This is a genomic window from Nocardia sp. NPDC051990, assembly GCF_040680755.1.
Taxonomy (GTDB): domain Bacteria; phylum Actinomycetota; class Actinomycetes; order Mycobacteriales; family Mycobacteriaceae; genus Nocardia.
This window is the reverse complement of the sequence record NZ_JBFAXH010000002.1, coordinates 433,675-661,919: the sequence shown is the minus strand read 5'-3', so window position 1 is coordinate 661,919 and position 228,245 is coordinate 433,675. Positions and strand designations below refer to the sequence as shown.

The 228,245-nt window shown below is 65.6% G+C and carries 210 protein-coding genes, 1 tRNA gene, 8 pseudogenes and 3 riboswitches; of the genes and pseudogenes, 102 read left to right on the top strand and 117 right to left on the bottom strand.

What is annotated here, in order from left to right; genetic code table 11:
• Window positions 1-534: 534 nt before the first annotated feature.
• A tRNA-Leu gene (locus tag AB0L63_RS06755) sits at window positions 535-619 on the bottom strand.
• A gap of 156 nt (window positions 620-775) precedes the next feature.
• On the opposite strand from AB0L63_RS06755, the gene AB0L63_RS06750 reads away from it, so the two are divergent.
• Window positions 776-1,132 (top strand): helix-turn-helix domain-containing protein, encoded by a 357-nt coding sequence (locus tag AB0L63_RS06750; RefSeq protein ID WP_364495589.1) that lies wholly within the window; start codon window positions 776-778, stop codon window positions 1,130-1,132.
• Here AB0L63_RS06750 and AB0L63_RS06745 read toward each other — a convergent pair.
• A complete protein-coding gene (locus AB0L63_RS06745; protein ID WP_364495586.1) occupies window positions 1,121-1,396 on the bottom strand; it encodes a hypothetical protein in 276 nt (91 codons plus the stop codon). The genes AB0L63_RS06750 and AB0L63_RS06745 overlap by 12 nt on opposite strands.
• Between AB0L63_RS06745 and AB0L63_RS06740 the strand changes: the two genes are divergently transcribed.
• Both AB0L63_RS06740 and AB0L63_RS06735 read left to right on the top strand, forming a co-directional pair.
• Complete coding sequence (locus tag AB0L63_RS06740; protein WP_364495584.1) at window positions 1,387-2,748, top strand: M20/M25/M40 family metallo-hydrolase; 1,362 nt, start codon at window positions 1,387-1,389, stop codon at window positions 2,746-2,748. The two genes, AB0L63_RS06745 and AB0L63_RS06740, sit on opposite strands and share 10 nt — an antisense overlap.
• 18 nt (window positions 2,749-2,766) lie before the next feature.
• The gene (locus tag AB0L63_RS06735) at window positions 2,767-3,303 is read left to right on the top strand and encodes a YbhB/YbcL family Raf kinase inhibitor-like protein (protein ID WP_364495581.1); all 537 of its coding nucleotides are present in this window, start codon (window positions 2,767-2,769) and stop codon (window positions 3,301-3,303) included.
• A 47-nt stretch (window positions 3,304-3,350) separates the two neighbouring features.
• Here AB0L63_RS06735 and AB0L63_RS06730 read toward each other — a convergent pair whose 3' ends face one another.
• The 3 genes from AB0L63_RS06730 to AB0L63_RS06720 all read right to left on the bottom strand — a co-directional run bounded on the left by AB0L63_RS06730 (window position 3,351) and on the right by AB0L63_RS06720 (window position 7,706).
• The gene (locus tag AB0L63_RS06730) at window positions 3,351-5,183 is read right to left on the bottom strand and encodes a long-chain fatty acid--CoA ligase (RefSeq protein ID WP_364495579.1); all 1,833 of its coding nucleotides are present in this window, start codon (window positions 5,181-5,183) and stop codon (window positions 3,351-3,353) included.
• A gap of 182 nt (window positions 5,184-5,365) precedes the next feature.
• The gene (locus AB0L63_RS06725) at window positions 5,366-6,082 is read right to left on the bottom strand and encodes a GTP cyclohydrolase II (protein ID WP_364495576.1); all 717 of its coding nucleotides are present in this window, start codon (window positions 6,080-6,082) and stop codon (window positions 5,366-5,368) included.
• 130 nt (window positions 6,083-6,212) lie between these two features.
• Window positions 6,213-7,706 carry a PfkB family carbohydrate kinase gene (locus tag AB0L63_RS06720; protein WP_364495573.1) on the bottom strand — a complete coding sequence of 498 codons (1,494 nt, stop codon included), beginning with the start codon at window positions 7,704-7,706 and terminating at the stop codon, window positions 6,213-6,215.
• Between the two features lie 492 nt (window positions 7,707-8,198).
• Between AB0L63_RS06720 and AB0L63_RS06715 the strand changes: the two genes are divergently transcribed.
• Entirely contained in the window at window positions 8,199-8,606 is a 408-nt protein-coding gene (locus AB0L63_RS06715) for a hypothetical protein (RefSeq protein WP_364495570.1), read from the top strand.
• A gap of 244 nt (window positions 8,607-8,850) precedes the next feature.
• Here AB0L63_RS06715 and AB0L63_RS06710 read toward each other — a convergent pair whose 3' ends face one another.
• From AB0L63_RS06710 to AB0L63_RS06700, 3 genes are read right to left on the bottom strand one after another with little or no spacing between them, the layout of a single operon-like run.
• Window positions 8,851-9,927, bottom strand: a complete 1,077-nt coding sequence (locus AB0L63_RS06710) for a quinone-dependent dihydroorotate dehydrogenase (protein WP_364495567.1) — start codon at window positions 9,925-9,927, stop codon at window positions 8,851-8,853.
• Between the two features lie 4 nt (window positions 9,928-9,931).
• Entirely contained in the window at window positions 9,932-10,177 is a 246-nt protein-coding gene (locus AB0L63_RS06705) for a DUF5703 family protein (RefSeq protein WP_364495564.1), read from the bottom strand.
• The gene (locus tag AB0L63_RS06700; RefSeq protein WP_364495561.1) at window positions 10,177-11,235 is read right to left on the bottom strand and encodes a hypothetical protein; all 1,059 of its coding nucleotides are present in this window, start codon (window positions 11,233-11,235) and stop codon (window positions 10,177-10,179) included. Before AB0L63_RS06700 ends, AB0L63_RS06705 begins: the two co-directional genes overlap by 1 nt.
• Before the next feature lie 155 nt (window positions 11,236-11,390).
• Between AB0L63_RS06700 and AB0L63_RS06695 the strand changes: the two genes are divergently transcribed.
• Genes AB0L63_RS06695 through AB0L63_RS06685 form a run of 3 tightly spaced genes read left to right on the top strand, consistent with a single transcriptional unit; the run spans window position 11,391 to window position 14,375 of the window.
• A complete protein-coding gene (locus AB0L63_RS06695; RefSeq protein WP_364495560.1) occupies window positions 11,391-11,747 on the top strand; it encodes a hypothetical protein in 357 nt (118 codons plus the stop codon).
• Window positions 11,748-12,281 carry a hypothetical protein gene (locus AB0L63_RS06690; RefSeq protein WP_364495558.1) on the top strand — a complete coding sequence of 178 codons (534 nt, stop codon included), beginning with the start codon at window positions 11,748-11,750 and terminating at the stop codon, window positions 12,279-12,281.
• On the top strand, window positions 12,282-14,375 hold the full coding sequence (locus AB0L63_RS06685; RefSeq protein ID WP_364495556.1) for an MMPL family transporter: 2,094 nt from the start codon (window positions 12,282-12,284) through the stop codon (window positions 14,373-14,375). It begins immediately after the preceding gene.
• A gap of 322 nt (window positions 14,376-14,697) precedes the next feature.
• Here the strand turns inward: AB0L63_RS06685 and AB0L63_RS06680 are convergent, their stop codons facing one another.
• The 5 genes from AB0L63_RS06680 to AB0L63_RS06660 all read right to left on the bottom strand — a co-directional run bounded on the left by AB0L63_RS06680 (window position 14,698) and on the right by AB0L63_RS06660 (window position 19,128).
• Window positions 14,698-15,522 carry a heme ABC transporter ATP-binding protein gene (locus tag AB0L63_RS06680; protein WP_364495708.1) on the bottom strand — a complete coding sequence of 275 codons (825 nt, stop codon included), beginning with the start codon at window positions 15,520-15,522 and terminating at the stop codon, window positions 14,698-14,700.
• Between the two features lie 280 nt (window positions 15,523-15,802).
• A complete protein-coding gene (locus tag AB0L63_RS06675; RefSeq protein WP_364495554.1) occupies window positions 15,803-16,876 on the bottom strand; it encodes an iron ABC transporter permease in 1,074 nt (357 codons plus the stop codon).
• Between the two features lie 38 nt (window positions 16,877-16,914).
• On the bottom strand, window positions 16,915-17,088 hold the full coding sequence (locus tag AB0L63_RS06670) for a hypothetical protein (protein ID WP_364495551.1): 174 nt from the start codon (window positions 17,086-17,088) through the stop codon (window positions 16,915-16,917).
• Window positions 17,085-18,122: an ABC transporter substrate-binding protein gene (locus AB0L63_RS06665; protein WP_364495548.1), complete on the bottom strand. Its 1,038-nt coding sequence runs from the start codon at window positions 18,120-18,122 to the stop codon at window positions 17,085-17,087. Before AB0L63_RS06665 ends, AB0L63_RS06670 begins: the two co-directional genes overlap by 4 nt.
• Window positions 18,123-18,150: 28 nt before the next feature.
• The gene (locus AB0L63_RS06660; protein ID WP_364495545.1) at window positions 18,151-19,128 is read right to left on the bottom strand and encodes an aldo/keto reductase; all 978 of its coding nucleotides are present in this window, start codon (window positions 19,126-19,128) and stop codon (window positions 18,151-18,153) included.
• Between the two features lie 234 nt (window positions 19,129-19,362).
• On the opposite strand from AB0L63_RS06660, the gene AB0L63_RS06655 reads away from it, so the two are divergent.
• The 4 genes from AB0L63_RS06655 to AB0L63_RS06640 all read left to right on the top strand — a co-directional run bounded on the left by AB0L63_RS06655 (window position 19,363) and on the right by AB0L63_RS06640 (window position 22,512).
• Window positions 19,363-20,292, top strand: coding sequence for an undecaprenyl-diphosphate phosphatase (locus AB0L63_RS06655; RefSeq protein WP_364495705.1), 930 nt, complete (start codon window positions 19,363-19,365; stop codon window positions 20,290-20,292).
• A gap of 16 nt (window positions 20,293-20,308) precedes the next feature.
• On the top strand, window positions 20,309-21,061 hold the full coding sequence (locus tag AB0L63_RS06650) for a histidine phosphatase family protein (protein WP_364495543.1): 753 nt from the start codon (window positions 20,309-20,311) through the stop codon (window positions 21,059-21,061).
• A 71-nt stretch (window positions 21,062-21,132) separates the two neighbouring features.
• Complete coding sequence (locus AB0L63_RS06645) at window positions 21,133-21,717, top strand: DUF3090 domain-containing protein (protein WP_062993133.1); 585 nt, start codon at window positions 21,133-21,135, stop codon at window positions 21,715-21,717.
• A 3-nt stretch (window positions 21,718-21,720) separates the two neighbouring features.
• A complete protein-coding gene (locus tag AB0L63_RS06640; protein WP_364495541.1) occupies window positions 21,721-22,512 on the top strand; it encodes an SCO1664 family protein in 792 nt (263 codons plus the stop codon).
• Between the two features lie 125 nt (window positions 22,513-22,637).
• On the opposite strand, the gene AB0L63_RS06635 is transcribed toward AB0L63_RS06640, so the two are convergent.
• Window positions 22,638-23,486, bottom strand: a complete 849-nt coding sequence (locus AB0L63_RS06635) for an LLM class flavin-dependent oxidoreductase (protein ID WP_364495702.1) — start codon at window positions 23,484-23,486, stop codon at window positions 22,638-22,640.
• Window positions 23,487-23,748: 262 nt separating this feature from the next.
• Between AB0L63_RS06635 and mshC the strand changes: the two genes are divergently transcribed.
• Window positions 23,749-24,987 (top strand): cysteine--1-D-myo-inosityl 2-amino-2-deoxy-alpha-D-glucopyranoside ligase, encoded by a 1,239-nt coding sequence (gene mshC, locus AB0L63_RS06630; protein ID WP_364495538.1) that lies wholly within the window; start codon window positions 23,749-23,751, stop codon window positions 24,985-24,987.
• A 287-nt stretch (window positions 24,988-25,274) separates the two neighbouring features.
• Here mshC and AB0L63_RS06625 read toward each other — a convergent pair whose 3' ends face one another.
• From AB0L63_RS06625 to AB0L63_RS06615, 3 genes are all read right to left on the bottom strand, one after another.
• Complete coding sequence (locus AB0L63_RS06625; RefSeq protein ID WP_364495536.1) at window positions 25,275-26,405, bottom strand: class I SAM-dependent methyltransferase; 1,131 nt, start codon at window positions 26,403-26,405, stop codon at window positions 25,275-25,277.
• Window positions 26,406-26,894: 489 nt separating this feature from the next.
• Complete coding sequence (locus AB0L63_RS06620) at window positions 26,895-27,557, bottom strand: enoyl-CoA hydratase-related protein (protein ID WP_364495700.1); 663 nt, start codon at window positions 27,555-27,557, stop codon at window positions 26,895-26,897.
• On the bottom strand, window positions 27,502-28,197 hold the full coding sequence (locus AB0L63_RS06615) for a helix-turn-helix domain-containing protein (RefSeq protein ID WP_364495533.1): 696 nt from the start codon (window positions 28,195-28,197) through the stop codon (window positions 27,502-27,504). Before AB0L63_RS06615 ends, AB0L63_RS06620 begins: the two co-directional genes overlap by 56 nt.
• Window positions 28,198-28,414: 217 nt before the next feature.
• On the opposite strand from AB0L63_RS06615, the gene AB0L63_RS06610 reads away from it, so the two are divergent.
• Window positions 28,415-28,972 (top strand): TetR/AcrR family transcriptional regulator, encoded by a 558-nt coding sequence (locus tag AB0L63_RS06610; protein WP_364495531.1) that lies wholly within the window; start codon window positions 28,415-28,417, stop codon window positions 28,970-28,972.
• On the opposite strand, the gene AB0L63_RS06605 is transcribed toward AB0L63_RS06610, so the two are convergent.
• Window positions 28,961-30,820 carry a Na+/H+ antiporter gene (locus AB0L63_RS06605; RefSeq protein ID WP_364495529.1) on the bottom strand — a complete coding sequence of 620 codons (1,860 nt, stop codon included), beginning with the start codon at window positions 30,818-30,820 and terminating at the stop codon, window positions 28,961-28,963. The two genes, AB0L63_RS06610 and AB0L63_RS06605, sit on opposite strands and share 12 nt — an antisense overlap.
• 137 nt (window positions 30,821-30,957) lie before the next feature.
• Between AB0L63_RS06605 and AB0L63_RS06600 the strand changes: the two genes are divergently transcribed.
• The 5 genes from AB0L63_RS06600 to AB0L63_RS06580 all read left to right on the top strand — a co-directional run bounded on the left by AB0L63_RS06600 (window position 30,958) and on the right by AB0L63_RS06580 (window position 35,683).
• Window positions 30,958-31,848: an alpha/beta hydrolase gene (locus tag AB0L63_RS06600; RefSeq protein ID WP_364495526.1), complete on the top strand. Its 891-nt coding sequence runs from the start codon at window positions 30,958-30,960 to the stop codon at window positions 31,846-31,848.
• A 235-nt stretch (window positions 31,849-32,083) separates the two neighbouring features.
• Window positions 32,084-32,464 carry a hypothetical protein gene (locus AB0L63_RS06595; RefSeq protein ID WP_364495524.1) on the top strand — a complete coding sequence of 127 codons (381 nt, stop codon included), beginning with the start codon at window positions 32,084-32,086 and terminating at the stop codon, window positions 32,462-32,464.
• A 279-nt stretch (window positions 32,465-32,743) separates the two neighbouring features.
• Window positions 32,744-32,914: riboswitch (M-box (ykoK) riboswitch) on the top strand.
• A gap of 317 nt (window positions 32,915-33,231) precedes the next feature.
• Window positions 33,232-33,414 carry a hypothetical protein gene (locus AB0L63_RS06590; RefSeq protein ID WP_364495521.1) on the top strand — a complete coding sequence of 61 codons (183 nt, stop codon included), beginning with the start codon at window positions 33,232-33,234 and terminating at the stop codon, window positions 33,412-33,414.
• A gap of 101 nt (window positions 33,415-33,515) precedes the next feature.
• On the top strand, window positions 33,516-35,264 hold the full coding sequence (locus AB0L63_RS06585) for an NRAMP family divalent metal transporter (RefSeq protein WP_364495518.1): 1,749 nt from the start codon (window positions 33,516-33,518) through the stop codon (window positions 35,262-35,264).
• A gap of 71 nt (window positions 35,265-35,335) precedes the next feature.
• Window positions 35,336-35,683 (top strand): hypothetical protein, encoded by a 348-nt coding sequence (locus tag AB0L63_RS06580; RefSeq protein WP_364495515.1) that lies wholly within the window; start codon window positions 35,336-35,338, stop codon window positions 35,681-35,683.
• A gap of 125 nt (window positions 35,684-35,808) precedes the next feature.
• Here AB0L63_RS06580 and AB0L63_RS06575 read toward each other — a convergent pair whose 3' ends face one another.
• From AB0L63_RS06575 to AB0L63_RS06560, 4 genes are all read right to left on the bottom strand, one after another.
• The gene (locus AB0L63_RS06575) at window positions 35,809-36,213 is read right to left on the bottom strand and encodes a cupin domain-containing protein (protein ID WP_364495513.1); all 405 of its coding nucleotides are present in this window, start codon (window positions 36,211-36,213) and stop codon (window positions 35,809-35,811) included.
• Between the two features lie 285 nt (window positions 36,214-36,498).
• The gene (locus AB0L63_RS06570; RefSeq protein WP_364495510.1) at window positions 36,499-37,770 is read right to left on the bottom strand and encodes a cytochrome P450; all 1,272 of its coding nucleotides are present in this window, start codon (window positions 37,768-37,770) and stop codon (window positions 36,499-36,501) included.
• Window positions 37,771-37,784: 14 nt separating this feature from the next.
• Window positions 37,785-39,176: an FAD-dependent oxidoreductase gene (locus AB0L63_RS06565; protein ID WP_364495507.1), complete on the bottom strand. Its 1,392-nt coding sequence runs from the start codon at window positions 39,174-39,176 to the stop codon at window positions 37,785-37,787.
• Window positions 39,173-39,391, bottom strand: a complete 219-nt coding sequence (locus AB0L63_RS06560; protein WP_364495504.1) for a ferredoxin — start codon at window positions 39,389-39,391, stop codon at window positions 39,173-39,175. Before AB0L63_RS06560 ends, AB0L63_RS06565 begins: the two co-directional genes overlap by 4 nt.
• 860 nt (window positions 39,392-40,251) lie before the next feature.
• Between AB0L63_RS06560 and AB0L63_RS06555 the strand changes: the two genes are divergently transcribed.
• Both AB0L63_RS06555 and AB0L63_RS06550 read left to right on the top strand, forming a co-directional pair.
• Window positions 40,252-40,854 (top strand): TetR/AcrR family transcriptional regulator, encoded by a 603-nt coding sequence (locus AB0L63_RS06555; RefSeq protein ID WP_364495501.1) that lies wholly within the window; start codon window positions 40,252-40,254, stop codon window positions 40,852-40,854.
• A gap of 177 nt (window positions 40,855-41,031) precedes the next feature.
• Entirely contained in the window at window positions 41,032-41,532 is a 501-nt protein-coding gene (locus AB0L63_RS06550; RefSeq protein WP_364495499.1) for a nuclear transport factor 2 family protein, read from the top strand.
• Window positions 41,533-41,692: 160 nt separating this feature from the next.
• Here AB0L63_RS06550 and AB0L63_RS06545 read toward each other — a convergent pair whose 3' ends face one another.
• Window positions 41,693-42,418: a hypothetical protein gene (locus tag AB0L63_RS06545; protein ID WP_364495497.1), complete on the bottom strand. Its 726-nt coding sequence runs from the start codon at window positions 42,416-42,418 to the stop codon at window positions 41,693-41,695.
• A gap of 78 nt (window positions 42,419-42,496) precedes the next feature.
• Between AB0L63_RS06545 and AB0L63_RS06540 the strand changes: the two genes are divergently transcribed.
• Window positions 42,497-43,156: a hypothetical protein gene (locus tag AB0L63_RS06540; RefSeq protein WP_364495494.1), complete on the top strand. Its 660-nt coding sequence runs from the start codon at window positions 42,497-42,499 to the stop codon at window positions 43,154-43,156.
• Here the strand turns inward: AB0L63_RS06540 and AB0L63_RS06535 are convergent.
• From AB0L63_RS06535 to AB0L63_RS06525, 3 genes and pseudogenes are all read right to left on the bottom strand, one after another.
• Window positions 43,055-43,657 carry a Tn3 family transposase gene (locus AB0L63_RS06535; protein WP_364495697.1) on the bottom strand — a complete coding sequence of 201 codons (603 nt, stop codon included), beginning with the start codon at window positions 43,655-43,657 and terminating at the stop codon, window positions 43,055-43,057. The genes AB0L63_RS06540 and AB0L63_RS06535 overlap by 102 nt on opposite strands.
• 580 nt (window positions 43,658-44,237) lie before the next feature.
• A pseudogene (locus tag AB0L63_RS06530) lies at window positions 44,238-44,456 on the bottom strand (DUF4158 domain-containing protein); the annotation flags it as partial.
• Window positions 44,457-44,600: 144 nt separating this feature from the next.
• Complete coding sequence (locus AB0L63_RS06525) at window positions 44,601-46,547, bottom strand: glycoside hydrolase family 15 protein (protein WP_364495491.1); 1,947 nt, start codon at window positions 46,545-46,547, stop codon at window positions 44,601-44,603.
• Window positions 46,548-47,576: 1,029 nt separating this feature from the next.
• Between AB0L63_RS06525 and AB0L63_RS06520 the strand changes: the two genes are divergently transcribed.
• Window positions 47,577-48,362, top strand: a complete 786-nt coding sequence (locus tag AB0L63_RS06520) for a GntR family transcriptional regulator (RefSeq protein ID WP_364495489.1) — start codon at window positions 47,577-47,579, stop codon at window positions 48,360-48,362.
• Window positions 48,363-48,429: 67 nt separating this feature from the next.
• Entirely contained in the window at window positions 48,430-49,077 is a 648-nt protein-coding gene (locus AB0L63_RS06515) for a cache domain-containing protein (protein ID WP_364495486.1), read from the top strand.
• Window positions 49,078-49,121: 44 nt separating this feature from the next.
• On the opposite strand, the gene AB0L63_RS06510 is transcribed toward AB0L63_RS06515, so the two are convergent.
• Together AB0L63_RS06510 and AB0L63_RS06505 are read right to left on the bottom strand one after the other, a co-directional pair.
• A complete protein-coding gene (locus AB0L63_RS06510; protein ID WP_364495484.1) occupies window positions 49,122-49,775 on the bottom strand; it encodes a nitroreductase in 654 nt (217 codons plus the stop codon).
• Between the two features lie 5 nt (window positions 49,776-49,780).
• Window positions 49,781-50,737, bottom strand: coding sequence for a LysR family transcriptional regulator (locus AB0L63_RS06505; protein ID WP_364495482.1), 957 nt, complete (start codon window positions 50,735-50,737; stop codon window positions 49,781-49,783).
• Window positions 50,738-50,801: 64 nt separating this feature from the next.
• Between AB0L63_RS06505 and AB0L63_RS06500 the strand changes: the two genes are divergently transcribed.
• The 9 genes from AB0L63_RS06500 to AB0L63_RS06460 are packed head-to-tail and all read left to right on the top strand — an operon-like array spanning window position 50,802 to window position 60,065.
• The gene (locus AB0L63_RS06500) at window positions 50,802-51,962 is read left to right on the top strand and encodes an XdhC/CoxI family protein (RefSeq protein ID WP_364495479.1); all 1,161 of its coding nucleotides are present in this window, start codon (window positions 50,802-50,804) and stop codon (window positions 51,960-51,962) included.
• Window positions 51,963-52,020: 58 nt separating this feature from the next.
• A complete protein-coding gene (locus tag AB0L63_RS06495) occupies window positions 52,021-52,911 on the top strand; it encodes a xanthine dehydrogenase family protein subunit M (protein ID WP_364495477.1) in 891 nt (296 codons plus the stop codon).
• Between the two features lie 2 nt (window positions 52,912-52,913).
• The gene (locus AB0L63_RS06490; RefSeq protein ID WP_364495475.1) at window positions 52,914-53,432 is read left to right on the top strand and encodes a (2Fe-2S)-binding protein; all 519 of its coding nucleotides are present in this window, start codon (window positions 52,914-52,916) and stop codon (window positions 53,430-53,432) included.
• Entirely contained in the window at window positions 53,429-55,819 is a 2,391-nt protein-coding gene (locus AB0L63_RS06485) for an aerobic carbon-monoxide dehydrogenase large subunit (protein WP_364495472.1), read from the top strand. The genes AB0L63_RS06490 and AB0L63_RS06485 overlap by 4 nt, the downstream gene beginning before the upstream one ends.
• Before the next feature lie 25 nt (window positions 55,820-55,844).
• Window positions 55,845-56,732: an XdhC family protein gene (locus AB0L63_RS06480; RefSeq protein ID WP_364495469.1), complete on the top strand. Its 888-nt coding sequence runs from the start codon at window positions 55,845-55,847 to the stop codon at window positions 56,730-56,732.
• Window positions 56,729-57,322, top strand: a complete 594-nt coding sequence (locus AB0L63_RS06475; RefSeq protein WP_364495466.1) for a nucleotidyltransferase family protein — start codon at window positions 56,729-56,731, stop codon at window positions 57,320-57,322. The genes AB0L63_RS06480 and AB0L63_RS06475 overlap by 4 nt, the downstream gene beginning before the upstream one ends.
• The gene (locus AB0L63_RS06470; RefSeq protein ID WP_364495463.1) at window positions 57,319-58,206 is read left to right on the top strand and encodes a MoxR family ATPase; all 888 of its coding nucleotides are present in this window, start codon (window positions 57,319-57,321) and stop codon (window positions 58,204-58,206) included. The genes AB0L63_RS06475 and AB0L63_RS06470 overlap by 4 nt, the downstream gene beginning before the upstream one ends.
• 12 nt (window positions 58,207-58,218) lie before the next feature.
• Window positions 58,219-58,869: an SRPBCC family protein gene (locus tag AB0L63_RS06465; protein ID WP_364495460.1), complete on the top strand. Its 651-nt coding sequence runs from the start codon at window positions 58,219-58,221 to the stop codon at window positions 58,867-58,869.
• Entirely contained in the window at window positions 58,866-60,065 is a 1,200-nt protein-coding gene (locus AB0L63_RS06460) for a VWA domain-containing protein (RefSeq protein WP_364495457.1), read from the top strand. The genes AB0L63_RS06465 and AB0L63_RS06460 overlap by 4 nt, the downstream gene beginning before the upstream one ends.
• A 67-nt stretch (window positions 60,066-60,132) precedes the next feature.
• Here AB0L63_RS06460 and AB0L63_RS06455 read toward each other — a convergent pair whose 3' ends face one another.
• Complete coding sequence (locus AB0L63_RS06455; RefSeq protein ID WP_364495454.1) at window positions 60,133-61,710, bottom strand: NAD(P)/FAD-dependent oxidoreductase; 1,578 nt, start codon at window positions 61,708-61,710, stop codon at window positions 60,133-60,135.
• Window positions 61,711-61,935: 225 nt separating this feature from the next.
• Entirely contained in the window at window positions 61,936-62,568 is a 633-nt protein-coding gene (locus AB0L63_RS06450) for a hypothetical protein (RefSeq protein ID WP_364495451.1), read from the bottom strand.
• A 780-nt stretch (window positions 62,569-63,348) separates the two neighbouring features.
• Here AB0L63_RS06450 and AB0L63_RS06445 point away from each other — a divergent pair.
• The 5 genes from AB0L63_RS06445 to AB0L63_RS06425 all read left to right on the top strand — a co-directional run bounded on the left by AB0L63_RS06445 (window position 63,349) and on the right by AB0L63_RS06425 (window position 68,074).
• Window positions 63,349-63,765: a Fur family transcriptional regulator gene (locus tag AB0L63_RS06445; RefSeq protein WP_364495694.1), complete on the top strand. Its 417-nt coding sequence runs from the start codon at window positions 63,349-63,351 to the stop codon at window positions 63,763-63,765.
• Window positions 63,766-63,804: 39 nt separating this feature from the next.
• Window positions 63,805-66,036: a catalase/peroxidase HPI gene (gene katG, locus AB0L63_RS06440; RefSeq protein WP_364495448.1), complete on the top strand. Its 2,232-nt coding sequence runs from the start codon at window positions 63,805-63,807 to the stop codon at window positions 66,034-66,036.
• A gap of 253 nt (window positions 66,037-66,289) precedes the next feature.
• Window positions 66,290-67,006, top strand: a complete 717-nt coding sequence (locus AB0L63_RS06435) for a metal-dependent hydrolase (RefSeq protein ID WP_364495446.1) — start codon at window positions 66,290-66,292, stop codon at window positions 67,004-67,006.
• Between the two features lie 270 nt (window positions 67,007-67,276).
• Entirely contained in the window at window positions 67,277-67,645 is a 369-nt protein-coding gene (locus AB0L63_RS06430) for a hypothetical protein (RefSeq protein ID WP_364495443.1), read from the top strand.
• Window positions 67,646-67,753: 108 nt separating this feature from the next.
• Window positions 67,754-68,074 (top strand): hypothetical protein, encoded by a 321-nt coding sequence (locus tag AB0L63_RS06425; RefSeq protein WP_364495440.1) that lies wholly within the window; start codon window positions 67,754-67,756, stop codon window positions 68,072-68,074.
• Window positions 68,075-68,184: 110 nt separating this feature from the next.
• Here AB0L63_RS06425 and AB0L63_RS06420 read toward each other — a convergent pair whose 3' ends face one another.
• Window positions 68,185-69,279 carry a hypothetical protein gene (locus tag AB0L63_RS06420; RefSeq protein ID WP_364495437.1) on the bottom strand — a complete coding sequence of 365 codons (1,095 nt, stop codon included), beginning with the start codon at window positions 69,277-69,279 and terminating at the stop codon, window positions 68,185-68,187.
• Between the two features lie 181 nt (window positions 69,280-69,460).
• On the opposite strand from AB0L63_RS06420, the gene AB0L63_RS06415 reads away from it, so the two are divergent.
• Window positions 69,461-70,258 (top strand): DUF2470 domain-containing protein, encoded by a 798-nt coding sequence (locus AB0L63_RS06415; protein WP_364495434.1) that lies wholly within the window; start codon window positions 69,461-69,463, stop codon window positions 70,256-70,258.
• A 277-nt stretch (window positions 70,259-70,535) separates the two neighbouring features.
• Here AB0L63_RS06415 and AB0L63_RS06410 read toward each other — a convergent pair whose 3' ends face one another.
• A complete protein-coding gene (locus AB0L63_RS06410) occupies window positions 70,536-71,675 on the bottom strand; it encodes an acyl-CoA dehydrogenase family protein (protein WP_364495431.1) in 1,140 nt (379 codons plus the stop codon).
• 97 nt (window positions 71,676-71,772) lie between these two features.
• On the opposite strand from AB0L63_RS06410, the gene AB0L63_RS06405 reads away from it, so the two are divergent.
• Window positions 71,773-72,357, top strand: coding sequence for a TetR/AcrR family transcriptional regulator (locus tag AB0L63_RS06405; protein ID WP_364495428.1), 585 nt, complete (start codon window positions 71,773-71,775; stop codon window positions 72,355-72,357).
• Between the two features lie 177 nt (window positions 72,358-72,534).
• Here AB0L63_RS06405 and AB0L63_RS06400 read toward each other — a convergent pair.
• The 6 genes and pseudogenes from AB0L63_RS06400 to AB0L63_RS06375 all read right to left on the bottom strand — a co-directional run.
• Window positions 72,535-72,738: pseudogene (locus AB0L63_RS06400) on the bottom strand (IclR family transcriptional regulator C-terminal domain-containing protein); the annotation flags it as partial.
• A gap of 170 nt (window positions 72,739-72,908) precedes the next feature.
• Window positions 72,909-73,012, bottom strand: a pseudogene (locus tag AB0L63_RS06395) (IclR family transcriptional regulator); the annotation flags it as partial.
• A gap of 130 nt (window positions 73,013-73,142) precedes the next feature.
• Entirely contained in the window at window positions 73,143-73,595 is a 453-nt protein-coding gene (gene paaI / locus AB0L63_RS06390; RefSeq protein ID WP_364495426.1) for a hydroxyphenylacetyl-CoA thioesterase PaaI, read from the bottom strand.
• 8 nt (window positions 73,596-73,603) lie between these two features.
• The gene (locus AB0L63_RS06385; protein WP_364495424.1) at window positions 73,604-73,921 is read right to left on the bottom strand and encodes an EthD family reductase; all 318 of its coding nucleotides are present in this window, start codon (window positions 73,919-73,921) and stop codon (window positions 73,604-73,606) included.
• On the bottom strand, window positions 73,918-75,945 hold the full coding sequence (paaZ, locus tag AB0L63_RS06380) for a phenylacetic acid degradation bifunctional protein PaaZ (RefSeq protein ID WP_364495421.1): 2,028 nt from the start codon (window positions 75,943-75,945) through the stop codon (window positions 73,918-73,920). The genes AB0L63_RS06385 and paaZ overlap by 4 nt, the downstream gene beginning before the upstream one ends.
• A gap of 80 nt (window positions 75,946-76,025) precedes the next feature.
• Entirely contained in the window at window positions 76,026-76,634 is a 609-nt protein-coding gene (locus AB0L63_RS06375) for a TetR/AcrR family transcriptional regulator (protein WP_364495418.1), read from the bottom strand.
• 112 nt (window positions 76,635-76,746) lie between these two features.
• On the opposite strand from AB0L63_RS06375, the gene AB0L63_RS06370 reads away from it, so the two are divergent.
• The 11 genes from AB0L63_RS06370 to AB0L63_RS06320 all read left to right on the top strand — a co-directional run bounded on the left by AB0L63_RS06370 (window position 76,747) and on the right by AB0L63_RS06320 (window position 85,261).
• Window positions 76,747-76,920, top strand: a complete 174-nt coding sequence (locus tag AB0L63_RS06370) for a hypothetical protein (protein ID WP_364495415.1) — start codon at window positions 76,747-76,749, stop codon at window positions 76,918-76,920.
• 44 nt (window positions 76,921-76,964) lie between these two features.
• Window positions 76,965-77,663, top strand: coding sequence for an enoyl-CoA hydratase/isomerase family protein (locus tag AB0L63_RS06365; RefSeq protein WP_364495691.1), 699 nt, complete (start codon window positions 76,965-76,967; stop codon window positions 77,661-77,663).
• Entirely contained in the window at window positions 77,660-78,580 is a 921-nt protein-coding gene (locus tag AB0L63_RS06360; RefSeq protein ID WP_364495412.1) for a 3-hydroxyacyl-CoA dehydrogenase family protein, read from the top strand. The genes AB0L63_RS06365 and AB0L63_RS06360 overlap by 4 nt, the downstream gene beginning before the upstream one ends.
• Window positions 78,577-79,371, top strand: a complete 795-nt coding sequence (locus AB0L63_RS06355) for an enoyl-CoA hydratase-related protein (protein WP_364495410.1) — start codon at window positions 78,577-78,579, stop codon at window positions 79,369-79,371. The genes AB0L63_RS06360 and AB0L63_RS06355 overlap by 4 nt, the downstream gene beginning before the upstream one ends.
• A 10-nt stretch (window positions 79,372-79,381) precedes the next feature.
• A complete protein-coding gene (gene paaA / locus AB0L63_RS06350; protein ID WP_364495407.1) occupies window positions 79,382-80,326 on the top strand; it encodes a 1,2-phenylacetyl-CoA epoxidase subunit PaaA in 945 nt (314 codons plus the stop codon).
• Window positions 80,323-80,628: a 1,2-phenylacetyl-CoA epoxidase subunit PaaB gene (gene paaB / locus AB0L63_RS06345; RefSeq protein ID WP_364495404.1), complete on the top strand. Its 306-nt coding sequence runs from the start codon at window positions 80,323-80,325 to the stop codon at window positions 80,626-80,628. The genes paaA and paaB overlap by 4 nt, the downstream gene beginning before the upstream one ends.
• An 8-nt stretch (window positions 80,629-80,636) precedes the next feature.
• Window positions 80,637-81,545 (top strand): 1,2-phenylacetyl-CoA epoxidase subunit PaaC, encoded by a 909-nt coding sequence (gene paaC, locus AB0L63_RS06340; protein WP_364495401.1) that lies wholly within the window; start codon window positions 80,637-80,639, stop codon window positions 81,543-81,545.
• A 2-nt stretch (window positions 81,546-81,547) separates the two neighbouring features.
• Complete coding sequence (gene paaD, locus AB0L63_RS06335; protein WP_364495398.1) at window positions 81,548-82,051, top strand: 1,2-phenylacetyl-CoA epoxidase subunit PaaD; 504 nt, start codon at window positions 81,548-81,550, stop codon at window positions 82,049-82,051.
• Between the two features lies 1 nt (window position 82,052).
• Window positions 82,053-83,147 (top strand): 1,2-phenylacetyl-CoA epoxidase subunit PaaE, encoded by a 1,095-nt coding sequence (gene paaE / locus AB0L63_RS06330; protein ID WP_364495395.1) that lies wholly within the window; start codon window positions 82,053-82,055, stop codon window positions 83,145-83,147.
• Window positions 83,148-83,166: 19 nt separating this feature from the next.
• Window positions 83,167-84,477 carry a phenylacetate--CoA ligase PaaK gene (gene paaK, locus AB0L63_RS06325; protein ID WP_364495392.1) on the top strand — a complete coding sequence of 437 codons (1,311 nt, stop codon included), beginning with the start codon at window positions 83,167-83,169 and terminating at the stop codon, window positions 84,475-84,477.
• 124 nt (window positions 84,478-84,601) lie between these two features.
• Window positions 84,602-85,261 carry a recombinase family protein gene (locus tag AB0L63_RS06320; protein ID WP_364495389.1) on the top strand — a complete coding sequence of 220 codons (660 nt, stop codon included), beginning with the start codon at window positions 84,602-84,604 and terminating at the stop codon, window positions 85,259-85,261.
• A gap of 128 nt (window positions 85,262-85,389) precedes the next feature.
• On the opposite strand, the gene AB0L63_RS06315 is transcribed toward AB0L63_RS06320, so the two are convergent.
• The 4 genes from AB0L63_RS06315 to AB0L63_RS06300 all read right to left on the bottom strand — a co-directional run bounded on the left by AB0L63_RS06315 (window position 85,390) and on the right by AB0L63_RS06300 (window position 89,131).
• Window positions 85,390-86,286 carry a LysR substrate-binding domain-containing protein gene (locus tag AB0L63_RS06315; RefSeq protein ID WP_364495386.1) on the bottom strand — a complete coding sequence of 299 codons (897 nt, stop codon included), beginning with the start codon at window positions 86,284-86,286 and terminating at the stop codon, window positions 85,390-85,392.
• A 46-nt stretch (window positions 86,287-86,332) separates the two neighbouring features.
• Entirely contained in the window at window positions 86,333-86,878 is a 546-nt protein-coding gene (locus AB0L63_RS06310) for a 2,4'-dihydroxyacetophenone dioxygenase family protein (protein WP_364495383.1), read from the bottom strand.
• A gap of 36 nt (window positions 86,879-86,914) precedes the next feature.
• A complete protein-coding gene (locus tag AB0L63_RS06305) occupies window positions 86,915-87,973 on the bottom strand; it encodes a 2,3-butanediol dehydrogenase (RefSeq protein ID WP_364495381.1) in 1,059 nt (352 codons plus the stop codon).
• Window positions 87,974-88,495: 522 nt separating this feature from the next.
• Window positions 88,496-89,131: a TetR family transcriptional regulator gene (locus AB0L63_RS06300; protein ID WP_364495378.1), complete on the bottom strand. Its 636-nt coding sequence runs from the start codon at window positions 89,129-89,131 to the stop codon at window positions 88,496-88,498.
• Between the two features lie 225 nt (window positions 89,132-89,356).
• Between AB0L63_RS06300 and AB0L63_RS06295 the strand changes: the two are divergent.
• Window positions 89,357-89,531: pseudogene (locus AB0L63_RS06295) on the top strand (FAD-binding protein); the annotation flags it as partial.
• Between the two features lie 43 nt (window positions 89,532-89,574).
• Window positions 89,575-90,447 (top strand): TIGR03619 family F420-dependent LLM class oxidoreductase, encoded by an 873-nt coding sequence (locus tag AB0L63_RS06290; protein ID WP_364495376.1) that lies wholly within the window; start codon window positions 89,575-89,577, stop codon window positions 90,445-90,447.
• Window positions 90,448-90,514: 67 nt separating this feature from the next.
• On the opposite strand, the gene AB0L63_RS06285 is transcribed toward AB0L63_RS06290, so the two are convergent.
• Entirely contained in the window at window positions 90,515-90,877 is a 363-nt protein-coding gene (locus tag AB0L63_RS06285) for a DoxX family protein (RefSeq protein ID WP_364495373.1), read from the bottom strand.
• Window positions 90,878-91,101: 224 nt separating this feature from the next.
• Between AB0L63_RS06285 and AB0L63_RS06280 the strand changes: the two genes are divergently transcribed.
• The gene (locus AB0L63_RS06280) at window positions 91,102-91,983 is read left to right on the top strand and encodes an RNA polymerase sigma-70 factor (protein WP_364495688.1); all 882 of its coding nucleotides are present in this window, start codon (window positions 91,102-91,104) and stop codon (window positions 91,981-91,983) included.
• 212 nt (window positions 91,984-92,195) lie between these two features.
• Here the strand turns inward: AB0L63_RS06280 and AB0L63_RS06275 are convergent, their stop codons facing one another.
• Together AB0L63_RS06275 and AB0L63_RS06270 are read right to left on the bottom strand one after the other, a co-directional pair.
• Window positions 92,196-92,972 carry a helix-turn-helix transcriptional regulator gene (locus tag AB0L63_RS06275; protein ID WP_364495370.1) on the bottom strand — a complete coding sequence of 259 codons (777 nt, stop codon included), beginning with the start codon at window positions 92,970-92,972 and terminating at the stop codon, window positions 92,196-92,198.
• Window positions 92,973-93,204: 232 nt separating this feature from the next.
• Complete coding sequence (locus tag AB0L63_RS06270) at window positions 93,205-93,801, bottom strand: type 1 glutamine amidotransferase domain-containing protein (protein ID WP_364495367.1); 597 nt, start codon at window positions 93,799-93,801, stop codon at window positions 93,205-93,207.
• A gap of 112 nt (window positions 93,802-93,913) precedes the next feature.
• Here AB0L63_RS06270 and AB0L63_RS06265 point away from each other — a divergent pair, with 112 nt between their 5' ends.
• Together AB0L63_RS06265 and AB0L63_RS06260 are read left to right on the top strand one after the other, a co-directional pair.
• Entirely contained in the window at window positions 93,914-95,017 is a 1,104-nt protein-coding gene (locus AB0L63_RS06265; protein WP_364495364.1) for a glutamate--cysteine ligase, read from the top strand.
• 300 nt (window positions 95,018-95,317) lie between these two features.
• The gene (locus AB0L63_RS06260) at window positions 95,318-96,091 is read left to right on the top strand and encodes a DUF72 domain-containing protein (RefSeq protein WP_364495361.1); all 774 of its coding nucleotides are present in this window, start codon (window positions 95,318-95,320) and stop codon (window positions 96,089-96,091) included.
• On the opposite strand, the gene AB0L63_RS06255 is transcribed toward AB0L63_RS06260, so the two are convergent.
• Complete coding sequence (locus AB0L63_RS06255; RefSeq protein WP_364495358.1) at window positions 96,078-96,356, bottom strand: hypothetical protein; 279 nt, start codon at window positions 96,354-96,356, stop codon at window positions 96,078-96,080. The two genes, AB0L63_RS06260 and AB0L63_RS06255, sit on opposite strands and share 14 nt — an antisense overlap.
• A gap of 180 nt (window positions 96,357-96,536) precedes the next feature.
• Window positions 96,537-96,651, top strand: a riboswitch (TPP riboswitch).
• On the opposite strand from AB0L63_RS06255, the gene AB0L63_RS06250 reads away from it, so the two are divergent.
• Window positions 96,648-98,018: a cytosine permease gene (locus AB0L63_RS06250; protein WP_364495355.1), complete on the top strand. Its 1,371-nt coding sequence runs from the start codon at window positions 96,648-96,650 to the stop codon at window positions 98,016-98,018. Its footprint overlaps the riboswitch before it by 4 nt.
• 82 nt (window positions 98,019-98,100) lie before the next feature.
• Entirely contained in the window at window positions 98,101-98,580 is a 480-nt protein-coding gene (locus AB0L63_RS06245; RefSeq protein WP_364495352.1) for an LOG family protein, read from the top strand.
• A gap of 141 nt (window positions 98,581-98,721) precedes the next feature.
• On the opposite strand, the gene AB0L63_RS06240 is transcribed toward AB0L63_RS06245, so the two are convergent.
• On the bottom strand, window positions 98,722-100,131 hold the full coding sequence (locus tag AB0L63_RS06240; protein ID WP_364495349.1) for a DUF4173 domain-containing protein: 1,410 nt from the start codon (window positions 100,129-100,131) through the stop codon (window positions 98,722-98,724).
• Between the two features lie 196 nt (window positions 100,132-100,327).
• Here AB0L63_RS06240 and AB0L63_RS06235 point away from each other — a divergent pair, with 196 nt between their 5' ends.
• Entirely contained in the window at window positions 100,328-100,519 is a 192-nt protein-coding gene (locus tag AB0L63_RS06235; protein WP_364495346.1) for a hypothetical protein, read from the top strand.
• A gap of 511 nt (window positions 100,520-101,030) precedes the next feature.
• Here the strand turns inward: AB0L63_RS06235 and AB0L63_RS06230 are convergent.
• Both AB0L63_RS06230 and AB0L63_RS06225 read right to left on the bottom strand, forming a co-directional pair.
• The gene (locus AB0L63_RS06230) at window positions 101,031-102,068 is read right to left on the bottom strand and encodes an ATP-binding protein (RefSeq protein ID WP_364495344.1); all 1,038 of its coding nucleotides are present in this window, start codon (window positions 102,066-102,068) and stop codon (window positions 101,031-101,033) included.
• A gap of 62 nt (window positions 102,069-102,130) precedes the next feature.
• Window positions 102,131-102,832: a response regulator transcription factor gene (locus AB0L63_RS06225; protein WP_364495341.1), complete on the bottom strand. Its 702-nt coding sequence runs from the start codon at window positions 102,830-102,832 to the stop codon at window positions 102,131-102,133.
• Window positions 102,833-103,008: 176 nt separating this feature from the next.
• Here AB0L63_RS06225 and AB0L63_RS06220 point away from each other — a divergent pair, with 176 nt between their 5' ends.
• A complete protein-coding gene (locus tag AB0L63_RS06220) occupies window positions 103,009-103,176 on the top strand; it encodes a TetR/AcrR family transcriptional regulator C-terminal domain-containing protein (RefSeq protein WP_364495685.1) in 168 nt (55 codons plus the stop codon).
• A gap of 121 nt (window positions 103,177-103,297) precedes the next feature.
• Here AB0L63_RS06220 and AB0L63_RS06215 read toward each other — a convergent pair whose 3' ends face one another.
• From AB0L63_RS06215 to AB0L63_RS06205, 3 genes are all read right to left on the bottom strand, one after another.
• Window positions 103,298-103,657 (bottom strand): Rv2640c family ArsR-like transcriptional regulator, encoded by a 360-nt coding sequence (locus AB0L63_RS06215; RefSeq protein ID WP_364495338.1) that lies wholly within the window; start codon window positions 103,655-103,657, stop codon window positions 103,298-103,300.
• A gap of 123 nt (window positions 103,658-103,780) precedes the next feature.
• The gene (locus AB0L63_RS06210) at window positions 103,781-104,359 is read right to left on the bottom strand and encodes an HdeD family acid-resistance protein (RefSeq protein WP_364495336.1); all 579 of its coding nucleotides are present in this window, start codon (window positions 104,357-104,359) and stop codon (window positions 103,781-103,783) included.
• 74 nt (window positions 104,360-104,433) lie between these two features.
• A complete protein-coding gene (locus AB0L63_RS06205; protein WP_364495333.1) occupies window positions 104,434-104,844 on the bottom strand; it encodes a VOC family protein in 411 nt (136 codons plus the stop codon).
• A 200-nt stretch (window positions 104,845-105,044) separates the two neighbouring features.
• Between AB0L63_RS06205 and AB0L63_RS06200 the strand changes: the two genes are divergently transcribed.
• On the top strand, window positions 105,045-106,031 hold the full coding sequence (locus tag AB0L63_RS06200; protein WP_364495331.1) for a glycosyltransferase family 9 protein: 987 nt from the start codon (window positions 105,045-105,047) through the stop codon (window positions 106,029-106,031).
• 14 nt (window positions 106,032-106,045) lie between these two features.
• Here AB0L63_RS06200 and AB0L63_RS06195 read toward each other — a convergent pair whose 3' ends face one another.
• Window positions 106,046-106,369 carry a metalloregulator ArsR/SmtB family transcription factor gene (locus AB0L63_RS06195; RefSeq protein WP_364495328.1) on the bottom strand — a complete coding sequence of 108 codons (324 nt, stop codon included), beginning with the start codon at window positions 106,367-106,369 and terminating at the stop codon, window positions 106,046-106,048.
• A gap of 183 nt (window positions 106,370-106,552) precedes the next feature.
• Between AB0L63_RS06195 and AB0L63_RS06190 the strand changes: the two genes are divergently transcribed.
• The 3 genes from AB0L63_RS06190 to AB0L63_RS06180 all read left to right on the top strand — a co-directional run bounded on the left by AB0L63_RS06190 (window position 106,553) and on the right by AB0L63_RS06180 (window position 109,045).
• Window positions 106,553-107,248, top strand: a complete 696-nt coding sequence (locus tag AB0L63_RS06190; RefSeq protein ID WP_364495325.1) for a M23 family metallopeptidase — start codon at window positions 106,553-106,555, stop codon at window positions 107,246-107,248.
• Window positions 107,249-107,398: 150 nt separating this feature from the next.
• Complete coding sequence (locus tag AB0L63_RS06185; RefSeq protein ID WP_364495322.1) at window positions 107,399-108,490, top strand: hypothetical protein; 1,092 nt, start codon at window positions 107,399-107,401, stop codon at window positions 108,488-108,490.
• A 12-nt stretch (window positions 108,491-108,502) separates the two neighbouring features.
• Window positions 108,503-109,045 (top strand): YaeQ family protein, encoded by a 543-nt coding sequence (locus AB0L63_RS06180; protein ID WP_364495319.1) that lies wholly within the window; start codon window positions 108,503-108,505, stop codon window positions 109,043-109,045.
• A 10-nt stretch (window positions 109,046-109,055) separates the two neighbouring features.
• On the opposite strand, the gene AB0L63_RS06175 is transcribed toward AB0L63_RS06180, so the two are convergent.
• Complete coding sequence (locus tag AB0L63_RS06175; protein WP_364495316.1) at window positions 109,056-109,382, bottom strand: hypothetical protein; 327 nt, start codon at window positions 109,380-109,382, stop codon at window positions 109,056-109,058.
• A gap of 292 nt (window positions 109,383-109,674) precedes the next feature.
• Between AB0L63_RS06175 and AB0L63_RS06170 the strand changes: the two genes are divergently transcribed.
• Window positions 109,675-110,010, top strand: a complete 336-nt coding sequence (locus tag AB0L63_RS06170; RefSeq protein WP_364495313.1) for an RNA polymerase-binding protein RbpA — start codon at window positions 109,675-109,677, stop codon at window positions 110,008-110,010.
• Between the two features lie 326 nt (window positions 110,011-110,336).
• Here the strand turns inward: AB0L63_RS06170 and AB0L63_RS06165 are convergent, their stop codons facing one another.
• The 9 genes from AB0L63_RS06165 to AB0L63_RS06125 all read right to left on the bottom strand — a co-directional run bounded on the left by AB0L63_RS06165 (window position 110,337) and on the right by AB0L63_RS06125 (window position 132,310).
• Window positions 110,337-111,203 carry an ABC transporter permease gene (locus tag AB0L63_RS06165; RefSeq protein ID WP_364495310.1) on the bottom strand — a complete coding sequence of 289 codons (867 nt, stop codon included), beginning with the start codon at window positions 111,201-111,203 and terminating at the stop codon, window positions 110,337-110,339.
• Window positions 111,203-112,189, bottom strand: coding sequence for an ATP-binding cassette domain-containing protein (locus AB0L63_RS06160; protein ID WP_364495307.1), 987 nt, complete (start codon window positions 112,187-112,189; stop codon window positions 111,203-111,205). The genes AB0L63_RS06165 and AB0L63_RS06160 overlap by 1 nt, the downstream gene beginning before the upstream one ends.
• 318 nt (window positions 112,190-112,507) lie before the next feature.
• Window positions 112,508-126,154, bottom strand: a complete 13,647-nt coding sequence (locus AB0L63_RS06155; RefSeq protein ID WP_364495304.1) for an amino acid adenylation domain-containing protein — start codon at window positions 126,152-126,154, stop codon at window positions 112,508-112,510.
• A gap of 383 nt (window positions 126,155-126,537) precedes the next feature.
• Window positions 126,538-128,196 (bottom strand): apolipoprotein N-acyltransferase, encoded by a 1,659-nt coding sequence (gene lnt / locus AB0L63_RS06150; protein ID WP_364495301.1) that lies wholly within the window; start codon window positions 128,194-128,196, stop codon window positions 126,538-126,540.
• Window positions 128,186-129,778, bottom strand: coding sequence for an amidohydrolase family protein (locus AB0L63_RS06145; protein WP_364495298.1), 1,593 nt, complete (start codon window positions 129,776-129,778; stop codon window positions 128,186-128,188). The genes lnt and AB0L63_RS06145 overlap by 11 nt, the downstream gene beginning before the upstream one ends.
• 27 nt (window positions 129,779-129,805) lie before the next feature.
• Window positions 129,806-130,057, bottom strand: coding sequence for a hypothetical protein (locus tag AB0L63_RS06140; protein ID WP_364495295.1), 252 nt, complete (start codon window positions 130,055-130,057; stop codon window positions 129,806-129,808).
• Window positions 130,058-130,178: 121 nt separating this feature from the next.
• Complete coding sequence (locus AB0L63_RS06135) at window positions 130,179-130,655, bottom strand: FxsA family protein (protein WP_364495292.1); 477 nt, start codon at window positions 130,653-130,655, stop codon at window positions 130,179-130,181.
• 84 nt (window positions 130,656-130,739) lie between these two features.
• Window positions 130,740-131,402, bottom strand: a complete 663-nt coding sequence (locus AB0L63_RS06130; RefSeq protein WP_364495289.1) for a response regulator transcription factor — start codon at window positions 131,400-131,402, stop codon at window positions 130,740-130,742.
• 140 nt (window positions 131,403-131,542) lie between these two features.
• The gene (locus AB0L63_RS06125) at window positions 131,543-132,310 is read right to left on the bottom strand and encodes a glucose 1-dehydrogenase (protein WP_364495287.1); all 768 of its coding nucleotides are present in this window, start codon (window positions 132,308-132,310) and stop codon (window positions 131,543-131,545) included.
• Between the two features lie 87 nt (window positions 132,311-132,397).
• Between AB0L63_RS06125 and AB0L63_RS06120 the strand changes: the two genes are divergently transcribed.
• Both AB0L63_RS06120 and AB0L63_RS06115 read left to right on the top strand, forming a co-directional pair.
• Window positions 132,398-132,721: a helix-turn-helix domain-containing protein gene (locus tag AB0L63_RS06120; protein ID WP_364495284.1), complete on the top strand. Its 324-nt coding sequence runs from the start codon at window positions 132,398-132,400 to the stop codon at window positions 132,719-132,721.
• A gap of 76 nt (window positions 132,722-132,797) precedes the next feature.
• On the top strand, window positions 132,798-133,451 hold the full coding sequence (locus AB0L63_RS06115) for a helix-turn-helix domain-containing protein (protein ID WP_364495281.1): 654 nt from the start codon (window positions 132,798-132,800) through the stop codon (window positions 133,449-133,451).
• A 4-nt stretch (window positions 133,452-133,455) separates the two neighbouring features.
• Here AB0L63_RS06115 and AB0L63_RS06110 read toward each other — a convergent pair whose 3' ends face one another.
• Complete coding sequence (locus AB0L63_RS06110) at window positions 133,456-134,223, bottom strand: TSUP family transporter (RefSeq protein ID WP_364495279.1); 768 nt, start codon at window positions 134,221-134,223, stop codon at window positions 133,456-133,458.
• 55 nt (window positions 134,224-134,278) lie between these two features.
• Here AB0L63_RS06110 and AB0L63_RS06105 point away from each other — a divergent pair, with 55 nt between their 5' ends.
• From AB0L63_RS06105 to AB0L63_RS06090, 4 genes are read left to right on the top strand one after another with little or no spacing between them, the layout of a single operon-like run.
• Window positions 134,279-135,457, top strand: a complete 1,179-nt coding sequence (locus tag AB0L63_RS06105; protein WP_364495276.1) for a histidine kinase — start codon at window positions 134,279-134,281, stop codon at window positions 135,455-135,457.
• Window positions 135,406-135,690 carry a zinc ribbon domain-containing protein gene (locus tag AB0L63_RS06100; protein WP_364495269.1) on the top strand — a complete coding sequence of 95 codons (285 nt, stop codon included), beginning with the start codon at window positions 135,406-135,408 and terminating at the stop codon, window positions 135,688-135,690. Before AB0L63_RS06105 ends, AB0L63_RS06100 begins: the two co-directional genes overlap by 52 nt.
• Complete coding sequence (locus AB0L63_RS06095) at window positions 135,687-137,216, top strand: TldD/PmbA family protein (protein ID WP_364495266.1); 1,530 nt, start codon at window positions 135,687-135,689, stop codon at window positions 137,214-137,216. Before AB0L63_RS06100 ends, AB0L63_RS06095 begins: the two co-directional genes overlap by 4 nt.
• A gap of 8 nt (window positions 137,217-137,224) precedes the next feature.
• Window positions 137,225-138,616: a metallopeptidase TldD-related protein gene (locus AB0L63_RS06090; protein WP_364495683.1), complete on the top strand. Its 1,392-nt coding sequence runs from the start codon at window positions 137,225-137,227 to the stop codon at window positions 138,614-138,616.
• Between the two features lie 33 nt (window positions 138,617-138,649).
• Here AB0L63_RS06090 and AB0L63_RS06085 read toward each other — a convergent pair whose 3' ends face one another.
• Window positions 138,650-139,033: a PPOX class F420-dependent oxidoreductase gene (locus AB0L63_RS06085; protein ID WP_364495263.1), complete on the bottom strand. Its 384-nt coding sequence runs from the start codon at window positions 139,031-139,033 to the stop codon at window positions 138,650-138,652.
• Window positions 139,034-139,074: 41 nt separating this feature from the next.
• Window positions 139,075-139,623 (bottom strand): helix-turn-helix transcriptional regulator, encoded by a 549-nt coding sequence (locus tag AB0L63_RS06080; protein ID WP_364495261.1) that lies wholly within the window; start codon window positions 139,621-139,623, stop codon window positions 139,075-139,077.
• 108 nt (window positions 139,624-139,731) lie between these two features.
• On the opposite strand from AB0L63_RS06080, the gene AB0L63_RS06075 reads away from it, so the two are divergent.
• Window positions 139,732-140,454 (top strand): glyoxalase, encoded by a 723-nt coding sequence (locus tag AB0L63_RS06075; protein ID WP_364495258.1) that lies wholly within the window; start codon window positions 139,732-139,734, stop codon window positions 140,452-140,454.
• A 6-nt stretch (window positions 140,455-140,460) separates the two neighbouring features.
• On the opposite strand, the gene map is transcribed toward AB0L63_RS06075, so the two are convergent.
• Window positions 140,461-141,225: a type I methionyl aminopeptidase gene (gene map, locus AB0L63_RS06070; protein ID WP_364495255.1), complete on the bottom strand. Its 765-nt coding sequence runs from the start codon at window positions 141,223-141,225 to the stop codon at window positions 140,461-140,463.
• Window positions 141,226-141,419: 194 nt separating this feature from the next.
• Between map and AB0L63_RS06065 the strand changes: the two genes are divergently transcribed.
• A complete protein-coding gene (locus AB0L63_RS06065; protein ID WP_364495252.1) occupies window positions 141,420-143,048 on the top strand; it encodes a hypothetical protein in 1,629 nt (542 codons plus the stop codon).
• Window positions 143,049-143,274: 226 nt separating this feature from the next.
• On the opposite strand, the gene AB0L63_RS06060 is transcribed toward AB0L63_RS06065, so the two are convergent.
• Window positions 143,275-143,787 (bottom strand): hypothetical protein, encoded by a 513-nt coding sequence (locus AB0L63_RS06060; RefSeq protein WP_364495249.1) that lies wholly within the window; start codon window positions 143,785-143,787, stop codon window positions 143,275-143,277.
• A gap of 668 nt (window positions 143,788-144,455) precedes the next feature.
• Window positions 144,456-145,598: an FAD-dependent monooxygenase gene (locus tag AB0L63_RS06055; protein WP_364495246.1), complete on the bottom strand. Its 1,143-nt coding sequence runs from the start codon at window positions 145,596-145,598 to the stop codon at window positions 144,456-144,458.
• A gap of 75 nt (window positions 145,599-145,673) precedes the next feature.
• On the opposite strand from AB0L63_RS06055, the gene AB0L63_RS06050 reads away from it, so the two are divergent.
• Window positions 145,674-146,243: a TetR/AcrR family transcriptional regulator gene (locus AB0L63_RS06050; protein ID WP_364495243.1), complete on the top strand. Its 570-nt coding sequence runs from the start codon at window positions 145,674-145,676 to the stop codon at window positions 146,241-146,243.
• Window positions 146,244-146,658: 415 nt separating this feature from the next.
• Here the strand turns inward: AB0L63_RS06050 and AB0L63_RS06045 are convergent, their stop codons facing one another.
• The 6 genes from AB0L63_RS06045 to AB0L63_RS06020 form a co-directional block, all read right to left on the bottom strand.
• Entirely contained in the window at window positions 146,659-147,330 is a 672-nt protein-coding gene (locus AB0L63_RS06045; protein ID WP_364495240.1) for a CoA transferase subunit B, read from the bottom strand.
• 70 nt (window positions 147,331-147,400) lie between these two features.
• Window positions 147,401-148,147 (bottom strand): CoA transferase subunit A, encoded by a 747-nt coding sequence (locus AB0L63_RS06040; protein ID WP_364495237.1) that lies wholly within the window; start codon window positions 148,145-148,147, stop codon window positions 147,401-147,403.
• Window positions 148,144-149,328 (bottom strand): fumarylacetoacetase, encoded by a 1,185-nt coding sequence (fahA, locus tag AB0L63_RS06035; RefSeq protein ID WP_364495234.1) that lies wholly within the window; start codon window positions 149,326-149,328, stop codon window positions 148,144-148,146. Before fahA ends, AB0L63_RS06040 begins: the two co-directional genes overlap by 4 nt.
• Window positions 149,325-150,236 (bottom strand): hypothetical protein, encoded by a 912-nt coding sequence (locus AB0L63_RS06030; RefSeq protein WP_364495231.1) that lies wholly within the window; start codon window positions 150,234-150,236, stop codon window positions 149,325-149,327. Before AB0L63_RS06030 ends, fahA begins: the two co-directional genes overlap by 4 nt.
• Window positions 150,233-151,432, bottom strand: a complete 1,200-nt coding sequence (locus tag AB0L63_RS06025; protein WP_364495229.1) for a homogentisate 1,2-dioxygenase domain-containing protein — start codon at window positions 151,430-151,432, stop codon at window positions 150,233-150,235. The genes AB0L63_RS06030 and AB0L63_RS06025 overlap by 4 nt, the downstream gene beginning before the upstream one ends.
• A gap of 229 nt (window positions 151,433-151,661) precedes the next feature.
• Window positions 151,662-152,225, bottom strand: a complete 564-nt coding sequence (locus tag AB0L63_RS06020; protein ID WP_364495226.1) for a MarR family transcriptional regulator — start codon at window positions 152,223-152,225, stop codon at window positions 151,662-151,664.
• A 230-nt stretch (window positions 152,226-152,455) separates the two neighbouring features.
• Here AB0L63_RS06020 and AB0L63_RS06015 point away from each other — a divergent pair, with 230 nt between their 5' ends.
• From AB0L63_RS06015 to AB0L63_RS06005, 3 genes are all read left to right on the top strand, one after another.
• A complete protein-coding gene (locus AB0L63_RS06015) occupies window positions 152,456-153,139 on the top strand; it encodes a helix-turn-helix domain-containing protein (RefSeq protein ID WP_364495224.1) in 684 nt (227 codons plus the stop codon).
• A gap of 252 nt (window positions 153,140-153,391) precedes the next feature.
• Window positions 153,392-155,725: a cytochrome P450/oxidoreductase gene (locus AB0L63_RS06010; RefSeq protein WP_364495222.1), complete on the top strand. Its 2,334-nt coding sequence runs from the start codon at window positions 153,392-153,394 to the stop codon at window positions 155,723-155,725.
• A 43-nt stretch (window positions 155,726-155,768) separates the two neighbouring features.
• Window positions 155,769-157,112, top strand: a complete 1,344-nt coding sequence (locus tag AB0L63_RS06005) for an MFS transporter (RefSeq protein WP_364495220.1) — start codon at window positions 155,769-155,771, stop codon at window positions 157,110-157,112.
• Window positions 157,113-157,339: 227 nt separating this feature from the next.
• Here the strand turns inward: AB0L63_RS06005 and AB0L63_RS06000 are convergent, their stop codons facing one another.
• From AB0L63_RS06000 to AB0L63_RS05975, 6 genes are all read right to left on the bottom strand, one after another.
• Entirely contained in the window at window positions 157,340-157,828 is a 489-nt protein-coding gene (locus AB0L63_RS06000; RefSeq protein WP_364495217.1) for a nuclear transport factor 2 family protein, read from the bottom strand.
• A 67-nt stretch (window positions 157,829-157,895) separates the two neighbouring features.
• Window positions 157,896-159,245 carry an MFS transporter gene (locus tag AB0L63_RS05995; protein WP_364495215.1) on the bottom strand — a complete coding sequence of 450 codons (1,350 nt, stop codon included), beginning with the start codon at window positions 159,243-159,245 and terminating at the stop codon, window positions 157,896-157,898.
• Between the two features lie 13 nt (window positions 159,246-159,258).
• A complete protein-coding gene (locus AB0L63_RS05990; RefSeq protein ID WP_364495212.1) occupies window positions 159,259-160,740 on the bottom strand; it encodes an FAD-dependent oxidoreductase in 1,482 nt (493 codons plus the stop codon).
• A complete protein-coding gene (locus tag AB0L63_RS05985) occupies window positions 160,737-161,522 on the bottom strand; it encodes an SDR family NAD(P)-dependent oxidoreductase (RefSeq protein WP_364495209.1) in 786 nt (261 codons plus the stop codon). Before AB0L63_RS05985 ends, AB0L63_RS05990 begins: the two co-directional genes overlap by 4 nt.
• Window positions 161,515-162,351 (bottom strand): SDR family NAD(P)-dependent oxidoreductase, encoded by an 837-nt coding sequence (locus AB0L63_RS05980; protein ID WP_364495206.1) that lies wholly within the window; start codon window positions 162,349-162,351, stop codon window positions 161,515-161,517. The genes AB0L63_RS05985 and AB0L63_RS05980 overlap by 8 nt, the downstream gene beginning before the upstream one ends.
• 81 nt (window positions 162,352-162,432) lie before the next feature.
• Entirely contained in the window at window positions 162,433-162,888 is a 456-nt protein-coding gene (locus AB0L63_RS05975; RefSeq protein ID WP_364495203.1) for a nuclear transport factor 2 family protein, read from the bottom strand.
• Window positions 162,889-163,026: 138 nt separating this feature from the next.
• Here AB0L63_RS05975 and AB0L63_RS05970 point away from each other — a divergent pair, with 138 nt between their 5' ends.
• The gene (locus AB0L63_RS05970) at window positions 163,027-163,767 is read left to right on the top strand and encodes a helix-turn-helix domain-containing protein (RefSeq protein ID WP_364495200.1); all 741 of its coding nucleotides are present in this window, start codon (window positions 163,027-163,029) and stop codon (window positions 163,765-163,767) included.
• 457 nt (window positions 163,768-164,224) lie between these two features.
• Window positions 164,225-164,983, top strand: coding sequence for a dienelactone hydrolase family protein (locus AB0L63_RS05965; RefSeq protein ID WP_364495197.1), 759 nt, complete (start codon window positions 164,225-164,227; stop codon window positions 164,981-164,983).
• Window positions 164,984-165,207: 224 nt separating this feature from the next.
• Here AB0L63_RS05965 and AB0L63_RS05960 read toward each other — a convergent pair.
• The 4 genes and pseudogenes from AB0L63_RS05960 to AB0L63_RS05945 all read right to left on the bottom strand — a co-directional run.
• Window positions 165,208-166,113: pseudogene (locus AB0L63_RS05960) on the bottom strand (aminoacyl--tRNA ligase-related protein); the annotation flags it as partial.
• Between the two features lie 72 nt (window positions 166,114-166,185).
• Window positions 166,186-166,749, bottom strand: coding sequence for a hypothetical protein (locus AB0L63_RS05955; protein ID WP_364495195.1), 564 nt, complete (start codon window positions 166,747-166,749; stop codon window positions 166,186-166,188).
• 122 nt (window positions 166,750-166,871) lie between these two features.
• Window positions 166,872-167,216 (bottom strand): PEP-utilizing enzyme, encoded by a 345-nt coding sequence (locus tag AB0L63_RS05950; protein ID WP_364495193.1) that lies wholly within the window; start codon window positions 167,214-167,216, stop codon window positions 166,872-166,874.
• Complete coding sequence (locus AB0L63_RS05945; RefSeq protein WP_364495190.1) at window positions 167,216-167,524, bottom strand: hypothetical protein; 309 nt, start codon at window positions 167,522-167,524, stop codon at window positions 167,216-167,218. Before AB0L63_RS05945 ends, AB0L63_RS05950 begins: the two co-directional genes overlap by 1 nt.
• A gap of 107 nt (window positions 167,525-167,631) precedes the next feature.
• Here AB0L63_RS05945 and AB0L63_RS05940 point away from each other — a divergent pair, with 107 nt between their 5' ends.
• On the top strand, window positions 167,632-168,840 hold the full coding sequence (locus AB0L63_RS05940; RefSeq protein ID WP_364495187.1) for an FAD-dependent oxidoreductase: 1,209 nt from the start codon (window positions 167,632-167,634) through the stop codon (window positions 168,838-168,840).
• A 197-nt stretch (window positions 168,841-169,037) separates the two neighbouring features.
• Here AB0L63_RS05940 and AB0L63_RS05935 read toward each other — a convergent pair whose 3' ends face one another.
• Together AB0L63_RS05935 and AB0L63_RS05930 are read right to left on the bottom strand one after the other, a co-directional pair.
• The gene (locus tag AB0L63_RS05935) at window positions 169,038-169,451 is read right to left on the bottom strand and encodes an aldo/keto reductase (RefSeq protein ID WP_364495184.1); all 414 of its coding nucleotides are present in this window, start codon (window positions 169,449-169,451) and stop codon (window positions 169,038-169,040) included.
• Window positions 169,452-169,581: 130 nt separating this feature from the next.
• Window positions 169,582-170,046 (bottom strand): VOC family protein, encoded by a 465-nt coding sequence (locus AB0L63_RS05930; RefSeq protein WP_364495181.1) that lies wholly within the window; start codon window positions 170,044-170,046, stop codon window positions 169,582-169,584.
• 84 nt (window positions 170,047-170,130) lie between these two features.
• Here AB0L63_RS05930 and AB0L63_RS05925 point away from each other — a divergent pair, with 84 nt between their 5' ends.
• Window positions 170,131-171,153: a WYL domain-containing protein gene (locus AB0L63_RS05925; protein WP_364495680.1), complete on the top strand. Its 1,023-nt coding sequence runs from the start codon at window positions 170,131-170,133 to the stop codon at window positions 171,151-171,153.
• Window positions 171,154-171,891: 738 nt separating this feature from the next.
• Here AB0L63_RS05925 and AB0L63_RS05920 read toward each other — a convergent pair.
• Window positions 171,892-172,410, bottom strand: coding sequence for a hypothetical protein (locus AB0L63_RS05920; RefSeq protein ID WP_364495178.1), 519 nt, complete (start codon window positions 172,408-172,410; stop codon window positions 171,892-171,894).
• A 416-nt stretch (window positions 172,411-172,826) separates the two neighbouring features.
• Between AB0L63_RS05920 and AB0L63_RS05915 the strand changes: the two genes are divergently transcribed.
• Together AB0L63_RS05915 and AB0L63_RS05910 are read left to right on the top strand one after the other, a co-directional pair.
• Window positions 172,827-173,711 carry an endo alpha-1,4 polygalactosaminidase gene (locus AB0L63_RS05915; protein WP_364495175.1) on the top strand — a complete coding sequence of 295 codons (885 nt, stop codon included), beginning with the start codon at window positions 172,827-172,829 and terminating at the stop codon, window positions 173,709-173,711.
• A gap of 119 nt (window positions 173,712-173,830) precedes the next feature.
• On the top strand, window positions 173,831-174,094 hold the full coding sequence (locus AB0L63_RS05910) for a helix-turn-helix transcriptional regulator (RefSeq protein ID WP_364495172.1): 264 nt from the start codon (window positions 173,831-173,833) through the stop codon (window positions 174,092-174,094).
• Between the two features lies 1 nt (window position 174,095).
• Here AB0L63_RS05910 and AB0L63_RS05905 read toward each other — a convergent pair whose 3' ends face one another.
• Complete coding sequence (locus AB0L63_RS05905) at window positions 174,096-174,473, bottom strand: PPOX class F420-dependent oxidoreductase (protein WP_364495169.1); 378 nt, start codon at window positions 174,471-174,473, stop codon at window positions 174,096-174,098.
• Between the two features lie 222 nt (window positions 174,474-174,695).
• Between AB0L63_RS05905 and AB0L63_RS05900 the strand changes: the two genes are divergently transcribed.
• Entirely contained in the window at window positions 174,696-176,180 is a 1,485-nt protein-coding gene (locus AB0L63_RS05900) for a biotin carboxylase (protein ID WP_364495167.1), read from the top strand.
• A 52-nt stretch (window positions 176,181-176,232) separates the two neighbouring features.
• Complete coding sequence (locus AB0L63_RS05895) at window positions 176,233-177,426, top strand: serine hydrolase (RefSeq protein WP_364495165.1); 1,194 nt, start codon at window positions 176,233-176,235, stop codon at window positions 177,424-177,426.
• Window positions 177,427-177,892: 466 nt separating this feature from the next.
• On the opposite strand, the gene AB0L63_RS05890 is transcribed toward AB0L63_RS05895, so the two are convergent.
• A complete protein-coding gene (locus AB0L63_RS05890) occupies window positions 177,893-178,264 on the bottom strand; it encodes an MBL fold metallo-hydrolase (RefSeq protein ID WP_364495162.1) in 372 nt (123 codons plus the stop codon).
• A 445-nt stretch (window positions 178,265-178,709) separates the two neighbouring features.
• On the opposite strand from AB0L63_RS05890, the gene AB0L63_RS05885 reads away from it, so the two are divergent.
• The gene (locus AB0L63_RS05885) at window positions 178,710-179,303 is read left to right on the top strand and encodes a hypothetical protein (RefSeq protein WP_364495160.1); all 594 of its coding nucleotides are present in this window, start codon (window positions 178,710-178,712) and stop codon (window positions 179,301-179,303) included.
• Window positions 179,304-179,885: 582 nt separating this feature from the next.
• Here AB0L63_RS05885 and AB0L63_RS05880 read toward each other — a convergent pair.
• Window positions 179,886-180,353: a nuclear transport factor 2 family protein gene (locus AB0L63_RS05880; protein WP_364495157.1), complete on the bottom strand. Its 468-nt coding sequence runs from the start codon at window positions 180,351-180,353 to the stop codon at window positions 179,886-179,888.
• A gap of 451 nt (window positions 180,354-180,804) precedes the next feature.
• Entirely contained in the window at window positions 180,805-181,200 is a 396-nt protein-coding gene (locus AB0L63_RS05875; protein WP_364495155.1) for a hypothetical protein, read from the bottom strand.
• Between the two features lie 731 nt (window positions 181,201-181,931).
• Window positions 181,932-182,103, bottom strand: a riboswitch (M-box (ykoK) riboswitch).
• A 332-nt stretch (window positions 182,104-182,435) separates the two neighbouring features.
• Here AB0L63_RS05875 and AB0L63_RS05870 point away from each other — a divergent pair.
• Window positions 182,436-183,155 carry a VIT family protein gene (locus AB0L63_RS05870; protein ID WP_364495678.1) on the top strand — a complete coding sequence of 240 codons (720 nt, stop codon included), beginning with the start codon at window positions 182,436-182,438 and terminating at the stop codon, window positions 183,153-183,155.
• Window positions 183,156-183,713: 558 nt separating this feature from the next.
• On the opposite strand, the gene AB0L63_RS05865 is transcribed toward AB0L63_RS05870, so the two are convergent.
• Window positions 183,714-184,604, bottom strand: coding sequence for a class I SAM-dependent methyltransferase (locus AB0L63_RS05865; protein WP_364495152.1), 891 nt, complete (start codon window positions 184,602-184,604; stop codon window positions 183,714-183,716).
• A gap of 286 nt (window positions 184,605-184,890) precedes the next feature.
• Here AB0L63_RS05865 and AB0L63_RS05860 point away from each other — a divergent pair.
• Window positions 184,891-185,009, top strand: a pseudogene (locus AB0L63_RS05860) (helix-turn-helix domain-containing protein); the annotation flags it as partial.
• A gap of 121 nt (window positions 185,010-185,130) precedes the next feature.
• Here the strand turns inward: AB0L63_RS05860 and AB0L63_RS05855 are convergent.
• The gene (locus AB0L63_RS05855) at window positions 185,131-185,661 is read right to left on the bottom strand and encodes a hypothetical protein (RefSeq protein WP_364495149.1); all 531 of its coding nucleotides are present in this window, start codon (window positions 185,659-185,661) and stop codon (window positions 185,131-185,133) included.
• Between the two features lie 170 nt (window positions 185,662-185,831).
• Window positions 185,832-189,446 (bottom strand): cobaltochelatase subunit CobN, encoded by a 3,615-nt coding sequence (cobN, locus tag AB0L63_RS05850; RefSeq protein WP_364495146.1) that lies wholly within the window; start codon window positions 189,444-189,446, stop codon window positions 185,832-185,834.
• Window positions 189,447-189,901: 455 nt separating this feature from the next.
• On the opposite strand from cobN, the gene cobG reads away from it, so the two are divergent.
• Window positions 189,902-191,362 carry a precorrin-3B synthase gene (gene cobG / locus AB0L63_RS05845; protein ID WP_364495143.1) on the top strand — a complete coding sequence of 487 codons (1,461 nt, stop codon included), beginning with the start codon at window positions 189,902-189,904 and terminating at the stop codon, window positions 191,360-191,362.
• 52 nt (window positions 191,363-191,414) lie between these two features.
• On the opposite strand, the gene ddaH is transcribed toward cobG, so the two are convergent.
• Window positions 191,415-192,278, bottom strand: a complete 864-nt coding sequence (ddaH, locus tag AB0L63_RS05840) for a dimethylargininase (RefSeq protein ID WP_364495140.1) — start codon at window positions 192,276-192,278, stop codon at window positions 191,415-191,417.
• A 147-nt stretch (window positions 192,279-192,425) separates the two neighbouring features.
• On the opposite strand from ddaH, the gene AB0L63_RS05835 reads away from it, so the two are divergent.
• The 5 genes from AB0L63_RS05835 (at window position 192,426) to AB0L63_RS05815 (ending at window position 196,566) form a co-directional block, all read left to right on the top strand.
• Window positions 192,426-192,863, top strand: coding sequence for an Lrp/AsnC family transcriptional regulator (locus tag AB0L63_RS05835; RefSeq protein ID WP_040691444.1), 438 nt, complete (start codon window positions 192,426-192,428; stop codon window positions 192,861-192,863).
• 76 nt (window positions 192,864-192,939) lie between these two features.
• Entirely contained in the window at window positions 192,940-193,575 is a 636-nt protein-coding gene (locus tag AB0L63_RS05830) for a precorrin-8X methylmutase (protein WP_364495137.1), read from the top strand.
• Window positions 193,572-195,263 carry a precorrin-3B C(17)-methyltransferase gene (cobJ, locus tag AB0L63_RS05825; protein ID WP_364495133.1) on the top strand — a complete coding sequence of 564 codons (1,692 nt, stop codon included), beginning with the start codon at window positions 193,572-193,574 and terminating at the stop codon, window positions 195,261-195,263. Before AB0L63_RS05830 ends, cobJ begins: the two co-directional genes overlap by 4 nt.
• 108 nt (window positions 195,264-195,371) lie before the next feature.
• Window positions 195,372-195,926: a dihydrofolate reductase family protein gene (locus AB0L63_RS05820; RefSeq protein ID WP_364495130.1), complete on the top strand. Its 555-nt coding sequence runs from the start codon at window positions 195,372-195,374 to the stop codon at window positions 195,924-195,926.
• A gap of 109 nt (window positions 195,927-196,035) precedes the next feature.
• The gene (locus AB0L63_RS05815; protein WP_364495128.1) at window positions 196,036-196,566 is read left to right on the top strand and encodes a PadR family transcriptional regulator; all 531 of its coding nucleotides are present in this window, start codon (window positions 196,036-196,038) and stop codon (window positions 196,564-196,566) included.
• 53 nt (window positions 196,567-196,619) lie between these two features.
• On the opposite strand, the gene AB0L63_RS05810 is transcribed toward AB0L63_RS05815, so the two are convergent.
• The 3 genes from AB0L63_RS05810 to AB0L63_RS05800 form a co-directional block, all read right to left on the bottom strand.
• On the bottom strand, window positions 196,620-197,369 hold the full coding sequence (locus tag AB0L63_RS05810; protein WP_364495676.1) for a cobalt-precorrin-6A reductase: 750 nt from the start codon (window positions 197,367-197,369) through the stop codon (window positions 196,620-196,622).
• Window positions 197,366-197,947, bottom strand: a complete 582-nt coding sequence (locus tag AB0L63_RS05805; protein ID WP_364495125.1) for a hypothetical protein — start codon at window positions 197,945-197,947, stop codon at window positions 197,366-197,368. Before AB0L63_RS05805 ends, AB0L63_RS05810 begins: the two co-directional genes overlap by 4 nt.
• Window positions 197,948-198,139: 192 nt before the next feature.
• On the bottom strand, window positions 198,140-198,733 hold the full coding sequence (locus AB0L63_RS05800) for a helix-turn-helix domain-containing protein (protein WP_364495122.1): 594 nt from the start codon (window positions 198,731-198,733) through the stop codon (window positions 198,140-198,142).
• Window positions 198,734-198,828: 95 nt separating this feature from the next.
• Here AB0L63_RS05800 and AB0L63_RS05795 point away from each other — a divergent pair, with 95 nt between their 5' ends.
• Together AB0L63_RS05795 and AB0L63_RS05790 are read left to right on the top strand one after the other, a co-directional pair.
• Complete coding sequence (locus tag AB0L63_RS05795; RefSeq protein WP_364495120.1) at window positions 198,829-199,656, top strand: SDR family oxidoreductase; 828 nt, start codon at window positions 198,829-198,831, stop codon at window positions 199,654-199,656.
• 14 nt (window positions 199,657-199,670) lie between these two features.
• Window positions 199,671-200,741 (top strand): dihydrodipicolinate reductase, encoded by a 1,071-nt coding sequence (locus AB0L63_RS05790; RefSeq protein ID WP_364495118.1) that lies wholly within the window; start codon window positions 199,671-199,673, stop codon window positions 200,739-200,741.
• A 204-nt stretch (window positions 200,742-200,945) separates the two neighbouring features.
• Here the strand turns inward: AB0L63_RS05790 and AB0L63_RS05785 are convergent.
• The 4 genes and pseudogenes from AB0L63_RS05785 to AB0L63_RS05770 all read right to left on the bottom strand — a co-directional run.
• Window positions 200,946-202,350, bottom strand: a pseudogene (locus AB0L63_RS05785) (NAD(P)/FAD-dependent oxidoreductase); the annotation flags it as partial.
• Window positions 202,347-202,550 (bottom strand): annotated as a pseudogene (locus tag AB0L63_RS05780) (DUF3556 domain-containing protein); the annotation flags it as partial. The pseudogenes AB0L63_RS05785 and AB0L63_RS05780, both read right to left, overlap by 4 nt.
• Window positions 202,551-202,685: 135 nt before the next feature.
• A complete protein-coding gene (gene cbiE / locus AB0L63_RS05775) occupies window positions 202,686-203,942 on the bottom strand; it encodes a precorrin-6y C5,15-methyltransferase (decarboxylating) subunit CbiE (protein ID WP_364495115.1) in 1,257 nt (418 codons plus the stop codon).
• The gene (locus AB0L63_RS05770; protein WP_364495113.1) at window positions 203,939-204,694 is read right to left on the bottom strand and encodes an SDR family NAD(P)-dependent oxidoreductase; all 756 of its coding nucleotides are present in this window, start codon (window positions 204,692-204,694) and stop codon (window positions 203,939-203,941) included. The genes cbiE and AB0L63_RS05770 overlap by 4 nt, the downstream gene beginning before the upstream one ends.
• 498 nt (window positions 204,695-205,192) lie before the next feature.
• Here AB0L63_RS05770 and AB0L63_RS05765 point away from each other — a divergent pair, with 498 nt between their 5' ends.
• On the top strand, window positions 205,193-205,603 hold the full coding sequence (locus AB0L63_RS05765; RefSeq protein WP_364495110.1) for a PPOX class F420-dependent oxidoreductase: 411 nt from the start codon (window positions 205,193-205,195) through the stop codon (window positions 205,601-205,603).
• 211 nt (window positions 205,604-205,814) lie between these two features.
• Here the strand turns inward: AB0L63_RS05765 and AB0L63_RS05760 are convergent, their stop codons facing one another.
• Window positions 205,815-206,942, bottom strand: a complete 1,128-nt coding sequence (locus AB0L63_RS05760; protein WP_364495107.1) for a Xaa-Pro peptidase family protein — start codon at window positions 206,940-206,942, stop codon at window positions 205,815-205,817.
• 82 nt (window positions 206,943-207,024) lie between these two features.
• Between AB0L63_RS05760 and AB0L63_RS05755 the strand changes: the two genes are divergently transcribed.
• The gene (locus AB0L63_RS05755) at window positions 207,025-207,993 is read left to right on the top strand and encodes a 5'-3' exonuclease (RefSeq protein WP_364495105.1); all 969 of its coding nucleotides are present in this window, start codon (window positions 207,025-207,027) and stop codon (window positions 207,991-207,993) included.
• Window positions 207,994-208,336: 343 nt separating this feature from the next.
• Here the strand turns inward: AB0L63_RS05755 and AB0L63_RS05750 are convergent, their stop codons facing one another.
• The 7 genes from AB0L63_RS05750 to AB0L63_RS05720 all read right to left on the bottom strand — a co-directional run bounded on the left by AB0L63_RS05750 (window position 208,337) and on the right by AB0L63_RS05720 (window position 216,491).
• Complete coding sequence (locus AB0L63_RS05750; protein WP_364495102.1) at window positions 208,337-209,095, bottom strand: DUF4333 domain-containing protein; 759 nt, start codon at window positions 209,093-209,095, stop codon at window positions 208,337-208,339.
• A 150-nt stretch (window positions 209,096-209,245) separates the two neighbouring features.
• Window positions 209,246-211,978: an RNA helicase gene (locus AB0L63_RS05745; protein ID WP_364495100.1), complete on the bottom strand. Its 2,733-nt coding sequence runs from the start codon at window positions 211,976-211,978 to the stop codon at window positions 209,246-209,248.
• Window positions 211,979-211,980: 2 nt separating this feature from the next.
• Window positions 211,981-212,934 (bottom strand): twin-arginine translocase subunit TatC, encoded by a 954-nt coding sequence (gene tatC, locus AB0L63_RS05740; protein ID WP_364495098.1) that lies wholly within the window; start codon window positions 212,932-212,934, stop codon window positions 211,981-211,983.
• 104 nt (window positions 212,935-213,038) lie between these two features.
• Window positions 213,039-213,311, bottom strand: a complete 273-nt coding sequence (tatA, locus tag AB0L63_RS05735; RefSeq protein ID WP_364495095.1) for a Sec-independent protein translocase subunit TatA — start codon at window positions 213,309-213,311, stop codon at window positions 213,039-213,041.
• Window positions 213,312-213,432: 121 nt separating this feature from the next.
• Entirely contained in the window at window positions 213,433-214,458 is a 1,026-nt protein-coding gene (locus AB0L63_RS05730; protein WP_364495674.1) for a 2-dehydropantoate 2-reductase, read from the bottom strand.
• Between the two features lie 33 nt (window positions 214,459-214,491).
• Window positions 214,492-215,499 (bottom strand): YafY family protein, encoded by a 1,008-nt coding sequence (locus tag AB0L63_RS05725; RefSeq protein ID WP_364495093.1) that lies wholly within the window; start codon window positions 215,497-215,499, stop codon window positions 214,492-214,494.
• Entirely contained in the window at window positions 215,496-216,491 is a 996-nt protein-coding gene (locus AB0L63_RS05720) for a YafY family protein (protein ID WP_364495091.1), read from the bottom strand. Before AB0L63_RS05720 ends, AB0L63_RS05725 begins: the two co-directional genes overlap by 4 nt.
• A gap of 88 nt (window positions 216,492-216,579) precedes the next feature.
• Between AB0L63_RS05720 and AB0L63_RS05715 the strand changes: the two genes are divergently transcribed.
• Window positions 216,580-216,876: an MTH1187 family thiamine-binding protein gene (locus tag AB0L63_RS05715; protein ID WP_364495089.1), complete on the top strand. Its 297-nt coding sequence runs from the start codon at window positions 216,580-216,582 to the stop codon at window positions 216,874-216,876.
• A 5-nt stretch (window positions 216,877-216,881) separates the two neighbouring features.
• Here AB0L63_RS05715 and pafA read toward each other — a convergent pair whose 3' ends face one another.
• From pafA to dop, 5 genes are all read right to left on the bottom strand, one after another.
• Window positions 216,882-218,240, bottom strand: coding sequence for a Pup--protein ligase (gene pafA, locus AB0L63_RS05710; RefSeq protein ID WP_364495087.1), 1,359 nt, complete (start codon window positions 218,238-218,240; stop codon window positions 216,882-216,884).
• Window positions 218,241-218,415: 175 nt separating this feature from the next.
• On the bottom strand, window positions 218,416-219,198 hold the full coding sequence (gene prcA, locus AB0L63_RS05705) for a proteasome subunit alpha (protein ID WP_364495085.1): 783 nt from the start codon (window positions 219,196-219,198) through the stop codon (window positions 218,416-218,418).
• The gene (gene prcB / locus AB0L63_RS05700; protein ID WP_364495083.1) at window positions 219,195-220,061 is read right to left on the bottom strand and encodes a proteasome subunit beta; all 867 of its coding nucleotides are present in this window, start codon (window positions 220,059-220,061) and stop codon (window positions 219,195-219,197) included. Before prcB ends, prcA begins: the two co-directional genes overlap by 4 nt.
• The gene (locus AB0L63_RS05695; RefSeq protein ID WP_364495081.1) at window positions 220,058-220,252 is read right to left on the bottom strand and encodes a ubiquitin-like protein Pup; all 195 of its coding nucleotides are present in this window, start codon (window positions 220,250-220,252) and stop codon (window positions 220,058-220,060) included. The genes prcB and AB0L63_RS05695 overlap by 4 nt, the downstream gene beginning before the upstream one ends.
• A gap of 235 nt (window positions 220,253-220,487) precedes the next feature.
• On the bottom strand, window positions 220,488-221,987 hold the full coding sequence (dop, locus tag AB0L63_RS05690; protein ID WP_364495078.1) for a depupylase/deamidase Dop: 1,500 nt from the start codon (window positions 221,985-221,987) through the stop codon (window positions 220,488-220,490).
• Between the two features lie 138 nt (window positions 221,988-222,125).
• On the opposite strand from dop, the gene AB0L63_RS05685 reads away from it, so the two are divergent.
• Together AB0L63_RS05685 and AB0L63_RS05680 are read left to right on the top strand one after the other, a co-directional pair.
• Window positions 222,126-223,364 carry a DUF418 domain-containing protein gene (locus AB0L63_RS05685; RefSeq protein WP_364495075.1) on the top strand — a complete coding sequence of 413 codons (1,239 nt, stop codon included), beginning with the start codon at window positions 222,126-222,128 and terminating at the stop codon, window positions 223,362-223,364.
• 342 nt (window positions 223,365-223,706) lie between these two features.
• Window positions 223,707-224,483: a helix-turn-helix domain-containing protein gene (locus tag AB0L63_RS05680; RefSeq protein ID WP_364495072.1), complete on the top strand. Its 777-nt coding sequence runs from the start codon at window positions 223,707-223,709 to the stop codon at window positions 224,481-224,483.
• A gap of 1 nt (window position 224,484) precedes the next feature.
• Here the strand turns inward: AB0L63_RS05680 and glnA are convergent, their stop codons facing one another.
• Window positions 224,485-225,918: a type I glutamate--ammonia ligase gene (gene glnA, locus AB0L63_RS05675; protein ID WP_364495672.1), complete on the bottom strand. Its 1,434-nt coding sequence runs from the start codon at window positions 225,916-225,918 to the stop codon at window positions 224,485-224,487.
• A gap of 583 nt (window positions 225,919-226,501) precedes the next feature.
• On the opposite strand from glnA, the gene AB0L63_RS05670 reads away from it, so the two are divergent.
• Complete coding sequence (locus tag AB0L63_RS05670) at window positions 226,502-226,786, top strand: helix-turn-helix domain-containing protein (RefSeq protein WP_364495069.1); 285 nt, start codon at window positions 226,502-226,504, stop codon at window positions 226,784-226,786.
• 126 nt (window positions 226,787-226,912) lie between these two features.
• On the top strand, window positions 226,913-227,731 hold the full coding sequence (locus AB0L63_RS05665; RefSeq protein ID WP_364495066.1) for a helix-turn-helix domain-containing protein: 819 nt from the start codon (window positions 226,913-226,915) through the stop codon (window positions 227,729-227,731).
• Window positions 227,732-228,245: the final 514 nt, after the last annotated feature.

The window sequence follows — 228,245 nt, the reverse complement described above, 5'->3', positions numbered from 1 at the left end:
TGCGGTAGCCGCGGAGCATGACCCACTCGTCCGGTAGCAGGCCAGCAAGGCTCCAGGTGAGCAAATCCTCGCCGTATACCCCGGCGCCTTGCTGCCGGACTCGGTTATATGCCCGATGCACCTCGTACTCGGCCGATCCCACCTGTCGGGACACGTCACCGCCCGCGCTTGGGCAGCCTGTTCGTCGGCGGTGGGCACAGACAGCAAACGCTTCCACAGCGGCTTCGTCCGACGAGTATCCTCCAACTCACCGGATGCCTGAGCGTAATAGCCTTAAGCCACCTTCTAATTGGCGTGGCGAGCGGGGCAGCATCCAAAGATAGGGCCTTGACGATATCGGTAGGCTGGCACGACATTCGTGATCTGATGGTCTACGACCCATCGGGTCGACTGCCGGTTCTCAGGATTCTCTCAGCTGAACCCGTATTGAACCCCTACAGGCCACCACCTGCGGTTTTGCGATGATTCTTCTCGAAACCACACCCATCTTCCTGCATAACCGCAGGTAGAGCGGGTGACGTGTCGTACTGGTTGTGTCCGGAGGGGGACTTGAACCCCCACGCCCGATAAAGGGCACTAGCACCTCAAGCTAGCGCGTCTGCCATTCCGCCACCCGGACCGGTGTGCTCAGCAAGGCTATCGGATGTGGCGGCGTTGACCAAATCGCCGGTTTAGCTGCTGATTCTCGGTGTCGTGCGCTCGCCTTGCCTGGAATGTGGGCGAGTACCTACTATTCGAGACAGTACTTACCAATCCTTCTGCGGAACAGGTAGCGATGGGCGGCAAGAGATCCGGACCGTACTTCTGCGGCATCGACGCGGCAATGGATGTGGTGGGCGGCAAATGGAAGGCCCTCATCCTGTGGGAGTTGGCGAATCACGGCGTGCGCCGCTTCGGCGAACTGCGTCGCGGCCTGCCGGGCGTATCGGAGAAGATGCTGATCCAGCAGCTGCGGGAGCTGGAGGAGGACGGCATCGTGGATCGCGAGATCTACCGAGAGGTGCCGCCTAAGGTCGAGTACCGGCTGACCGAATTGGGCAGCGCCCTCAATGCGGCGCTGGAACCGCTGGGCGCATGGGGCCGCAATCGCATGGACCGGATCGGTGCCGGGCGAGTCCATTCACCCACATGAGGGCGCATCCGAGGGCAGCGTCCGATCGGGCCGCAGCGGCCGGGCAAGCCAATTGTGAGCATGTGGGCGTTGTGCCTGGGTGCCATAGGCCACGAACAGCACGTGTTCATCCCAGGCCCGGTCATCATCCGCGATTGCGATCAGCGTGAACCGACCCGACCTGCGCGCGATTACGCACCTCGCGACGGCCTCGGGTGCCGCGCGGGACAGCTGTGGCGCCGTCCGGGCGGGTGTCAGGTGGTAGGAAAGGGTACGTGTCTGCATCTGGCGAAGTATCCGGTCCGAACACCACATCTCGAGCCGTGTCCGAGGTGGTCGAATTGGTCAGTACGCTGATCCGGTTCGACACCTCCAACACCGGGGATCTGGCCACCACCAAGGGCGAGCGCGAATGTGCGCAGTGGGTGGCCGACCAGCTGCATCGGGCGGGATACACGACCGAGTACGTGGAGTCGGGTGCCCCGGGGCGTGGGAATGTGTTCGCACGGCTGAAGGGGGCCGACTCCAGCCGCGGCGCGTTGCTGATCCACGGACATCTGGATGTGGTGCCGGCCGAGGCCGCAGACTGGAGTGTGCATCCGTTCTCCGGGGCGGTGCGTGAGGGCTATGTGTGGGGGCGTGGCGCGATCGATATGAAGGATATGGTCGGCATGATGCTGGCCGTCGCGCGCCAGTTCAAGATCGAGGGGACGGTGCCGCCGCGGGATATCGTCTTCGCCTTCCTCGCCGATGAGGAGAACGGCGGCAAGTGGGGTTCGCAGTGGCTGGTGCAGAATCGGCCCGATCTGTTCGAGGGGGTCACCGAGGCGGTGGGGGAGGTCGGCGGCTTCTCGCTGACCGTGCCGCGCCCGGATGGCACCGACCGCCGGTTGTATCTGGTGGAGACGGCTGAGAAGGGGCTCGGCTGGATGCGGTTGCGCGCCAAGGCCCGTGCCGGTCACGGCTCGTTCCTGCACGAGGACAATGCCGTCACAATTCTGGCCGCGGCGGTGGCGCGCCTCGGTAAACACACCTTCCCCCTGGTGCTTTCGGATTCGGTCGCGGAATTCCTGGCCGCGGTCGCCGAGGAGACCGGCCTGGAGTTCGATCCGTCGAGTCCCGATATCGAGGGTCAGCTCGCGAAGTTGGGCACCATCTCCCGCATTATCGGCGCGACCCTGCGCGATACCGCGAATCCGACCATGCTGCAGGCGGGCTACAAGGCGAATGTGATCCCGCAAACCGCCGAAGCGGTCGTCGACTGCCGCGTGGTGCCTGGGCGACAGGCCGCGTTCGAGCGTGAGGTGGACGAGCTGATCGGCCCGGATGTCGAACGCGAGTGGATCACCAAACTCGATTCCTACGAAACGACATTCGACGGACATCTCGTCGACGCGATGAACGACGCGATTCTCGCGCACGACCCGCAGGGCCGCACGGTGCCCTATATGCTTTCCGGCGGTACCGACGCGAAGGCCTTCGCCCGCTTGGGTATTCGCTGCTTCGGTTTCGCACCGCTGCAGCTGCCACCGGAATTGGACTTCACGGCACTGTTCCACGGTGTCGACGAGCGGGTTCCAGTACAGGCACTCGAATTCGGCACCCGGGTGCTGGAACACTTCCTGTTGCACAGCTGACGATCGAAAGGACCCACCGTGCCCGACTACTCCTACAATCCGTACGACGCGCTGCCTCAGGTGCCTAGCTTCACGGTGACGTCGGAGGATGTCGCCGATGGTCAGAGCTTCGGCAACGACCAGGTCAGCGGCGTCTTCGGCGCGGGCGGCAAGGATATCTCGCCGCAGCTTTCCTGGTCCGGATTCCCTGCGGGGACAAAGAGTTTCGCGGTTACCGTCTACGATCCGGACGCGCCGACCGCGGCCGGTTTCTGGCATTGGGCGGTGGCCGATATTCCGGTGAGCACCACCTCGCTGCCGCGCGGAGCGGGTAGTGCGGGCGGCGTACTGCCCGAGGGGACGGTCACGTTGCGCAACGACGGCGCGTTCCCGGGATATGTCGGTGCGGCGCCGCCGGCCGGACACGGATACCACCGCTACTTCATCGTCGTGCACGCGGTGGATGTGGAGCGGTTGGAGATCGACGAGAACGGCACGCCCGCCTTTCTCGGCTTCAACCTGTTCTCGCACAGTCTCGCCCGCGCCACCATTGTCGCCAGGTATGAGGTCGCATAGCCACAAAACGACAGTGGCCCTGAGCTTTTGCTCAGGGCCACCGTTCGTTACGAGAGGTTCACCACCGATTCTGGCAGCGGCGTGGTGTACAGCGACACGATCTCCTCGGCGTACTTCACCGCGATCGGGTTGCGCTTGAGCTTCATGGTCGGGGTCAGCTCGTCACCGCCCGGCTCCCACGGGTTGCCGAGCACGGTGAACCGCTTGATCTGCTCGACCCGCGACAGTTTGCGGTTGCCCGCGACGACCGCGGCCAGCACCTCGTCGAGAATCTCCTTGCGGGTGGCCAGCGCGGCCAGATCGTCTGCGGGCGTATCGATTTCCTTGGCCCGGATGGCGGCGGTGTCCGGATCGAGCACGATCAGCGCGGAGATGTACGGTTTGGCCTCACCGATCGCCACCACCTGGCCGATCAGCGAGGAGGCCGCCTTGACCGCGTTCTCGATATTGGTCGGGGAGATGTTCTTACCCGACTCGTTGATGATCAGTTCCTTCTTGCGGTCCACGATGCGCACATAGCCGTCGGCATCGATGGTGGCGACGTCGCCGGTGGCCAGCCAGCCTTCGGCATCGAGCGCTTCCTTGCTCTTATCGGGCTGTTTGCGGTAGCCCGGCGTGACGATCGCGCCGCGCACCAGCAGTTCGCCGTCCTCGCCGAGCCGCAGCTCGAGGCCCTCGACCGCCCGGCCGACCGAACCCGGGCGGGGCTTGGCCAGTTCGGTGTAGGTGGCCACACCGGTGGTCTCCGACATGCCCCACACCTCGGAGACGGTGAGTCCGAGACCGAGGAAGTATTCGAGGGTTTCGGCCGGAATCGCAGCGGCGCCGGAAGCCGCGACCTTCAGGTTGTCCAGCCCAAGCGCGGCCCGCAGCTTCGACAGCACCAGCGCGTCGGCGACCTTGTACTGCGCGGCGAGCACTGGGCTGCGGCCGTTGCCTGCCAGATCAGCGCGCGCGGCTGCGACGCCGGTGTTGATGGCCCAGTTCGCCAGCGCCTTCTTCACCGGGCTGGCTTCGGTGGCGAGCTTGCCGTCGATACCGGCCTTGATCTTCTGCCACACCCGCGGCACGCCGAAGAAGGTGGTGGGGCGCGCGTCGGGCAGCGCGGCGGCGATCTCACGCGGATCCGGCACGCAGGTGATCAGGATGCCGGTGAGCAGGCTGATGGCATGTCCGGAGATGCGGTCGGCGACGTGCGCTGCGGGCAGGTAGGAGATGGCGCGGTCGTCGAAGCCGACCTGCAGCGGGCCGTTGACCAGCGCGATGATCTGGGCCAGCACATTGCGGTGGGTGATCTCCACGCCCTTGGACGGACCGGTGGTGCCCGAGGTGTAGATCAGCGTGGCGAGATCATCGGGGGTGATGGCCTGCCAGGCGGCGTCGAAATCGAAGTCGGCGGCCGGATTCGCCTCGAGGTCGGCCAGGCTTACCGTATCGGCGGCTGGGCCGTCGACCACCACAATGTGCTCGAGTTCGACGCCCGCTGCCTTGATCACGTCGAGGAAGGCGCGTTCGGTGATCACCACCTTGTTCTCTGCATTGGTGAACAGATGCGTGATCTGCTCGGGGGAGCTGGTGTTGTAGATCGAGAACGGGGTGGCGCCCAGATGCAGTGCGGCCGTATCGATCAGATTGAACTCGGGCCGATTGGTGAGCATGATGCCGACGGTGTCGCCGTGGCCGACTCCGAGTCCGGCGAGTCCGGCCGCGAGCATGCGGACCCGCTCGCGGTATTCGCGCCAGCTGATCTCCGTGGTGCCGCCGACCGTCCGCAATGCGATCTGATCCGGCCGTAACTTCACGGTTTCCTGGAATGCTTCCGGCACGGTGTACACCGTCTTGCCGGACTCGTGCGCGAAACCGATTTCTGTTGTCGTCATCTTCCCGTTTCCCGATATCTCTGGCGTGCACCGCGCCCGGCGCGACCGCATGGATTGCACGCGGTTCGAGACCCGCTGCCTTTGATATAAAGCAGGCGACTCTATCTCATCGTGTCACACGATGGGGTAGCACCATGTGGCGCGGCTCACTCACTGTAGCCAGATCCGGGTAATTATGTCCGTTACTTGGACGCGAGGAGTGCACGGCGACGGCGGGCCTGACCGCGCATCGTCCAGAACCGCCAGATGCGGCTCTTACGTTTGAATACCGGCTGCAGCTCGGGCGCCCATGGCACATCGCTCACCGGAATCATGTGACCGCGGCGTCGCCGTTTGGACTCGAGATACGCGGTGGCCCGGGTGCTGAGCATCGGGATGAGCAGCGGCACCGCGGTGACTGTCAGACCGACCGATCCCAGTTCGGCGACCTTCTCCGGATTGTTGGTGAGCAACTGGATCCTGGTCAGTCCGAGTTCCTGCAGACTCTTCGCCGCATGCAGGTAATGGCGGCTATCCGCCGGAAATCCCAGCCGCTCATAGCTGGTGAACGTGTCGGCGCCCGAGCGTTGACTCTCCCGGTAGCCGAGCGCCTTAGCGACGAGCCCGACGCCGCGACCCTCCTGCTCCAGATAGACGAGGACGCCACCGCCCGCCTCCCAGAACAGATCGAGGGCCTTGTCGAGTTCGGGCCCGCAGTCGCAGTCATCGGAGCCGAGCGCCTCACCGTATAGACACCGCGAGTGCACTCGCACCAGACAGTTGTCGGCAATATCGCCGAAGACGAGCACATGCCCGCACTCGGCGCCGCCGACCACCTCGATCACACGAACCTGCAGATCCTGCCCCTTGCGGGTGAGCCGATGGGCGGTCTCACCGCGCGTCGGCACAGCTGTGGCCAATGCTCCTCCGAAGACGACGGGATAGTGGTATTGCCGACGTTCGCGGCATGAGAATACCCGGGCTGCCCCGCGAATAACGCACACTCGAAGCGATCGCTGATGTCGGCGGGAGACCGCGCCGCCGAGGCTGTCAACCACCCGCCGGCCGCTCCCCGGCGAGCTGGATGATGCGATCGACATCCCGAACCGATGGCATCGCGTTTGGGATGTCGCCGAACGACTGGGTCGCGACCATGGCCGCGGTCGCCCACCGGAATGCCGGTTCATCGGCCGGTCGACGCGCGGTGACGAGCCGATACACCAGCGCCGCCGAAAACGCCGCGGCAGCGCCCGGCGAATCCTCCAGCGCGACCGGGAAATCCGAAATATCGGCATTGACATCCGCGGATCGAACGGTGCACCGGAACCCGTCGGTCAGACAGACCGCTCGCACCCCGAGACCGAGCAGCCGCTGGGCATCGTCGGGTCCCGAGGCGGAGTCGACAGGCAGCATCTTGTGCAATTCCCACGGCGTACCGACGAGATAGTCGACGGCATCGAGATATTCATACAGGTATTGCGGTGATTCGACCGGTGGCGACGGATGCACCACCAGGGCAGGCGGGTGTGCCATGCCGCGGACCGCGGCCAGTACGCGCCGGATCGCGTCGGTGGGCTGTTCGAAGGTCAGCAGGACCGCGTCGGAGGATTCGAGCACGTCGCGGAGTCTCGGGTCCCGCATGTCATGTGCGCCTTGCCGGAGCTGGTCGTCCTCGCAACCGATTTTGCTGGAGGCACCGGTACTGGTGATCATGACCGCCGTCACGTTGGTTTGCGCCCCGGGTACCACCGTGACCAGATCCGTATCAATATTTTCGGCGGCCAGGTAGTTGAGGATGTGTCGGCCCGCGTCATCGTCACCGACGGCCGAGACCAAGCGCACGCGCAGTCCGAGGCGAGCGGCGGCGACCGCGCGGTTCAGCCCTTTACCGCCGGCGTGCACCTCGAAATTGCCGGGCGTGGATTTACCCGCCGACGGGATGTTGTGGATGCGGTAGATGTGGTCGATCACCGCGGATCCGATGACCGTGACCTGGTGCGATGGCGAGTTGGGCAGTGCGATAAGGACTTTCGGCTCGGGCCTGAATCGGTAGTTCGACAGCGAGTACGTCGATGCGGCGGCGAGTCGACTGGCCAGCGCGGTGAAAGCACGGCGCTCAGGTGTTGCCCGCAGCGACCGCACCGACGGCGCGTCGGGGATGGATTCGGCTCCGATCGCCTCATGCAACGACCGCCACTGCGCGGTCAGGTATTCGCGTCGCTCACCGAGGTCCGCAGCATACAGACGGGCGAGATCAATTCCGGCCGGGTGCTTTTCACGGAGCAGCCCGAGTGACAGTTCCGCGTCGGCTATCAACCGGTTGGTGGGATCCAACTGCCGCGCCAGCTCGGTGACAACCGGCAGCACCGCTTCCTGCGGCGATTTACCATCCTGCTGCGCGCGCTCCTGTATGACCGGTAGATCCAACAGCGGGGCGACGTCGATCTCTGTGGTGCGCAACCGATCCGCACTCAAGCCCGAGCGTTTGCAGAGCCTGGTGAGGATGTTGCGGATGGCAACCGTGCGTGAGTCCTGCTGGACCATAGGTGAGTCTTTCCTCCCTGTCGCTGCCATCGTTCCCGGTGCCGCTCTCACGATATGCCCAATCGTCCGGGGTTTAGCCGCCGAGTGAACCGGCAATCACCAACTTACAATGGCAATTGACCGTAGCAAACGGCAAATGCCACATTGAGTTACGGCGACCAAGCGTCGTCCGCCAGATGACTCGGGAGGGCCTGGTGATGAAAGCGATTCTGCTGATACGGCACACACGGCGGCGCGGGGAGCCAAGGGCCGGCGGCACCGAAACCGAACTCGATCCGAACCACCGCCTACGTGAACGAATCGAGTTCGCCGGGACGACATTACGGCTGCTCACGCGGGAACAGGCTTTGGCGGGGATGGATCTCGCCGAGATCTGCAACACCCAGGATTTCCGGCACGACTCGACGGCTCGAGCACGGGCCTTCTATTGCGCCGGTCAGATCGGAATACCCTCGAGCTCATCGGGCTCGAATTGCTCCACCGGAGGCACCCATGACCGTCGACACCACCGACTGGACCATGATCAGCGACATCACCCCCGAGTCGGCATACCGCGAGACCGGGTCGGGGGCCGCGGTCTGGCGACTGAGCTGGCTGCCGGATCAGCTGCTGACCCGCGAACAGGCGCTCGCTGGCATGGAACTCGACGAGATCCTCAGTGATCCGAACATCGTGCACGATCAGCATGCCCACGCAGACGCGGCCATTCTCGCCGGGCGGGTCGGCATCATCTGGGAGCAGGCGGTGATCCTGCTGTCCAAGCGGATCCTGGCCCGACTGCGCCAGCGTCCCCATGGGATTCCGGACGATCCGGTGCAGGACGGTACGGCCGCGGGACGCTCGTTCTCCGATCACCGGATGTCGTTGCATGCCGGCCGAACACCGTGGGTGTTCCGATAACGTGCGGCACCGCGACGCATCCGCTGCCGGGAGGGACTCGGCCGATGACGTCCGTGCGGTCGATGTGATCAATGACCGCGTCGCCGGTGCCGGTGACCATGCCGCGCGATTGCCACGGTTCGGCATCGGTGACTATGCGCCCCCTCTGATGCTTTCGACTTGCCGCACACCAGCTCAGGCCGCACACATGCGAAATGGCATGTCCCGCAACACTGCATCAGCCGCACGAAACGACCGGTCGGGATCAGCTATGCGCCACGTGTTCCGCGCCGATCGCTTCGGCGATCGAGTGGTAGCCGCCGTCGCGCAGGCGCTGGGCGATGCCGCGGTGGATGTGGCGCATCCAGAACGGTCCGCCGTAGATGAAACCGGTGTAACCCTGCAGCAGGCTGGCGCCGGCGAGGATGCGCTCCCATGCCTGGTCGGCGGTTTCGATGCCACCGACCGAGATCAGCACCAGATGGTCGCCGACGCGGCGGTAGAGGCGGCGCAGCACTTCCAGAGACCGTTCGGCGACCGGGGGCCCGGACAGCCCGCCCGCGCCCATGGCCTCGACCTCGGCGGCGGCGGTGCGCAGGCCGTCACGGCGGATGGTGGTGTTGGTGGCGACGATCCCGGCCAGGCCGAGTTCGACCGCGAGGTCGGCAACGGCGTCGACATCGTCGTCGGACAGGTCGGGCGCGATTTTCACCAGCACCGGGACCTCGACACTGTCGAGGACGGCCTCCAGGACCGGGCGCAGCGATTCGACGGCCTGCAGATCCCGCAGGCCGGGGGTATTGGGGGAGCTGACATTGACGACGACGAAATCGGCCAACGACCCGAGCAGGGATGCGCTCACCGCGTAGTCGGCTGCTGCGTCGGCGGGTTCGATGATTTTCGTCTTGCCGATGTTCGCGCCGATCGGGATTCCAGCACGCCGGTTGCGCAGATGCAGGGCCGCGGCGGCGGCGCCGTGATTGTTGAAGCCCATCCGGTTGATCAGGCCGTGGTCGGCGGGCAGCCGGAACAGCCGGGGCGCGGGATTGCCCGGCTGCGCCTGTGCGGTGACGGTGCCGATTTCGGCGAATCCGAATCCCATTGGCGCCCAGGCGTTCACACCGTCGGCATTCTTGTCGAATCCGGCGGCCAGCCCGAGCGGGGCGGGGAAGTCGACGCCGAAGACCTCGTTGCGCAGGATCGGATCGTCAGTGGTGAGCACCCTGGTCATTGCCCAACGCGACGGCGCGAACCGAGCGGCCAGCCGCATGGCCGTGAACGCCAGATGATGGATGCGTTCCGTCGGCAGCAGGAACATCAGGCGCAGCAGCAGTGAATACATGGCCTCACATTCCCGGTTCGGGCTGGGGTAGTAGTGCGGATTTTCGACGCCGCAACAGCACTCGCCTGCTGCCGTCGGTGTAGGCCCGCACCCGCGACAGTTCCCAGCCGCCGAATTCGGCTTGGATGGCCAGCCGCATCGACGCCGTAACCCGGGTCACCTCCGGTGGGAGCCGCAGTGGCACGTATTCGTAGTCGTCACTGGTGGTTTCCCAGCTCGCCGGTAGCGTTGTGCGTGATTGTGGCGCCATCACTGCCCTTTCTTCCGCTGGTCCGCGCGGATCCGTTGCAGACCGTCTCCGGTTGCGGAACCGACGAACAGGTCACCGGTGCGCTCGTCGATGGTCACCGAGTTCGGCTGGCGAACCGTCGGATAACGACCCACCTCTTTCGGTATACCCGACGAAAGGTCGAATCCGACGACTTCATTGCTTTGGGTACACGTCACCCACACGGTGTCGGACCGCTGATCGTAGGCAAGCGCATAAGGCGACGATCCTACCGGGAATCGCTGTCGCAGGACGAGCGGTCCGGCGGTGTAGACCAGCAGTTCGTTACCCGCGGTGTCGGTGACGGTGATACGGCCGAACGGATCAGTGATCAGGTTGGTTGCGCCGTCGCCTGCGCGAAGTGACAGGCCGAGACGGTCTTTGCCGAGGTCGAGCTGGGTGAGCGAGGTCTGGCGGCGGTCCAGCACCGAGACGTGGTCGCCGGTGAGGGCAAGGGCGTCGGCGGAGGCGAGCCCGGAAATCGTGTCGGTAACCTTGCCCTCGGGGGACAGCTCGCGCACCTTGCCGTCCGCGGTGCCGACGAACATCGTGCCGTCGTCACGGTAGCGCACTGCTCGGGCAGCGCCGTCGACGGGCACCTCGGTGGTAACACCTGAGGTGATGTCGACACGCATGATTCGGCCGTCGGCGGGGATCAGCAGTTCACCCGGCTTGCCCTGAGCCAAGCCGAAACCGTGGGCGGGCAGCATGAGGGTACGCATCTCCGGATCCGGCACGCCGGTGGGATCGACGCGGGTGAACGTCGCGGGGTTGATAACGAACAATATTCTGCTCGTGTCGTGGCTCGCCTCCAGCGCAACCAGTTGTCCGGTGCCCGCCTCGACGAACAGTGCGCCGACCGGGTTGTCGAGCCCCCATACATCCCCGGCGGGTTGCGTACTCCGCTCGGGCGAGACCGCCGCGGTGGCCGCGGGTCGCGTCTGCAGCTTGTTGCCATTGGAGTCGGACGAGCATCCGGCGAGCAGCGCCAACACCGCCACACCTGCGAGCGCTGCGGACAGCGAACCATGTGGGCCCATCCACCGAACTCCTTACTGGGACGAATCATCCGCTACCGCACCATCTGACCATGATGGTGCACCTGTCCGGCCTACCGGGGGTGGTCGCTGACCGAGAATGCCGGTGATCGGGGTTACGGTTGGTTTGAAATAGTGTCCAATTCAGGGAGATCCGGTTGAAAGCCGACCATCCATCGGGATTTGCCATCGATGACATAACCGTTGGTCCGTTTGCTCACGGATTCGGCACCACGGCCGACGGCAGGCCCTACGCCTTCCGCACCGTGCGCTCCACCGTGAAGCTGGAGATCTACCGCGCCGACCTCGACAGTGCTGTGCCCGGACCGGAGGATGTGGTCGCCGTCGCGCAGGCTCGGGTCACCGATATCGACCTCGACGACGAACGCAGCGTCGTGGCGCTGGTGCGCGACATGATTCCGGATGCGCAGCCGATTGAGACGGCCCCCGATCGTGACATGACAACCGTGCGAGCCCTGCTGGGCCGGATCAGTTCAGTTATTGATGGTATGTAGATGGGGATGGCAACCACACGATTCGTCTGTTCCGCGCTCACCGCGGCCGCCCTGGTCGCGGCGGCCGCGGCATGCAGCACTGGACCGGACGAGGCCTCGGTCGATGCCGCCCGTTCCTCGGCGAATGCTTCGCTGTCGTCCTCGATCGCGGCCTCCTCGAGCGCCGCGCACCGGCCGCTGCCGACGGCCGCCGAATTGGACGCGCAGATCAAACGCGCCCTGGATCCGGCGCTGCCCGACTCCGAACGCACCGACCTCATCGAGGACGGTGCGGCATTCCGCGACGCCATCCCTGATATGTACAAGGCGCTACGGGACAATCCGCACGCCATCTACGGGGTCACCGATCCGGTCTTCGACAACCGCGACGGCACACTGACCGCGACCATGCGCCTGGACAAGGACGGCACTGGCACCGCGGTCCGAACCACCGTCGTGCACTTCGTACTGCTCGACGGCAAGTGGAAGATCTCACGCACCGATCTGTGCGGCATCCTGCGCTCGGCCGACTACCGCACCCCGGCCTGCGGCTAGATGATCGAATCCGGTTCGCTGCGGTGGGGACGTCTCATCCACCGCCACCGCTATCTGGTGTTGGGAATCGCCATTATCGCGGTGTTGTTCTCAGGCTGGTACGGCCGAGACTTGGCGGGCCGGCTGACCCAAGAGGGCTGGTTCGACGAGAACAGCGAATCGGTGGCCGCCGCCGAGATCGCCGATGCCACCTTCGGCCGCGATACCGACAGCGACATCATCCTGCTCTACACCACGCCCGAGGGCATGACCGTCGACGACCCGACCGTGCGTGCGGCAGTGACCACTTCACTGAAGCAACTATTGCTCGGTCACCCCGACCGGATCCAGAAGATCGATAGCTATTGGGACAGCCCCTTCGCCGCGCAGGCCACCGATCCCTCGCACACCCACGCCTTCGCCAGCGTCGGATTGCGCGGTGAAGGCACGGCGACGGTCGAGAACTACACGGCGATCAAGGGTGAGTTGGGTGCGGGGCGCGCGGGCGGTGGACCCGGTGGCACCACGGTGCAGTTGGCCGGGCTGCAGCCGATTGTCGAGGGCATCAATCAGGGCATGCAGGACGATATTCGCCGGGCCGAGATCATCGCGCTGCCGATCGTGGCGATCCTGCTGTATTTCGTTTTCGGCGGCCTGGTCGGGGCGTTGCTGCCGGTGCTGATCGGCGGGATGACGGTGCTCGGCACCCAGGGCACCATCCGGATGCTCACCGATCACATCGAGGTCAACGTCTTCGCCAGTGCGGTCGTCACTTTGGTGAGTTTGGGGCTGGCGATCGACTACGGACTGTTCACCGTGACCCGGTTCCGAGAGGAGTTGGCTACCGGGCACAGCGTCGAGGATGCGGCGGCTCGCACGGTCGCCACGGCCGGGCGCACCGTGCTGTTCTCGGCCGCGATCATCGCGATCAGCCTGGCGGCATTATTCATCTTCCCGAACGGGGTGCTGCGGTCGGTGCCCTATGGCGGCATCAGTTCGGTGCTGCTCGCCGCACTGCTGTCGGTGACGGCGCTGCCCGCGGTACTGAGCATCGTCGGGCGGCGGATCGACCTGTGGGGTTGGCAGCGCTTCTCGCGCACCAAGACCGAAGCGCAGATCGACGCCGGATTCTTCGCACGGTTGGCGACGCGGGCGATGCGGCGGCCGTGGGCGGTGGTGGTGCCGATCGTGCTCGGGCTGCTCGCGTTGATCATTCCGATTCGCAATATCGAGTTCGGCGGGATCAGCGAGCGGTACTTGTCCGAGGACAATCCGGCGCGGGTCGCGCAGGAACGGTTCGACACGTTGTTCCCGAGTTTTCGCACCGAGCCGATCAAACTGGTGGTGGTTGGCGCGAATCCGCAGCAGCTCGGCGATATTCGCTACGAGGCGAGCCGGATTCCCGGTCTGACGGGTCGTTTCGAACCCGGTGCGCCGACCAAGGACGGGATCAATGTGCTCAACGCCGGTCTCGCCGACAAACGCAATGCGGATGCGGTGATCGATGCGCTGCGGGCGATTCCGGAACCCGACGGGGTGGACATCATGGTGACCGGGGTGCCCGCGCTCGAGCGCGACAGCATCAATGGATTGCTCGTGCGACTGCCGTTGCTGGTCGGTCTGCTGGCGGGCGTGGCGTTGGCGATGCTGTATCTGGCATTTCGATCGTTGGTGTTGGCGCTCAAGGCTGTTTTGATGAGCGCATTGACCCTGGCCTCCACCCTGGGCGTGCTCACCTGGGTGTTCGTCGAGGGGCACGGGGCCGGGATCTTCGACTTCACGCCCGGACCGCTGATGTTCGCGGTACTGGCGCTCATCGTGACGGTGGTGTTCGGGCTGTCCACCGACTACGAGGTATTCCTGCTGTCGCGGATGGTCGAGGCGCGCGCGGACGGCGCGTCGCCACCGGAGGCCATCCGATACGGCATCGCCCACACCGGCGGTGTAATCACTTCTGCCGCCGCGATTCTCATCGTGGTGACCGGCGCGTTCGGCTTCTCCGATCTGGTGTTGATGAAATACATCGCCTACGGCATGATCGCGGCGCTGGTCCTGGACGCGTCCGTGGTCCGCATGCTGTTGACGCCCGCGGTGTTGAAGCTGATCTGGCGTTGAGTGGACCGCTCTGTTGGCGAGAGGATCGAGAATGACCGTGCTCAGGGGCGCGAATTCGGCCCTGATGTTTCTGCTGGAGCTCCGGGTGCTCGGCGGCGCGGCTATCTGGGGCCTTACCCTCGATCTGAGCATACATTTTTCGCTCCAGCGTAGGAGAAACGCCAGATTCGCATGAAAGCGCATGCTCGGTGCTACTCCGCGGGCGGGTGATCGGCAAGCCATCGCGGAACCTGCCGCTGTAGCCGTGTCTGCGCCCGAACAACTCCTAAAAGCCCGAGGACGCTCGGAGTCATCAGCACCGGAGCAGAAGTTCGGCGACAGCTCAGCGGCGATCGGGCAGGACCAGTTGGGCGCCGGTTACCGGGTGGTCGAGGACTTCGACGGGGTGTTGGTAGACGCGGCTGAGGAGTTCGGTGGTGAGGACTTTGCGGGGTGGGCCAGCGGCGGCGATGCGGCCGGATTCCAGGACGGCGACGCGGTCGGCGTAGGCGGCGGCTATGCCGAGGTCGTGCAGGACAACGACAACGGCGGTGCCCGCGGCGGCCCGGGCGGTTGCCAAGCGCAGCACCGCTTCCTGGTGGCCGAGGTCGAGGGCGGCGGTGGGTTCGTCCAATAGCAGGGTTCCGGTGTCCTGGGCGAGGACGCGGGCCAAGGCCACGCGCGCGCGTTCACCACCGGACAGCGTCGGAAATGCCCGAGCGGCAAGGTGTTCCACGTCGGCGGCGGACATGGCTGCGGCGATCTGTTCGTCATCAGAGTTCCGCCGCTCGGTGCGCACCCACGGGGCACGACCCATCGCGACCACCTCGCGAGCGGTGAACGGAAATCCGACGGTATGGCTCTGCGGCAATACCGCCCGGCGTCGCGCCATATCAATATGCGACCAGTGGCCCAGTGCCCGCCCATCGAGTTCGATCGTGCCCTCGCTCAGCTCAAGCTCACCCGCGAGCGCCGCAAGCAACGTCGACTTGCCCGCCCCGTTCGGCCCCACCAATGCCACGATCTCGCCCGCGACAACATCGAAGTCGACCGCTTCGAGCACCCGGCGGGTACGTGCCCCCGCCGCACGCCGGTCGACGCTCACACCACTGGCCCGAAGCGTCACCGCACCCCGCTTCGGCGGCACCGGCAACTCGTGCGTCCGCATGAACACCGAACTCAAACCCTCCAGCACCCCACTCACACCTTCGCCCTACCCGCGGGCTCTGTGGTCCCCGCCCAGCGGTGGGTGGCATTCGAAACAAGGGGCGGCGAGCTGAACTCTATGATCAACCGCGCGGCAACCAGCCCGCTGGCGGCCCCCGCGGCTCGGCGGCACCGGTTGGCCGTCACGTCGCCGGCGCGATTGCCCCGGCGGGTACGACAGGCAGCGCGACGCCACCTTCGGAGCACGTGCGGATCGGTGGTGTACCAGGTGTCTTCACGGCTCATGCCCAACCTCCGGCGCGAGCGCGGGTGCGGCGCAGAAGCCAGAAGAAGAAGGGGCCGCCGATGAGGGAGGTGAGCATGCCGAGGGGGAGGTCGGCATTGTGAACCAGGGAGCGGGCGGCGACGTCGGCGGCGAGGAGCACGACCGCGCCAACGATGGCGCTCAACGGGACCAGAATGCGGTGGGCGGGTCCGACGAGCATGCGGACGACATGCGGCACGATCAGGCCGACGAACAGCACGATGCCGGTGAAGGCGACGCCCGCGGTAGCGAGGATGGCGACCACCACGATGACGTTGCGCCGCAAGCGCTCCACATCGACACCCAGGTGCCGCGCGGCGGATTCGCCGAGGGCGAGCAGGTCCAGGCGCGGCGCGATGAGCACAGCGGCGAGAATGCCGAGAGCCGCCAGCGGAGCGACAACGCGCACCGCATCCCAGGTGGCTCCGTTGAGACTGCCCAGCTGCCAGAACACGATCTGATCGCGGGCCGCTGGGGTCGCGATAAACAGCAGGAAAGCGATCAACCCACCCGCGAAGGCATTGATCGCGACACCGGTCAGTACCAGCGTGACCACCTCGGTGCGCCCGTTCGAGCGCGACAGTAGATACACCAGCAGTGTGGTCAACAGCCCGGCCGCGAATGCGGCCGCCGCCACCGACCACGCCGCTACGAACGCGCCACCCACCACGATCACCGTGCCCGCACCGACCGCCGCCCCCGCCGACACTCCGATAACGCCCGGCTCGGCGAGCGGATTCGCGAACACCCCCTGCAACAATGCACCGGCTGTCGCCAACGCCGCACCGACCAGAATCGCGAGCACAACGCGCGGGAACCGCACCTCCCACAGCGTCACCTCACCCGCCGGATGCGCGGGCATCGGCCCCCAGTCCAACCCGATCCGATGCAACACACTGCCCGCCACCTCGGCGGGCGTGGTCGGCACCTGCCCGATCGCCGCCGACGCCAACGCCAACACCACCAGCGCGGCCACCGCGACTCCGAACACGATCGCGGTTCGCGACCACCCGCGCGACCTGGGCACAACCGGATGCGGACTGTGCGGCATCGCAGAGTCCGTCGCGGTCGTCCCGGTAGGCCCTTCGCTCACGTCAGCACCTGCCCGATCACCGCCTGCACACAATCGCGGTGCCCCTCCGTGACCTCGGCTCGACCGGATAGCGACCGCACGGCATCGCCGAGTCCGTCGGCGTCGTCCTCATTGCCGGCGGTGGCGACCCGATCGCCGCGATCTGCCGCGCACCATGACGTATCGCTCATGCGGGCTCGGTGCCGTAGACGGCCTCGCTGAGGGCGGCGATCACCCGCCCGGTGTTCGGGCCGAAGCTCAACACCACCGAGTCGGCCATATCGACCACGCGTTTGTTGCGCCCGGCGGGTGTCTGCGCGATGCCGGGCACCTTTTCCAGCCCGTCGACACCACCGACCGACTTCAGCCCGTCCGACATCACCAGCAGTACGTCCGGCGCGGCCGCGATCATGGCCTCACTGGTGGTCGCGACGAACGGCTCGGTCAACCCGGCCGCGGTGCCGGCATCGCGTGCGCCGAGTGCGGCGATGAGCGCGTCGGCGCCGGAGCCGGGTCCGGCGAGCATGGTGATGGCGGTGCTGCGCAGGTAGAGGAAGGCGATGGTGAGGGGTTTGTCCGGCTTGGGCACCGCGGCGCTGGCAGCGGCGATTTCGTCGCGGGTGCGCTGGGCAAGGGCCTGGCCGCGATCGGGCACGCCGAGTGCGGCAGCGACCGCTTCGATCTGCGGCACCACCCCGTCCATGGTGCGCTGCGGATCGAAGTAGACGACCGTCACCCCAGCCGCGCGTAGCTGCTCGCGTACCTGCGGGGCGGCGCTGGTGCTGTCGGTGAGAAAGACCGAAGGACGCAATGCCAGTACGGATTCCACGTTCAGGGAACCGCTGCCACCGGTCACGATGGGCAGATTCGCCACCGCGGGAAACCCGGCCGCGGTGCTGCGACCGACCAGTTTGGCACCCATGCCCAATGCCCAGACCGTCTGCGCGAGTGTGCCGAAACGGTCCGCCGCGATGATGCGGCTGGCATCGGTGACCGTCACCTCGGCCCCGTCGAAGGATCGGACGGTCGCGGGTAGCGTGGGCGTGGGTTCGGGCCCGATCGGCACCGGATCGAGGTTCTCCAGTTTCGCGGTGACCGGCCCGCGGCCACTAGTACTCGTGGAATCGCTGCCGGTGCCGCAGGCCGAACCCGCCAACAGGGTCAGTGCCAGCACGGCCAGGAGGGAACGCACCCCGCCGGATCGGACACGGTCGAGAAACCTCATGCAGGTAAGGCTAGCCTCCCTCATCGACTCACCCCGCGGTGCGTGCGCTGACATCGTCGAGCGCGGCCGCGATGGCACGCGGAAGTTCCAGTGTCTCGGCGGCCAGCACTCCGGTGAGCTGCCCGATATCGCGCGCACCCACGATCATGCTCGCGATGCCCGGACGGTCCCGGATCCAGGCCAGGGCGACAGCCAACGGTGAGGTGGCCAATCCGTCCGCGGCGGTCACCAGCGCCTCGACCACCCGGGTCGCGTGGTCGTCGAGCCGGTGTCGGATCTCGGCGGCGGTCGCCTCATCCGCGCCACGCGAATCGGCGGGCACCCCGTCGCGGTATTTGCCGGTGAGAATGCCCCCGGCCAGCGGCGCGGTGGCGATCAGTCCAACGCCATGATGCTGCGCGGCCGGAATGAAATCGGTTTCGGTGTCGCGGGTCAGCAGTGAGTACGGGGTCTGCGCGACGGTGACGGGCGCGACCGCGGCGAGGCTGGCGACCTGCCAGGCATTGAACCCGCGCGCACCCGCGTAGCGGACGCGTCCGGAGCGCACCGCGAATTCGAGGGTGGCGGCTACCTCATCGAGCGGGGTCGCCGGATCCCAGGCGGCGACATGCCAGATATCTAGATAGTCGGTGCCCAGTTCGAGCAGCGTCCGATCGAGCTGGCGCAGCAGCGCGCGCCGCGAGGTGTCCACCGACGCCCGCACCGGCTCCGGCTCGGGCACGGTCGGTCCGACCGGTGCGGGCGTGCTGCGCGGCTCGACACCCGCGCAGCCGCTGAGTACCAGATCGTCGCGGGAGACCAGATCGCCGAGCAGTTCGGCCAGAATCCGTTGTGCCGCACCGCCGGCGTAGGCGGGGGAGGTATCGACCAGCGTGCCGCCCGCCTCGGCGAACGCCACCAGCTGCACCGCCGCATCGTCGGTATCGGTATGCGCACCCCAGGTGTGGGTCGCAAGTCCTATCCGGGACACCCGTAGGCCGCTGCGGCCCACCGTCCGCTGTTCCATCACCGTGTCCGCACAATCGTCACGGCGCCAAGCCTAGAGTGTGGATACGCAACTCGACGCCCACCAGCAGCGTGGGTCGCACGGTTGAGCCGGGCATGCTGCCGCCATCTCGACACTGTACTGTCGCTGCGTGATTGCGGCGGTGGTCACAGTGATGCGATCGATCGCCGGACCAATTGCCTAGTAGGAACACATATTTCGGGCGGAAGTGGAGGGTTCGTGGTCGGCGAGTCGATGACCTGGGTGCAGGCCTTGGTTCTTGGTCTGGTGCAGGGTCTCACGGAGTTTCTGCCGATCTCTTCCTCGGCGCATCTGCGCATCGTGTCGTCGGTGTTCTTCGGCGATGACGCGGGCGCCTCGTTCACCGCGGTCACCCAGTTGGGCACCGAGGCGGCGGTGCTGGTGTTCTTCGCCAAGGACATCTGGCGGATCATCGTCGCGTGGTTCGCCGGGCTGCGCGATCGGTTGACCACGCGTGGCCAGCCGGAGCTGCCGCTGCACGATCAGCCCACTATGCGCCTTCCGGTCATCACCGCCGATCGCAAGCGCGTGCTGGACGAGCAGGCGCAACGTGAACTCGACTACCGCATCGGCTGGTATGTGATCATCGCGACGGTCCCGATCGGTGTGCTGGGGTTCCTGTTCAAGGATCTGATCCGCACCGGTGCCCGTAATCTGTGGCTGGTCTCGTTCATGCTGGTCGCGTTTGCGCTGGTCATCGCGGCAGGTGAATACTACGGACGCAAGATCCGCCCGATCGAGCAATTGACCACCCGCGACGGTCTGATCATGGGCTTCGCGCAATGTCTGGCGTTGATCCCAGGTGTGTCGCGGTCCGGTGCGACTGCGACGGCGGGTCTATTCCTCGGGCTGGAGCGCGAAGCGGCAGTGCGGTTCTCGTTCCTGCTGGCCATTCCTGCGGTGACCGCGTCGGGTCTGTTCAGCCTGCCCGACGCATTCGAACCGGCGGGTGAGGGTCTCAATGCCAGCGGTCCGCAGCTGCTGGTCGCGACGATTCTGGCGTTCGCCGTCGGGTACGCCTCGGTGGCGTGGCTGTTGAAGTTCGTCGGCAATCATTCCCTGGACTGGTTCGTCGGCTATCGCATCGTGCTCGGGCTGACCGTTATGGGCCTGCTCGCCGGCGGAGTGGTGTCGGCGACATGATCGTTAGGCTGGTGCCATGACGGTGATCCTGCTGCGGCACGGTGTTTCGACTTCGAACACCGCCCGCACCCTCGCCGGGCGCAGTGCGGGCGTCGATCTCACCGAGCACGGCAATGCCCAGGCCCGCACCGTCGCCGAACGGCTCGCCGCACTGCCGATCGAGCACATCGTGCATTCGCCGCTGCTGCGCTGTCAGCGCACGATCGCCCCGCTCGCGGAAAAACTCGGTCTGGAACCGGAATCCGACGATCGCTTGATCGAGGTCGACTATGGCGACTGGACCGGTAAGGCGATCGCAGATCTGCTCAGCGAACCGCTGTGGAAGGTGGTGCAGCAGCACGCCTCCGGCGCGGTCTTCCCCAGCGGCGAAGGTTTGGCGCAGGTGCAGATCCGTGCGGTGGCCGCGGTGCGCGAGCACGATCGACGGTTCGCCGAAAAGGCCGGTCACGATGTGTTGTGGGTGGCGTGCACGCACGGTGACGTGATCAAGTCCGTGCTCGCCGACGCGCTCGGCCTGCATCTCGACGGTTTTCAGCGCATCGTGGTGGAACCGGCGTCGATCAGCATCGTGCGCTACACCCCGACCTCGCCGTTCGTGGTTCGGATCAACGACACGGGGGCGGATCTGTCCGGTTCGGCAAAACCGCAACGGCCCGCCTCGGCTACCGGGACTTCCACCGATCCCGAATCCGGTCCGGTTCCCGGTGGCGAACTGGGTGGTACCCCGAGTGCGGATAATGGGAATGCGGAGCTTCGAGATTCCTTGTAAACGAGTAGGTGGCGTGTTGGGGAGTCCAGCGCCGCGGGTAGTCGATCAGGGCCACGTATCAGGAGGTGCAGATGTCTCGCGCAATCCACGTATTTCGCACCCCCGATCGTTTTGTCGCCGGGACCGTCGGTGAGCCGGGCGATCGCGCGTTCTACCTGCAGGCCGTGCAGGAACCACGGGTGGTCAGCGTGTTGCTGGAGAAGCAACAGGTAAAGGTGCTCGCCGATCGGATGGGGCTGCTGCTGGACGAGGTCGCGCGCCGCTTCGGCGCCGAGGTGCCGCCACAGGCCGAGGACATCTCCGACAGCGACCCGTTGGTGACCCCGATCGACGCCGAGTTCCGGGTCGGCACCATGGGCCTGGGTTGGGACGCCGACGCGGGTGCGGTGGTGGTGGAGCTGCTGGCGATCACCGAAACCGAGGTCGACGAATCGGTGGTGCTCGATGACACCGAGGAGGGTCCCGATGCGGTGCGAGTGTTCCTGACCCCGATCCAGGCGCGAGAGTTCGCGTTGCGCTCCACCCGGGTGATCGCAGCGGGTCGGCCGCCCTGCCCGCTGTGTGGGGAGCCGCTCTCGGCGCGCGGGCATATGTGTGTGCGAACCAATGGATACAAGCGCGGGGATATTTTCGGCGCGGCCGAGCTAGAGGAGTAGTTCGTGGCCGAGCCTCGGTGGCACACCGCGGAATTGACGGTGATCGGGCGGGTGACAACCGCCAGCAATGTCACCCTCGTCTGCGATTCGAAGGGTTCCGACGGTGTGCGCGTGGTCTACAAGCCGGTGCGCGGGGAGCGGCCGCTGTGGGATTTCCCGGACGGCACCCTGGCCGGGCGCGAGGTGGCCTCGTATCGGGTGTCGGATGCGCTCGGCTGGGGTGTGATTCCGGAGACGATCCTGCGCGATGGCCCGTACGGGCCGGGCATGGTGCAGCGCTGGGTGGAGTCGGTGGACAACCACACCGATCAGGGCAACCGCCTCGATCTCGTCGATCTGGTGCCGTTGGGCGCGGTGCCGGACGGGTTCTGCGAGGTGCTGCGCGCCCAGGATCCGGCGGGCAACGAGGTGTCGCTGATCCACGCCGACGATCCGCGGCTACAGCGGATGGCGGTGCTCGATGTGCTGCTCAACAATGCCGACCGCAAGGGCGGGCACGCGTTGGAAGGTGTCGATGGGCAGGTCTACGGCGTCGACCACGGTATCTGCCTGCACACTGAGCACAAATTGCGCACGGTGCTGTGGGGGTGGGCGGGTAAACCCATCTGCGACGGGCTGATGGCCGATATCGCCGCCTTCGCCAAGGCGCTGCCGGGCGCGGTCGCCGATGATCTCGCACCGCATATCACCGATGCCGAGATCGATGCGCTCGCCGACCGTGCGCAGGAGTTGTTGGACAATCCGGTGATGCCGACGCCGAGGACCTCGCGGCCGATTCCCTGGCCCGCGTTCTGAGTTGAGTCGACCAGCGCACGGTGCCACGTTGCACCGTACGCCGAACTGCACGAGATGCTTGGTTGTCGAGTGGCCACACTTGCCGCACTCTGGCGACCGGAAGCATCCTGCGGCTCGAACCGAGCTCAGCTCACCAGCGGGCGAACCTCGGTTCCGGCGAAGCGGACGAATTCGATCAGATCCGGATCGTCGTCGGTCGGTTCGAGGACTACGGTGTCAGCGCCCGCCTCGGCGTAGCGCCGAACGGTGGCGGCGATGGTGTGTGCGTCGCCCGCGACGCCTGCTTCGGGCGGGTGCTCGCCGGAGTTGCGTTGCTGGGCGGCTGTGAGGCGTTGGGCCGCATCCGGGCCGGTGGCCGTGAGCAGGTTGACGATGAGCCGATGTGGTTCGGTGCGTGCGGCTTTCGTTCGGCCTTCCTCGATGCGCGTACGGGCGGTGCGGACGCCGTCGAGGGTGGTTTGTGAGGTGAGGATGGTGGCGTCGGTGAGTTCGCCGGAGAGTCGCAGCGTCTGCGGGCCGGTCGCGGCGGCGGCGATCGGTGGGGGTGTGGTGGGCGGCCAATCCAGGGCGACATTGTCGAGGCGCACGTATCGGCCTGCGGCTGTGACCTTTTCACCGTTCAGCAGGCCGCGCAGCGCACCCAGCTGTTCCCGCAGCAGCGTCATCGGCGATTCGACCCGCGCGCCGATCTGTCCCATCCAGTCCTGCACACCGTGCCCGAAACCCGGAATCACCCGCCCCGGATGCAGCCGCAGCAGGGCCGCCACCTCCATGGCGGTGAGCGCGACATTCCGCAGCGGCACCGGCATCACCCCGATCCCGACGCGCACCCGCTCGGTTCGCGCCAACACCGTTGCGGCCGTTGCGATCCCACCGGCCCAGAAACAGTCCTCCCACAACCACAGTTCTTCCAGACCGCTGTCCTCGGCCGCGGCCGCCACCGCGAGCAAGCGTTCGGGGGAAACGTGGGGCATCGACACGGTACCGAGAACAGTCACCCGACCAATCTAGCGTGATCCCCCTCGACCCCTGCCGAATTCGCGCGCTCGGCGCTCACGACCGACTCGGCGATAGTGACCTGCGCCACTCGCGGCGATTCGATCCGCCAGACGGCAATCATTGACATCCGGCTTCGGCGACATCGGGGCAGGTCAGATCGGCAGTGGTTGCCGGACAACCTACCGCTGAGAGCAGGGTGGGGCGCACTGGCCGCCATCGCACCTTTACCCTCGAATCATGCAGTCCTGGTCCGATACCGCCCTACCGACCATTCCCGGAGCAGGGCCACCGTTGCGGTTGTACGACACCGCCGACCGGCAGGTTCGCCCGGTGACCCCGGGCCCTACGGCCACCATGTACGTCTGTGGGATCACCCCGTATGACGCCACCCATCTCGGGCATGCCGCCACTTACCTGACCTTCGACCTGGTCAACCGGCTGTGGCGCGATGCGGGCCATGAGGTGCACTACGTGCAGAACGTCACCGATGTCGACGACCCACTGTTCGAGCGCGCCGACCGCGACGGCGTGGACTGGCGCGAGCTGGGCACCCGCGAGATCAATCTGTTTCGCGAGGACATGTCCGCTCTGCGCATCGTGCCGCCGCGCGACTACGTCGGCGCCGTTGAGTCCGTCGACGAGGTCGTCGAATTCGTTGAGAAGCTGCTGGCCTCCGGCGCGGCGTACACGGTCGACGATGCCGAGTATCCGGACATCTACTTCCGCGCCGATGCCACCGAACAGTTCGGCTACGAGTCCGGCTACGACCGCGCAACCATGGAGCGCCTGTTCGCCGAGCGCGGCGGCGATCCGGACCGCCCCGGTAAGCGCGACACCATCGACGCGCTGCTGTGGCGCGCCGCGCGGCCCGATGAGCCGTTCTGGCCGGCGCCATTCGGTGCGGGCCGACCCGGCTGGCATATCGAGTGTGCGGCGATCGCGCTCAACCGCATCGGCCCCGAATTCGATATCCAGGGTGGCGGCAGCGACCTGATCTATCCACATCACGAGTACTCCGCCGCACACGCGGAGGCTTTGATCGCGGGCCGCCGCTTCGCCCGCCACTATGTGCACGCCGGTCTCATCGGCCTGGACGGCGAGAAGATGTCCAAATCGCGCGGCAATTTGGTGCTCGTCTCCAAGCTGCGTGCCGCGGGCGTCGACCCCGCCGCCATCCGCCTCGGTCTGCTCGCCGGGCACTACCGTCAAGACCGCATGTGGACCGACACCGTCCTCGCCGACGCCACTGCCCGCCTGGACCTGTGGCGCCGAGCCGCAGCCTGCGCCCGCGGCCCCGCCGCCGAAGACACTGTCGCCCGCCTCCGCCAACACCTCGCCGATGACCTCGACACCCCGAAAGCCCTCGCCGCCGTGGATAACTGGGCCAACCAGACCCTGAACTACGGCGGCCAGGACCCCGCGGCCCCGGCATTGATCGCGACTGCCGTAGACGGTCTGCTGGGCGTAGCGCTGTAATCCCGCGGCTGCTCTGCGCGATAGCGGTGTTCTGCGCAGATGAGATCGTGAGCCGGTGCTGTTTCAGATTCTCGCCGCGTCTGGCGTACTCGCCATGGTGTCTGGTCGGACATGGCCGTTGTGACGAAGCGCGGTGGCGTCCAGTTGGCACGACGGACTGTGAACCATCTGTGAACCATCGGCCCACAGCGCCCGGGTCGGCGGCCAGTGCGGCGGCAGAGGCATCGGGGTGGATGCTTCGACCGGACCCGCCGACGACGAGATCAGCTTGTCACCTCGAGTAGTTCTCAGTGCTGGGACGGTGTTCGGGTGGTCAATCGCCACAGCGAGGTCACTTCCGCAGCTCGGGCTGCGTGCAGCGGGTCTGTGGTGTCGCGGGGTCTGGAGTGATGGGGCCTGGTATCGATCCGGTCGACGATGTGCAGACCTGCCGAATCGATGGCGGTGAGAAGTTCTGTCCGGGTGCGCAAGCCGAAACGTTCGGCCAGATCGGACAGCACCAGCCAGGCCTCACCGCCGGGTTCGAGGTGAGCGGGGAGGCCGTCCAGGAAGGCGCTGAGCATGGCGTTGTCCGGGTCGTAGACACCTTGGTCGATGGCGGAGTTCGGACGGGCCGGCAGCCAGGGCGGGTTGCAGACGATCAGGTGTGCGCGGCCGTCGGGGTACAGGTCGGGGCCCTGGATAACGATGCGGTTCGTAAGACCGAGCCGGTCGATATTGTCGCGGGCGCACACGAGTGCGCGCGGATTGATATCGGTGACGACGATGTGGTCGACGCCGCGGCGCGCCAGCACCGCCGCGAGCACGCCGGTTCCGGTTCCGAGGTCGAATGCCGTGTGGTGCTCGGCCGGTAACGGCGCCTGGGCGACCAGATCGACGTATTCGCCGCGCACGGGGGAGAACACCCCGTAATGCGGGTGGATCCGTGCGCCGAGAGCCGGTACCACGACACCGTTTTCGCGCCACTGGTGTGCCCCGATCGCGCCGAGCAATTCGGGCAACGCGATCACCATCGGCTCGCGCGCGGACCCGTACGCCTGGGTGCAGGCCTGTCGCACATCGGGCGCGCGTCGCAATGCCAGCGAACGGTCCGGCTCCAATTGCACGATCAGTCGGCCCAACACCCGGGCCCGCTGCCCGCGCGCCCGTCGGTAGAGGTGAAAGGATTCGGCCGGTCCCGCGCCCTTCGGTACCGGTTTGCGGTCGATGCGGCGGCTCAATGCCCGCAACAGTTGACGCGCGTTGTGGAAATCGCCGCGCCACAACAGCGCTGTCCCCTGGCAGGCCAGGCGGTAGGCGATATCGGCGCGCATGCGGTCATCGGCGACGGTGACGTGCTCGGGCACCGCTACCGCGCTTTCGGAATGCCACTGCGCGCTGTGGTCGGTATCTGCTTCGGTCCAGTGAATGGTCGACATGGGGTGCTCCTCGTGATCGGACGTGCGTTGGCACAGAGAGCACTTCGACGAGGAGCGGGCGAACGGCCTGAGTCAGCCGGGGCTGCAAGGACGGACTAGCGGTCCCGCGTCGAAGCGCGAGCACCGAAGTCGCCGAGGACCATACCGAGCGTCATGAGCAGCCCTTTCCCTGAGTCGACACCCCAAGGTTCGCATACGGGCCGCTGCCACCGCGCGCGCGGGTCCGAACAACAGTTAACTCTCGCCGCGACCTCGATCAGTATCAGTGGCGTGAACCCGAGGCAGCCCCGAATTCGCGTGCGGCGATGGCTGTACATGTCTGGGACAATGGCCTCCATTGCTGGCATGAACACCATCGATCTGGATCCCGGTAGCGCTGTGCTGGCCTGATTCAACCAGATGACGATTCGACGTGATGAAATGCCGGACCGCCCAGCGAATCCGTAGTTCGGATGTGTGTGGACGTGAATTGGGTTGCCGGGAGCCGGTTTACGAGCCGGATTCGGTCAGCTTGGCGACGACCGGGCCGAACATGGTGTTCTTGATCGCGCCCAGTGTCCCGGGGTCCTTGCCGCCGAGCGGGGCGAGCATCGCCAAGGCGGCGGTGGCGACCGCGGCTTCGCCCGCGGTGGCATCGACGATATCGAGCGCCGAGGCATCGATGCCGCTGAAGCGGCGACCGCTGGTCATCGCGGCCACGGCGGCTTTGGGTGTCAGCTTGGACTGGATCAGTGCGGCCATGCCCGGGGTGAACGGGATCCGGATATCGACCTCGGGCAGACAGAAGAAGCCGCGGTCGGCGCGCATTACCCGATAGTCGTGGGCGAGTGCGAGCATGGCGCCGGCGCCGAAGGCGTGACCGGGCAGTGCGGCGGCGGTGGAGATGGGCAGGGTGAGCACGCGCGCGAACAGGGCCTGTACCCGGCCGATGTACCACTGGGTGCGCTCACCGTTGGCGAGCAGCCAGTCCAGATCGAGGCCGTTGGAGTAGAACTTGCCGCTCGCGGTCGTCACCAGCGCGTGTGCGCCTTCGGCGAGCGCGGTGTCGAGGTGGGCGTTGACCGCGTCGAGGAAGTCTGGGGTGAAACGGTTTTCGTTATCGCCGAGGTCCAGGACTGCGATCTTTTCGTGGTAGGTCAGGGTGCTCATGATGTTCCTTACTTCGGTGTCGATCAGGTGGTCCGACCGCGAGCACCGCACGCACGGCAGCACGAAGATGTTCGCGGGCAATGGGTTTCGCGATCCGGTCGCGGCGCAGCAGGATGCCGGTCGGCAGATCGACGATGCAGGTGGTGATCACATCGACCGCGGCGGCATCACCGCGGCCCCACAGGGCACGGGATAGGCGGATGATCAGTCCCACCAGCGCGTCATCGGTTCCGGCGAGTTCGGCGGCTACCTGTTCGGGCAGTTCGTCGCCGAGTAGTTCGCCCCGCGAGACGGTCAGCAGCAGCTTCGAGGAGTCCGGGTATCGCCGTGCGAACTCCACCGGCGTCTCGGCCGCGGCCACCACCGCCGCGATGACCTCCGAGGAGCACGGGGCGCCGTCGTTCACGGCCAGATGCGCCTCGACCAACTCGGTCTGCATCCGCAGAAACCGCCCCGCCGCCCGCAACCAGCTGCGCCCGAGCAGTTCCGCCCGCGAGCCGAAGGTGTGGTAGATCGCGCCGTTGGACACACCAGTCGCTGCCGCGACGGCCCGGATGGTGACTGCCGCGGGACCCGAGCGCACCGCCAGCGACTCCGCGGCGTCGAGCACGATGTCGGGGTCATGGGTCCGGGGGCGGGGCATACCCGGACTATAACAGAGCAGTTGCTCTGTTATAGCTCGGCACCACCCCGGCAAACTCTCTCCCGCTGTGCCACTGCATGTTTCTCCTGGTCACGGATACTTTCGCGATGCGGCGACACCAATGCGTGGACCTCGTTACGCTTCAGCGCGGCGGCAATACGATGAGGTACCGTCTGGTTCTCCGCCTTGCCCGCCCGAACAGAAACGGCGCCTGCGAATGTCACGACTGGTCACCAAGGAGCAGTACTTCGACACCGCTCTGGAGGTGCTGGCCGAACTCGGCTTCAAGGGCCTCAATATCGGCGTGCTGTGCCGTCGGCTCGGCGTCACCAGCGGTTCGTTCTACCATCATTTCGGCAGCTGGCAGGGCTTCGTGGATGCGCTGCTCGAGCATTGGGAGAACCGCCAGATCATCATCCTGCGCACGCTGAACTTCAACCAGGGCAATCCCGATAATGACATCCGCGCGATGTCCGACCTCGCCTCCGGCCTGCACCACGCCGCCGAGGCAGCGATCCGTGCCTGGGCCGCCAATGACGAATCGGTGAATCTGGCGCTCGAGCGGGTCGACGAATCGCGCCGCCGCACCGTGCACAAGGCCATCAAAGGCGTTGTCGGCGACGAGGAGACCACCGCGGTGGTCACCGCGCTCGGCATGTCGATGCTGATCGGCTACCAGCAGATCGCCGACGGCGGGGAGAACATTTCCCTGGACCAGCTGCTGGCCCAGTACGCGCGGTTGATCTACTCCCACGCCCGCCGATCAGCCGAGTAGCTCATCGACATAGCACCACCGCCACGTCTCGCCCGGTTCCACGCTGCGCATCACCGGATGTCCGGTGCTGCCATAGTGTTTGGTCGCGTGATTGCCCACCGAGGAGTCGCAGCAGGCGATATGCCCGCAGGTCAGGCACATGCGCAGATGTACCCAGGTGTAGCCCTCGGCGATGCATTCCTTGCACTCGTCGGGTTCGGTGGGCTCGCGCATCAGCGGTGCGTTCTGCAGATGCGTGCAGGTGTCGGCCGCCGCCGGCGCGGCCAGCGGTTCGATGCGCTCCTCTCCGGCTTCGTCGTAGCGGTCGATCATCGATTCCTCGAGATCGAGCCGGGACAGCACGTACTGCAGGATTTCGTAGTCCGCGCCTCCCGAATCCCGTACGCGCAGTACCGTTTCCCGTTCCGCGCGCAACATTTCCAGCCGCAGTCGACGGTATTCGGCGGTCGGTGTCACCAGTTCCGATTCCGAGCGGCCCAGGCGTTCCCAGGCCGCGTTGGTCTTCCAGGTGACCCGATCGCGCAGTGACTCGATGACACTTTGCGGCGTATCGGGGGTGATGTGCCTATCCAGTTCGGCCAGTCCGGCCGCAGTCGCCTGGTGCAGCAGATTCGCCTTCTGCAGTGCGTTTTCCGCGCGGCTCGGGCCGCGCACATGCAGCCGCCGCACCACCCACGGCAGCGAAGTCCCTTGCAGCAGTAATGTTCCCGCGACCACGACGAGCGCGAGCAGTTTGAGCACCGGCAGCTGCGGGGTGTCGGCGGGCAGCAGCAGCACCGCCGCCAGGGTGACCACCCCGCGCATGCCCGCCCACGACACCACCACCGGATGACTCACCGGCACATCGGCATTCGACAATCCGAGCATGCGCGAAAGCGCCGCCACCGGGAACACCCACAACGGCCGCGACAGCATCGCCGCCAGCATGACCGCCACCGCCGCCACGATCAGGGTGCCATGGTCGAGGCCGCTGTCCCACGCGCCCTCGACGATCGCGCGCATCTGCAGCCCGATTATCAGGAAGACGACGCTTTCGAGAATGAATTGGATGGTGCGCCAATTGGTGCGTTCGGCGATCCGGGAGGCGGCGCTCTGCCACACCGGCGCACCGTGGCCCAGCACCATGCCGCAGGTCACCACCGCGATCACGCCGGAGGCTTCGATTCCCTCGGCCGGCAGATAGGCCACGAACGGCGCCAGGAACGACAGCGTGGTGTCCAGCACCGGATCGGTGATGCGTCGGCGCAGCATCGCCAGCAGATAGGCGACCACGATGCCCACCGCCGCACCGCCGCCCGCCGCGAGCAGGAAGTCGCCACCGGCTTTCCATACCGACACCGTGCCCGCGGCCGCTGCGATGGCGGTACGCATCGTCACCAGTGCGGTGGCGTCGTTGAACATCGACTCGTCTTCGAGGATGGTGACTATCCGGCGCGGCATGCCGATGCGCCGCGCGATCCCAGTGGCGGCCACCGCATCCGTCGGCGCGACCACCGCGCCCAGCGCCACCGCCACCGCGAAGGGTACCGGCAGCAGCCACCACACCACCGCCGCGACCGCGAACGTGCTGAACAGCACCAAGCCCACCGACAGCAGCGCGATGGTGCGCACATTGGCCCGGAAGTCGACCAGGGAGGTGCGGATCGCCGAGGTATAGAGCAGCGGCGGCAGGAAACCCAGCAGAATGACCTCAGGATCCGGGTGGACCTCCGGAACATGCGGCAAATATGACGCGACCACCCCCGCCAGCGTCAAAACCAGCGGTTCGGATATCCCGAACCGTCGCGCGAGCGCCGCGAGCGACGCCGCCGACGCGACTAGAACAACCAGGCCGATCGCGACATGCACTGTGGCATTCTCGCAGAGCAAACACTCGGCTCGAAAAAGACCATGCGGTACGTGACACGGACAGTGCGGTCGGTTCCTCGGAACGCCTGTGGCGGTAGCGTGCGCGCGCAATAGTTGTCGGCACGAAGGAGGTAGACATGGAAGAGTTTGCGTCCTGGCGGGCGAACGGTCGGCGGCACACCCACCGCGGCCATCAGATCTTCTGGCAGGACAGTACCGGTGACGGTGCCGGAAATCTGCTCTGTATCCACGGTTTTCCCACCGCGTCGTGGGACTGGCACGCGATATGGCCGGGGCTGCGCGAGCGGTTCGCGCGGGTCATCGCCCCGGATATGATCGGCTTCGGATGGTCGGCCAAACCCCGCAAGTACGATTACCGGATCGCCGATCAGGCCGATATCCACGAGAACCTGCTGCGTGAGCAGGGGATCTCCCGCGCGCATATCCTGGCCCACGATTACGGCGATACCGTCACCCAGGAGTTGCTGGCCCGCGACGCGCAGCGCCGAGCCGACGGCGACAGTTCGCTGACGATCGAATCGGTGTGCCTGCTCAACGGCGGACTGTTTCCGGAGACCCACCGTGCGCGCCCGGCGCAGAAGTTGCTGGCGAGTCCACTGGGACCGCTGGTCGGGGTGTTGGGCACCGAGCGAGTCTTCCGCCGCAGTCTCGCCGGGGTCTTCGGTCCCGATACCCGCCCGAGTACCCAAGAGCTCGATCAGTTCTGGATCCTGTGGTGCAGTAAGCACGGGAAGAGCAACGGGCACAAGCTGATTCGCTATATGAGTGAGCGCAGGGCGAACCGGCGGCGCTGGGTGGGCGCGCTGGTCGACACGACGGTTCCGGTCCGGCTGATCGTCGGGCTACTCGACCCGGTATCGGGTGCGCACATGGCGCGCCGCTATCGCGAGCTGATTCCGGATCCAGATGTGGTCGAGTTGCCGAAGGTCGGCCATTACCCCCAACTCGAAGCGCCCGGGGACACCTTGGCCGCGGTACTGGATTTCCACACCAGCCGCGTGCAATAGACGCACACCTCAACGCTATGGGGTGTCCCATGCTATGGCTGCATGGCAGCGACACGCCGACCGAAACCGCTCGTGCGGAGTAGCTGTTCGCCCGTTGGTGCGATCCCGGCAGATTCGCCCAGATCGGACAATTCACGTAACCATCCAGACCGATGTGGCGTGCGGTCTGTGAGCAACCGAACTTCTTGACGCTCCAGTGCTTTTCGCGCGCATGGCAGCACCGTAGAGTCGGCGCATGGTTTTCCGGCTCGAGCTGCAATCTGCCCCACCGCTGCACCTGACACCCAACTGCGTGGTGCACACCGGAACCGTACGACTATTCGTTCCCGGCACGCTCATCCAAACCGTCACGGCCCCCGCCGAACAGTTCGGCTTCTTCCTCCCGAACACTCGCCCCCTGCCCGAGGACGCTCGCGAACCATATCTGTGGTCGGAGATGCATCTGATGACCGCCGACGCCGCATCCGCAAACATGCCCTTCGGCATCACGCACACCCAGGCGGCCTACGTCCCCGACCCGCGCGCCGGTCTGCACCGCTGGCTCCATCTCACCGCCGCCGCCCACCCTGCCAGAGAACTCCGCCTCGGCTACCGCGTCACTGTTCAAACACCATGATTGCGTGCAGACACGCACGCCAAGGCGTTGCCCAGCGGACCGGTCCGCCCACGGGCAGCCGTCCCGCGGATTGGGTGGCAGACAACGATCGATCTCCCGGCGGCATGGGCAGACCGCGATACCGGATATCCATGCGTATGTGCGCACATAAAACCAGGTCACGCCCGATTTCGCCCGCCGAACACGTGCCGTGATGCCATCCGTGCAGGTCAGACGGCAATTAACAACCAACTGGTCTGGATTTGACTTTGCGTACTCGCGGGTTCAACATTGCTTCGGTCAGCACCTCGCTAGGCGAGGCTCCTGTACGAACACAGGCCACTGATCCGACGACGTCGAGAGACGCCCAGGGTTAGGACAGATCTCCCCGGATTAAGGGGTGATCCGAAGTGGCTTCCCGATGGTGGGACACGTCGTGCAGTGCCGAAGCTCTGACGAGAGGGGTGCGTACCTGCCTATTTTCAGTGCAGGCTCCTCACCCCAATGATCTGACGCGATGAGCAACGACGTGCGCGTGCGTCCTGGCAGCAAGGAGGTGAGGGACGACATGAGTTCCGGCGACAGTCCGTATCCGAGTCCGGTTCGAAAGTCTGGTTCGTTCCCGACTTGCTGCGACACCGTAACTGCGTGACACCGCGGAGATCGCGCATCGGCTGAACCGGCGATTTCATGATCGTCGGATGAGGAGGTCGATGGGTATCGTCCGTGTGTTTTGGCGTGCCCGGGATTCGTTGCAGCGGTCAGCTTTTCATCACGAGGAGCACTTCATGGCCACCATCGGCTCTGTGCACGCCGACATCGTGTCGCTGTCCACGGCGCTGGTTGATTCCGTCCGTCGGATCCGCGCCCGGATGTTTCTGACCGAGCAGGAGCGCGCGAATATGCGGGCTTCCCGTGGACGGTCCGCGGTCTACACCGCGTCCCTGGGCGGCCACTCCTACCGCTGGTAGCGGCTGTGGGCCGCAGTATCCGGCATCACATCGACCTTCGTTGATCGATCGCACATTTCGAAAACAGCAGTATCGCAAGTAAATAGAAAGAGAGAACGGCCATGGCCTTCTTCTCCGGCGGCGGGAGCCGCCGCACCGGCACGGTGCCCGAGCCCGTGAACGTCACGAATGGGGCGGTGCTCGACAGCGCGCACGTCGGCGATATCGTCGGCGCCCTGGGCAGCATCGGCCAGCACGACACCACCGAGGGTCGCAGCCGCTGGCAGCGTTTCCGGATGCTGCTGGCGATCATGGGCCCCGGCTTGATCGTCATGGTCGGCGATAACGACGCAGGCGGTGTGGCCACCTACGCCCAGGCCGGGCAGAACTACGGAATGGCCCTGGTATGGGTGCTGGCACTGTTGATTCCGGTGCTGTATGTGAACCAGGAGATGGTAGTGCGGCTCGGTGCGGTCACCGGTGTCGGTCACGCGCGGTTGATCTTCGATCGGTTCGGCAAGTTCTGGGGCGCGTTCAGTGTCGGTGATCTGTTCATCGTGAACGCGCTGACCATTGTCACCGAATTCATCGGCGTATCCCTGGCTTTGACCTATCTCGGGCTTCCGAAGAGCATCGGGGTGCCGCTGGCTGCGGTGCTGCTGTTCGCGGTCGTCGCGGGCGGATCGTTCCGCCGTTGGGAGCGGTTCCTTTTCGCGCTGATCGCTCTCAACGTGGTCATGTTCCCGCTGGTGTTCCTCGTGGGTCCGGATGTGTCGAAGTCGGCCGAGGGCGTGATCCCGTCGCTGCCCGGTGGCCTGAATGTCGACCTGTTACTGCTCATGGTGGCCATGGTCGGCACCACGGTCGCGCCGTGGCAGTTGTTCTTCCAGCAGTCCAACATTGTGGACAAGCGCATCACCCCGCGTTGGATCCGCTACGAGCGCATGGATCTTCGCATCGGCATCGTCGTGGTCATGGTCGGCGCGATCTGCATCATGGCAGCCGCGGCGTTCGGTCTGGCCCCTGAGCTGGCCGGGGGGTTCACCGATGCGGGCGCGATCGCCGACGGCCTGCATGATCACGTGGGCAAGACCGCGGGCGCGTTGTTCGCGATCCTGCTGCTGGACACCTCCCTGGTCGGGGCGAATGCGGTCGGCCTTGCCACCACCTACGCGCTCGGCGACACCTTCCGCAGGCGGCACTCGCTGCACTGGAAGCTCTCCGAGGCTCCAGCGTTCTACCTCGGCTACGCCGCGCTGCTGGGCGTCGCGGCCGCGGTCGCTTTCAGCCCCGACCATGTCCTGGGCCTGATCACTCAGGGTGTGCAAGCGCTGGCCGGTGTGCTGCTGCCCTCGGCGACGGTGTTCCTGGTGCTGCTGTGCAACGACAAGGCGGTGCTCGGGCCGTGGGTGAACACCATGCGGCAGAACATCATCGCCGGTGTCATCGTCTGGACGCTGGTGCTGCTGTCGCTGTCGCTGACGGCCGCCACCTTCTTCCCCAACCTGACGACCGGTCAGCTGGAGATCTTCTTCGGATTCGGCGCCTTCGTGGGCCTGCTCGGTGGACTGGCGATCGCGTTCGCCCGCCGCCGCACCGAACGCAAGGAGACCGAGCAGATCGCGGCCGACCTCGGCGGCTTGGACCCGGATCAGGTCGAAGAGCTCGATTCGACCGCGCTGACCCGGGCCGAGCGCAAGGCGATCCTGGATCAGGACCGGGACAGCTGGCGAACCCCGGCGCTGGATACCCTGGAGCGCCCGGCCTTCTCGCCGCTGCGCATGGCCGGCATGATCGCCCTGCGCAGCTACCTGGCCTTGGCGGTCATCCTGGTCGTGGTGAAGGTCGTGCAGTCCATCAGCAGTGCGTAGATCCGCGAAACAGATTGTGGCGGCGAGGTGATCACCCCTCGCCGCCACAGTCGTATCGAAAGGATGGTGTCATGGATCGCGACAACTATTTACTGCACCAGGTCCACGCGGGAAAGCTCGCCACCGACATCACCGCGGGGATAGTGTCCACCGTCCTGATGTGGCAACGCCGCGTCGGGCTCGCGCTGCTGGCGGCCCACATACCCGCCGGCGTGGCCTCCGCCGTGCTGATCCGGCGCGACCTGTCGGACCTGCGTGAAACCCGCCGCGGGCGATATGTGCTCGCGCATATGCCACCTGCGGCCCAGGGAGTGCGCATGGCCGGTCAAATCCTCATGTGGCGGGCCGCGTATCGGCACAAGGTCATCGGCATCGCGGCCGGAGCCGCAGTGATCGTTGGCGGATGGTGTTTCGGATGACCGCCGAAGACGTCCCCGACGAGGCGAAGGCGTTGAAGGCAGAGCTGACCGAGATGCTGCCGTTCGCGCCGATCGCGGCGCTGCTGATCGAGCGGGTTGTCGATCAGTTGTGTCATCTGGGGAGGTCACCTCTCACTGCCAAGCTTTGCAGTCTCCTCGTAATGTATGGCGCGCTCGGCGGCGATGGGGTTGATCTTGACCGGGTCCAGAGCGCCGTCGGTGAACATGGATGAACCGGCTTCGAACAGGTCCTCCAAGTAGCATTCCCAACCGCCGGGCGAGGAGATCGGCACCACGCGCGGCGGTGGATTCGACGCGCACCGCAGGGCGTGCGGAATGCCGTATGGCAACAGGACGAACGTGCCCTTCGCTGCTGTGAGTGAGCGGTCGTCGAAATCGACACCGAGTTCGCCGTCCAGGACGTATATGCACTCGTCTGCGACATGGTGGGTGTGCCGGGGAATGTCCCGCGCCACCGTGACTTCGAGCAACGAGAATCTGCCCTCGGTGTCGTCGGTGCGGGCCTTCACCGCGAATGCGGGCGGCAGCGGGATGCGACCCGGCCGTGTTTCACCTCGAGATGCCGGGGGAAGTAGGGGCAGGTGTCGTCGCAGCGCATGGTGACCACATACTGTCGACGTCTCGACGGTATCGGCGGTCAGGATTTTCGGGGTGTGGGCGGTGATGTCGATGCCGACCTCGGTGTCGCCTTGAACTGCGGCCCGGCTGGTGGGTCAAAGGTACGGCGATCGTCGGTAGGGTTGATCTTGATAGGCTCGTTCGACGAGTGGCGTTGCTTGGATGTTGTGTTCTGGTCAGTCGGTGATGTGGTCGAAGTCGATGAGCAGGTGTCGTGGGCCGCGGAAGATTTGGCTTCGCCGATAGGGTGGCGGGTCGATGACCAGGCGAGGTTCGGTGACGCGGCGTAGGAAGGTTTCCAGCGCCAGGTTGACTTCCAGTCGTGCGAGTGGGCCGCCGAGGCAGGTGTGGATGCCGCTGCCCCAGCCGAAGTGCTCGTTGTCGGGGCGTTGGATGTCAAAGCGGTTGGGGTTGGCGAAGCGGTTCGGGTCGCGGTTGGCGGCGGCGTAGACCAGATATATCGCGGCCCCTTTGGGGATGATGGTGCCGGCGATGTCGATATCGGTAGTGGCGCTGCGACTGGGGAAGAACTGCACCGCCGCCTGCAGCCGTTGGACCTCTTCGATCGCGCGTGGAATCAGCTCCGGTCTGCTGCGCAGTTGCTCGTAGGATCCAGGGTTGCGCAGCAGCGTCATCACACAGTTGGAGATGGTGTTGACCGTCGAGTCGTGACCGGCGACCAGCAGCAGCCTCGCGTTGGACAACACCTGCTCGGCCGGCATCGGACCATCGGGGCCGTCGTCGTGGATCAATTTCGACAGCAATCCCGGTCCGGGCTCACGTTGGAGCTGTTCGATCAAGTCGGCCAGATATCGCATGAGCGCGTCGCTGCTTGTGCGGGCCTTCTCGGCGCGGGCTTTGCCCTGCTCGGTGGCCGCGTCCGGGCCCAGATCCGTCCCGGTCAACATGTCGTAGATCCGGGCATGGAACGTGGGCTCGTCTGCGAGCGGGACCCCGAGGATCGTGCAAATCACCGTCACCGGCACCGGGTAGGCGTAATCGTCGACCACATCCAGGCGTGTCTTGCCGCTGGACTTGATGTGGTCGAGCAGCTGGTTGCACAACCGAACGATGCCCGGCTCCATGCTGGGGATGAGATCGGGTGAATGCGGTGGCCCGAAGTGGCGCATCACCTGCCGGCGCGCCCGATCGTGATCGGGGGGATCGGAGGTGATGATGCTCGGCGCGCGACCGTAGGCCTGCATGTCCGCAGCGCCGGGCTCCGAGTCGGCGCCTGCTGTCAGGGCAGTGCTCAGCGGGCTACGGCTGATGTCGGAGCTGATCCGGGGGTCGTGGGCCAGCGTCAGCAGTTCCTGGTAGCCGGTCACGACGTACAGGTCCTCGGCCGCCCGCACGACCGGGGTCTGGCGCAGTTGGTCGAAGAACGGGTACGGGTCGGCGCGGTGTTCGTATTTCATCGCCTCCGCCCAGGCGGTCGCTGCGGTCATGCTCCCTCCCTTCTTCAGTGGAACTCCGCGCCCCGGGAGGTGGGATCGTGACCGGTCAGCACCACATCGGGAATCGCGGTCGGCACTCGCGGATCGGGGAAGCGGGCCGGCATCGGTGCCGGGTCGGCGGCCTGGTCATAGCCCGGCGGTGGCGGCGGGAACGGCGCCGAACGCTCGATCATCGCCGCGTAGTACGGCAGCCACTTGCCGTGATTGAACGTCACCGCACCGACGATGCGGCCGCGGCGCCCGTAGGCCGCGGCGAAGCGATAGTCCTCGGGGGACCCCTGGGTGAACACGATCTCATCGCCGAACGAGCACACCCCGACACCCTTGATGTTCACCCCGAATTGGGCCGACCAGAACGACGGTAGGGGCAGATGTGGTCGCCGGTCGGTCTCGAGGCTGATCATGTTGTTCGCGGCGACCTGTGCCCCGCACACGGCGTTGTCCCAATGCTCCATCGAGATGAACTGATACTCATACAGCACGTGTGGCTGGCGTGCGATGTCCCCGGCCACGAAGATGTTGTCGGTGACCACCGCGTTGATGTCGAACGCGCGACAGCCCGCATCGCAGCCGATTCCCCAGAAACCGGCGGCCAGCCCGGCACCTGCCAGCCACTCGACGTTGCGGATCGACCCCAACGACGCCACCACCACATCGACATCGAGCGTGGTCCCGTCCGAGAGCCGGGCCCGGCGCACCCGCCCGTTGGTGTCGCCGTCGAGGGCTTCCACCGACACACCGGTGCGCAGGTCGACCCCGGCGCTGAGCTGCATTCGCGCGGCGATATCGCCGATCACCCCGCCCAGCGGCCCGACCAGCGGCCCGCCTCCGCGCTCGGCGACGGTCACCGGCAACCCCAGCTCGCAGCACACCGAAGTCATCTCCGAGCCGACGAACCCCGCGCCGACGACGAGAACCCGTTTCGGGCCCGCCTGCAGCGCTGCCTGCAGCCGGGCCGCGTCATCGCAGGTGCGCAGCGTGAACACCCCCTGCAGGGCGCCCTCGGCCGGGTTGAACCATGGGCGGGCCCGAACGCCAGTGGCGATGAGCAGCCGGTCGTAGGGCACCGTGTCCCCGGTGGCCAGCAAGACCCGCCGGTTCGCCCGGTCCAAGCCGGTAGCGGCCACACCCAGCCGCCAGGCCGCGTCGATGCCCCGCATGCGGGGAAGCTTGGTGTGATCGGCGCGAACCCATCCCATGAGGACCTGCTTGGACAACGGCGGCCGGTCGTACGGTTCGTGCGGCTCGTCACCGATAAGAGTCAACCGCCCGCGGAAGCCCTTCTCCCGCAAAGCCTCCGCGGCGCGAAGCCCGGCCAGCGACGCCCCCACGATCACGATCCGCCCCTCGGCCCGAAACATTCTGACCAGGTCCGCAGTCAGCGACGCGGTGCTCATGCCACAGGCTCCGGCCCATCAGGGGTGAAGGTCTCCACCAGGATCGCCTGGACCGGGCACGCCGCCGCCGCCCGCAACACCCGCTGGCGCTGCGCGTCATCAGGGTTGGGATCATAGGCCAGCGCCTCCTCACCCCGCAGTTCGAGCACATCCGGCGCCAGCGGAACGCACTGCGCATACCCCTGACACCGATTCAGATCAACCACGATGCGCATACCCTCAGCTCCTCATCCGAAGCGAGTCCCGATGTGGTCACCCCCGCGAAACCGCTGCGGGCCAGAAACGCATACACCCGCAAAGGTTGACGTGAACTCCCAGAAGACGATCACGCCCCGAAGTGCGGGTGCCGGGCGGGCACCTCACGACGGATTCGTAGCACCCGATGTCGACGATCTAGTTCCTTCACCAGCCGACAACCGCTACCACCTTCAGTCTCCCCCCAGGCAGGGCACTGCCACCACCGCCACCCGGATCCCGACACCCGGTTCACTCCGGAATAGGCGAGCAGGATTCAACGACGGCGCGCGGCCGAAGGACGACGAGACCTACTGACATCGAGTGACGAATCCGCAGTTCGGCCACTGACATTCACGTGACGACTCGCAGTTTCCCGGTGCCTGCCCACTCTTGCGGAAACTGGCGCTAAGCCTCTACGACCGGTGCCATCCCATATTCGAGGTGCTCGTATTCTTCCGTGAAGCCATCGGTAGGTGGGTCCGTTGGGAGGGCGCGTCTCCGGCACCATGGAGGGCGACACCGACGCCGAACTCACCGCCCTCGGATCCACCGACTATCGGCCGTCCGCGATGCTGACCTCGCTTGAGTCCGGCTGCCACCACTCGTGCGCATCCTGTAATGCCGATGACAGGATCGGGATCGGGACCCGGGGCGCTGCTTGGGTCGGTGTGGCTGGCGCTGCCATGACGGCTCCATGGTTGCCCATAACAGGTCGTGCCGACGCCGGGACGGACTAGACATCACCAAGGTCGTCGGGCGTCAAGGTTCGCTGTGCTGCGATTGTGCGCGCAGCACTGTTCTGTACCCTAGAATACATAATGATGGTAGGGTCATGCCTGTGGGCAGACCGCGGGAATTCGACGAGTCCGCAGTCCTTGATGCGGCAGCGGGCCAGTTTCGAATGTTCGGGTTCAGTGATAGCTCGACCGAACGGCTGTGTGAGGTCGCCGGAGTGCGACGGAGCAGCTTGTACAACACGTTCACATCGAAAGAGGAGCTGTTTGTCCAGGCCCTGCAGCGATACCTGTCCGTCGTAGACCAGGCGCAAGAAGCAATCCTCTCCGACGAGAGCCTCGACGGGCGGGAACGGCTGGAGGTGCTGGCTGAGCTGGTGTTGACCGAGGAGCGTGAGGCTGCCCGGCAGGGACATGCAGCCGGTTGCATGGTCGTCGGTACCTATATGGCCCCAGGGCTTCGCGAACGCGACGAGCGGATAGCACGAGCTCTGGAAGCCTCGCTAGAGCGGCGACTGTCACTGCTGGCATACGCGATCCGATCCGGCCAGGCTGATGGCAGCTTACGTCGCGATGTCAACGCCGACGACGGCGCTCTTCTTGTGGTCACTGTGATCTCCGGGCTTCGAATCAGTGCCCAGGCAGGCGCCGGCCCTGACCAACTGCAGCGAGTCTTTGCCCTAGGGCTGCAACCCCTCGTCACGTAACCCGCGGTCTCTAGACCGTGGTCCCTCGGACCTCGCACGCCATCGTTCTGGACTCCTGAATACAGAAAGATGTTTGTTGAACTGATCTCTTCTGCAACGCATCACGCTCAGAACACGCAATCCACGAACCAAACGACCGGACGATGCCCGGTTTCGCACTCGCATAGGAGTTCTTCCATGACCTCGACCACCCCCACCGGCCTCACCGACCAGCGAATCGCGATCGTCCGTCGCGCCTTCGAGCTCATCGATGCGAGTGATCCTGCGCTCCTCGATCTCTACACCGATGATGTGGAACTGTATTTTCCGAAATTCGGTGTCGGACACGGTAAGCAGGACATGGCCGAGTTCGCGCAGCGACTCTGGGCAGACCTATCGACCCTCGAACACGACATTGACGGTCTGGACATCATGGTGGCCGGAGAGAGGATCATCGTAGAAGGCCGTGAATGGGGTACCACCGCTGATGGGCGCCGTTGGCCAGACCAGCGAGTCTCGACCGGCCGTTTCTGCAACGTTTTCACATTCCGCGGCACGCTCATCAGCGCGGTCCACATCTATGTAGACCCGGACTTCACAAGCAGCCATGAACAGAAAGTCCTTCAACTCCACCGCGGTGACGACACGAATGATCAGGCTCGGCTCCGCTACCCAGCCAAGACTGCCGAGAGGCCCTGACGCAGACGCGACCCTTCCGCTCAGAGAAAGCGGCATTGGTGCCCCTGCGCCACAATGCTCCGCTGCAATGCACTGTATTGCCGCATACCGCGCGTCCTGCAGCGCCACCGGGGCACCGGTGCCACCCCCTGTATTCGGCGCGCTCGTATGCCCCCGGATCTCACATATGCGCGGGTGACGGGCGTGCCCGAATGGCGGCGTAGTTGGCCCAGTCGGTCGCGAGAGCGGAAGCACGTTCCGCGGCGAATCGCGGGTGACAGCCGACTAGGTCAGCGAGGACTGGCGCAGGGATTTCGCGCAAGAGCTCATTGAAGGCTGCGACCCGGCTGGTGCCGGTGATCCCCAAGCTGCGAAGCCGAACTCGGAGTCGGCTCGTCGTGATCGGCCGCTTCGGCCGCTGCCCAGGGAACAGCCAGGGCGAGGTGAGGTTGGCGGCGGTTCCCATGTTGCGACGCTGGATAATCAGGTCGGTTATCGGGCGGTCCAACGGCTCTGGCATCAGCAAATCTTCCTCAGCGATCCGCAGGAGCACTTGATCATTGCGCGTGGTCACGTCATCGACCTTGATCTGGGTGATGCGAGTGGCCGGCTGAGCGTAGAGCAGAACCAACAAGCCCGCGACACGATCGATGGGCGCCAGCGAGTCGTCGGTGAACAGACGGCGGACCAGCGCAATTCGTTCGCCCTGGGGCTGTGCCTCAGGCGCAACTCTGGGCGGGTTGGGGATGCGCAGCTTCGGGCAGAGCCGCCGCCGGATGGCGAAGGTCATGAAGATTCGGGCCGTCAGGCGAGTTTTCGGGCCGTCGGCGAACCAGTCGTCGATGTCGTGCTGTGTGCATTCGCCCAGGGTCGTTCCCCGTGATCTCAACCAATTGAGGAAATCCATTGCGACCCTCGCTTATTGGCGGGCGGTGTTCCAGGACCCTGCGCGCAGGGTGCCGTTGTCGAGTTTTCGGAGAATCCGGTGGCGGTGGTGCCATTTATTCGTGCGGTGCGCGGGCTGTCGACCGTGCGGTCCTACCAACTTGCGATTCGCGCGTTCCTCGCCTACGTCTGCGAACCGCTCTACGGCTGGGATATCGAGTGCGAGAGGCGATTTGGGACTCATCCGGTTCAGATCAGCCACGACTGGAACAGCGCCAAGCACGTCCTGGACGTTGAGGGGCGCCCGCAACGGCGGGCGTTGACGCGGCCCGAGTTGCAGCAGCTGTTCGACGCGTCCGACGCGATGGTGGAAGAGATCCGCCGTCATGGCCGCAAGGGTGCGGTCGCGGCGTTCCGCGACGCCGCAATGCTGAAGACCGCCTACGCTTTTGGGCTCCGCCGGCGTGAGCTGGTGCGGCTGGAGGCGCACGATTTCGGCCGCAACCCCAAAGCAGCAGAGTTCGGAGACTTCGGCGTCTGCTATGTCCGTTTCGGCAAGGGCAGCCACGGCAGCGGCCCGAAGCGGCGCAGCGTGCTGACTGTGATGCCCTGGTCGGTCGACGTGCTGCATTTGCTGCCCTCCCACGCTCGGGTGGCGTCATGCCCAGATCGTGGCGGCCTTCCTGGAGATTGGCCTGCGCCTTGGCTTCCCGCCGGTAGGGTTCGTCGTCGGCCAGGCGCAGGATGTGCAGGGTCTTAAAATCCGGCCGTAGTGGGCGATGGCCTGGCCGAGGTGGGTGGGGTTTCCGTCGCGGGAGACCATGCGCGTGACCTCGTGCGCGGAGACCTCACCACGGTTCATCGACACCGCCACCCGGCACATATCCTCCCAGTGGGAGCACACTTTCTCGATATCGATCCGCCCTCGGGCGGCCTTGTCCAAGGGCCCGTAGTCAGCGGCCGGGTCGACGCGCCACAACCGCTGATCAGGCAGGTGCTTCAGCTGCGGCCGGTACTTGCGGCCCAGCAAATGCAGCAGACCGAACACGATGTCCGAATACGATCCGGCGTCAGAAATGATGTCGTCGGGCACTTTGCTGCCCTCGGGTTGGCGCAGGATCACGTCGATGGCGTTGAGCGAGTCGCGCGGAATGCCCGACACGACCATCGCGTTCAGCCCGGCGGCCTGGTCGTTGAGCATGTTCAGCCAGGTAGAACCCCGTTTCGGTCCGAAATATTTTCGGTTCGGGCGGGCGTGGATCGACCGGACGGCACCCGCCGCGAGCAGTGCGTTGCGGAGCGATCAGATCCGCCAGCGCGGCAACGGCTTTCAGCACCGGCGCGGCGTCGGCGGTGGCGCCGAAGTGGATGTTGCGCATCATCGCGGGCAGGAACGCCCGCACCGTGGCGTACCGGTTGGCCGGCTCCTCGAACCGCTGCGAGTCGCACTCCGGATCCGCCTGCGGCACCAGCTCATCGGTCGATGCGAGCGCGGCCCGCAGTTCCGCCTTGGACACGGTGTTCTCGATCAGATCCCACACCAGCTCCAGCGACAACCCCGGCTCGGTCTCGCTCATCTCCAGCAGCACCCGCACCGCCTGGGCCAGCTTGCCGGCGTTGCGGCTCACCCGCGGGTAGCGCTTGAGCTTCTCGTCCCTGGACTGACGTTCGGCCTTGGCCATCAGATCGGTGACCATCAGCAGATCGAACAACTCCAGCACGTCATCGATGGCCTTGGCGCGCAAGGTGAACACCGTCGCGCACAGCAACGCCAATAGCCGCTCCCGCTGGGAGCGCATCCGCCGCAGATGCACGGTCTTGCCGGTCAATCCGTGTAGCAGAGCGTTGCGTTTGCGCAACCAGTCCACCGCGCCCACGAGCAGGGACTTCGGGCCGTCGCCGGTCATCCACGCCTGATCAGCGATCCACGCCAGCAGCTCGGCCTCGACCTGCGCGTAGGAGACCAGCCCCTGGCTGCGCTGGATCTCCCACGCGTGCTCGAACCTGGTCTTCTCCCGGTCGGTGTAGAACTTCACGCACGACGGATCCGCGATCGCCAACCCCGGACCCAGTTATCCGAGATTCGACCGACTTCCGGAAGTTGTCATACGCGAACGGATTTCGTGTACCGCTGCGACGTATGCGACTCGAGCGGGCCACACCGGGCGACCCGCAATTGCGCACGCCTGGCCGCAGCATCGGGGTCAGCGGTGCATGTATCCCAGCGTGAACGATGCATCGTCCAGTCGTGGGGCGATTGATTCCCCGCCGAGCACCTGCCGCAATACGGCTTGTTCGTCCTGGATGACGTGCATTACGGCGTTGATCAGGGCCAGGTGGGTGAACGCCTGGGGGAAGTTGCCCCAGTGCCGACCGGTTCGGGGGTCGACCTCCTCGGCGTAGAGGCCAAGAGGGCTGGCGTAAGACAGCAGCTTCTCACACAACTGTTTGGCTCGTGTCTTTTCGCCGATCTCCGACAGCGCCGAGACCAGCCAGAACGAGCAGATCGTGAAGGCACCTTCGTCCCCTGCGCAGCCATCGTCGGTTTCACTGACGCGATACCGCAATACGAGACCGTCTTCGGTCAGTTCGTCGGCGATGGCCAACACCGTGTTGCGTACCCGGTCGTCATCGGGGGGCAGGAAACGAACCAGCGGGATGAGCAGGGTCGAAGCATCCAGCGCCGTGCTGCCATAGTACTGGGTGAATACCTGCCGGGAATCGACCGCGTGAGTGCATATATCGGCGCGGATTTCGTCTGCGGCCTGTTGCCAGCGATGCGCGCGCTCGAAGTCCTGGTGGATGCGGGCCAGCCGGGCGCCGCGATCGGCGGCAACCCAACACATCACCTTGCTGGAGGTGAAGTGTTGGGGCTGCCCGCGTACTTCCCAGATGCCATGGTCGGGGTCGCGCCAGTAGGTGAGGGCACTTTTGACCGCCCGTCCCAACAGCAGCCAGGATCGCGCGTCGATTCGGTCTTGGTTGCGCGCATAGAGATAGACCGCGTCCAGCGCAGCGCCCCACACATCGTGCTGGCGTTGCCGGTACGCGTCGTTGCCGATACGCACGGGGCAGGCGTTTTCGTAGCCGCGCAGGTGGGCGAGAGTCTGCTCGGTGAGGTCGCTTTCGCCACCGATGCCGTAGACGATCTGCATGTCCCGGACGTCTTCGGTCAAGCTGATGATGTAGGAGAAGAAGTCGTTCGCCTCCCAGCTGAAGCCCAGTGTGTACAGGCCCCACAGCGCGAAGGCGGAGTCGCGTATCCACGAGTAGCGATAGTCCCAATTGCGTTGTCCACCTGGGGTTTCGGGTAATGACGTGGTGGCGGCGGCACTGATGGCGCCGGTGGGTGCGAAGGTCAGCCCCTTGAGAGTCAGCGCGCTGCGGGTGAGCTGGGCAGCCCACGGATGGTCCGGAAACCGCCCGCCGGCCAGCCAGTGCCGCCAATGGTGGATTGTCTGCAACAGCCGTTCATCGGCCTCGTCAAGGGCGCGGGGCGCGTCACGACTACCCCAGGAGAGCGCGCAAAAGCGTGCGTCGCCCGCCTTCAGTAGGGTGCGAGCAAGCGCGTGCGTACCTTCCAGCCCCAGGCGCATGTCGGTAGTCAGCGTCAGCTGCATGTCGATCCCGTCGGCGCGGGCCTGCGCGATGTAGTAGCTGTCGAGATACTCCCAATGAGCGCGATACCTGCCGTAGTCGAAGGATGGATGGCAGTCGAGCGCGAACTGGATTTGCCCGGTCTCACAGTGCACTGTCCGCAGCAGAATATGCTCCGCGTCGTAGTCGGTGGGGGTTCGACGATGGGCGCTACGGCCGGGTACCTGGTGCCGCCATGGCCCGACCAGCAGCACATCGCGAACCGTCGCCCACCCTTCGCCACTGCGCCAATTCGTCTCCATGACCATCGTGCCAGGGACGTAGCGGCGATCGGTCGGCACCATGAAGTCGGCGGGGGCGAACCGAAACGAACCGGCGGAACGATCGAGTATGGCCGCGAAGACACTCGGGGAGTCGATGCGGGGTAGACACATCCATTCCACGGCTCCGCTGGGGGCGATAAGTGCAGTGACCTCGCAGTCGGAGATGAAACCGTAGTCGTCGATGCGCGGGAACGCCGTGAGCTGCGGCGGGCGTTCGATGTCGTCATCCATGTGTCGCTCCATCGTCATCTCGGCGCTGAACTCCGGCCTCGCTATTCCACGTAACCTGGTGAACAACCTTCTTGCTCGACCAGACAGCGAGCGAATCGGGACATGAGTGATGTGGCGTTTCCCAACAGCCCACCACCTTGTGGGCCGTATCGGCAAGCCCGGGTGTGTGCCGAGACATGATGAGCCGGGTCGCTGTCGCTCGACCACGACCACATCGCCGCCGTCGGACGGACTACAAATTTCGGCAACCCCGGTCTTTCGATGCAGACAGGGCATTTCACGCACGTTGTGTGAATGAGCAGCAAGCGATTCGGGCTGAGTACGCACCAGAACGGTGCGCGCTCGGCGACGTTATGCCATTGCTTGCTGTCTGGCCATCGGAGGGATCATTCCCGTCCAGAATTCGTGGCGGACCGCATCCCACAGCCTCGCCAGTTCTGGAAGGAGTTCTCGCGCTCGCACGAGGTCCGGATAGTTGCTGGGACTGAAGGAGGCTATTGGCGTAGCGTCGCATGCATTGTGCACGGCGACAATCGCGATCAGATGGTGCTGAACCAAGCGCCACGTCACACACAGTCCGTCGACTTCAGTTCGGCGCGTCTCAACCATTTTCGATACCCCGGCACCGCATGCTTACCTCCTGCATTCGCCGACCATCTCGACCGGCCGCATTCCGCCATGACTGCCTTCTCTGGCCGGCACCTCGCGGCACGGCCGCGGATGCACCACCAGAGGTGCTCGCCATGACAGGTCGCGTTCTCGGACTGGAAAGTCCTGCTTCGATCGTGACGTCGGTGCGAGGGCAGTCACATAGCCATGAACATAAGACATTAGATTTCATAGTTCAAGACTTTCTCTTGTAAAGATCGCATCTACTCCGACCACCCATCGGGCACGCACCCGTTCTACGGGCAGCTCCGGCGAGGTCGGCATAGTGACGCGCAGATACGAGAGACACCCGGACGGGACCGATCTATGGTCGATGTAAAACTTTATAGTTCATATTTCAAGTGTTAGTTGGCTAGAATCGTGTCAAGTCCCGCCACCCCAGGAGTCGCGTTGTCCCAACAGGAGAGGGCCGGATTGACCGCGCTCAACGCCGTGCTGTCACCGCTCGAGGGTGGTCCGAAAACCGAGGCCGTAGTGCAGCGGCTGTCTGCCGCGGTCAGCCTCGGTGTCATGGTCGACGGCCAGCAGTTGCCGAGTGAAACCGATCTCGCCAACCAGTTGGGTGTATCGACGATGACCCTGCGGGAGGCGCTGGTCGTACTCCGGCAGCAGGGAATCGTGCACACCAAGCGTGGGCGCGGGGGCGGCAGCTTCATCAGCGCTTCGGCGGAGGTTTTCGAGAACACCTCGCTGGCGCGGTTGCGGCAGATGAGCATCCAGGAGTTGCGTGATCTGGGGGATGCGCACCTCGCCATCACCGGGGCAGTTGCCGCGTTCGCTGCGCGGCGCAGCTTGCGGGCCGATATAGTCGGACTCCGCGCGCTGGTCGACCGGCTGAAGGACAGCTCCGACCTCGTCTCGGCACGCCAGGCCGACAGCCGCTTCCACATCGAGATGGCGGTGTGCGCACAGTCCACCCGACTGACCCGCGCCGAGGTCGGTTTGCAGGCCGAGCTCTCCGCCTTGGTCTGGCTGCCGCGGCTGAAACTGGACCCGGCTGCCGAGGCGAGCGCCCATCGTGACGTGGTGGACGCGATCGAACAAGAAGACGATAGCCGTGCACGAGAACTAGCAGAATCACATGCAGAATCACGCATCCGCCGCCTCGTTGCCCTACGCTTGGAACTCAGTGAGGGACACCGATGACTTTTCGGCTCCGGCGACAGTCGAGTCGCTGGTTGACTCTGTCACAAAACTGGCCGACGAGGTCTACGTGTCGCTCGCAACCATCGGGACCGCGCTGACAACCCTGTGGGATGGTCTCACCGAGAATCTGCGGTCGGCTCCCCAGTCGACTGATCTGGCACCGCTGCGCGAACTCATTCTCGGCGAGCTGGAGCGGCGCGGAAAATTGTTCAATGGCGCGGGCGTAGTGATGGCCGACAGCGTGCTCGCGGATCGCTCCCGATACCTGGAATGGTGGCTTCCCGACGCGCAGCGCCTGGTGCTCGAATTGAATCCACATAATGAATATTTCTACGACTATACGAAAATGGACTGGTTCACGGTTCCGTGCGAGCAGGGTCGGCGATGGGTACAGGGGCCGCACCTCGATTACGCGTGCACCGATGAATACGTGTGCACATTCTCGATACCGGTCACGAGCACATCGGGAACATTCCTCGGAGTCGCCGGTGCCGATGTACCGGTTGCCGCGATCGAGCAGGCCTTGCTTCCACGATTCCAGGCATTCGGTCAGCGGGTAGTGCTGGTCAGCAGCGAAGGCCGCGTCATTATCGGGACCGATCCCGAATTCACCACCGGATCAAAGACGAGCGGGATGGACAGATCTGCTGCGACAGTCCCGATCGAGGCGATGCCTTGGTCATTGCATCCGCTCGGGTCCACGGCATCGCACTGAGCCTTTCCGGACAGCGAAGGCGACCAACGAATTCACACTGTTGATCAGACATCGTGGAATACCACGTTCTCACTGATGGCGCGGCGGCCGATTCGGAGATTGTTCGCGGGGAATGCAGGGTCGGGGTAGCCGACGGCCAGTCCGCACAGGACCGAAAGCTCCGTTGGGATACCGAGCTGCGCGTGGACGATCTCGGGATACCCCGCGATCGAGACCTGAACGCAGGTTCCCAGGCCGCATGCTGTCAGGGCCAGCAGCAATGTTTGCAGAAACATCCCAACACCGAGCACATCGACACTGCCGAGGTCGCGGTGCATGCAGACGATACCGGCCAACGGCGCACGGAAGAACTCCCAGTTGCGCAGCACCGCAACCCGCCTGCCCTCGGTGTCTTCGCGAGCGATTCCCATCGACCCGTACACCTGGGCGCCCAGTTCCCGGCGCAGGTGCGCGAAAGCAGGAGGCAGTGGCGGGATCTCGGGCGGCCGCATGCGAGCCTCGTGCAGCAAAGCGGCCACGAGACGGTCCCGGGCAGCTCCGGACGCGAACACCAGCTGCCACGGCTGGATGTTGGAGCTCGACGGCGCACGGACAGCCAAGGCAAGCGCGTCGTCCATCAATCTTCTCGGCACTGGTCGATCAGGCAAGAACATCCGCGTCGAATGGCGCTCCCTGATCACCTCCTCGAGGTCGGACATGGGCCTCAACTCCACAGAGTCACATGCACTTTCGGGCGGAACCGACTGACGCCTACGCCGGACCCGCGGATCATCGCCTGGATGCATCGCGGGGTGGTGATGAACCGCAGCAGTTCCGACACCGCGGGCTGGCGGGTGTCAGGTGGCAGGGTGGTCGCGCACCACTCATCGGATACCTGAAGGCCGGGCCCCTTGATGTGGCTCAATCGGCCGGTCGCGAGGTCGGAGGAGACGGCGAAACCGATCGTCACGGTGATGCCCCCGGCACAGCGGACCTCTTCGAGGGCGGCAGCATCACTCTGGAAGATCCGCTGCTGTGATTCGGGAATGGCCAACTCGCGCAGCATCGTCGCGATGTGCCCGTCGACACTGCCAGCGCTGGGGCCCAGCATCCACTGCTGTTCCCGCAGCAGCGCCGGATGCGGTGCAATGTCCGCCAGTGGGCTATCGGGGCGCGCGACCGAAATGATCTGATACTTCAAAAACGGCCGGGCGGTAATGGTCGAGTCGGTGCTGTCCTGCCCGGGCCCCAGCGCGATATCCACCGCACGGGTCTCGATCAGGCTGCGGAACTGGCTGGTGGGATGCACACTCAGCTCCACCGACAGATCCTTCGCCCGCGTAGCGAACAGGTCGATGAGGCCGGGCGCGGCATGCTCGGCGAACGCGCTCGATGCCGCGATGCGCAGCAGCCGTCGGCCGTGCGCCGCCTCGCTCACCTCGATGGCGGTCTGGCGCTGCAATCCGAGAATCTCGATCGCCCGGCTGGCCAAGCGCAGCCCGCCAGGCGTGAAGGCCAGACCCGACGCCGCGCGGGTGAACAGCGGGTCGTCGAGCTCCTTACGCAGTTGGGCGATGTGCGTCGAGACACCGGCGTCGGACATCCCCAGCTCTCTGGCCGCCGCATGGACGGAGCCGAGCCGCACCACGGTCGAGTAGGCCCGAAGCTGGGCGGGCGTCACAATCCGAGTCTACTTTGGAGGTGTACGCAGCGCCGACGGCTGCATCGCGTCTGGAGGACGCACTATGCAGGACGTGCTCACGGATCTGATGACAACATGGAACGCCGGGGGCACGGCTGGGGTCGCGACGGTCGTGCGGACCTTCCGTTCGTCGCCGCGACCGCCCGGTGCGGCCATGGTCGTCGCCCCCGACGGCACGGTCGGCGGTTCGGTCTCCGGCGGCTGCGTCGAGGGCGCGGTCTACGAACTCGCCACCGACGTCATCCGGACCGGTTCTCCGGTGCTACAGCGGTATGGCCTCTCCGATGAGGACGCGTTCGCCGTTGGTCTCACCTGCGGCGGCATCATCGATATCTTCGTCGAAGCCATCTCGCCGGAGACGTTTCCGGAACTCGGCGAGGTCGCCGCAGATATCGCCGAGCACCGGCCGGTCGCGATCGCGACCGTCATCGAGCACCCCGACACCGCCCGGGTCGGGCGTCGGCTGCTGATCCGGCCCAGCGATGCCCACTGCACGCTGGGGTCGGCGCGCATCGACGACGCGGTCATCGATGACGCACGCGGACTGCTCGCAGCGGGCCGCACCGAAGTGCTGTCCTACGGTCCGGATGGGCAGCGTCGCGGCGAGGGCATGGGCGTTTTCGTCGCCAGTTATGCCCGACAGCCGCGGATGCTGGTGTTCGGGGCGATCGATTTCGCCGCCGCCGTCGCCCAGCAGGGATCGTTCCTCGGCTACCGGGTGACAGTGTGCGACGCGCGGCCGGTCTTCGCCACCTCCGCCCGGTTCCCGACCGCCGACGAGGTCGTCGTCGCCTGGCCGCACCGCTACCTGGCCGCGCAGATCGCGGCCGGCACGGTCGACTCGCAAACCGTCGTCTGCGTACTGACCCACGATCCCAAGTTCGACGTTCCGCTGCTCGAGGTGGCACTGCGCGCACCGGAGATCGGCTATGTCGGCGCCATGGGGTCGCGCCGCACGCACGACGAGCGGCTGGGCCGGTTGCGACAGACGGGCCTCACCGACGAACAACTCGCCCGACTCGCCAGCCCGATCGGGCTGGATCTGGGCGGCCGGACACCGGAAGAGACGGCGGTGTCCATCGCGGCCGAGATCATCGCGCGACGCTGGGGCGGACGCGGTGCCTCCCTGACCAGAACCGGCGGCCGGATTCACCACACGACCAGCGCGAACACCGAATTAAGTGATTCCTTAAATCGGTCTTGACGGCCCACTCCGGCAGGGCAGACGCTTGGCCCATTCCCGCCGACATGAGGTCGATCACATGCAAGTTCCTGGGCCATTCGAATACGAGCGCGCAACGGGCGTGGATCACGCCATCGGACTACTGGACCGGCTGGGGGAGGAGGCGCGCATCGTCGCGGGCGGGCACAGTCTGCTGCCGATGATGAAGCTACGACTGGCCAATCCGGAATATCTCATCGACATCAACGACCTGGCCGCCGAACTGGGTTACATCGTCACCGACCCGACCCTGGTGCGCATCGGTGCGATGGTCCGGCATCGGCACGCGCTCGAGTCGGACGACCTCGCCGCGGCGTGCCCGATCTTCCGTGACGCCGAGCGTGTAATCGCCGACCCGGTCGTGCGCAACCGCGGCACCATCGGCGGGTCGCTGTGCCAGGCCGATCCCGCCGAAGATCTCTGCACGGTCTGCACGGTCCTCGGCGCCGTCTGCCTGGTGCGCGGACCGTCCGGCGACCGGGAGATCGCGATGGACGACTTCCTGGTCGGCCCGTACGAAACCGCCATGTCGCACAACGAAATTCTGATCGAGATCCGAATTCCCGTGCGGCATCGGACATCGAGCGCCTACGCGAAGGTGGAGCGCCGGGTCGGCGACTGGGCGATCACGGCGGCCGGCGCAACGGTGACCCTGCGCGGCGAGACGATAGCGGCCGCACGGATCGGTCTGACCGCGGTCAACCCCGATCCGGCGGCGCTGGCCACCGCGGCGGACATGCTCATCGGTGAGCCGCCCACCGAAGAAATATTCGCGGAGGCTGGCCGCCTAGCGAGCACGGCGTGCTCACCTGTCTCCGATGCCCGCGGCAGCGCGGACTACAAGCGTCATCTCGCATCCGAACTGACGATTCGCGTGCTGCGCACCGCAGTCGAACGAGTACTGAACGACCCCGCGCTGGAAGGGAATTAGCCATGCAGGTAACCATGACCGTCAACGGCGAGCCGGTGACCGCGCAGGTCGAGCCACGCACCCTGCTCGTGCATTTCCTGCGAGATCAGTTGCGGCTCACCGGAACCCACTGGGGCTGCGACACCAGCAACTGCGGCACCTGCGTGGTGGAGGTCGACGGCGAACCGGTGAAGTCGTGCACGATGCTGGCCGTCATGGCCAGCGGTCGCGCAGTGCGCACCGTCGAGGGGCTCGAGGTGCACGGTCAACTCGACCCCGTGCAGGAGGGCTTCATGCAGTGCCATGGGTTGCAGTGCGGATTCTGCACACCCGGAATGATGATCACCGCCCGCGCCCTGCTCGACCGCACCCCGAACCCCGACGAGCAGACCATCCGGGAAGCGATCTCGGGCCAGATCTGCCGCTGCACCGGATACACCACCATCGTGCGGTCGATCCAGTGGGCCGCGGCGAAGCAACGCGGCGAAGCGGTAGAGCCCGAACCCGCCGCCACGCCGACACCGGTAGGGAGCACGTCATGACCGCCGTCGAGTCCCGGCCCGAAGACCGTGTCGACAACGACCACAAGCCATGTGGTCACGGCAGGATGCTGCGCAAGGAGGATCCGAGGTTCATTCGCGGACGCGGCAATTACGTTGACGACGTGTCGCTGCCCGGCATGCTGCATTTGGCGATCCTGCGTTCCCCGTTCGCGCACGCACGGATCGTGAGCGTCGATGCCTCAGCGGCACAGGCACATCCGAAGGTCAGGGCCGTTGTCACGGGCGCGGATCTCGCAGCGAAGGGACTGGCCTGGATGCCGACGCTGTCCAACGATGTACAGGCCGTGCTGGCGACGGACAAGGTCCGATTCCAGGGGCAGGAGGTGGCTTTCGTCGTCGCCGAGGACCGCTACTCCGCGCGTGACGCACTGGAGCTCATCAACGTCGAATACGAGATGCTCGATCCGGTCATCGACGCCCGGACCGCACTGGCGCCCGGAATGCCGGTGATCCGAGACGATCTCGAGGGCAAGCGGGACAACCACTGCTTCGACTGGGAAACCGGCGACGCCGCCGCGACCGAGGCGGTGTTCGCGCGCGCCGACGTCGTCGTCAAGCAGGAGATCGTCTATCCGCGAGTGCATCCCGCCCCCATGGAGACCTGCGGTGCAGTCGCGGATCTCGATCCGGTGACGGGCAAGCTCACACTGTGGTCGACAAGTCAGGCGCCGCATGCCCACCGCACGCTCTACGCGTTGGTCGCCGGACTGCCCGAGCACAAGATCCGGGTGATCTCACCCGATATAGGCGGCGGATTCGGCAACAAGGTGCCCATCTATCCGGGATACGTCTGCGCCATCGTCGGGTCGCTGTTGCTGGGCAAACCGGTGAAGTGGGTGGAGGATCGCAGCGAGAACCTCACCAGCACCGGGTTCGCCCGCGACTACATCATGGTCGGCGAGATCGCCGCCACCGCCGACGGCAAGATCCTCGCCATCCGATCGACTGTGCTCGCCGATCATGGCGCCTTCAACGGCCAAGCCGCGCCATTGAAGTATCCGGCGGGCTTCTTCGGCGTCTTCACCGGTAGCTACGACATCGAGGCCGCCTACTGCAAGATGACCGCGGTCTACACGAACAAGGCCCCCGGCGGCGTCGCCTACGCGTGCTCGTTCCGGATCACCGAGGCCGTCTACTTCGTCGAGCGATTGGTGGATTGCCTCGCCTACGAACTGAAGATGGACCCGGCCGAGCTGCGGCTGCGGAATCTGCTTCGCCCCGACCAGTTCCCATACACCAGCAAGACCGGTTGGGTCTACGACTCCGGCGACTACGAGAAGACCATGCGCCTGGCGATGGACATGATCGGCTACGACGCCCTGCGAAAGGAGCAGCAGGACAAGCGCGCCCGCGGCGAGTTGATGGGCATCGGGATGTCCTTCTTCACCGAGGCCGTCGGCGCGGGTCCACGCAAGGATATGGACATCCTCGGACTCGGGATGGCCGACGGGTGCGAGCTGCGCGTCCATCCGACCGGCAAGGCCGTGGTGCGGCTATCGGTGCAGACCCAAGGGCAAGGGCACGAGACGACGTTCGCTCAGATCGTCGCCGAGGAACTCGGCATACCACCGGACGACATCGACGTGGTGCACGGCGACACCGATCAGACTCCGTTCGGCCTCGGCACCTACGGCACCCGGTCGACACCGGTCTCGGGCGCCGCCGCCGCGCTGGTCGCGCGGAAGGTGCGCGACAAGGCGCGGATCATCGCGTCCGGCATGCTCGAGGTCTCCGTCGCCGACCTCGAGTGGGAAAAAGGGTCGTTCCACGTCAAGGGCGATCCGTCCGCGGCGGTGACGATCCAGCAGATCGCGATGCGAGCACACGGCGCCGGCGATCTGCCCGAGGGCATCGAGGGCGGACTCGACGCGCAAATCTGTTACAACCCGGAGAATCTCACCTTCCCGTATGGTGCGTACTTCTGCGTCGTCGACATCGACCCGGGAACAGCCGTGGTCAAGGTCCGGCGTTTCCTCGCCGTCGACGACTGCGGCACCCGGATCAATCCGATGATCATCGAGGGCCAGGTGCACGGCGGCCTCACCGACGGCATCGGCATGGCGCTGATGGAGATCATGGCCTTCGACGAGGACGGCAACTGCCTCGGCGGATCCCTGATGGACTACCTCATCCCGACCGCGCTCGAAGTTCCGCATTTCGAGACCGGCTACACGGTCACCCCTTCGCCACACCACCCGATCGGCGCGAAAGGCGTAGGCGAATCGGCCACGGTCGGATCACCGCCCGCGGTGGTCAATGCCGTGGTGGATGCGTTGGCGCCGTTCGGAGTTCGGCACGCCGACATGCCGCTGACGCCGTCACGGGTGTGGGAGGCGATGCAGGGGCGGGCCACACCGCCCATCTGAGTGGGTGCAGGCGATGGGATCACCGATGAAGATGAGCGAGCGCGCACAGCAGCTGGTCCGCGCCCGCACGCCGTTCGTGCACGCAACCGTCGTGCGCGCACAGCAGCCCACCTCGGCGCACGCCGGAGACGAGGCGATCCTGTTGCAGGACGGCACGATCGAAGGATTCGTCGGCGGCCAGTGCGCCCAGAACTCGGTCCGCAAGGCGGCGCTAGGTGCCCTGCAGTCGCACGAAAGTGTACTGCTACGCGTACTACCGGACGGTGATCTGCAGTTTCCCGAAGCACCCGGCGCGGCGGTCGTGGTGAATCCCTGTCTGTCCGGTGGAGCGTTGGAGATATTCCTCGAACCACAGATCCCGGCGCCATTGGTGCGCATCTGCGGCGCAACACCTATCGCGGACGCCCTGGCCGAAATGTGCGAACTGGTCGGATTCGGGGTGCAGCGCCGTGTTGCCGAAGCCGACTCGTCGGATTCGCTGGCCGATACGACGGCGATGGTGATCGCCAGCCACGGTGGCCCGGAAGCCGGGATGATCCGCGCCGCGCTCGACGCGGGTCTGGGATATATCGGGCTGGTGGCCAGCAGGATTCGAGGGGCTTCGATTCTCGACGAGCTCGGACTGACCGACGCCGAGCGGGCCCGTGTGCGCACCCCGGTGGGGTTGCCGATCGGCGCCAAGACCTCCGCGGAGATCGCCGTCTCGATTGTCGCGCAAGTGATCCAGGCGATCCGCAAAGATGGTCTGGCCGTGACGCCACGCACGGTCAATGTCGCAGTCGAAGCGCTCGATCCGGTGTGCGGCATGAGCGTGACGGTCGGACCGGACACACCGCATCTCACTATCGACGATGTCGACCACTGGTTCTGCAGCTCCGGCTGCCGCGCCTCCTTCGCGAAGACGGGCTCATGACAATCGGGGTCGTCACCGGAGTCGTTCTCGCCGCGGGAGTCTCACGGCGTCTCGGCACTGCGAAACAGCTACTGCCGTACCGGAATACGACGGTTCTCGGTGCCACCCTCGACGTGGTGCGTTCCTGCGCTTTCGACCAGATCATCGTCACCCTCGGCGGCGCCGCCGCGGCGGTCCGCCAGCAGGTCGATCTCGCCGGGCTGGAGGTGGTCATGGCCGACGACTTCGGTTCGGGCTGCTCGTCGTCGCTGCGTTCGGCCCTGAGCGCGGTACATCCCCGGGCCACCGGAATCGTGCTGATGCTCGGTGATCAACCAGGTCTGTCGGCGGCGACCGTTGACCGACTTATCGCGGCGCGAACGTCCACGGCGATCACCGTCTGCCATTACCGCGACGGTGTCGGGCATCCATTCTGGCTGAGCCGCGGCGTATTCAGTGAGTTGGCCGAACTACACGGCGACAAAGCCGTGTGGAAGGTCATCGAGTCGGGCCGCGTCCCGGTGTCTCGACTCGACGTCGACGCGCCGATGCCCTTGGATGTGGACACCTGGGACGACTACGAGCGCCTGCGCGCCGCGGCATCGCCATGATGTCGCCATTCGATGACATCGAGGAGGTGGTGCGACGATTCGACGCCGACGACTACCTGCTCGACACCGGGACCGCTGCCGCCTTCTATCTGGCCACCACGTTGGCTCGCCCACTGTTACTGGAAGGCGAACCCGGAGTGGGCAAGACGACAGCGGCGAAGACCCTGGCCACCGTGCTCGGTGCACCGCTGATCCGCCTGCAGTGCTATGAGGGACTCACTGTGAGCGAAGCGCTCTACGACTGGAACTACCAGCGTCAGCTGCTGAGCATCCGGCTCGCCGAGGCACGCGGCGCCGACCTCACCGAAGCCGACCTGTTCACCGAGGCATTCCTCGTGGACCGCCCGATCCTGCGCTGTGCACGATATCGCGGTCCGACGCCCCCGGTGCTGTTGATCGACGAAATCGACCGTGCCGACGACGAATTCGAAGCACTGCTGCTCGAATTCCTCGGTGAGGCCACAGTGACCGTTCCCGAGCTCGGAACCTTCGTCGCCGAACACCCGCCGCTGGCGGTGCTGACCTCGAACCGCAGTCGCGACCTGCACGACGCGCTGCGCCGACGCTGCCTCTACCACTGGATCGACTACCCGGAACCGACCCGCGCGGTGGCGATCGTGCGACGCACCGTGCCCGGTGCAACTGACGCGCTGATCGAACACGCCACCCGATTCGTCAGCCGCGCCCGCGATCTCGACCTCGACAAGCCGCCCGGCGTCGCCGAGACCATCGACTGGATCGCCGCGCTGGCGACACTCGACGTCGCCGATCTCACGGCGCCCGAGGCGGTCGCCGCGCTCAGCGCACTGGCGAAGACACCTGACGACCACGCCACCGTCCACGCGGCATTCGCCGAATACACCCAAAGCCTGGCCACCGGATGAATGGACACTCCGATGAAGATCGCCAACGAATTCACCGTCAACGTACCTGTCGAACAGGCATGGGAGGTGCTGACCGACCTTGAAACGGTGGTCCCGCTCATGCCCGGCGCACAGATGATCGGTTGGGAAGGAGACGATTTCCTCGGCAAACTGAAGGTCAAAGTCGGCCCGGTGACCAGCGAGTTCACCGGAAAGGCGAATTTCGTCGAGCGCGACGAACATGACCATCGCGCCGTCATCAACGGCAGCGGCCGGGATTCACGCGGATCCGGAAACGCGGCGGCGACCATCACCACGCAACTGCGCGAAGACGGCGACAAGACCCGCGTCACCGTGGACACCGACCTCAAGATCGTCGGCAAGCTCGCCCAATTCGGCAGCGGAATGCTACAGCAGGTGTCCGAGAAACTGGTCGGTCAATTCGTCACATCCCTCGAAGCGAAACTCGCGACGGGTGATTCGGCCGCCGCGCAGGTCGTGGTCGGGCCGGACAGCCGAGAAATGCGGCCGAAACCGGTCACACAACCCGAGCCCGCACCGCTCGACCTCGTCGATCTGGTTGGACCCGCGATGATCAAGAAGTATGCGCCGGCGATCGCGCTCACGCTGGCGGCCGCGCTCGCAATTGCCCTACTACGCCGGCGGATACGCGGGAAGCGATGACACGAGCGGTCATGCTGCGCGGCGTCGATTTGGCCGCATTCGCCGTCGCGGTGGTCGCGCGGTTGCGGCGTGGTGGCGTCGCGGTCGCGCCGAGCGGGCCCGCGCTGTTCGTGCAGGCATTGCGCCGCATGGCGCCGCGGTCGCGCACCGAGCTCTACTGGGCTGCGCGCCTCACGCTCGTCGATCGCATGCAGGATCTCGCTGCCTTCGACGCGTCCTTCGCGACGGTGTTCGCCGACGCGACGCTGAGTGTTGACCCGCCGAGCCGAACGCACGGATTGCCGACCGAACGCATCTCGGCACCGGGTACGGGCGGCCGAGAGCAGTTTCGGCAAGGCGGTGAAGTCCCATGGGCGACACTGCAATCCGCGACCGGCGCCGACCGATCGACCGACACGGGTGTGGCACTGCCGGACGTACTGCCGAGCCGGTTCACGGCACGAGCACAGGAACCGTTCGATCACTTCGATCCAGACGATCTGCGGACGGTCGGCGTATGGCTGGAGCAGGCGGCGGCGCACTGGCCCAAGCGCCGCAGCAGGCGCTATGAAAACCATCCGCACGGCAAGCGGATCGACTTCCGGGCAACGATGAACAACTCCCGCCGCACCGGTTGGGAGTCGCCGGTGCTGGTCCGCACTCGTCCCCGACGCCGCCCGCGCCGAATCGTCATGATCTGCGACGTCAGCCGCTCCATGCGGCCGTATTCGACGATCTACCTACACCTGATGCGAGCCGCGATGCAGCGCCGATCGCCCGATCGCCCAGAGGTGTTCGCCTTCTCCACCTCGCTGACCAGGCTGACCTCGGTGCTGGCGCACCGTTCCCCGGATGTCGCGGTGGCCAGAGCCAACGACAAGGTGGTCGACCGCTACGGCGGCACGCACATCGGCCGATGTCTCGGCATGCTGCTTGCGACTCCATCCGGCACCGCGATGCGAGGCGCCGTCGTCGTCATCGCATCGGACGGCTGGGACAGCGACACCCCCGATGTCCTCGCTCGTGCAATGGCCCGGATCCGACGCCGGGCTTGGCGCGTCATCTGGCTCAATCCCCGTGCGGGCGACTCCCGATTCCAGCCGACCACCGGGGCAATGGCAGTGGCCCTACCGTACTGCGACATCATGATGCCCGCGCACACGCTGGCGGGCATACACGCGTTCCTGCAAGCCATGGCATCAGCGAATGTCACCTGATGGCAACTCGACCCTGTCGACGCACACGCACTGGTGACACGGCGATAGTCTTCGGAACCCGGCTTCGTCATCGGCGAAGCCTCGCCCGGTCTCCAGCACACCGACCCGGCACCCCCGCTCGGTCAACCGCAGCGCACGCTGACGAACCGATCACCAGCGCGTCATGCCCTGCCCTACCGGTGCGAACCAGCTCGTAGTCGCGGACATCGAAATGCGACCGCTTGTCGTATTCGCTCATCCGACCGGGCCAGTTCGTCGTCACCCGACCGCTGGCCTCCCGGTACCAGCTGGCGCACTTGGTCCACACCGTATGTTCGAGCCGCCCCTGGATCTCCTCGTCGAACCGCGCCTCCACCTCCGGCCTCACCGAGAGATAATCGCCCGCCCCACGCAGATGCTCGACCGCTTGGCGCAGATAGCGCGCCTGCCGCTCGTGCATGTAGATGATGGAACCAGCGCCAAGATTGGTATTCGGCCCGTACATGATGAACATATTCGGAAAATGCGGCACGGTGAGACCCATGTACGCGCGCGCACCGCCGGACCACACCTCACGCAGCTCCTTGCCACCGATCCCGCGAATCGTCATGGGCGCCAAGAACTCGGTGGTTTTGAATCCGGTGCAATAAACGATCACATCGACCTCGGACCGCGAGCCGTCTTCGGTGCGCACACCGGTCGGCATGATCTCGGCAATAGGCGAGGTCTCCACATGCACATTCGGCTGCGACACCGCCGGGTAGTAATTGCTCGCCATCAGCCCGCGCTTACAGCCCGCCGCATAATCCGGTGTCATCTTGGCCAGCAGTTCGGGATCGCAGATCTGCGCGGCCCGATGCCGGTCCGCCCATCCGGAGATCAGATCGGCCATGCGGCCGTTGCCTTCCAGACCCGAGGTCACCAACTCGTAGAACAAGTACCAGCCGAACCGCTCCGCACGCTGGATCAGCGGAAACATCGCGACAATCGACAAATTGTCCAGCGCATCGAGTTTCGGGGACGCGTAACAGCTTTCGATCTTCGGAATGATCCACGGCGCCGACCGCTGGAAGACCGTCAACTGCCCGACCTTCGGCTGAATCGCCGGAATGATCTGAATCGCGCTCGCACCGGTGCCGATGATCGCGACCCGCTTACCGGACAACTCGACATCGTGATCCCACCGCGCCGAATGGAACGCATCCTCGGTGAAGGAATCCATGCCCGGAATATTCGGCCACACCGGACGCGACAGCTGACCCACCGCGGGCACGAACACATCCGCTTCGAGCAGCTCACCCGAGATCGTGCGCACCCGCCATCGGCCACGGTCGGCATCGAAGTCCGCCGAATCGACCTCGACACCGAAACGCATATGCTTCTCGAGGTCATAGCGGCGCGCGACGTCATGCATATAGGCGAGGATGTCGCGCTGTTCAGCGAATCGCTTCGGCCAGTAGGCATTCGGCGCGAAGGAAAACGAGTACAGATCCGACGGCGCGTCACAGGCCGCGCCCGGATAGGTATTGTCCCGCCAGACCCCGCCGAGCCCGTCGGCCTTATCGATAATGGTGAATGCGTCGTGGCCGCGGCGCTTCAGCTCCAGCGCGGCCGCGAGGCCGCCGAATCCGGCGCCGACGATGAGCACGGACGGAGTGCTAGTCATGTCGATAACTGTATGAACGGCACCGTGGTTGGCGAGAGAGCACCGCGGCCAGTAAATCAACATTTTCGGCCATCACGTGCTGCCAGGCATTCGTCACAGTGACGATTTGCGGTAGGTGATGGGGAAGGGGAGGGGAGGGGTTCAGCAGTATCTTCGTGCGACCCAAGGTGATTCGGATGCCCGACATCCGACCAGGGCGCACCTCGCCGGTTCGACCGGCCACGGTCAAGGCGCCACCGGGATGACATCGGGCTCAGCCTTCCGGTCCGCATGAAATCCCGGCAGATACCGATTCGCGAACGGAATCAATACCTGAATCAACGGACCGATGCCGAACGCATACACCACTGTGCCGACGCCGACGCTGCCGCCCAGTAGCCAGCCGGCAGTCAACACCGATACCTCGATCCCCGTCCGCACCAACCGCACCGACCATCCGGTCCGACGAACCAGTCCAGTCATCAGTCCATCCCGCGGCCCAGGCCCCATTCCCGCGCCGATATACAGCACCGTGGCCACCGCATTCAAAACCACCGCGGCGCCCATCGCGCCGACCCGCACCGGTAGCACATCCCAGTCCGGCAGCATCCACAACCCGACGTCGACCGACACACCGATCACCACGACATTGCTCACCGTGCCAAGACCTGGCCGCTGCCGCAACGGAATCCACGCCAACAACACCGCGACTCCGGTAAGCGCCGTCACCGCACCGAAACTGATCGACACATGCTCGGCCACCCCTTGATGAAACACATCCCACGGATCCAATCCGAGCCCGGCCCGAATCATGACCGCCATCGAAAACCCGTACAACCACAACCCGACATAAAGCGCGACCAGCCGCCGAACCAACATCACCCCAGCCTGCCGTCAACTGGACCCCCAAAACAGAGCCAATCACCAAGCACTGGCCCCATAGCCAGAAACCAATCTGACCCGCTCTACCTTCGCATGCATCCCTCAAATCGTCACTGTGATGATTTGAGGGATGCGAGGTAGCGCGAAGGGGAGTCGGGCCCGATTGACCCGCACCCGAGACCCTGAGTCCAATCGGGTGTTTCTACGCCAAAATTCAGAATTTGCCGGAAAATTTACATCAAGCGAACCGCACGTCGAGGGGTCGCCATGCAACCGCAATACATATTTCCCGCGCCCCGAACGTCGGCAGCCAGGCCGGCCACTCGGAAATCCAATCCTTCTCGGAAATCCCAATCCCGAAAACGCATATCTGCCAACGTCATGCAACCAGCGCCGCCCACTTCCAGCACCTCCGTTGTAACGCCGATAATCAACATTATGTCAGGTAGGACTCCGTGAGCCTTCCTGATATGTACATCGCAACGCCCCCTCGATCGCGCGCTTCCCCGAGGAGAGCCGCCGAGATCGTTACCAACCCCTCAACCTGAGCCACACTCAGATACAACAGGTCGACCCCCGGAGTCCTCCCCGTAGAGAACTGCTTGCCCCGAATAACCCAAGGCTCGAACCAGCAGCGAATTGTGGGTTCATCAGACGCGACAGGTCTGAAGAGCGCTGTCGGTTGTGGAATCGTCTCGAGATTTCGCGAAACACTCCCCCTGCAGACTTGAATGAGTCACACTCTTGAATGTGTCCACAAATTCGGAATTCGAGCGCATGTTGCGCGGGGTGTCGCTGCGCGTGACGGCGCCGCGGGTTGCCGTGCTGACTGCCGTGCATGAGCATCCGCATTCCGATACGGACTCGATCCTCGGTCATGTGCGCCGCACGCTCGGTGCGGTATCCCACCAGGCGGTATACGACGTGTTGCGCGCACTGACAGCCGCCGGTCTGCTGCGGCGCATCCAGCCGATGGGATCGGTCGCGCGCTACGAAACACGGGTCGGCGATAACCACCACCACGTCGTGTGCCGATCGTGCGGCGTCATCGCCGACGTCGACTGCGCCGTCGGCGAGGCGCCCTGCCTGACCGCATCGCATGACAACGGATTCGTACTCGATGAGGCCGAGGTCATCTATTGGGGCCTGTGCCCCGATTGCTCGGCAGCACAAATGTCCGGATCACACCCGTGATCACAGCCCGATTCACTCACTTCCCCGAAAGGAATTGCCGTGCCTGAGGAACATCCGCCCATCGGAGAGGCCAATACGGAACCCGCCGCCGGTGGTTGCCCCGTTACATCCGGTCGCCTCAAGTCCCCAGCCGAGGGCGGAGGCAACCGTGACTGGTGGCCGAACCAGCTCAATCTCAAGATCCTGCAGAAGAACCCGGCCGTAGCCAGCCCCATGGGCGCGGACTTCGACTACGCCGCGGAATTCAAAACCCTCGATCTGGCTGCCGTGAAGCAGGACATCATCGAGGTCATGACCACCTCGCAGGACTGGTGGCCCGCCGACTACGGCCACTACGGACCGTTGTTCATCCGGATGGCCTGGCACGCCGCAGGCACCTACCGGATCAATGACGGCCGCGGCGGAGCCGGTGCCGGTATGCAGCGCTTCGCCCCGCTCAACAGCTGGCCCGACAACGCCAGCCTCGACAAGGCGCGTCGTCTGCTGTGGCCGATCAAGCAGAAGTACGGCCGCAAACTGTCGTGGGCCGACCTGATCGTCTACGCCGGCAATGTCGCGCTCGAAGACATGGGCTTCCCGACCTTCGGTTTCGGTGGCGGCCGCGTCGACCAGTGGGAGCCCGATGAGGACGTGTACTGGGGTCCGGAGCAGACCTGGCTCGGCGACGAGCGCTACACCGGCACTCGCGACCTCGAAAACCCCTTGGCCGCAGTCCAAATGGGTCTGATCTACGTCAATCCGGAAGGCCCCAACGGCAATCCGGATCCGCTCGCAGCGGCCGTCGACATCCGTGAGACCTTCCGCCGCATGGCCATGAACGATATCGAGACAGCGGCGCTGATCGTCGGCGGCCACACCTTCGGCAAGACCCACGGTGCCGGCGATGCCGATCTCGTCGGTCCCGAGCCCGAGGCCGCACCGCTCGAAGAGCAGGGCCTCGGCTGGAAGAGTGGCTTCGGCACCGGTGTCGGCAAGGACGCGATCACCAGCGGTCTCGAGGGCACCTGGACGCCCACCCCGACCAAGTGGGACAACAGCTTCCTCGAGACCCTGTACGGCTACGAGTGGGAGAAGACCAAGAGCCCCGCCGGAGCCTGGCAGTACATCCCGAAGGACGGCGCTGGCGCGGGTACCGTGGCCGACGCTCACGACCCGTCGAAGACCCACACCCCGGTGATGCTGACCACCGACATCTCGCTGCGGGTCGACCCCGTTTACGAGCAGATCACCCGTCGCTGGCTCGAACACCCCGAAGAGCTGGCCGTGGAGTTCGCCAAGGCCTGGTACAAGCTCATCCACCGCGATATGGGCCCGATCGTCCGTTATCTCGGACCGCTGGTCCCGAAGGAGACCCTGCTCTGGCAGGATCCGGTGCCCGCGGTATCGCACGACCTCATCGGGGCCGACGATATCGCCGCACTCAAGAGCCAGATCCTGACCTCGGGTCTGACTGTCGCACAGCTGGTTTCGACCACCTGGGCGGCTGCGGCGTCCTTCCGTGGCAGTGACAAGCGCGGCGGCGCCAACGGTGGACGAGTCCGCCTGCAACCGCAGGCCGGCTGGGAGGTCAACGAGCCCGATGAGCTCGCCCAGGTGGTACGCGTCCTGGAAGGCATCCAGGAGTCCTTCAACACCGCCCAGACCGGAAACACCCGGGTGTCCTTCGCCGACATCGTCGTGCTCGGCGGCGCCGCGGCCGTCGAGCAGGCCGCCAAGAACGCCGGCTACGACGTCGAGGTGCCGTTCACCCCGGGGCGCACGGACGCCGCCCAGGAGCAGACCGATGTGGAGTCCTTCTCCGTGCTCGAGCCCAATGCGGACGGCTTCCGCAACTATGTCGGAAAGGGTAACCGGCTCCCCGCCGAGTACCTGCTGATCGACCGGGCGAATCTGCTGACCCTCAGCGCTCCCGAGCTGACCGTCCTCATCGGTGGTCTGCGCGTCCTCGGCACGAACCACAAGCAGTCACAGCTCGGCGTATTCACCCAGAACCCGGGATCGTTGACCAACGACTTCTTCGTGAACCTGCTCGATATGGGCACGAAGTGGGAGCCGTCGGCCGCCGATGACGGAACCTTCGAGGGCAAGGATCGCGCCACCGGTGCGCTCAAGTGGACCGGCAGCCGCGTCGACCTGATCTTCGGGTCGAACTCGCAGCTGCGCGCGCTCGCGGAGGTCTACGCGAGCGACGACGCGAAGGAGAAGTTCGTGAACGACTTCATCGCCGCGTGGGTCAAGGTGTCCAATCTGGACCGGTTCGACCTGGTGTGACGTAGGAGGACCGACCGACCCGGCCGGTCCGCCTCATGCGGCGCCCCCGCGAACTCCCATGGTTCGCGGGGGCGCCGTCATGCGCATGTCAGTTTGTTCGACCTCAACGGACTGTTCGTCGGCTGCTCGATGCGCAACGGGCACAGCGACCGCATCTTGCCGCTCGCAGTGAAATCCCCTCCCCCCGATACGTTTTCACCGGCTGGTTAGTCGCGTTGATTGAAACTGGTTGTGGTCAACTAACCTTCATGCGGTGCTAGGACATTCACATGCGACCAGTGGCGCTTTCGCCTGGTCGGTGGCAGCGGCCACGCTGCCCATCTCGGTGTTGGTTTATCCGGTATTACCAACTGGCGACACGCATCTCGGTGCGGTCGAGATATTGCTCGGTACCCTGCTGACCGCGGGGGCCGCGCTGCTGCCCGATGCGGACCATCCGAACGGCACCATCGCGCATGTCCTCGGTCCGATCTCCTACCACCTGTGCCGGTTGATCTCCCGGATCTCCGGTGGACATCGGCACGCCACGCACTCATTCGCCTTCGTCATCGCCATCGCCTATGGGACCTGGGCGGGTGAGCATTGGCTCGGCAGGTATTTCACGCTGGGATTGGTGTTCTTCCTGCTCGCGCTGGCAGTGCGGGCACTGCATCTGTGCCCCGCCGGCGAGGGCATCGAGGCATGGGGCACGGTCATAATCCTCGCGGCGGCAGGGACGTTCGCAATGGATCACTGGATCACCGATAAACCGGCATGGTTGCCGTTCTCCGTCGGGCTCGGGGCACTCGCCCACCTCGTCGGTGATTGCCTCACCGATAAGGGGTGCCGACTGTTCTGGCCGTTCCGGCTGCGTACCCGCATACCAGTGATCGAACGGACCGGGAACAAGGTCGAAACCTGGATTCTGTCACCGTTTTTCACGGTGGCCACACTTGCCGTGCTCTGGTACGTCTTCTCCGTCAATCCCTAAGTCTCACCGCTGCGGCCGTCGACGGCCGCAGCGGCTGGGGCTCCCCCGGAGGTCTTTGCGGTCTTTTGGGTTTGTTGGAGATTTAATGATTGATAAATTAATATGCATATCTAAATATCGAGATGCAGTTTAGGTGAGGCTCGCCATTCCAGAGGCTCGCCATTTCAGCAGATACGTGCCCCGTGAACCGATTTCGAGCCTCGCCACAACATCGTCCAGCCCGTCGTCGCGGATCGAAGCACTCCCCTATCCGTCTAACAGCGCTTCGCTGTGACGCACACCACCACTACCCCGCTATTACAAAACGAAGGGATTGGACGTCTGATGAGTGACACCGCCGAGAGTGAACAGGAGCCGCCCATGCCCGGCAAGTCGCAGACACCCGCCGCCCGCGGCGAGAGCAGCAACCGCGAGAACCGTCCGAACTCGGCGATGGAAGCGTTTGTCGCGCACCGCAACTTGCGAGTTGAACACCGGCCCTCCCTCTCCCCACCCTTTCCATGCCTGTTCGGCGAAGCCGGACGTGTTGCTCGCGGTTCAATGGCGAGTTCACATGTTCAGATGCGCATATCTACGTATGAGCATTTTCTATTGAGGTTGATTCGCGAGCGGATGGTTGTCGGCGTCGGGATAAGGTGAGCCATGGTCGCCGGATCGGCAATGCGACCGCAGCGCTGGCCCCACCCTTTGCTGGCGAAACGCTCAGTATCACAACACTTCCCCAGGTCACGCGATTGAAACTGCGCGGTGCGACACCCGAGGACGTGGGTCGACGGCGAACCACTCCCCTTCGCCAGCAATGTAGATCGCGCCGAGGATGGCACGATCTACTTCTCCTCGTCATCGCGCCGTTATCCGCTGGACCAGTGGATGGGTGATCTGCTGGAGCATTCCGGCACCGGCCGCCTGTTTCGCCTCGATCCGACCGGCAAGCCCGAAACTCTTATCGACGGAGTGCAATTCGCCAATGGCGTGGTCCCCTCCCCCGACAGCGACTGCGTGCTCGTCGCGGAAGCCGGCGCTTACCGCGTTCCACCGGGCCCGAAGCGGGTGCCTACGACCGCCTGATCGAGATCCAACAACTTCGCCCTGCTCGACCACGACGCCGTGTACCAGGCGCCGCTCCGCTGGCTCGCCGCCGATGTGCGCCAGGAGTGGGTGCGCTGCGGTTGATCGGTTCAGAACAATTGGTCGGGGTGGGTGTCGGCTATCCCCCTGACGTCGGCGGCGAACCGAGCTTCGACTTCTGCGTCGGCACCCGCGGTGTGGGCCGAGTAGAGCAGTAAGCAGCCACGGATTCCGTCGAGAAGATCTTCCAGCAGGTCAAGAGCCGGGCGGGTGGGGTCGAGGCGGCTGATCCGAAACTCGTCGAGCAGGGCAGCACGGGAGGCGCTGTCGAGATCGAATTTGTGGGCCTGCTCTTCGATTTCGGCGACTCGGGCTACCACTCCCCATGGCGCGGGCACGTGTCCCTCGGAAACGGACATGGCTTCGGCGATGAGGTCGACGACGATGTCGGTCGGGGTTTCGCCGCTGGTCAGCCGCTCCAGCACCAGGGTCGGGGTTTCGACCTGCAGTACCTCGATATCGTCGGCTTCGACAACCACATCGGCGGTCGGCACGCCGGCGAGTTCGCCCGCGACCTCGGCGGCGGCGTAGAGCCAGTGCGCGGCCGCGACGGACGCGGAGGCGGGATCGAGTTCGGTGAACAGCTCTAGGGTGCCGAGCGGGTCGGCGCGCAGCAGTGCGTCGGCGGCCTGTACCTGGGCCGGTGAGACATCCGGGCGGGAGAGTTCGACCGCCTGGCGTGCGCGGGCGGACAGATCGCCGAGTTCGGCGGATTCGATGGCGGCTTGTTCAGCGCGGACCTCGGCGACGATGGTGTCTCGCAGGGCGGAGTCGTCGATGGCGTGCAGGGTGCGTCCGATGCGGTGCGCGGATTCGACCACGCCGCTGTAGGAAACGACGAGACCGTGATCGGTCGGCAGGTTCGGGGTGCGGATTGCGGCCTCGACCTCCTTGAAGTTGCTGCGCTCCCCCGCGCGCCGCCAGGCCTCGCTATTGGGGATGTCGGGATCGCCTGCGGCACTTGCCGGATGGGTATAGGTGCGCCACTGGAACCGGGACAGGATTGTCAGATTCGACGCCAAACTCGTTGCCTGGTCATGGTTTATCAGCGGCAGCTCGGCCACCGTTGTCGCGAGATCGCCGCGTCCGGTCGCCCAGATGGCGACAAGGGCGTTGCGATCGGCGTCGAATGCATATCGGGTCACGCACGCCAGTCTCGCCGATCCGCGGCCGTTGTGCGCGCGATCGATCGCTTCGATATCCGGTCGTCGGCGTTTCGATTGTCCGATGTCAGCTGTTCGGCATCGCTGCGTGGTCTCGCTGCGCGACCACGTCCTGGGCGATATCACACTGAATGCCAGTGGGATACCTGCGAGGATGGACGATATGACTCTCGATCACGGTGATCCGGGCGACGCGCCTTCGATTCCACAGCCGACCGCGCCGGTGGTGAATCCCGCGCGCCCGTCGGCGGCCGAGGAGGCCAGAACCGTTGCGGCGGCTACGAATATCGCGACCTTGGCGAGTTTGAGTGAGGACGGCGGCCCGTGGGCGTCGTTCGTCACTTACGGGCTGCTGGATGGTCAGCCGGTGCTGTGCGTATCGCGGCTGGCCGAGCACGGGCGCAACCTCGCAACGGATCCGCGAGCCAGCCTGTCGGTGGTATCGCCCGATGTGCCCGCGGATCCGCTGGCTGGAACCCGGATCACGCTGGCCGGTGTGGTGGAGCGTCCGGTCGGCGATGAGGCTGCGGCTGCGCGCGAGGCGCATCTGACGGCGGTGCCAGCGGCGAAGTACTACGTGGACTACAGCGATTTTTCGCTGTGGGTGTTGCGGGTGCGGCGCGTTCGGTGGGTCGGTGGGTATGGGCGGATGGATTCCGCGACCGCCGAACAGTATCTGGCAGCCGCGCCGGATCCGGTCGTTCCGGTGGCGGGGCGGGCGATCGCGCATCTGAACGACGATCACGCGGAAGCGCTGTTGTCGATGGCGCAGGTTTTGGGCGGGTATCCGGACGCGACGGAGGCGAGTTGCGAACGCGCCGACCGGTACGGGCTGGACTTGCGGGTCGTGATGCCGCGCGGCGTGGCGCGAACACGGGTGGGCTATGCGACGGCGATCGATTCCGCAGCCGAGTTGCGTGCCGCGACAGTCGAGTTGACGCGGCGCTCCCGCAAGGTGTGACGACGCGCGGATGGTGAGTGGGGGCTCTGGTCGCCATTGCGGACGTCACGTTCTGCCCCCGTAAGCGCCGCGGTAGCGGTGAATCGGCCGCAGCCGCCGCTCCGTTCGGCTGGAGCCAGTTCATTCTGCGGCAGCGCGCACCGATCCTGGTTGCGGGATACGCACCGCCTGGACAAGATCCTGCCCAACCCCGACGTCGGGCCGACCTCGCACACGTACCCGAGCTGACCTCTCGAGAGGTCGCGAGTCACGACCTGACCTCGCACACTGCCAGGGTTCAGTGTGCGAGTGCGCGGCTGATGACCAGGCGCTGGATCTGGTTGGTGCCCTCGAAGATTTGGGTGATCTTGGCTTCGCGCATATAGCGTTCGACGCGGAAATCGCGAGTGTAGCCGTAACCGCCATAGACCTGAACGGCGTCGGTGGTGACCTTCATGGCGGCATCGGTGGCGATCAGCTTCGCCACGCTGGCCTGCCGGGAATAGGTCAAACCGGCATCTCGGCGCCGCGCCGCGTCGAGGTAGGTGGCGCGGGCGGAATCGACGGCGGCGGCCATATCCGCGAGCAGGAAACCCAGACCTTGATGGTCGATGATCGGCCTGCCGAAGGCGGTGCGTTCCTTCGCGTAGGCGACGGCCTCATCGAGCGCGGCCTGGGCCAGGCCGGTCGCGACCGCGGCGATACCGAGCCGTCCGGAATCCAGTGCGCTCAAGGCGATTTGGAGTCCCTGGCCCTCCGTGCCGATGCGGCGCTCCTCTGGGAGGAATGCGTCGTCATAGTGGGCGGTCGTGGTGGGCACGGCGTGCAGGCCCATCTTCGCTTCGGGTTTGCCGAACGTGAGCCCGGAGGTCTCGCGCGGAACCAGGAAGCAGGAGATGCCACGCGATCCCTCGCCGGTGCGCGCGAAGAGGTTGTAGAAGTCGGCAATGCCGCCGTGGGTGATCCATGCCTTTGTACCGTTGATCCGGTAGCCGCCGTCGCCCGGAGTGGCCCGGCATGCGACGGCGGCGGCGTCGGAACCGGCCTGTGGTTCGGACAGACTGTAGGCGCCGATCAGGTTGCCACCCAACATATCCGGCAACCAGCGCTGCTTCTGCTCCTCGGTGCCGAACGCAAGCAGCGGATGGCAGGACAGGCTATGCACGCTCACCGCGACCGCCACCGCGGCCCATCGGGCCGCGATCTCCTCGAGCACCTGCAGATACACCTCATACGGCTGTCCGCCGCCGCCCCACTCGACCGGGTGCGGCAGGCTCAGCAATCCCGCCGCACCCAATGTGGCGAAGACGCCCTCCGGATAGGTCTCGGCTCGCTCGTGTTCGTCGACGATCGGGGTGAGGACCTTATCGGCGATCTCCCGGGTGAGCTCGATCAGATCACGGGCCTCTTCGGTAGGCAGCAGGCGTTCGACGGCCACGGGGCTCCTCGGCTACGGATAGTAGTACTGAATTACTGCTCACAGTACTGTCAGGTGGAGCAGTACTGCAAGCCGAGCCTCAGTACTATCGGATCACATGGACCAGCTCACCCGCGGTGGTTTCGCCACCCGTCGACGCACCGAACTCTTCGACGCGCTGGTCGAACTGTTCCTGTCCGAGGGGTTCGCGCATCTGACCCTCGATGAGATCGCCGCCCGCCTGCGCTGCTCCAAGTCGACGCTGTACACCCTCGCCGGAAGTAAGGAGCAGCTGGTCCGGGCGGCGACGGTGCACTTCTTCCGGCGCGCCACCGTCGATGTGGAGTCCCGCATCGCCGCTGTGACCGAGGCCCGCCAACGCATCGCCGACTACCTGTCCGCCGTCGGAGCCGCCCTGTCGGCCGCGTCGCCGCAGTTCATGGCCGACCTGCACGCCTTCGCACCCGCACGCGAAATCTATGAACGCAACACTCGCATCGCCGCCCGTCGCGTTCGGGAACTGATCGACGCCGGCGTCACGAGCGGTGAATTCCGGGGTGTGCACGCAGCTTTCGCCGGTGACCTCGCGGCCACCATGATGGTCCGTATCCAGCAGGGCGGAGTGCGCGAATACGCCGGTCTCGAGGACGCGGCCGCGTACCGCGAATTGGCCGCCATCCTCACCGCCGGTATCAGCGCGTAGCCGTCCGCCGAAAACGCCTGCACCGAACGCCGATCCGCGAATTCGCCGGACAGCATCCCGCACCATCACATACGCCAGCCGCACCTGCCGTCTTATATCGCCCTTCGAACCCACCATGGATTCCACGCCGGCCGCGGCGGCGCGGATCGGATCGACGTGGTCGCCGGGACGGAATCGTGACGTAGGGCCGGTCACCGAGATCGCGGCAAGCGGTTGCCCGCCGGCACCGAGAATTGGGGCGGCCACGCAGGCGATCCCGATCGAGGACTCCTCGTATTCGTAGGCGACCCCGTCTTCGCGCACACGGTCGAGTTGTGCACGCAACAGGACCGGCCCGACGATCGTGCGCGGCGTACGCCGGATCAAATCGATTGTCGATATCGTCGACCCTAGGACCTCGAGATGATGCTATGGACGAACTCCAACCAGAACCCGCACATGCGCACCCCGACACCGCCATCCGCACCCTGACACGGCACGGCATCGACCTGGCTCGGCTCGCGCGAGCTTCTTCCCACTCCGCTGGGCCGGTTGCCCGCCGCTGTCAGCCACCCGTCGAGAACTGCCAGATGCACCACGATCCGGTAGCACGATGCAATTCGTGCAGGAAGAACAGAGCGGCGCGATGCAGCCGGTCCTCAGGCACCGCCAGCGACCTGGCCGAGGTTCACGCGGGCGTTTGTACCTGTGTACGCCGTCTTCCGCGAGCGCGACCGTGACGCGCACGGACGATACGGAGGCCCGCCTGGTCAGTGTTGGTCGGGCAGGCCCCCGTAGAGGATCGCTCAGGAAGCGTCCGATGCCGGTGTAGCACCGACGACGCGGCTGTCGCCGCGGAATTCGGCCACCAGGTTTCCCGCGCTATCGGTGACGCTGACATCGTAGATGCCGTTGCGGCCGAACCTCGTTCGTTCCACGGCCGTGGCGGCGAGAACATCGCCGACCCTGGTGGGCTGTACGTACCGGATGTCCGCACGGGCCGCCACCGCCGGTCGGCCATGGCTGTTGCAGGCCAAGGCGAAGGTCGTGTCCGCGAGCAGGAATACGTAACCGCCGTGGGTGATCCCGTGCCCGTTGACCATCGTGCCGGTTACCGTCATGGTGGTGGCGGCATGTCCGTGACCGATGTCGACCACTTCTATGCCGAGCGCCATGGAGGCCGCGTCTGCTTGAAACATGCTGTGGGCGAGTCGAAGTGACGCATCATCGACGGCCGCCGGAGCGGCTTGTGCTTTCATGACGGCAGTCAGAGCTTTCGCCTGGATTGGATCTGTTCGGTGTACATGGTGACGCCGCCGGTGGCGAAGTTGCGCACATCGCGACCTGCCGCCTTCATTTCGGGTGACGAAAGCGCTTCGCGCAGAGCCGCTTCGGTCTCGAACTGGAGATGGGCGACGGCATAGTACGGTGGTTCGCCGCCGTCCAGGGCGGTGCATTTGGACCAGGAGAAGCCGGCCAGTCCCGGCACCGCGATCGCCAGCGGGATGTGGGTGGCGACGTAGTAGTCGTCGAAAGCGGCAGGATCGTTGGGCCTTCCGTAGCAGACCGCTATCTCGTAGCTCATTGGTTGTCTCCATTCGTTTTCGCGACAAGGGTGAGAACGTCGTAGGCGGCGACCACTGCGCCGTCCTGATTGGCGACGGTGGCGTCCCAGCGGACTTCGCCGTAGTCGGCGGTGGTGCGTGGGGTGATCTGCTTGGCGGTCAGCGTCACAGTGAGCTCGTCCTCGGCCTTGACGGGCGTCAGGAATCGCAGGTTGTCGACGCCGAAGTTGGCCAGCACCGGACCGGGCGCAGGGTCGACGAACAGACCCGCCGCCAGCGACACCACCAGATAGCCGTGCGCCACGATTCCGCCGAAGAGCGGATTCGCCTCGGCCGCGACGGGATCGGTATGCGCGTAGAAGGTGTCACCGGTGAACTCGGCGAAATGCGCGATATCGGCGCGGGTCACGCGGCGCGGCCCGTTGACGATGGTGTCGCCCAGCCGCAGCTCCGCGAGGGTCTTGCGGAACGGGTGAACCGGGTCTTCGACCCTATCGGCTCCGGCGACCCAGCGGCGGCCGACGGCGGTGAGGATGTTGGGCGTGGCCTGGACCGCGGTCCGTTGCATATGGTGCAGCACGCCGCGGATGCCGCCGAGTTCCTCGCCGCCGCCGGCGCGACCCGGGCCGCCGTGCACCAGGACGGGCAGCGGTGATCCGTGACCGGTCGATTCCGCGGCATCTTCGGCATTGAGAACCAGCACGCGACCGTGGTAGGGCGCGAGCCCGAGCACGATCTCCCGAGCGAGGGCGGTATCGGTGGTGACCAGCGACGCCACCAGGCTGCCCTGTCCGCGTGCGGCGAGTTCGATCGCCTCGGCGGTGCTCCGGTAGCCGATGATCGTGGCGACCGGGCCGAACGGTTCCACCTCATGCGGCTCAGGTGCGCCGTTGTCGGTGCAGCGCAACAGGATCGGAGGCAGGAACGCGCCCGGACCGGCGGGGGCCTCGGCATCGCCGAAAACGATCTCGCAGCTCTTGGTCAGGGTACGGACGGCGTCCAGTACCTCCTCGCGCTGCGTCGTGCTCACCAGCGCGCCCATGGTGACCTCCGGGTCGGCGGGATCACCGACGACGGCCCTGGCCAGCCGCGCGGTGGTTGCCCGCGCCACGTCGTCCACCCGGTCGGCGGGAACCAGGGCGCGGCGGATGGCGGTACATTTCTGACCGGCCTTCACCGTCATCTCGGTGGCGAGTTGTTTTATATACAAATCGAATTCAACCGAGTCGGCCGCGACGTCGGGGCCCAGGATCGAGGCGTTGAGGGAATCCGCCTCCGCGGTGAACCGGACACCGTTCGCCACCACCGCCGGATGGGTGCGCAGCAAGCTCGCCGTCGCCGCCGAGCCGGTGAACAGGATCGAATCCTGCCCGCTGAGATGTTCCAGGAAGGGTTGCGCGCTGCCGCAGACCAGCTGCACCGATCCCTCCGGCAGCAGCCCGGATTCGACGATCCGCCGGAACACCAGCTCCGTCAGGTAGGCGGTCTGGCTCGCCGGCTTCACGATCGATGGCACACCGGCGATGAAGGCGGGCGCCAGCTTCTCCAAGAAGCCCCACACCGGAAAGTTGTACGCGTTGATCTGCACGACCACACCGCGGCGGGACGTGTAGAGGTGCTGGCCGGCGAAGGTCCCGGCCTTGCCCAGCTGTTCGACCGGGCCGTCGAGGAGGACGGTGTCGTTGGGCAACTCTCTCCGGGTCCGGCTGCCGTAGCTGAGCAGGGTCCCGATCCCACCGTCGATGTCGACGGCCGCATCGCGATCGGTGGCGCCGGTGGATCGGGACAGCTCGTAGAACTCGGTCTTGCGCTCCTTCAGAGCGAGCGCGAGAGCCTTCAGCACGGCCGCGCGCTCATGGAAGGTCAGTCGCGCCAGCGCGGGGCCGCCCGTGCCACGGGCGTAGTCCACCGCTCCGGCGAAATCCACCCCGGTGGATGAGACCCGAGCGATCTCTGCGCCGTCCACGGCGCTGTGTACGGGCGTGCCCGTATTGGACGCGGTATGCCAGCGCCCCTTCACGTAACTCGTCAGCAGTCTGCTCACCACAACTCCGTTCAACCGTCCAATCGGTCGGTAATTACCATCGCGCCGGAGTCGCGGTATGTCAAGGAGCAGACCTGGGGTCAGGCGGCGCGCAGGCCCTCGAAGGTCATGCGCACCACTGCGACGGCGATCTCGTCGGGGTTCGCGTCGCCGCGCGGGCGGTACCACTCGATGAGCGAGTTGACCATGCCGAACAGCAGGCGGCTGATCACTCCCGGCTCGATGTCCGAGCGCAGATCACCCTCGGCGGCGGCCTGTTTGACCAGGTCAGCAACGAAATCATCGAATTCGCGGCGCCTGGCGAGGGCGCGTCGCTCGACCGCACTATTGCCCCGCACGCGCAGCAGCAGCGTCACGTACGGCAGTTCCGTGCACAGCACATGCACACTGCGGCAGACCAGGTGCTCGAGGCGGTCGACGTAGCGACCGGAGGTCACCTCGGGCTCCGTGGTGACCGCGAACAGTCCGTTGAGAGCCCGGTTCAGCGCCAGTTCCAGCAGTTCCGACTTACCCGAGACATGGTGATAAATCGAGGATTTGGTGATTCCGAGCCGCTCGGCAAGGGCTTCCATGCTTGTGCCTTCGTAACCCTTGTCGTTGAACACTTTGACGGCGACCGAAAGCAGGGAGTCCAGGTCGTAGCCCGGTCGGCCAGGACCTGACCTGCGGGCGGGTCGTGCTGAAGTCATGGCCTCATCTTCCCAGTTGCCGGGCCGACTCTCACAGAACCGCTACCCAACTCTCTTGATTACCGACCGAATATTCGGTAATTATTATCAGGCAGGAAGATGGGAGCGAGCAGTGCGTGAAGTGTTTCCGGTAGACGAGGCCCGCACGCCTCAGGAGCGACAGGGCAGCACTCTGGCCGGTGAGGACAACCGCAATGTGGCCAGCACGGCCGTGCTGAGCCGCGGACTCGCCAGCCTGTGCGCCGGTGTCGGACAAGGTGTTTCGATGCTCGTGGAGGCGGCGTGAGTAGCGAGTTCACCATCCTGCGGGTGGAAGAGCGCACCGACCGCATGGTGGTCGCGTTACACCGGCCGCGGCAGCGCAATGCCATCGACGCGCAAATGATTGCCGAACTGCACGCCGTCTGCGCGCGACTGGAGAAGTCGCCCAAACCGCTGCTGCTCACCGGAACCGGTGACCACTTCGCGGGCGGAGCCGATATCCGGCAGCTGCGCGACCGGGGCCCCGACGACGCACTGGCCGGTATCAACCGCACCCTGTTCGACCGGGTCGCGCGCCTGCCGCAGCCGACCGTGGCGGCGGTGAGTGGATATGCCCTTGGCGGTGGTGCGGAACTCGCTTACGCCTGCGATATCCGCATCGCCACCGAGACCGCGGTATTCGCCAATCCCGAACCCGCACTGGGCATTATCGCCGCCGCCGGGGCCACGTACCGACTGGCGGAACTCGTCGGCGCTTCCATCGCCAAACAGGTGCTGCTGGCGGGCGCGCGCATCGACGCCGCGACGGCGCTGCGGTGCGGCCTGGTCATGGATGTCGTGCCCGCGGGTGAACACGTGGCGGCGGCGCACGCACTGCTGGACCGCATCACCCGCAGCTCGCCGCTGGCGCTGCGGCTGACCAAGCTGATCGCCGACGCGCCAGGGACGCAGCCGTTCACCGCCGACATTGCCCAGGCCGTGCTGTTCGACACCGCCGACAAACACGACCGGATGACCGCGTTCCTGGAGAAGAAGGAATCCCGATGACATACCCCACGATTCCCCGACTGGTCGGCGTGGCCGGCGGCGGGCGGATGGGCGCGGGCATCGCGCAGGCATTCGCCACCAGCGGTGCGCGCGTGGTGATCGCCGAACCCGGTGACCGGTCCGCCGTGCATCGCCGGATCAATGCCGGACTCGCCGCAGCTGCCCAGCGAAACATCCTGGACGACAGGCAGATCGATGAGATCTCCAAACGGGTGCGCACCGTGGATCGGGTCGATGAGCTGCCCGAGGACGCCGACCTGGTGATCGAGGCCGTACCCGAGGACGCGGCGCTGAAGGTCGCAGTGCTGACCGTTCTCGCGGATCGCGTCGGGGAGGACACCGTGATCGCGTCCAACACCAGTTCGCTGTCCATCGCCGAACTCGGTGCGGCGCTGCGGGATTCGAGCCGATTTTTGGGCATGCACTTCTTCAACCCGGTGCCCGCTTCGGCATTGGTCGAGATCGTGCGCGCGCCGGCCACCCGCGCCGACGTGGTCGAATCCACCCGCGCCTGGACCGCCGCGCTCGGCAAGGCCGCGATTGTCGTCAACGACTTCCCCGGCTTCGCCACCAGCCGCCTCGGCGTCTGCCTGGGCCTGGAGGCCATCAGGATGCTGGAGGCCGGCGTCGCCGACGCCGAATCCATCGACCGCGCCATGGAACTCGGCTACCGGCATGCCATGGGTCCACTGCGCTCGACCGACCTGGTTGGACTCGACGTCCGGCTGGCCATCGCCGAGCACCTTGCCGCCACCCTCGGTCCCCGCTTCGAACCGCCCCAGTTGCTGCGCGACAAGGTCGCTCGCGGCGAACTCGGCCGCAAGAGCGGCAGCGGCTTCTACCCCTGGCCGGACAACACAGCAGGACCCAGCACCACCGCCGAGTCCGTGACCGCGCGAAAGGAAACCAGCGCATGACCACTCCCACCGAGGTCGTCACCCTCGCGGTCACCGATGGCCTGGCGACCATCACCCTGAATCGCCCTCGCGCATCCAATGCGTTGGATACCGGGATGAAAGAGGCGCTGCTGCGCGCCGTGTCCGCGGTGGCTGCCGATCCGGATGTGCGGGCCGTATTGCTGCGTGCCGAAGGACGCAACTTCTGCGTCGGTCAGGACCTCGCCGAACACAGCGCAGCCCTCGACGCCGACCCGGCCACCGCGATGAGCACCGTCGGCAAGCACTACAACCCGCTGCTGACCGCATTCGCCGCGTTGACCGTGCCAGTCGTGGCGGTGATCAACGGTGCGTGCGTGGGCGCGGGAATGGGTCTGGCTCTCGCCAGCGATATCCGGATCGCTGGTGAGACAGCCACATTCGCCACCGCCTTCACCGCCATCGGTTTGGCCGCGGACTCCGGGCTCAGCCTCAGTCTCGCCGGAGCGGTCGGTCCCAGCCGCGCCAGCGCGCTGCTGCTGCTCGGCGATCGCGTCACCGCCGCGCAAGCCCACGACTGGGGGCTCGTGCACCGCGTCGTCCCGGACGACCAGCTCGGCGCGGCCGGGACCGAATTGGCCGCGAGCCTCGCCACCGGACCCACCCATGCGTATCGCGAGGTGAAATCGATTCTAGCGCAAGGCCATTCGTCCCTTCCCGCGGCGCTGGAACGTGAACGTCGTGCACAGGAACTGCTCGGCGCGACCGCCGACCACCGTGCGGCCGTCACCGCCTTCCTGACCAAGACCACCCCGGTATTCACCGGCCGCTGAAAGACGTCACATGACCACACCACCCGCCACCGGCGAACTCTCCGCCGCCTTCGACGCCACCATCGCGGCCGACCAACGCATCGAACCGCGCGACTGGATGCCCGACGGCTACCGGCGCACCCTCGTCCGCCAGATCGCCCAGCACGCGCATTCGGAGATCATCGGCATGCAGCCGGAGGGCAATTGGCTCACTCGGGCACCGTCCCTGCGCCGCAAGGCCATTCTGCTGGCCAAGGTGCAGGACGAGGCCGGGCACGGGCTGTATCTGTACTCCGCGGCGGAGACTCTGGGCGCGGACCGCGCGGACCTGACCGCGAAACTCATCGATGGAGCGCAGAAGTACTCGTCCATCTTCAACTATCCGAGCCTGACTTTCGCCGATGTCGGCGTAATCGGCTGGCTGGTGGACGGCGCGGCCATCTGCAATCAGGTTCCCTTGTGTCGCAGCTCTTTCGGCCCATACGCGCGCGCCATGATTCGCGTCTGCAAGGAGGAATCGTTTCACCAACGGCAGGGCTACGAACTGCTCATGACCATGATGGGCGGGACCGTCGAACAGCGGGACATGGTGCAGGACGCCGTCGATCGCTGGTGGTGGCCGGCGCTGATGATGTTCGGCCCACCCGACGACGCCTCACCCAATACCGAGCAGTCCATGCGCTGGCGAATCAAACGACACACCAATGACGAACTGCGCCAACGCTTCGTCGATATGAGTATCCCGCAGGCGCAGGCCCTCGGCGTCACGGTCCCCGATCCAGAGCTGGCCTGGAACGACGAACGCGGCCACTACGACTTCGGCACCCCGGACTGGCACGAATTCGCCACCGTGATCGCCGGCAACGGGCCGTGCAACACCGAGCGGATCGCGGTGCGTCGCGCCGCGCATGAGGACGGCGCCTGGGTACGCGAGGCCGCAGCCGCCTTCGCCCGACGAGAAGGAGCATCACGATGACCACCGAGCAACACACCATCCGGTCGGAATGGCCGCTGTACGAGGTTTTCGTGCGCGGCAAGCGCGGCCTCAACCACGTGCACGTCGGTTCGCTGCATGCCGCCGACGACGAGATGGCCCTGCGGCACGCGCGCGACCTGTACACCCGTCGCAACGAGGGAGTCAGCATCTGGGTGACGCGCTCGGACGCCATCGCCGCGACCAGCCCCACCGAGAAGGATTCGTTCTTCGCGCCGAATGCCGACAAGGTCTACCGCCACCCGACGTTCTACGACATCCCCGAGCACGTCCCGCACATGTGAGGCATCCAATGACCGATCACGACAACCCCTTCGACGGCCTGCTCGGCAGCGACGACCACGGCCGATGGGCCTTCGGCGGAAATTTCGACGATCCGCTCGCCGGGCTCGACACCACCGTTCCCGACGGCATCGACGGTCACGCGCTCGCCCGCTACTGCCTCATGCTCGCCGACGACGCGCTGGTCAGCGCGCAGCGCCTGGCCGAATGGAGCACGCACGCACCGGAATTGGAGGAGGAGATCGCGCTCATCAACATCGGGCTCGATCTCCTCGGGCAGACCCGCCTGCTGTTCACCCGCGCCGCCGCCGCGGATCCCGCCGTGGTACCTCATATTTCGGACACCTCGCCGATTCCGGCGGAGGATGCCCTGGCCTTCTTCCGCGAACCCCGCGAGTACCGCAACGCTCGGCTGTGCGAACTCGACAACGGCGACTTCGCGCAGACGATCATGCGGCTGCTGGTCTTCGCGGCCTGGCGGCTGGCCTGCTTCGAGCGCCTGCGCGAATCCCGTGATCCGGTGCTGTCCGCAATCGCCGACAAGGGCGTCAAGGAGCTGACCTACCACCGCGACTACGCCGCCCGCTGGGTCGTGGTGCTGGGCAACGGCACCGAGGAATCCCATCGCCGCATGCGGCGTGGCCTCGAACGGATCTGGCCGTTCGTCGGCGAACTGTTCGAGCCGACCGCGGAGGAAACCGAACTCGCCGCCGCGGGTGTCGGCGTCGACCCCGTAACCGTGCGCGCGGAGTTCGAACTCGTGATGGATACGATCCTCGGCGCGGCCGAACTGACCGCACCCACGGGGCACGCGGCCGCGGCAGCCGGTGGCCGCCACGGCGGGCACACCGAGGCACTGGACCGGCTGCTCGGCGAAATGCAGAGCCTGGCCCGGGCCCATCCCGAGGCAACGTGGTGAGTATGACCGCCGAAGCCGTGGCAAGGGCTCGGGCACTGGCGGAAACGGTGTCCGACCCGGAGATGCCGATGGTGAGCCTGGCCGACCTCGGCGTACTGCGCGACGTGCGCGTCGATTCCGACGACACGGTCGTCGTGACGATCACACCGACCTACTCCGGATGTCCGGCCATGGCGATGATCCGCGCCGACATCGAGCACACCCTGCGTAGCCACGGCTACCCCAGCGTTCGTGTGGACACCGTGCTGGCACCGGCCTGGAGCAGCGACTGGATCACCGCCGCGGGGCGACGCAAACTCCTCGAACACGGCTACTCCCCGCCGGGACCCGCGCCGCGCCGCGGCCCGACACCACTGTCCCTCGCGCCCGTGCCACGCCGTGTGACCTGTCCTCATTGCGGATCGGCTGCCACCGAACGGGTCTCGGAGTTCTCTGCCACCGCATGCAAGGCCCTCTACCGGTGCCGCGAGTGTCTCGAGCCGTTCGACCACGTGAAGGAAATCTGATATGACCATCGAAGCGGAAGCGGCCATCGCCGCGAGAGGTAACCCTCGATTCCACTCGCTCACCGTGTCGGCGGTGGAACGCCTGTGTGACGACGCAGTCGCCGTCACCTTCGCCGTGCCGCCCCGGCTGACCGACGAATTCCGGTTCCGGCCAGGCCAATTCCTCACGCTGCGTCGCGAAGTCGACGGCATCGAGCACCGGCGCTCCTATTCGATCTGCGCCCCGGCCGGGCGCGCCCCGCGCGTCGGTGTGCGAGAAGTGGCGCGCGGCATGTTCTCCCACTGGCTGGTCCGCGAGGTCTCCCCCGGCGACCGGATCGACGTCGCACCACCGAGCGGAACCTTCGTCGCCGACCCGCAGGCGGGCGGACGTCATCTGCTCATCGGTGCCGGTTCCGGCATCACGCCGCTGCTGTCCATCGCCGCATCCGTGCTGGAGAACCCAGCCGCCGAAGTGACCCTGCTCTACGGCAACCGCCGCGCGGGATCGGTGATGTTCGCCGACGAGATCGCCGACCTCAAAGACGGTCATGGCAGCCGGTTCTCGGTCGCCCACGTGCTGTCACGCGAACCTCGCGACGTCGAATTGTTCACCGGCCGTCTCGACGCCGACCGCCTGCGCGCAATCCTGACCTCCGTCGTCCCTACCGCGGGCATCGACCACGTCTGGCTGTGCGGTCCCCACGAAATGGTCTCCGCCGCGCGAACCGTGCTCGGCGAACTCGGTCTGGAACCGGCGCGCATCCACCGCGAACTGTTCTACGTCGGCGATACCCCGCCACCCCCGGACACCCACCGCGAACCGGATGTCACCGGCCCGGCCAGCACCGTCACCATCACCCACGACGGACGCTCCACGACCGCCGAGCTACCGCGCGACCGCACCATCCTCGATGCGGCCGAACAGATCCGCTCCGACCTGCCCTTCGCCTGCAAGGGCGGGGTATGCGGCACCTGCCGGGCCAAGGTCACCTCCGGCGCTGCCGACATGCGCCGCAACTACGCCCTCGAGCCGGGTGAAGTGGACGCGGGGTTCGTTCTCACCTGCCAGAGCTACCCGGCCGCCGACGCCCTTACCATCGACTTCGACGCCTGACAATCAAGGAACACCACTCATGAGCACCGTCGCTCCCCCTTCGGGCGAGATTCCCACTGCCGATATCGAATTCGCCAGCCGCGACCATATCTCCGCCCTGCAGCTGGAGCGCCTGCGCTGGTCGGTGCGGCACGCTTACGAGAATGTCGCCCACTACCGCCAGGCATTCGACGCCGCCGGCGTGCACCCGTCGGATCTGAAGGATCTGGCCGATCTGGCGAAATTCCCCTTCACCGGCAAAACGGACCTGCGCGCCAACTACCCGTTCGGCATGTTCGCCGTGCCCCGCGACCAGGTTTCACGCATCCACGCCTCCTCTGGCACCACCGGCCAGCCGACCGTCGTCGGCTACACCGCCGGCGACCTGAATAACTGGGCCGACCTCATCGCCCGCAGCCTGCGCGCGGCCGGAGTGCGATCCGGAGACATCGTGCACATCGCCTACGGATACGGACTCTTTACCGGCGGACTTGGTGCGCACTACGGCGCGGAACGCCTCGGCTGCACCGTGATACCCATGTCCGGCGGCATGACCGACCGGCAGGTACAGCTGATCGACGACTTCCGGCCCGACGCCATCATGGTCACGCCCTCCTACATGCTGACCATCCTGGATGCCATGGTGCGCAAGGGCGTCGACCCGGCCGCCACCTCGCTGCGGGTCGGCGTCTTCGGCGCCGAGCCGTGGACCGAATCCATGCGCTCGGAGCTGGAACAGACCTTCGCCCTGGACGCGGTCGATATCTACGGACTGTCCGAAGTGATCGGACCCGGTGTAGCTATGGAGTGCGCGGAAACCAAAGACGGCCTGCACATCTGGGAAGACCATTTCTATCCCGAGATCATCGACCCGGAGACCGGACAGGTGCTGCCCGACGGTGCCGAAGGCGAACTGGTGTTCACCTCACTCACCAAAGAGGCGCTGCCGGTCATCCGCTATCGCACGCGTGACCTGACGCGGCTGCTGCCAGGGACCGCCCGGTCCATGCGACGTATGCAGAAGATCACCGGCCGCACCGACGACATGATCATCCTGCGGGGCGTTAACCTCTTCCCGACCCAGATCGAGGAAATCATCCTCACCGTCCCCGCCCTGGCTCCCCAGTTCGAATGCGTCCTCGACCAGCCCGAACGTATGGACAGACTGACCGTTCGGGTGGAAAGCAGAGCCGATACGACGGCAGACGAGCGACTCTCGGCAGCAGCCGCGCTGACCCAGCGGATCAAACAACGGATCGGCGTCAGTGTCGCCGTCGAGGTCCTTCTTCCGGATTCGCTCGAGCGTTCGCTCGGCAAGGCCCGACGTCTGGTGGATCGCCGCCCGAAGTAACGTACACGGTGGCGACATGCCGCCGCGATGACAACGGCACCGTCTCCCGCCAGCCGACCGCTTCGCGGTCTGGCGGGAGACGGTGCCGAAGGCATAACGTTCGCGAGACACTCTCGGCTGCAGCATGTTCCCCGCAGGCCGGAGGCGTAAAATATGCCGTGTATGCGCCGCCGATGTCAACCTGTCGGGGTACCGATACGCAACATCTGATCGAGTTGTCCAAGGATCTCGCCGAGCGCGAGGTGGATCTGATGGTGCTCGATCAGGGATCTACACCTCGACTGCGGTCGGGCGCATGTTCTTCCAGATCCTCAGTGCCATAGCAGAATTCGAGCACGCTCTGATGTCGGAGCGCACCCGTGACGGGCTGGCCGCCGCCCGCGCCCGCGTGCGCACCGGAGGGCAGAAACCGAAACTCGATCCACGGCAGGCCTTTCCGGCGCGGCAGATGTACGACGAACTCGACGAGACCGGTAAGCACCTGGTCGGGAATACACCCACAGCGGCTCTTCAAGCGACTCGACCAGACCAACCCGCACCCTGGACGCGAAAACCAGTGTCTACCAGCGGGTTGCGTCATATCCGTTGTTTTCGCGCCGCTTCTACCGACCCCCCGACCCGCACCAGCCGCACAATCCTATGCACCGATCTGCTACCTCGAACTCGGCCTGCCGCTACGCGGCCGCGGCTCGGTGATCCAGAACAGCCACGACGCGCTGTTGCGGTCGGGCGATTTCGCCCGCTACGACACCCATCGCTCGTACACTCTGCGCTTAGACGCTGATTTCGGCCATCCGCCGAGGCGCGAGCAGTCAGACAATGACGCCGGAACTGCCCTCGGCAGCGCGTCTCAACCGAGTCCGAGTGCCGATCACGAAGCGGCGCACCGATGCCCCGTCTCCGACCGCCGGATCATTCGCGCGGAGCTTTGTGCTTGACATAGTCGAGGGCCTCGAACAGCAAGTCCAGCTCTGGTCGCGGATTCACGTCCAAGGTGCAGAGAGTGACGACACTCGGGCTGAGGTCTGCGATAGGGACGAAGCTGACCCGAGGATGGCGGTAATAAGAAGGAAGCGACTGTGGCGTGGTTGTTACGCCAGCACCACATGCCACCGCCTCGAGTAATTCCTCGACAGTCGAGACGACTATGCACGGTTCGACCCTCGTCCCGTCGGGGCGCGGATTGACCATCCAGAAGTCAGTCCACTCCAGCGGCCCGCCACTGCTGCCGAGGAAAGGCTCCGACGCAATTTCCTCGAACCGGATCGATTCTCTGCCTGCCAATGGGTGATCGTGCGCAAGCACCGCGACCCGCTGCTCGGAGAGAACATGACGGCGCCGAACTCCGTCGGCGGGAAAAGGCTCTCGCACGAAGACGGCGTCGAGCTCCCCCGCCAGCAGCGGGGTCAGCTGTTCGCTCCATTCGAGGTGACGCAGTCTGATATGCAGGCCAGGATGGGCACATCGGAGCCGGTCCAACACGTCCGACGTCAATTGACCGGCCCCGGCGGCCATGAACCCGATATCGATTCCCCGCTGGCCGAGCCGAGCTGTGTCACGCCACCGAAGAAGGGTCTGACTCGCCGCTACAACGGCACGCGCGTGCGGGATCAACTCGACTCCGGCCTCGGTGAGCTCGACGCGCCGAGAACTTCGTTCGAACAGCGCGAACCGGAGGTCCTTCTCCAATCGCGAAATCTGTTGACTCAGTGCGGGTCCTGTCATGTGCAACACCGCCGCGGCACGACCGAAATGCAGTTCGTCGGCCACAGCCAGAAAACACCGGAGGGTCTGCGGCGGGATATACACAGGTCACCTCAATACCAACAGAATCGAACGGTCGCGAACCGCCAGACTAGACGATTGCTCCCGACCGCCCGACGCCATGCATGTGCTGCGACGGGTCGGTGGCATAGTCGACCAGTTGCAGACTGCCGACGGCATCGTTATCGCGTGCCATGTAATAGTGCAGCCGAGCGTCCGCGACAACCGCGAGTTCGCCACTCGGGAGATACCCCGCAATAGGGCCGTCGATCATGGCGAACATGACACACCCGTTCGGCGAAATCGGCGTGTGTACAGCCCCAGCGACCTCGCAGGTGTACATGCCCGCGGTTCCGGGATCATCCTCGGTGTAGTGGAACCCGCCCTCGAGCAGGTACGCCTGGACGTTACCCATGTGCCAATGGGGTGTAGCGACGGTACCTGGGTCGACCTGGAGGATGAGCGTGAACGCACCGGACACGAGATTGCAGTACAGCAGTTTGAAACGCGTTCCGGGCATCAGCCAGTCGGTCCAGGGGATGGTGTCGGGATCGACGAACTCCTTCCTGATCCCCTTGGGCGTGACGCCCGGGTCGGTCATCCAGAACTGGGGTCCGAAATTTTCCTTGGTTTCCATAATTCCTCCTTCTTTCGATGAATGGTGTTTGCGCAGTCAGGAAAGGTTCTTCATATCGACCAGGATCTTTATGGCCGTCTGGTTGCGAAGCGATTCCATACCAACGGTGACCACATCCTCGAACGGCACCGTTTGCACCCAGCTGTCGTATGGAAAAGCCCCACGGGCCATCAAATCGATCACTTCGGGATAATCGTGGCAGTACGCGATCGAACCGACGATTTCACATTCACCGAACAATATTTCGGTGGGATTGAATTCAACCGGTCGCTGATGGACCGCAACGACGACAACGCGCCCGTGGGCGGCTGTCGAGCGGACCGCATTGAGGAATGTGGCCGGGGCGCCCCCGGTATCGAATGATCGCGCGACGCCGGCTCCATCGGTGCGCTCCCGCAGTTCAGCGACGACGTCAGAGGCAGTCGGATCGATGATGTCGGTCGCGCCCACCGCCTCGATGGCAGCGCGTCGCGCCGCAGATGGCTCGATCACCATGATGTTTTCGACGCCGTAAGCCCGCAAAGTCAGGAAGACGCCGATTCCGATGGGGCCGGCCCCATGGACCGCGACGGTATGGTCGGCCTGCACCTCACCCCGCCGCACCGCGTGCAGAGCAACGGCGAGCGGTTCGATCAATGCACCTTCGCGGGTACTCATCCCGGCAGGGAGCTGGTAACAATGATCGGCGTCGACGACCGCGTACTCGCCGAGCCCGCCGCCGCCCGGCCAGCTGTATCCCACTGCGGCGATTTCCCTGCACAGGTTGTAGGAGCCGGCAAGGCACGCGGCACAACGGCGGCAATTAACGGTGGGTTCCACCGCCACCTTGTCGCCGACCGAAAGCCCCGCAACCGCTGGACCAACCTCCACGACCTCGCCCGAAAACTCGTGGCCCAATACAACGGGGACGGTAACTCCCGTCAGTGGATGCGGCGTCATGGGCGACATCATCGGTGCATGGAAATATTCATGGAGATCGCTTCCGCAAATCCCGTTGAAATGCACCCTAATCTTCACCTGGCCGGACCCGGTTACCGGCTCCGAAATTTCCTCCAGTCGAATATCTCGAACCCCATGATAGCGGGCGGCTTTCATCTTCCAACTCCGATCTCACCCGAATGTTCAAACATGTGATGCGCACAACAATCCACTGCGCTTATCGGGAAGTCCAGGTTGTTTTACTCAGGCATCGATAAGGTGTGCTTACTGATCTCCGATTTGGTCCGACGCCGCCTGTGTCCGCCACGCGCCGATCCTCCTCGATCAATTCGGTGCCAATCCATCAACCATGCGCGCGAGCAGTCGTCCCGAAGCGGCGGGGAGCGGAGTTGGAGCGCTACTGCGCATGCCGACCGATGTGGCCGCGATATTCCCGCGCGGCTTCGCCGCTCGTACGGCGACTTGCGATCAGCAGGCGGGCGATGTGGATGGTGGCCTCCGACCGGCCCTTGCGGCATACCCTGTCAGCCCATCGCTACGTGCTAACAAATCCACCCGATCGCGGATAGTCGAAGGCGATGATCGCGACATGATGAATCCTCAGGCATTCGACGCTGCGACGTCAGGCACGTCTCGGCCGACAGATCCGTGCGACACCGGACGACGGGTCGAAAATCCCTACGCACCACCCGAAGTCACCTCCCGTACCGGCACGGTGAGCATTGCGACGATCATGTCGATGATCTCGGCGGTGTCGCTATCGGGGTCCGCGGTGCGCACCCCCGCTTCCAGCGCGCGCTCGTAGTCGGCGATCAGGGCGAACATGACCGTCGCCATGGTTTCCAGGCGCTGGCGGCGTCGGCGGGGTGGCAGTTGCGGGAGGGCCGCGTCCAGGCGGGTGGCGATGATGCGGACGGCGGCACGGTCGGCGCCGGCGAGGCGGCGGGCGTCGGCAATGACAGGGTGGGCGCGCACCACCTCGAGGAAGCGACCGTAGTGGGTGACCTGTGCCGCGTAGATGAGTTCGAGGATGGGAGCGGCGAGCATCGCCACCAGTGTGTGGATCTCGTGTGCGGTGCCCTCGGCCTCGTATCGAGCGAGCAGCCCCATACGGCGATCTTCGAGCCAGTTCGTGCGGCGGTCGACGATAGCTTCGAGCAGACCGCCACGGGAGTCGAAGTAGTAGTGCACCGCGGAGTTGTTGCGCTGGCCCGCGGCCGCGGCGATATCGCGGAGCGGGACGTCCACGCCGCGTTCTGCGATGAGTCGTTCGCCCGCGTCCAGCAGAGCGACACGTGGATCCTCGGCGGCCATATCAGCACTGTACTAAACCTGAGCATTGACGATATTAAGCAGAAGTGTTTAATTGGGCCGTACGAAAACGAAGGCGTGGCCGTTGCCGCAGACTCGAGGTGATCCGATGACTATCGCGCGGAGCCCGATCTTCCAGCTGTGCTGGGTGGTGCGTGATATCGAGGCGGCGCAGCGCGAGTTCACCGAGCGCTACGGCGTCGCGAAGTGGTTCACGATCTACGAACCTCGGTCGATCATGCGGTACTTCCCGCCGACGGATGGGTGGTCTCCGGGCGGTATGCGGCGGGCGCCTGCGCCTCGAATCCGCAGTTCCGGTTGTGCCAGCGGGACCTGCCCGGGCGAGGCGTCCTTTTTCGGACGCCGCGCGGGTGCACATGCGGCGCGCATATCCGGTGCCGCATCGAACAGGGCGCACAGCGCCGAAAGTATGGAAGGCGATCGAGATGCGATTCACCTATGCCGAAACGATGACGGACCCGAGCTTCTATGTGCCGCTGGCGCAAGCCGCGGAGGCGGCCGGGTATGCGTCGATGACGATCGCGGACAGTGTGGCCTATCCGAAGGAATCCGACGCCACCTATCCGTACACCCCAGACGGCGGTCGAGAGTTCCTGGAGGACAAGCCGTTCATCGAGGCCTTCGTGCTGTCGGCGGCCATCGCGGCGGCCACGACCACGCTCCGGCTCACGCCTTTCGTGGTGAAGCTGCCCATCCGCCCACCGGTGTTGGTGGCCAAGCAGGCCGCCTCGATCGCGGCCTTGAGCGGGAACCGGTTCGGCTTCGGTGTTGGCATCAGTCCGTGGCCGGATGATTTCGACATCATGGGCGTGCCGTTCGAACGTCGCGGTGCCCGGATGGACGAGTGCATCGATATCGTGCGCGGACTCACCGCGGGCGGCTATTTCGAATTCCACGGGGAGTTCTACGATCTGCCACCCATCAAGATCAGCCCGGTGCCGACCGAGCCGATTCCGATCCTCATCGGCGGACACAGCGGCCCGGCATTGCGGCGCGCGGCCCAGCGCGGCGACGGCTGGATGCACGCCGGCGGCGATCCAGCCGAATTGGACCGGCTGCTCGCGAAACTCGATGTCCTGCGCGCCGAATACGGCACCCGCGAGGATTTCGAGATCCACGTCATCTCGCTGGACGGGTTCACCGTCGACGGCGTGAAGCGGTTGGAGGACAAGGGCGTCACCGATGTGATCGTCGGCTTCCGCTACCCGTACACCACCGAACCCGATACCGAATCGCTGGATACCAAGATCGCGCACCTGTCCCGGTTCGCGGAGAAGGTCATCGCGAAGACGAGCTGAACGCTGCCACTCGCCCGCGAACCCGGCCCGGGGTATCGGGCCCGGGTCAGCCGGTGCGGGACGCGGGTCAGAACCGGCCGGAGGCCACGAAGGCGGCCACGGCGAGGTAGATCACGTTCAGCGCCATGACCTTCGCTTCGCTATTGCGGAAATGGGTGATCATCGCACCGACCATCAGCAAGACCCAGCAGACCGCGGTCACCGGCACCATGACCGGTGCGATATCGAGCGCGGCAGGCAGGATCAGACCCGCCGCGGCCAGGAGTTCGAGGATCCCCAGGGTCTTGATGAAGCCTGCGCTGTAGTGTTCGGTCCATCCGGCGTAAGGGATCTCGGCCAGCTTCTCCTTGGGCACGAACGTCTTGCTGATGCCACCGGCCAGAGCGACCACGGCCAGCAATCCGGCGGCGATCCACAGAGCGAGGTTCATGATATTTCTCCTTGCAGTCGGCGACTCGAAACCCGGGGTCGCTATCGGGGCGTGTATCAGACGACGCCGCTCCGATACCTGTGACGACTCGGTCGGGTGATGCCCGTCACAAGCGCCTGGTGTCACAGAATGCGGTGGTCCGGCGTCTGGTGCGCGACGCAGTCGATATCGAAGAGACAGGAGCCACCCGTGGCAACACACTTCCGGATACCGGGAGCGCAGTCGTGAGTGCGGACCCCGCCACCGAAGTCTTCGTCACCCACCGCAACCTGCTCTTCACCGTTGCCTACGAGATGCTGGGCTCGGCCGCCGACGCCGAAGACGTCCTGCAGGAGACCTGGCTACGGTGGGCGGGCGTCGACCTCGATACCGTCCACGACCAGCGCGCCTACCTCGTCCGAATTACCACCCGCCAGTCCCTCGACCGACTGCGCACCCTCGGGCGCCGCAAAGAGTCCTACATCGGTCCCTGGCTCCCCGAACCGCTGCTGACCACGCCCGACATCGCCGACGATGTCGAACTCGCCGAGAACGTCTCGATGGCCATGCTGCTGGTACTGGAGACACTTGCGCCGACCGAGCGCGCGGTGTTCGTACTGCGCGAGGTATTCGACCTGCCCTACGACGAAATCGCCGAAGCCGTCGACAAAACCTCTGCCGCGGTCCGCCAGATCGCCCATCGGGCCCGAGCACATGTGGCCGCGCGCCGACCGCGCGGGTCGGTTTCGGCGGCCGAAACCCGAGACGTGCTCGCGGCCTTCCAGCGGGCGGTCGAAACGGGCGATATGCAGGGGCTACTCGATATGCTCGCACCGGATGTCGTGTTGCTGGGTGACGGCGGCGGAATCAAACAAGCGCTACCGCGGCCCGTCACGGGAGCCGATAAGGTAGCCCGCCTGCTGGTCGCATTGTCGGGCAGAACCACTGCCTTGTCGCTGCAACCGGCCCAGGTCAATGGCTACCCGGCGCTGGTTGTCCGGCTCGACGGCGAGCTGGACACGGTCATGGCGGTGCGCACCGACGACGGGCTCATCACCGGGCTGTACGCCGTCCGCAATCCCGAGAAGTTGTCGCATATGCAGGCCGAAACGGCCCTGCGCCGCTGAGTCCATGGCCCTTCATCGGCCCGCCGCTGCGGAGCACGGGCGTACGGCGGGTCCGGGTGGACGACCAGCCGTTGCTGCCATGGCGCCCCGCTAGAGATCGTCGCCCAGTGTGCGATGAGTGTGGCCACGCATGCCCGGCCCCCACTTCGGCGAAGTCAGTTCGTCGGCCGCCGACGGTCCACACCGCGTCACCGATGTCGCCGCGCCGGGCGTCACGACGCGGCGTTGAGGCGCTTCTTCGTCTCCGCATCGGCCGGGAAGAACGACTCGATGGCGAGTTCGGCGACGGTCACGTTCATCGGTGTGCCGAAAACGGTGGTGACGCTGATGAACGACAGTTCGTGGTCTTCGTGGCGCAGGCGCAGCGGGACGACGGCCTGGTCCGGTTCGGGGAGGGTGAGATCGACTGTGCCGCCGGGATATTCGCGCAGTTCATCGCGGAGCTCGAGCAATTCTGGCGAACCGGTGACTTCGATCTGGCGCGACAGGCGCTCGAAGATATGGCCACGCCATTCGGCCAGATTCACGATGCGGCTCGCCATACCGTCGGGGTGCAGGCTCAGTCGCAGGGCGTTCACCGGTGCGGTGAGCAGTTTCGGATCGATACCCGTCAACAGCAGTGCCACACCGGAATTGGCGTCGATCATATTCCAGCTCTGGTCGATCGCCAGCGCGGGATAGGGGTCGTGACCCGCGAGGATCTGGCGCAGCGCACCGCGCACCGCGTCCATCGCCGGTGTATCGAGCGACGGTTCGGCGTAGGCGGGTGCGAATCCGGCGGCGAGCAGCAGTCGATTGCGTTCCCGCAACGGAATCTCCAACTGCTCGGACAGGTGCACCAGCATGGTGCGGCTCGGATTCGCGCGCCCCGTCTCGATGAAACTCAGATGCCGCGCGGAAGTTTCGGCGCGCCCGGCCAATTCCAGCTGGCTGAGCCTGCGCTCGAGCCGCCAGTGGCGCAGCAGGTCACCGGCTGTTTGCGTACTCACCCTACCGATCCTACGAAGCCGGCGACCCCGACACGATTACCCGACAGGTAATCGCCGTGCGGCGGTTCAGAACCGCCCGCGCCGCCCGGTTGCACGGTCGCGGTGCGCGCGGTCAGGCGATAAACGGGCCACGGCGGCGGGCCAGCGGAGAGGCCCTGTACAACTCGTAACGGTCGGCGAGGTGATTGTGTCCATATCGGTAGGACGATCGGATCCGAAGAACTCACCGGTGTCAGAGGATTTCATCGCCCACGAAGGCCTGGGCCGACTGGGCCGCGGTGAGCTCGGCGCCGATCGCGTCGGTGAATTCGGCGAGGTCACCGGGACTACGGGAGGTGATCAGCGGCCAGCCGTTCTCATCGGAACGCACCACCGCACGATCGATCCAGCGTCCCTTGGCATTGACTACATCGGTGCGCAGCGAATAGTAGGACGTCAAGGTCTTGCCCGCGACGACGCCCGCCTCCACCAGCAGCCACGGGCCGTGGCAGATCGCCGCGACGGGCTTGCCCGCACGCACGAATTGTTGGGCGACTTCCACGGCGCGATCGTTGACGCGCAATTTGTCCGCGTTCACCGTTCCGCCTGGCACGACGAGCAGATCGAAATCGTCGACCTCGAGATCGTTGAGCGCCGCATCCGGCTGCACGACCTCATCCTTGTCGACATCGTGTCGAAAAGTCTGGACCTCGGCGCGGTCGGGGGTCGCGTGCACGGCGACGGCACCGTGTTCGCGCAACCAGTCCAGCGGCACCGTGAGCTCGTCATGTTCGACGCCGGTATTCGCGGTCATGACCAATGCGCGTACACCGCGCAATTCCTCGGACATGCCGGACCCCTTTCTCGCCGATCCTTTACTATGGTCGGCCTACCCCGGCGCGGGGCGCTCAAACGATTCCGGCACCCGTCCGGTTCGGCGATATGCGCAGTAAAATCCAGTAATGGCCGCGGCCCCGCCCACTGTCGGCGTGGAAGAAGAGTTTCTCCTGGCGGATCCGATCACGGGTGCGCCGAGTCCGCGGAATGTCGAGGTCGCGGCAGCGGCCGCCGATGTCGGCATCGATCTGCAGCTCGAGTTGACGCGCTGTCAGGTCGAGATCAATACCGACGTGCACACTCGGACCCCTGAATTACTCGACGACCTGCGTCGACTGCGCCGCACTGTGGCGAATTGCGCGGAGAAGCACGGCGCGCGACTGCTCGCGGTGGCGGTTCCGCCCGCGGTACCGGAGACGTTTCCGGTTACCGACACTCCGCGCTATCAACGAATTGCGGACAATTTCGGGATGCTCGCCCATGAGCAGGGTTTGTGTGGCTGCCATGTCCATGTCGGGGTGCCGACACGGGAAGTCGCGGTGTTGGTCGGGAATTATTTGCGGCCCTGGTTGCCGGTGTTGTTGTCGTTGACGGCCAATTCCCCGGTCTACCGCGCCACCGATACCGGATACGCCAGCTGGCGCAGCATTCAGTGGCAGCGGTGGCCGAGTTCCGGTCCTCCGCCCTTCTTCGATTCCGCCGCGGATTACGACGATATGGTGCGGATGATGCTCGCCAGCGGCAGCATTCTCGATACGGCGATGGTGTATTGGGATGTGCGGCCCTCGGCCTCGTACCCGACCGTCGAGGTACGCGTGAGTGATGTACCGGCAACCGTCGAGGAAACGGCGTTGTTGGCCACGCTGATTCGCGCCGCGGTTGCCATGGCGCAGGTAGCAATACACGATGGGCTGCCACCGCCCGCGGTGCCCGCGGAGGTGCTGCGGGCCGCATATTGGAAGGCCGCCAGATCCGGGCTGGACGGATACGGGCTGGACACGATCAGCGGCAACGCCTTTCCGGCCCGCACCCTGCTCACCGGGCTGGTCGACCACCTCACCCCCACGCTCGAACAGTCGGGTGACCAGCAGTTCGTCATCGATACCGTCGATGCAGTGCTGGCGCGTGGCAACGGCGCCCGACGCCAGCGCACCGCTTTGTACGCACACAACGATGTCACCGATGTCATCGATGTGGTCGCCGCCGCGACCCTCGAGGGCTGCTATTGATCGGACGAGCCGAATACCGAGCGCTGACCCGCATCACGGACGACCTGTGCGGCGACGATCGCCAACAGCGTCGCACCTGCTCGATCGTGTCCGAGATATGGCTCGGGACGTTGGAGAACAGCACGTGGTGCGAGAACAGCGCCCATACCCCGACCTGAAAACAAGCCCATTGCAGAAACTCCACTGGCCCATCCGATTCGCCGCTAGACCATCGATTGATGGCTGATAGCCCCCTCCCCGACTTATCTACTACACAACGTAGTTGAGATAGGAGTGACGGGAAAGTGCTTCGATGGTGGTATGCCCCTGCTCGTCGGCACGTCGGGTTGGCAGTACCGGGACTGGCGCGATGTGCTGTATCCGAGAAACGTTCCGCAGCGCGCGTGGCTCGAAACCTATGCCGCGAGCTTCGCGACGGTCGAGAGCAACAACGTCTTCTATCGACTGCCCAGCGGCGAGACCTTCGCGACATGGCGGGATCGCACACCGCCGGACTTCTGTTTCGCGGTCAAGGCAAGCCGTTTCCTCACCCACATCAAGCGGCTGCGCGAACCCGACGAGCCGGTCGGGCGCTTGCTCGAGCATGCCGGTGTGCTGGGCGACAAGCTGGGGCCGGTGCTCCTGCAACTTCCGCCGACGCTGCGGGTCGATCCGGCACTGCTCGACGCCTGCCTGCGCTGTTTTCCGCCCGAGGTCCGGATCGCGGTCGAACCCCGGCACGATTCCTGGTGGATTCCCGAAGTTCGTGCCGTGCTGACGGAATGCGGTGCGGCACTGTGCTGGGCCGATGTCCGGTCCCGCCCGGTCGCCCCGCTGTGGCGCACGGCGGACTGGGGTTATCTGCGACTGCATTCCGGACGTGCGAGACCCGCACCACGCTACGGACGCACGGCACTCGCCAGTTGGGCGCGACGGCTGGCCGACACTTGGTCGGATCGCGCGGAGGTGTTCGTCTACTTCAACAATGATCCCGGCGGTGCGGCGGTCCGCGACGCGATCGTCTTCGCACGTACCGCCGCCGCGGCAGGAGCCACCGTGAGTCGAACACCCACAACGATTTTCAGCCGACGATAGCGTTCATAATCGTGCCCGCGCTGGTCGTGATGAGACCACCGACCATCGCGCCGGCGAGCATCTTCGGCGAGTCCAGGGTGCCGCCGCTCCACTTCTCCCAGGCGAAGCGGCCGCCCGCGTAGGTAATGCCGCAGACACCCGACAGCAGGACAAACCAAGTCAGGTAGCGGACCATCTGCAGGATCTTCTCCGAGTTGGGCGGCGCTTCGGGCGTCGGATCCCCGAATTGAGCAAGAACGGTCTCGTGCAAGGTAATCAGCATCATGGGCGCGTACTCATTCCAGGTTGAGGCGGTCGATGAGTGGCAGATAACCGAGCAAAAACCAAATCGCTACTGGGACAGTATGGTCGATGACCACGATTTTCGGGCGGTCTCGGCGGAACCTGTCTGGAATGTCCGAAGGCGCGCGGCGCGCCGGTACCCGGGTGTAGCATTTCGCCCGAATAACCCCAACGCGGGAGCTCGGGCACGGCCGGGCTGAGAGGGCGAACCCCACGTTTCGCCGACCGCATGAACCTGTCCGGGTAATGCCGGCGTAGGGAGAGCGGTACCGGGATGTCTACACCTACCCTCGAGCTGTCCGAGCGGCGCGAAGCACCGCTGACCCTGGATCAGCCCGCCCCGAAGGTCCTGTCGTTCTGGGACCAGAGCGCATTCTGGGCGAACCTCGGGGTCAGCCTGTTCGCCTTCTCCGGCGCGTACACGGTACTGGCACCGAGCACCGATGGCGCCGCGCAGATCTCCATCGCCGCAGGCATTCTCGCGATGATCATCGGAACGGTGGTCGGCGGACTCATGCTCGGCCTGGCCGCGGTGCCGGGCGCCAAGACCGGTAAGCCCGCGATGATGTTGCTGCGCGGACTGTTCGGCGCGAAGCTCAGCTACCTGCCGACGGTGCTCAATATCGCGCAACTGATCGGTTGGGGCACCTTCGAACTGATTGTCATCGGCGATGCGGCCGAGGAGTTGTTCGACGGTGGGCCGCACTGGCTCTATGTGGTCACCGCGGGTGTGCTGACGACGGTATTGACCATCTGGCCGCTCGGTTCGGTACGGATGCTGCGGCGGTTCGTAACCGTCGGTGTGGTGATCGCGTTGATCTGGTTCTACCTCCAGTTCGTCCGCGCGGGTCTGCCGGATCTCACCGCCAACCCCGGCCCTGCGGGCGGCGGGCCGTTCGGCGTGGATTGGAATCTGTTCTGGATCGCTAGCGATGCGGCACTTGCCGTTTCGATCTCGTGGGTGCCGGTGGCGGCCGACTACACTCGGCACTCCCGCAGCACCGGCGCGGCATTCGGCGCGGCCAGCGGGGCGTATGCGTTCACCCAGATCATCGCGTATGTGCTCGGACTGTTCGCATTGGCGCTCGCGTCCGGCGCTGGTGGGGTGTACTCGCCGTTCCTGAAGGTCACGCTCGGCGCGGTCTTCTTCTTCGTCTTCGTCTTCCGTGAGGCCGACCAGTCGTTCGCGAATGTGTACTCGACGGCCCTATCAATCCAGAATCTCGCGCCTCGGGTCGACCGCCGGGTGCTCTCGATCGGTCTCGGCGCGCTCATCACCCTGCTCGCACTGCGGCTGAATATGGCGAACTACTTCGGCTTCCTCGGCCTGATCGGTTCGGTCTTCGTGCCGCTGCTCGGCGTACTCGTCGCGGACTTCTTCCTGCGGGCACGGGACCAGTGGGACACCTCGGCGACCGCGCCATCGCGATGGGGCATGGTTTTCGCCTGGCTGGCAGGACTTTCGGTCTACCAACTGATCAACCCCGGCGACACCGGAGTGTGGACCGACTTTTGGGTAGACGTGCAGGAAAAGCTGCACTTCACCAAGCAGGCCTGGATGAGCGCGTCCCTCCTGTCGTTCCTGGCCGCGCTCGTCATCGCATGGGGCGTAGGGCGCATATCAATGCTGCGCAAGTCTGCGTAGCCTCCGAACCGACGCGCGACTTGGGGCCGACCCGCATGGAGTACACAGCTGAACGAGATTCGCGGCAACTATCGTCAACGCCATGGCTCCCGACGTACCCCTCCAGGTGGCGGTGTGTGGACCGCGTGATTGCACGAATACCGAGGCCGAATGGGCCGCGGAGGTGGGGCGACTGCTGGCGGGTGCCGGGGCCACGGTTCTGTGTGGCGGCGGGACCGGCGTCATGGCCGCGGTCGCCGAGGGGGCTTCCAGCGCGGGTGGTCTCGTCATCGGGGTCCGACCTGATACCGACCGGTCCGCTGCCTGTCGCGGGCTGTCCGCTGTCCTGTACACCAATATGGGCGAAGGCCGAAACGCGATCCTCATCCACTCCGCCGATGCCGTCATTGTGATCGGCGGCTCCTGGGGCACCCTGTCCGAACTCGCCTTCGCCCGCCACCGCGGCACCATCCCCGTCGTCTCGCTCGGCGGCTGGCAACTTCACGACGCCACCGGAAACCCCATCCCCGCAGCCCAACTCGCCGCCGACCCCGCCGACGCCGTCCACCGCGCCCTCACCTGAGCGCCGAACCCTATTCGGCGCCCACATACCACTCAGCAGCCGCTGGGTCTCGGCGACATGGGAACCGTTCGCATTCCCGTGCCGAACCCCCGGATTCCACAGGATCAGGACAGAAATGGGTGCTGAGTCCATACCCCCGACCTAGCGGGCGCTCGCGCGCGACAGGTTCCAGCCCTGCCACGTGTCTTCATCGAGATCGAGGCGGATCGCGGACAGCACTTTGCTGCGCTGCGGTTCGGGAAGCCGGCCGATGGCAGGGACGATATCGGGAGAAAGCCCGCTGAGGTAGCGGGTGTCGAGGTTCTCGCCGTGCTCCCAGCGATCGATATTCCGTTCCGCAACAAGACCTTCTGGGTTGAGCACTGCCAGCGCGACCAGTGTCGACATCGCCGTGCCGATGGCGGCGCGCGGCAACCAGGTGCCGTCCAGGCGGAGCACCGCCACGATCATCAGCAGGTACACCAGCCCCAGCCAGAGTTCGCATACCTCGACCAGCACACGCATGACTGTGAACCCATAAGCCTGCTGGTATGTCCACATCCGACCGAGGGCGGAGGCGACAATGATCAACGTCAGCACGCCGATCACGCACAGCAGGATGCGCAACCAGGCCCGGTCGGCGGCGGAATCCTGTGCGGCCCAACGCAGTACGACGGCGATTACGGCGAGGGTGAGGATGGTGACGATCGAAAGCTGCCAGAAGCCACTGCGCGCGTATTCGGCGTAGGTCAGATTCGCGGTGCGCTGGACGTAGTCGTCACCGCCGAACAGCGCGACGAACTGGGCGACGACGAAGATCGCGAACAGGATGGTCAGCGCGCCCACCGGCAGTGCCCACTCCAACCGTCGCAGGCATCGGCCGGACGGCGCGCCGGTCGCCGTCGCCCGCGGCCCCGCGAGCAGATACATGGCCCCGACGCTGCCGAGCCCGAGTAGCACGAACAGCACGATCCACCGCACCACCGATCCCGTGTCGAGCTCCGGCGTCACGGCGGCAAGTAGTTTCGCGAATGTCGCGTCGGCGCCACCGAGCAACGGCACGAAAACCGCCAATAATCCGAGCGTCACCGCAACGGCTATCCCGGCCCGCCACGACCGCCGCGCCGTACCGTCACCGATCCGACCGAACGCCGAATACACCCACGAAATGCCCGCAAGCGACTCGAACGGCACCGCGATCACGTCGTACCACGCGCCATGCACCGACCGCCGCCCGACGACAGCCAACGACCCGGCCACCCCGGCGCCCACTAGACACAGCACGAACAGCCACCCTGCAGCCCGCACCGCGCCAACCGCCAGCAGCGCGAACGCCAGGGTCGTCCACCAGACTCGACCCCAATTCGCCGCGCGGACAACGAAGCTCGATCCAGCGGGATCAGCCTCAACACCGCCATCTGGCAGTCTCGTCCGGCCGCTGGTCCCCAAGTGTCCGGGATCATGCTTCGTCGCCCTCGATGCGGGCAATTCCAACGAATCCGGTGTCGACGACGCAACCTCGCCCGTGCTGGTCGAATCAGCCCGATCCGCCCCCACGCCTTTGAGCAACATCCGACCACCGGGTGCCTCAGCAGTCGAACGTCCTGTGTCTTGGTCCGTCGCCTGGGAAGGGGCCGAATGCGTTATCGGCAGCACTCCTTGACTCGCTTTCGCCGCCGTACTACGTGCGCGTCGGTCCACCGTGAATACCGCGGCCGCTGCTACCGAACCGGCGAACACCCAACCGATTCCAGGGCGGTCCAATGGAATGAACACCGCGCCCGCCAGACCTGCGATGCTCGCTGCGGGTAATACGCCCGGCGGACAGGCGATGCGCCGCCACCTCGGCACATGCACAGGCCAGGGTCTCAGCACGGGCAATCCGGAGCCAAGCGGCGGAACCGGCGGCGCGGCGGGCGGCAGTGCATTCGACGGCGGGTTCATCGGCACACGCACCTGACCCGACGGACTCGACCACACATTCGGCGGGCTCGGCGGCGCGTCCGGCGGCATTCCCGATGACGCATCCGCCGTACCACTCGACGACACTCCCCGATCCGCAGTCGACGTGCCCGTGGATGCGCTCGACTCCGTCTGTGCCACGTCCTCGCGAATCGAATCCGATGCGTCCGACACCCGTTCAGCCGACGATGCGGCCGCCCCCTCGACAGCTGTGTACACGTCCGGAATCGCATCACTCGCGGACTCGGCCGAGGTCGGCTCATCACCAATGGACTCGGACGCGGACTGGTCGTCGGACGCCAAGTGTGTGCCCAACCGCCCTGTTTCGGCCGAAGACTCGGCGGCGCTCGGCGCCGAGTCCGCTCCTACCTTCGGCCGCGCTATCGGTGGCGTGGATGATTCGGGTTGCCATGGGTCGGCTGTGGTTTCGTCGGACATGGTGTCCCCTCCTATGGTGTGCGGGATCGTCCCGGACCTCGTTGGTCCGGGCTGCGGAATATCGGAGTCAGTTACGGGGCTGGGAGAACCACACGAATGCGGGAGCCCGGATCGGCGACGGCTATGGTGCCGCCGTGTAGGTCGACTATCCAGCGCGAAATGGCAAGGCCGAGTCCGGTACCACCGCCATCGGTGCGCCCGCCGCGGGTGAAGCGGTCGAAGACGGTGGCGCGCTCGGCGATCGGGATGCCAGGGCCTTGGTCTTGGACGTCGATGACGAGACCGCCGCGGTCGACGCGGGCCTCGATGCGGACTTCCCCACCGGCGGGTCCGTGGCGAGCTGCGTTGTCGAGCAGGTTGAGCAACACCTGATGCAAACGTGCACGGTCTGCGAAAACGCTTGCGCTGCTTGGTTGCACGTCGGTGCGGAACCGCACTCCACGCCCGAGCGCCGCGGCGGCCACCTCGGCCTCGGCGACGACCTCGATCAAAAGCGGTGCGACGCTGAGTTCTTCACGGACGAGCGCGCGAGCGCCGGATTCGATGGTGGACAGGTCGAGCAGTTCGGAGACCAGGCGGCCGAGCCGTTCGGTTTGGGCGAGTGCCGTGCGCAGGGTTTTGTCGTCGGGTTCGGATACGCCGTCGACCATGTTCTCCAGCACCGCATTCAGCGCGGTGATCGGGGTGCGCAGTTCGTGGGAGACATTGGCAATCAGGTCGCGGCGCTGTTGATCGGCGGCAGCCAGGTCGGCCGCCATCTGATTGAAGGCCACGGCCAGTTGCCCGATCTCGTCGCGGGAGCTGGCCCGCACCCGGCGGGTGTAGTCGCCCTGCGCCATCCGCTTGGCCGCCGCCGTCATCTCGCGCAGCGGCCGCGTGGCACCGTGCGCGAGGATCTGCGAGGTGATCAGCGCGATCATCGTCGCCGTGATCGTCGTCTTCGGCGGCAGCCAGCCGATCCGCAGCCGGAAGAACCCGAACGCCACCCCGGCCGACCCGAGCATCAGAATCGCGAACTTCAGCTTGATCGATTTCACCGGATCCAGCGGTCGCGGCAGCACCTCCGCGACCGCGTCCGATATCGCACGCAGCTTCGGCGAAGCAGCCACGCGCCACGCCCCAGCGGCGCGCACGACCTCCCCGGTAGCACGATCCGAACCGGAATCTCCGCTCATCGCGCGTCCAACGCGTAACCGACACCGTGCACCGTACGGATGACGTCGGCGCCGAGCTTGCGGCGCAATGCCTTGATATGACTGTCGACCGCCCGGGTGCCCGCGGCGTCGGCCCAGTCCCACACCTCTTCGAGCAATCGTTCCCGGGCCAGTACGACACGGGGACGCCGGGCGAGGCGAGCCAGCAGGTCGAATTCGAGCGGAGTGAGTTGGGCTTCGATATCGGCTCGCCACACGCGGCGCTGCTCCACATCGATGCGCAGGTCGCCGACGACGATGGTGGCGACGTCGCGTTCGGCGGCGCGGTCCATGCGGCGTAGTAGAGCGTGGACTCGGGCGGTCAGGACACGAAGCGAGAACGGCTTGGTCAAGTAGTCGTCCGCGCCGACACCGAGACCGATGAGCTGATCGGTTTCGTCGGTGCGCGCGGTGAGCATCAAGACCGGAATCGGGCGCGCGGCCTGCAGGCGGCGGCACACCTCGAGTCCGTCGAAGCCGGGCAGCATCACATCCAGCACGACCAGATCGGGCACCACGGCCTCGGCCGCCGCGACCGCGCCGGGCCCGTCATGCGCCAGATCGACGGTGAACCCCTCGGCCCGCAGCCGCGCCGCCACCGATTCCGCGATGGTCACCTCATCGTCGACCACCAGAATCCGTCGCGCCACCTGCCCGTTGCCCGCCCCGTGCTGTTCCATGAACCGAAACCCTAGCCGCCCGCTGTGGAGGGAACCCGCACCAATTGTGGAGATTCCGTGTGCACCGCGGCGCATGTGCTCGCGTACTGCGTCGCTTGCTGTCCGGGTTCAGGTGGCGGGTGAAGTGGTCGGCACCGAGATCGGTGCGGTAGGCGGCTTCGTACTCTGGAGCCGGGCTGCTCGACATCCCCGACCCCCGGCTCGCAGCCGACCAATTCCTCGCGCTGACCTTCGGCGTCGCCCTCAACAGATTCGGTTCCGCGAACGCCGCGCAAGACCCCCGCGTCCAGCCAGTCATCGTCGAGGGAGTGCGGACCTTTCTCCGGGCCTACCGAACCGCGTAGGGCGTGTATCGAAGTTCGGTCGGGCATCGATGCCAGTGAATTCGTATGGATCCGGCACTCCGAACATCGACATAGAGGTTGCGCCGCGATCCGCGGCAGGCCGACCACCGCGGCTGATTTGCTAGCGACAGCACTCCGGGTCGAGTACGAAACATAAGGCGGACAACGCATCCCAGCGTGCCGCATGCTGCACGGTCATGCCCTGACGCACCGATTCCACCAACCCGGCGGCGCGCAACTGCCCCAGATGATGGCTCACCGTCGACTCCGCCAGCGCTACCGCGGCGGCAAGCTCACGGGTGTTGACTGTGCGGTCCCGCCCGGAAAGCAGTAGCGACATCAACGTGACCCGCACGGGATCTGCCAGCGCCTTCAACCGCAATGCCACTTCCAGCGCGACCCGCTCGTCGACCGGAGCCGCCGCCACCGGCGCGCAACAGATCGGCGCGGACACATCGAGCGCGGGCAGCGTCTTCGGCATACCCACATCGTGGCATATCTCGAAATGCCCTGAGCGGCGCCACTACGGCGAAAAGGTCAGTCCCGCACCAGAGATATGCCCGCGGCGGCCACGGGGAGCGACGGCCGCAGCATATCCGAGATCTCAGACCTGGGCGAGCTTCTTCGCATCCCTGCGGACCCCGAACGAGGTGACGATCTCCACGATGCCCAGGATGATCAGCCACCACCCGGCGACCAACGCCAGCGTCGCCACCGACTGGACCGGCCACACGATCAGCACGACACCACCGATCGCGGTGATGATCCCGAAGAAAGCTTGCCAGCCTCGACCCGGCAGCGCGGGCTCCGAGATCGCCGCCATCAGCAGCGCGACACCGCGGAACAGCCAGCCGATGCCGATCCACAGGCCGAGCAACAGTATCGACTCCAACTCGTTACGGAAGCAGAAGATACCGATGATGATCGACAAGACACCACTGATGAACGCCAGCACTCGGATTCCGGTGCTGGTGTGCGTGCCGAATGCGGCCAGCAGCTGCAGGAAGCCACTCACCACCAGATAGATGCCGAAAATGATCCCGGCGGCCACCAGTGTCACATTGGGCCAGACCAGGATCATCACACCGAGGACCACCGACAGGATGCCGGTGACCAGAACCGATTGCCACGCACTGCGCGCAAGCGACTGCAGAGGACCCTCTAGCACGCTGTTTGTCGTCATGACGTGATGTTAAGACTTGCAGCAGAGGTTTTCTGGAGATTTGCTCGACAAGTGCGCTGACTGGGCCGGCTGGACTAGGCGGATGCTGAGATATTGACCATCCACGCGACGCCGAAGCGGTCCAGGCACATGCCGAATTCATCGCCCCACATCTGCTTCTCCAACGGGACGGTCACGGTGCCACCCGCGCACAGCTTGTCCCAGTAGCCGCGCAGTTCCTCGGCGTCGTCACCGCTGAGACTGATCGAAATGCTGCTTCCTGGTTTGTATTCCATACCTGGTGGGGTATCCGAAGCCATCAACGTGAATCCGCTCGGCGTCTGCAGCATGCCGTGCATGATCAGCTCCGCGCCAGGCGCGTCCTTATCCCCCATATCCCCGAAGGTCTGCATGGTCAGCGTGCCGTCGAACACATCTCGATAGAACTGCAATGCGGTCCGCGCCGAGTCCGAAAAACTGATGTACGGATTGAGTCGGGAGGTCATGGAAACGCTCCTTAGGTGGTAGTGGCCGCCACCGCCGAGATTAGTCCTCCGGCTCGGACCACGGGCTCGATAACAAGCTACCCGCTCACGTTTATCGCCGAGGGGGCTCGGGTAGTCATCCCTCAATGGCTCTCGTCGTGTGCACCCATGGGGTGAAGCGGGTGGGTCGGGTCGCGATCTCGGGTGGCTAGGAGAAGAGGGTGGCGGTTGTTCTAGTGCTGCAGGCACGTGGCCTCGGCGATCTGCTCACCGCGGTTCCCGCGTTGCGCGCACTGCGACGGGCGAAACCGCACGATCAGATCATCCTAGCCGCTCCGCACCGCTTGAAGCCGATCGTCGACCTCACCGCCTCCGTCGACTCCATGATCCCCACCGCCGACCTCGGCGATCTGCGCTGGGACGCTCCTGAGCCCGCACTCGCAGTGAATCTGCACGGGCCGAGCGCCGAGAGCATCGTCGCGCTCACCAAGACCGATCCCGGGCGCATCCTCTCCTACCGCAATCCGGCCTTCCCGGAGCTTGATGGCCCGGAATGGCAGACCGATATGCACCACGTCGAGCGCTGGTGCCATCTGCTCGAATCCGACGGCATCGTCGCCGATCGCCGCAATCTCGGACTCGTCCCGCCGGTCGCGACCACCAGTCGCCGCGATTGTGTCGTGGTGCACGTCGGTGCGGGTGCACCGGCCCGCCGCTGGCCGCCGGACCGGTTTGCCGCGGTTGTGCGGCATCTGCTGGTGCTCGGTCGCGAGGTGGTGCTCACCGGTGACGAGTCCGAGCGCTATACCGCGCTGAATATCGCCGCCCGTGGCGGGCTGCCCGTGGACCGGGTGCTCGCCGGCGAGCAGAATCTCATCGAACTCGCGGCAACGGTCGCCGAGGCCGCGCTGGTCATCTCCGGCGATACCGGCGTCGCGCATCTAGCCACCGCGTTCGGCACCCGCACCGTATTGCTGTTCGGTCCGACACCGCCACGCTGGGGTGGTCCGCCACCGCATCTCCTCGGCAGGCATGCGATGCTATGGGCCGGTCAGCTCGGCGATCCGATGGCCGATACGCCCGACCCCGGATTGCTGCGGATCGGCGTGACCGAGGTGATCAGCGCAGTCGACAAGCAGCTCGCCAAGCGGGCGTGGCCGGATAGCGGAAACAATCGCGGGCGAACGGCGTATCGCCGCGTGGGTTGACCTCACACCGGTATTCAGGCGTCGTCCTCGGCGCGGGCGTTGCTCAAAGCGGCGGCATAGGCCGCTAGCGCGCTGGGCCAGAACTGCTCCAGATAATCGCGCGCATCGCCCAGTCCGCGGGGATCCAGGAAGTACCACCGCCGATTCCCGTCCGGGCGCATCATCACCAGGCGAGCCTCGCGCAGTACACGTAGATGCTGGGAGGCCGCCGAACTCGTCACGCCGACGAGCTTCGCTAGATCGCCGACGGACAGCGGAGCGGTCGGCAATGCCTCGAAGATGGCTCGGCGGGTCGGGTCGGCGAGCGCCTCGATGGCACGAACTCCATTAGTCGCCACTGAAATAGTGTGACCGACTGACATCATGCTGGTCAATTCCGCGGTATTCGGCATATCGCCAGGCTGACCACCCATCCACGACGTTCCATTACCTATTTGTCATCAACCAACTGGGCTTTTGCCGACAAGTGACGGTTGCCACACGATTGCGGAACCCACACGATGGTCCCGTAGCTTCAAGCCATGCCCGTGACCGTACCGTTACCTTATTGTCTCGGCGGGACCCGTTCACTCCGCGACCGCGCCGCGGCCCGGGTGGTCGCCGCGGCCGCAGTCGTCAGCGCATCGCTCGGTGTAACGTCCGCCGTGGCCCCTGACACGCACACCCGCAATACCGGCAAGACCGATCAGTCGGCCGACCAGGCCAAGGGCGCCGTCACGTTCACCGCGTTCACCCCGTCCGAGGCCCAGATGCCCCAGGCCGTTCCCGAGGCCGTGGTCTGGGAGCAGAACCGCATCGCCGCGGAGGCGGCCCGGCCGCGCACCGTTCGTCCCATCCAGGGCGTGCTGACATCCAACTTCGGCATGCGCTGGGGTGCCCAACACGCGGGCCTCGATTTCGCCGACCCCATCGGGACCCCGATCGCCGCGGTCACTGACGGCACCGTCATCGATGCGGGTCCGGCTTCCGGGTTCGGTCTGTGGGTGCGGGTGCAGCAGGATGACGACACCATCGGCATCTACGGCCATGTGAACGACATTCTCGCCACCGTCGGTCAGCAGGTGCGCGCGGGCGATGTCATCGCGACCGTCGGCAACCGTGGCTTCTCCACCGGCCCGCACCTGCACTACGAAATCCACTCGGACAACGGCACTCCGATCGATCCGACGCCCTGGCTCGGCGCGCGCGGTATCGCCGTCGGCATCGCCTCGGAATAGCGGGCTCGTCCGATTCGGCCACCGGCGCATTCGCGATTCGATGAGCGGATTGCGCATGCACCGGTGGCCGAATTCCAGTACCTCGGTACTACCTGCGAATGGCGCCGCAGCGGGACGTGATCGAGCGGCGTCGATTTCTACCGTCGGTTCATGCCGACGATCGATACCCTTTTCACACCTCGCGATTCCGCGCGCCACCGCCGTCCCGCCGTCGCCCCGGACCTGCCGCGCGGTGGCCGCCTGCATCGCCCATTGCTCTGGATGGCGGCCACGATGGCCGCGCTGGTCCTGTTCTCGGCCGCCGGCATGGTGTTCGACACCCGGATGCTGCTCGACGAATCCGTGTGGCTCAAGCCGTTCAAGTTCGGGCTGGCATTCGTGCTCTACGGAATCACGCTGGCGTGGCTGCTGTCGTTGCCACACAGGGGAAGTCGGGTCACCTGGTGGATGGGAACGGTGTTCGCCGTCACCGGATTCGTGGACGTCGGGTTCATCGTGGTGCAGGCCGCGCGCGGCACCTACAGCCATTTCAATGACGAGACCGATGCGGTGAATTCGATCGGTCAGCTGGTGTTCGCGTCCGGTGTGCCGGGCTTGTTCTTCGCGAATCTCGTTATCGTGCTGATCCTTTCATGGCAGCGGCTGGTGGACCGGGCGACCGCGCGGGCCATTCACACCGGACTCGGTCTTGCCGTCGCCGGAATGGCCCTCGGGTACCTGATGGGGTTCACCGGGAAACAGCTGGTGCGCGACGCCGATGGCAATGCGGTCGAGTTGGTGGCTGGACACACCGTGCTGGACGATCCGTCGTTGAATGCACGTGACGGTGTCGGCGGTATGCCGATCACGCACTGGAGCACCATCGGGGGCGATCTGCGTATCCCGCATTTCCTCGGGCTACACGCCATTCAGGTGTTACTGCTCGCGGTTGTCGCGTTGGCCTGGTTGGCGCCGCGCAATCCGTGGCTGCGGGACGAACGCACGCGCGCCGCATTGATCGGTGTGTTCGCATCGGGCTATGCCGGGCTGCTCGCGATTGTGTTCTGGCAGGCGATGCGGGCGCAGTCACTGGTGCATCCGGACGGTCGAACGCTGTTCGCCATCGGTTTATTGATCTTGGTGGTTACGCTGCTGACTCTCGCCGTCTACTGGCGGGCGCACACCGCGGCGGTAATGCCCACAGCGCGGTGCGACCGTGCGCTGCGGGTACGCACACCCGCGGGTAGTAGCGACGTTCACTAAGCTCCTGCTCCTATGGCCCTCAACGCGACACTGCACAACTTCGCCGTCCAACTCGCCGACGTCGACCGTGCCGTCTATCAGGAGCTGGAGTTGCGGGTTGCGCGCCACCCGTCCGAATCCGCCGAGTTCATGCTGACGCGACTGCTCGCCTACTGCCTCGAATACGAGGAGGGCATTGCCTTCAGCGACGGCGGCATTTCGTCTACCGACGAGCCCGCGGTGCTGGTACGCGATCTCACCGGACGGCTCACCGCCTGGATCGAGGTCGGCGCACCCGATGCCGAGCGCGTACACCGCGGCAGCAAATCGGCCGAGCGCGTTGCCATCTATACCCATCGCGACCCGGCCAAGGTACTCGCGCAGCTCGCCGGTAAGCGGATCCACCGCGCCGAAGCGATTCCGCTGTATAGCTTCGATCGCGACTTCATCGATTCCGCGGTAGCCGCGATCGAACGCCGGAACGCGGTTACGCTCTCGATTACCGAACGACTGCTGTACCTGGATCTCAATGGCGCGGGCCTGAGCACGTCGGTCGAAGAGCGCAGACTCGGCTAGCTGTCGACGGTCACCGTAGCCGTTCGGCCTCGCGGGCGAGAGTCAACAGCGTGGCGCTCAGTGCCGCTAGCTCTTCGGTGTCGGCACCCTCGTCGATTGCGGTGGCGACGTCCTCGGCGGCGCAGCGGGCGGCGAACCAGCGGTCGGCCAGATCGGCCGCCTCCTGGGCGCTCAGCACCACCGAATCTTCCGGAATTCCGGTTCCCTTCAGGCTGTTGCGGTGTTCATAGGCGCGTTGGCGACAGGACTGACGGCAGTACCGGCGACGACGTCCGGCCTCCGATTCGACGATCTCCCGCCCACACCACAGGCAGCAGGACAGCACGCGGCGCGACATGACGCAGAACCCTAATGGTTATGCCGACCGAATGGGACGCCCGACCCTGGTTTGCCGGCCCGGCGCGGGCGTGGCGGAGTCCGGCCGGGACACCCACTACAATGCAACGGTTGGCCCGCGCTGGCGACTGCTTGCAGGTCGCTCGAAAGGGCCAGCGCCGATGGGGAACTATTGGCGCAGGCACGATCGTTACATCTAAGGTCCAGCGAGCGTCACGCGTTCGTCCGGTAGTGACCGACGAAGGACGCGGTCGCAGCGCAACAAGACTCGAGCACACAGGGAGAGGCACACCATGGCAGATCGCGTACTCCGGGGGAGTCGGCTCGGAGCGGTGAGCTACGAAACCGATCGCGACCACGACCTGGCCCCGCGACGGGTTGCTCGGTACCGGACCGATAACGGCGAGGAGTTCGACGTCCCCTTCGCCGACGACGCCGAGATCCCCCCGACCTGGCTCTGCCGCAACGGCCAGGAAGGCACCCTCATGGAGGGCACCACCCAGGAGACCAAGAAGGTCAAGCCGCCGCGCACGCATTGGGACATGCTGCTGGAGCGTCGCAGCAAGGAGGAGCTCGAGGAGCTGCTGAAAGAGCGGCTCGACCTGCTGAAGACCCGGCGTCGGGTTTAGGTCCTCCGGGCTCTCCGAGATCTTCGTGACGGAGGTTGTGGGCAGAACTGCGCAGGAACCTTCGAAGACATCAGAAGGCCGCTTGCACCAACTGGTGCAGGCGGCCTTTCTCGCACCCCAGTCCCGGTGGCGGGCAACGTATTTCCCTCGAGGCCGAGGTTTGGGATGCCGTTTGTGGCAGCTGCACACCGGTATCGCAGGCGCGCAGCTGCCAGAAGACGTGCTGGGGATCGGCCTTCGGCACCGACCCGACGCTGAATGGCGGCTGTGGCAATAGGCGTCACCGTTTCATTCGACTCGGTGACGGCGCACGGCCGCAGCGAGCACTACTTACTGGCGACCTTGCGGTAGCGCAGCAGAGCCAACGGCACGACCACCACCAGGATGGCGAGGGAACACGCCACCGCGTACTCGATGCAGTGGTCGGCGGGCCAACCGGTTGGGGTGCCGAACGCAGGTGGTGCCCCATTGTCGAAGAGCTTCCGGCCGGCGGCGGAAACGGCGGTAATGGGGTTCCATTCGGCGACGGCGCGCAGTGGGCCCGGCAGCGATTCCGCGGAGATGAAGGCCGAGGAGATGAATGTCAGCGGGAACAGCCAGATCAAGCCCGCACTTTGCGCAACCTCGATGGTGGGTGCGAGCAGACCGGTGATAGCCCCGACCCAGGACATGGCGAAAGCGAACAGCAGGATTATCGCGAAAGCCAGTACGGCATCGGCGATCCCGCCGTTGATACGCCAGCCGACGATATAGCCGCAGCCGACCATGACGACCAGGCTCAGGATATTCACCACCAGGTCCGACAGTGTACGGCCCATCAGCACCGCCAGCCGCGACATCGGCAGTGTGCGCATGCGGTCGATGATGCCCTTTTCCAGATCGCCCGCCAGGCCGACCGTGGTGAAGGCGGCGTTGAAAGCGACTGTCTGGGTGAAGATTCCGGCGAGCAGGAATTCGCGATATTGGCCGCCACCGAGTGAGGCGCCGAAGATGTATGCGAACAGGAAGACGAACATCAGCGGCTGGATCGTCGCGGTCACCAGCAGGGTCGGAACCCGAAGGATGGTCAGCAGATTCCGGTAGGCGACGATGGCGCTGTCCCGGATGATCCGGGCGTGGGGCTGCCGAATCTCCTGCGGGGACTCGGTTTTCGCGGTCGGTTCCGCTTCGGCGCGCGCGACTGCGGTGCTCATCAAGACAAGATCTCCTCTTGTACATCGTCGGTTTCCGGCTCGAGTTCGTGCGCGGTGGTGCCGGTAAGGGACAGGAATACGTCGTCGAGACTGGGCCGATGCACCCTGGCGTCGACCACGCACACCCCGGCATCGTCGAGCCTGCGCAGCGCTTCGACCATGGTTCGGGTGCCGTCGGCGACCACGATGGACACTTCGTCCGCGCCCCGATCGTGGGTCGGCTCACCGATACCGACCTGCGCAAGGATCGTCAGCGGGGGCAGCACGTCCTGGCCTGCGGCCAGCGTGACGGTGAGCCGGTCGCCACCGATGGAGGTCTTCAGCTCGTCGGCCGAACCCTTGGCGATGACCTGCCCGCGATCGATGACCGTGATGCGGTCGGCGAGTTGGTCGGCCTCCTCCAGATACTGGGTGGTGAGCAGGACCGTGGTGCCGTCGTCTACGAGGTCGCCGATGACGCGCCACATATCGAGACGGCCGCGCGGATCCAGTCCGGTAGTCGGCTCGTCGAGCACCACCACCGCAGGCCGCGCCACCAATGCCCCGGCCAGGTCGAGCCGCCGCGCCATACCGCCGGAATAGGTACCCGCGCGGCGGTGCGCGGCATTGTCCAGTCCAAAGGAGCTCAGCAACTCCGCCGCGCGCGCTGTGGCCTGCCGCTGCGACATTCCGTACAGCCGCGCCACCATGCGCAGATTCTCGTACCCGGTCAGGTTGGCGTCGACCGCCGCGTACTGACCGGACAGCCCGATGCGCCGCCGCGCGGCCGCCGGATCGTGCAAGACATCGATACCGGCCACCCGCACCGATCCGGCACAAGGCCGTAGCAAGGTGGTCACGATACGCACCGTCGTCGTTTTACCCGCGCCGTTCGGCCCGAGCAGCGCCATCACCGTGCCCGCCGGAATCTGAAGGTCGATCTCGTCCAGCACTCGCAGCCGGCCGTAAGTCTTGACCAGCCCGAGCACCTCTACCGCCAGACTCACGACGCTACCCGCCAACCCATCGCCCCCGGTGCCCACACTCTCGCCGGGCCTGCCACGAACTGCTCATGGCTTGTCGATTCACCGCATTCGCGCACGACTGCGTCTCGCTGACGCTCTGCTTCGTCGTGCGCGAAAGGCGCACTGTTCTGATGGTTCACTCGCTGACGGTCGCTCACGACTCGCTCCTACTCCAACTCTCTGCACCGACGTCGCGGTCCCGCGCGGGAGTCCGCGGTATCTCGCGCGAATCCGCCTGGTAACACCAGGTTTCGCCGATGCGTACGGGTGCTGTTTTTGTGGATTGTGCGTAACGCTCTCTCACGACCGTGGCTCCGGCCCCGGTGCGCCTTCCAGCTGCTCGTTGAGTACCGGACCGATGACGGCGAGTGACTCCGGTGTCGTCATGGCCGAATGTTTGCAAGGCAGGTCGTGGTTGTGGATGGTGCCGGTGACAAAGGGTGCCCACGCCGCGGCGCAGCGGGTCGGGTCGGTGTGGTTGATCTCGTCTTCGGCCGCGGTGAAGAAGAGCAGGTCACCGTCGAAGGTCCGCGGGCGGAAGCCGTGGGCCAGGACGGTGCCATTGGTGTAGCCCGCGTAGAGGCGCTCCAGGTGTTCGACGGTCAAGGCGGCGAACGGTCCGGGACGCGAGCGCAGCAGTTCGGCGGCGTCACGCAGGGTCAAGCGCGGGTCGAGTTCGGCGACATCGGCGTCACTGCCGAATTCGCCGATGATCTCGGCCACGGTGGGGATCGCATGCTCGAGCCATTGGTCGGTGAGCTGGTAGCTATCCATCATAGACAGCAGTGCGACCTCTTCGCCCGCATCCTGCAATTGGACCGCCACCTCGTGTGCGATCAGACCGCCCAGCGACCAGCCGAGCAGGTGGTAGGGTCCCGCAGGCTGGACCGACTTGATATGTGCCACATAACTTTCCGCGGCCTCGCTGATCGAATCGAACCCGTCCTCCCCCGCGACATGCGGTGCCTGCAATCCGTACACCGGACGGTCGGCAGCCAGATGCGCGAGCAGGCCCGAGTAGCACCAGGCCAGTCCGATCGCGGGGTGGATACAGAACAGCGGGGCCCGGCTCGCGTCGGTGCGGGCGCGGATCGGCAGTACCGGATCCAGTGCTGCGGCGATGGCCGCGCCGGCGTTACCGGCTCCGTCCAGCCGTGCAGCGATGGCGGCCGGGGTGGAATCGCCGAACATCAACTGCACCGGGAGATCGATCCCGTTGGCGCGCAGCTGTGCTACGACCTTGGTGGCCAGCAGTGAGTTACCGCCGAGTTCGAAGAATCCGTCGTCGACACCCACCGTTTCAACGCCGAGCACCGTCGCGAAGGCGGCGCACAACTCCACCTCGGTCGGGGTGATCGGCGCCCGATAGCCCTCGCTCGCACTGAAGACCGGTTCGGGCAACGCCTTTCGGTCGAGCTTCCCGACCGGGCTGAGCGGAATCTCATCGATCAGCATGATCGATTGCGGCATCATGTAATTCGGCACCCGCTCGGCGAGATGTTCGGTGAGCTCGGCCGCGCTCAGCGTTATTCCATTGCACGGCTTCACATACGACACCAATGCCATCGCACCGGCGGGGGTCCGATGACCGATCGTCGTCGAGAACTCGACCGCCTCGTGCCGCGCGAGCGCGGCGTCGATCTCGCCGAGTTCGATGCGGAAGCCACGAATCTTCACCTGATGATCGCTGCGGCCGAGGTATTCGATTTCGCGAGCCGAGTCGGAGCACTGTCCGAACCAGCGCACGAGATCGCCGGTGCGATACATCCTTTCACCCGGCTTCCCATAGGGATTCGCGATGAACCGCTGCGCGGTCAGCCCAGGACGATTCAGATAGCCCCGTGCCAACGCACTACCCGCCAGATGCAGTTCACCGGCCACCCCGACCGGCGCGGGGTGCAGCCGCCCATCGAGGATGGTCGCGTTGACGCCGCGAATCGGCCCGCCGATCGTGATCGGCCCGCCCGGCGTCATGGGCTGGGAGATCACCGTGACAATCGTGGTCTCCGTCGGCCCGTACACGTTGTACAGATTGCGTCCAGGTGCCCAACGCGTCACCAGTTCCGGCGGCAGCGCCTCGCCGCCCACCAGCACATGCGCCAATTCGGTGACGCCGGTCGGATCGACCGTGGCAAGTGCCAAGGTGGTGATGAACGCGTGTGTAATTCCCTCGTCGATGAACACCTGGCCGAGTTCGGCTCCGCCGACCACACCCGGTGGTGTGATCACCAGCGTCGCCGCACCACCCAGCGCAAACAGCAGGTCGAGCATCGCGGCGTCGAAGCTAGGCGTCGCGAAATGCAGGACTCGGCAACCGGGGCGCACCTCGAAGCGCTCCGCGGTCTCCGCGGCGAAGTTCGACAGACCACCGTGGGTGACCACGACGCCCTTGGGTGTGCCGGTCGAGCCGGAGGTGTAGATGACGTAGGCCGGATTGTCCACCCGCAGCACACTGGTCCGCTCGGCCGTCCGGATCGGCACATCGGATGTATCCCGCACTCGCCCACGGAATTCGGCATCGTCGAGCACGATCCACTCGGCATCGCCGGGCATCTGATCGCGGTACGCGGCGAGCGTGATCCCCAGTGCCGCACCGGAATCGGTGAGCATATAGGAGATCCGCTGCGCCGGATACAGCGGATCAACCGGCACGAATGCCGCACCCGCCTTGGCCACCGCCAGCATCGTCGCAATCGATTCGACCGAGCGGGGAATCCCCAGTACCACTAGCGTTTCCGGTCCGACCCCGGATTCGATGAGCACCCGTGCCAGCCGGTTGGTCCACCGGTCGAGCGCGTCGTAGCTTACCTGGGTATCGCCCGAGCGCAGCGCGATGGCATTGCGGTCGACATTCACCGCGGCCTCGAACACCTCGGGGAAGGTGACCGGCCGGTCCGCCTCAGTGCCGCGCACCGGGGCCAGCCCGGACCATTCGGCGGGATCGAGCAGCTCGAGATCCCCCACGGCGCTGATCGGGTTCGCGGCGACGCCCGCGAGCAGCCGAACCAGTCTCCGGCCGAGCCGTTGCGCGGTCTCCTCGTCGAACAGATCGCTCGCGTAATTGACCGACAGCTTTATGCCGTCGGGTTCCCTTGTGCTGGTGTGGGATTCGGTCAGCGTGAACTGCAGATCGAACTTTGCGATACCGGTGTCGACATCCTCTGCCTCGATGCGCAGCCCGGGCAGCTCGAGCACCCGCACCGGCTGGTTCTGCACCGAGAGCATCACCTGGAACATCGGATGATGGGCCTGCGAGCGGACCGGATTCAGCACCTCGACGAGCCGCTCGAACGGCAGATCCGCATGCGCGAACGCGTCCAGATCGGTATCGCGCACGGCGTGCAGCAGGTCGGTGAACCTGGCGTCCGGATCGATCCGGGTGCGCAGCACCAACGTGTTGACGAACATGCCGACCATCCGATCCAGCTCGGGGTGGCCGCCGCGGCCGGCGATCGGCGTACCGACGGTGATGTCGTCGGTCGCGGTCATCCGGTGCAGCAGTACCGCGAGCGCGGCGTGCAGCACCATGAACATGCTGACGTTATTGCTGGCGGCAATCGTTCGCAGTTCCCGGTGGGTCAATGCGTCGATCACGCACTCGACGTTGCCGCCGCGATAGGTCGGCACGGCCGGGCGCGACCGGTCCGCTGGCAGGTTCAGCAGCTCCGGAATCCCGTCCAGGGTGCCGCGCCAGTAGTCGAGCTGGCGGTGTACCACCGAATCTGGGTCGTCCTCGGTGCCGAGCATGTCCTGTTGCCAGAGCGTGTAATCCGCGTACTGGATCTCCGATTCCGGCCAGTCCGGCGCCCGGTCGCCGCGTGCGGCCGCATAGGCGGCGGCCACATCCGCGGCCAGAGGTGCCAGCGACCAGCCATCCATCGCGATGTGGTGCACGACGAGCACCAGCACGTTCTCGGTCGACTCTCCCAGTTGCGGGGCGCTGGATTCGTCCGGCTCGACCTTGATGAGCGCGGCACGCATCGGCATGGTCGAGGCGAGATCGAATCCCGGAGCCGCAAAACTCTGTACCGCGCCTGGTATTTCCGACGATGACATCGACACGACGAACGGCGTGATGGCGGCATCGGCCGGGTCGAGAATCCGCTGCGTGGGTACCCCATCGACCTCCGGGAACACCGTCCGCAGTGTCTCGTGCCGCTGCTGCACCGCACGCAATGCCCGCGCCAGCGCATCGACATCCAGCTCACCGCGCAACCGCAGCACCAATGGGATGTTGTAGGCCCCGTCGACATGATCAGCGCCGTCCCCGATCCGGTTGAACCGGTTCAGGAACCACAGTCGATATTGTGCCGCCGACAACGGAATCCGCTCCGGCCGCGCACGGCGCACCAACTCCGACCGGATGTCGACGCGGGATCCGGAATCGAGCTGCGTCGCGAGTTCGGCCACCGTCGGCGCGCTGAAGACGGTGCGCACCTCCAGCCGAGTATTGGTCGCTACGGCCAGCCGAGCCACGAGTTGGGTTGCCAGCAGCGAATTTCCGCCGATCTCGAAGAAGCTGTCATCGGCGTTCACGACCTCGGCACCGACCAACTCGCCCATCACCGCGGCGACCAGCCGCTCGGAGTCGGTCGCAGGGGCGCGCTGCGCCGTGCGCACCATCAGCTGCGGTTCCGGCAGTGCGGCGACGTCCAACTTGCCGGTCGGGGTCAGCGGAATCTCGTCCAGCACCGTAATACTCGCCGGAACCATATGCGCGGGAAGCTGTTCGTCGACATGGGCGCGCACCGCATCGATATCCGGTACGGTCGCGTCGGCGGGCTGAATGAAGGAGACGATCCGATCCGCGCCCGCGATATGGCGCACCTCGGTGTGCGCGAACCGCACCTGCTCATGTGTGACGAGCGCACTGGTGATCTCGCCGAGTTCGATGCGGAAGCCGCGCACCTTGACCTGATGGTCGCTGCGTCCGAGATAGACGATCTCGCCCGCGGCATTCCAGCGCACCACGTCACCGCTGCGGTACATCCGCGATCCAGGTGGTCCGAAGGGGTCGGCGACGAATCGCGTCGCGGTGAGCTCGAACCGATCGAGATATCCACGCGTGACACCGAATCCACCGAGATACAGATCGCCGGGCACACCGATCGGCACCGGGCGCAGCCGCTCGTCGAGCACCAGTGCCCGCGCACCGCGCACCGGGGTGCCAATGGTGATTGGTTCGCCGATCGCCATCGGCTCGGAGATCGTGATGACGATGGTGGTTTCGGTCGGCCCGTATCCGTTGTGCATCTGCCGTCCCGGCGCCCAGCGGGCCACCAACTCGGGACCGAAGGCCTCGCCGCCCACCATCAGCGCACGCAGGTGCGGCAATGACCACCGTTCCCGATCAATGGTGGCCAGCGCGGCCGGGGTGATGAACATGTGCGTGACACGCTCACGCTCCATCAGGTCGGCCAGTTCGTCGCCGCCGTAGACATCGGTCGGGACGATCACCATGGTCGCACCGGATCCGATCGCGAGCAGCAGATCGAGAATGGCCGCGTCGAAGCTCGGGGAGGAGAAATGCAGCGTGCGCGAATCCTTGTCGATCCGCATCCGATCGCGGAGCTCGTCGCCGAAGTTCGACAGGCCGCTGTGCGTGACCGCGACACCCTTGGGTTTACCGGTCGAGCCCGATGTGTAGATCACATATGCCAGATCGGCGATCTCGACAGGGCGCAGGCGTTCGTAGTCGTCGATCATGCAATCCTCGAATTCATCGAGTTCCTCGACGAATTCGGGCGCATCCAGCAGCAGCCAGTCGGTGCCCGCGGTCGCGGGCAGCAGATCGGCGTGCTCGACCAGCGTGACACCCACCCGGCACCCGGAATCGATCAGCATATGCCGCACCCGGTCGGCCGGATAGTTCGGATCCATCGGCACGAATGCGGCACCCGACTTGGCGACCGCGAGCATCGTGACGACCGAGTCGACCGAGCGGGTCAGGCCAAGGGCCACCCGGTCCCCCGAACCGAGCCCGCGCTCGATCAGCGCCCGTGCCAACCGATTCGAGCGCGCGTCGACCTCCGCGTAGGTCAGCGAGTTGCCGCTCGCGCGAATTGCCGTGCGCTGCGGATGCATATGCGCGGTGGCGGTGAAGTACGCGGCCAGCGTGCACTGCGGCGTGGTCGCACCGCCGGTGGCCGGGGTGAGCCGGCGGCGCTCGAATTCGGTGCGCACATCGATATCGCGGACCAGCACCTGCGGCGTTGTGGTAATGGCCGCCAGCACCGCAAGGAAGCGATCAGCCAGCGTTCTGACCGTCTCGGCATCGAAAAGCTCTGCGGCGTATACGAATTCGAATGCATGCGCCCCCGTGTCCGTTCCGGCGTCGTGGGCGCCGGCCGCGACCCGCAGCTCCAGATCGAATTTGGCCAGCGCGATATCCAATTCCTCGGCACGCAGCGCGAGATCAGGTAGTTCGAGCGACGGCACCGGCCCGTCCTGCACCGTCAGCGCCACCTGGAACAACGGCTGGCGGCCACTTCCGCGCGCATCGCGCCCCAACTCGTTGACGACGCGCTCGAACGGAATATCCGCGTGTGCCATGGCGGCCAGCTCGTTATCCCGATCCGCGCGCAGCAGCACGGCGAACGAGATATCCGGATCGACGTCCGAGCGCAGCACCAGCGTATTGACGAACATGCCGACCAGCTCGTCGAGCTTCGTATCGGCGCGCCCCGCAATCGGCGTACCGATGACGATATCCCGACCGCCGGTAATGAACCGCAGCACGACCGCGAGGGCCGAGCGCAGCACCATGAACATGCTGACACCCTGTCCGTGCGCGAGTTCGGCCAGTGCCCGCTGCATCGGCTCGGGCATGGTGAAGCGCACCGAACCTGCCTCCTGCGTCGGCTCGGCCGGCCGGAGCCGATCGTAGGGCAGCGGCAGTTCGTCGGGCAGATCCGCGAGTGCGGTACGCCAGTATGCGAGTTGCTCGCCCGCGAGGCTGTCCGGATCGGCCTCGTCACCGAGGTAGGCGCGCTGCCACAGCCCGAAATCGGTGTACTGCACCGGAAGTGGCGCCCAACTGGGCGCGGCACCCGCACGCCGTGCCAGATACGCGGTGGCCAGATCCCGGGTCAGCGGGCCGAGCGACCAGCCGTCGGCGGCGATGTGATGTACCACGATGCCGAGCAGATGCCGCCGAGAGTCTGTGCGCAGCAAGGTGATCCGCAGCGGAATGTCCTTGGTGAGATCGAATCCGGTGCGGGCAAGAGCTCGCAGTGCCTGTTCGGCGGCGCCTTCGTCGGTCGCGACCGGCTCGACCACCGGCATGGCCTTGGCGGTCGGAAGCACCGACTGTTGGGCGCCGAGATCGTCCTCCGGGAACACGGTGCGCAGCACCTCATGCCGCTCGACCAGATCGGTCAGCGCCGCGCGCAGTGCCGCCGCATCCAGATCGCCATCGATCCGAATGACGAATGCGATGTTGTAAGCACTGGATTCGGGTGAGAATCGATTGAGGAACCACAGTCGCTGCTGCGGCAGCGACAATGGAATGCGTCCCGGACGTGGGGTGTGCACAGCCAGCGCCAACCGTTGCGTCCGAGGCGCTTCCGTTATCCGTTCCGCGATACCGGCCACCGTCGGCGCCTCGAAGATCAGCCGCACCGGCAGGTCGACGCCGAATTCCGCGTGCACCGCGGCGGTGAGACGGGTGGCCAGCAGCGAGTTGCCACCGATGTCGAAGAAGCTGTCCTCGGCACCGGTCACCGGACGACCGAGGATTTCGCCGAATGCGGCGGCGACGCGCCGCTCCAGCTCCGTACTCGGCGGACGTGAGGTACCTACCGCCGCGAAAATCGGTGCGGGCAGCGCCTTTCGGTCCAGCTTGCCGGCCTGGGTGACGGGCATCTCGGCGAGTACCGCAATCGAAGCGGGCACCATGTAGCCGGGCAGCCGCTGACGCGCGGTCTCGGTGATATCGGCGGCATCGATCGGTTCGTCCGCGGTCACGTACGCGACCAGGCGGGGCTGGCCGTGTTCGTCGGTGTGCACAATGGTGAGCGCGGCGGTCACGCCCGGATGGGAGCGCAGGACATGGTCGATTTCGCGCAATTCGATGCGAAAACCGCGGATCTTGATCTGGTCGTCGGCGCGGCCGAGGAAGCGCAGCTGTCCGGCCGGATCCGAGACCACGAGATCGCCGGTGCGGTACATTCTTTCACCGCGCCGACCGTGTGGGTTGGCCGGGAAGCGCTGTGCGGTAAGGCTGTATCGGCCCAGGTAGCCGCGGGAGAGGCCCGGACCGGACAGGTACAGCTCGCCCGGGGTGCCCGGTGGCACCGGATGCAGTCGACCGTCCAGCACGAACAGCCGCATACCGCGCACCGGCATCCCGAGCGGCACCGGGCGCCCCGGCCGCATCGGGCCGCTGGCGGTAGCGGCGACGGTCGCCTCGGAAGGTCCGTACATATTGTGGATGCGGTGCCCGGCCGACCACCGTTCCACCAGCTCCTCCGAGCACGCATCACCGCCGACGATGACTGCCTCGAGCTCGTCGAGCCCCTCCTCCGGCACGGTGGCCAGCGCGGCCGGCGTGATGAACGCATGGGTGATCCGCTCCGTGCGCAGCAGATCGGCGAGTTCCATGCCGCCGTAGATACCCGCGGGTGCGACAACGATGGTGGCGCCGGCCGCGAACCCGAGCAGCATCTCCAGCACCGATGCGTCGAAGCTGGGCGAGGAGAAGTGCAACGTGCGCGCCGAATCCGTGACACCGAACAGATGCATCTGCTCTTGTGCGAGCGAGGCGATACCGGTATGGGTGATGATCACGGCCTTGGGCATTCCGGTGGAACCCGAGGTGTAGATCAGGTAGGCCGGATGTCCGGTGCGCAGCGGGTAGTTGCGGTCGGCATCGGTGACGGGATCGGTTGAGTGGCGGGCGGATTCGGCGATCAGTTCATCCGAACCCAGCACCAGCCAATCGACATCATGCTTGCGGTGCCTGCCACGCGCAGCAGGCCAGGCAGGCATGGTGGCCAGGGATTCCGCAATGGTCAACCCGAGCATGGCGCCGGAATCGGCGATCATATGCCCGATCCGCTCGCCCGGATAGCTCGGATCGATCGGCACATACGCCGCACCGGTTTTCGCCACAGCCCAGATGGCCGCGATGGAATCGAGGCTGCGCGGCAACGCGATCGCCACCACGACCTCGGGACCAGCACCATGCTCGATCAGCGTGCGTGCCAGGCGGTTCGACATCTCGTCGAGTTGGCGGTAACTGGTGTCGACGCCCTTGTAGCGCACGGCCGTCGCATCCGGCAGCCGCTCCGCGATATCGGTGAACAACTGCGCCAAGGTGATCGAGGGCTCGCCGGGGGCACCGGCAATCGGTACCAGCTTCGCGGTCTCGCGGGTGTCCAGGATGTGCAGATCGCCGACCGGCCGATTCGGCTCGGCGACGACAGCACTGAGCATGGCGATGAAGCGCCGGGCGAACGATTCGATCGTGCGCTTGTCGAAAATATCGGTGGCATAGCCGAATTCGGCGTGCAGCGGTCCCTCGGCGATGCCGTCGTGTAGCTCGAGTTGCAGATCGAACTTCGCGATATCCGCGGCGATCGGCAGCACCTGCGCCTGCACACCGGGCAGGTCGATGCTCAAATCCGGTGCGCGGTCATAGGACAGCATCACCTGGAACAGCGGGTGCCTGGCGGCGGAGCGCGCCGGGTTGACGAGTTCGACCAGTCGCTCGAACGGCACATCCGCATTGGCGAAGGCATTGAGATCGGTTTCGCGGACCACATCGAGCATCTCGTCGAATCCGGCGGCCGGGTCGACCTCGGTCCGCAATACGAGTGTGTTGACGAACATGCCGACGAGATCGTCGAGTGCCGGATCCGAGCGGCCCGCGATCGGGGTGCCGATGGCGATATCGGTGCTCGTGCACAGCCGCGCGAGCAGGATGGCCAGCGCGGCATGCAGCACCATGAACATGCTGACACCCCGGCTGGCCGCGAGTTCGCCTGCGGCGCCGCGGATCTCGGGTGCGATGGTGAACTCGACCCGGCCGCCGTCGGTCGAGCGGCGCAGCGGGCGCGGACGATCCAGCGGCAGGTCGAGCTGGTCCGGCAGCCCGGCGAGGGCCGAGCGCCAGTACGCGAGCTGGCGGCTCAGCGCACTAGCCGGATCGGCTTCCTCGCCGAGCAGTTCGCGCTGCCACAGTGCGAAATCGGCGTACTGCACGGGCAGCGGGTTCCACTGTGGTGCAATGCCCTTCGCCCGTGCGGCTGCCGCGGACATCAAATCCCTGGCCATCGGTGCGATCGACCAGCCGTCACCGCAGATGTGGTGCAGCACGATGAGGAATACGTGCCGATCCGGTCCGGTGGACCACAGGGCCACCCGGATCGGGGCCTGGCTGCGCAGATCAAAGCCGTATCCGGCGAACTCCTCGGCGAGTGCGCGCACATCGGCGCCGGTCGCATCGATCGGGTCCAGGGTGAGCGGGATATCGGTGGCCGGATGTATGAGCTGGTACGGACCTTCGGGCGCATCCGGGAAGGTGGTACGCAAGGATTCGTGCCGTTCGATCACATCGACGAGTCCGGCGCGCAGCGCGGCGAGATCGATGGGTCCGTCGAATTCGACTGCCAGCGGCATGTTGTAGGCGGTGGTGTGTTCGGCGAAACGGTTGAGGATCCACAGCCGTTGCTGGGCCAGCGACAGCGGAATCCTTTGCGGCCGTTCGACCGGTACCAGCTTCGGGGAGGACGCATCCGGGTTGTCGGTGGCGAAGCGTTCTATCAACGTGGCGATGGTCGACGCCTCGAACAGGTCGCGGATAGTCAATCCGGTGCCGAGGGCGGCATTGATCCGCGCCACCGCGCGGGCGGCGATCAGCGAATTGCCGCCGAGATCGAAAAAGCCGTCCTCGACACCGATTCCGTCGATGCCGAGAACTTCGGCGAAGACACCGGCGAGCACCCGCTCCACCTCGGTGCGAGGTTCGACGGTGAGCTGGCCAAACGGGCGGTCGGCGACGGGTTCGGGCAGCGCATTGCGGTCGATCTTGCCGTTCGGGCTCAACGGTAGTTCGGCGAGCACCATCAGCACCGAGGGCACCAGGTAGCCGGGCAGCGTGCGACGCAATGCGTTCAGCAGCGCAATCCTGTCCAGATTGTCCGAAAAGTCCGGGGCGGCAACGACATAGGCGACGAGTTCGTCGCCGGTACGGCCACGGTGGGCGACGCAGACCGCACGAGCGACCCGTTCGTCGGCCAGCAGTGCCGCCTCGATCTCGCCGAGTTCGATGCGCAGACCGCGGATCTTGACCTGGAAGTCGCTACGGCCCAGGTATTCGAGGACACCCCGCCCCGAACCCCCTTGGTGACTATCGAGATCCGGATCGCCCTGCCAACGCGCCAGATCGCCGGTGCGGTACATCCGGGCGCCCGGGGTGAACGGATTGGCCACGAAACGGTCTGCGGTCAAGCGGGATTGGCCGAGGTAACCGCGCGCCAGTTGCACACCCGCGAGGTACAGCTCGCCGGCGACCCCCGGCGGTACCGGTCGTAAGCGTGTGTCCAGGACGTAGGTCTGGGTGTTCCACACCGGCGACCCGATCGGCACGGTATCCGGATCGGCCGGGCACGACCAGGAGGTGACATCTACGGTGGCCTCGGTCGGCCCGTATAGATTATGCAGCTGCGGCCCGTGCAGAGCCTTGTGGAAATCGCGAACGGTGGCCGCGGGCAATGCTTCACCGCTGCAGAACACCTGGCGCAACGTGGTGCAGCCGCGCACGTCGGTATCGGTGACGAACACCGAAAGCATGGACGGCACGAAATGGGCTACGGTAATGGACTTTTCGGCGACTGTCCGGGCCAGGTAGCCGGGATCGCGATGGCCGTCGGGCATCGCGACGACGAGTCGCGCGCCGATCTGCAAGGGCCAGAAGAATTCCCAGACCGAGACATCGAAGGTGGCCGGGGTCTTCTGCAGCACGGCGTCGGCGTCGTCGAGCGGATATTCGTGCTGCATCCAGCGCAGCCGGTTGACGATCGCGGCGTGGGTTACGCCAACGCCCTTGGGCTTTCCGGTCGAGCCTGAGGTGAAGATCACGTACGCGAGATGATCGGCCCGCAGCGGGGCGAGACGGTCGGTGTCGGTGATCAGATGGGCGGTGAAATCCGCGAGGTCGACGGTATCGATCGCCACCGACTCCGCGCCCGCGGGGAGCGCGAGTTCATCTCGGGTCGTGGTCAATACGCAGACTGGATCTGCTTGTTCGAGGATCTGTTCGATCCGCTCGACCGGGTGGTCTGAATCCAGTGGCAGATACGCCGCGCCCGCCTTGACGATCGCATACATGCCGACGACCAGTTCGAGGCTGCGCCGCAGGTACAGGCCGACCACCGTCTCCGGGCCCGCGCCGCGCGCGATGAGCAGTCGGGCCAACCGATTGGCACGCTCATCGAGTTCGCGGTAAGTCAGTGTCTCATCACCGAATTCGAGTGCGACCGCATCCGGGCAGATCATCGCGCGATCGGCGAACAGGCTGGGCAGGGTCCCCTGCTGTGGCGCGGTCTCGGTGGCGTTCCAGGTGCGCACCACGCGCTGGTGCTCGTCATCGGTGATAGCGATGAGGCTCTCGGCGCGCGCATCGGGTTCGGCGGCGAGGAATCGGGTCAGGAAGTCCAGGAACCGACTGTGATGCGCGGTGACCTCGGACTCCGCGTAGAGCTGCGGATTGGCCTCGAAGTCGATATGGATGCGACCACCCTCGCCGTTGTACAGATTGATGGACAGGTCCTCGACCGGACCGGTGGCCAGCACATGCAGCGAGCCGAGCAGACTGCCGAACTTCAGCTCGTCGTGGAAGAGCATGATGTTGACCATCGGGCCGAAGAACCCGCGCGCATCGCGGGAGTAGCCGCAATCGCGGCGGATGTCGTCGTGCCGGTAGCGCTGGTGGCGCAGCGCGCCGGTGATCTGCAATTCGGCGGCGCGCACCACATCGCGCACAGTGGTATCGGCATCGAAGCGCACCCGGATCGGCACCACATTCGAGACCACACCGGCGGAGCGACGCAGCGCGACCGTGGTCCGCGCCGACACCGGCAGGCTCAGGACCACGTCGGGATTGCCGGTGACCGACCGCACATAGGCGGCCAGTGCGGCGACGAACATGGTCGAGCTCTGGGTATCGAGTTCGGCGGTGGCCGCGGTCATGGCGGCCTCGGCGCGTTCGTCGAGGACTGCGCAAGCACGCCGCCGCCCTGCGTCGGGTGCGGCGGTGAGGCCGTTCACGCTGGACAGCGTCATCGGTCCCCCCGCGCCCACCAATTGCTCGAGCCAGTAGTCGCGGTCGTTGCGGAACCGGCTGGAGTCGCGGTAAGTGGATTCGTCCGCATAGATGGTGGCCAGCGGTGCAGCTCGGGATACCGCGGGTTCGGTACGGTTCTCCACCGCCGTATAGATCTCCGCGGTGCGGGTGAGTGCGTTCATCGCGCCGTAGCCGTCGATCACGATGTGGTGGCCGCGCGCATACCATATGTAGTCGGATTCGCCGGTCCGCAGCACTATGTTCGTGGTCAGCGGATCGTGCTCGAAATCGATCGGTGAGCTGGCGTGCTCATTCATCCAGCGCAGTGCGGCAGCGTGCGGATCGAACTCGTCGCGCAGATCGATACGGGCCCAGCCCGGGCGGCGCGCATGGTCGATCACCTGATGCGGGACACCGTCGATCTCGACCAGCCGCACATGTCCGACCTGCGTTTCGACACCGAACCGTTCGATCGCGTACAGCAGGCGGCCGACGTCCAAGTCTCCGTGGATCTCGACATACTGCGCGATAGTCAGCGGAACATCCGGGCGGATCCGTTGGGCGTACCAGAGGGCTGTTTGCGCAGGCGACAGTGCGAACGGTTGTGCCGGGAATTCACCGGAAGAGCATTGGTCGACGCGATCCGTGGCCAATGACTTCATCAATCACTCCTTCTGCCGCTGTTGATGCACAACTCCCCGAGCACCGTCACCGCGGGCGCGCACGCGCCAGCCGTAGGACGTGATCCACGCCCATAGATTCGGAGCATCGAATGCAGCGGATGGCCAGCGTTGCGGATTTGTTTCACTTCGAACGACGTTGACAGCAAGGCACTTTCGCAAGCTATCTTTCTGCAAACTTTACAGTTCGTGCGGTCAGCGGCGGAAATGCCGCGAGAACATCGAAGTGAGCCAGGTTCTATTATAGCCTAGCTAACCGCACACTAACGCTCAAAGCAGACTAAAAGTCGGTTTTCTAGCCCGAAACATACCAACTGCCTGGTTAGGGGAAGCCCTATGCGCCGCGCTCAGCCGATCTTGCGAGCTCAGCCGACCGGCTGGTCCATGGTCGCCCGGTCTTTCGCGGACTCGCCGCGGGCCTTTCGCCGCCGGATAAAAGCCACCACCACGGCAGCCGCGGAAAGGATAACCGAGAGAAGTTCCGGTTGTGGGCCGAATCGGGTCGCGAGTGTCACGCTGCTCCGCAATGGCAGTTCGGCGACCAGGGCGGCGGGTACGAACTTCGGTGTCTGCTGCTGGACCGTGCCGTCCGCGGTGATAATGGCGCTGACACCGGAGGTGGCGGCGACCACGAGGGCACGACCGTGTTCGACGGCGCGGATCCGGGACATGGCCAGCTGCTGATAGGTCATTTCGCTGTCGCCGAAGGTGGCGTTGTTGGTGGGCACGATCAGCAGTTGCGCACCCGCGTGCATGGAATCCTGGAAGGCTCGGTCGAAGGCGACCTCGTAGCAGGTCGCGACGCCGATATCGATGCCGTCGGCATGCACAGTGCCGTTACCGTTGCCTGGGACGAAGTATCCGGCGCGGTCGGCGTATTCGGAGAACAGGCGGAAGAAGCCGCGCATGGGCAGGTATTCGCCGAACGGCTGGATGATCTTCTTGTCGTGCCGCTCTCCCGGACCGGCCGCACCGTTCCAGACGATGACCGAGTTCGTTGTCGTGCGATCGCCGTTCACCAGCACCGCGCCGACGAGGATCGGCGCGCCGATCTGCTCGGACGCCTCGGTGATCTCCGCGGCCGCGTCGGCATTGCGCAGGGGGTCGATGTCGGATGAGTTCTCCGGCCAGATCACCACGTCCGGCTTGCGTGCCTTGCCCTCCGCGACCGCCCGAGCCAATTCCTCGGTGCGCCGGACATGGTTGTCCAGTACGGCGCGGCGCTGGGCATTGAAGTCCAACCCGAGCCGTGGCACGCTTCCCTGGATGGCGGCGACCGTGATCGTCCTGTCCCCCTCCCCGGGGCCGGGCAACGCGGTCCGGAGGATCGCTCCGGTGACCGGGATGATAACCAGAGTCGCCGCCGCGGCGATAATGCCGAGGCCGGTCATGGTATTCGCACGGCCTGGCTCGACAGCCGAAGGATTATCCGTCGGCGCGACTGTCGTGCGAGTCCACAAGTGCAGCAGCAGTGCCGCTGCGGCGGTTGCGGTGAGCGCCACCGCGAATCCGACGAGCGGCGCGCCGCCGACCATGGCCAGCGAGAGGTACCACCCGTCGGCCTGTCCGAACGCCAACCGCCCCCACGGGAATCCGCCGAACGGAAAGCTCGATCGCAGCCACTCGGTGGCCGTCCACGTCAACGCCACCCACACCGGCCACCCCGGCAGCGAAAACAACGACCGCGCGGCGAGCCCGAATAGCCCTATATATAGGGAACACACTGTCGACAACGCGAGCCACGGCACCGGCCCCACGTAGATCCCGGTCCACGGCAACAACGGAACGAAGAACCCGAGCCCCGCCAGGAACCCGTACCCGAACCCCCCACGCAACCGCGCGGCGCCGCGCACGGTCAGGGTCAGCACCACGATCCCGATCGGCGCGAGGAACCAGAACGGGCGCGGCGGAAAGCTTCCGAAGATGAGCAGCCCCGAAACCACCGCCGCCACCGACCGACTCAGTACCGGATACCGCACGAGCGCGGCCGTTATGCGCCCCACGCCCGATGTTTCAGGCCTCATGGATGGTGACTCCGCGGTGGACAGTGCGCAAGCAGGTGGGCAGGGATGCGTTCGGGTCGAGAGGCGGTAGGCCGGGGACGCGCGAGCGGGGGTCGGTGGACCAGCGTTGGACGGTGTCGGCGGCGGCTGCGACGACGAGGTCGGCGGCGTCCCAGATCGCATAGGAGGCGGGGGCCCCCGGGACCAGAGTGCCGGCGACACCATCGCGGATGCCGCCCGCGCGCCAGGCACCGCGGGTGGCGGCGGCGAAGGCGGCACGGGGTGAGAGGCCGTGGCCGGGGGTGCGGTGGTTGACCGCGGCGCGAACCGCCGACCAGGGGTCGAGTGCGGTGACCGGTGCGTCCGAGCCGATAGCGAGGGCGATGCCCGCTGCGGCCATCGCCGCGAACGGATTCAGGGTCGCGGCGCGTTCGGCGCCGAGGCGGGTGGCGTACATGCCGTGCGGACCACCCCAGGTCGCGTCGAAACCCGGCTGGACACTGGCGATTACGCCCCACGCGGCCAGTTTCGCGATCTGATCGGCATCGATCATCTCGGCATGCTCGACGCGGTGCGCGCGGGACGCGACGGCCGGACCACCGAGTTCGGCGACCACGCGTTCGAATCCGGCGACGACAGCGTCCATCGCAGCATCACCGATGACGTGGAATCCGGCTTGGACGCCCGCCTCGGTGCAGGCGCGCACATGTGCGGCGATCGTATCGGCGTCGAGGTAGCCGAGACCGGTTCCGGCGCCATCGGCGTAAGGCGCGCGAAGCCGGGCACTGTGCGAACCGATCGAACCGTCCACGAACAGGTCGCCGCCGAGCGCGTGCACCCCGAGTTCGGCGACCAGCGCCCGCGCCTCGTCAGCGGTGCGCACCACCTCACCCCAATAGGCGCGGACTTCCACACCGTGGTCGAACTCGAGCAACTCACGAATATCGGTGCGCCCGGCAATCTCCGGTCCCCCGCATTCGTGCACGGCCACGACACCGTGTGCGGCCGCCGCATCCAGCGCCGCCTTGCGCGCCCGATCCCGTTGTGCGCGATCCAATCCCGAGAGAACCGCCGTGCGCACCAGATGATGCGCGTCGGCGCGTAGGGGTGCACCGCGGGTGAAGCCCGATGCGGCTGTGACGGCCGCGGTCAACAACGCCGACGACACCACCGCCGAATGCGCGTCCACCCGTGACAGATACACCTGTCGCCCCGGCTGCACCGCTGCGTCGATCTCCTCGACTGTCGGCGGCCGACCTTCCGGCCATGCGGTCTCGTCCCAGCCGTCACCGAGAATCGCGCCGTCGGGATGCGACGCCGCGAATGCGCGCAACAGTTCCAGGCAGTGTTCGAGTGAGCGTGCCGCCGACAGATCGAGTCCGGTCAGCTTCGAGCCCAGCGCCGTGACGTGCACGTGCGGATCGACGAACGCCGGTGCCACGAAAGCACCGTCCAGGTCGATGATCTCCGCATCTCGATGCAGCGCGCGTCCGGGTTGTTCGGCGCCGAGCCACACCACGGTGCCATCGGTCACGGCCATTGCCGTCGCGTCGGGTGAACTCGAGCTATAGAAACGACCGCCGATCAGCAACTGGGTACTCACGAGACACCAGTCTGCCGTATGCGTGTTTCAGTCGGTCGAGTCGGACAGCCTCCCCGACGGCGAAACGTCCGCGGGTTGTGCGAGCACCGCCATGACCTCCGCGTATTTCGGCGGCGCGCCACCAGGGGCGGCCCGCGTACCCGCCTCCACCGCGATCAGTTCCAACCGCAATGCCGCAGCCGTGAATCCGGAAATCGACTGTCCCGCAGCCGCCGCGGCCTGCCGAACCGCCGCTGCCAGCTCCGCACTCACCGTGACAGTGAGCTCTTCGGTCGCCATCTGGCCACCCTAGTCCTTTGATCCGTCTCACAAAATGGGCACGAGGGTGATAGTCGGCACGGTTTATCGAAGCGGCCCGATGTGAACCCGAACAGACGCGACGGATCCTTCCGAGCAATCGCTACGGGAGAGCGGGGCGAGTCGACGGGCGAGGGTCGTCGTACCACTCGGTGACGACCACGCCGTCGACCACATCGTCCCCGTCGATGATCACGCCGCGATACGGCATCGCCGCCGCCAGTCGGCCGAACCGGCGCGCGGCGAACGCGGTGACCAGCGGACGGACCAGGAAGCGCGTCGGCGGCAGCAGCAGGAGCAGCCCGAAGAACGAGGTGACCAGGCCAGGGATGAACATCAGGAACCCACCCGCAGCGACGAGCGCCCCGTCGGCGACCGCGGTACCCGGATTGATCTCCCCACGCCCGGCGCGCCGGAATTGTTCGAAGACGCGACGACCTTGGGAACCGATGAGCAGCATGCCCGCGGCGGACCCGGCAATGAGCAGCAGGATGGTCGGCATCACCCCGATGAGGTGGCCGACGCCGATCAGCGCGACGATCTCGACGATGACGTAGAGCACGAACAGTACGGCGGGCATGGCGATCCTTTCGGACGATCTACCCGGTTCAACGTCGCACGGTCCGATTTTTCTCCCGATCACTCCTGATAGCTCGCTGAGATCTCAGCCGCCCGGTCGCACCAGCCCGGTCTCATAGGCCAGCACCACCGCTTGAACCCGGTCGCGCAGACCGAGTTTCGTCAGCACCCGCCCGACGTGTGTCTTGACGGTGGCCTCGGACAGATACAGCTGCTCGGCGATCTCGGCGTTCGAGCGCCCTGCCGCGATCTGCTCCAGCACCTCACGCTCCCGCGCGGTCAGCACATCGAGTACCACCGGATCCCGCGTACCGCCGCCCGGGTCATCGCCGATGAGCCGGTCCAGCAGTCGCTTGGTCACCTTCGGCGACACCACCGCATCGCCGCCCGCGACACTCCGGATCGCCGAGACCAGATCCTCGGGCGGCGTGTCCTTCAACAGGAATCCGCTCGCGCCGGCTCGCAGCGCGCCCAATAGGTGTTCGTCGAGATCGAATGTGGTCATCATCAGTACCTTGCAGCCGTCACCCGCCTCGACGATGCGCTGGGTGGCGGATACCCCGTCGACGACCGGCATCCGCACATCCATCAGCACTACATCCGGCCGTAACTCCTTGGCCCGGGATATCGCGGCGGCTCCGTTCTCGGCCTCCCCGATCACCTCGATGTCCGGATGCGCACCGAGCACCATCTTCAACCCCATACGCATGAGTTCCTGATCATCGACAACGAGAACGGTAATCGGCACGTCCTTAATCTATCGGCCCCGTCCAGCGTGTTTTACGCACCATGCGCGGCGCCGCATCGGATGCGATCTTGCATGACACCCGCCGGTTGTCCGTCATGACACCAGAGCTGCACCCCGCGCGAATGCGCGGCGGCGCAGTGCTAGACCATGGCCGCGGGGGTGGCGGCTACGAGACCGCCGTCGATGAGCAGGTCCTGGCCGTTGATGTATGACGCCTCGTCAGAGGCGAGAAAGGCGACCGCGGCGGCAACGTCTGCTGAGGTGCCGATGCGCCCCGCCGCCACGGTGGCGACGGCGGCGGCCTGCACTTCCGGCGAGGCTTCGGCATAGAACGCGGGAGTCCCGGTGTAACCCGGACTGACCGAGTTGACCCGGATGCGCCTGGGTGCCAGTTCGGCCGCCAGTGTGCGTGCGAGGTTGTGCACCGCCGCTTTGGTCGCCGAGTAGAGTGCCGCGCCGGGCCCGCCCCGATGCAATGCGAATGATGCGTTGATCACGATCGCGCCACCATCGGCCAGTAGCGGGAGGGTCTGCTGGATGGTGAAGAACGTGGCCTTGAAGTTGATATCGACGACCCGGTAGAACTCGGCCTCGGTGACATCGGCGACCGCCTGGAATGCACCGACGCCCGCATTGGCGAAAACCACGTCCAGGCGCCCGTAACGGTCTCGGATCGCGGCCGTCAACACGTCGAGATCGGCGAGATCGGCTGCGTCGCCGGGGATTCCGAGGACGCGATCGCCACCGTTCAGCTCTTCGACCGCCGCATCGAGGCGGGATTTGTCCCGTCCGGTGATGACCACCCGCCCGCCCTCGTCGAGCAATCTGCGCGCGGTGGCCGAACCCATACCGCTGGTTCCGCCGGTGATCAGCGCGATCTTGTCGTCGAATCGGGAATTGCTCGGCATGGCACTACCTCTCATACAGTTGGATAGTTCAAAAACATATGTACAGTTCGACTGTTTGTCAACAATCGAGCTATCCTTGGCGGTGTGATGACTGCACATCCCGAGCGGGATCGGATCGAGTTGGTGAATGTGTTCGCCGCGCTGGGAAATCCGTTGCGGCTGCGGATCGTTCGCGTGCTCGCGGATGGGGCCGAGCACACCTGCGGCTCGATCGTGGACGGTGTGCCCAAATCCAATCTGACACACCACTATCGGGTACTTCGCGATGCGGGCATCATCTGGCAGCGGCCGTCCGGACGAGAAACCTTGCAGTCGTTGCGCCGTGACGATCTCGACGCCCGATTCCCGGGTTTGCTGGATTCGGTGATCGACGCGGCCCGCCGGGATCAGTCGGAGACGAACCGAATTTGATCACGGTTTGGCCGCATGGCGCGCGCGAAAGTCGGGGTTACCGTATCCAAGTCGGGTTATGCCGTACTGTGCCCGCGTGCCGCCATCCGCCCTCCGCGATCGCAAACGAGAACGTACCCGCCGCGCCCTCCTCGAGGCTGCTGTCGAGCTTTTCGAGAATAGAGGCTATGAGGAAACCACGGTGGCCGATATCGCCGCCGTGGCCGAGGTCGGTACCCGAACCTTCTTCAACTACTTCGCCAGTAAGGAAGAGTTGCTCTTCCAGGAACAGGACGAACGGGTGCGCGCCGCAGTGGCGGCCATTGCGACTCGTCGACCCGGCGAGCGGCCGGTGGAGGTGCTCCTGCGCGCATTGCGTGCGGCGGGTGACAGTCCCGGCGAACATCTCGTCGATGATCTGAGCGCGCGCATTGCCGCACTGCGCGCACAGGTTTCGCGCACGGTCCCCGCGGTAAGCGGACGAGCCGCACATGCGCAACTGGTCGCGCAGCGCGAGATCGCGCGGCAGTTGCATATGGCATTTCCCGCCGAATTGGACGAGGTCGGCGCCGCCGCACTGGTCGGCGCCGTGGTCGGCGCGGTGTCCGGCGCGCTGACGGTGCTGTTCCAGAGTCCGGTGACCGGAGTCGACGGCGAGCGGCTGCACCGCCAGATCCACGAAACGACCTCGCGCGTACTGCAGCCGTGGCTCGCGTCGAATACCAAGATGCATGCCGGACCGATGCACTGATCCGTCAGCCGAATTGCTGCCAGCCCAAACGGATCACCATGACGATGACGACCATCAGCAGTACGACGCGCACGAACTTCGCGCCGTTGCGTAATGCCATGTGCGAGCCAATGATCGCGCCCGCCACATTGCCGACCGCCATGGCCGCGCCCAGCACGAACATGATGTGGCCGGTGACGCCGAAGTAGATCAGTGCGCCGACATTGGATCCGCAGTTGATTACCTTGGCCATCGCGGCCGCGCGCACGAATTCGGTGCCGAGCAGGGTGGCGAAGGTAATGATCAGGAAGGTACCGGTGCCGGGGCCGAGCAGTCCGTCGTAGAACCCGATCAACCCGGCGGCCAGCGCGATCACGAGCACGAACTTGCGCCGGGACGGTGCGTGCGTGGCGAGGGTGATGCCGATCGACGGGCGCAGCGTCACGAATATCGCGACACCGACCAGCACGACCATCACGATCGGAATGAACAGGTCGCGATCGATGAGGGACACCGCGGCCGCACCGGTCGCCGCGGTGACCGCAGCAATCGCCGCCGCGGGCAGCAGCATGCGCCACCGCATGGGAACTTTGCGCGCGAATGTCACGACCGATGCACTGGTGCCCGCGACCGCGGCGAGTTTATTGGTGCCGAGTGCGGTCTGTGGCGCGATGCCCGGTGCGACGACGAACAGTGTCGGGAGGATGATCAATCCGCCGCCGCCGACCACCGCATCCACCCAGCCCGCGGCGGTCGCGGCCGTCAGTAGGGCCACCCAGTCTGAAAAATCCACCCGGTCACCCAACCAGATGGTCGGACCGTGCGCGTCCACACCTAGGCTGATGCTCGTGCGCCGGTTCAGTCTGTGGCTTCGCGGCAAGCCCCTCATCTCGGATTCGCTATTGGCCGCCGTGCTGATGCTGCTCGAGATTCTCGGGGTCGGCAATTCCGATAGCAAGCTGGCCTACCTGGGAATCGGTGTGCTGTTGACGGGACCGGTGGCGTTCAGGCGGCTGTACCCGCGGGCGATGGCGGGCGCGATGCTCGGTCTCTCGATCGCCTCGACGCTGGTGAGCTACGCGGCCGACGACAACACCAACCATATCGCGCTGTTGGGGCTCGGCATCATGCTCTATACGCTGGTCGCGTATGTCGGTCGCAAGGACGGACTGTGGTACGCGCTCGGCCTGATCGCCTACAGCTGCATCTCATTTCTCGTGGTACACAAACCGGCCGGTTCGGATCTGATCTTCACCGCGATGTTCTACGCGCTGTGCTGGACGTTGGCCGAATTCATCGGCGCCAGACACGCTTACGACCAAGAAGTGGCGGCACGGCTCGCAGTCGCCGACTACGACCGGGAACGCCGCGCGCACGATGCCGTTGCCGCCGAACGCACTCGCATCGCCCGCGAACTGCACGATGTCGTCGCTCATGCGGTCAGTGTGATCATCGTGCAGGCCGACGGTGCGAAGTACGCGCTACGCCGCGATCCGGACGCGGCCGAACGGGCGTTGACCACGATCGCAGGCACCGGTCGGGAGGCCTTGCGGGAATTGCGCCGAACCGTCGCACTGCTGCGCATCGAGCACGCTCCGGATCAGTTGCCGCAGCACGGAACCGCGGGGCTGGCGAAGGTGGTCGAAATGATGCGCGATACCGGCCTCGCGGTGGAACTCGAAATGACCGGGGAGCTCGACGATATCGCGCCCGAGGTGAGTCTCGGCACGCACCGCATCGTGCAGGAATCACTGACCAATACGCTCCGGCACGCAGGCTCTCATCCGAAGGCATGGGTGCGGGTGCAGCGCTGCGATGCGGACGTGGTCATCGAAGTCACCGATACCGGTGGAGTTTCGGTGCAGGAGCAGGCCGTGAGCCCGATCGTCGGCGGCGGTATGGGATTGGTCGGCATGCGCGAACGCATCGCCGTACTCGGCGGCACGCTGGAAGCGGGCCGCACCGCCGACGGCACGTGGCGGGTACACGCGACCATTCCGCTGGTGCGCGGCAACGAAAACGGTTAGCCGGGTGGCGTTTTGCGTCGATCGCCCTGGATCACTGGTTTCCACCGAGTCGGTTCTGTTCACATTGTGGTACCCGAAAGGCCGAACTCACCGCGGCCGACCGAATCTGCGCCCGCGGGTGTGGCCATCGACGCGACCGCGATCACAACGCCGCGGTCAACCTCGCCGCCTGGAGCGAGACGGTCTCACTGCATCTCAGTGTTGAGCGAGACGCTGTAGGTTTGATCGGGTGAGCATCGCGACTTCCAAGGATGTGGACGCCGAGTTCCTTGCGTTACCACTGCACGCGCTCGCCGACGCCGCGCTGTCCGCGGCGCGTGCGGCGGGTGCGCAGCACGCCGAACTGCGGGTGCATCGGCTGGTCACCCAGTCGATCCGCCTGCGTGACGGCCGAGTCGAGGCGATCAGCAATGCCACCGACCTCGGATTCGCCGTCCGCGTGATCGTCGACGGCACCTGGGGTTTCGCCTCGCATGCCGCGCTCACCCCGGAGACAGCGGCCGAGGTCGCGCGCCGGGCGGTCAAGGTGGCGACGACCCTGCGCGCCCTCAATCGCGAGCGCGTCGAACTCGCCGACGAGCCGCGATACGACGATGCGCATTGGGTTTCGGCCTACGACGTGGACCCGTTCACGGTGCCGACCGCCGACAAGGTCGGTGTACTGCAGGATTATTCGGGCCGTCTGTCCGCCGCCGACGGCGTCGATCACGTCACCGCCTCGGTGCTGCAGGTCAAGGAGCAGACCTTCTACGCCGACACCGTGGGCTCCGCGATCACGCAGCAGCGCGTGCGCCTGCACCCGCAGCTCGAGGCGATCACCGTGGACGCGGCGGCGGGGGTGTTCGAGACCATGTGCACCCTCGCAGCGCCAGTCGGACGCGGATGGGAGTACGTCACTGGAGCGGACGGAATCTGGGACTGGAGTGACGAACTCGCACGGATCCCGGGGTGGCTTGCCGAGAAGGTGAAGGCGCCGAGCGTCGAGGCGGGCCCGACCGACCTGGTGATCGACCCGACCAATCTGTGGCTGACCATTCACGAATCCATCGGCCACGCCACCGAATACGACCGCGCCATCGGCTACGAATCCGCCTACGCGGGCACCTCGTTCGCGACCCCGGACAAACTCGGCACCTTGCAGTACGGAACGCCGATCATGCACGTCACCGGTGACCGCACCGAGGTGCACGGACTGGCCTCGGTCGGCTACGACGACGAGGGTGTCGCCGGACAGCGCTGGGATCTGGTGCGCGACGGCATTCTGGTCGGCTACCAACTCGACCGCGTCTTCGCCCCGCGCCTCGGCCTCGAACGCTCGAACGGCTGCTCCTACGCGGACTCAGCCCACCATGTGCCGATCCAGCGCATGGCCAATGTGTCGCTGCAACCGGATCCCGAAAACGACACCAGCACCGCCGAACTCATCTCCCGGGTCGAGAACGGCATCTATGTTGTCGGCGACAAGTCCTGGTCGATCGATATGCAGCGTTACAACTTCCAGTTCACCGGCCAGCGATTCTTCCGCATTCGCGGCGGCAAGCTCGACGGTCAGCTGCGCGATGTCGCCTATCAGGCCACCACCACCGACTTCTGGGGTGCCATGGAGGCGGTCGGCGGACCGTCCACCTGGCGCCTCGGCGGCGCATTCAACTGCGGTAAGGCCCAACCCGGCCAGGTCGCTGCGGTCAGCCACGGCTGCCCGTCGATCCTGGTGCGCGGCATCAACATTCTCAATACCCGGACGGAGGCAGGCCAGTGACCGAGGTGATGATGCCCGCTGGTGCCATCGTCGATCAGGCGCTCGCGCTGTCGCATGCGGACGAGGCGATGGTCATCGTCACCGATGCGCATGAGGCGTCACTGCGCTGGGCGGGCAACTCGATGACCACCAATGGCTCCTCGATTTCCCGGGACTGGGCGGTCATTTCGATCTTCCGCGACGGCCCGAACTCCGCACGCGTCGGCAGCGTCGGCTCCACCAGCGTCGACCCGGCCGAGATCGAAGCGGTTGTCCGCGCCAGCGAGACGGCGGCCCGCAGCGCCGAACCCGCGAAGGATGCAATGCCGCTGCTCATGCCGGATTCGGATGATCTGCCGAACGCCGGCAGCGACTGGGCGGCCGCGCCGGGCAGCACCGGAATCGAGGTGTTCACCGACCTCGCCCACGACCTGGCCGGCGGATTCGACGGCGCCGATCGGCTCTACGGTTTCGCCCACCACCAGATGCATACGATGTGGCTGGGCACGTCCACGGGTATTCGCCGTCGCTTCGTGCAGCCCACCGGTTCGGTGGAGATCAATGGAAAGCGGGGCGAGGGCGCGGATCTCGCGAGTGCGTGGGTTGGTGTCGGCACCTCGGACTTCACCGATGTCGACGTACTCGGGCTGCTCACCGAATTGTCACGGCGGTTGGATTGGGCCAAGCGACGGGTCGAACTGCCCGCGGGTCGCTACGAAACCCTACTGCCGCCCTCGGCTGTCGCGGATCTGATGATCTACCTGGCCTGGTCGATGGAGGGCCGCGGCGCGCACGAGGGGCACAGTGCCTTCGCCAAGGCTGGCGGCACCCGAATCGGGGAGCGGCTCAGCGATATCCCATTGACGCTCTACTCCGACCCGAACGCGCGCGGCCTCGAATATCGTCCGTTCCTGGCGACTTCGTCGTCCTCGGAATCGCTGTCGGTCTTCGACAACGGTATGTCGGCCGGGCGGGTGGACTGGCTGCGCGACGGCGTCATCCAATCGCTGGTCTACCCACGCGCCACCGCCGCCGAATTCGGCGCTCCCACTACGATTCCCGGCGATAATCTGCTGATGACCGGCGGCTCCCGCGCGAGCATCGACGCGATGATCGCCGACACCGAGCGTGGCCTACTGCTGACCACGCTCTGGTACATCCGCGAGGTCGATCCCGCCACCCTACTGCTCACCGGTCTCACCCGCGACGGCGTCTACCTGGTCGAAAACGGCGCGGTCACCGCCGCGGTCAATAACTTCCGCTTCAACGAAAGCCCTCTCGACCTGCTGCGCCGCACCACCGAAGCTGGTGCCACCGAAACCACCCTCCCCCGGGAATGGAAGGACTGGTTCACCCGAACCGCCATGCCGCCCTTGCGCATCCCGGATTTCCACATGTCCTCGGTCAGCCAGGCGACCTGACGGCGGCGGGCTCCCGCCGCGGGAGCCCGCAAACTACGCGGCCGGGGTGATCTCGAGGCCGATGGTGCCGGACTTGCCGCGGCGAATGCTGCTCGCGGTCACCAGAATCGGGCCGAGTAGCCAGTACTTCTTCTTGATCAGCTTGCGCACCCGTTCGGTGCCGGCGGCATCGAGCACCCGGCCGGTGCCTTCGATGACGTCACCGCGCGGCTTACCGGACGGATTGCACGGCTGGAAGGTGACGGCGGGATTGTTGCGCAGCCGCTTGACCTTCCAGCTGTTGGTCTCGGTCCACACATACAGCTTGCCATCGTCCTCGGCGGCCCAGACGGCGGTGCCGACCGGTGTGCCATCCTTGCGGAAGGTCGTCAGCAGCACGTAATCGGCCTTGCCGACCGCACCCAGCGTGTTCGTCATGCGGCCAGCCTATCCGCCAGCGGACCAGCGGGCGCCCGCCATCAGTCCGGCATCCGGTATTCACCCGCCTCCAGGCGCTCGAGTACGCCACCGGTCCATTGCGACAGGTTCTCGAACACGCCGCTCCACAGCTCGAGCAGATCGGTTGCATGCGGCGGTTCGTGTCGGCCGGGGAAGGTCGGGATCATGGCGAGCAAATCGTCGCGAACAGCCGCGGCATTGCGGCGTTGTTCGCGCAACTTCTCGATAACGTGCGCACGTGGCAGCACATCCATGAAGGCGATCCCCGCACCCAGCTCCTCCATATCGACGCTGACCAGCGCCTCGTCCATGAGCTTGCGAAACTCGGCCTCCCCCGTCTCGGTCAGTTCGAACAGGGTCCGCCCCGGACCCTCGGTACTCCCCTGGGTTCCGTACGCGCTCAATTTCCCTTCCTGCGTCAGCTGTTTCAGCGCGTGATAGATCGACCCAGGCTTCACATTCGTCCAGGTTTCGGCACGCCAAGACAGCAGTTCGCGACGCACGGCATAGCCATAGGTGGGCTGACGCAACCGCATCACGCCGAGGACGAGCAGGCGCACAGCCGACATCCGGACATCCCTTCTCTCGAAACAGCCATACTACTCAAATTTGACTTCTGACATTTCACCGCCATAACCTCGGGTAGTCAAAATTGATTACCGCTAGTGAGGTGGGCGATGACGAGCGATACAGCGGTTCCGGTGTTGTGGAGCGGCGATCTGAAGGACACCCTCGGCTTCTACCGAGCTCTGGGCTACACGGTGACCCATGAGCAGACCAGGCCATACGCCTACGGCGCGATCGAGGCCAATGGCTGCGCGGTCCATTTCGCCGCAGCTCCGCCGGGCACCGAACTCCCCACGGAACAGGTCGGCTGCCTGGTCATGCTCGACGATGTCGCAGAGCGCCACGGCGCATTCACCGCGGCACTGCGCAAGCGTTACGGGAAGGTCCCCGCGAAGGGTTGCCCGCGCATCACCCGATTCCGCCCCGGCCAAAGCAGATTCAGCGTGGTCGACCCGGTGGGCAATACCATCATCTACATCCAACGCGACGAGCCCGAAGACGTCGAGTACGGCGGCTCGCGCGAACTCGACGGCCTGGCCCGGGTGCTGGACAATGCCCGCATCCTGCGCGATTTCAAGAATGACGATGCGACCGCCATCCGAGTGCTCGAGGTCGGCCTCGGTCGCTACGGCGCGCAAGCGTCGGCTGTCGATAAGGCTCAGGCGCTCGCGGCGCTGGCCGAATTGGTCATCGCCACCGGCGATTCCGAGCGGGTCGAGGAGTTGCGCGCCGAACTCAGGGCCATACCGCTCTCGGCAGCCGAACGCGCGAGCGTCGCGACCGCGGTGCGCGCCGCCACCGATCTCGCGGATTGGCTCTCTGAAACAGAGTGAGACAGGTTATGCGGCCGTCAACACCCGCGGCCCGTCCTCGGTGATCGCGATCGTGTGCTCGGAGTGCGCGGTCCGCGAACCATCCGCCGAGCGGATCGTCCAACCATCCGGATCCGTGTAAATCCGGTCAGTCGTGCGCGCGAACCACGGCTCGATCGCAATGGTCAACCCGGGCCGCAGCAGATACCCGCGACCTGCACGCCCCACATTCGGCACATGCGGATCCTCATGCATTGTCCGCCCGAGCCCGTGCCCGCCGAATTCGGTATTCACCGGATAGCCGTTCGCCCGCGCGACCTGCGCGATGGCGGCGGAGATATCGCCCATTCGATTGCCGGGCAACGCAACCGCGATCGCGGCCGCCAGCGCGTCCTCGGTGGCCTTGACCAGCCGCAGATCCTCCGCATCGGCGGTACCGACGATCATGCTGGTAGCCGCGTCGGCGACCCACCCGTCGATACCCAGCGCCAGATCCATGGTCAGCACATCACCATCGCGCAGCGCATAATCGAACGGAAGTCCGTGCAGTACAGCATCATTCACCGACAGACAGACCATATTGCGGAACGGACCGCGGCCGAACGACGGCGCATAGTCCCAGTAGCACGACACCGCGCCACGCTGCCGAATCCGCTGCCGCACATGCTCTTCCAGATCCAGCAGATTCACTCCGACCCGGGCCAGCACCCGCAGTTCAGCCAGGATCTCGGCGACGAAATGCCCCGCCGCTCGCATGCGTTCGATCTCCCCCGGCGACTTCAACTCCACCATGTCCAACCTCCATCTTGGTATTTTAATACCAAGCATAGCCGCAATCGGTATAAAAATACCAACTACCCGCTGACCAGGCGATGTGCTATGTTCGCGAACGCGAGAGAGCACTGGTTTGTTTCGTTTTTCGCCGCCCCGAGCGGCATGCGTTCCGCCCGATCGACTGTCCGATAGCGAACGTAGAGGAGCAAACGATGAGCCTGCGCCGCAAGGCACTCGTCGCCGCCGTCGCGCTGGCCATGGCCCTGGCCACTCCTGCCTGCGGCGGCGAGTCGGCCAAGCACGAGAACCAGTCGGGCACCGCCGCAGGCCCCGCGCGCAACCCTTATCTCGCCGCCGCGACCTACGGGCTCACCCACATCGATCCGGGCCAGTCCGACACCTTCCCGTACCAAACGCCATCGGGCGAATTCCATATCGATCCCAAGCAGCAGCAGCGCATCACCGCGGGACCGGTCAACATCATGACGCTCGCCGCCACCGATCCGGACCACATGTGGGTCTCCTCCACCCAGGGCGTGGTCTACGTCCAGGTCGGCAATGGCATGTTCCACGAAATCGCCCGCGCGGACGCACCGGGTGTGACACCGCTCGCGCCGCAGGCATTGAACCAAGTGCTCGACCAGAACTTCACCGACGTAGGTCATGTGGAGGCCGCCGTACACAACGACTGGCGCCTCGATTGGACGCGCATCACCAACGGCGTCTACAGCCTGGTGGACAAGGATAATCGGGTCTACTACGTCACGCAGAATGCGCAGATCGTCGTGTTCGGTTTGAAGAATTCGAACAATCCCGAAGCGGGCGTACGGATTCTGCGCACCCTCGACTTCAAACCCTGGCTCGGCACCGGTCCCGGTCTCGGCGGCCAACCCGAGTCCATCGTCGGCCTGAATATGACCTATGACGGCAAATTGGCCGTACTCAGCACCCGCGGGCTATCGATCATCGACCGCAGCCTGCAGGGCGAACCGCAGCAGGTTCATTTCGGCGCCGACGAGGTGGTCTCCAATGCGATGGCCGTGGACGAGAAGGGCGGGATCTACGCCGCCTCCGACAAGATCATGCGCAAGGTCGTGTGGACCGGCTCCAAACTCTCGACCGCAGCGGCCGATGGGGCGTGGGAATCGCCCTATGATTTCGGACGGCAGCCGCCCGCGGTGAAATTCGGCATCGGCACCGGCTCGACCCCCACACTGATGGGTTACGGCAACGACGACCGGCTCGTGGTGATCACCGACGGTGCCGACCGAATGAAGCTCGTCGCGTTCTGGCGCGACGCCATCCCCGAAGGGTTCCAACCCAAGCCGGGCACCAAATCCAATCGGATCGCCGACCAGATCCCGGTGACAGCCGGCCTGGATCCACAGCCCGAGTTCATCCAGAGCGAGCAATCGGTCGTGGTGGACGGCTACGGCGCCTTCGTGGTCAACAATGCCCGGCCACAAGGCGCACCGGACCGGCTCGTCGATGTGCTGGCGGGCGGTCCGGTATTCACACCACCATCGGGCATCGAGCGATTCCAATGGGATCCGGCCGACCACAGTTGGTCATCGGTGTGGTCACGTCCCGATGTGGTCTCGACCAGCATGGTGCCCAGCCAGAGCAGCAAGTCCGGCGTGGTTTTCGTCAACGGCTACACCAAGACCGACGGCTGGGAGGTGACCGGCCTGGACTGGCAATCGGGAAAGACGGTGCACCGCACCATCTTCGGGCAGAGCAATCTCGGTAACGGCGCCTACGCGCTGATCCAGTTCTTTCCGAACGGGGATCTACTGTTCAACAGCATCGGCGGACCCTTCAGAGTGAAGCACAACGGCTGAGCTTGCGGTATTCGAATACCGCTCATAATCCGGTAGCCCGGTGCATCGACCTGTTCATCGCCGCTGATGCAGTCGGGCTCGATCGCGTTGACGCTGTCCACCACCACGATTCGTGCCATACCGCACGGTAGCCCGCGACGGTAGCGGAGAGCGGAGGCGGTTCGGACGCCGGCTGGCGGGCAGCTCGGTTGGCGGTGGCGAAGCCCCAGCCGATGGAGGGGAAGCCCTAGCCGATGAACTGGCCGATGATCGCACCGACCGCACAGCCGATGATGGCACCCACCAGGAAGAACCAGATCCCGATGAGCATGCCGATGACACAACCGATCATCTCGCCGACCTCGACGACGGCGAAGAATCCCTGCGCCTGGTGCAGCCCGGGCACGGGGGTCGATGCCGGGATCAGCGTCAATTCCGTGCCGGTGTTGTCCAGCGCCGGCGTGAGGTTGAACGTCTGCCCGGTCTGGGCGTGCACCGTCGTCGGAATGGTACCGACAACGGTGCCGTCGTCCGCGGCCACGGTGACCGCGTCGGGGCCGAGCGTGAATCTGCCGGCCGCCAGCCGGACCAGCGCGCTGGTGTGATCGGCGGCGAGGGTGGTGTAGGCGACGGGGCCGGCGTTCGCACCGACGGTGACGTCCGAGGCCACCCCGGCCTGACCGTTGGCCATGACGGTGGTTGTACCGGTGGCCGCGATGGCCATGATCGCAGTGGCCAGGAGCTTCTTGATCTTCACCACACTTCCATTCGTTCCGATTTTCGACGTTCCCAGAAGAACCGCACTGAATATGATCGCTCCCGAGTATCTTCTTGGCTTCGGACAATATCGCATTTCAGAGCAAATCGTTGGCGCACATACCGCTTGACAGCTATTTCATCGCAATCATCCTCGACGATCAGGAACTCCACGACATCTTCGCGCGTCAGGCGGAAGCGCCGACTGCCGCTATCGGCTCCAAGACCGCGACCTCGGCCGCGTGTCCGCCGCTGAGACCAACGACTGACGTCCGGGCTATCCCTCCGCGCCGAGAGCCATCCAATTCTGCGGCTCCGCAAGAGGAACGAAACCGAACGCCGAGGGAGGGACCGAGCTGTTGTATATCTACAGTCCCCACCCGCAGTGTGTGGCGGTTCTTACTGTGGGATCCGAAGTCGCCGCACCAGCTTCGCCGCTGGAAACGTCAGTTTGCGCGATGCTTTCGACGGGAGTCGGTACGAGTTCCGGATGAAGCAATTGCGGGTGGCGGTCCGAAACTCTCCCGATGTCGCTGTCCGGCAGTTCGAGAACATCGCCGCCGTGCGTCCTGGCACACGCCCGCCACAAGGTCCGGTCGGCCCGCCGTACAGCGGCTCGTCACCGAACGAATCCCGCTGCGGCGCAGAGCATTCCCACGCTCGGGGCGTGGATTACTGCGGTGGATTCCAGCTCAGCACCGGATCCAGGTTGCGCAACATCGCGCTGCTCGACGACAGTCGGATCGCAGTGTCGCGCAATAGGGTTGCGATCGGCGACGACAATTGAGCCACGTCGCCGATGATTCGGGAACGCCGCACAATGGACTGGGTGCGCTTGCGGCGCAGCCGATCGTATTCGGCCAACGCGGACTCGATCGGCTGCCGGTCCAGCACTGCGGCGAGGGTCACCGCGTCCTCGAGAGCTTGGTTGGCACCCTGCCCGAGATTCGGCGTCATGGCGTGGGCGGCGTCTCCGAGCAGGGCGACACGCTGACGAACGAAGGTGTCCAGGGGCGGCAGATCGTAGATGTCGTGGCGCAGCACGGCGTCCGGGTCGACCGCGGCAAGGGCGGCGGGAATCGGATCGGCCCAGTGCGCGAATCTGCGCTGCACCTCGACAAATTCACGCCCCGGGAACCGCTGCCCCTCCGGAGCGTCGGCGACGCCGAACAGATATGCACACCCGTCCCGCAACGGGACGACTCCAAAACGCTCACCCCGGCCCCAGGTTTCACTACTACCGGGCGCGAAGCCCAGAGGGCGGGTGATCATCCGCCAGGTGGAGTAGCCGGAGTACCGGGGCTCGCGCGCATGCGGCCACAGCGACTCCCGCACTACGCTACGGATCCCGTCAGCACCGACGACGAGAGCGGCCTCGGACACGCCACCGGTGTGCGTGACCCGCACTTTCGTGCCGTTGTTGTCGACGGCGGTGACCACGATGCCGAGTCGCAGGGTATCCACCGGCAGGGCCGCAGCCAGGATGGCGAACAGATCGGCGCGGCGGATGGCGACCGTCGACCCGTACCGACGCTCGAGCTCTGCCGTATCGGTTTTGGACAGCCACTTACCCGTCCTGTCGCGGATACCGGCCTCGGCGTCGATCTGCCCGACCGTCCTGACCTCTTGCCCACGGCCGAGCGCATCCAGCGCCCGCACACCGTTGGCCCACAACGAGATTCCCGATCCTACTTCCCCGATCTCGGGTGCCTGCTCGAATACCTCGACTTTCCAGCCACGGTCGGCCAGGGCGATGGCTGTGGCCAGACCACCGATGCCGCCGCCCACCACGATCGCCGTCCTGTTACCACTCACGATAACCTCCACTACAGATGTAGTCATCTTTCAGACTACAGTTGTAGTGGACGATGCGACAGATGGGAAGCAACCGTGACCGACACCGCAGACCGACGCACGCTTCTGGCCGACGCTGCGATCGAAACCCTGGCCCGCTCCGGCCTGCGTGGGCTCACCCACCGTGCGGTCGACCAGACTGCGGGCCTACCGGAAGGCTCCTGCTCCAACCACTTCCGCACCCGTGAGTCCCTGCTCGAAGCAGCAGTGCACCGCCTCGCCGAACTCGACACCGACGAGCTCGCCACCGAACCCGTCGACAACCCGGCAGTCGACGAGATCGCCGACATCCTCAACAACCTCGTCGGCCGCTTCACCACCACCGACCGCGACCGCATGCTCGCCCGCTACGAACTGGCCCTCGAATCGACCCGCCGCACCCAGCTGCGCACGGCCTTGATTGATAGCGGAGCTCGGATCCGCGCCATAGCTTCAGAACTCTTCGCCGAGCTCGGCGCACCCGCCCCGGAGGTACGCGCGCACGCGTTCGTCGCCTGCCTCGACGGTCTGATATTCGACCAACTGGCGGGCGCAGGCACCCCCGACCGCTACTCGCAGCACCTCAACGAAATCATCCGAATCCTGTTGCGCAGCTTCATCTCTTGACCCATCAAGCGCGCATCACTGCGGCCCATCACCTCGACCGAGCGGCGATTCCGTCAACAATCACGGCGACCGCCTTGTTGATCGTGTTCGCGGTCAAGTCGCGGCCCAGGCGGGGGGCGTGGATGTGAATCAGGTCGCCAAGTCCCAAAACGACCAGAGTGGGATCGGCGTCCGAGGCAAGGGCGCCGCGGTCGTCTGCGCCAACGAGTTGGGCCCAGTCTCGCCCCGCACTTCCGGACCCGCGCCGGGGTGGTCGGTCGACGGCACCGGATCAAGGCACCCCTGCAAGAAGCACGGTGGTGCATCTTCCGCCGAGAAACCCGCCGGTCAGACCTTCGCCGACCACCGCCCTCAACGCCCGCGCACGGCCATGGGGATGCTTCATGCCCATGGCCGAGAACCCTCCGCCGCCGTTTTATCTGCCACCTTCAGGAACGCAGCACTCGGCGGCGGCGAGGTCGACGACCAGTTCGGCACCGGTCGCGGACTTCACCTGCTCGACGGTGACGTCGGGCGCGAGTTCCCGCAGTACCAGTGTGCCGTCCTGGACGTCGATAACGCCGAGATCGGTGATGATGCGCTGCACCACCGCCTGGCCCGTCAGCGGAAGCGAGCACTGCTCGACGATCTTGGCGCCGCCATCGCGGTCAGTGTGTTCCATGACCACAATGACGCGCCGGGCACCGTGCACCAGATCCATGGCACCGCCCATACCCTTGACCATCTTGCCCGGCACCATCCAGTTGGCGAGGTCCCCGTTCCGGGAAACCTGCATACCACCGAGGACCGCGGTGTCGATATGTCCACCGCGAATCATGCCGAACGACAACGCCGAATCGAAGAACGCCGCACCCGGGTTCACCGTCACCGTTTCCTTCCCGGCGTTGATCAGGTCGGGGTCGACCTGATCGTCCGTTGGGTAGGGGCCGGTGCCGAGGATGCCGTTCTCCGAGTGGAGAACCACCTTCACCCCTTCGGGGAGGTAGTTGGGGATCAAGGTCGGCAGGCCGATCCCCAGGTTGACGTACTCACCGTCGATCATCTCGGCCGCGGCGCGCGCGGCCATCTGCTCCCGTGACCAGCTCATACTGCATCCTTTCCGACATGAGCGGGGCCCTGCGTGGTCACGCTGCGCTGCCGCCTCCGGGCCTGACCTCTCATGCCGACACCGTCCGCTTCTCGATTCGCTTGTCCCCCATCCCCGTACGCACCACCCGCTGCACGAACACGCCCGGCAGATGGACCTGCGCGGGATCGAGTTCGCCCGGCTCGACCAGCTTTTCCACCTGTGCGATGGTGACCCGGCCCGCCATCGCGGCCAACGGGTTGAAATTCATCGCGGTTTTGTTGAACACGAGATTGCCCTCCATGTCACCGATCTCGGCGTGCACGAGCGCGTAGTCAGTGACGATCGACTCCTCGAGCACGAACGTCTTGCCGCCGAACTCGCGAGTCTCCTTGGGTGGCGACGCGACCGCGACCGATCCGTCAGCGTGGTAACGCCACGGCAGCCCGCCCTCGGACACTGGTGTGCCCACACCGGCCGGGGTGTAGAACGCGGGGATACCCGCGCCCCCGGCCCGCAGCCGCTCGGCGAGCGTGCCCTGCGGGGTCAGCTCCACCTCGAGCTCACCCGACAGATACTGCCGCGCGAACTCCTTGTTCTCGCCCACGTACGACGCGGTGACGCGACGAATCTGACCGGCCGACAACAGGATTCCCAGACCCCAATCGTCGACACCGCAGTTGTTGGAGAACACCTCGAGCCCGGTCACGCCGAGCTCGGCCAGACCACAGATCAGCTCGCTCGGGATGCCGCACAGACCGAAACCACCGACCGCTAGCGACGATCCGTCGACGATGTCCGCGACGGCCTCCGCCGCGGTTGCGAAGACTTTGCTCATCGGGCTTCTCCCGTCGCGGGCAGGATGCGGGCACGGACCTCGCCGAAGCCGATGCGGCCGCCGCTCGCGCCGGGCGCGGTCGCCGAGATCGAGATCTCGTCGCCGTCCTCGACGAACGTGCGCTGCCCGTCACCGACGGTGACGGGTTCGGCGCCACCCCAGGTCAATTCGATGAAGGCACCGCGCTGCGCCTTCTCGGGACCTGAGATGGTGCCGGACCCGAACAGATCGCCCGTGCTGGCGGCGGCACCGTTGACGGTGGTGTGCGCCAGCATCTGCGCGGGCGACCAGTACATCTGCGCGTATGGCGGGCGGGAGACGACGTGACCGTTCCACTCGACCTCGAGGTCGATGTCCAGGCCCCACTTCTCCTCGCCCCGCAGGTACGGTAGCGGATTCGGGTCCTGCACCGGGGTGTCGATGCGGGCGGCCTCGAGCGCCAGCAGCGGAACGACCCACGGGGAGATGGACGTCGCGAAGCTCTTGCCCAGGTTCGGGCCCAGTGGGACGTACTCCCACGCCTGGATGTCACGTGCCGACCAGTCGTTGAGGATCACCACGCCGAAGCAGTGCTCGGCGAACTGATCCGGGGTGATCGAGGAGCCCATCGGCGAGCCGACACCGACGATGAAGCCCAGCTCGGCCTCGATGTCGAGGCGGATCGACGGACCGAACGACGGCACGGCGTCGGCGGGGGCCTTACGCTGCCCACACGGACGCACGATATCGGTGCCGGAGACAACGACGGTGCTGGACCGGCCGTGGTAGCCGACCGGCAAATGCTTCCAGTTCGGCATCAGCGCAGCCGAATCCGGACGGAACAACCTGCCGAGGTTGGTCGCGTGGTTCTCCGACGCGTAGAAGTCGACGTAGTCCGCGACGGCTATGGGCAGATGCATCGTGACGTCGTCGATCGAGAAGACTGCGTCGTCGGCGATCTGACCGGACACCAGCTCGGTGATCCGCGCGCGGACCGCGACCCACCGCTCGCGGCCCTGGGCCATGAACGCGTTGAGGGTCGGGTGGGCGAAGACCTCGTCGCCGAGTGCCTTCGCGAGGTCGACGACGCTGTCACCGACGCGCACACCGACCCGTTGGCCCGCGTCGGCGGTCGAGAACACACCGTAGGGCAGGTTGTCGACACCGAACAGGGAATCGGCGGGGATCGAGATGACGGTCATGCGGGGGATCCTCCCTCGGTCGAGGTGGAGTCCACCGAGCCCATAGGCGCGGCGGGCTCGGTGGAAGCTTGGGGCACCAATCCGAGGCCGACCAGTTCGGTCAGCGGATCGCTGATGCTGCAGGTGCCGAAGGACCGGAAGGTCGCGCGCAACACGTCCACCGCCTCGGCAGACAGCCCTGCCAATTCTCGGGCGAGGCTCGTTCCGTCACGATCGGCGAGCGTGGCGGCGATGTCGTCGACACCCGCCCCATCGGCGGCCCGATGGGCCGCGAGCATGATGTTCAGGAAGCCGTGCTGCTCGAATCCCGTGTGCGGGTCCGTGTTCCGCACCGCATGATGCAGACCGGCGGTTGCCTTGAACCGCACGCCCGCACCGACGACCGCGTGAATGGCGGCGGCAAGCTCGGCCTCATCCGGATAGGCGGTGGCGACGATGCCGCCGGTGCGGAACTTCGCCGCGTACGGCGTCCTCGCCAGGTGGGACAGGATCTCGGCACGGCGGTCGTCGCGCGGGACCTCGACGAAGATGTCGACACCCGGTGCGGTCGAGGCGATCTCGTCGAGCGCGGCGAACAGCTCGTCGGGAGTCTGTCCCTCGGGCACGGCGATCTCCAACGCGACGAGCTGCACGTCGTCGATGCCGCGCAGCTGTTCGAGCGCACCGGGAACGGCGGCGGTGCCGCCGGGCACGATGAGACTCAGCTCGAGCCGGCCGTCGGTCACAGCGAGGATCACGGGCAGCTCACCCAGCCGCGGCGCGGGGAACACAAACGGCCCCACCAGCGCGGCGTGGTCGCTGCTCTGGTGCGCGAAGTGCGCTGGGACCGCTTCGCCGATCGAAGCGTTCCCCGGTGGGAACAGCGCCGCGTCGTCGCACAGGCCCCTCAGCAGCGCTGAGATGGTCATTTGTTCGGCCCCCTTCCGGACCAGCTCCATGCGTAGGCCTGGTCCTCGCATGCCAACGCACCCTCACCGAGCTCGAGCGGGCGGAACGTGTCGACCATGACGGCGAGCTCGTCGAAGAACTCGACGCCGATGCTGCGCTCGTACGCGCCGGGCTGCGGGCCGTGGGCGTGGCCGCCGGGATGGATCGAGATCGAACCCTGGCCGATGCCCGAACCCTTACGGGCCTCGTAGTCGCCACCGCAGTAGAACATGATCTCGTCGGAGTCGACATTGGAGTGGTAATACGGCACCGGGATCGACAGCGGATGGTAGTCGACCTTGCGTGGCACGAAGTTGCAGATCACGAAATTGTTGCCCTCGAACGCCTGATGTGCCGGCGGCGGTTGGTGCACGCGGCCGGTGATGGGCTCATAGTCGGAGATGTTGAAGGTGTACGGGTACAGGCAGCCGTCCCAGCCGACGACGTCGAACGGGTGGTTCGGGTACACCATGCGGGTGCCGGCGATCCGACCGCCGGCCCGGTGCTTGACCAGCACCTCGACATCGGTGCCCTCGGCGACGAGCGGCTCGGTGGGGCCGTGCAGGTCACGCTCGCAGTACGGTGCGTGCTCGAGCAGCTGACCGTACTTCGACAGGTAGCGCTTGGGCGGGACGATGTGACTGTTCGCCTCGATCGCATACGCGCGCAACGGCTCCGACCCCTGCGGCACCCAGCGGTGGGTGGTCGACATCGGGATCAGGACATAGTCGCCCTGACGTGCGTGCAGGGCACCGAACACGGTCTCGACGATCGCCTCGCCCGATTCGACGTACACCATCTCGTCGCCGAGCGAGTTGCGGTACAGCGGGGACTCCTTGGCAGAGACCACATACGAGATGCGCACGTCGGCGTTGCCCAGGATCAGTCGGCGGCCGGTGGCAACGTCGGTCTCGGCCCACGTCTGCTCCGGAAAGAGGTCGTGGAGCTGCAGGTGCCGCGGCTTGAGCGGATGGTTGGGGGTGGTGCTCTGGTCACGCAGCTCCCACACTGTCGCGTCGACGATGGCCGACGGGATGTGACGGTGGTACAGCAGCGACGAATCCGACGAGAAGCCCTCCTCGCCCATCAGCTCCTCGAAGTAGAGCTGGCCGTTCTCGTCCCGGTGCTGGGTGTGACGCTTCGGCGGGATGTTGCCGAGCTGTCGATAGAACGCCATGACCGGCCTCCTGATGTGTTCGCGCCCGGTTCGCTCCGGGCTGTGGTCGTGACCGTCGGCGGAACGGCATCGCGACTGCGATCGTCACGGCCGTCGACCCCTTCCGATATTAGTAAACACATTAACTAGTTTCAGCGCGTGAACGCAACCACATCAACAGCCTCGCCTTCGCGCACCCAGCGACGACATCCCGGGCGCCGATGAGTACGCACAACGCGAGACAGTGGCGTCAGTTTCGGCCGCGGACGTCGAACTGGCTGCGGTTGGTGATCAACTTGTCGAGCAGCATCACGAGAATGTGCTGCTCGGCCTCGGTAAGCACGCTTGCCCACGCGTACTCGCGCTCGTTGTGTTCCCGGTAGGTGGCAGCCATCTCGGCGCGCCCCTTCTCGGTGAGCGACAGCTGCACCGAGCGCCCGTCGTGCTCATCCGGCGTCCGCTCGAGCAGGCCGCCCGCTTCCAGCGTCTTCGTCAGGTTCGACACGGCCGCGCGGCTCATACCGGTGAGCTTGGCGGCACTCTTCGACTCGATCGGGCCAGCGAGCCAGGTCACGAACATCAGCCGGAACGCCGACCACGACAGCCCTCGCGGCCGGTGCACCGAGGATTCCAGGTCGTAGGTGACCACATTCGCGGCCCGATTGAGGGTCAGCAGAACCTGGGTGGCCAGCTGGTGCGTGGAGCCGAACTCGGTGCTCAGCCGCCGATTCGCGAGGTCGATGAACGACCAGAAGTCGAGCGAGTCGGGCGTCGCCGAATGCTCCACCGCGCTGCGTCTTTCGTCCCCGCTCATGCGGCCGACCCTATCGCGGCCGGTAGTGGATGCGCGCAGCGCGGGCGGTCCCGAATACTCACCCAATTAGTATATCTGTGAACTATTCACGAATACCTCACCGCCGTCCTCCGATCATGCCGATCAACAACGGCGAACGCTGCGCCCCAACGGGTTACCGCTCCGCGCCGGAAATTCTGTACAAAGGATTCGAACCGAAGGGCCCGGACGACGACACCGAGAGGACGCACATGAGCACGCTGCAGACACTCGACCGTGGGCTACGCGCGCTCAACATCGTCGCGCAGTCGCCGTCCGGAATCTCGGTGGCCGACCTGGCCAAGGAACTCGACGTCCACCGGGCCATCTGCTATCGGATCGTCGCCACCCTCGAAGCACACTCACTGGTCACCCGTACCGCCGACGGCCGGATCCGGCTGGGCGTCGCCACCGCCGTGCTCGCTTCGCGGTTCGAACCGCAGTTCACGAGAGACGCCCAGCCCGTCCTGCACGCGCTCGCCAACGAAACGCTCGCGACCGCGTTCATCTCCGCAGCCCAGGGCCAGAACTGTGTCGTGATCATGGTCGCCGAACCGGAGGGCGCCCTGCTGCGGGTCGGTTACCGCGTGGGCAGCAGCCACCCGCTCGAGCGCGGCGCGGCCGGCATCGCAATCCTTGCGCTGCGCCCGGAAGCGCCCGGCGACTCCGATGCCGTCCGCCAAGCCCGCGCCGACGGCTACAGCCTCACCCGCGGGCAGCTCGAGCACGGCGCCGTCGGCATCGCGTCCGGCATCGCCCTCCCGGAGGGGATCAGCTCGAACACCGGCCTCGAACGCAGTGTCGGCGTCGTCGCAATAGACGGGCTCGACACCGACCGGGCCGCGGATGCCGTGATGCGCACCGCCCGCGAGGTCGAGCATCTCATCAGCGTCTGACGCTACCCCCTTCCCTCTCTCCTGCCCGTTTCGTGGGCCTGCCACACGACCGGTGCGCACATCGCGAACCGGGCGCGGGCAATTAGGTCATCCTGAGGACCTCGGAACAGGCCATCTGCGTCGTCATCCAAGCCGTACTTGACCTCGAATGTGACCGCGCTTACTCTGTCCGAAGTTCGCTCACCGATACATTGTGTGCGTTATTAGTAACTCCGCATTTCAGCGCAGTTTAGACAGACGGAGATGCCAGTCATGAGCGTGTGCCCGATCGACCACGCAGCCCTACAGAACACCGGCCGCCCCACGGCCGTACCGGCCACAGGCTGCCCGGTTTCCGCGAATGCCGCCGCCTTCGATCCCTTCACCGGCCCGTACCAGATCGATCCTGCGGCGTCGCTGCGTTGGTCGCGCGACGAGGAACCGGTGTTCTACAGCCCCGAGATCGGCTACTGGGTCGTCACCCGGTACGAGGATGTCAAGGCGGTCTTCCGCGACAACATCCTGTTTTCGCCGTCGATCGCACTCGAGAAGATCACCCCGGTCTCCGACGAGGCGACCGCGACACTCGCCAAGTACGACTACGCGATGTCGCGCACCCTCGTGAACGAGGACGAGCCCGCGCACATGCCGCGACGCCGCGTGCTGATGGACCCGTTCACCCCCAAGGAACTCGTCCACCACGAGCCAATGGTCCGCCGGCTCACCCGCGAGTATGTCGACCGCTTCATCGAGTCCGGCAAGGCCGACCTCGTCGACGAGATGCTGTGGGAGGTCCCCCTCACCGTCGCCCTGCACTTCCTCGGTGTGCCCGAGGAGGACATGGACACTATGCGCAAGTACTCGATCGCGCACACCGTGAACACGTGGGGACGTCCGGCGCCCGAGCAACAGGTCGCGGTGGCCGAGGCAGTCGGTAAATTCTGGCAGTACGCCGGACAGGTGCTCGAGAAGATGCGTAAGGATCCGTCCGGACACGGCTGGATGCCGTTCGGCATCCGCATGCAGCAGGAGCAGCCCGATGTCGTCACCGACTCGTACCTGCACTCGATGATGATGGCGGGAATCGTTGCGGCACACGAGACCACGGCCAACGCGTCGGCCAACGCCTTCCGCCTACTGCTCGAGAACCGCAGCGTGTGGGAGGAGATCTGCGCCGACCCGAGCCTGATCCCCAACGCCGTCGAGGAGTGCCTGCGCCACTCCGGTTCGGTCGCCGCGTGGCGCCGACTGGTCACCGACGACACCACCATCGGTGGCATCGACATCCCCAAGGGCTCGAAGCTGCTGATCGCCACGTTGTCCGCCAACCACGACGAACGCCACTTCGACAACGCCGACGACTTCGACATCCGGCGCGAGAACTCCAGCGATCACCTGACGTTCGGGTACGGCAGCCACCAGTGCATGGGCAAGAACCTCGCCCGCATGGAGATGCAGATCTTCCTCGAGGAGTTCACCAAGCGCCTCCCGCACATGGAACTGGTCCCCGACCAGGAGTTCACCTACCTGCCCAACACGTCGTTCCGCGGGCCGGATCACGTTTGGGTGCAATGGGATCCGGAGAAGAATCCGGAGCATGCCGATCCGTCGATCCTCGAAAACCGCCAGCCGGTGCAGATCGGCGAGCCGTCGAAGACCAACATCTCGCGGACCGTCACGGTGGACGCGATCACCCCGGCCGCCGACGGTGTCGTGCGCGTGAGGTTGTCCGATCCGTCGGGCAAGCCGCTGCCCAAGTGGACCCCGGGCTCGCACATCGATGTCGAACTCGGGGAACTGTCGCGGCAGTACTCGCTGTGCAGCGACCCGAACGACCTGTCGCACTACGAGATCGCGGTGCTCGAGGAGCCCGAGAGCCGCGGCGGCTCGCGCTACGTGCATCGCACCCTGCAGGCCGGCGACATGCTGAAGATGCGCGGACCGCGCAGCCACTTCAAGCTCGACCCGGACGCCGAGCGCTACGTCTTCATTGCGGGCGGCATCGGCATCACCCCGATCGTCGCGATGGCCGACCACGCGAAGGCCGCCGGCAAGGACTACGAGATCCATTACTGCGGACGCGATCTCGCGACGATGGCGCTGCTCGACCGGCTGACGGCCGACCACACCGACAAGCTCGAGGTGCACTCCAGCGCGGCGGGCAACCGGCTCGACATCCCGGCCCTGCTCGACGTCCCCGTCGACGGGACGCAGATCTACTCGTGCGGCCCGCAGCGACTACTCGCCGCGCTAGAGGAGGCCACCGCGCACTGGCCGGAAGACTCCCTCCACGTCGAGCACTTCACGTCGAATCTGGCGACGCTCGACCCGGCCAATGAGCACGCGTTCGAGGTCGAATTGCGTGACTCCGGTCTGACTATCCAGGTGGCCGCAGATCAGACGGTGCTCGACGCCCTGCGCGCGTCGAACATCGACATCCAGAGCGACTGCGAAGAGGGGCTGTGCGGATCGTGCGAAGCCCCCATCCTCGATGGCGAGGTGGATCACCGCGACATGGTGCTCACCAAAACCGAACGGGCTCAGAACAAGTCGATGATGACGTGCTGCTCGCGCGCATGCGGCAAGAAGATCACCCTCGCGCTCTGACCAACCTCCCCAAATTTTCCTTCAGCACCCGAAAGGATCCGTCATGGGATCTCCGACCGTCCCCGCGCCCGCAGTACCGCCGGGCTCGTCTGCGATCGACCAGCCACCCAAGTCCAGCTTCACGCGCGTCCTCACCGGCAGTATGGCCGGTGCCGTGCTCGAGTGGTACGACTTCGCGATCTACGGCATCCTCGCCGCGACCGTCCTCGGTCCGCTGTTCTTCCCCGGCGACAGCGGTGTCGCGAAGCTGCTGTTGGCCCTGGCCACGCAGGGCCTCGGCTTCGTCGCCCGCCCGTTGGGCGGCATCGTCTTCGGCCACCTCGGTGACAAGTTCGGGCGCAAGCCGATGCTGGTTGTCACGTTCCTGATGCTGGGCACCGCGACCGCGGCGATCGGCCTCCTGCCCACCTACGACCAAATCGGTATCTGGGCCACCGGCCTGCTGGTCGTTCTTCGCATGATCCAGGGCTTCGCTCTCGGCGGCGAGTTCGGTGCGGCGGTGCTGCTGGTCAGCGAGTACGGCGAGCCGAAGAAGCGCGGCTTCTGGGCGTCCTGGCCGCAGGCCGGCGCCCCGCTGGGTACCGTCCTCGCCACCGTCGTGGTCTCGGTGATCGGATTGTTGCTGTCCGACGACGGGTTCGACCGGTGGGGTTGGCGAGTCGCGTTCCTGTTCGCGATCCCGCTGCTGATCATCGGCTTCTGGGTGCGCCGCGGTGTTGAGGAGTCCCCCGTCTTCAAGGCCGCCCAGGCGGCAGACCAGCCGGTGGCTCGGGAGCGTTCGTCCATCCTCGAGGCGCTGTCGCGCCCGCGTGAGGTCCTCACCGGCCTTGGCATGCGCCTCGGCGAGAACATCGCGTTCTACGTCTACACCGTCTTCGTCATCGCATACGCCACCACATACTTCGACTTCCACCGCGGCGACATCATCATGGCCGTCACGTTCGCGTCGCTGTTCCAGTTCGTCGGCATGATCGGCGGCGGCGCGTGGTCCGACCGGGTTGGCCGCAAGAAGGCTCTGCTGATGCCCGCGATCGTCCTTGTGATCTGGGCGCCGGTGTTCTTCTGGCTGGTCCAGTTGGAGAGCCTGCCGATGCTGTGGCTCGGGGTGTGCGTGGGCGCCTTCTTCCACGGCATGCTCGCCGGCCCGGAGGCCGCGTGGATCACCGAACTGTTCCCCACCCGCTACCGCTACGCCGGTTCGTCGCTGGTGTTCCAGGGTTCGTCGATCATCGCGGGTGCCCCGGCGCCGTTCATCGCGGTCTGGCTGATCAAGAACTTCGGTGTCGGTACGGTTGTCGGCTATCTGGTGGTCACGATGGCGATCACGGTGATCGCCGTCTTGTTCAGCCGGGAAACCAAGGGCGTGGATCTCGACGACATCGCCTGAGGCGAGACCGTTCGGTCGGCCCACACGACCTGATATCTGGGCCTCGGTCCCGCCCCGCCCGGGGTGGGACCGAGGCCCGACTCGTGCGACGTTCGAGGCACCGGTCGCGCTGGCCACCAGTATTGAAAGGGTGTTCCCCCAGCTGCGGTGAGCAATGCACGACAGCGCCGGCACCCGCGGACAGGGTGCCGGCGCTGTCGTCTTCGCGACCCCGGAAGCGTTGCCGGTCAGGGCTTTCCGGTGAAGACCGGGTCCTCGAAGGACCGACGTGATCGGACCCAGGAGGAGGCAAGGCCGTCCACGATCTCGTCGGTCACGGACTCGTCGAATACGACGATGCGGTCCGCGATGCGCCACTGCCCGTCGCGCCGCTCGAAGCGGTCGACGTAGCGGCACTTGATGGTTGCGCGCGATTGCGACGCCCCCGGCCGCGCCGGGGCCTGCCGCAGATAGCACAGGCAGTACGACTCCACGTTCGCCGTGTCGCCGTCGAGGTCGATCAGCACGTTGGTGATGTAGTGCAGGGACGAATCGATCGTGGCATGCCGGGACTTCATGTCCTCGATCAGGCCGTCCACGGTGCCGACGTAGCCACCGTGGTTGTCGATCGCGTCCGGGAAGTAGCAGTCGGCCACGCGGTCGAAGTCCTTGCGGTCCACCGCCCGTGCGTAGCGGTAGAGGACCTCGGTGATCTCCTGCTTGTCGATCAGCGACATGTGCATCTCCTATGGAACGAAACGGGCCCTGCCGATGACGCCACCGGCAGGGCCCGACCGAGCAGTACTAGTCGGCGCGGAGTTCGATGCCCTTGGTCTCCTTGACGAAGAACACCGCACCGAGGGTGAGCAGCGCGCAGAACACGAAGTAGCCGGCCGGCGCGAGTCTGTTACCGGTGACGTCGATCAGCCACGTCGCGATGAACGGCGCCGTGCCACCGAGGGCCATGTTGGTGATGTTGTTGCCCAGGGCGAGACCGCTGTAGCGGACCGACGCCTTGAGCATCTCGACGTACGTCACGTATGACGCACCGTTGACCACCGACACCGCGATGAACAGCACCGACTGGCCGAGGACCGCCTGCCAGATGCTCCCGCCCGCCATCAGCATGAACATCGGGACACCCAGCACCACGGCGGCGATGCTGCCGACGAAAAGTACCGGCTTGCGGCCGTAGCGGTCGGCCAGGTAGCCCGAGATCGGCAGCGTGGCTACACCGAGGATCAGCGCCAGAGACGTGGACAGGAACGCGACGGTGGAGGACTGCCCACCGGCTTTCTGCAGGTAGGTCGCCGCGTACACCGAGGCGATGTAGTAGCCGCCGGTGATGAGCGCACCGAGGAAGATGATCCTGACGAGGGCGCCGCCGGAGCTGGTGATCAGCTCCTTGACCGGGACCTTCGCGGTCTCGCCCTTGTCCTCGAGCGCCTTGAACTGCGGGGTGTCCTCCATGTGGTTGCGGATCCAGACGCCGACCACACCGATCACGACACTGAGCAGGAACGGAATTCGCCACGCCCACGACATGATCTGGTCGTGCGTGAACACCGAGGTGAGACCGAGCGCGATCAGCGACGCGACGAGTGAACCGAGGTAGGTGCCCGAGTTGACCATCGAGGTCTGGAAGGCGCGCCACTTGGCCGGAGCGGACTCGGACACGAAGGCGTTGGCACCGCCCAGTTCACCGCCAGCCGCGAAGCCCTGGAGGCAGCGGGCCAGCACCAGGATCGCCGTCGCCCACACACCGAGCGTGACGTAGGTCGGCATCAGACCCATCGCCGCGGTCGCGACGACCATCAGCAGGATCGTCCAGGAGAGGGCGTTCTTGCGGCCGTACTTGTCGCCGATATGGCCGAAGAAGATGCCGCCCGGCACACGCAGGAAGAAGGCGACGGCGAACGTCGCGAACGTGCCGAGCAGCGCGGCGGTGTCGTTCTCCGAGACGAAGAACAGCGATGCGATGATCGTGGCCATGTAGCCGTAGATACCGAAGTCGTAGTACTCGACGACGGTACCGACGATGGCGGCCCGAACCACCTTGACCGTGGACTGCTTCTGCTCGGCCGGCACGGGGGCCGGTCCGCGGGCGGGCTCGGAGTTACGAGCCGCGGGTTCCACGGTGTCGTTTATTGCCATGGGTGGTCCTTTGTCAGTGTCTAGCACGCAACACGCTCGGTGCTGCGGTTGTTATTGCCGTCGATGTCATCGACTCGCCGCGCGCGGTACGTGCGGCGTTTATTCCGGCGACCCGGCCCATTGTGAGGGCGTTCGCTACGGCGTTGCCGCCGCCTACATACCGGAGGCCGAGGATTCCGGCTCCGGCTTCCCCAGCCGCGAACAGTCCGTCGACCGGACTACCGGTCCGGTCCAGTACGGACGCGTTGCTGTCGATCTCGACGCCCGCGTGTGTGCAGACGAGTTCGGCAGGCAACAACCGCGCGGCATAGAATGGCCCCTGATCGATCGGATCCGGGTCCGCGGTGGAGCCTTTGTTCGCCAGCGTGCGATGACGGAGGAAGTCATCGTCCACGCCGTTCGGGAGCTGCGCATTCCATCGGGCGACGGCCGCCTCGAGAGCATCGGCCGGCACGCCCATCTTCCGGGCAAGTTCCGCGATGGTATCGGCCCGCAGCGTCCGTCCGGAATCGGCCTCTTCGAGAATCCGACCGGAATCCCAATCAGCATATCCGGCAGGAAGATTCAGGCGAGCCCTGTCATCGAACACGACCCAGGCGCCACCCTCCTGCGCGTCGATGATCCCGGTCGAGACCGCGTACGACGCGTCCTCGTCCATGAACCGCCGGCCCCGGCCGTTGACGTAGATCCGCGACTTGGGCGGGAAGCCCGACTGCCAGTGGTGGTACCGCTGGAAGTAGACCGTCGGCAGCATCAGGCCCCAGCCCGCACCGGCGACGGCCGCGCCGACCTGCTCGCCGAAGGCCAGGTGATCACCCTGGCTGCCCGGGGCGGCCACGACGAAGAGAGAGTCCCCGCCCCTGTTCGCGAACGGGTAGAGCTGGTTTACCAGGCCCTTGTTCTGCGCGAACCCACCGCTCGCGATCACGACCGCCGACGCTCGGACCTCGATGTCGTCGGCGACGACACCGACCACCCCGCCGTCCTCGACAACCAGCGACTGCACACGGGTGTTCACGACGACCTCGACGCCGCGCTCTCGGCGCGCCTTGTCGAGCGCCTGGACCAGCCCGTAGCCCTGGTCCTTGGGCACGTGGCCGCGCCAGACGTCCTCGACACCAGCCTGACACAGACCCGGCATGTGCGCGTTGGCCGATTCGCAAGCGGGGATCTCCACGCCGAGGCCGATCAGCCATTCGACCGTCGGTCCGGAGTTCTCGCAGAACGCCCGGACCAGGCCCGGCTTGAGCATCCAGTGGTTGAGATCCATGTAGTGCTGGAAGAACTTCTCGGCGGTGTCCTCGATGCCGAGGCCGCGCTGCACGCTGGTCCCGGCCGCGGTGAACAGACCCGCCGACAGTTGCGTCGAGCCGCCCAGCTCGGTCTGCGACTCGAACAGCAGCACCGACGCGCCTTGCTCCGCAGCGGACACGGCAGCCGCGAGTCCCGCTCCGCCGCCGCCGATCACGACGACGTCCCAGGTGTCTTCACTCATGAGAGGACCCCTCCCGCCTCGGCGACGATGCGGTGGTACAGCCCGTTGGATACCAGGCCGCCGTCCACCGTCACCTCACTGCCGGTCATGTACGTGGACCGGTCGGACAGCAGGAACAGCACCGCGTTCGTGATCTCGTCGACAGTGCCCATGCGGCTGGCCGGAATGCTGTCCAGCGAGGCGTTGATGAAGGCATCCGCTCCCCCGACGAGAGCGGTGCCGACCAGTCCGGGATGCACGGAGTTCACCCGGATGCCCCATTTCGCGAGCTGCCCCGCCGCCGACTTCGACAGCCCGGTCAGGCCCCATTTGCTCGCCGCGTACGCGGGCGAGAAATATCCGATCTGCCCGGAGATCGACGAGATGTTCACGATCGATCCACCCCCGCTCCCCCTCATCAATGGAGCGGCGGCCTTGATCCCGTAGAACGGCCCGAACAGGTTGATCCGCATGGTCAGTTCCCAGACGTCGTCCGGGGTGTCCATGAACTCGCGTCGACGGCTGATGCCGGCATTGTTGACCAATCCGCCGAGTTCCCCTGTGGTGGAACGGATCTCGTCGATCACGCGGGTCCACGCGGCAGCGTCCGCGACGTCGAGTTCGTGCGCCGACGCACTGCCGCCGGCGGCCTCGATCTCGGTGAGCACCGCGGAGGTGTCCGCGACGTCGGCCAGACACACGTGCACACCGCGCTCGGCGAGCGCCTTGGCGTGGTTGGCCCCCATGCCGGCCGCAGCGCCGGTGACGAGCACGACGCCCGGGTAGGCGATGGACTCAGACATGGCGCGAACCACCGTCGACAGCGATGGAGTGCCCGGTGACGTAACGGGCACTGTCCGAGAGCAGGAACAGCAGCGGGCCGAAGACCTCTTCCGGCGAGCCGATGCGGTGCAGCGGTACGACATTCAGTGCGTGCTCGAGCGCGGCAGGGTCCTCGCGGACCCAGCGGGTCATCTCGGTGTCGATGTAGCCGGGTGCGATCGCGTTGACGCGAATTCCCTTGTCGCCGAGCTCGACCGCGAGCGACTCGGTGAGGTGCGCGACAGCGGCCTTGGACGTGCAGTACGCGCCGCGGCCACGCCGGACGCGCAGCGCCGACACCGACGACATGTTCACGATCGCACTGCCCGGGGCCATGTGCCGCGCCGCCGCCTGTGAACCGAACAGCACGCCCTCGACGTTGACGTCGAGCACGGCGGCGATCTGCTCCGGGGAGATCTCCTCGACCAGGGCGAACGGGAAGATGCCTGCATTGTTGATCCAGAAGTCGATGCGGCCGAACTCCGTCAGCGCCGTCTGCGCGAGGGCCTCGTGCTCATTGGCCTTGGTCACGTCGACGCGGGCACCGACGACGCGACCCGGCGTATCGGCGAGCGAGCTCACGGCGAGTGCGTCGCCTATCTCCTGCGCGGTCGCGGCCATCTGCTCTTCGTTGATGTCAGCGCCCACGACGTTCACGCCGCGGGTCGCGAGACCGGCGGCGAAGGCCGCGCCCATGCCACGGGCGGCGCCGGTGATGACGGCGACTTTGCCAGCCATCTCCGGGTACAACGCCGTCATCTGCGACGCGTCGGTGCGGCCGGGATTCTGGGGGTCGGCGGTGTCGGTCATGATCGAGGGTTTCCTCCAAAAGCAATGTTCTGCATGAGATTCGAGGCTCTCGTCTGTTGAGACCTCGCTGTGACGATATGGTCACGCCGGTCGGCTCTGATCGTCCCGGTAAACGGTCCGGCGCGCGATGCGCCAATGCTCGTCCTCTCGCACCACACGGTCGGTGATGGTCGTGAACCGCACGAGGCGGGACTCGCCGCCGATCCGTGTCGCGACGATCTGCAGGTAGGCGCGAACCTCGAGTTCGTCCTCGCCGGTGCGGTCGACGACGATGTTGGTGAGCACGTGCCGGTGCGCCTCGCCCGCCACGGACGCGTTCGTGAAGAACCCGTTCGCGAACTCGGTGAGCGCGACCGTCCCCACGACTGGCTCCGGATAGCTGGGCGAGTGGAACTCACCCTCCGCCGTGAAGGTGGCCGCCCACGCCGCGGCCGAGCCTTCGTCGATGAGGTGGCTCTGCCGGCCGTACAGCTGGTGGATCTCCACGAATGCCGCCGCACCGATGTCGGCAGCGCCATTGATACCGGTCCCGGTCATGAAACGAACTCCTCGGTCACTCTTCGGTGCATCCTGATCGAGATTGCACCGCCTCGCTATGTGTGCGATAATCGGACGCACAGTGCGATTAAGGTGAAGAGTAGGTGGCTCACCTCACATACGTCAAGGGAGGGATGCATGACATCGGTCCGATCCGATGAGAAAACGAGCGAAACCCCTGGAAGGACCAGCGGTGTCCAACTCGATTCACGAATGTCGAAAACGCTGCACAATGGGCTCGAAATCGTCGAGTTGCTGACGCAGCACAAGTACGGGCTGACGATCACCGAGATCGCGGCCGGAGTTGGCGTGCATCGGACCGTCGCGGACCGTCTCGTACGCACCCTCGAGGCACACCGCCTGTGCCGACGCACCGAGAACAAGCGCATCCTGCTGGGCTCAGGGCTCATCTCGCTCGCGGGTTCGGTGGAGCAGGATCTGCGCGAACTCGCGCGACCGGTACTCGAGGAACTCGCGGACTCGATCGAGGCGACCGCGCACCTCGCGGTCCGGGAGGGCGAGGACGCGGTCCGCGCCATGATGGTCATCGAGCCGCGGAACTCGCGCGCGCACGTCGGATTCCACGCGGGTCAGGTCGATCCGATCAACCGCGGGTCGGCGGGTCTGGCGATGCTCGCGGCCCTACCGCCACGTGAAGGGGAACGCCCCGAGGTCACCCGCGCACGCGAGCGCGGGTTCGCGGTGACGACCGGGGAGGTGACTCACTCGATCACAGGCATCTCGGCCGCCGTGCCCAACCGGCGCCCCGCAGACCTCGTCAGCATCGGTGTCTCGGTGTTCGACTCGTCGGACGAGCAGAAGCTGGGCGCGGCCGTCATGGACGCGGCGCGGCGATTGGGAGCACTGCTGCTCCGCTGACCACCATCGTGCGGGCCAGCGAGAATCCCTGGCCCGCACCGCGAGACCGGCATCGAAACACACGGCGTGCCGCCCACGCGAACCGACCTCCGCGCCGCAGGTACCCGAATGTGCTGTCGCAATGGCGCGCCGAGGCGATGCTGCGCGACCGGCCAAGCGAATTGGGTGGGGGATGCCGAATTCGGTTGCCGCCTCGTGGATTTCGAGCAGAATAGCGACGGTGTCACCACAGCCGGGGGATTCAGTGTGACGTCGGTTCTGACCGGTGGGCTACGATATGAGGCGATGACTACCGGGACGGCGTTGCGCCACACACGGATGGGTTACCCGGTGCTCTTCTGAGCGTCGCGCGGGCCGATGTTGGCCCGCTTTACGATCGAGGATCCTGCGGTATTGCGCGTGGTCCGCCTTCGTCGTGTTGATCACAGGACATCAAATACGACAGAAGGATTCAACGATGACTACAACGCACGGTATGTCGGTCGACATTCAGACACCCGATGGTGTCGCCGACGCGTACGTTGCCTACCCCGACAATGGCGCCCATCCAGGAGTACTGGTGATTCAGGACGGCTTCGGGCTGCGGCCCAGCCTGCGGTCGCTGGCCGATCGTATTGCCGCCCACGGCTACACCGTCCTGATCCCGAACGCCTACTACCGGCACGGGCGTGCGCCGGTAATCGAGCTGCCGGACTTCATCGATCCGGCGCAGCGGCCGGAGATCTTCCAGCAGGTCATCCCGATGATCCGCGAGCTGACACCGGAGCTCCTGCGCTCCGATGCCGCTGCCTACCTCGAATGGCTGGCAGCCTCGCCGCAGGTCGCCGCGGGGAAGGTCGGCCTCACCGGCTACTGCATGGGTGCCCGGCTAGCGGTGCTGACCGCCGCGATGTTCCCCGATCGGGTTGCGGCGGTGGCCGGATTCCATGGCGGACCGCTCGTCACCGACACCCCCGACAGTCCGCACCTGACCATCGGAAACATCACCGCGGAGCTGTATTTCGCGCACGCCGGCGAGGATCAGCACATGACTCCGGAACACATCGCCCAGTTCGACAAGGCACTCGATGCCGCCGGCGTCCGCCACCGCACCGAGGTCTACGCGGGGGCCCAACACGGCTACACCCAGGCCGACACCTCCGCCCACGACCCCGAAGCCGCCGAACGGCACTACCGCGAACTGCTGGCCCTGTTCGACCGCAATCTGTGCCAGTAGCTGCGGCCACGGTCCACGCTCCCCGCCCGGCATCGAAGAGACCGCCGTGCGAGGGAGCCGACCTGGCTGAGTGGAGCCACACGAACGTCAGGTCGAAAACGATCGTTCACGAGACCCCCTCGGCCGCAGCAGGTTTCCGCAGGACGAATCTGTCGAGGGCGCTCGCGTCCGGATTCCGGACCGGCATCGCGCCCGGCCAGCGCATGCGCGGCCGCCACGACATCCGCGCTGTCGCCACGAGTGATCGGCACGATCACAACCTGATGCGGCGCCAGCACGGGCGGCAGCACCAGGCCGCGATCATCACCGTGGGTCATCACGATCCCGCCGAGCATTCGGGTACTCATGCCCCAGGACGTGGTGTGGCACAACTCTTCTCGCCCGTCCACGCTGGCATAGCGGATACCGAACGCTGTCGCGAAGTTCGTCCCCATGTAATGCGATGTACCGGCCTGCAAAGCCTTGCCGTCACGCATCATCGACTCGATCGTCACCGTGGCGACCGCGCCCGCGAACCTCTCACCGGCGGTCTTCTCACCCGCCACCACCGGCATCGCCGCGTACTCGCGCGCCACTTCCTGGTAGATGTCCAGCGCGAGCATCATCTCCGCGCGCGCCTGCTGCTCATCAACGTGCGCTGTGTGGCCTTCCTGCCACAGAAATTCGGTGGTGCGCAAGAACATTCGGGGGCGCATCTCCCACCGGACCACATTGGCCCACTGGTTCAGCAGCATCGGCAGATCGCGATACGAGGAGATCCACTTGGCCATCATCTCCCCGATGATGGTTTCCGACGTCGGCCGCACCACCAGCGGTTCTTCGAGCTCTTTGCCTCCCGCGTGGGTCACCACGGCCAGCTCGGGAGCGAACCCGTCGACGTGATCGGCCTCGCGCTCGAGGTAGCTCTGCGGAATCAGCAACGGAAAGTACGCGTTCTCGTGCCCGGTGGCCTTGATCCGCGCATCCAGCTCGGCTTGCAGTAGCTCCCACACGCGATAGCCATACGGTCGGATAACCATCGTGCCCTTGGCCGGACCCCGATCGACGAGGCTGGCCTTCACAACCAGCTCGTTGTACCAGGAAGCGAAATCCTCACTCTGGGCGGTTACACCGCGCTCATCGCGTGCCATGCCACTGGGCTAGTGCCCCCCACCGGCGGTGTAGCGACCTGCCGCACCAAGCCTCAGCCCGGGAGAACCCCATTACGGGCGGGAGGTGAGTGCCCTGTCGATACCCAGGGTGGCAATCAGATCTTCGTGCAGTTCGAACCAAACTCGGTGGGCGGAATCGTGTTTGGTGCCGGTAACCATCTCGGGATTGTCGGCGGCCTGGGAGAGGGCTACGGCGAACCGAGTGTCGTAACCGGAGAACCGGGCGAGTCGTTCGGTGAGCTGAATCGTCAGCGGAACCAATTCCTCTGCGAGGCTTTCCAGTTCGGCTAGGATCCGCCGGTCCCGCTGCGCGTCCCCGTGGTCGTTGTCCTGCATGCTGCCATCGGGAAGGATGGTCAGCTGCCAGGCGGTGCAAGCCTGCACCAACCGTGCGTTGAGCGGGAGAAACATGCGATAGACGTCTTCCACCAACGCTTTTGCCCCACACGCGGAAAGCTCGTCGGCGAGTAGCCGCTCGTTCTCCGCACGCCCGCTCGCGGTGAGCGACCACCCTGCGTCCGCCCCGAAACAGAAGCGGCTGGTCCAACCACACTCCCGGAAGTCCCGCACGTGCGACTCGGCGAGGCCGACCGGCATTCCGTATCTGTCGGCCACCGCCTGCGTATCAACGAACCCGCCGAGGCGGATTGCGTGCAACGCGAGCAACGAACTGCATGAAACGTGTGTCATCCCGGACCTGTCTTTCGTGTCGAGCAGCCATGCCTGGTGAAGCGACATCAACATTGGGTTGAGCGAACGGCATGAACGTGTCCATTGGTCCCATCGACCGAGATAATCCGATGATTCGCCAGGGCCTCCATCGCCCCCCTGGCGGCCACCACGGCTGGAATCCCGCACTCGCGGGCGACGATTGCCGCATGGGACAGGATTCCCCCGGTTTCGGTCACCACCGCGGCGGCAAGGCCGAAAAGCACTGTCCACGACGGATCGGTCGTGCGGCAGACGATCACATCGCCCGGCCGAACCGCGACGAAGTCGTCAACGCTGTGCACCAGCCGGACCGGACCGGCGACAACACCACGGCTGGCCGGGGCGCCGGTGGCAATCGGTGGTTCTGGCATCATGGTTCCTCCCGTCCGCCGCGTGAGACCATCACGATTCGGCTCCTCACAGCCGCATGGCGCTCTGCGAGGCGCGTCGAGAATCGTTGCTGCGCGGCCTGCCTGGAGACACCGAGGTGGGCGCCGATTTCCGCCCAGGGCATGCCTGCGTGCCGGGCCCGGTCCACGAAACAGTCGAGCAGTTGATCGGCCAGCCGCAACCAGTGCGCAGCGAGAATCACCCCGGCCGCCAGTTGATCCAGGCAGCTGTCGGGGTGGGCACGCTCGATCGCGGCTATTACCTCGCCCAGTGGCACCTGTCGAACCATGCGTCAACCATAAGTTGACGATTGGTTCACCGTCAACTACTAGTTGACGGCATGGCGATAGTTCGTGGATGGCTTTCGCCGACAACAGATCTATCCAGGAGTCACACATGGAAGCTCTCGGGAACGCCGCGCACCAGCACGTCAACACATCGGGCAGGCGGGCGACGGTCGTCGGCGCCGGTATCGCCGGTTTGGCCGCCGCGTTGCGGCTGCATCAGCAAGGCTGGGACGTCGTCGTGGTCGAACGCGCGCCGACTCGTCGCAGTAGCGGTTACCTGGTGAACCTGCACGGACCCGGATATGCCGCCACCGAGCGGCTCGGGCTCATACCGGCGCTGACTCAGCGCGATATCGGGTTCTTCACCTCGGTCCTCGTCCACGCGGACGGCCGGGAGAAGTTCAGGATTCCAGCCGCTGTCACCGAGGCTGCTGTCGGGAACCGGGCACTGAGCTTGTTCCGCGGCGACTTGGAGTCGGCGCTGTACGACGCCGTGGCCGACCACGTCGACATCCGTTTCGGCACCACCGTGCAGGCCGTCGCCCAGACCCCCGGGGAAGTCGTGGTCACCCTCAGTGACGACACCCAGCTGCAAACCGAACTCCTCGTCGGCGCCGACGGCGTGCACTCCCGAGTCCGCGAGCTCGTATTCGGCGCCGAGCCCGAATATTTCGTGGACCTGGGCCACATGGTCGGCGCATTTCCGCTGGAAACAGTTCCCGAGCACATCCCGGAAGGCCTCGGCACCACCTTTATCGGCCCCGGACGCACGGCCGCGGTGATGCACCTGGGACCGGAACAGTCCTCGGCGTTCTTCACCTACCGCTGCCCCGACCCTGGCGCCGAACTGGCTCTCGGCGCCGCACCCGCCCTCACCCGAGCGTTCGGGGATCTCGGAGGCGGCGTCGCCGACGCCCTCCACCAACTCGAAGCCGACCCCGCCACCGCCTACTTCGACTCAGTCGGCCAAATCGTGATGGACCGCTGGAGTCACGACCGAGTCGTCCTGCTCGGCGACGCAGCATGGTGCGTAACGGTATTCGCCGGTTACGGTGCCGCCCTCGCCCTCGACGGCGCCGACCGGCTCGGCACCGCGCTAGCGGCACATGGCGTCGACATTCCCACCGCTCTCGACACCTGGGAGACGTCGTTGCGCCCGGAAGTACACAAACGACAGGCACTGGCCCGGAAAGGAATCAGCCGATTCGCCCCGCCGTCACGCACACATGTGTGGGCCGGCGAACTGATGCTCCGCGCCATCCAGCTCCCCGGCATCCGCGGCCTGGTCCGACGCGCCATCCAACGCGCCAACAACTAGTCGGGTGCCAATCGCGAATTCCACTACCTCCAGGGAGTTCGGGCCCAGTGTGGGCCGCCTATTGGCGAGGGCGACCCACCAGGGGTGACGCAAGCCCACCATCCGCGTCTGCTCGGCGACCATGGACACGAGTTGTTATTTCTCCACATTGGAATTGACGGGCGACTAGTTCGATGGAACCCCAACAGCCTCGCGGCCTAGACCAACGCTGCTGCGCGTGCGCCGACGGGGCGCCTGCGCAGTCCGGCCCGCTGGATCTGGGGTGGTACATAGGAGACATCGATAGGGCCGAGATCGGTACCTGGTGGCACGACAGTGTCGATCAGGTCGAGCGTGTCGTCGTCGAGGGTTGTGGTTGCTCCCGCAAGGCGATCGTCGAGCTGGCCCATGGTCCGTGGTCCGATGATGGCCGACGTTACTGCGGGGTGAGTAATCGTGAATGCCATCGCGAGGTGGGTAAGCGAGAGTCCAGCTTGCGTGGCAATGGGGATGAGTGCCTCGACTGCGTCGAATTTGCGCGGGTCCGTATTGCCGTTCTGCCCGAACATCATGGTTCCAAGGCAGTAAGGGCTGACGTAGATACCGGTACGACCCAGGGGCCGATGTTCCATGTGATCGTGTTCTTTCGGAGAAATTGTCCGTCGAGCCGCGTAGTCGGGACGTGTTGATACTGCCCGGGCCATCAAATATGCGACCCGGGCCGGAGAAGACACCGGCGAACGCCGATGGTGTGGACGCCCGCTAGAACTGTCCGGAGGTGACGTCGAGGATCCAGGTGATCCCGAAACGGTCGGAGAGCATACCGAAGGCAGGTGCCCACGGAGCGGGCCCGTACTCCTCGATCACGGCGGCACCTTCGGAAAGCTTGTTCCACACAGCGGCTACCTCGTCGACGCTTTCGCCGCGTACCGACATGAAGAAGGGCGCGTTGGTCAGCGTCGTGCCGTTCTCGCGCTTGCTCGACCACGAGTCATCGGAGGGCCGCAGCTGCGACTGAGACGGGACGTCGTAGGCCATGACACGGAACCCGGAGTCCGCCACGACCTGTCCGAACACCACCTTGTCAGCGTCGGGGAGGTCCTCGGGCATACCGAAGTCCCCGTAGGTGGCCATGCTGAGTTCACCGCCGAAAACCGATCGGTAGAACTCCAACGCTGCACGCGCGTTGCCGGTGAAGTTCAGATGAGCGACAGAATTGATGGACACGTATGACTCCTTGTTGATCGTTGAATGCCCGGAATCGCGAGCTGAGGACACAGTGACAGCCTTAAAGGTCAGTGTTTGTCCGCTATGTCCCGCAGACTGTCGGACATGCCCGTAAGTTCTGCAACGGCGACCTCCGGTCGGCTTCTGTCGTTGCTGTCACTGCTTCAATCGACGCGCGAATGGCCGGGCTGGAAGCTGGCCGAGCGTCTCGATGTGAGTGAGCGGACCGTGCGCCGAGATATTGACCGGTTACGTGAGCTCGGGTATGAGATCCGGGCGTTCAAGGGGCGCGAAGGCGGTTATCGGCTTGACGCCGGCTCGGCGGTCCCGCCCATGATGTTCGACGATGAACAGGTGGTCGCGATCGCCATCGCACTCCAAACGGCTGGGAACCTGGGGGCGGAGATCGAAGAACCTGCAGCCCGGGCGCTGAACACGGTGAGACAGGTCTTGCCCAACCGCCTACGAGCCCGCGTAGACGCCGTCAAGGTCACTGCGGTCCGTGCTGGTGACGGTGCGCCCACTGATCAGGCTCGCACGGATGTACTGCTGGCCATCGGAGCTGCCATCCGCAACCATGAGGAGTTGCGGTTCGACTACTCCCGGCCAGGTGCGGATCGCGGGGACAGCATGCGTCCTCCCCGGCAAGTCCAACCTCATCACCTCGTGGCTCACGCGGGACGTTGGTATCTCGTTGCATGGAATCCCGGTAGTAAGGATTGGCGCATTTACCGTGCCGATCGGATCACTCCCCGACTGCCCAACGGGCCGCGTTTCGTAGCCCGCGACGTCCCCGGCGACGATGTCGGCGCATTCCTGGCCGCCAGATTCAAAGGCTCCCCAACAGCGAACGAGTGGCCTTGCCATGGCGACGTCATCTTGCACACCAGCGCCATCGAAATCATGTCCTTCGCCGACGATGCGGTCGTCGAAGCACTCGACGGCGGCCGTTGCCGAGTACAGGTGGGCTCATGGTCATGGGCCGGGATAGTTGCCTGGCTGGCCCGGTTCGACGCCGACATCGATGTCCTCGGTCCGCCTGAACTTCAGGACGCATGCGCCCTCTTCGCCGCTCGCGCAACACGAGCATCCTCGCGGCATGAGTGATCAAAGACGAGATGCCCAGCGCCGGCACCGACTCGCCGAGCGTCCACGCTCGGTCGGCGAACTTGCCGACTGCTCGCGGCAGACCTGATCGACCGGCTGTATCTGCTGATCACCCCTGAGATCGTCGGTGCCGGAGAGCAACTGTTCGTCGACGGCCTGCCAGGTTCGCAGTGGCGGCTCACCAGCCAGGAAGCCGGCGAGATCGCCGCCGCCTACGACCGCAAGCGCTGATCGCCTGGTAGCCGTCGCAACATGGCGCCCAACGCCGCCCGCTCTCCCACGCGACGGCAACCACTCGGGGCATTCGGTAACGCGCCGGCACGCGCGTAGCGGATGCCCCGGAAGACGGCGACGGTGTTTTCCCACCTGCGGCGTACAACTCCGGCAACTGTGCGGATTCTGGTTCGATGTCGACTCGATGCTCGCTTCCTGCGGGACGGTGATCAGCCGAAACCGCAGGCTACCCAGAATATTTGGGTCCCTTCTGCTCGCTGATGTCGCTGTCGGTCGTGAAGTCGTCAATGAACAGGACCGGCCGGTGTTTCGCGGTATCCGAAGGCCGGGCCGAACGGTTCCTGGCCGTCGAACGGCAGCCGAGTCAGTTCCCGGATTCGTTGCGGGACACTCTTTGTCGCTTCTGACATCGCGTGGAAAGAGGTCGTTGACAATGACCTCTTCCACGCAGTACTCGCGCAGCTCGGGATGTACGTCGCGGCGGCGCAGTTCGACTTTGCAGATCTATGCGCGGCTCTGCAGGACTTTGCCCAGTCGAAGCGCGACGTCCTGACGCCTGTCCGGATCGCTGATGTTTGCCTTGATGCCGCAGAATTCGCCGCTGCGACATGGAAACCACAGCTCGCCGTGCAGGTTTGCGTAGGTGGCCCCGGCGCCGAACCCGCTCACCTGCTCCCCGATCTCGGCTACGGCTTCGTACCGCGCGGCGGGCAGCACCGTCGCGTGGATCGCCTCCACGAGGCCGTCCTTTTCGCCTGCGGTCGAGGACCAGACGCATCCGCCCAGCAGGTAGTCGTGCTGGCCGCCGTCATGCGGGCCGATTGCCTGGGCGATCTCGCTGTTGGTGAGACGATCGCATTCGCCACCCTGGCCCGAGGCGGTCGCACCAGGAAGCACGGTCGCCGTGCCCGGAGGGCCGACCGACCTGGTGGGCCCCGAATCGCCGCCATTTCCGCAAGACACGACTGCGGCGAGGACGCCCCCAACGATCGCGAATTGGCCGAGCGTTCTGAAGATTCCCATGCATCATTCCTTCTCTTCCGACGGGCGTCGACAGCCACCGGCGGACGCCAGCATGGACGCTGTCCATGGCCAGGCGTCGCGGACTGCCTCTCTTCCCGCGCTGCCGCACATCGTATTTCGCTGGCTATCCGGTCCGCCGAGATCTCGGCGAAGTTCCGGAACAACCCGACCGACTACCGCCGCCACGCTGGTAACGGTCGAGTACACCGGTCACTTGCTCACCAAAGGGGTTGTGGCAGCGCATCGTCGGGCCTGTACCCGGTGACACAGTCCCTATTCCGCCTCACTCACACGCTGGGCTTCACGATTCCTTCATGGTGTGCCCCGGAGACTGCAGGTTAGCCTGATCTGCGGCCCGCGCGGCGTGAGGTCGACCGCCGTACCGCGGCGGCGGTGATCGGGGAAGGAGTGGGTCGATGTCGAGGTGGCGATGCCAGCGCGCAGCGATGATGGTGGTCGTACTCGGTGCCGTCGTCACGATCTCAGGGTGTGCTGCGGACGGCGGGCATGGACAGCCGTCCTCGAGCGGGAGCGTTGCGATGGTGGTGACGAGCAGTCCTGCGGCGCCGTGGTCGAAGGTCGAATTGCCGTCGGCCGGAACACGTTTCGATTACCAGATCGGCGGCGCGTACCCACCGCCGGACGGTGTGCGGGTCGTGTCGCGGGATCGCTCCGCCAGTCCGGTCGCCGGACTGTACAACGTCTGCTATATCAACGCCTTCCAAGCACAACCCGGGGCCGACACCGTGACGTGGTGGCAGGCCAATCACCCCGGCCTGCTGCTGCGGGACACAGACGGCGCCCTGGTCATGGACCTCGACTGGAACGAAGCATTGCTGGATGTGTCCACCGATGCCAAACGCGCCGAACTCGCGGCGATCGAAGACGCCTGGGTCGACGACTGCCGCGCCAAGGGCTACCAGGCGGTCGAACCGGACAATCTCGATTCCTACCAACGCTCGCACGGATTGTTGACCGCAGCGGCCAGCGTCGCGTTCGCATCGCGGCTGGCCAGGCACGCTCATGAGGTCGGCTTGGCCATCGCGCAGAAAAACACCGTCGAACTGCTCAACCGGCGCGGCGCGATCGGTTTCGACTTCGCGGTGACCGAGCAGTGCGGCGCTACCGACGAGTGCGGCCAGTACGCCGCGGCCTACAACAACCGGGTGTTCGACGTCGAATACGACCAGGCCGGTTTCGCCGCGGCCCGCAGCAGCTGGGGCTCACGGCTGTCGATCGTGCGCCGCGACCGCGACGTGAGCACTCCAGGCAACCCGACCTACATCTGCGAATCCGCTTGAACCGCAAGGCATCAGCGGATCATTCCCGAGAGTGACGAGTTGCTTGGACGGATAAGTCCTACATCACCGGGAGGAGTCCGGAGCTTGCGGTATTTAAATACCACCCATAGTCTGGACACATGGTCCGACTTCCGCTGACTCCCGCCCAGGTCGAGGCCGGTCGGCGCCTCGGAGCCCGGCTGCGGGCCGCGCGCGCCGACCGCGACCCGGCCCGGATCGCCCAGGCCGCCGGAATTTCACCCGAGACGCTGCGCAAGATCGAGACCGGACGGCTGCCGACGCCCGCATTCGGGACGATCGTCTCGCTGGCGGCGACCCTGGAGATTCCGCTGCAGGAACTCGCCGATGCCTGGCGCTCGGCGGGCCTCGCAGAATCCGCCTGACCTATGCCGGGGTAATCGCGATCCCGACTGAGCCGTCCGCGCCCTTGAACAGCTTGTGCAGGCGGATCAGTACGGTGCCGACGATCCTGTATTTGCGCGAGACGAGATCTCGCACCCGCTGCGTCCCCGCCGCATCCAGCACCTCGGCCTTGCCCGCGAACTTCTCCTCGCTCTTCGGGCGGCCACGGCCGTCGCAGATCTGCAGGGTCACCGCCGGATTGCGACGAATCCGCTTCACCTTCCACGTCTTCGAATTGGTCCACACCACGATCCACTCGCGGTCCGGAGCCACCCATACGGGGACGCCGACCGGCGAACCGTCCTTCTTGTAGGTGGTCAGCAGGGCAAAACCGCTGGTGCTCACTTCGTTCCAAGTCATACCGAAAACGGTATGCCGGAGCGACGTCCGCGACATCTGTATGGTGTCGGCACGAAGTACGAGGCCGACGTTGAGGCACTCCACGCTTCCACACGACCATGGGAAGGTGCACACTTGTGGCATGGAGGTATGCGAGCTCACCGCCTTCGCGCTGACCGCAGTGCCCCTGTCCCCGCCGCGGTCCTTGCGCCGGGCCCAGGCGTCGACGTCACTGCGGCTGGCGTGATCGTGCCCGCCGGCAGCCCGGAGGCTGAGTCGCGCCGCCCGCTGAACGGCATCTCGGACGTACGCGCGTTCTTTCACACCAACGCCGTGCCGCTGTACTTCATCTCGCCGACCCCGTTCAACCTGCTAGGCATCGACCGCTGGGTACGGAACTTCTTCTACCTGACGTACTTCGACTCTTTCGAGGGCGCACATCCGCGCGCGTTCGTGCCCCGGCAGCGCGATCGCAGGGATTTCGGGTCCATGGGAGATGTGTGCAACCACCTCCTGCGTGATCCCGAGACACTCGACTTCATCGCGCACCGAGGGCCCGGTGGCAAGGCCTGCTTTGTGATGCTTGACGAGGAGACCCAGGCGCTCGCACACGAGGCGGGGCTCGAGGTCATGCACCCGTCGGCGGAGCTACGCCATCGCCTGGGCTCCAAGATCGTCATGACGCGCCTGGCCAACGAGGCGGGCGTGCCGAGCGTGCCTCACGTGATGGGGCGGGTCGGCTCCTACGATGAGCTGTTGGCGCTCGCGAAAAGCGGCGGGCTGGGAGATGACCTCGTCGTCGAGGCCGCTTATGGCGACGCCGGCACCGCGACGTTCTTTGTGCGCGGTCAGCGCGACTGGGACCAGTGCGCCGGTGACCTGGTGGGGCAGCCGGAAGTCAAAGTCATGAAGCGCATCCGCAATGTCGAGGTGTGCCTCGAGGGCACTGTGACCCGCCACGGCACCGTGATCGGCCCCGCGATGACGAGTCTCGTCGGTTACCCGGAGCTGACTCCACGCAAGGGCGGCTGGTGCGGCAACGACATCTGGCGTGACGTGCTGCCGCCGACACAGACACACACCGCGCGAGAGATGGTACGAAAGCTGGGCGATGTCCTGCACCGCGAGGGATACTGCGGCTACTTCGAGGTCGACCTGTTGCACGACCTGGACTCCGACGAGCTCTACCTCGGCGAGGTGAACCCGCGCCTCAGCGGCGCGAGCCCGATGACGAACTTGACCACCGAGGCCTATGCCGACGCGCCGCTGTTCCTCTTCCACCTGCTCGAGTACATGGACGTGGAGTACGAGCTCGACATCGAGGAGATCAACTCGCGCTGGGAGCGGGGCTATGGCGAGGACGAGGTCTGGGGCCAGCTGATGATCACGGAGACCTCGCCCGATCTCGAGCTCTTCACCGCGACCCCACGCACCGGTGTGTGGCACCTCGACGACGACCGGCGCATCTCGTTTGCACGCCGGGACAGCGACTGGGACTCGCTGATCGACGAGTCCGAGGCCTTCTACATGCGTGTCGCGGCGCCTGGCGACTTACGCTGCGAGGGCGCCCAACTCGGCGTGCTCGTCACCCGCGGGCACCTGCAGACCGACGACTACCAGCTCACCGAGCGCTGCCAGAGCTGGATCGAGGGCATCAAGGCGCAATTCGCCTCAACACCCCTGGCTCCGGCCACGCCGATCGTCTCGCGACTCGTCGCACGAGCATGAGCAGCAGCCGCTTGGCCATCCGACCACCCGGCGATCCCGCGAAGCCGCGCGCATGATCGGCGGCGAACCTGGTCGCGGCTCAGCCGGTGTCTCACTGGACAATTGGCTGTCGTCGCCACATTCGCATTGGTCCTTCCAGCACGTCGAAGACTTCGTGCCGACCGCGATAATCTCGCGCGGGACCGGGCCGGACGCGGCGTTACCCGCAGCCAGTGCTCCGATGGCCGAGATCCGGATGACCAGCACTGATGGGGTGGCGACTACCGTTGGCGCGGTGATGGCCTCCACCGCTACCGACGGGTGGGCCGTCGCCTACCGTGGTTCGATGGTGGTCGAGGAATACCTCGACGGCTTGGGGGCCCAGACCCGGCACCTACTGTTCTCGGTGAGCAAGTCGCTGGTGGCAGCCGTGGTCGGCGCGCTGCACGGAGCCGGTGCGATCGAGCTCGACGCGCCGGTCATGGCATACGTTCCCGCCTTGGCGAACTGTGGTTACGCCGGTGCGACGGTGCGCCATCTGCTGGACATGAGGTCGGGCATCGCCTTCTCGGAAAATCACCTCGACCCGGCCGCGGAGATACATGTCCTCGAGCAGGCGATCGGGTGGGCGCCCAAGAGCAGTCCGGACGTCCCCGCCACGCTGCGTGACTTTCTGCTGACCTTGCGGCAGAAGTCGGCTCACGGCGGCCCGTTCGAATATCGCTCGTGTGAAACCGACGTACTCGGCTGGATCTGCGAGGTCGCCGGCGGCCAGCGGATGCCCGAACTGATGTCGGAACTGCTGTGGAGTCGCATCGGTGCCCAATGCGACGCCACCATCGGCGTAGACACGGTCGGCACCGGAATATTCGACGGCGGCATAAGCGCCTGTCTTACCGACACGATCCGGTTCGGGTCGCTGTTCTTGCACGACGGTGTGTCGTTGACCGGCCAGCAAGTGGTGCCGTCGGCGTGGATCGCCGACACTCTCGACGGCGGGCCCGACTCGCGTCAGGCGTTCGCCGCCAGCCCCGACGACAACCGAATGCCCGGCGGCATGTACCGGAACCAAGTGTGGTTTCCCTACCCAGGCAGCAACGTCGTGTTGTGCCAGGGCATGTGCGGTCAGATGATCTACGTCAACCGCGCCGCGGAGATGGTCGCCGCCAAGTTGTCTACCCAGCTGCACTCCCAGGACCCGCAGATGCTGTTGGACACGCTGCGCGCATTCGATGCTGTGGCACACGAACTGGCGGGAAATCACTAGTCACTTCGCCCAGAAAAGCCCGGATCGGCGGTAGAGCGGCTGGTTCACGGGCTGTTGAGAGCAGATGACCGCACCCCTCACGCGGCATCTCGCGCTCCTCAGCAAGTTCCGAACTCGCCATAGGCCCATAGCGCGCGAGTCGCTAACATAATATAATGCGCATATATAAATAACCATCTGCCTATCCGAGGCATGTCGTAATGGAGTTCCGGACGGTCTTTTGCTCGCATATGCGCGGCACGGGGACCACCACTGGACGAGTGCCATACTTCCTGGTGACTGGGCTCATCCCGCACTTGCGGGGGAACACCGATACATCGCTGGCCGGCCGATCTGCATTCCGTCCTCGGGCGCTCCATTGGATTGCGGCACAAGGTGATAGACCGTACCGGCATCGAGTGCCGCGACGGTAGGCTCAGTGATCCAACTGCGCCAAGTGGTTCAGGCCCCCGGATCGCCAGCTGCCTCAATTCTCCCAACAGCAGTTCCGTGCACCAACTCCCGCAAGCGCCGCTGGTTCTCGACCCGTGACGAACGCAACGTGTCCAACGACCGCTGGATCGGAACCGCTCGCGACGTCCGTAGCACCGGTCATGGCATCCAGCTCGGCACTATAGACGTGCACTGTCGCTTCCGGAAAGTCTGCCAGCCCGCCCGCATGATCCAGATCCAGATGAGTCACAATGATGTCGCGCACATCCTCACGCGCGAATCCCAGATCCTCCACGTGCCGGGCGATCACCTGATCGAGAACGGGTTTCGTGCGTCGAATGATCTGCCGCCCCACCCAGACTTCGGGCCTGATCACCGCTTGCTCTCCATAGCCGGTGTCAACCAAGGCCAACCCCGTCGAGTGCTCGATCAGCAGGCAGTGGCACGCAGTCTCCCCGCCCGGCGGAGCATTCCCGGTCGGCCGTCGATCAAACGGCCCCCAAGAGGCCGTGTCCCCCCGCCATCCAGATGATGAACACGCACGAAGCTGCTCCTCCCCGATTTCCCTGGCTAGTCGGCGACGTTACACGCTCGGCAATCGGCTGCGAGAGCTTCAGCTGTGGCCAGCAAGGCTAAACCCCTGTGCTAGCAGCGAATTGATGTGCACTGTCACAGTGAAGGCGACTTCTTTGTGGGCGAACTGCATCCCGGACCCGACTCACCTCGGCCGCTGTCGTGACTGCTCGACGGCGCCTGTGATGACGCAACCGGCACCGCGATGTTCCGGTTCCGTGGATGACGCAAGGGTGCGGTGTTCTCGTCGATCACTTCGTTCGGCATGATCCACAACCATGGGTGATTTCTTCGAACGGATCGTCGACATCGAAGTGCCGGCCGCGGAAGCGGAAGCGCTGGCCGCACGGATGCTGGATTGGATGATCGCCGAGCGGCTGCTCACGCGGGAGATGTCCAGCGACGCGATGTACAGCCTCGGCGTGGACGAAGGCTATGTGCCCGGGCCTGATTGGATGCGGATCACCCAGGAATGGGGCAATGACTGGATCCCCGGTCCGGTCGCCGTGATCATCGGGCGCGACGACCACCATAGTGGACAAGGCGAGATCGGACCGGAGTCCGCCGAGTGCCCGCACTGCCATACGGAAACCGTGATCATCGACTACCCGCAGCAGTGGGAGGCCGATCCGGAGATCTGGCAGCCGTTCGAAGAAGGCATCGACGCGTGGAAGCAGACCGGCACCGGAACCGTCGCCTGCACCTCCTGCGGCGACGTCATTTCGGTCACCGAGTGGGAATGGCCGTCCGGCTTCGCTCTCGGCGCACTGGCCTTCGACTTCTGGGGCTGGCCACCTCTCACCGACAGTTTCGTCACCGAGTTCGCCGCACAACTGGGGCACCGCATCGAACATCACACGGGCAAGTTCTGAGAGATTCGCCGCGGGGCACGGTCAATCGAGGTTCAGCTACGCTGCTGAATCCCACATCGGTCACTGGTGAACTGTGACGTCGGACGGCCAGGGCCGAGATCGGTTGATCTCGGTGAAGGTGACGTCACCGTCGAGCGTGTCTCAGTGGCTGGGTGTCTCCAAAATCTTCTGCCCACGAGAATGCGCTGGCATGATCGTGATCGAGGCTCCGTAAGATCTACCGCCTGACCTCTCCGCGCAGCGCCAGACTCGATGATGTTCCAGAGTGGTTGGCCCTCAACCTGTTTCGATACTCGACATTTGAAATCCGTGGTGAAACCAGGTCATTCGAGATGCATGGACGCCATGCATGAGGAGGCCCGCGGTGCACGGGCTGCAACGTAAACCATTGCAGCAAAGGGGGAATCACCGACAGAGACGACGGCATGATCTCTCTCACCCTACCGGAGATCCGTCGTCTGATGATCGCGTTCGTACTCACCCGGCTCAATCCCGCCGACCACGTCTGGGCTTGGTCACGATGGCGACGACGCCGACAGCACCAGGCCCGGCTGTCACACTACCGCCGCCGCGGTCACCCACTCACCTGACCGACGTGCGCGCGGCCTCGGTAGTGCTGCTGCCGGCAGCGGCGTCGCCTTCGAAGACGTCGCGATGCCCGCGCGCGGTGTCCATGTACTCGCGAACCCTGTGGATGAGGCCGTCCCGCAACTCGAAGACGAAGCAGTAGTCATTGCTGTAAGCATTCCCATTGGCCAGCGTGGCGCTCATCGTTTCCTCCACAATCACCCGGTCTCCGTCCACGTAGAAGCCGCGAAAATCCACGGCTACGTCACTGACGAACAACCGCGAGAACTCCTCTGCGAGGAAGTGCGTGATGGCCTGCCTGCCGATCATGTGGCTGGGCGCGTCGAGCGCGACCGCGGTCGCGTTGCCCGCCGGAGCGAGCCATTCGGCATCTTCGGTGAAGAACGCTGCGATCTGCTCCGCGTCGTGACTGGCGAACGCCCGCCACGCCGCCCGAACGACAGCCTGGTTATCGATAGTCATGGCTCGACACTACGAACATCCCACTCGTCACGCTGGCGGTAAACGGACAAGATCACTGGGAGCACGGGACTATTCGCGAGCGGTTCCCCGGCGTGCTGAGTTAGTACCGGCTCATGAACGTACTGTCCGCGTCGCCGCGCCCAACCGCTGGTCGCCCCAACGCACCATGATGCCGCAGGCGACACCACCTGCGAGCCGTTCCCGTCAAATTTCGGCGACGGGTGCCTTCCCTCACCAGAAGGGTGCTCCTCATTACTTCCGATTCAATCTAAGACAAGTCGAATCATCGCAGCTCGGAGCACCTTTCATCGTTCCGCAGAAACAGTCTGCTCAACCGGCGTGAATGGCCGAGGTCAGGGTGCCGATCGCCCTCGGTTCCGCCGGATGAAGGCGAGCAGATCTTACCTCGCTGGGTTCGGTCGCGACGGGTGTCGGCCGCCGCGGGTGCATATCAGGGGACGGTAACCGTCACCGGCTCGGTGAACGGCATTCCGCCGGTGGGGGTGTCGTCGAAACAGCCGCCCCGGGCGCTGATGGTCGTGCCCGGTTCGAGCCCTTCCAACGTTGTCGTCAAGGTCTGGCCGGGGCCGGCCAGAGACTCCGGGCTGTTGTTGCCGAAGAAGCGGTGGTTGTTCTCGGGCCCGACACCGGCTTCCGCCCAGCACCGGCCGGTGCCATTAGGGTTGTGTATCGTCGCGGTCACGGTTCCCGGCGCGGTGCCGGCGAAGGTGACCTCGGGAGCCTGCAGCGGTGCTTGCGCGTTCGCCGGCGCAGCGACCGGGCCGAACGCAACAAGCGCAGTGAACGCGGCCAGCAGAATGGATCCGTTGATTCGCTTATTTGTCACAAGCGAACCTTACCGGAAGCAAGTAGGTGAGCCGAATGTTGGCTTCCACCACCGGATTCCGAGCACATTCGACTGTTGGACAGTGCCTCCATAGGTGGCGCGATGAGGAGCAAGCCAGTTCCGGGGTGCGTGGATGTCGCGCACTGGTCCGGTATCGCACACGAGCTCGACGAGCCATGGTTCGGATCGGGAGGTCCCTGATAGAACCGAACGTGCGCGGTCCGCGTCCAAACCTACTGAGTTCAACACCGACCGACGACCGGCAGCGTGTGTATGGCTGAAGGTTCATCGGCGACCAGCTCACCGTTTGCGATTGTGCCTGACCATGTTTCGGGATGAGGCACAGATTTCGTGATTCGACTAGCCGGGTTGCTCAGTCGCTCAACAGGATTCTTTTCCGGAGCAGGTCCGTTTTCGCGTCCTTGGCGAAAAGCCAGCTGCTGCAAAATCTCACGGGCCCTGCGCGGTGCGCAAGGCATGCGGAATCGACATCGCCCCCTCATTCAGGCGCGTTCACGCCGAACCTGGTCGATGCTCGTAATTTCTGCGGTATCAGGCGTTCACGGAGCCGCAGCAAGCTGGGAACGGAGCATGCTCTCGAACCGGACTCGGGTACGGACTATCTCCGGACTTCATTGCTCGTCTCTCACCTCCTTGCAGCCGGGACGTACGCGGACGTCATTACTCGTCGCGCTAGAACACAAGGGGAAGGCCCCAGGAAAACCTGTGGGCGAGTACCCCTCTTGTCAGAGTTTCGGCACTGCACGACGTATCCCACTACGCGGGAAGCCACCTGGGGTTACCTCTAAATCCGGGGAAACCCGTCCTGAGCCTGGGCGTCTCTCGACGTCGTCGGATCAGTGGCCTGCGTTCGAATAGGAGCCTCGCCTAGCGAGGTGCTGATCGACTAGGCAAAGTCTGACCGCCGAAAAGCGATTCGTCAATTCGGCAGATCACCCAATGGCTATCTCCAGCTGCTCGGCCACTTTTGACGACCAGCAGAAGGCCCAGGATACGACACAAAACAGGGTAACAACGTAGGAGATGCATTTCAGGCGCGACACACTAGTTGGTCTTGCACCTCATCAGCCGAGATCAGCCGACCGGAACGCTGTCGGAGCGAAAGCGAGTTAGGTATGTAAACCCTTCCTGCGCAATGGTTTACCTAAATTCGGGCAGCCTTACATTGCTGGCACGGCGTCGGAAAGCCGATTAGCGTTGGCCCCGTGCTATTGATGAACGACGGAAATTCAGCGGTCCTGCCGCACTCCGAGACCCACGGCAACGGGCTTGCCGCACGGCTGAATTGGCTGCGCGCGGGCGTGCTGGGCTCGAACGACGGAATCGTTTCCGTGGCGGGCATCGTCATCGGCGTGGCGGCCGCGACGGCCGATCGCGGCACGATCATGACGGCGGGTATCGCGGGTCTGGCCGCGGGTGCGGTATCGATGGCCCTCGGTGAGTACGTATCGGTCAGCACCCAGCGCGACAGCGAACGGGCGATCCTCGAGGTCGAGCGCCGGGAACTGGCCGAGCAGCCCGAAGAGGAGTTGGCCGAACTGGCGGCCATCTACGAACACAAGGGCCTTTCCCCGGTGACGGCCCGGAAGGTGGCCGAGGAGCTGACCGAGCAGGACGCGTTCCTCGCACACGCCGAGGCCGAACTCGGGATCGACCCGAATGAGCTGACCAACCCTTTGCATGCAGCGGTGTCATCGGCGATCTCGTTCACCCTTGGCGCCCTGCTTCCTCTGCTGGCGATCCTCGTCCCGACCGCGATCCGCATCCCGTTCACCGCGGGCGCGGTGCTGGTCGCGCTGGCATCGACCGGCGCGGCCGGAGCCTGGCTCGGGCAAGCACCGGTACGGCCCGCGACGATCCGGGTGCTCATCGGCGGTGCCGTGGCGATGCTCGTGACGTATACGGTCGGCCATCTGGTCGGTGTAGCCCTGTAGCGGTGGCACAGTGGCCAATTCGACATGGGCAAAGCGAGAGGCGATGGGCTGCCGTGGGTCTGACCGCGACGGATTCAGGGTGTGCGGTCACGGCAGGTCGTTCGTAGTGCCCAGGCCGGGGCGCGGGTGGTGCAGGGTCGCGGCGGTCAGGCGGGGAAATGTCGATGCGCCAGAACGACTCCGCGGCGCGATGAGTGTGCACACACTTGAGTGTGCACACACTGGCGGCCTGGAGGTCGTGGATCTCGCGCAGCCGCAAAGCCTAGCGGCCGGCTGAGTATCAGGAGGCGCCGGCCGCAGCCGCACCAGCGGATCACCGGCCAGCCAGTCCTGTTCCCGCCAGTACCCGCACGCCGACGCCAGTGCAGTCAACCGGATGTTGAACGTCTCCGCCGACTTCCCGCCCCAGACGAAGGTGACGCGACAGGCGCGACCACCTGAGTCGATACCCCTCGCCGGCGGACAGCGCTGCCTGCGAGAATGGCGAATCGGGTGGCAGCGCCTTTTTCAAGTCCACTCGAAGCTCGGCCACGGCCATGCCGTCCATATAGCGCCGAATCAGGACGACTTGATAGCTGTCAGAAAACGCAGGCTGTCGAACATTTGTGTCAGCGGCTCTTCGACCGGTGCCATGGGACGGTCATAGCGATCGGCCAGTTCCTGCAGGTGCAGGGATGCGGTGGTCCAGCCATGGGCGGCGAGCGATTCAGCCGGATCGGTGCGTTCGTCGGTGTAGAACAGTGACGCGAGGTCGACCTGACCGAACGGGGTGTCTTTCAAGTAGGCCGACTCCTGCTCGGCGATGTGGCCGATGTCGACGCCCTTCCCGACAATCTCCGCCGCCACCGCGCTACCGGGTGCCGAAAGCTGATCGATCCGCGCGAACAAGGCATCATGTGCGGAACCTGGCAGGTAGGGCAGCAGCCCTTCCGCCGACCATGCGGTGGGCGAGGTCGGATCGAAGCCTGCCTGGACAAGCGCCGCTGGCCAGTCATCGCGCAGATCAACGGCTACCTCGCGCCGATCCGACCTCGGCGCAGTGCCGGATTCGGTGAGCACCCGACGTTTGAATTCCAGCACCTTGGGCTGGTCGATCTCGAACACGACCTCGCCCGCCGGCCAATCCAGCCGGTAGGCCCTGGCATCGAGCCCGGCAGCCAGGATCACCGCCTGGGGCATCGGCGCCGCCGTAGACAGGAAGAAATCGTCGAAGAACTTACTTCGATATCCGATGAACCCAGAGGTGAAGGGGATCTGCGCCCACAACGTCGGATCGGTGATCAGTCGGTTCATGTCCGAATCGCCGGATGCCACTACGAACCGGGCGGCGTACTCATCGTGGATGAGGGCATCGGGCCGTTTCGTCTCGATAGCGCGCGCGGCCGCGACGCCGAGCGCTGTCATGCCGACGCTGCTCACAATGTCCCAGGTATCGCCTTCGGTACGCATATGCCGTCCTCGAAGTTTCCTGATTGCCGTGGCTATGAACTTGATCATACGACTTAGCGGACTACAGATCCGGATGCCCGGCGGTAGCCGCCGACATGCCCCCTTCATACTGCGCCTCGGCAGGACAAGATGCCGGCGCAAACGGCATCCCAGTCTGTGCAGGTGCGTTGGGTTTCGCGGCAGCGGCCGACATAGCTTATGTATCGACTCGAAAAAGCGGTTGCTGGATGATCGACGGATTTTGGAGATTTAGACGCGGTTGTTGCGGTTGTTGTCGTTGCTGCAAATGCATCGGGATTGGACCAGGTCGGGCTTGGCCGAGAGGCTCGGGGTTTCGACGCCGACCGTTCGTACGGATATCGAGCGGTTGCGGAGGCGGGGTACCCGGTGGATGCGACGCCGGGGGTTGCTGACAAGAGACGTGCCCTGAATTTCGGTGAGCGGCGACCCCGGTCGGGCGAATTCCGCGGGAAGCCCGGCCGGGAGTACCCGTTCGAGAGTTACTCGAACAGCTCGATTCAGCACGTCACTGATTGGCGCCCGCGATACCGCCGATGATCCCACCGATGACACAGCCGGGCAGGAATCCGACGACCAAGAACAGCAGCCCGATCAGCGCGCCGACGGCGCATCCGATCAACACACCCGCGACCGTGGTACCCGCATCACCGATGAACTGCAGCGGTGCCGATTGCGGTGCCGGAGCACTGACGGGCGTCAGCGTCAATGTCGTTGCCGTGGCATCGACTTCGGGTGTGACCCGCACCTGCTGACCCGCCACCGTCTGCAGTGTGGTCGGCATGGCGGCGACCACTGAGCCATCGGGTGCGAGTACCGTGATGCCCGCCTCGGGCGTCAGGACGAACTTGCCCGAGGCCAATGTGATGGTGGCATCGGAGCGGTCCTTCGCCACCGCCGCAGTGTAATGGACGCCGTGATCCACGCCGTTGAGAACGGTTTCCGACGACACTTCAGGCGAGCCATAGGCGGTGGCCGCGGTGATGCCTGTCGCGGCAACGGTCAGAACCGTTGCCGCTACCAAATTTTTGATCTTCATCAGGTTTTCCAATCATCCAGCCGATTCGATCGATGAATCCGAGAAAGGACATCGGACATCAATCATCATGCGCTCCAGGCACACTCGGCGTCGCGAGAATCAGAAAATCGAATTACGTTGCAAGATCAAATAATTCGAAATACCGAGGAACTGGGGTATTGCTTCTCCAGCTATTCCAGTTCACCCTCGGTCTCCAGGTAGATCTGCCGCAACCTGTCCAGTGTTGCTTGCTCCGGATGCTCCCACAACTCCCGTTGCGCCGCTTCCAGCAGCCGCTCGGCAATGCCGTGCAGCGCCCATGGGTTGGACTGCTCCATGAACTTGCGGTTCACGTCATCGAAAACATAACTCTCCGCGAGCTTTTCGTACATCCAGTCCGCAACTACATTTGTGGTGGCGTCGTAGCCGAACAGGTAGTCGACGGTCGCCGCCATTTCGAATGCGCCCTTGTAGCCGTGGCGACGCATTGCCTCGAGCCAGCGCGGATTCACCACTCGAGCACGGAAGACGCGGGAGGTCTCCTCCGAGAGCGTGCGGGTTCGCACGGCGTCGGGGCGGGTGCTGTCACCGATGTAGGCCTCCGGATTCCTACCGGTCAGTGCGCGCACGGTGGCGACCATGCCGCCGTGGTACTGGAAGTAGTCGTCGGAGTCGGCGATATCGTGTTCGCGGGTGTCGGTGTTCTTGGCGGCCACCGTGATCCGGCGGTATGCCGTGCGCATATCGTCGGCGGCAGGTGCACCATCGAGGTCACGACCGTAGGCGAAGCCACCCCAGGCGGTATATACCTGCGCGAGGTCGTCATCGGTGCGCCAGCTCTTGGAGTCGATCAATTGCAGCAGACCCGCGCCGTATGTGCCGGGTTTAGAGCCGAAGATGCGGGTGGTGGCCCGGCGCTTGTCGCCGTGTTCGGCGAGATCGTTCTGTGCGTGGGCGCGAATGTAATTCGACTCGACGGGCTCGTCGAGGTCGGCGACCAGGCGGACCGCGTCATCGAGTAGGGCGAGCACATGCGGGAACGCATCGCGGAAGAAGCCGCTGATGCGGACCGTGACATCGATACGCGGACGGCCCAGTTCCGCGAGCGACATCACCTCGAGGGTCGTGACGCGGCGGCTCGCCTCATCCCAGACCGGGCGGACACCCAGCAGCGCAAGAACTTCCGCGATGTCGTCACCCGAGGTGCGCATGGCGGAGGTGCCCCACACCGACAGCCCGACCGAGCGCGGATACTCGTCGTGATCGGCCCGGTATCGATCGAGCAGGGAATCCGCCATCGCCTGACCGGTCTCCCAGGCCAGTCGAGACGGGACCGCCTTCGGGTCGACCGAGTAGAAGTTCCGACCGGTCGGCAGCACATTGATCAGGCCGCGCAGCGGGGATCCACTCGGCCCCGCCGGAATGAAACCGCCGTTGAGCGCGTGCAGGATTCGGTCGATTTCGATGCCGGTCTGGCGCAGACGGGGCACGACTTCGGTCGCGGCGAAGCGCAGCACGGTGCGCACCGCGGCGAACGTCGGGTCGGACGCGGGTGCGTTCAGTGCGTCCACAATTCCGTCGACGGCGTCCACCGACCAATCGGCGGCTTGCAGTCCGGCGAGCAGCTCACGGGCCTGGGTCTCCACCGCGTCGACCTGCTCGCGTGCCTCGGCACCGGATTCGTTCAGCCCCAAGGCTTCCCGAAGACCGGGCACATTCCGTTCACCACCCCACAGCTGGCGCGCGCGGAGCATCGCGAGGACCAGGTCGAGTTCGGTCTCCCCCGCGGGCGCCTGCCCGAGGACGTGCAGTCCGTCGCGGATCTGCACATCTTTGATCTCGCACAGCCAGCCGTCGACGTGCAGCAGCATATCGTCGAAGACATCCTCGTCGGGGCGTTCGGACAGGCCGAGATCGTGGTCCATTCTGGCCGCCCGCATGAGCGTCCAGATCTGCTGGCGGATGGCGGGCAGTTTGGCCGGATCGAGGGTGGAAATATTGGCGTGTTCGTCGAGCAGCTGCTCCAAACGCGAAATATCACCGTAGCTTTCGGCGCGGGCCATGGGTGGGATGAGGTGGTCGACGAGGGTGGCGTGGGCGCGGCGCTTGGCCTGGGTGCCCTCGCCCGGGTCGTTGACCAGGAATGGATAGATCAGCGGCAACTCACCGAGCGCGGCGTCGGTGCCGCAGGAGGCAGACATGCCGAGGGTCTTGCCGGGCAACCATTCCAGGTTGCCGTGCTTGCCGAGGTGCACCATGGCATCGGCAGCGAAACCGTCCGGCGCGGCGATCCACCGGTAGGCGGCGAGGTAGTGGTGGCTGGGCGGCAGATCCGGGTCGTGATAGATAGCGACCGGGTTCTCGCCGAAACCGCGCGGCGGCTGCACCATCAGTACGATATTGCCGAAACGCAATGCGGCGATGACGATTTCGCCCTTGGGATCGGCCGAGCGGTCGACGTAGAGTTCACCGGGCGGCGGTCCCCACGCCTCGACCACGGCCGTGCGCAGATCCTCGGGCAAGGTGTCGAACCAGCTGCTGTACCGGTCGGCGCTGATACGGACCGGGTTGCCTTCGAGCTGTTCCGCGGTGAGCCAGTCGGGATCTTGACCGCCTGCGGCGATCAACGCGTGGATCAACGCGTCGCCGTCACGTTCCGCGAGTCCGGGCACCTCACTGTCGTCGCCGAGATCGTAACCGGCTGCGCGCATCTCGGTGAGAAGCCGGATCGCGCTGGCCGGGGTGTCCAGGCCGACGGCGTTGCCGATGCGCGCATGCTTGGTCGGGTAAGCCGACATCATGATGGCGATGCGGCGCCGTTCGGCGGGAATGTGGCGCAGCCGTGCGTGCCGGACCGCGATACCGGCTACCCGGGCCGCACGCTCGGGATCGGGCACGTAGGTGGACAGTCCATCGGCGTCGAATTCCTTGAAGGAGAACGGAACCGTGATGATGCGACCGTCGAATTCCGGGACCGCCACCTGGGTGGCGACGTCCAGTGGGGAGAGCCCGTCGTCGTTGGCCGCCCATTGGGCGCGACCGCTGGTGAGGCACAGGCCCTGCAGGATCGGCACATCCAGTTCGGCGAGGGCGGCGACATCCCAGGCCTCGTCGTCGCCGCCGGCCGATGCGTTGGCGGGCTTGGTGCCACCCGCCGCGAGCACAGTTACCACCAGTGCGTCGGCGGTGCGCAAGGTGTCGAGAAGTTCCGGCTCGGCCGTGCGCAGGGATGCGCAATACAGCGGCAGGGCCTTCGCGCCCGCATTTTCGATTGCCGTGCAGAGGGCTTCGATATAGGCGGTGTTTCCGGCGAGATGCTGTGCGCGGTAATAGATTACGGCCACCGTCGGCGGGTGCTCGACGGCTGGATCCAGGTCCGGCGTGCGCTCGAGCTCGCCCCAGCTCGGCAGTTGCACCGGCGGCTCGAAGCCGTGGCCGGTGAGCAGCACCGTATCCGAGAGGAAATTGTGCAGTTGACGGAGGTTTTCCGCACCACCCGCGGCGAGGTAGTTGTGCGCGTCGGCGGCGACACCGCCGGGAACCGTCGAACATTCCATCAACTCGGCATCGGGTGCGATCTCACCGCCGAGCGCCACCATCGGCACCCCGCTGGCACGCACCGCCGCGAGCCCGTCCTCCCAGGCGCGCTTGCCGCCGAGGATTCGCACGACCACCAGATCGACGCCGTCGAGCAGCGCGGGCAGGTCGTCGACCAACAAACGAGCCGGATTTCCCCACCGATATTCCGCACCGCTCGCACGCGCGCTCAACAGGTCGGTATCGGACGTCGACAGCAGCAAAATCACAGGTGGCAGCCTTCCTCGGGTGACGCGCCCATCGGTTACAGTGCTCGCCGGAGAGGGTCTGGCTTTCGACAGTGGCGCGACCGCACCGGAGTTCCACCGGTTTCCTCCATCGCCCGCCGAGCAACCCAGATGCTAGCCCGCCACCCCGTGCGGCTTGCCGACAGGTAAGTGCCCGGTGTTCAGGTCAGGTCGGCGTTTCCGTCGATCACCAGGTGGTCGTGGAATTTGTCGACCCGCCAGCCTGCGGCGGTGCATTCGGCGCCGATGCTGTAGCTGTCGACACAGTGTGCGTCTTGCCGTGGGACGCACCATCCTTCACGTGCACTGTGATGTCGGCATGGATTTCGGCGTGGTCACCCCGCAGATCGACCGGACCGCGACTCGGCGCTCGCGAAGGTTCGAGCATCGCGGCCATCGCTGGTTGTGCTGCCGCCGCGTCGTAGGCTGGATGGGTCATGACGCGTACGAATCCCGATTCCTGCCCCGGTGTGCTGCGGCTGCATCAGGCGGCCGATGGGCCGCTGGCTCGGATTCGGCTACCCGGTGGGCGGCTGGAACCAAGGCAGTTGCAGTCTTTGGCCGAGGCGGCCCTCGAACTCGGCGATGGGAATATCGAGCTGACCTCGCGGGGCAATGTGCAGTTGCGGCAGGTACGTGATGCGGCCGCGCTGAGTGAGCGGTTGGCGGGTGCCGGGCTGTTGCCGAGCGATACGCATGAGCGGGTGCGCAATATTGTCGCCTCGCCGCTGTCCGGTCGGATCGGTGGCTGGGCGGATGTGCATGCGCTCGTTCCGGCGCTCGACCTGGGTTTGCGCGCCGCTACGCGGTTGGCCGAACTCCCCGGCCGCGTGCTGTTCACCCTCGACGACGGTCGCGGCGATATCAGCGGCCTCGGTGGCGATATCGGTGTGCACGCCACGGACGCAGACGAATTCGCGCTCGTGCTGGCGGGTAGGGATGCGGGCATCCGAGTATCCACGGCCGACGCGGTACCGGTGATGCTGGCTGCCGCGCACGCCTTCCTCGATCTCGGCTCGGATCAATGGCGGCTGCACGAAGTCGATGACGGTGCGCGCCGAGTGATCGACATCCTCGGCCTGTCCCCCGGCCTCGAACGCCTTGAATTCGGTGCCACCCATGACATTCCGATCGGCTGGCTCGACCAGGAAAACGGTCTGGTCAGCCTCGGCGCGGCCGTTCGCCTCGGCTCCCTGTCCGCCCGCATCGCCGAATTCATCGCCGCCATCGAACGCCCCATCTTCATCACCCCCTGGCGCAGCCTGGTGATCACCGATCTCGAGGAATGGCCCGCCGAACAGGTCGTCCGCGTACTCGCCCCCATGGGCCTGATCTTCGACGCCAACTCCCCCTGGCTCCATGTCAGCGCTTGCGCCGGCCGACCAGGCTGCGCGAAGGCGCTCACCGATGTCCGTGCCGATGCCACCGCGGCCGTCGAGTCCGGTCGCGTAGCGCCCACCAACCAGCCCGCCGCAGACAGCGATACCAACGGCCACGCAACAGAACCCGACCGCCCAACCTCGAACCTCGACTCGACTGCCACAGACCCAGCGGCACCCGCCCCGAATATGGCATCGGCCTCCAGCGCGGTGCCAGATCTCGGTCCGGCCATCGAACTCCGCAGCGCCGACGATGTCATGGTCGCCGGCCGCCAACACTGGTCCGGTTGCGACCGCCGCTGCGGCCGCCCGCGCGGCCTGGTCACCGACATCGTCGCCACCGAAAACGGCTATCGCATCACTGAGGACACCAAGCAAGCGACGGACAGGCTTCGCATCGCGCCCCCAACACCAAAGCTCGGAACGCCGGTCGTCAGCACCGGCCCGGCCGCCGACGCCGGTGCGGCCGGTCCGCGGGCAATACCTCAGCCACCAACGACGGCAACGGAATCGGGCTGACATCCGGCTCGCAAGCGACCGACCAGCGGTGCGGCGCGAGCGAACTCACGAGTTACGAAGCCACCGCGGTCGGCGTACTGCGCGGATCCTCGTGCATCTCCAACGTGCAGCACTTCACCCCGCCACCGGCCTTCAACAACTCCGAGAGATCGACGCCCACCGGGTTGTACCCCTGCGCACGCAACTCCGAAGCCAGGTTGTCGGCCCGACTGCTGATGAAGACATTCAGCCCATCGGAAACACCGTTCAGCCCGAGAACGACCGCGTCGGCGGCCGTTGCGAGGATGGCATCCGGATAGAGTTCCGCCAGAATCGACTGACTCGCAGCGGTGAAGGCGGCCGCGAAGTACGCGACATTCGTGTCATCGAGGACCATCAGCGCCGTATCCAAGTGATAGAAGCGCGGATCGACCAGTTCGAGCGAAACCACCGGCAGATCGAAGTACTGCTCGACCTCGCGGTGCGCGGCAACAGAACTCCGGAACCCGGTCGCGGCCAGCATGCGCTCACCGACGAGCAGGAAATCGCCTTCGCCCTCGTTGATTTCCTGCGCTCCGACCAACTCCGCGAGCCCCTGCTGCGCGAACCAGCGGTGATACGCCGGACCTTCCGCGGCCCGCTCGGCATGGGTGAACCGCGCCGACATCGCCCGCTCACCCACGATCAGGCCACTATTCGCGGCGAAAACCATATCGGGCAGACCGGGCTCCCCAGGTACGACCTCGATGTGATGGCCGTAATGCTCGAACGTCGCGCACAACGTTTCCCACTGCGACAGCGCCAGCGCGCGATCGACGGGTTCCTGCGGATTCATCCATGGATTGATCGAGTAGCAGACGTCGAAGTGATCCGGACGGCACATCACGAACCGGCGTGGTTCCGGCCGCCGCGCGGGCTCGATACGGAGGGTGGTCACAGAGGTCAACGTGTCTCCCGGAGGTAGGCGCGGATCATTGCGTTGACACGACGGTAATTCGCCTAGTATTGCGCCAGAAACAACGATTCATTGCGCGTGATCGGTGGAATTCGACGATTCATTGCGTCGATCGGGAGCGGGTGTGGCATGGACGACATCGACCGGCAGATTCTTGCGCATCTGCTCAAATCGGCGCGCGCCTCGTTCCAGGAGATCGGCGCGAAGGTCGGACTGTCCGCGCCGGCCGTGAAGCGCCGTGTCGACAAGATGGTCGCCAGCCGCCAGATCACCGGCTTCACCGCACTGGTCAACCCCGCGGCACTCGGCTGGACCACTGAGGCCTACGTCGAGGTCTACTACCGCGACAACATCACCCCCGCCGAACTCCGCCGCAGCCTCGAGCCGATCCCCCAGGTAGTCGGCGTCTGGACCATCGCGGGCGAAGCCGACGCCCTGGTCCACGTCATGGCGACAGACATGGCCGAAATCGAGTCCACCGTGGAACGCATCCGCGAAAACACCCGCGTAGGCCGCACCCGCAGCTCCATAGTCATGTCCCGAATCCTCGAACGCCCCCGAACCTGATGCAGGTGACCTGCTCGACATTCGCATTCTCGACCCGCGCCCAGTGCGGGGAGGGAAGGCCCATATGGTGGTGCGCATGTCCGATGTTCGTGCCGGTTATGTCACTGATGGGGCCGAGATCTATCGGCGATCGTTCGCGATGATTCGGGCCGAGGCGGATCTGAGCGGGTTTCCGCAGGATGTGGCGCAGGTGGTGGTGCGAATGATCCATGGGTGCGGGCAGGTGGATCTGGCCGGGGATGTGGCGTTTTCATCCGGTGTCGTGGCGGCGGCGCGGGAGGCGCTGCGGGCGGGAGCTCCGATTCTCTGTGATGCGCAGATGGTCGCGTCCGGTGTGACGCGCAAGCGACTGCCCGTCGACAATGACGTCATCTGCACTCTCGGCGATCCGCGGGTGCCGGAACTGGCTGCGGCAATGGGCAATACGCGTTCGGCCGCGGCGCTGGAATTGTGGCGCGATCGCCTCGAGGGCGCGGTGGTCGCCATCGGGAACGCACCGACCGCCCTGTTCCATCTGCTCGACATGATCGATGCGGGTGCGCCGCGCCCCGCCGCCATCCTGGGCATTCCAGTCGGTTTCGTGGGCGCCGCCGAATCCAAAGATGCGCTGATCGACTTCGGCGGGATCGAATATCTGACGGTGCGTGGGCGACGCGGTGGCAGCGCCATTACCGCGTCGGCACTGAATGCGATTGCGAGCGAGCAGGAATGAGCAACGGCAAGTTGTGGGGCGTCGGACTCGGCCCCGGCGATCCGGAGTTGGTGACGGTGAAGGCGGCGCGGGTGATCGCCGCGGCCGATGTCATCGCCTTCCACAGCGCCCGGCACGGCCGCAGTATCTCGCGGGGTATCGCCGTACCGTATATGCGTGCGGGCCAACTCGAAGAACACCTGATCTACCCGGTGACCACCGAGACGACCGACCACCCCGGCGGGTATCAGGGCGCCATCGACGAGTTCTACGAACAGGCCGCCGAACGCTTGGCCACCCATCTGGCGGCGGGCCGGTCCGTCGCGCTGCTCGCCGCCGGCGATCCGTTGTTCTACAGCTCGTATATGCATATGCACCGTCGGCTGGCCGACCGGTTCGAGGCCGAGATCATCCCCGGCATCACCTCGGTGAGCGCGGCCTCGGCCGCCCTCGGCACGCCGCTGGTCGAGGGCGAGCAGGTGCTGACCGTCCTACCGGGCACCCTGCCCACCGACGAACTCACCCGCCGCCTCCGCGATACCGACGCGGCCGCCATCATGAAGCTCGGCCGCACCTATCCCGGCGTGCGCCAAGCCCTCTCGGATTCCGGCCGCCTCGCCGAGGCCTATTACGTCGAACGTGCGAGCAGCACCCGTGAGCGTGTGCTCGCCGCCGCCGAGGTCGATGAAGCGGACGTGCCGTACTTCTCGATCACCCTCGTCCCCGGACCCCAGCCGACAACCTCACTGCGCCTTGCGAATTCGGCGCACAGTCAGCATTCGGCCATCGGCATGACGAACACCCCCATCGCGAACACGGGGTCGAACGGAACCATCCATGCCAGGAACGAATCCGCCGCAGACCGCGCGGAGGTGCGCCGCGCGGGTACCGAACCGGACCCGCACTGCGCAGCCACTGAGTCCGAGACGCAGCGAGCCGACACCGGCGGCGGAAACCCCGCCCGAGTCGGCGAAGTGGTCGTCGTCGGGCTAGGCCCCGGTTCACCTGAGTGGACGACGCCGGAGGTCGAACACGCACTCGCCGAAGCCACCGATCTGGTCGGCTACACAACCTACATCAATCGGGTGCCGTCGCGGCCCGGGCAGCGCAGGCATGCCAGCGATAACCGGGTGGAATCCGAACGTGCCGCCATGGCATTGGATCTCGCGAAGCATGGGGCCAAGGTCGTGGTCGTGTCCTCGGGTGATCCCGGGGTTTTCGCCATGGCGGCGGCGGTGCTCGAGGAATCCGCCGATCCACAGTGGCAAGGTGTGCCGGTGCGGGTGTTGCCCGGCCTCACCGCGGCCAATGCCGTCGCCAGCCGGGTCGGCGCGCCGCTCGGCCACGATTACGCGATGATTTCGCTCTCTGATCGACTCAAGCCGTGGGAGGTTGTCGCACAACGGCTTTCGGCGGTGGCGTCGGCCGATATGGCGATCGCGATCTACAACCCGGGCTCCAGTCAGCGCACCTGGCAGGTCGCGGCGATGCGCGATGTGCTGCTCGAGCATCGCAAGCCCGATACCCCGGTCGTGCTCGGTCGCGATGTCGGTGGACCCACCGAATCCGTCCGCGTGGTCACCCTCGCCGAATTGGATCCAGCCGCGGTCGATATGCGCACGCTGCTGATCATCGGTGCGTCCACCACCGCCGTCCTCGAATCCGACCAGGGCACCAGGGTCTACACTTCGCGCCGCTACCAGCGTTGATTCCGGCTCCGCAGAAAACCGTAAACATTCCGAAAACGGGTTCGGCCACGCTGAAGGCATCACCAACAGCGGGCCGGACGGACCGCGACAACCAGGAAAGGCAACCCGATGCGCAAGCTGAAGCTCCAGGTCCAGACCACCATCGACAGCTACATGTCCGGCCCGAACGGCGAGATGGACTGGATGACATTCCCGTGGTCCGATGACCTCGCCGCCCGAGTCGGCGCCATCACCGCCGAATTCGACACCATTGTGCTCGGCCGCAAACTCGCCGAGGGCTTCATTCCGCACTGGGCCGCCAAGCCCGAACACGAGTCCCAGGCCGCCATCGACAAGATGAACAACACGCCCAAGGTCGTGATCTCCAACAGCCTCACCGAATCACCCTGGGAGAACACCGTCGTCGCGGGCGGCGACCTCGCCGAGACCATCAACGGCCTCAAGGCCCAGCCGGGTGGCGACATCATCGTCTACGGCGGCGGCACGCTCGTCGCGAACCTGATCGCCGAGAACCTCATCGATGATCTGCATCTGTTCGTCAACCCGACCGCGATCGGCGCAGGCCTGCCGGTCTTCCGCGGCACCACCCGACTTGACCTGGTCTCCGCCACCGGATTCGAGTGCGGGGTGACCGAGCTGCATTACCGGCCGAAGAGCGCCTGATCACAGCCTCCCGAACAACGTACCGAGGATGCCGATCTGCGAATTGATCGGCATCCTCCCCTTCGCTAACATTCCACTATGGAACGTTGAGGATGAAAGGAGCAGTAGGTTGGCGAATACCTCGGCACAACTCAAATCGCTGAATTCCACCGCGGCGTCGCTGCTCGGTTTTCTGCACGACGGTCCGATGTCGGGCTGGGATCTGGTCGCTCAGGCCCAGGACCGGATCGGCGATTTCTGGACCATTACCCAGAGCCAGGTCTACCGGGAACTGGCTGCCATGGCCGCGGCCGGACTCGTCGAAAAGGGTGAGACCGGGGCGCGAGATCGTACGCCGTATCAGATCACCGATGCCGGTCGCGAAGCCTTCCTCGAATGGATCGCCCGCGATCCGGGCGCGGAGACCATTCGGGTACCGCTGTTACTGACCCTGTCCTTCGGAGGGCACGTCGATCCCGATCACCTCGATCGAATCATCGCCGCCAACAAAAGAGTTCACCAGCAGCGCCTCGACCGCTATCTCACCGACGACCAGACCGAGATGTCCCCCTACCAACTTGCCACGCTGGAATTCGGCATCGGTTACGAACGCACAGTGCTGGCCTGGTTCGACCGACTGCCGGAACTCCTCGGCCGCTGAGACACCGCGGCAGCACGGCTCGGGTGAACATCGGAGCCGAGATACCAGGTCGATCAGAAATTGCCAGATGCAGTATCCCGCAACCACTTCCACGCCTCGTCGACAGTTTCCGCAACAACCGCGCCCGGCGGCAACTCGGGGCGATCGATGACGACCACGGGAAGGCCCGCCGAGCGAGCGGCGTCGAGTTTGGCGGCGGTCTGATCACCGCCGCTGTCCTTGGTGACCAGCACGTCGATCCGATGCCGGGTAAGCAGACGCTGCTCGTCCGCAGGCGAGAACGGCCCACGCGCCAGGAGCAATCCGTGATGCGGCGGTAGCGCGCCGGTGGGTGGATCGATGGCCCGGATCAAGAACCACTGGTTCGCCAGGCCCGCGAAGGCGGCGACACCTTGGCGGCCGATGGTCAGGAAGACGCGTTCCCCCAACTCCGAAACCTGCTGCGCGGCCGCATCGAGATCGGGCACCCGGATCCACCGGTCACCGGGCTGTTCGGACCACCCCGGCCGCCGCACATGCAGGAGCGGTAGCCCGAGATCCGTCGCGGCACCGGCCGCATTCGCACTGATCGTGCCCGCGAACGGATGTGTGGCATCGATGACGACCGCGATCTCGTTATCCGCCAACCACTTCCGCAGGCCTTCGACACCACCGAAGCCGCCGATCCGCACCGGCCCCGCTGGCAGCAGTGGGTCGCGAACACGACCGGCGAGCGAGGAGACGATGTCGAATCCTCGCTCGCCGGAGGCGATGTGGGCGATTTCCCTGGCTTCCCGGGTGCCGCCCAGAATCAGAGTTTTCAGGGCTGTCCGCTGAAGTAGGCGATGCCTGCATTGATCAGGTTCGGACCGCCCGCGATGAGCAGGCCGATCAGCGCACCAACCGGCAGACCGATACCGAAGAAGAAGAATCCGATGATGCCGCCGATCACCGCACCGAGCGAGGCGCGCTGCAGTTCGCTGAAGAACCACTCCTGCGAGGAGATGGCCTCGGCGCTGACCGCGGCGGTCGGCTTGACCTCCGGTGTCAGCGTCAGCTTCTGCCCCGCGGAGTCGATGGTGGCCGCGATCGGGATCAACTCGTCCCCGACCTGCGCCTTCAGCGGAATCGATGTAACAACCGCGCCCTCGGTGTTCTTCACCGTGACGTACTTCTGGTCGGCGTCCAGACTGAACGCGCCGCCGGTGACCGCGGTGACAATCGACTTGTCCACCAGTTGCACCGCGTAGTTGACACCGTGGTCTTCGCCTTGCACGGCGGGCGCGGCCTGGTTCTGCACGGCCGGCGCGGGTGCCGCCGGAGCGGCGCCGGCCGTACCCGCCGCAATACCGGTGGCCGCGACGGCCATCATCGCGGTGGCGGCAAACTTCTTGTACTTCATAAATCTCCCAATACAGCTGATACGCAGACCCTTTTGCGCTGCGGTCGTGGGCCCCGACCATACCTTTTACTCACGGATGTTTCACTACAGCGCGCCACAATCCGGGCCAGATTCCGGTTCCGATCCGACTGTCGTGCACCTGAGGTCCCTCCAGCACATCAGAGCTGTCCACGACCACATGCACCATAACCGTCAGGAAGCTGGAGACTCGCTGCGAGTTCCGATGACCCCGTACAACAGCAGATCCTCGAGGGAGGCGGCGAAACTGTCGACATCATCGATGTCGCGGATGCACATGGCGAACAATGCCGCGCCGGCGATGGCATCGAGCAGGGTGTTGGCGTCGAGGCCGGGATGCGCTGATTCGCTGTCGACGGACAGATAGTCGCCGAGTTCGACGCGGGTGGGGGTGTTCAGGCGGGCGGCGAGTTTCTCGTAGAGTCCGGAGTCCTCGCGCATCTCGGCCATGAGCCCGGGCATGGCGACGCGGGTTTCGGCGGATCCGAACAGTTGGACGGTCCCGCGGATCACCTTGCGGATCTCGCTGATCAGGTCGGGTGCTACCTGGTCGGAGCCGACGTCGGGAAAGACCGCCTTGGCGATGAGGTGGGCCTTGGACGGCCAGCGCCGGTAGATGGCCGGGCGGCTGACCCCGGCACGGGCGGCGATGGCATCGATGGACGTTGCGGCATAACCCTTTTCGACTAGCAAGGCGCGTGCGGCGTCGAGCACCGCGCGATCGACCGCGGGATCGCGGCGCGGGCCGAGCCGGTGGCGTTCGGTCATGAAATTCGTCCTTGTCCGCGCGAGGTGGAGTCGTTACAGTCTGTCACATCAATAGTCGTTACAGTCTGTAACCGCTGGGGACTAGAGGAGTAGACGTGTCAGCTGCCCCACACATCACCGCACTCGCCGAAACGTATCGACCGGTACCGCTGCTACAGGGCAAAGTCCTCGTGATAGCGGGCGTCGGCCCCGGCCTGGGACACTCGCTGAGCATCGAAGCCGCCCGCATGGGCGCGAACCTGGTCCTGGTGAGCCGCACGGAGCACAAGCTGGACAAGATCGCCGCGCAGGTACGCGCACACGGCGGCACGGCCCTGGTCGCACCCGCCGACATCACCGTCGAAGACCAGCGACGGTCCCTGGTGGATCGCACACTCGCCGAGTACGGACGTATCGACTGCCTGATCAACAATGCCTTCGCGATCCCCCCGATGAACCCGATCACCCAGATCGAGATCGACCACCTGCGTACCGTGAACGAGACCAATGTGTTCGCGCCACTGCGCCTTTCGGCCTTGTTCGCCAATGCACTGGCCGCCTCGCGCGGCTCGATCATCATGCTCAACTCATGCGTGTCCTACAGCTCACAACCGGAGTACTCCGGCTACAAGCTGTCCAAAGGCGCACTGCAGCATCTGGCATCGTCCCTGGCCACCGAGCTCGGCCCGCGCGGAATCCGCGTGAACAGCATCGCGCCCTCCTACGTCTATGAGGACATCAACAAGGCCTACTTCGATTGGCTGGCCGGCCAAGCCGGAGTCACACACGCCGACATCTACCGAGAGAAGGCCGCACCGACCGATCTGCAACGCCTGGCCGAGCCCGAAGAAGTCGCCCGCGCCGCGCTGTTCCTGGCCAGCGATCTGGCCACCGCCGTCACCGGGCAGATGCTGACCGTCGACTGCGGCGAGTTCCACCGATGAGTACGGGAGCAACTATGCCAAAGCGAATCGTCCTGTGGGGCACCGGCGTCGTCGGCTCTATGGTGCTGGCGGAAATCCTGCGCCACCCACGTTTCGAACTGGTCGGCGTCGGCGTCAGCAACCCCGACAAGGTCGGCAAGGATGCCGGCGACCTCTGCGGAGCGCGGAAAACCGGAGTCCTGGCCACGGATTCGGTCGACGACCTGATCGCACTGCGCCCCGATGCGGTCGTGCACTACGGCCCCACCGCCCAGTTCGCCGACGAGAACATCAGGGTGATCAGCGCATTCCTGCGCGCCGGCATCGACGTGTGCTCGACGGCCATGACACCGTGGGTGTGGCCCGCCATGGACAGGACCCCTGACCTATGGCGCGATCCCATCGCCGACGCGTGCGCCGAGGGCGGAGCATCGTGCTTCACCACCGGAATCGACCCCGGCTTCGCCAACGACCTGTTCCCCATGACCCTGATGGGACTGTGCGGTGCGGTGGAGTCGGTACGGGCCTCGGAACTGCTCGACTACACCGACTACGAAGGCGCCTACGAATTCGAGATGGGCATCGGCCATCCGCCGGAATTCCAAGCGCTACTGGAACATCCGGACCTGCTGATCATGGCCTGGGGCCCGACGGTGCCCATGATCGCCAGCGCCGCAGGCATCGAACTCGACGCCATCACCACCACCTGGGACAAATGGGTCACCCCCGAGGATCGCCCGTCGGCCAAGGGCATCGTGAAAGCGGGCAACGTCGCCGCCATCCGATTCACCATCAACGGCGTCTACCAGGGCCGCGAGGTCATCACCCTCGAACACGTCAACCGCATCGGCCGAGATGCCGCCCCGCACTGGCCTGCTGGAACCCGCGACGACGTCTACCGCGTCGACATCGTCGGGTCCCCGTCCATATCTCAGGAGACCCAATTCCGGTTCACCGACGGTTCCGGCCGCACACCGGCCGTTGCGGGCTGCCTGGCCACGGGCATGCGCGCGCTCAACGCCGTACCCGCGGTCAACGAACTGCCGCCCGGGTGGGTAACCGCACTGGACCTGCCGCTGATTCCAGGCGCAGGCACGATCCGCTGAGTAGCAGCGGCGCACGGCGAGGTTCAGACCGAGCCGGCTGTCACGACCGTCCACCGGGTGACCGGCAATTGCGGCCGCCGGGTCGTAAATTGCCCGGTGTTCGTCCGTCAGACGCTTCGCCTGCTTACCTTGCCGGAACCGTTGGGCCCCAATAGCACCGAACGCATTACGCGGATACCCCCGTGCCGAGCAGGGGCCGGTGGCGAGGTAGGCCAATGCGGCCCGTGCGGCATTGGCGCCGCACATGCCGTGCGCACCTGGCCCGGGCGGGGTCGCCGCGGAGCAGACGTACATGCCCGGCAGGCCGATCGCGTACGGGGACAAGGTGATCGCGGCCCGAATACCAGCTGGCGGATATTCTTCGAGCCGGTCATGATGTCACCACCGGTGAAATTGGAGTTGTCGGACGCCAGTTCGGCGGTGCTGCGGACCGCCAAGCCGATGATCCGGTCCCGGAATTCGGGCGCGAATTGCTCGATGCGGGCGATGATCGCCTCGGTGGCATCACCGGTATAGCCGTTGGGGACGTGGGCGTAGGCCCACACCAGGTGGATGTCGCCTGCCGAGCGTTGCGGGTCGGCCAGATACTGCTGGCCGACCAGGACAAACGGGCGCTCTGGCAGGCGGCCGGCGTGGATATCGCGTTCGGCCGCCGCAAGTTCGGCGAAGGGACCGGCGAGGTGGACGGCGCCCGCGCGGCGGGCGTCCGGATTCGCCCATGGCACCCCCGCTTCGACCGCGAAATCTACCTTGAATGCTCCGGGTCCGCGGCGAAAGTTCCGATAGGCGCGGGCGATACGGGGTGGGAGCCGGTCACCGAGAATCCGGGCAACCGCTTCCGGAGCCAGGTCGAACAGCGTCACATCCGACGGCGGCAACTGTGTCGCGGTGTCGACACGAACGCCGGTCTCGACCTTCCCGCCCAGATCGGCGAGCAGTGCGGCCAGCGCGCGGGTGATCGAATGGGAACCTCCGGCGGCCACGGGCCAGCCGTGGCGGTGGCCGGCGGTCAGGATTCCCATCCCGATCGCCGAGCTCATCGGATGGTGCAACGGCCGGAAGGCATGGGCCGCGACACCTCCGAACAGCGCCCGCGCCTCCTCGGTCCGCAAGACCCGGGCGAGCGCCGAAGCGGGCAGCGGGGTCGGCGCACCGAAGCGGGCCAACGTCAGTGGGTGCCGGGGCACCCGCAGCAGCGGTTGCAGGATGTCTTCGGCCAGCGCGTCGTAGCGCTCGGACGGCTTGCCGAACAACGATTTCCACATCCACCCGTCGCGCCCCAGCCCGGCGGCAGTGCGCTCGATCGAGCGGTACAGCACCCAAGCGCGGCCGTCGGAGAGCGGGTGCACACAGTCGATTTCCGGTGTGCACCAGGACAATCCGAAACGTTCCAGCCCGAGCTCGGCCAGGAACGGCGAGCCAACGGCCATGGGGTGCACAGCTGAGCACTGGTCGTGCAGCAGTCCGGGCACGATGGCCGCAACGATGCGGGTGCCGCCGCCGATCTCGCTGTTCGCCTCGAGGACGGTGACCTGGACGCCCGCTCGGGCAAGGGCCACAGCGGCGGCGAGTCCATTAGCCCGCCGCCGACGACGGTCGCGATGGTCATGCCAGCGCTCCGTACCCGTGAGCCTGCGCGTTGGGAATCCCGGCCGGACGGGCCGCTTCCCGATCCGGGCGGGTCCAAGTAACGGCCAGTGGGATCGGGCCGTTCGGCAGCCAGGGCTGTTCGGCCACCGCGTCGGCGACGGTCCAGGTGCCGCGCTCGATGACTCCGAGCGCCGCACGATCCCGCACCCTTCGTTGTACCGAACAACGCGACGGCGACGCCCGGCCAGATGCTCGTCCGGCTTCCTATCCTGCGTCCATGACTACTACCTATATGGCACCGCCGCCTGATCCCGGCCACGACCGTTCCCACAGCCCCCGGTCCCGGCGAGATTTTCAGACCGAGTCACCTTTTACCGCCGCCCACTGGGTGACCGGCAATTGCGGCCGCCAAGTCGTAAAATTGCCCAGGGCTTCGGCTCGGTAGATCTGAAACTTCCGCAGTTGACCGCCGTACGCGGCGACCCATTGCAGTAGCAGCGCTTCGGATTCCGCCGTCACCGCATTCGCCACCAAACGGCCGCCCTGACGTAAAACTGACCAGCATGTCTCGAGCACGCCATCTTGAGTGAGCCCGCCACCGACGAAAATAGCGTCCGGAGGAGCTGATTCGACAGATTTTCCGATGTCGGTAAGTATTTCTCCACGCACACCGATGTGCGGAACACCAAGGGCAGCGGCATTATCGGCGATCCGCCGCCGCCGATGTTCGAGCCGCTCGAAGCTCACCGCCCGGCAGCTCGGATGGGTACGGCACCATTCGATCGCGATACTGCCCGAACCCCCGCCGACATCCCACAGCAATTCCCCGGGCGCGGGTGCCAGCGCGGCCAATGTCAACGCCCTGACCTCGGATTTGGTGAGCTGACCGGCACCGCCGAAGAGCTCATCCGGCAATCCGGGCACCCGTGTCGCCCGCGGGTGCTTCGGATCGGCGACACAGTCGATCGCGACGATATTGAGTGGATCACCCGTTGCGAGCTCCCACCCCGCCGCGCGATCGCGCACAACCCGTTCGCGCGGACCGCCCAACTGCTCGAGCACGATCAATGTCGACCCCCCGAAACCATTGTCCCGCAATAGTTCCGCGAGCTGTCCCGGTGTGTTTTGGTCCGCACTCAGCACCAGCACTCGCCGCCGGTCCGCCAACTCCGGCAACACCGTCGCCACCGGCCGCCCCACCGCACTCACCACCGGGATTTCCGCCAACGCCCACCCCAGCCGCGCACAGGCCAGCGATGCCGATGACGCCTGCGGAAGTACCCGCAGCTGGTCCGCCCCGAACAGGCCCGCCAATGTCGCACCGATGCCGTAGAACATCGGATCCCCGCTGGCCAGCACGCATATCTGCCGCCCGGCGTTGTCGGCGAACAAACCTGAGAGTGCGGGAACCAACGGCGATGGCCACTCCCGCCGTGCCACCGTGATGTCCTGCGGAATCAGCTCGATTTGCCGCACCGATCCGAATATCAGCTCGGCATCCGAGATGGCTGCGCGCGCGGCCTCGCCGAGCCCGCCCCACCCGTCGGCGCCGATACCGACCACGGCGATCGGTGGCCCACTCCACTCGGTCGTCACCGCACCGCCGTTCACCGTGGCATCCGACGCCAGATGGGTTGGGGCAGTAAGCGGATCGCGAAGATGACCGGGCGCAGGATGCCGGGTACCCAAATCCGACCGGCACGGCGCCGCAGACCGCGCACGACCGCGTCCGCCACCTGTGCTGGGGTGCTGGACATCGGGGCCAGGTCCATGCCCTCGGTCATCCGGCCGATGACGAACCCGCAACGCAGCAGCAGCAGGTGCACACCGCTGCCGTGCAACGCATCCGCGAGACCGCTGGCGAATCCGTCGAGACCCGCCTTCGCCGAACCGTAGACGTAGTTTGCTCGCCGCACCCGCGCACCCGCGAACGAACTGAATACGACGAGCTGCCCGCTGCCTTGCGCGCGAAGCAGATTCGCGAGGATGGTGAGCACGCTGATCTGCGCGACGTAGTCGGTGTGCACCACTGCAATCGCATGTGCCGGATCATGTTCGGCCCGCGCCTGATCCCCGAGCACCCCGAATGCGACCACCGCAACCCCGATTCCCCCGTATTCGGCGGCGATCTTCTCCAGGAGCGCGGGATGGCTCGCCGTATCATCCGCGTCGAATTCGACGGTATGCACTGCCGTCGCCCCGGCTGTCGCAACCGCCGCACTCTCCTGCGCCAACTCCGCGCTGCGCCGCGCGGCGAGTATCACCACGCGCCCCGGCGCCAGACGTCGCGCCACCTCGAGCCCGATCTCACTGCGGCCCCCCAGTACCAGCACCGGCCCCTCGGCAATTCCACGCGATCCCATGCCGTCAGTCTTTCACCCCACCCCGATATGCCGATCCGCCAGGTCAGACGATCTCGAGTCGATACGAGACCTCGCCCCAGAAGCCGCCCAGGGTGCAGGCTGGGCGACCTACTCCGCGGCGATTGCATCCTCACCTGCGGCGGTGAATCCGAGCAAGCCCTCAGGACGTCGCTTCGAAACGGTCCACCGGGAAGGGTCCCCGGCTCGACCCGGCCGCCGAATGTTCCGGCGCGGAACCCGGACATCGTTGGCCGACCTTCGGCCACGCCGCCACCGGCGCAGACCGGATCCTTGGCGATCGGAATCGATACGGCCCACACCACGATCGAGCAGCCGACTGGACATCCGTGTTCGGCATCCTTGAACCCATCGATTGTCGATCCCTGCGGCCACGGCATCCGAGCAGGCGCCGCACATCGAACGAACCAGTCGGAACTCAGAATTGCCGACTCGGTATGTGCCGGCGCCGGGCGACCCGCATACCGCTACGGTCAAGGGATGCCGACCAGCACTGCACAGCTGTCCACTGCCGCACTCGAATTCGTCGCCGAGCGGCACCTCGCGACCTTGACCACCCTGCGCGCCGACGGCACGCCGCATGTGGTCGCGGTGGGTTTCACCTGGGATCCAGAAGCCGGGATCGCCCGGGTGATCACCAATGACAGCTCGGTGAAAGTGCGCAATGTGCGGCGCTCCGGATACGCGGCCGTGAGCCAGGTGGACGGTATCCGTTGGATCACCTTGGAAGGCCCGGCCACCGTGCTCGACGATCCGGACGACGTCGCGGCAGCGGTCGACCGATACGCGGGCCGCTACCGCGTCCCCCGCGAGAACCCGACCCGCGTGGTCATCGCCATCCAAGTCCAGCGCGTACTCTCCAGCAGCACCCTCGCCCACACCCCAGCCTGAACCTCACCGCCGACCTAGCCCGGCACGCGAAGAGTCATTGCGCCCAGGCCATTTCATTGCGCCAGCAGACCGCAACTCCCAGGTTCGAGCGAGCGCAGTCTCGAGGCTGCCCATTGCGCACGCTCATATTCGCCGGGCGACGGCAACTCGACAACCCGCCCTGTTCACTGCGCTTGCTCGTCGGCAGGGGCAAGCCAGCCCCATCGCTCGGCTAGAGCACCGTCAACCCATGCGGCCGCTGGTTCATCGACTCACAGCCGTCCGCGGTGACCACGACGATGTCTTCGATCCGGGCGCCCCAATCACCGCGGAAGTAGATGCCGGGTTCGATGCTGAAGGCCATGCCGGGTTGCAAGGGCAAGCTGTTGCCTTCGACGATGTAGGGCTCCTCATGGACCGAAAGGCCGATGCCATGGCCGGTGCGGTGCACGAAGGCGGCGCCGAAACCGGCTTCGGCCAACAGGTTTCGGGCTGCGGCGTCGACCGATTCGGCGGTGACACCGGGACGGACGGCGGCAACCGCGGCGGCGTGCGCGCGCTCCAGTTCCCCGAATTGCGCGGCGACAGTGGGCTCGGGCTCGCCGAGCACGTAGGTGCGGGTCGAGTCCGAATAGTAGCCGGGGTCGACCAGGCCGCCGATATCGATCACCACCACTTCCCCGGCTTCGATGCGGCGGTCGGAGACGCCGTGGTGCGGGTCGGCGCCGTGCGGTCCGCTGCCGACGATGACGAAGGCCACCGCGGAATGCCCCTCCTCAACGATCGCCGCCGCGATATCCGCGCCGACCTCGGCCTCGGTGCGCCCGACGCGCAGGAATTCACCCATCCGCGCATGAACCCGGTCGATGGCCGCACCCGCGCGCCGCAGTGCCTCGACTTCGGCCTGGTCCTTGATCATTCGCAGTTCCCGCAGCACCGGCGTGGCGGAAGTGGGCAGGCCGCTGACGGACTCAGCCAGCGGCAGCAGATGCATAGCGGGCATGACATCGGTGACCGCGACCCGGGAACCGACGTGCAGCGACGACTTCACCAGCTGATACGGATCGACGCCGTCGACCCAGTCCAGCACATGCAGACCCAGTTCACCCGCAGCCGAACCTTCCAGGGACGCCAACTCCAGTTTCGGAATCACCACCGATGGGGTAGCGCCATCGGCCGGGATCACCAGACAGGTCAGTCGCTCGAAGGACTCCGCCGCCGAGCCGATGAGATAGCGCAGATCCGGCCCCGGCGTGATCAATAGTGCGTCCAGATGAGCGGCGCGCATCAACTGCACCGCCCGTTCGAGTCGATTACTGTAGACATCCGCCGCGAATCGGGACTCTGTGTGCGAGCTCATACCGTCCGACGGTACCCGCCACTGCCATCAACCCAAATGTGAATGCCCGAGGTTGTCGTTGCGGACAGGTAGCCTCAGCGGCGTGAACATTGCGACTTCCGGTGAGCCCCTGCTGTTGCTCGATGGCGCAAGCCTGTGGTTCCGCGCGTTCCACGCGATTCCGGAGAAGATCACCGCACCCGACGGCCGATCGGTGAACGCGCTGCGCGGCTTCACCGATATGGTCGCCTCGCTCATCACCAAGCACCAGCCGAGTCGGTTGGTGGTCTGTCTGGACCTGGATTGGCGTCCCGCATTCCGGGTGGCGTTGGTGCCGACCTACAAGGCCCACCGTCTCGATACCTCCGCCGATGCCGCACCCGGCGCCGAGGACGTCCCGGACACCCTGACCCCGCAGGTCGAGATGATTCTGGAGGTGCTCACCGCGGCCGGCATCGCGACCGGCGGGGCGGCCGGACTCGAGGCCGATGACGTGCTCGGCACGCTGGCCACCCGGGAGCACACCGATCCGGTGATCGTCGTCAGCGGCGACCGTGATCTGCTCCAACTCGTCCGTGACGATCCGGCACCGCCGGTGCGCGTGCTCTACGCCGGTCGCGGCCTGGCCAAGGCCGAATTGTTCGGCCCCGCCGAGGTGTCCGCGAAATACGGTGTGCCACTGGAGAATGCGGGCCAGGCCTATGCGGATATGGCGACCCTGCGGGGTGACTCCTCCGATGGCCTGCCCGGCGTCGCCGGCATCGGCGAGAAGTCCGCCGCGATGCTCATCTCCCGCTTCGGTTCCCTCGACGCGCTCACAGCGGCCGTCGACGACCCCACCGCCGACCTGGCCCAGGGCATTCGCGCCAAACTCCGCGCCGCCGAGACCTACCTGAAGGCCGCTGCCCCGGTCACCCGCGTGGTCTGCGACGCCGATGTGGAACTGTCCCGCCCCGACACCCTCCCGACGACCCCCGCCGACCCGGACCTTCTCCGCGAACTGGCCACCGCCTACAACGCGGAAAGCCCGATCACCCGCCTGATCACGGCACTGACTGCGCGCTCGGCGTGACCGCCGTACCCGTGGTCACGCACAAGAACGAGGGGCTCGCATACCGGTCACGGCCTCGCAGAGGTTGCAGAGTCTGTTGCCGAATACGTCGAACCTGCGATCGTGCCGTCACACCACCGTCAGAGCGGCGGACCACATCACCTAGTGGCGAGCATGACAGCGTCCCAGTCGTCCACATAGACATGTAACCTGCGTCACGGCCAAAAACCGCGTCGATTCGGCAACAGGCTCTGCGCTTGTGCGAGGCACTCACAACATGTGCGCCATCAAAGCCCACTGGAGGTGTTGAGCAGCGGGGCCGCCCCACCGATACCCGCTCGCCAACGACTGCTGACTCGAACCGTCAGCTCGGGCGGCCAACCTCATAGGTTCCGTCGTCCTTGGTGATCTTGACGGTGACCTTCTTCTGCTCGCCGCTGACCTTCAAGTTACAGGCGAAGGTCGCGTCGACCTTGACCTGCTGGCCGGAGGGGCAGGAGACATCGGCGACGTCCTGGATTCCGTAGGAATCCGAGAGCACCTTCTTGACGCCGTCCTGAACGGCGGCCTGGTCGAGCTCGTCCTTGCTGGTCAGCATGAGCACCAGCACCACGATGGCGCCGATGACGGCGACCGCGAGCACACCTAGGCCGATGAACAGGCCCTTGCTCTTGCCGCCACTGCTCGGCTGCGGGGTCTGCTGCCACGGCTGCTGCTGGCCTTGCTGCCAGGGCTGTTGCTGCCCCTGCTGCGCCGACCAGTCCTGCTGTGTCGGCTGCTGACCCCACTGCGACGGACTCGGCTGCGGCTGACCCCACTGCGGCTGGCTCGGCTGGCTCTGCGGAGTCGGCTGACCCCATTGCGGTTGACCGGGCTGGCTCTGCGGAGTCGGCTGACCCCATTGCGGCTGGCTCGGCTGGCTCTGCGGAGTCGGCTGGCCCCACGACGGCTGCTGTGCGTTCGGATCGCCCCACTGCTGAGTCGGCTGCGCCTGCGGGGCACTGCCCCACTGCTGGGTGGGCCCGGCTGCACCGGGTGCCTGCTGTCCGCCCCACTGCTGGGTGGGATCGTTGCGCCCCTCCCCGGGACCAGGGGCGTCGTTCGGTCCGTACGGGCCGCTCATCTGGTTGCCTCCACTCGCATCGTTATACACACGGTAGCCCCCCGCGTGAGACTCGTCGCACAACAGGACCAACCCGGTACGAGGCGCGATCCTGTCCGACTCCTCCGCCACGGTCGGTACGCGAAAGAAATCAAATCACAATCGAATCGGCTACGCGGCGTCCACGGCGACGACACCCCGTCGGATCGCGCGGACGGCCTTGGCCGCGGTCCCCGCGACCTCCACATCGTCGGCGGTTCCGTGGATCTGATCGAGCAGATCGATCACCTGCCGGCACCACCGCACGAAATCGCCCGCGGACAGCGGCGCGTTCTGATCACCGCTGGCCATCAACGATTCGGCCAACCCATCGCCACGCGCCCATTTGTAAGCACCGGTCACGAAACCGAGATCCGGTTCCCGCGTAGGCGGCAGCTTGTGCCGTGCCTCATCGGAGCACAATTCGCTCCACACGCCGACGGTCGCGCCGACGGCCCGGCGAATCGGTTCGGTCGGCCCGCTGGCGCCGAGATAGCCGCCCTCCTGCCGGGATTCGTACACCAGAACGGAAACCACCGCCGCCAATTCGGCCGGACCGAGTCCGCGCCAGAGCCCCTGCCGCAGGCATTCGGCGACGAGCAGATCGCTCTCGGCGTAGATCCTGGCCAGCCGACGACCGTCGGAGGTCACCTCGCCCGCGGCCACGAACCCGCGTTCCTCGAGCAGTCCGAGGATCCGATCGAAGGTGCGCGCCAGCGAATTGGTGGTCGCGGCAACCTTCTGGCGCATCGTCACCGTCTCGCGCAGCAGCCGGTTGTAGCGCTCGCCGACGCGACTCATCTGTTCGCGATCGGGCCGGGTGTGCGCCGGATGTGCACGCAGACTGCGCCGCAATGTCGCCAGCTCGCGGTCCTCGTCGGCCTTCGAGCGGTCGCCGCGGCGCGACCGACCCGGCGCGGAAATTCCGGTGCTGCGCAATGCCGACGCCAGATCCCGCCGAGTTCGTGCCGCGCGGTGATCGATCTTGCGCGGCAGCCGCATATGGCCCAGGGTCTTCGCGGGCACCGGGAAATCGGCGACCGATACCCGCCCCGCCCACTTGTCCTCGGTCAGTACCAGCGGACGCGGATCCCCCGGCGTGGCATCCGGCTCCAGAATCACCGCCAGCCCGGCCCGCCGCCCGGACGGAATGGCCACCACATCGCCGCGGCGCAACGAGACCAGCGCATCGACCGCTGCTCCGCGCCGATCGGCCCGGCCCTGCTGTTCGATCTGACGTTCGCGCTGTTTGATCCGCTCGCGCAGGGAAATGTATTCCAGGAAGCCGCCGTCCTCGCCGCCCAGTTGATCGCGCAATTTGCGCAACTGCCCTTCATTGCGCTCGATCCCGCGCACCAGCCCCACTACCGATCGGTCGGCCTGGAACTGGGCGAAGGACCGCTCCAGCAGTGCTCGCGACTCGTCCGCACCCATCCGATCGATCAGATTGATCGACATGTTGTAGCCCGGCCGGAACGAACTGCGCAGCGGATAGGTCCGGGTGGATGCCAGGCCCGCGACCGCACTGGTGTCGACCTCGGGCTGCCACAACACCACCGCGTGGCCCTCGACATCGATCCCACGCCGCCCAGCCCGGCCCGTGAGCTGCGTGTATTCCCCCGGCGTCAGCTCGGCGTGCGACTCACCGTTGTATTTGACCAGCCGCTCGAGCACCACCGTCCGCGCGGGCATATTGATGCCCAATGCCAGTGTCTCCGTTGCGAATACGGCCCGAACCAGACCGCGCACGAACAATTCCTCGACGGTGTGTCGGAAGGCAGGCAGCATGCCTGCGTGATGCGCGGCCAGTCCGCGGTGCAGCGCCTCGCGCCACTCCCAGTAGCCGAGCACCTCGAGATCGCCCTTGGGCAGGTCCCCGGTGTGCTTCTCGATGATCGCGTCGATCTCTTCGGACTCGTCGTCACGGCTGGGCTTACCCACCCCGTCGGCTGCCGTCCCCCGGAGATCCAGCCGCGACCGCAAACATTGCGCAAGCGCCCCATCGCATCCGGCCCGGCTGAAGATGAAGGTGATCGCGGGCAGCAGCCCTTCCTCATCGAGCTTGGCCAGCACCTCCGGCCGGGGCAGCGGCCGGAAGTTGCGATTCCCACCACCGCGACCGCGCGGTCCACCCCAGCCGTTCATCCGGTCCGCCGCCTCCCGGTGGCGGATATAGCGCACCAGATCCTCGTCGACGAGCACCTTCTGCTCGCTGGAGTTCGTATCGAACAGATCGAACATCCGCCGCCCGACCATGACGTGCTGCCACAGCGGCACCGGACGGGTCTCGTCGACGATCACCGCAGTATCGCCGCGCACGGTCTCCATCCACGCGCCGAATTCCTCGGCATTGCTGACCGTGGCCGAAAGGCTGACCAGCCGCACATCCGGCGACAGATGCAGGATGACTTCCTCCCAGACCGCGCCGCGGAAGCGGTCGGCGAGGTAGTGCACCTCGTCCATCACCACATACGACAGTCCGCGCAGCGCGTCCGAGGAGGCATAGAGCATATTGCGCAGCACCTCGGTGGTCATCACGACCACCGGTGCGTCCGGGTTGATCGATTGGTCACCAGTGAGCAGACCGACCTGGTCGCGCCCGTGCCGCTCGGTCAAATCGGCGAACTTCTGGTTCGACAGCGCCTTGATCGGTGTGGTGTAGAAACACTTTCCGCCCGCCGCCAACGCGAGGTGCACCGCGAATTCGCCGACGACGGTCTTACCCGCGCCGGTCGGGGCGCAGACCAACACGCTGTGCCCACTCTCGAGGGCTTTGCAGGCATTGCGCTGGAAGGGGTCCAACCCGAAAGTCAGCTCGGCGCAGAACTTTGCCAGCTCGCCCGCCTGCGACCGGTGATATGTCACCGTCAGAGAGTATCGGAGTAGTCCGACACGGGTCGCGCGGATTTCTCCGAGGGCTCCATGATCGATTCGGCCGGGTTGATCGGCTCGGGGCCGGAGATCCTGGAGGCTTCCTCATCCGCGAGTGCCGCCGATGCCTCGGCCTCCCGACGTGCGCGCCGCTTGTCGTTGATCCGGGACAACTGGATAGCGACCTCGAACAGCACCGTCAGGGCCAGCGCCAACGCGAGCATGGAGAAAGGATCCTGCGGGGTAACGATCGCGGCGAAGACGAAGAGCCCGAAGATGATTCCGCGCCGCCACTTGGCCAGCTTGTCGTAGTGCAGCACCCCGACCAGATTCAATCCGACTACCAGCAGCGGGATTTCGAAACTGACACCGAAGATGACGAGCAGCTGGATGATGAAGCTGAAGTATTGCGAACCGCTCAGCGCGGTGATCTGCGCGTTGTTGCCGATATTCAGCAGGAAGCTCAACGCATGTGCGACAACCCAATACGCGAGCACAGCGCCGGTCACGAACAGCGCGCTACCGCAGGTGACGAATCCGACCGCGTACTTGCGTTCCTTCGCGTACAGTCCGGGCGTGATGAAGGCCCAGATCTGATACAGCCACACCGGGGCGGCCAGCACCACGCCCGCCGTCATGCCGACCTTCAACCGCAGCATGAACTGTTCGAACGGTGCCGTCGCCAGCAGCCGGCAGGCGCCGTCGGCGGTGAGCACGGCCCGCGACGACGCGGGCAGGGAACAGTATGGTCCGGTCAGCAGCGACCCCAGGCTTTCGATGCCGAAGATCGTATGCGCGTACCAGAAGAAGCCGAACAGCGTGGTGACAACGACTGCGGCGATCGAGACCAGCAGCCGACGGCGCAGCTCCTGCAGATGCTCGACCAACGACATGGTGCCGTCGGGATTCGTCCTGCGCTTACTGCGCCGGGGATCGAACGGGATTCGCATGGTGGTGTGTTGGCCCCTGGGGTCGAAGGTGCCCGCAGCGGTTGGCGGGCAACAGCACTACGTCCGGAGCGAGTTCGCTACTCACCCCGGCGGCAAGGCTGAGCTCAGAGCGACTTCGGCTGTGCCTGGGGCTGGGCCTGTGGCTGCGCGACCGTCGGCTGCACGGCCGGGGCCTGCGGCAGTTCGGCGGCCGGTTGCTGGGCCGGTGCTGCACTTGCCTGTGCGCTGCTCTCGTTCTGCATCTGGCTGACTTCGCTCTTGAAGATGCGCAGCGAGCGGCCCAGGCTGCGGGCGGCATCGGGCATACGCTTCGCGCCGAAGAACATCACGAAGACCGCGGCGATGATCAGCCAGTGCCAGATGCTCAGACTGCCCATGATTAACCTCCAAAGAATGTGGTAGTTCTGATGCTACCGGACTATGACATGCGAGAACTCCCGCGTCGGTGTACGTTCGCTGTGCGTTCAACCGCACCTATCGACACGAACTACGCGGCGTTCAGGATCGTCCGGCCACCGATCGCAGTTGGTCCAACAGTTCCGGCCCGGTCCAGTCGCGACGGTCGCCGTGTTCGGCGGCGACGATCAGTTCGATCAGTCGCTGATTGACCGGTGTGGGCAGTCCGATCATCGCGCCGAGGCTTACGATCTCCCCGCACAACCAGGAAATTTCGGTCTTGCGACCGAGTTCGAGGTCATCGGCCATGGACGAGCGCGCCTCCGGATCGATGGCCAGTACCGTTGCGGCGACCCGACGGAAGATTCCGTCTGGAACGGTGAGCAGCCGGACCATCCATTCCGGCGGCAGCGGCGTCAGCCGGGCGGGGCGAATTCGCGCTCTGCGCATCGCGGCGAGCGCCTCGCGCTGGGTGAGGGCCAGGCAGCGCCGGAAGTCGCGGTCGGACAGTTCCTCGCGCAACGGCCGACCGGACAGTGCATTGATCGGGTTGTTGAGGTTCAGCAGCAGCTTCGCCCATTGCACCGGTAGCAGGTCCGGATACCGCCGCAGTGCCAGACCTGCACTGGCGAATACCTCGGTGAACTGTGCGAGCGCCGGATCGTCCTGCACCGCGAGTCCGCCCTCGGTGCCGCGATGGAACCGGCCGTCGGCCTGGTGTACAACGTTGAACATCACCATCCCCGCCAGCACCACGCAGGTCGGCAGGATCTCGCGGATCACCGCATCGTTGCCGATCCCGTTCTGCAGGCTCAACACCACCGTGCCGGGGCGGATCTTGCCGTCGAGATCGCGCACGGCCGCCGCAGTGGCCGCCGACTTCACGGTGACCAGCACCAGATCGGCGGACCCGACGTCCTCCGGCGTGGTCGACACCCGCACCGCATCGCCCGCCACCGCGACATCACCGCCGTCCAGGTCGGTGAGCTGCAGCCCGGACGCGCTGATCTCGTCCAGCACCCGCTGCCGACCGACGAAAGTGACATCGGCGCCGGCCCCCGCCAGCTTTCCACCGACAAAGCAACCAATGCTCCCGGCGCCCAGGACCAGCACCCGAGCGAGTGCCATCACCTCACTCACGCCGAACCAGCCTCCGTGCGTTCATCTGGTCTCCAGAAGACCGGCCGCTTCATAGGCGACCAGTGCGGCATTCGAGCGTTCGCGCACCGCGGTGATCAATTCGGGTGGGCCGAGCACCGTGACGCCGGAACCGAAGCCGAGCAGCAGCCGCGCCATCCAGTCCATGGTGGCGAAGCGCATGGTCGCCTCGATGCTGCCGTCCGGGTGCACCGCCATCCGATGCATCGGATATTGATCGAGCACCCAACCGTAATCGCCACGAATACGCAAGCGCGCCAACGGAACCGCGGGGTCGTCCTGGAAAAGGTCGAGCGCCGCGGCCGCCTCGGTCGCATGGCTCGGTGGCCGGGCAGGCTCGTCTAGTTCGGTGGCCGCCTCGATCCGATCGAAGCGGAAAAGCCGCACCCCTTCGGCCTCGCGGCACCAGGCCTGCAGGTAACTGTTGTTGTCCACCAGGACAATACGAATGGGATCGACGACACGCTCGGATACGACATCGCGACTCGCCGAGTAGTAGACCAGCCGCAGCTCACGCTGGCGGGCCAGCGCGGAACGCACCGTCGACACCGCCGGCGCCTCGGTCGGCAGGTGCTCGCGGGCCGCATCGACAGTCGTGCCGCCGACGATGGCCGATTCCAGTTTGGCGATCGCCGCATGTGCTGCGGTCGGATCGACCATGCCCGGCATATCCACGATCGAGCGCAGCGCCACCAGCAGTGCGGTCGCCTCGGTAGAGGTCAGGCGCAGCGGCCGGTCGATGCCCGCCGAGAAGGTGACCTCGATGCTCTCCTCGGAGAACGACAGGTCGATCAGATCGCCCGGCCCGTAACCGGGTAGGCCGCACATCCACAGCTGGTTCAGATCGCTCATCAGCTGCTTGGTCGTCACGCCCAGATCGGCGGCGGCCTCGGCGGCACTGATCCCCGGATTCGCGATGAAATACGGAATCATGTTGAGCAGCCGCGACAGCCGAACCGAAAGTCGACTGCGCTCAGCTGAGCCTATCGTTCGCTCGCTGCGCTCACTCATGCCGTGACCTCCGTATGGTCGAAGACCGAACGCAATCGCGCCACCACATCCGCGCGAAGTTCCATCGGTGCGAGCACCACGGCATCGGGACCGAGTCCGGTGATCAAGCGCGCCAACCAATCTCGGGATCGGATCGGCAGTTCGACGACCACGCCGCGGCGGTCGCCGATCGTGCGCTCTTCCAGCACGGGTCCGAGTCGGCGGATCTCCCGGCCGCGGCCCTCGGCCACCCATACGGTCGCCGTGCCGGACACCGGGGCGCTGCCGGTGACGGTTCCGACGATCTGCCGCAGGTCCACACCCTCGGGCTTGCCGACCGCATTGGGCGGGCCGTAGGCGGTCACATCGTCGCCGATGCGCGATAGCCGGAAGCTACGGACCGCATCCCGATTCCGGTCGTGCCCGACCAGATACCAGCGGCCATTGTGGGTGACAACGCCCCACGGCTCCACATCACGCATGACATACGGCGCGTTGATCGCACCCCGGTGTTCGAACCGCACCGCCTGACCAGCATCGATCGCGGCCAGCAGCTTGCCGAGCACCGCATCCGAGCCGCGGGTGCGCGCCGGAACCGCGGGCACCGAGGCCACCGCCGCATCGGTCTCGACGTGGATCCCGGCCGCACGCAACTTGAGCAGCGCGCCCTCGGCCGCGGCCGCCAGTTCCGGCGACTCCCACATTTGCACCGCGACCGCGACCGCCGCCGCTTCCTCACTGGTCAGATCGATGTCGGGTAGTTCGTAAGCGTCGCGGTTGATTCGATAGCCCTCCACCGTCGAATACCGGCTGACCTGCCCGACCTCCAGGGGAATGCCCAAGTCACGCAGCTCGTTCTTATCGCGCTCGAACATTCGACTGAATGCCTCGTCGCTGGCCGAATCCTCGTACCCCGCGACGCTGTCCCGAATCCGCTCCGCGGTCAGGAATTGCCGGGTCGACAGCAGCGCGATGACCAGATTCATCAGCCGCTCGACCTTGGATATCGCCACTCGACACAGGGTAATCGGCCGCCCGCCGCGACCGCGCGTCGGCGCGCGATTCACCCCGATCCGGTGCGCGCACCGCCATCATGGATCCATGATCATCGCGTTTTCCGTGACACCGCTCGGTGCCGGCGTCGACGTCGGCCGAGCCGTCGCCGAAGCCGTCCGAATCGTGCGAGCCAGCGGCCTCCCCAATCGCACCGACGCCATGTTCACGACGATCGAAGGCGAATGGGACGAGGTCATGGCCGTGGTCAAAGCCGCGACCGACGCCATCCTCGCCATCGCCCCGCGGTGCGGCCTCGTCCTCAAAGCCGATATCCGTCCGGGCGTCACCGACGCCATGACCTCGAAAGTCGAGACCGTCGAGCGCTACCTCGCCGAGGAGTAGCGCGCCTACATCGAGGCGATCAGCCGGTCCACTCGCTCGTCGACGGAGCGGAACGGGTCCTTGCACAAGACCGTGCGCTGGGCTTGGTCGTTGAGCTTGAGATGCACCCAGTCGACGGTGAAGTCGCGGCCGGCTTCCTGAGCCGCGGTGATGAAATCGCCGCGGAGTTTGGCGCGGGTGGTCTGCGGCGGGGTGTCCACGGCAGCATCGACGGCCTCGTCTTCGGTGACCCGCTTGGCCAGCCCCTTGCGCTGCAGCAGATCGAAGATGCCGCGACCGCGCTTGATGTCGTGGTAGGCCAGATCGAGCTGGGCGATCTTGGGATCGGACAGCTCCATGCCGTAGCGATCCTGGTAGCGCTGGAAGAGCTTGCGCTTGATCACCCAGTCGACCTCGGTGTCGACCTTGGCGAAGTCCTGCGCCTCGACCGCGTCCAGGGTGCGGCCCCACAGGTCGACGACCTGGTCGATATTCGGGTCGCGGTCGCGATTGCGCAGATGCTCGACGGCGCGGGCGTGGTACTCGCGCTGGATGTCGAGTGCGCTGGCCTGGCGACCACCGGCCAGCCGGACCGGACGACGGCCGGTCAGGTCGTGACTGACCTCGCGGATGGCGCGGATCGGGTTGTCCAGGGCGAAATCGCGGAACGAAACGCCCGCCTCGATCATCTCCAATACCAGTGCCGCCGTGCCGACCTTCAGCATGGTGGTGGTCTCGGACATATTGGAGTCGCCGACGATCACGTGCAGGCGGCGGTACTTCTCCGCGTCGGCGTGCGGCTCGTCGCGGGTGTTGATGATCGGGCGCGAGCGGGTGGTCGCCGAGGAGACGCCCTCCCAGATATGCTCGGCACGCTGGGACAGACAGAACGTGGCCGCCTTCGGCGTCTGCAGCACCTTGCCGGCACCGCAGATCAGCTGACGGGTGACCAGGAATGGCAGCAGCACATCCGAGATCCGGGAGAACTCACCGGCCCGCACGACGAGGAAGTTTTCGTGGCAACCGTAGGAGTTGCCCGCGGAGTCGGTGTTGTTCTTGAACAGGTAGATGTCGCCGCCGATGCCTTCCTCCGCGAGGCGCTGTTCGGCATCGATCAGCAACTCCTCCAGCACGCGCTCACCGGCCCGGTCATGGGTGACCAGCTGCGCCAAGTTGTCGCACTCTGCGGTGGCGTACTCCGGATGCGACCCGACATCGAGGTAGAGCCGAGCACCGTTGCGGAGGAACACGTTAGAGCTACGGCCCCAGGAAACTACCCGGCGGAACAGATACCGGGCCACCTCGTCGGGGCTGAGCCGACGGTGTCCGTGGAAGGTGCACGTCACACCGAATTCGGTCTCGATCCCCATGATTCGTCGCTGCACACTATCGACATTACAGCTATGCCATGCACTCGCGTGGGGCTGCGGACAACCTCGGTGCATACGTCTTCACAACGATTTCGCACGTAAGAGAAATGTTCGGCCGAAAACTACCGGCCGAACGAAGGCCCTCCCGATGAATCGAGAGGGCCTTCGCGATCGAGGAGATCGTGGTGGACTACTCCGACTCCGAGGTACCCTTCGGCTCCGCCCCGGCGGCCGCCGCCTCGGCCTTGCCCGCCGACTTACCGCCGGTCAGCAACTGGTCCAGGGTCGCGCCCGCGACCCGGCGGAACGCCCGCCGCGGCCGCGCCTGTTCCAGGGTGGCGATCTCGAGCGAACCCACCCCGAGGACTCGCTTGTCCTTATCCGCGGCGCCCTCGGGCACCCCGGCCTGCAGCGCCTTCACCGCCACCCCGACCGCACCGGCCAGATCGAGTCCGGGCTGGTAGGAGGTTTTCAAAGCGGTCATGATCGGCTCGGTCGTGCCGCCCATCACCACGTATTCACGCTCGTCGACTATCGAGCCGTCGAAGGTGATCCGGTACAGCACCGATTCCGGGGACTGTTCCGGGTAGCCGACCTCGGCCACGCAGATCTCCACCTCATAGGGCTTGAGCTGATCGGTGAAGATCGTGCCGAGGGTCTGCGCGTAGGCATTGGCCAGGCCGCGACCGGTGACATCGCGCCGGTCGTACTGGTAGCCCTTCAGATCGGCCTGCAGGATGCCGCCGCGACGCAGTGCCTCGAATTCGTTGTACTTGCCGACAGCCGCGAACCCGACGCGGTCGTACAGCTCGCTCACCTTGTGCAGTGTCGCGGACGGATTCTCCGCGACGAACAGCACACCTTTGTCGTAGGTCAGCACGATCACGCTGCGACCCCGAGCGATGCCCTTGCGCGCGAGCTCGGTCTTGTCGCGCATGATCTGTTCGGCAGACGCGTAATACGGCAGTGTCATGCTGAGGCACTCTCCTCTTCCGCGGCCTCGCGATCGGCGACGATCGCCCGCGTGATCTCCTCCAACCGCGATTCGGTCACCTCGTCGGCACCCTCGTCGTTGATGACGATCGCCGTCGGGTAGATACCGCGCACCAGATCCGGTCCGCCGGTCGCGGTGTCATCGTCGGCCGCGTCGAAGAGCGATTCGACGGCGATCCGCAATGCACGGTCCTCATCGATTCCCTTGGCGTACAGCTTTTTCAACGACGACTTCGCGAACATCGAACCCGAACCGACCGCGGTGTAGCCGAACCGCTCCTCACTGCGTCCGCCGACCACGTCGTAGGACACGATGCGACCGGCCTTGTCCGGATCGGTGGCGTGCTGGTCGTAGCCGACCAGCACCGGAACCACCGCCAGACCCTGCAGTGCGGCAGGGAGGTTGTCGCGCACCATTTTCGACAGCTTGTTGGCCTTGCCATCGAAGGTGAGCGAGACGCCCTCGATTTTCTCGTAGTACTCCAGCTCGACGGCGAACAATCGCACCATTTCGATGGCCATGCCCGCGGTGCCCGCGATACCGGCCGCCGAATAGGTGTCGGTGATGTACACCTTCTCGATATCCCTGCTGGCCAACAGGTTTCCCTGGGTGGCCCGCCGGTCACCGGCGATCAGCACACCACCGCGGAACGAGACCGCCACGATAGTCGTTCCATGTGGAGCCAGCTCTTTCGCGGAGGTGCCACCGGCAGTACCGGTGGCACCCTCGATCGCGCCGAATCGGTTGCCCGGCAACAGTTCCGGTGCGTTCATGCGCAGGTGCTCGGTGAATGACGAGAGGGCGTGCCCCGGGTGGAGACGCAAGGGGTCACCTGCTGTCACTGGCCACCCTTCTGCACATACGCACGAACGAAGTCTTCCGCGTTCTCCTCGAGCACATCATCGATCTCGTCGAGCAGGTCGTCGGTGTCCTCCGCCAGCTTTTCGCGGCGCTCCTGCCCCGCGGCGTCAACGCCCTCCAGGCCCTCGTCCTCGTCGCCGCCCCCGGCGCGCTTGGTCTGCTCTTGTGCCATGGCAGCCGACCTCCTCTGTCCTCATCATGACCAGGGCTCCATTCTGAGCACGACCCTGATCATGAGCAATGTCCGTGCCCGTACATCAACACTACCCAGCCGCTCCGACAACATGTCGGATCTGTGTCTAATTTGCCGCTCCCGCGTCGCGACGTGTTCGCGGCCCGGCCGACCGGTCGCTCGTAAGACTCGCTATGTCGGCGCTGGATCACGCCGAATCTTAGTGCGAGCCAGGCTAAGTCGTGAGCTGTTCGACCAGTTCAGCGGCGGTATTCACACCGTCGAGCAGTTTGCCGACATGGGCCCTGGTGCCGCGGCGGGGTTCCAGGGTCGGAATGCGCACGAGTGAATCGCCGCCCAGGTCGAAGATCACAGAATCCCAGCTGGCGGCCGCGATATCGGCGCCGAATCGGCGCAGACATTCGCCGCGGAAGTAGGCGCGGGTGTCGGTCGGCGGCTTGGTCATCGCATCGAGCACCTGCTGCTCGTTGATCAGGCGTTTCATCGAACCGCGGGCGACCAGGCGGTTGTAGAGCCCCTTGTCCAGGCGGACGTCGGAGTACTGCAGGTCCATCAGGTGCAGTTTGGGTGCGGCCCAGCTCAGGCCCTCGCGTTTGCGCATCCCCTCGAGCAGGCGCAGCTTGGCAGGCCAGTCGAGCAGGTCGGCGCATTCCATCGGATCGCGCTCCAGCAGATCCAGCACGTTGGCCCAGTTCTCCAGGATGTCCTTGACGCGCTCGTCGTCGTTGCCACTGCGGGCCACGAACTTCTCCACCCGGTCCAGGTAGATGCGCTGCAGGGCCAGACCGGTGAGTTCGCGACCGTCGGTGAGCGCGACGGTGGCGCGCAGGGTCGGGTCATGGCTGATCTGGTGTACGGCGGTGACCGGCCGGGCCAGCTGCAGATCCGACAGATCCTCGCCCGCCTCGATCAGGTCCAGCACCAGCGCCGTGGTGCCGACCTTGAGGTAGGTGGACATTTCGGCGAGGTTGGCATCGCCGATGATGACATGCAGGCGACGGTATTTGTCCGCATCGGCGTGCGGTTCGTCGCGGGTATTGATGATGCCGCGCTTGAGCGTGGTCTCCAGACCGACCTCGACCTCGATGTAGTCGGCACGCTGGGACAGCTGGAATCCGGCGTGATCACCGGACTGGCCGATGCCGACCCGGCCGGAACCACAGATCACCTGGCGCGAGACGAAGAACGGGGTAAGCCCGACGATGATCTGGTTGAACGGAGTGTCACGGCTCATCAGGTAGTTCTCGTGGGTGCCGTAGGAGGCCCCCTTACCATCGACATTGTTCTTGTACAGCTGCAGCCGCGGCGCGCCCGGAACGCTCGACGCGTGCCGCGCGGCCGCCTCCATCACCCGCTCGCCCGCTTTGTCCCAGATGACCGCATCCAGCGGATCGGTGACTTCGGGCGCGGAGTACTCCGGATGGGCATGGTCGACGTAGAGCCGCGCGCCGTTGGTGAGGATCATATTGGCCGCGCCGACCTCGTCGGCGTCGATGACGGGGGCCGGACCGTTCATCCGGCTCAGGTCGAATCCGCGGGCATCGCGCAGCGGCGACTCCACCTCGTAGTCCCAGCGCGTGCGCTTCGCGCGCGGCACCCCCTCCGCGGCGGCATAGGCGAGAACCGCTTGAGTCGAGGTGAGAATCGGGTTCGCCGACGGCTCGGTGGGCGTGGAGATGCCGTATTCGACCTCGATACCGATGATGCGCTGCATACCGTCGAGCCTAGGCGACGTGTGCATCCCATCGGTCGCGACCGGCGGCATCGGTGATCTCGGATGACCTCGATGTCATACCGACGGTCGTACTTCCGGAGGATACGGGCAGGCAGCAGCGGCCGGGATATTCGGAACATGACCGATTCGATCGCCGAAATCACCGGGCGCCACGGCAAGTCGGATGAACCCACAACGGATGAACCCACACCCGGTCAACCGAGCACCGAGACCCCGCAGAATCCCGCGCGGTTGGTCGCCCTGGACGTCTTGCGCGGCATCGCGATACTCGGCACGCTCGGCACCAATATCTGGATCCTCACCCATCCGGAAGGCATGGTCGGGTACATCGACGAATTGGGCAGCCCGGCGACCGGCTGGATGTGGTCGGAGCGAGTGCTGCAGCAGCTCGCGCAGGGCAAGTTTCTCGGGCTGCTCACCATCATGTTCGGCATCGGGCTGGCCATTCAGCAGCGCTCGGCAGTGCGCGCCGGTCGACAGTGGCCGGGCAGCTATCCATGGCGGGCCGGGCTGCTGTTCCTCGACGGGGTGCTGAATTTCCTGTTCGTCGCGGAATTCGATGTGCTGATGGGTTATGCGGTCACCGGATTGGTCGTCGCCTTCATTCTCGCGACAAGCGAACGCGCGCAACGTCGTTGGCTGACAATCGCGGCGGGATTCCATATCGCGATGCTGACACTCGTCGGCATCTCGATGGCCGTTGCCAACCAACAGGATTCGACGCCACGCAAGCCGCTGGATCCGAATCCCTATGCGGACGGGTCGTTCTGGGATCTGGTGCTGTTCCGACTCGAGAATGCGGGGATGTTCCGCGTCGAGCCGATTTTCGTCTTCCCGATGTCGATCGCGCTGTTCCTGGCGGGTGCGCAGTTGTTCCGGGCCGGAGTGTTCCGGCCGGAGGGTGCGCGGCTCCGGCGGCGACTCATGATCATCGGATTCGCGGTTGCCGCGCCGATCGATCTGGCGGTCGGTGTGCTCGGCGGCGATCTGGTCTTGCTGACCAGATACGGCAGCGCCCCGTTCGTCGCCCTCGGCCTGCTCGCGCTGGTCGCGGAGTTCTACCTGCTCCGTCCGCGGGTCGGATTCCTCGGCAGGCGGCTCACCGAGGTCGGGCGGATGGCCCTGAGCTGCTACATCCTGCAGAATCTGGTCGCTTCGATGCTGTGCTACAGGTGGGGTCTCGGACTCGCCGCGCGTGTCGCTCCGGACGCCAAGGTGCCGTTCACGGTCGGCATCTACCTGCTGGTCGCGTTGATCATCGTGACCGTTGCGCATCTGTGGTTGCGCCGGTTCGACCGCGGTCCGGTCGAGTGGGTGTGGAATCTCAGCTACCGAGCGTTGGCCCGCGAACACTGAGCCGGGTCTGCGCCCGGTCCCGGAACGGTCCGGCCAATTCGGGATCCAGCTGGGCCTCGGCCATCGACCCGCGTAATGCCTTGACCCGCAACGGATAGTCGATGACCGTGTGCGAAACGCTACGGAGCGTTCCCGATTCAGGAGATGATCGACAGTGAGTGCGATTGTGGTGAACCACGGCCTCGGAGCCCGCGCCGACAGTGTGTGGTTTCCCTCAACTTTCGTGACGATCACATCGAACTGCCCGAGGCCGTTCGGTTGGTAGGCGAAATCCAGGCGGCCACACGGTGACTCGGCAGCCGATCTCCCGTCTATTCTGCGGTTTTCTGTATCGTCGCGGATATGGCGCGATCGGCACTTCCAGAAACGTGCGCTCCCGAAACGGCGGTCACCTCCGCCCGGCTGTGGCTGCGGCTCGGGCATGCGATCTATATCGGGCCCGGGATGGCCCTCGGTGCACATTCCACTGCCATCGCCAGTCTGGGAGTCGGACTCGGCGGCCCGTTCCGGGTTCGAGTCGCCGATGCTCCGGACATCACGGCCCGCAGCTTCCTGTTCCGTGCCCGGGTCACGCATGACGTCCTGGACACCGAGGTGCCGAAGCTCTTCTGCTTCTTCGACCCGACCTCGACCAATCTGGCCCGCTGTCTCGGCGGCATGCGGCGCACCGTCAACGGATACAGCGCCGACCACCGGCACGAGACCGAGCTGATCGAGCTGTGCGCCGACCCAGCGCCGGATATCGACCGTCTCCTCGACCTCGCGAGTATCCCGGTCCCTACCATCCGCGATCCTCGCATCGCCGCGGTCGCCGCAGCTATCCGCGCCAACCCGACCCAGCAGCAGCGCGCGGCCGAAAAGGCAAGTGCCGCAGGGTTATCCACCTCCTACTTCCTGCGCACCTTCGCCGAACAGACCGGCACCAGTTTCCGCCGCTACGTGCAATGGGCCCGCATGCTGCGCGTTGCCAGGGCCTATTCCGCGGGCCATGGCCTCACCCGCGCCGCCGTCGACGCGGGCTTCGCCTCCCCTTCGCATTTCAGCGATACCTTCCGCACTATGTTCGGCCTCACCCCCACCGCATTCCTCGCCATCAATGGCGAACTCCACATCGACTGACCTACACGTCGAAATAGAGTTCGAATTCGTAAGGGTGCGGTCGGATGTTGATTTCAGAGATCTCGGCATCGCGCTTGAGGCGAATCCAGGTCTCGATCAGATCGTCGGTGAAGACATTGCCTTCGGTCAGGTACTCGTTATCGGCTTCCAGTCGGTCGATGACGCTTTCGAGGTTGGGCGGAGTTTGGGTGACCTCGGCGGACTCCTCCGGGGTGAGCTCGTAGAGGTCCTTGTCGATCGGGACGGGGGGTTCGATCTTGCGGCGGATGCCGTCCATACCGGCCATCATCATGGCGGCGAAGGACAGGTACGGATTGCCCGAGGAGTCGGGGCAGCGGAATTCGAGGCGCTTGGCCGTCGGATTCGCGCCGGTGACCGGAATGCGCACGGCCGCTGAGCGATTGCGCTGGCTGTAGACCAGATTGACCGGGGCCTCGAAGCCGGGGACCAAGCGCTTGTACGAGTTCACGGTCGGATTGGTGAATGCCAGTAGCGATGATGCGTGCCGCAGCAGTCCGCCGATATAGTGCCGAGCCAGGTCGGACAAGCCCGCATATCCGGCCTCGTCGTAGAACAGCGGTGTGCCATTCGACCACAGGGATTGGTGCACATGCATACCGGAGCCGTTATCGCCGAAGAGCGGTTTGGGCATGAACGTGACGGTCTTGCCCTCGGCCCATGCGGTGTTCTTGATGATGTACTTGTATAGCTGTAGATCATCGGCGGCGGCCAGCAGCGTATTGAATTTGTAGTTGATCTCGGCCTGACCCGCCGTACCGACCTCGTGGTGCCCCTTCTCCAGTTCGAAGCCGGCGTTCTGCAGATTCGTACACATGCGATCGCGCACATCGACGTCGGCGTCGTACGGCGCCACCGGGAAATAACCACCCTTGGCGCGCACCTTGTACCCACGGTTGATCGTGCCGTCCGGATTGAATTCGGCACCGGTGTTCCAGTCGGCGGAGGACGAGTCCACCTCGTAGAAGGCGCCGTTCATCTTGGTGTCGTAACGCACGGCGTCGAAGATGTAGAACTCCGCCTCGGGCCCGAAGTAAGCGGTATCAGCGATGCCGGTGCTCTTCAGATACTTCTCGGCCTTGCGCGCGACATTGCGCGGATCGCGGCTATAGGCCTCGTGGGTATGCGGATCGTGGACGAAGCAGTTCAAATTCAGCGTCGTCGCGGCACGGAAGGGGTCCAATTGCGCGGTGCGCAGATCCGGGAGCAGCAACATATCCGATTCGTGGATCGACTGGAAACCGCGCACCGACGAGCCGTCGAAGGCGATCCCGTTATCGACCAGATCCGGCCCGAATGCGACGGCCGGTATCGAAAAGTGTTGCTGCACACCGGGAACGTCACAGAATCGAATATCGACGTATTCGACTTCCTTGGCGCAGATATATTCCAGAATTCCGTCGGTGGTGGCAGTCAAGGCTGCTCGCTCGTCCAACACGGCTCGCTCCTCGCTTTCGCGGCGCACGGTGTATCCGCGGATGGCGAGGCGACCGTCCCCTGACGACCGGACCCGTCCGTCGGATCACGGCAGGTCCTGCTCGCCGAGTCTCACGATACGACTTTGCCCTCGACGGCGGACCCGAATCCGCGGCGGCATCGCCCGAGAAATCCCCGCCGCGGTTCCACCTGATCTCGAGCGGTGGCGGCTGCGGCGGAGACGGTCGGAAGTTAACGATTTGTTTACCGACACCTCGCCGCCGGGTCGAGGCGATTCCGGGTGTCTTCCCGCGGCTCAACGCTGGCGAGTGAACCGCATGATCCCGCTGCGACCCGGCGACGACGGTAGCGCCGCGACCACCGGTCCCACCGGGCGACTGCCCGCACATCAGCCCGATCATGCGCCGCCTACTGAGTCGGTGTCGGTGCGGCGACGAGCAGAGCGCAGATTGCGACGATCTTCGCCGAGGCGCGGGTGCTGGCCGAACTGGGCCGGTGCCTGACCTGCCGCGAAATCCTCTGTCGTAGAACCGATTTGCAGTTCGAATACAAGGTGGAAGTCAGTGGTGCGGCCCGACCCGGACTGGTGTCCGTGCTTGCGCCACTCGACACCCGGCCGATGCTGGCGGAACACCCTCGAGGTTTTCGTCGACAGCGGATTCAATCAGTTGGCGACGGCCCGCCAGCTCAGCGTGCACCGCAATACGATCACCTACCGCCCGTCCCGCGTGCCGAACTCATCGGCCTCGACCCGCATCGCCCCGCCGACGCAATTACCCTGCCCGCGGCTCGCCTGGCCCGCCGCCTCGAACACGCCGCCTTCGCCCCCCCTGAGCGCCAGGCTTTGACCGCTCGCCCCTTGATCACCGGGTTCCTCGCTCGCGTCGCCGTTACCCTGACAGCGGCCAGTCGGCCGGGATAGTCTCCATGAGGGATCCGATTCGGGATTCGCAGTCACCCGGGAGCATCCGATGATGAAGGCTCTGGTTACCAACGGGGCATCCACCTCGCCCCGATCCGCACACTACGGCTCCGGGGCGCCCGGTGAACTGCGTTGGGAGGGTATGGCTTTGCTGCGCGCCGGCGTACTGGCCTTTGGCGGCAGCATCGACCCCACCACATTGCACGCCCATCACGCTGTCCAAGTGGTCGCCGCGTGTACCCCGGTGGTCGTGGTGGACGCGAGCGGCGTTCGGCATCGCGGCACACATGTCATCGTGCCCGCCGACGCACCACATCGCATCGACGCTGGCACCGAGCGCGGCACCGCGATCTATCTCGATCCGGAATCCGTTGCGGGCGCGGCGGCTGATCGCAGAGCCCACACTCACGGGTGGGCCGACTGCGAACATTCCCTGCCCATCGATCCGGATCGGGAACCACTCGCGGAACTGGTCGCCGAGGTCGTCGACGATCTCGAACGCGACAATTCGCGCAGCATGGAGGATGAGCGCCACGAGGCGGTAACCGAGGTGCTGCAACTGCTGCCGTCCCTCGTCGGCGACGGACCGATCCGCGGCGCGGATGTCGCGCGCCGGGTCGGCCTTTCCGCGGCCCGACTCACCCATCTGTTCACCGAACAGGTGGGAATTCCCATGCGGCCCTACATACTCTGGCTTCGACTACATGTGGCGATCACTCGCGTCCGCTCCGGCGACGATCTCACCGCCGCCGCCCACGCCGCCGGTTTCGCCGATAGCTCTCACCTGACCCGCACCTGCCGCCGCACCTTCGGACTGCCGCCATCGGCGCTGAGTCGGCGCGTCGATTGGGATCTCGGCGACGCCTCGTAGGTCCAGCCGAATCGTTCAAGTTATTGCGTGCACGGCCGACCGGGCTCGCCCATATGACCGCCGTCGATTGCTGCCGGTGGCCATCGTGCTGTACTTCGTCACCAACAACGCCTGGACGCTCGCGCGGCGAGCATGTCGTCTACCGCCGCCTCGAGGCCGAATCGGTCGCTGCGGCAACGCGTGTCGCTGCGGCACGCAGCGAACGCCGCCCCCAAACCCGGCGTTAAACCGAAGCGGCGATAAATCATTCGCGCACCCTTGCCGCGAACCTTATGGTTGTTCCAGGCCGAGTCAAGGGGCGCACCGGAATCTCCGCACCGCGTTCCCCGTGTCGGACTCGGTCTCGCACCTGGCGAAGGGCGCATAGCCTGGATGGGTTCGATTCCCACTGCGATGCCACCCGGTTCCGGTCGGATACGGCAAACGGCTCTGCGGGCTCCGCGGCTACGGCCGCGGGACGCCCCCGCCGCGGCCCCGTGACCGGAACCGGGTGACATCCGAAACAACAAGGCAG

What these genes read in the sequence shown, in the direction of transcription:
- AB0L63_RS06750 (WP_364495589.1), top strand. Translation starts at nt 776, where the DNA reads ATGGGCGGCAAGAGATCCGGACCGTACTTCTGCGGCATCGACGCGGCA.
- AB0L63_RS06745 (WP_364495586.1), bottom strand. Translation starts at nt 1,396, where the DNA reads ATGCAGACACGTACCCTTTCCTACCACCTGACACCCGCCCGGACGGCG.
- AB0L63_RS06730 (WP_364495579.1), bottom strand. Translation starts at nt 5,183, where the DNA reads ATGACGACAACAGAAATCGGTTTCGCGCACGAGTCCGGCAAGACGGTG.
- AB0L63_RS06720 (WP_364495573.1), bottom strand. Translation starts at nt 7,706, where the DNA reads ATGGTCCAGCAGGACTCACGCACGGTTGCCATCCGCAACATCCTCACC.
- AB0L63_RS06715 (WP_364495570.1), top strand. Translation starts at nt 8,199, where the DNA reads ATGACCGTCGACACCACCGACTGGACCATGATCAGCGACATCACCCCC.
- AB0L63_RS06710 (WP_364495567.1), bottom strand. Translation starts at nt 9,927, where the DNA reads ATGTATTCACTGCTGCTGCGCCTGATGTTCCTGCTGCCGACGGAACGC.
- AB0L63_RS06705 (WP_364495564.1), bottom strand. Translation starts at nt 10,177, where the DNA reads ATGGCGCCACAATCACGCACAACGCTACCGGCGAGCTGGGAAACCACC.
- AB0L63_RS06700 (WP_364495561.1), bottom strand. Translation starts at nt 11,235, where the DNA reads ATGGGCCCACATGGTTCGCTGTCCGCAGCGCTCGCAGGTGTGGCGGTG.
- AB0L63_RS06690 (WP_364495558.1), top strand. Translation starts at nt 11,748, where the DNA reads ATGGGGATGGCAACCACACGATTCGTCTGTTCCGCGCTCACCGCGGCC.
- AB0L63_RS06685 (WP_364495556.1), top strand. Translation starts at nt 12,282, where the DNA reads ATGATCGAATCCGGTTCGCTGCGGTGGGGACGTCTCATCCACCGCCAC.
- AB0L63_RS06680 (WP_364495708.1), bottom strand. Translation starts at nt 15,522, where the DNA reads ATGCGGACGCACGAGTTGCCGGTGCCGCCGAAGCGGGGTGCGGTGACG.
- AB0L63_RS06675 (WP_364495554.1), bottom strand. Translation starts at nt 16,876, where the DNA reads ATGCCGCACAGTCCGCATCCGGTTGTGCCCAGGTCGCGCGGGTGGTCG.
- AB0L63_RS06670 (WP_364495551.1), bottom strand. Translation starts at nt 17,088, where the DNA reads ATGAGCGATACGTCATGGTGCGCGGCAGATCGCGGCGATCGGGTCGCC.
- AB0L63_RS06665 (WP_364495548.1), bottom strand. Translation starts at nt 18,122, where the DNA reads ATGAGGTTTCTCGACCGTGTCCGATCCGGCGGGGTGCGTTCCCTCCTG.
- AB0L63_RS06660 (WP_364495545.1), bottom strand. Translation starts at nt 19,128, where the DNA reads ATGGAACAGCGGACGGTGGGCCGCAGCGGCCTACGGGTGTCCCGGATA.
- AB0L63_RS06655 (WP_364495705.1), top strand. Translation starts at nt 19,363, where the DNA reads ATGACCTGGGTGCAGGCCTTGGTTCTTGGTCTGGTGCAGGGTCTCACG.
- AB0L63_RS06650 (WP_364495543.1), top strand. Translation starts at nt 20,309, where the DNA reads ATGACGGTGATCCTGCTGCGGCACGGTGTTTCGACTTCGAACACCGCC.
- AB0L63_RS06645 (WP_062993133.1), top strand. Translation starts at nt 21,133, where the DNA reads ATGTCTCGCGCAATCCACGTATTTCGCACCCCCGATCGTTTTGTCGCC.
- AB0L63_RS06635 (WP_364495702.1), bottom strand. Translation starts at nt 23,486, where the DNA reads ATGCCCCACGTTTCCCCCGAACGCTTGCTCGCGGTGGCGGCCGCGGCC.
- mshC (WP_364495538.1), top strand. Translation starts at nt 23,749, where the DNA reads ATGCAGTCCTGGTCCGATACCGCCCTACCGACCATTCCCGGAGCAGGG.
- AB0L63_RS06625 (WP_364495536.1), bottom strand. Translation starts at nt 26,405, where the DNA reads ATGTCGACCATTCACTGGACCGAAGCAGATACCGACCACAGCGCGCAG.
- AB0L63_RS06615 (WP_364495533.1), bottom strand. Translation starts at nt 28,197, where the DNA reads ATGCCCCGCCCCCGGACCCATGACCCCGACATCGTGCTCGACGCCGCG.
- AB0L63_RS06610 (WP_364495531.1), top strand. Translation starts at nt 28,415, where the DNA reads ATGTCACGACTGGTCACCAAGGAGCAGTACTTCGACACCGCTCTGGAG.
- AB0L63_RS06600 (WP_364495526.1), top strand. Translation starts at nt 30,958, where the DNA reads ATGGAAGAGTTTGCGTCCTGGCGGGCGAACGGTCGGCGGCACACCCAC.
- AB0L63_RS06595 (WP_364495524.1), top strand. Translation starts at nt 32,084, where the DNA reads ATGGTTTTCCGGCTCGAGCTGCAATCTGCCCCACCGCTGCACCTGACA.
- AB0L63_RS06590 (WP_364495521.1), top strand. Translation starts at nt 33,232, where the DNA reads ATGGCCACCATCGGCTCTGTGCACGCCGACATCGTGTCGCTGTCCACG.
- AB0L63_RS06585 (WP_364495518.1), top strand. Translation starts at nt 33,516, where the DNA reads ATGGCCTTCTTCTCCGGCGGCGGGAGCCGCCGCACCGGCACGGTGCCC.
- AB0L63_RS06580 (WP_364495515.1), top strand. Translation starts at nt 35,336, where the DNA reads ATGGATCGCGACAACTATTTACTGCACCAGGTCCACGCGGGAAAGCTC.
- AB0L63_RS06570 (WP_364495510.1), bottom strand. Translation starts at nt 37,770, where the DNA reads ATGACCGCAGCGACCGCCTGGGCGGAGGCGATGAAATACGAACACCGC.
- AB0L63_RS06565 (WP_364495507.1), bottom strand. Translation starts at nt 39,176, where the DNA reads ATGAGCACCGCGTCGCTGACTGCGGACCTGGTCAGAATGTTTCGGGCC.
- AB0L63_RS06560 (WP_364495504.1), bottom strand. Translation starts at nt 39,391, where the DNA reads ATGCGCATCGTGGTTGATCTGAATCGGTGTCAGGGGTATGCGCAGTGC.
- AB0L63_RS06550 (WP_364495499.1), top strand. Translation starts at nt 41,032, where the DNA reads ATGACCTCGACCACCCCCACCGGCCTCACCGACCAGCGAATCGCGATC.
- AB0L63_RS06545 (WP_364495497.1), bottom strand. Translation starts at nt 42,418, where the DNA reads ATGGATTTCCTCAATTGGTTGAGATCACGGGGAACGACCCTGGGCGAA.
- AB0L63_RS06525 (WP_364495491.1), bottom strand. Translation starts at nt 46,547, where the DNA reads ATGGATGACGACATCGAACGCCCGCCGCAGCTCACGGCGTTCCCGCGC.
- AB0L63_RS06510 (WP_364495484.1), bottom strand. Translation starts at nt 49,775, where the DNA reads ATGTCCGACCTCGAGGAGGTGATCAGGGAGCGCCATTCGACGCGGATG.
- AB0L63_RS06500 (WP_364495479.1), top strand. Translation starts at nt 50,802, where the DNA reads ATGCAGGACGTGCTCACGGATCTGATGACAACATGGAACGCCGGGGGC.
- AB0L63_RS06495 (WP_364495477.1), top strand. Translation starts at nt 52,021, where the DNA reads ATGCAAGTTCCTGGGCCATTCGAATACGAGCGCGCAACGGGCGTGGAT.
- AB0L63_RS06490 (WP_364495475.1), top strand. Translation starts at nt 52,914, where the DNA reads ATGCAGGTAACCATGACCGTCAACGGCGAGCCGGTGACCGCGCAGGTC.
- AB0L63_RS06485 (WP_364495472.1), top strand. Translation starts at nt 53,429, where the DNA reads ATGACCGCCGTCGAGTCCCGGCCCGAAGACCGTGTCGACAACGACCAC.
- AB0L63_RS06480 (WP_364495469.1), top strand. Translation starts at nt 55,845, where the DNA reads ATGAAGATGAGCGAGCGCGCACAGCAGCTGGTCCGCGCCCGCACGCCG.
- AB0L63_RS06475 (WP_364495466.1), top strand. Translation starts at nt 56,729, where the DNA reads ATGACAATCGGGGTCGTCACCGGAGTCGTTCTCGCCGCGGGAGTCTCA.
- AB0L63_RS06470 (WP_364495463.1), top strand. Translation starts at nt 57,319, where the DNA reads ATGATGTCGCCATTCGATGACATCGAGGAGGTGGTGCGACGATTCGAC.
- AB0L63_RS06465 (WP_364495460.1), top strand. Translation starts at nt 58,219, where the DNA reads ATGAAGATCGCCAACGAATTCACCGTCAACGTACCTGTCGAACAGGCA.
- AB0L63_RS06460 (WP_364495457.1), top strand. Translation starts at nt 58,866, where the DNA reads ATGACACGAGCGGTCATGCTGCGCGGCGTCGATTTGGCCGCATTCGCC.
- AB0L63_RS06455 (WP_364495454.1), bottom strand. Translation starts at nt 61,710, where the DNA reads ATGACTAGCACTCCGTCCGTGCTCATCGTCGGCGCCGGATTCGGCGGC.
- AB0L63_RS06450 (WP_364495451.1), bottom strand. Translation starts at nt 62,568, where the DNA reads ATGTTGGTTCGGCGGCTGGTCGCGCTTTATGTCGGGTTGTGGTTGTAC.
- AB0L63_RS06445 (WP_364495694.1), top strand. Translation starts at nt 63,349, where the DNA reads ATGTTGCGCGGGGTGTCGCTGCGCGTGACGGCGCCGCGGGTTGCCGTG.
- AB0L63_RS06415 (WP_364495434.1), top strand. Translation starts at nt 69,461, where the DNA reads ATGACTCTCGATCACGGTGATCCGGGCGACGCGCCTTCGATTCCACAG.
- AB0L63_RS06405 (WP_364495428.1), top strand. Translation starts at nt 71,773, where the DNA reads ATGGACCAGCTCACCCGCGGTGGTTTCGCCACCCGTCGACGCACCGAA.
- paaI (WP_364495426.1), bottom strand. Translation starts at nt 73,595, where the DNA reads ATGAAAGCACAAGCCGCTCCGGCGGCCGTCGATGATGCGTCACTTCGA.
- AB0L63_RS06385 (WP_364495424.1), bottom strand. Translation starts at nt 73,921, where the DNA reads ATGAGCTACGAGATAGCGGTCTGCTACGGAAGGCCCAACGATCCTGCC.
- AB0L63_RS06375 (WP_364495418.1), bottom strand. Translation starts at nt 76,634, where the DNA reads ATGACTTCAGCACGACCCGCCCGCAGGTCAGGTCCTGGCCGACCGGGC.
- AB0L63_RS06365 (WP_364495691.1), top strand. Translation starts at nt 76,965, where the DNA reads ATGGTGGTCGCGTTACACCGGCCGCGGCAGCGCAATGCCATCGACGCG.
- AB0L63_RS06360 (WP_364495412.1), top strand. Translation starts at nt 77,660, where the DNA reads ATGACATACCCCACGATTCCCCGACTGGTCGGCGTGGCCGGCGGCGGG.
- AB0L63_RS06355 (WP_364495410.1), top strand. Translation starts at nt 78,577, where the DNA reads ATGACCACTCCCACCGAGGTCGTCACCCTCGCGGTCACCGATGGCCTG.
- paaA (WP_364495407.1), top strand. Translation starts at nt 79,382, where the DNA reads ATGACCACACCACCCGCCACCGGCGAACTCTCCGCCGCCTTCGACGCC.
- paaB (WP_364495404.1), top strand. Translation starts at nt 80,323, where the DNA reads ATGACCACCGAGCAACACACCATCCGGTCGGAATGGCCGCTGTACGAG.
- paaC (WP_364495401.1), top strand. Translation starts at nt 80,637, where the DNA reads ATGACCGATCACGACAACCCCTTCGACGGCCTGCTCGGCAGCGACGAC.
- paaD (WP_364495398.1), top strand. Translation starts at nt 81,548, where the DNA reads ATGACCGCCGAAGCCGTGGCAAGGGCTCGGGCACTGGCGGAAACGGTG.
- paaE (WP_364495395.1), top strand. Translation starts at nt 82,053, where the DNA reads ATGACCATCGAAGCGGAAGCGGCCATCGCCGCGAGAGGTAACCCTCGA.
- paaK (WP_364495392.1), top strand. Translation starts at nt 83,167, where the DNA reads ATGAGCACCGTCGCTCCCCCTTCGGGCGAGATTCCCACTGCCGATATC.
- AB0L63_RS06320 (WP_364495389.1), top strand. Translation starts at nt 84,602, where the DNA reads ATGTTCCCCGCAGGCCGGAGGCGTAAAATATGCCGTGTATGCGCCGCC.
- AB0L63_RS06310 (WP_364495383.1), bottom strand. Translation starts at nt 86,878, where the DNA reads ATGGAAACCAAGGAAAATTTCGGACCCCAGTTCTGGATGACCGACCCG.
- AB0L63_RS06305 (WP_364495381.1), bottom strand. Translation starts at nt 87,973, where the DNA reads ATGAAAGCCGCCCGCTATCATGGGGTTCGAGATATTCGACTGGAGGAA.
- AB0L63_RS06300 (WP_364495378.1), bottom strand. Translation starts at nt 89,131, where the DNA reads ATGGCCGCCGAGGATCCACGTGTCGCTCTGCTGGACGCGGGCGAACGA.
- AB0L63_RS06290 (WP_364495376.1), top strand. Translation starts at nt 89,575, where the DNA reads ATGCGATTCACCTATGCCGAAACGATGACGGACCCGAGCTTCTATGTG.
- AB0L63_RS06285 (WP_364495373.1), bottom strand. Translation starts at nt 90,877, where the DNA reads ATGAACCTCGCTCTGTGGATCGCCGCCGGATTGCTGGCCGTGGTCGCT.
- AB0L63_RS06270 (WP_364495367.1), bottom strand. Translation starts at nt 93,801, where the DNA reads ATGTCCGAGGAATTGCGCGGTGTACGCGCATTGGTCATGACCGCGAAT.
- AB0L63_RS06265 (WP_364495364.1), top strand. Translation starts at nt 93,914, where the DNA reads ATGGCCGCGGCCCCGCCCACTGTCGGCGTGGAAGAAGAGTTTCTCCTG.
- AB0L63_RS06260 (WP_364495361.1), top strand. Translation starts at nt 95,318, where the DNA reads ATGCCCCTGCTCGTCGGCACGTCGGGTTGGCAGTACCGGGACTGGCGC.
- AB0L63_RS06255 (WP_364495358.1), bottom strand. Translation starts at nt 96,356, where the DNA reads ATGATGCTGATTACCTTGCACGAGACCGTTCTTGCTCAATTCGGGGAT.
- AB0L63_RS06250 (WP_364495355.1), top strand. Translation starts at nt 96,648, where the DNA reads ATGTCTACACCTACCCTCGAGCTGTCCGAGCGGCGCGAAGCACCGCTG.
- AB0L63_RS06245 (WP_364495352.1), top strand. Translation starts at nt 98,101, where the DNA reads ATGGCTCCCGACGTACCCCTCCAGGTGGCGGTGTGTGGACCGCGTGAT.
- AB0L63_RS06240 (WP_364495349.1), bottom strand. Translation starts at nt 100,131, where the DNA reads ATGTTGCTCAAAGGCGTGGGGGCGGATCGGGCTGATTCGACCAGCACG.
- AB0L63_RS06235 (WP_364495346.1), top strand. Translation starts at nt 100,328, where the DNA reads ATGAACACCGCGCCCGCCAGACCTGCGATGCTCGCTGCGGGTAATACG.
- AB0L63_RS06225 (WP_364495341.1), bottom strand. Translation starts at nt 102,832, where the DNA reads ATGGAACAGCACGGGGCGGGCAACGGGCAGGTGGCGCGACGGATTCTG.
- AB0L63_RS06215 (WP_364495338.1), bottom strand. Translation starts at nt 103,657, where the DNA reads ATGCCGAAGACGCTGCCCGCGCTCGATGTGTCCGCGCCGATCTGTTGC.
- AB0L63_RS06210 (WP_364495336.1), bottom strand. Translation starts at nt 104,359, where the DNA reads ATGACGACAAACAGCGTGCTAGAGGGTCCTCTGCAGTCGCTTGCGCGC.
- AB0L63_RS06205 (WP_364495333.1), bottom strand. Translation starts at nt 104,844, where the DNA reads ATGACCTCCCGACTCAATCCGTACATCAGTTTTTCGGACTCGGCGCGG.
- AB0L63_RS06190 (WP_364495325.1), top strand. Translation starts at nt 106,553, where the DNA reads ATGCCCGTGACCGTACCGTTACCTTATTGTCTCGGCGGGACCCGTTCA.
- AB0L63_RS06185 (WP_364495322.1), top strand. Translation starts at nt 107,399, where the DNA reads ATGCCGACGATCGATACCCTTTTCACACCTCGCGATTCCGCGCGCCAC.
- AB0L63_RS06180 (WP_364495319.1), top strand. Translation starts at nt 108,503, where the DNA reads ATGGCCCTCAACGCGACACTGCACAACTTCGCCGTCCAACTCGCCGAC.
- AB0L63_RS06175 (WP_364495316.1), bottom strand. Translation starts at nt 109,382, where the DNA reads ATGTCGCGCCGCGTGCTGTCCTGCTGCCTGTGGTGTGGGCGGGAGATC.
- AB0L63_RS06170 (WP_364495313.1), top strand. Translation starts at nt 109,675, where the DNA reads ATGGCAGATCGCGTACTCCGGGGGAGTCGGCTCGGAGCGGTGAGCTAC.
- AB0L63_RS06165 (WP_364495310.1), bottom strand. Translation starts at nt 111,203, where the DNA reads ATGAGCACCGCAGTCGCGCGCGCCGAAGCGGAACCGACCGCGAAAACC.
- AB0L63_RS06155 (WP_364495304.1), bottom strand. Translation starts at nt 126,154, where the DNA reads ATGAAGTCATTGGCCACGGATCGCGTCGACCAATGCTCTTCCGGTGAA.
- lnt (WP_364495301.1), bottom strand. Translation starts at nt 128,196, where the DNA reads ATGAGGCCTGAAACATCGGGCGTGGGGCGCATAACGGCCGCGCTCGTG.
- AB0L63_RS06140 (WP_364495295.1), bottom strand. Translation starts at nt 130,057, where the DNA reads ATGGCGACCGAAGAGCTCACTGTCACGGTGAGTGCGGAGCTGGCAGCG.
- AB0L63_RS06135 (WP_364495292.1), bottom strand. Translation starts at nt 130,655, where the DNA reads ATGCCCGCCGTACTGTTCGTGCTCTACGTCATCGTCGAGATCGTCGCG.
- AB0L63_RS06125 (WP_364495287.1), bottom strand. Translation starts at nt 132,310, where the DNA reads ATGCCGAGCAATTCCCGATTCGACGACAAGATCGCGCTGATCACCGGC.
- AB0L63_RS06120 (WP_364495284.1), top strand. Translation starts at nt 132,398, where the DNA reads ATGACTGCACATCCCGAGCGGGATCGGATCGAGTTGGTGAATGTGTTC.
- AB0L63_RS06090 (WP_364495683.1), top strand. Translation starts at nt 137,225, where the DNA reads ATGATGCCCGCTGGTGCCATCGTCGATCAGGCGCTCGCGCTGTCGCAT.
- AB0L63_RS06085 (WP_364495263.1), bottom strand. Translation starts at nt 139,033, where the DNA reads ATGACGAACACGCTGGGTGCGGTCGGCAAGGCCGATTACGTGCTGCTG.
- AB0L63_RS06080 (WP_364495261.1), bottom strand. Translation starts at nt 139,623, where the DNA reads ATGTCGGCTGTGCGCCTGCTCGTCCTCGGCGTGATGCGGTTGCGTCAG.
- AB0L63_RS06075 (WP_364495258.1), top strand. Translation starts at nt 139,732, where the DNA reads ATGACGAGCGATACAGCGGTTCCGGTGTTGTGGAGCGGCGATCTGAAG.
- map (WP_364495255.1), bottom strand. Translation starts at nt 141,225, where the DNA reads ATGGTGGAGTTGAAGTCGCCGGGGGAGATCGAACGCATGCGAGCGGCG.
- AB0L63_RS06065 (WP_364495252.1), top strand. Translation starts at nt 141,420, where the DNA reads ATGAGCCTGCGCCGCAAGGCACTCGTCGCCGCCGTCGCGCTGGCCATG.
- AB0L63_RS06045 (WP_364495240.1), bottom strand. Translation starts at nt 147,330, where the DNA reads ATGAGCTGGTCACGGGAGCAGATGGCCGCGCGCGCCGCGGCCGAGATG.
- AB0L63_RS06040 (WP_364495237.1), bottom strand. Translation starts at nt 148,147, where the DNA reads ATGAGCAAAGTCTTCGCAACCGCGGCGGAGGCCGTCGCGGACATCGTC.
- fahA (WP_364495234.1), bottom strand. Translation starts at nt 149,328, where the DNA reads ATGACCGTCATCTCGATCCCCGCCGATTCCCTGTTCGGTGTCGACAAC.
- AB0L63_RS06030 (WP_364495231.1), bottom strand. Translation starts at nt 150,236, where the DNA reads ATGACCATCTCAGCGCTGCTGAGGGGCCTGTGCGACGACGCGGCGCTG.
- AB0L63_RS06025 (WP_364495229.1), bottom strand. Translation starts at nt 151,432, where the DNA reads ATGGCGTTCTATCGACAGCTCGGCAACATCCCGCCGAAGCGTCACACC.
- AB0L63_RS06020 (WP_364495226.1), bottom strand. Translation starts at nt 152,225, where the DNA reads ATGAGCGGGGACGAAAGACGCAGCGCGGTGGAGCATTCGGCGACGCCC.
- AB0L63_RS06015 (WP_364495224.1), top strand. Translation starts at nt 152,456, where the DNA reads ATGAGCACGCTGCAGACACTCGACCGTGGGCTACGCGCGCTCAACATC.
- AB0L63_RS06010 (WP_364495222.1), top strand. Translation starts at nt 153,392, where the DNA reads ATGAGCGTGTGCCCGATCGACCACGCAGCCCTACAGAACACCGGCCGC.
- AB0L63_RS06005 (WP_364495220.1), top strand. Translation starts at nt 155,769, where the DNA reads ATGGGATCTCCGACCGTCCCCGCGCCCGCAGTACCGCCGGGCTCGTCT.
- AB0L63_RS06000 (WP_364495217.1), bottom strand. Translation starts at nt 157,828, where the DNA reads ATGTCGCTGATCGACAAGCAGGAGATCACCGAGGTCCTCTACCGCTAC.
- AB0L63_RS05995 (WP_364495215.1), bottom strand. Translation starts at nt 159,245, where the DNA reads ATGGCAATAAACGACACCGTGGAACCCGCGGCTCGTAACTCCGAGCCC.
- AB0L63_RS05990 (WP_364495212.1), bottom strand. Translation starts at nt 160,740, where the DNA reads ATGAGTGAAGACACCTGGGACGTCGTCGTGATCGGCGGCGGCGGAGCG.
- AB0L63_RS05985 (WP_364495209.1), bottom strand. Translation starts at nt 161,522, where the DNA reads ATGTCTGAGTCCATCGCCTACCCGGGCGTCGTGCTCGTCACCGGCGCT.
- AB0L63_RS05980 (WP_364495206.1), bottom strand. Translation starts at nt 162,351, where the DNA reads ATGACCGACACCGCCGACCCCCAGAATCCCGGCCGCACCGACGCGTCG.
- AB0L63_RS05975 (WP_364495203.1), bottom strand. Translation starts at nt 162,888, where the DNA reads ATGACCGGGACCGGTATCAATGGCGCTGCCGACATCGGTGCGGCGGCA.
- AB0L63_RS05970 (WP_364495200.1), top strand. Translation starts at nt 163,027, where the DNA reads ATGACATCGGTCCGATCCGATGAGAAAACGAGCGAAACCCCTGGAAGG.
- AB0L63_RS05965 (WP_364495197.1), top strand. Translation starts at nt 164,225, where the DNA reads ATGACTACAACGCACGGTATGTCGGTCGACATTCAGACACCCGATGGT.
- AB0L63_RS05950 (WP_364495193.1), bottom strand. Translation starts at nt 167,216, where the DNA reads ATGCCAGAACCACCGATTGCCACCGGCGCCCCGGCCAGCCGTGGTGTT.
- AB0L63_RS05945 (WP_364495190.1), bottom strand. Translation starts at nt 167,524, where the DNA reads ATGGTTCGACAGGTGCCACTGGGCGAGGTAATAGCCGCGATCGAGCGT.
- AB0L63_RS05940 (WP_364495187.1), top strand. Translation starts at nt 167,632, where the DNA reads ATGGAAGCTCTCGGGAACGCCGCGCACCAGCACGTCAACACATCGGGC.
- AB0L63_RS05935 (WP_364495184.1), bottom strand. Translation starts at nt 169,451, where the DNA reads ATGGAACATCGGCCCCTGGGTCGTACCGGTATCTACGTCAGCCCTTAC.
- AB0L63_RS05925 (WP_364495680.1), top strand. Translation starts at nt 170,131, where the DNA reads ATGTCCCGCAGACTGTCGGACATGCCCGTAAGTTCTGCAACGGCGACC.
- AB0L63_RS05920 (WP_364495178.1), bottom strand. Translation starts at nt 172,410, where the DNA reads ATGGGAATCTTCAGAACGCTCGGCCAATTCGCGATCGTTGGGGGCGTC.
- AB0L63_RS05915 (WP_364495175.1), top strand. Translation starts at nt 172,827, where the DNA reads ATGTCGAGGTGGCGATGCCAGCGCGCAGCGATGATGGTGGTCGTACTC.
- AB0L63_RS05910 (WP_364495172.1), top strand. Translation starts at nt 173,831, where the DNA reads ATGGTCCGACTTCCGCTGACTCCCGCCCAGGTCGAGGCCGGTCGGCGC.
- AB0L63_RS05905 (WP_364495169.1), bottom strand. Translation starts at nt 174,473, where the DNA reads ATGACTTGGAACGAAGTGAGCACCAGCGGTTTTGCCCTGCTGACCACC.
- AB0L63_RS05895 (WP_364495165.1), top strand. Translation starts at nt 176,233, where the DNA reads ATGATCGGCGGCGAACCTGGTCGCGGCTCAGCCGGTGTCTCACTGGAC.
- AB0L63_RS05885 (WP_364495160.1), top strand. Translation starts at nt 178,710, where the DNA reads ATGGGTGATTTCTTCGAACGGATCGTCGACATCGAAGTGCCGGCCGCG.
- AB0L63_RS05880 (WP_364495157.1), bottom strand. Translation starts at nt 180,353, where the DNA reads ATGACTATCGATAACCAGGCTGTCGTTCGGGCGGCGTGGCGGGCGTTC.
- AB0L63_RS05870 (WP_364495678.1), top strand. Translation starts at nt 182,436, where the DNA reads ATGAACGACGGAAATTCAGCGGTCCTGCCGCACTCCGAGACCCACGGC.
- AB0L63_RS05865 (WP_364495152.1), bottom strand. Translation starts at nt 184,604, where the DNA reads ATGCGTACCGAAGGCGATACCTGGGACATTGTGAGCAGCGTCGGCATG.
- AB0L63_RS05855 (WP_364495149.1), bottom strand. Translation starts at nt 185,661, where the DNA reads ATGAAGATCAAAAATTTGGTAGCGGCAACGGTTCTGACCGTTGCCGCG.
- cobG (WP_364495143.1), top strand. Translation starts at nt 189,902, where the DNA reads ATGACGCGTACGAATCCCGATTCCTGCCCCGGTGTGCTGCGGCTGCAT.
- AB0L63_RS05835 (WP_040691444.1), top strand. Translation starts at nt 192,426, where the DNA reads ATGGACGACATCGACCGGCAGATTCTTGCGCATCTGCTCAAATCGGCG.
- AB0L63_RS05830 (WP_364495137.1), top strand. Translation starts at nt 192,940, where the DNA reads ATGTCCGATGTTCGTGCCGGTTATGTCACTGATGGGGCCGAGATCTAT.
- cobJ (WP_364495133.1), top strand. Translation starts at nt 193,572, where the DNA reads ATGAGCAACGGCAAGTTGTGGGGCGTCGGACTCGGCCCCGGCGATCCG.
- AB0L63_RS05820 (WP_364495130.1), top strand. Translation starts at nt 195,372, where the DNA reads ATGCGCAAGCTGAAGCTCCAGGTCCAGACCACCATCGACAGCTACATG.
- AB0L63_RS05805 (WP_364495125.1), bottom strand. Translation starts at nt 197,947, where the DNA reads ATGAAGTACAAGAAGTTTGCCGCCACCGCGATGATGGCCGTCGCGGCC.
- AB0L63_RS05800 (WP_364495122.1), bottom strand. Translation starts at nt 198,733, where the DNA reads ATGACCGAACGCCACCGGCTCGGCCCGCGCCGCGATCCCGCGGTCGAT.
- AB0L63_RS05790 (WP_364495118.1), top strand. Translation starts at nt 199,671, where the DNA reads ATGCCAAAGCGAATCGTCCTGTGGGGCACCGGCGTCGTCGGCTCTATG.
- AB0L63_RS05770 (WP_364495113.1), bottom strand. Translation starts at nt 204,694, where the DNA reads ATGGGATCGCGTGGAATTGCCGAGGGGCCGGTGCTGGTACTGGGGGGC.
- AB0L63_RS05765 (WP_364495110.1), top strand. Translation starts at nt 205,193, where the DNA reads ATGCCGACCAGCACTGCACAGCTGTCCACTGCCGCACTCGAATTCGTC.
- AB0L63_RS05760 (WP_364495107.1), bottom strand. Translation starts at nt 206,942, where the DNA reads ATGAGCTCGCACACAGAGTCCCGATTCGCGGCGGATGTCTACAGTAAT.
- AB0L63_RS05750 (WP_364495102.1), bottom strand. Translation starts at nt 209,095, where the DNA reads ATGAGCGGCCCGTACGGACCGAACGACGCCCCTGGTCCCGGGGAGGGG.
- tatC (WP_364495098.1), bottom strand. Translation starts at nt 212,934, where the DNA reads ATGCGAATCCCGTTCGATCCCCGGCGCAGTAAGCGCAGGACGAATCCC.
- tatA (WP_364495095.1), bottom strand. Translation starts at nt 213,311, where the DNA reads ATGGGCAGTCTGAGCATCTGGCACTGGCTGATCATCGCCGCGGTCTTC.
- AB0L63_RS05730 (WP_364495674.1), bottom strand. Translation starts at nt 214,458, where the DNA reads ATGGCACTCGCTCGGGTGCTGGTCCTGGGCGCCGGGAGCATTGGTTGC.
- AB0L63_RS05725 (WP_364495093.1), bottom strand. Translation starts at nt 215,499, where the DNA reads ATGAGTGAGCGCAGCGAGCGAACGATAGGCTCAGCTGAGCGCAGTCGA.
- AB0L63_RS05715 (WP_364495089.1), top strand. Translation starts at nt 216,580, where the DNA reads ATGATCATCGCGTTTTCCGTGACACCGCTCGGTGCCGGCGTCGACGTC.
- prcA (WP_364495085.1), bottom strand. Translation starts at nt 219,198, where the DNA reads ATGACACTGCCGTATTACGCGTCTGCCGAACAGATCATGCGCGACAAG.
- AB0L63_RS05695 (WP_364495081.1), bottom strand. Translation starts at nt 220,252, where the DNA reads ATGGCACAAGAGCAGACCAAGCGCGCCGGGGGCGGCGACGAGGACGAG.
- dop (WP_364495078.1), bottom strand. Translation starts at nt 221,987, where the DNA reads ATGCAGCGCATCATCGGTATCGAGGTCGAATACGGCATCTCCACGCCC.
- AB0L63_RS05685 (WP_364495075.1), top strand. Translation starts at nt 222,126, where the DNA reads ATGACCGATTCGATCGCCGAAATCACCGGGCGCCACGGCAAGTCGGAT.
- AB0L63_RS05680 (WP_364495072.1), top strand. Translation starts at nt 223,707, where the DNA reads ATGGCGCGATCGGCACTTCCAGAAACGTGCGCTCCCGAAACGGCGGTC.
- AB0L63_RS05665 (WP_364495066.1), top strand. Translation starts at nt 226,913, where the DNA reads ATGAAGGCTCTGGTTACCAACGGGGCATCCACCTCGCCCCGATCCGCA.